Origin of the sequence: Mesorhizobium sp. UC74_2 (genome assembly GCF_042701485.1) — a bacterium.
Taxonomy (GTDB): domain Bacteria; phylum Pseudomonadota; class Alphaproteobacteria; order Rhizobiales; family Rhizobiaceae; genus Mesorhizobium.
On sequence record NZ_CP170562.1, the window covers coordinates 338071 to 567526 of the forward strand.

The 229456-nt window shown below is 62.0% G+C and carries 201 protein-coding genes and 10 pseudogenes (2 of these 211 running past the window's edge); 109 read left to right on the forward strand and 102 right to left on the reverse strand.

Annotation, left to right across the window (positions count from 1 at the left end; all coding sequences use genetic code 11):
• From ACFJIU_RS01690 to ACFJIU_RS01705, 4 genes are all read right to left on the reverse strand, one after another.
• A protein-coding gene (locus ACFJIU_RS01690; RefSeq protein ID WP_379066952.1) for a LacI family DNA-binding transcriptional regulator crosses the window boundary here: on the reverse strand, positions 1-554 show its 5' portion. It extends 517 nt beyond the left edge of the window; only the first 554 of its 1071 coding nucleotides appear in the window; the start codon lies at positions 552-554; the stop codon falls past the left edge of the window.
• Positions 555-770: 216 nt separating this feature from the next.
• Positions 771-2285 (reverse strand): aldehyde dehydrogenase family protein, encoded by a 1515-nt coding sequence (locus ACFJIU_RS01695; protein WP_379066954.1) that lies wholly within the window; start codon positions 2283-2285, stop codon positions 771-773.
• Positions 2286-2324: 39 nt separating this feature from the next.
• Entirely contained in the window at positions 2325-3743 is a 1419-nt protein-coding gene (locus ACFJIU_RS01700; protein WP_379072896.1) for an FAD-binding oxidoreductase, read from the reverse strand.
• A 2-nt stretch (positions 3744-3745) separates the two neighbouring features.
• Entirely contained in the window at positions 3746-5143 is a 1398-nt protein-coding gene (locus ACFJIU_RS01705; protein WP_379066955.1) for a VOC family protein, read from the reverse strand.
• A 126-nt stretch (positions 5144-5269) separates the two neighbouring features.
• On the opposite strand from ACFJIU_RS01705, the gene ACFJIU_RS01710 reads away from it, so the two are divergent.
• Entirely contained in the window at positions 5270-6202 is a 933-nt protein-coding gene (locus ACFJIU_RS01710) for a LysR family transcriptional regulator (RefSeq protein ID WP_379066957.1), read from the forward strand.
• A gap of 13 nt (positions 6203-6215) precedes the next feature.
• Here ACFJIU_RS01710 and ACFJIU_RS01715 read toward each other — a convergent pair whose 3' ends face one another.
• A complete protein-coding gene (locus ACFJIU_RS01715) occupies positions 6216-7376 on the reverse strand; it encodes a C39 family peptidase (protein WP_379066959.1) in 1161 nt (386 codons plus the stop codon).
• 156 nt (positions 7377-7532) lie between these two features.
• Here ACFJIU_RS01715 and ACFJIU_RS01720 point away from each other — a divergent pair, with 156 nt between their 5' ends.
• Positions 7533-8423: a LysR family transcriptional regulator gene (locus tag ACFJIU_RS01720; protein WP_379066961.1), complete on the forward strand. Its 891-nt coding sequence runs from the start codon at positions 7533-7535 to the stop codon at positions 8421-8423.
• A gap of 124 nt (positions 8424-8547) precedes the next feature.
• Here ACFJIU_RS01720 and ACFJIU_RS01725 read toward each other — a convergent pair whose 3' ends face one another.
• From ACFJIU_RS01725 to flhA, 6 genes are all read right to left on the reverse strand, one after another.
• The gene (locus ACFJIU_RS01725; protein ID WP_129413512.1) at positions 8548-9093 is read right to left on the reverse strand and encodes a hypothetical protein; all 546 of its coding nucleotides are present in this window, start codon (positions 9091-9093) and stop codon (positions 8548-8550) included.
• Between the two features lie 7 nt (positions 9094-9100).
• Entirely contained in the window at positions 9101-9508 is a 408-nt protein-coding gene (locus ACFJIU_RS01730) for a hypothetical protein (protein WP_129413513.1), read from the reverse strand.
• Between the two features lie 8 nt (positions 9509-9516).
• Positions 9517-10062: a rod-binding protein gene (locus tag ACFJIU_RS01735; protein ID WP_129413514.1), complete on the reverse strand. Its 546-nt coding sequence runs from the start codon at positions 10060-10062 to the stop codon at positions 9517-9519.
• Positions 10063-10163: 101 nt separating this feature from the next.
• Positions 10164-10550: a hypothetical protein gene (locus ACFJIU_RS01740; protein WP_379066964.1), complete on the reverse strand. Its 387-nt coding sequence runs from the start codon at positions 10548-10550 to the stop codon at positions 10164-10166.
• Positions 10551-10553: 3 nt separating this feature from the next.
• On the reverse strand, positions 10554-11312 hold the full coding sequence (gene fliR / locus ACFJIU_RS01745; protein WP_379066966.1) for a flagellar biosynthetic protein FliR: 759 nt from the start codon (positions 11310-11312) through the stop codon (positions 10554-10556).
• Positions 11313-11314: 2 nt separating this feature from the next.
• On the reverse strand, positions 11315-13402 hold the full coding sequence (gene flhA / locus ACFJIU_RS01750; RefSeq protein ID WP_379066968.1) for a flagellar biosynthesis protein FlhA: 2088 nt from the start codon (positions 13400-13402) through the stop codon (positions 11315-11317).
• Between the two features lie 281 nt (positions 13403-13683).
• On the opposite strand from flhA, the gene ACFJIU_RS01755 reads away from it, so the two are divergent.
• Positions 13684-15396: a chloride channel protein gene (locus tag ACFJIU_RS01755; protein WP_379072899.1), complete on the forward strand. Its 1713-nt coding sequence runs from the start codon at positions 13684-13686 to the stop codon at positions 15394-15396.
• 27 nt (positions 15397-15423) lie between these two features.
• Here ACFJIU_RS01755 and ACFJIU_RS01760 read toward each other — a convergent pair whose 3' ends face one another.
• From ACFJIU_RS01760 to ACFJIU_RS01840, 17 genes are all read right to left on the reverse strand, one after another.
• A complete protein-coding gene (locus ACFJIU_RS01760) occupies positions 15424-17088 on the reverse strand; it encodes an MFS transporter (protein ID WP_379066970.1) in 1665 nt (554 codons plus the stop codon).
• A 242-nt stretch (positions 17089-17330) separates the two neighbouring features.
• Positions 17331-17597: a flagellar biosynthesis protein FliQ gene (gene fliQ / locus ACFJIU_RS01765; RefSeq protein ID WP_024925799.1), complete on the reverse strand. Its 267-nt coding sequence runs from the start codon at positions 17595-17597 to the stop codon at positions 17331-17333.
• A gap of 10 nt (positions 17598-17607) precedes the next feature.
• The gene (flgD, locus tag ACFJIU_RS01770; protein ID WP_379066972.1) at positions 17608-18027 is read right to left on the reverse strand and encodes a flagellar hook assembly protein FlgD; all 420 of its coding nucleotides are present in this window, start codon (positions 18025-18027) and stop codon (positions 17608-17610) included.
• 2 nt (positions 18028-18029) lie between these two features.
• Positions 18030-18482 (reverse strand): flagellar biosynthesis repressor FlbT, encoded by a 453-nt coding sequence (gene flbT / locus ACFJIU_RS01775; protein ID WP_144379162.1) that lies wholly within the window; start codon positions 18480-18482, stop codon positions 18030-18032.
• A complete protein-coding gene (gene flaF, locus ACFJIU_RS01780; protein ID WP_379066974.1) occupies positions 18479-18826 on the reverse strand; it encodes a flagellar biosynthesis regulator FlaF in 348 nt (115 codons plus the stop codon). Before flaF ends, flbT begins: the two co-directional genes overlap by 4 nt.
• Before the next feature lie 18 nt (positions 18827-18844).
• Positions 18845-19894, reverse strand: a complete 1050-nt coding sequence (locus ACFJIU_RS01785; RefSeq protein WP_379066976.1) for a flagellar hook-associated family protein — start codon at positions 19892-19894, stop codon at positions 18845-18847.
• Positions 19895-19897: 3 nt separating this feature from the next.
• Positions 19898-21355, reverse strand: coding sequence for a flagellar hook-associated protein FlgK (gene flgK / locus ACFJIU_RS01790; protein WP_379066978.1), 1458 nt, complete (start codon positions 21353-21355; stop codon positions 19898-19900).
• A 67-nt stretch (positions 21356-21422) separates the two neighbouring features.
• A complete protein-coding gene (locus ACFJIU_RS01795; RefSeq protein ID WP_379066980.1) occupies positions 21423-22679 on the reverse strand; it encodes a flagellar hook protein FlgE in 1257 nt (418 codons plus the stop codon).
• 82 nt (positions 22680-22761) lie between these two features.
• A complete protein-coding gene (locus tag ACFJIU_RS01800) occupies positions 22762-23430 on the reverse strand; it encodes a response regulator transcription factor (RefSeq protein ID WP_129413524.1) in 669 nt (222 codons plus the stop codon).
• 221 nt (positions 23431-23651) lie between these two features.
• Positions 23652-24245, reverse strand: coding sequence for a transglycosylase SLT domain-containing protein (locus ACFJIU_RS01805; protein ID WP_379072902.1), 594 nt, complete (start codon positions 24243-24245; stop codon positions 23652-23654).
• The gene (locus ACFJIU_RS01810) at positions 24175-25500 is read right to left on the reverse strand and encodes a flagellar hook-length control protein FliK (protein WP_379066982.1); all 1326 of its coding nucleotides are present in this window, start codon (positions 25498-25500) and stop codon (positions 24175-24177) included. The genes ACFJIU_RS01805 and ACFJIU_RS01810 overlap by 71 nt, the downstream gene beginning before the upstream one ends.
• Positions 25497-26900 carry a chemotaxis protein MotC gene (locus ACFJIU_RS01815; RefSeq protein ID WP_379066984.1) on the reverse strand — a complete coding sequence of 468 codons (1404 nt, stop codon included), beginning with the start codon at positions 26898-26900 and terminating at the stop codon, positions 25497-25499. The genes ACFJIU_RS01810 and ACFJIU_RS01815 overlap by 4 nt, the downstream gene beginning before the upstream one ends.
• Entirely contained in the window at positions 26897-28195 is a 1299-nt protein-coding gene (locus tag ACFJIU_RS01820; RefSeq protein WP_379066986.1) for a MotB family protein, read from the reverse strand. Before ACFJIU_RS01820 ends, ACFJIU_RS01815 begins: the two co-directional genes overlap by 4 nt.
• Complete coding sequence (locus tag ACFJIU_RS01825; RefSeq protein WP_379066988.1) at positions 28192-28737, reverse strand: hypothetical protein; 546 nt, start codon at positions 28735-28737, stop codon at positions 28192-28194. The genes ACFJIU_RS01820 and ACFJIU_RS01825 overlap by 4 nt, the downstream gene beginning before the upstream one ends.
• A gap of 81 nt (positions 28738-28818) precedes the next feature.
• Complete coding sequence (gene fliF / locus ACFJIU_RS01830; RefSeq protein WP_379066989.1) at positions 28819-30456, reverse strand: flagellar basal-body MS-ring/collar protein FliF; 1638 nt, start codon at positions 30454-30456, stop codon at positions 28819-28821.
• Positions 30457-30591: 135 nt separating this feature from the next.
• Positions 30592-31506: a flagellin gene (locus ACFJIU_RS01835; RefSeq protein WP_348629995.1), complete on the reverse strand. Its 915-nt coding sequence runs from the start codon at positions 31504-31506 to the stop codon at positions 30592-30594.
• Between the two features lie 242 nt (positions 31507-31748).
• Positions 31749-32690 carry a flagellin gene (locus ACFJIU_RS01840; protein ID WP_129413532.1) on the reverse strand — a complete coding sequence of 314 codons (942 nt, stop codon included), beginning with the start codon at positions 32688-32690 and terminating at the stop codon, positions 31749-31751.
• A gap of 302 nt (positions 32691-32992) precedes the next feature.
• Here ACFJIU_RS01840 and ACFJIU_RS01845 point away from each other — a divergent pair, with 302 nt between their 5' ends.
• The gene (locus ACFJIU_RS01845; RefSeq protein ID WP_379066991.1) at positions 32993-34624 is read left to right on the forward strand and encodes a hypothetical protein; all 1632 of its coding nucleotides are present in this window, start codon (positions 32993-32995) and stop codon (positions 34622-34624) included.
• A gap of 187 nt (positions 34625-34811) precedes the next feature.
• Here ACFJIU_RS01845 and fliP read toward each other — a convergent pair whose 3' ends face one another.
• The 14 genes and pseudogenes from fliP to ACFJIU_RS01915 all read right to left on the reverse strand — a co-directional run bounded on the left by fliP (position 34812) and on the right by ACFJIU_RS01915 (position 45918).
• Positions 34812-35543: a flagellar type III secretion system pore protein FliP gene (gene fliP / locus ACFJIU_RS01850; RefSeq protein WP_379066993.1), complete on the reverse strand. Its 732-nt coding sequence runs from the start codon at positions 35541-35543 to the stop codon at positions 34812-34814.
• Positions 35540-36028, reverse strand: a complete 489-nt coding sequence (fliL, locus tag ACFJIU_RS01855; protein ID WP_379066995.1) for a flagellar basal body-associated protein FliL — start codon at positions 36026-36028, stop codon at positions 35540-35542. The genes fliP and fliL overlap by 4 nt, the downstream gene beginning before the upstream one ends.
• A 13-nt stretch (positions 36029-36041) precedes the next feature.
• Entirely contained in the window at positions 36042-36746 is a 705-nt protein-coding gene (flgH, locus tag ACFJIU_RS01860; protein ID WP_129413537.1) for a flagellar basal body L-ring protein FlgH, read from the reverse strand.
• Positions 36743-37387, reverse strand: a complete 645-nt coding sequence (locus ACFJIU_RS01865) for a MotE family protein (protein ID WP_379066997.1) — start codon at positions 37385-37387, stop codon at positions 36743-36745. Before ACFJIU_RS01865 ends, flgH begins: the two co-directional genes overlap by 4 nt.
• A gap of 8 nt (positions 37388-37395) precedes the next feature.
• Positions 37396-38646, reverse strand: a complete 1251-nt coding sequence (locus tag ACFJIU_RS01870) for a flagellar basal body P-ring protein FlgI (protein WP_379072905.1) — start codon at positions 38644-38646, stop codon at positions 37396-37398.
• 69 nt (positions 38647-38715) lie between these two features.
• A pseudogene (flgA, locus tag ACFJIU_RS01875) lies at positions 38716-39117 on the reverse strand (flagellar basal body P-ring formation chaperone FlgA); the annotation flags it as partial.
• Between the two features lie 5 nt (positions 39118-39122).
• On the reverse strand, positions 39123-39911 hold the full coding sequence (gene flgG, locus ACFJIU_RS01880; protein ID WP_379066999.1) for a flagellar basal-body rod protein FlgG: 789 nt from the start codon (positions 39909-39911) through the stop codon (positions 39123-39125).
• Between the two features lie 10 nt (positions 39912-39921).
• Positions 39922-40248, reverse strand: coding sequence for a flagellar hook-basal body complex protein FliE (locus ACFJIU_RS01885; protein ID WP_379067001.1), 327 nt, complete (start codon positions 40246-40248; stop codon positions 39922-39924).
• Positions 40245-40664, reverse strand: a complete 420-nt coding sequence (gene flgC, locus ACFJIU_RS01890) for a flagellar basal body rod protein FlgC (protein WP_144379177.1) — start codon at positions 40662-40664, stop codon at positions 40245-40247. The genes ACFJIU_RS01885 and flgC overlap by 4 nt, the downstream gene beginning before the upstream one ends.
• Positions 40665-40668: 4 nt before the next feature.
• The gene (flgB, locus tag ACFJIU_RS01895) at positions 40669-41046 is read right to left on the reverse strand and encodes a flagellar basal body rod protein FlgB (RefSeq protein WP_379067003.1); all 378 of its coding nucleotides are present in this window, start codon (positions 41044-41046) and stop codon (positions 40669-40671) included.
• An 82-nt stretch (positions 41047-41128) separates the two neighbouring features.
• Positions 41129-41803 carry a hypothetical protein gene (locus tag ACFJIU_RS01900; RefSeq protein WP_379067005.1) on the reverse strand — a complete coding sequence of 225 codons (675 nt, stop codon included), beginning with the start codon at positions 41801-41803 and terminating at the stop codon, positions 41129-41131.
• Positions 41804-41960: 157 nt separating this feature from the next.
• Positions 41961-43364: a flagellar protein export ATPase FliI gene (gene fliI / locus ACFJIU_RS01905; protein ID WP_379067007.1), complete on the reverse strand. Its 1404-nt coding sequence runs from the start codon at positions 43362-43364 to the stop codon at positions 41961-41963.
• Positions 43365-43370: 6 nt separating this feature from the next.
• Complete coding sequence (gene flgF / locus ACFJIU_RS01910; RefSeq protein ID WP_379067009.1) at positions 43371-44093, reverse strand: flagellar basal-body rod protein FlgF; 723 nt, start codon at positions 44091-44093, stop codon at positions 43371-43373.
• 7 nt (positions 44094-44100) lie between these two features.
• A complete protein-coding gene (locus ACFJIU_RS01915; protein ID WP_379067011.1) occupies positions 44101-45918 on the reverse strand; it encodes a DUF1217 domain-containing protein in 1818 nt (605 codons plus the stop codon).
• Between the two features lie 162 nt (positions 45919-46080).
• Between ACFJIU_RS01915 and motA the strand changes: the two are divergent.
• The 6 genes and pseudogenes from motA (at position 46081) to ACFJIU_RS01945 (ending at position 50924) form a co-directional block, all read left to right on the forward strand.
• Positions 46081-46955 (forward strand): annotated as a pseudogene (gene motA / locus ACFJIU_RS01920) (flagellar motor stator protein MotA).
• A gap of 34 nt (positions 46956-46989) precedes the next feature.
• Positions 46990-47919, forward strand: a complete 930-nt coding sequence (locus tag ACFJIU_RS01925) for a FliM/FliN family flagellar motor switch protein (RefSeq protein WP_379067013.1) — start codon at positions 46990-46992, stop codon at positions 47917-47919.
• A 25-nt stretch (positions 47920-47944) separates the two neighbouring features.
• Positions 47945-48331, forward strand: coding sequence for a flagellar motor switch protein FliN (gene fliN / locus ACFJIU_RS01930; RefSeq protein WP_379067015.1), 387 nt, complete (start codon positions 47945-47947; stop codon positions 48329-48331).
• A 37-nt stretch (positions 48332-48368) separates the two neighbouring features.
• Positions 48369-49388, forward strand: a complete 1020-nt coding sequence (locus ACFJIU_RS01935; RefSeq protein WP_379067016.1) for a flagellar motor switch protein FliG — start codon at positions 48369-48371, stop codon at positions 49386-49388.
• Positions 49389-49413: 25 nt separating this feature from the next.
• The gene (gene flhB / locus ACFJIU_RS01940; RefSeq protein WP_379067018.1) at positions 49414-50496 is read left to right on the forward strand and encodes a flagellar biosynthesis protein FlhB; all 1083 of its coding nucleotides are present in this window, start codon (positions 49414-49416) and stop codon (positions 50494-50496) included.
• Complete coding sequence (locus ACFJIU_RS01945; protein ID WP_379067020.1) at positions 50493-50924, forward strand: hypothetical protein; 432 nt, start codon at positions 50493-50495, stop codon at positions 50922-50924. The genes flhB and ACFJIU_RS01945 overlap by 4 nt, the downstream gene beginning before the upstream one ends.
• A 7-nt stretch (positions 50925-50931) precedes the next feature.
• Here the strand turns inward: ACFJIU_RS01945 and ACFJIU_RS01950 are convergent, their stop codons facing one another.
• The 4 genes from ACFJIU_RS01950 to ACFJIU_RS01965 all read right to left on the reverse strand — a co-directional run bounded on the left by ACFJIU_RS01950 (position 50932) and on the right by ACFJIU_RS01965 (position 54576).
• Positions 50932-51699 (reverse strand): response regulator transcription factor, encoded by a 768-nt coding sequence (locus tag ACFJIU_RS01950; RefSeq protein ID WP_379067022.1) that lies wholly within the window; start codon positions 51697-51699, stop codon positions 50932-50934.
• A complete protein-coding gene (locus tag ACFJIU_RS01955) occupies positions 51696-52406 on the reverse strand; it encodes a LuxR C-terminal-related transcriptional regulator (RefSeq protein ID WP_379067024.1) in 711 nt (236 codons plus the stop codon). The genes ACFJIU_RS01950 and ACFJIU_RS01955 overlap by 4 nt, the downstream gene beginning before the upstream one ends.
• Before the next feature lie 463 nt (positions 52407-52869).
• A complete protein-coding gene (locus tag ACFJIU_RS01960) occupies positions 52870-53901 on the reverse strand; it encodes a histone deacetylase family protein (protein WP_379067026.1) in 1032 nt (343 codons plus the stop codon).
• 21 nt (positions 53902-53922) lie between these two features.
• Positions 53923-54576 (reverse strand): TetR/AcrR family transcriptional regulator, encoded by a 654-nt coding sequence (locus ACFJIU_RS01965; RefSeq protein WP_379067028.1) that lies wholly within the window; start codon positions 54574-54576, stop codon positions 53923-53925.
• Between the two features lie 258 nt (positions 54577-54834).
• Here ACFJIU_RS01965 and ACFJIU_RS01970 point away from each other — a divergent pair, with 258 nt between their 5' ends.
• The 8 genes from ACFJIU_RS01970 to ACFJIU_RS02005 all read left to right on the forward strand — a co-directional run bounded on the left by ACFJIU_RS01970 (position 54835) and on the right by ACFJIU_RS02005 (position 64316).
• Complete coding sequence (locus tag ACFJIU_RS01970; RefSeq protein ID WP_379067029.1) at positions 54835-56514, forward strand: amidohydrolase; 1680 nt, start codon at positions 54835-54837, stop codon at positions 56512-56514.
• 135 nt (positions 56515-56649) lie between these two features.
• A complete protein-coding gene (locus ACFJIU_RS01975) occupies positions 56650-57747 on the forward strand; it encodes an ABC transporter ATP-binding protein (RefSeq protein ID WP_379067031.1) in 1098 nt (365 codons plus the stop codon).
• On the forward strand, positions 57747-58667 hold the full coding sequence (locus ACFJIU_RS01980; protein ID WP_379067033.1) for an ABC transporter permease: 921 nt from the start codon (positions 57747-57749) through the stop codon (positions 58665-58667). Before ACFJIU_RS01975 ends, ACFJIU_RS01980 begins: the two co-directional genes overlap by 1 nt.
• A complete protein-coding gene (locus ACFJIU_RS01985; protein ID WP_129413561.1) occupies positions 58660-59460 on the forward strand; it encodes an ABC transporter permease in 801 nt (266 codons plus the stop codon). Before ACFJIU_RS01980 ends, ACFJIU_RS01985 begins: the two co-directional genes overlap by 8 nt.
• Positions 59461-59503: 43 nt before the next feature.
• The gene (locus ACFJIU_RS01990; RefSeq protein WP_379067035.1) at positions 59504-60538 is read left to right on the forward strand and encodes an extracellular solute-binding protein; all 1035 of its coding nucleotides are present in this window, start codon (positions 59504-59506) and stop codon (positions 60536-60538) included.
• A 115-nt stretch (positions 60539-60653) separates the two neighbouring features.
• Positions 60654-61688, forward strand: coding sequence for an extracellular solute-binding protein (locus tag ACFJIU_RS01995; protein ID WP_379067037.1), 1035 nt, complete (start codon positions 60654-60656; stop codon positions 61686-61688).
• Between the two features lie 173 nt (positions 61689-61861).
• Positions 61862-63070: a serine hydrolase domain-containing protein gene (locus tag ACFJIU_RS02000; RefSeq protein ID WP_379067039.1), complete on the forward strand. Its 1209-nt coding sequence runs from the start codon at positions 61862-61864 to the stop codon at positions 63068-63070.
• A gap of 76 nt (positions 63071-63146) precedes the next feature.
• Positions 63147-64316 carry a serine hydrolase domain-containing protein gene (locus ACFJIU_RS02005; RefSeq protein ID WP_379067041.1) on the forward strand — a complete coding sequence of 390 codons (1170 nt, stop codon included), beginning with the start codon at positions 63147-63149 and terminating at the stop codon, positions 64314-64316.
• Positions 64317-64324: 8 nt separating this feature from the next.
• Here ACFJIU_RS02005 and ACFJIU_RS02010 read toward each other — a convergent pair whose 3' ends face one another.
• Together ACFJIU_RS02010 and ACFJIU_RS02015 are read right to left on the reverse strand one after the other, a co-directional pair.
• Positions 64325-64879 carry a putative immunity protein gene (locus ACFJIU_RS02010; RefSeq protein ID WP_379067042.1) on the reverse strand — a complete coding sequence of 185 codons (555 nt, stop codon included), beginning with the start codon at positions 64877-64879 and terminating at the stop codon, positions 64325-64327.
• Positions 64876-65784 (reverse strand): LysR family transcriptional regulator, encoded by a 909-nt coding sequence (locus ACFJIU_RS02015; RefSeq protein ID WP_379067044.1) that lies wholly within the window; start codon positions 65782-65784, stop codon positions 64876-64878. The genes ACFJIU_RS02010 and ACFJIU_RS02015 overlap by 4 nt, the downstream gene beginning before the upstream one ends.
• Positions 65785-65887: 103 nt before the next feature.
• Here ACFJIU_RS02015 and ACFJIU_RS02020 point away from each other — a divergent pair, with 103 nt between their 5' ends.
• Entirely contained in the window at positions 65888-67078 is a 1191-nt protein-coding gene (locus tag ACFJIU_RS02020) for an acyl-CoA dehydrogenase (protein WP_379067046.1), read from the forward strand.
• A 55-nt stretch (positions 67079-67133) separates the two neighbouring features.
• On the opposite strand, the gene ACFJIU_RS02025 is transcribed toward ACFJIU_RS02020, so the two are convergent.
• From ACFJIU_RS02025 to leuB, 3 genes are all read right to left on the reverse strand, one after another.
• Positions 67134-68183 (reverse strand): Gfo/Idh/MocA family protein, encoded by a 1050-nt coding sequence (locus ACFJIU_RS02025; RefSeq protein ID WP_379067048.1) that lies wholly within the window; start codon positions 68181-68183, stop codon positions 67134-67136.
• Positions 68183-68968, reverse strand: a complete 786-nt coding sequence (locus tag ACFJIU_RS02030; RefSeq protein ID WP_379067050.1) for a ThuA domain-containing protein — start codon at positions 68966-68968, stop codon at positions 68183-68185. Before ACFJIU_RS02030 ends, ACFJIU_RS02025 begins: the two co-directional genes overlap by 1 nt.
• A 118-nt stretch (positions 68969-69086) precedes the next feature.
• The gene (leuB, locus tag ACFJIU_RS02035; RefSeq protein WP_379067051.1) at positions 69087-70187 is read right to left on the reverse strand and encodes a 3-isopropylmalate dehydrogenase; all 1101 of its coding nucleotides are present in this window, start codon (positions 70185-70187) and stop codon (positions 69087-69089) included.
• Between the two features lie 474 nt (positions 70188-70661).
• Between leuB and ACFJIU_RS02040 the strand changes: the two genes are divergently transcribed.
• Both ACFJIU_RS02040 and ACFJIU_RS02045 read left to right on the forward strand, forming a co-directional pair.
• Positions 70662-71447 (forward strand): coniferyl-alcohol dehydrogenase, encoded by a 786-nt coding sequence (locus tag ACFJIU_RS02040; protein ID WP_379072908.1) that lies wholly within the window; start codon positions 70662-70664, stop codon positions 71445-71447.
• 34 nt (positions 71448-71481) lie between these two features.
• On the forward strand, positions 71482-72927 hold the full coding sequence (locus ACFJIU_RS02045; protein ID WP_379067053.1) for an aldehyde dehydrogenase: 1446 nt from the start codon (positions 71482-71484) through the stop codon (positions 72925-72927).
• 39 nt (positions 72928-72966) lie between these two features.
• On the opposite strand, the gene ACFJIU_RS02050 is transcribed toward ACFJIU_RS02045, so the two are convergent.
• The 4 genes from ACFJIU_RS02050 to leuD all read right to left on the reverse strand — a co-directional run bounded on the left by ACFJIU_RS02050 (position 72967) and on the right by leuD (position 75384).
• The gene (locus ACFJIU_RS02050) at positions 72967-73317 is read right to left on the reverse strand and encodes a glyoxalase superfamily protein (RefSeq protein ID WP_379067055.1); all 351 of its coding nucleotides are present in this window, start codon (positions 73315-73317) and stop codon (positions 72967-72969) included.
• On the reverse strand, positions 73314-73706 hold the full coding sequence (locus ACFJIU_RS02055; RefSeq protein ID WP_379067057.1) for a RidA family protein: 393 nt from the start codon (positions 73704-73706) through the stop codon (positions 73314-73316). Before ACFJIU_RS02055 ends, ACFJIU_RS02050 begins: the two co-directional genes overlap by 4 nt.
• A gap of 31 nt (positions 73707-73737) precedes the next feature.
• On the reverse strand, positions 73738-74655 hold the full coding sequence (locus ACFJIU_RS02060) for a hypothetical protein (protein ID WP_379067059.1): 918 nt from the start codon (positions 74653-74655) through the stop codon (positions 73738-73740).
• Between the two features lie 123 nt (positions 74656-74778).
• Positions 74779-75384 (reverse strand): 3-isopropylmalate dehydratase small subunit, encoded by a 606-nt coding sequence (leuD, locus tag ACFJIU_RS02065; RefSeq protein WP_129413575.1) that lies wholly within the window; start codon positions 75382-75384, stop codon positions 74779-74781.
• A 176-nt stretch (positions 75385-75560) separates the two neighbouring features.
• Between leuD and ACFJIU_RS02070 the strand changes: the two genes are divergently transcribed.
• From ACFJIU_RS02070 to ACFJIU_RS02120, 11 genes are all read left to right on the forward strand, one after another.
• A complete protein-coding gene (locus ACFJIU_RS02070; protein WP_379067061.1) occupies positions 75561-77972 on the forward strand; it encodes a circularly permuted type 2 ATP-grasp protein in 2412 nt (803 codons plus the stop codon).
• A gap of 8 nt (positions 77973-77980) precedes the next feature.
• On the forward strand, positions 77981-78853 hold the full coding sequence (locus ACFJIU_RS02075; RefSeq protein WP_379067063.1) for a transglutaminase domain-containing protein: 873 nt from the start codon (positions 77981-77983) through the stop codon (positions 78851-78853).
• A gap of 180 nt (positions 78854-79033) precedes the next feature.
• Positions 79034-79408 (forward strand): YciI family protein, encoded by a 375-nt coding sequence (locus ACFJIU_RS02080; protein WP_379067065.1) that lies wholly within the window; start codon positions 79034-79036, stop codon positions 79406-79408.
• The gene (locus tag ACFJIU_RS02085; protein ID WP_379067067.1) at positions 79405-80676 is read left to right on the forward strand and encodes an RNA polymerase sigma factor; all 1272 of its coding nucleotides are present in this window, start codon (positions 79405-79407) and stop codon (positions 80674-80676) included. Before ACFJIU_RS02080 ends, ACFJIU_RS02085 begins: the two co-directional genes overlap by 4 nt.
• Positions 80677-80862: 186 nt before the next feature.
• Complete coding sequence (locus ACFJIU_RS02090; RefSeq protein ID WP_379067069.1) at positions 80863-82377, forward strand: aldehyde dehydrogenase family protein; 1515 nt, start codon at positions 80863-80865, stop codon at positions 82375-82377.
• 278 nt (positions 82378-82655) lie between these two features.
• Positions 82656-83846: an aminotransferase class V-fold PLP-dependent enzyme gene (locus tag ACFJIU_RS02095; RefSeq protein WP_379067071.1), complete on the forward strand. Its 1191-nt coding sequence runs from the start codon at positions 82656-82658 to the stop codon at positions 83844-83846.
• Between the two features lie 24 nt (positions 83847-83870).
• Positions 83871-84836, forward strand: a complete 966-nt coding sequence (locus ACFJIU_RS02100; protein ID WP_379067073.1) for an HpcH/HpaI aldolase/citrate lyase family protein — start codon at positions 83871-83873, stop codon at positions 84834-84836.
• Positions 84837-84849: 13 nt separating this feature from the next.
• Positions 84850-86034: a malate--CoA ligase subunit beta gene (locus ACFJIU_RS02105; protein WP_129413582.1), complete on the forward strand. Its 1185-nt coding sequence runs from the start codon at positions 84850-84852 to the stop codon at positions 86032-86034.
• A gap of 11 nt (positions 86035-86045) precedes the next feature.
• A complete protein-coding gene (sucD, locus tag ACFJIU_RS02110; RefSeq protein ID WP_379067075.1) occupies positions 86046-86945 on the forward strand; it encodes a succinate--CoA ligase subunit alpha in 900 nt (299 codons plus the stop codon).
• Between the two features lie 74 nt (positions 86946-87019).
• Positions 87020-87991 (forward strand): 2-hydroxyacid dehydrogenase, encoded by a 972-nt coding sequence (locus ACFJIU_RS02115; protein ID WP_379067077.1) that lies wholly within the window; start codon positions 87020-87022, stop codon positions 87989-87991.
• Between the two features lie 173 nt (positions 87992-88164).
• Entirely contained in the window at positions 88165-88890 is a 726-nt protein-coding gene (locus ACFJIU_RS02120; protein WP_379072911.1) for a helix-turn-helix domain-containing protein, read from the forward strand.
• Positions 88891-88942: 52 nt separating this feature from the next.
• Here the strand turns inward: ACFJIU_RS02120 and ACFJIU_RS02125 are convergent, their stop codons facing one another.
• From ACFJIU_RS02125 to ACFJIU_RS02140, 4 genes are all read right to left on the reverse strand, one after another.
• Positions 88943-89983, reverse strand: a complete 1041-nt coding sequence (locus ACFJIU_RS02125; protein WP_379067079.1) for a DUF3445 domain-containing protein — start codon at positions 89981-89983, stop codon at positions 88943-88945.
• Between the two features lie 72 nt (positions 89984-90055).
• Positions 90056-91021 (reverse strand): PDR/VanB family oxidoreductase, encoded by a 966-nt coding sequence (locus ACFJIU_RS02130; protein WP_379067081.1) that lies wholly within the window; start codon positions 91019-91021, stop codon positions 90056-90058.
• Entirely contained in the window at positions 91018-91617 is a 600-nt protein-coding gene (locus ACFJIU_RS02135) for a dimethylamine monooxygenase subunit DmmA family protein (RefSeq protein WP_379067083.1), read from the reverse strand. Before ACFJIU_RS02135 ends, ACFJIU_RS02130 begins: the two co-directional genes overlap by 4 nt.
• A gap of 13 nt (positions 91618-91630) precedes the next feature.
• Positions 91631-92764: an aminomethyltransferase family protein gene (locus ACFJIU_RS02140; RefSeq protein WP_379067084.1), complete on the reverse strand. Its 1134-nt coding sequence runs from the start codon at positions 92762-92764 to the stop codon at positions 91631-91633.
• Between the two features lie 302 nt (positions 92765-93066).
• On the opposite strand from ACFJIU_RS02140, the gene ACFJIU_RS02145 reads away from it, so the two are divergent.
• The 9 genes and pseudogenes from ACFJIU_RS02145 to ACFJIU_RS02185 all read left to right on the forward strand — a co-directional run bounded on the left by ACFJIU_RS02145 (position 93067) and on the right by ACFJIU_RS02185 (position 103662).
• Positions 93067-93963, forward strand: coding sequence for a glutamine amidotransferase family protein (locus ACFJIU_RS02145; RefSeq protein WP_379067086.1), 897 nt, complete (start codon positions 93067-93069; stop codon positions 93961-93963).
• 4 nt (positions 93964-93967) lie between these two features.
• Positions 93968-94705: a protein GlxC gene (locus ACFJIU_RS02150; RefSeq protein WP_379067088.1), complete on the forward strand. Its 738-nt coding sequence runs from the start codon at positions 93968-93970 to the stop codon at positions 94703-94705.
• Positions 94706-94717: 12 nt separating this feature from the next.
• Positions 94718-96046: an FMN-binding glutamate synthase family protein gene (locus ACFJIU_RS02155; RefSeq protein WP_101939695.1), complete on the forward strand. Its 1329-nt coding sequence runs from the start codon at positions 94718-94720 to the stop codon at positions 96044-96046.
• Positions 96047-96183: 137 nt separating this feature from the next.
• Complete coding sequence (gene glnT / locus ACFJIU_RS02160; RefSeq protein WP_379072913.1) at positions 96184-97440, forward strand: type III glutamate--ammonia ligase; 1257 nt, start codon at positions 96184-96186, stop codon at positions 97438-97440.
• 70 nt (positions 97441-97510) lie between these two features.
• Positions 97511-98764 (forward strand): sarcosine oxidase subunit beta family protein, encoded by a 1254-nt coding sequence (locus ACFJIU_RS02165; protein WP_379067090.1) that lies wholly within the window; start codon positions 97511-97513, stop codon positions 98762-98764.
• 16 nt (positions 98765-98780) lie between these two features.
• On the forward strand, positions 98781-99095 hold the full coding sequence (locus ACFJIU_RS02170; protein ID WP_379067092.1) for a sarcosine oxidase subunit delta: 315 nt from the start codon (positions 98781-98783) through the stop codon (positions 99093-99095).
• The gene (locus ACFJIU_RS02175) at positions 99092-102148 is read left to right on the forward strand and encodes a sarcosine oxidase subunit alpha family protein (RefSeq protein ID WP_379067094.1); all 3057 of its coding nucleotides are present in this window, start codon (positions 99092-99094) and stop codon (positions 102146-102148) included. The genes ACFJIU_RS02170 and ACFJIU_RS02175 overlap by 4 nt, the downstream gene beginning before the upstream one ends.
• Complete coding sequence (locus ACFJIU_RS02180; protein WP_379067096.1) at positions 102141-102770, forward strand: sarcosine oxidase subunit gamma; 630 nt, start codon at positions 102141-102143, stop codon at positions 102768-102770. The genes ACFJIU_RS02175 and ACFJIU_RS02180 overlap by 8 nt, the downstream gene beginning before the upstream one ends.
• A gap of 122 nt (positions 102771-102892) precedes the next feature.
• A pseudogene (locus ACFJIU_RS02185) lies at positions 102893-103662 on the forward strand (isocitrate lyase/phosphoenolpyruvate mutase family protein).
• Between the two features lie 40 nt (positions 103663-103702).
• Here ACFJIU_RS02185 and ACFJIU_RS02190 read toward each other — a convergent pair.
• The 6 genes from ACFJIU_RS02190 to ACFJIU_RS02215 form a co-directional block, all read right to left on the reverse strand.
• Entirely contained in the window at positions 103703-103954 is a 252-nt protein-coding gene (locus tag ACFJIU_RS02190; RefSeq protein WP_379067098.1) for a hypothetical protein, read from the reverse strand.
• Positions 103955-104123: 169 nt separating this feature from the next.
• A complete protein-coding gene (locus ACFJIU_RS02195) occupies positions 104124-104522 on the reverse strand; it encodes a group II truncated hemoglobin (protein ID WP_379067100.1) in 399 nt (132 codons plus the stop codon).
• An 87-nt stretch (positions 104523-104609) separates the two neighbouring features.
• Positions 104610-106289, reverse strand: a complete 1680-nt coding sequence (locus ACFJIU_RS02200) for a formate--tetrahydrofolate ligase (RefSeq protein WP_379067102.1) — start codon at positions 106287-106289, stop codon at positions 104610-104612.
• 97 nt (positions 106290-106386) lie between these two features.
• The gene (gene folD, locus ACFJIU_RS02205; RefSeq protein ID WP_379067104.1) at positions 106387-107271 is read right to left on the reverse strand and encodes a bifunctional methylenetetrahydrofolate dehydrogenase/methenyltetrahydrofolate cyclohydrolase FolD; all 885 of its coding nucleotides are present in this window, start codon (positions 107269-107271) and stop codon (positions 106387-106389) included.
• 13 nt (positions 107272-107284) lie between these two features.
• On the reverse strand, positions 107285-107659 hold the full coding sequence (locus ACFJIU_RS02210) for a hypothetical protein (RefSeq protein ID WP_379067106.1): 375 nt from the start codon (positions 107657-107659) through the stop codon (positions 107285-107287).
• A gap of 336 nt (positions 107660-107995) precedes the next feature.
• Positions 107996-110359: a DUF1989 domain-containing protein gene (locus ACFJIU_RS02215; protein ID WP_379067108.1), complete on the reverse strand. Its 2364-nt coding sequence runs from the start codon at positions 110357-110359 to the stop codon at positions 107996-107998.
• 273 nt (positions 110360-110632) lie between these two features.
• Here ACFJIU_RS02215 and ACFJIU_RS02220 point away from each other — a divergent pair, with 273 nt between their 5' ends.
• Complete coding sequence (locus tag ACFJIU_RS02220; RefSeq protein WP_379067110.1) at positions 110633-111997, forward strand: NAD(P)-binding domain-containing protein; 1365 nt, start codon at positions 110633-110635, stop codon at positions 111995-111997.
• Positions 111998-112104: 107 nt separating this feature from the next.
• Here the strand turns inward: ACFJIU_RS02220 and ACFJIU_RS02225 are convergent, their stop codons facing one another.
• From ACFJIU_RS02225 to ACFJIU_RS02270, 10 genes and pseudogenes are all read right to left on the reverse strand, one after another.
• Positions 112105-112389: a hypothetical protein gene (locus ACFJIU_RS02225; protein ID WP_379067112.1), complete on the reverse strand. Its 285-nt coding sequence runs from the start codon at positions 112387-112389 to the stop codon at positions 112105-112107.
• On the reverse strand, positions 112386-113099 hold the full coding sequence (locus ACFJIU_RS02230) for a hypothetical protein (RefSeq protein ID WP_379067114.1): 714 nt from the start codon (positions 113097-113099) through the stop codon (positions 112386-112388). Before ACFJIU_RS02230 ends, ACFJIU_RS02225 begins: the two co-directional genes overlap by 4 nt.
• A 49-nt stretch (positions 113100-113148) precedes the next feature.
• A pseudogene (locus ACFJIU_RS02235) lies at positions 113149-114544 on the reverse strand (APC family permease).
• An 11-nt stretch (positions 114545-114555) separates the two neighbouring features.
• A complete protein-coding gene (locus tag ACFJIU_RS02240) occupies positions 114556-114723 on the reverse strand; it encodes a hypothetical protein (RefSeq protein ID WP_379073285.1) in 168 nt (55 codons plus the stop codon).
• Positions 114724-114732: 9 nt separating this feature from the next.
• On the reverse strand, positions 114733-115113 hold the full coding sequence (locus tag ACFJIU_RS02245; RefSeq protein ID WP_101939711.1) for a hypothetical protein: 381 nt from the start codon (positions 115111-115113) through the stop codon (positions 114733-114735).
• A 10-nt stretch (positions 115114-115123) separates the two neighbouring features.
• Complete coding sequence (locus ACFJIU_RS02250; RefSeq protein ID WP_379067116.1) at positions 115124-115441, reverse strand: hypothetical protein; 318 nt, start codon at positions 115439-115441, stop codon at positions 115124-115126.
• 197 nt (positions 115442-115638) lie between these two features.
• Positions 115639-116286: a LuxR C-terminal-related transcriptional regulator gene (locus ACFJIU_RS02255; RefSeq protein WP_379072915.1), complete on the reverse strand. Its 648-nt coding sequence runs from the start codon at positions 116284-116286 to the stop codon at positions 115639-115641.
• Between the two features lie 85 nt (positions 116287-116371).
• Entirely contained in the window at positions 116372-117676 is a 1305-nt protein-coding gene (gene glyA / locus ACFJIU_RS02260; RefSeq protein WP_379067118.1) for a serine hydroxymethyltransferase, read from the reverse strand.
• Positions 117677-117715: 39 nt separating this feature from the next.
• Positions 117716-120486, reverse strand: a pseudogene (locus ACFJIU_RS02265) (phosphoenolpyruvate carboxylase).
• Between the two features lie 353 nt (positions 120487-120839).
• On the reverse strand, positions 120840-121010 hold the full coding sequence (locus ACFJIU_RS02270) for a hypothetical protein (RefSeq protein ID WP_379073286.1): 171 nt from the start codon (positions 121008-121010) through the stop codon (positions 120840-120842).
• Here ACFJIU_RS02270 and ACFJIU_RS02275 point away from each other — a divergent pair.
• Positions 121000-122530 (forward strand): annotated as a pseudogene (locus tag ACFJIU_RS02275) (APC family permease). The gene ACFJIU_RS02270 and the pseudogene ACFJIU_RS02275 overlap by 11 nt on opposite strands.
• A gap of 101 nt (positions 122531-122631) precedes the next feature.
• Positions 122632-124349: pseudogene (locus ACFJIU_RS02280) on the forward strand (APC family permease).
• 102 nt (positions 124350-124451) lie between these two features.
• On the opposite strand, the gene ACFJIU_RS02285 reads toward ACFJIU_RS02280, so the two are convergent.
• From ACFJIU_RS02285 to ACFJIU_RS02295, 3 genes are read right to left on the reverse strand one after another with little or no spacing between them, the layout of a single operon-like run.
• Positions 124452-125618, reverse strand: coding sequence for an efflux RND transporter periplasmic adaptor subunit (locus ACFJIU_RS02285; RefSeq protein WP_379067120.1), 1167 nt, complete (start codon positions 125616-125618; stop codon positions 124452-124454).
• A gap of 12 nt (positions 125619-125630) precedes the next feature.
• Positions 125631-128819: an efflux RND transporter permease subunit gene (locus ACFJIU_RS02290; RefSeq protein WP_379072918.1), complete on the reverse strand. Its 3189-nt coding sequence runs from the start codon at positions 128817-128819 to the stop codon at positions 125631-125633.
• A gap of 2 nt (positions 128820-128821) precedes the next feature.
• Positions 128822-129046: a hypothetical protein gene (locus ACFJIU_RS02295; RefSeq protein WP_379067122.1), complete on the reverse strand. Its 225-nt coding sequence runs from the start codon at positions 129044-129046 to the stop codon at positions 128822-128824.
• Positions 129047-129228: 182 nt separating this feature from the next.
• Here ACFJIU_RS02295 and ACFJIU_RS02300 point away from each other — a divergent pair, with 182 nt between their 5' ends.
• The 4 genes from ACFJIU_RS02300 (at position 129229) to fghA (ending at position 135022) form a co-directional block, all read left to right on the forward strand.
• Positions 129229-129855 carry a TetR/AcrR family transcriptional regulator gene (locus tag ACFJIU_RS02300; protein WP_379067124.1) on the forward strand — a complete coding sequence of 209 codons (627 nt, stop codon included), beginning with the start codon at positions 129229-129231 and terminating at the stop codon, positions 129853-129855.
• Between the two features lie 358 nt (positions 129856-130213).
• Entirely contained in the window at positions 130214-132700 is a 2487-nt protein-coding gene (locus tag ACFJIU_RS02305) for a heavy metal translocating P-type ATPase (RefSeq protein ID WP_379072920.1), read from the forward strand.
• Between the two features lie 268 nt (positions 132701-132968).
• A complete protein-coding gene (locus ACFJIU_RS02310; protein ID WP_379067126.1) occupies positions 132969-134096 on the forward strand; it encodes an S-(hydroxymethyl)glutathione dehydrogenase/class III alcohol dehydrogenase in 1128 nt (375 codons plus the stop codon).
• 89 nt (positions 134097-134185) lie between these two features.
• A complete protein-coding gene (gene fghA / locus ACFJIU_RS02315; RefSeq protein WP_379067128.1) occupies positions 134186-135022 on the forward strand; it encodes an S-formylglutathione hydrolase in 837 nt (278 codons plus the stop codon).
• 11 nt (positions 135023-135033) lie between these two features.
• On the opposite strand, the gene ACFJIU_RS02320 is transcribed toward fghA, so the two are convergent.
• Together ACFJIU_RS02320 and ACFJIU_RS02325 are read right to left on the reverse strand one after the other, a co-directional pair.
• Entirely contained in the window at positions 135034-135876 is an 843-nt protein-coding gene (locus tag ACFJIU_RS02320; protein ID WP_379067130.1) for a hypothetical protein, read from the reverse strand.
• A 155-nt stretch (positions 135877-136031) separates the two neighbouring features.
• The gene (locus tag ACFJIU_RS02325; protein ID WP_379067132.1) at positions 136032-136805 is read right to left on the reverse strand and encodes a gamma-glutamyl-gamma-aminobutyrate hydrolase family protein; all 774 of its coding nucleotides are present in this window, start codon (positions 136803-136805) and stop codon (positions 136032-136034) included.
• Positions 136806-137093: 288 nt separating this feature from the next.
• Here ACFJIU_RS02325 and ACFJIU_RS02330 point away from each other — a divergent pair, with 288 nt between their 5' ends.
• Positions 137094-138203 (forward strand): TRAP transporter substrate-binding protein, encoded by a 1110-nt coding sequence (locus tag ACFJIU_RS02330; protein WP_379067134.1) that lies wholly within the window; start codon positions 137094-137096, stop codon positions 138201-138203.
• A gap of 73 nt (positions 138204-138276) precedes the next feature.
• Here the strand turns inward: ACFJIU_RS02330 and ACFJIU_RS02335 are convergent.
• The 3 genes and pseudogenes from ACFJIU_RS02335 to ACFJIU_RS02345 all read right to left on the reverse strand — a co-directional run bounded on the left by ACFJIU_RS02335 (position 138277) and on the right by ACFJIU_RS02345 (position 141729).
• Positions 138277-140033 (reverse strand): annotated as a pseudogene (locus ACFJIU_RS02335) (TRAP transporter large permease subunit).
• Between the two features lie 20 nt (positions 140034-140053).
• Positions 140054-140638 (reverse strand): TRAP transporter small permease subunit, encoded by a 585-nt coding sequence (locus tag ACFJIU_RS02340; RefSeq protein ID WP_379067136.1) that lies wholly within the window; start codon positions 140636-140638, stop codon positions 140054-140056.
• Positions 140639-140823: 185 nt separating this feature from the next.
• The gene (locus ACFJIU_RS02345) at positions 140824-141729 is read right to left on the reverse strand and encodes a branched-chain amino acid ABC transporter permease (protein ID WP_379067138.1); all 906 of its coding nucleotides are present in this window, start codon (positions 141727-141729) and stop codon (positions 140824-140826) included.
• Positions 141730-141821: 92 nt separating this feature from the next.
• On the opposite strand from ACFJIU_RS02345, the gene ACFJIU_RS02350 reads away from it, so the two are divergent.
• Both ACFJIU_RS02350 and ACFJIU_RS02355 read left to right on the forward strand, forming a co-directional pair.
• Complete coding sequence (locus ACFJIU_RS02350; RefSeq protein WP_379067140.1) at positions 141822-142430, forward strand: CGNR zinc finger domain-containing protein; 609 nt, start codon at positions 141822-141824, stop codon at positions 142428-142430.
• Positions 142431-142485: 55 nt separating this feature from the next.
• The gene (locus ACFJIU_RS02355; RefSeq protein ID WP_379072923.1) at positions 142486-142959 is read left to right on the forward strand and encodes a hypothetical protein; all 474 of its coding nucleotides are present in this window, start codon (positions 142486-142488) and stop codon (positions 142957-142959) included.
• Positions 142960-142962: 3 nt separating this feature from the next.
• Here the strand turns inward: ACFJIU_RS02355 and ACFJIU_RS02360 are convergent, their stop codons facing one another.
• Positions 142963-143640 (reverse strand): GntR family transcriptional regulator, encoded by a 678-nt coding sequence (locus tag ACFJIU_RS02360; RefSeq protein ID WP_379067142.1) that lies wholly within the window; start codon positions 143638-143640, stop codon positions 142963-142965.
• Between the two features lie 102 nt (positions 143641-143742).
• On the opposite strand from ACFJIU_RS02360, the gene ACFJIU_RS02365 reads away from it, so the two are divergent.
• From ACFJIU_RS02365 to ACFJIU_RS02410, 10 genes are all read left to right on the forward strand, one after another.
• Positions 143743-144939, forward strand: coding sequence for an NAD(P)/FAD-dependent oxidoreductase (locus tag ACFJIU_RS02365; RefSeq protein ID WP_379067144.1), 1197 nt, complete (start codon positions 143743-143745; stop codon positions 144937-144939).
• A 150-nt stretch (positions 144940-145089) separates the two neighbouring features.
• On the forward strand, positions 145090-148560 hold the full coding sequence (locus tag ACFJIU_RS02370) for an indolepyruvate ferredoxin oxidoreductase family protein (RefSeq protein WP_379067146.1): 3471 nt from the start codon (positions 145090-145092) through the stop codon (positions 148558-148560).
• 147 nt (positions 148561-148707) lie between these two features.
• Positions 148708-151059: a putative bifunctional diguanylate cyclase/phosphodiesterase gene (locus ACFJIU_RS02375; protein WP_379067148.1), complete on the forward strand. Its 2352-nt coding sequence runs from the start codon at positions 148708-148710 to the stop codon at positions 151057-151059.
• 147 nt (positions 151060-151206) lie between these two features.
• Complete coding sequence (locus ACFJIU_RS02380) at positions 151207-151980, forward strand: hypothetical protein (RefSeq protein ID WP_379067149.1); 774 nt, start codon at positions 151207-151209, stop codon at positions 151978-151980.
• A gap of 76 nt (positions 151981-152056) precedes the next feature.
• Positions 152057-152206, forward strand: a complete 150-nt coding sequence (locus tag ACFJIU_RS02385) for a DUF3096 domain-containing protein (RefSeq protein ID WP_101939733.1) — start codon at positions 152057-152059, stop codon at positions 152204-152206.
• Between the two features lie 166 nt (positions 152207-152372).
• Complete coding sequence (locus ACFJIU_RS02390; RefSeq protein ID WP_144379053.1) at positions 152373-152597, forward strand: aa3-type cytochrome c oxidase subunit IV; 225 nt, start codon at positions 152373-152375, stop codon at positions 152595-152597.
• Positions 152598-152681: 84 nt separating this feature from the next.
• Positions 152682-153932 (forward strand): Re/Si-specific NAD(P)(+) transhydrogenase subunit alpha, encoded by a 1251-nt coding sequence (locus ACFJIU_RS02395; RefSeq protein ID WP_379067152.1) that lies wholly within the window; start codon positions 152682-152684, stop codon positions 153930-153932.
• A complete protein-coding gene (locus ACFJIU_RS02400) occupies positions 153932-154363 on the forward strand; it encodes an NAD(P) transhydrogenase subunit alpha (protein ID WP_165358182.1) in 432 nt (143 codons plus the stop codon). The genes ACFJIU_RS02395 and ACFJIU_RS02400 overlap by 1 nt, the downstream gene beginning before the upstream one ends.
• Positions 154360-154911, forward strand: coding sequence for a hypothetical protein (locus ACFJIU_RS02405; protein ID WP_379067154.1), 552 nt, complete (start codon positions 154360-154362; stop codon positions 154909-154911). The genes ACFJIU_RS02400 and ACFJIU_RS02405 overlap by 4 nt, the downstream gene beginning before the upstream one ends.
• On the forward strand, positions 154911-156308 hold the full coding sequence (locus ACFJIU_RS02410; protein WP_379072926.1) for an NAD(P)(+) transhydrogenase (Re/Si-specific) subunit beta: 1398 nt from the start codon (positions 154911-154913) through the stop codon (positions 156306-156308). Before ACFJIU_RS02405 ends, ACFJIU_RS02410 begins: the two co-directional genes overlap by 1 nt.
• Before the next feature lie 104 nt (positions 156309-156412).
• Here the strand turns inward: ACFJIU_RS02410 and ACFJIU_RS02415 are convergent, their stop codons facing one another.
• Positions 156413-157591 (reverse strand): ABC transporter substrate-binding protein, encoded by a 1179-nt coding sequence (locus tag ACFJIU_RS02415; RefSeq protein WP_379067156.1) that lies wholly within the window; start codon positions 157589-157591, stop codon positions 156413-156415.
• A 169-nt stretch (positions 157592-157760) separates the two neighbouring features.
• Positions 157761-158729: a LysR family transcriptional regulator gene (locus ACFJIU_RS02420; RefSeq protein ID WP_379067158.1), complete on the reverse strand. Its 969-nt coding sequence runs from the start codon at positions 158727-158729 to the stop codon at positions 157761-157763.
• Between the two features lie 216 nt (positions 158730-158945).
• On the opposite strand from ACFJIU_RS02420, the gene ACFJIU_RS02425 reads away from it, so the two are divergent.
• Genes ACFJIU_RS02425 through ACFJIU_RS02435 form a run of 3 tightly spaced genes read left to right on the forward strand, consistent with a single transcriptional unit; the run spans position 158946 to position 161835 of the window.
• Positions 158946-160103, forward strand: coding sequence for an FAD-dependent oxidoreductase (locus ACFJIU_RS02425; protein ID WP_379067160.1), 1158 nt, complete (start codon positions 158946-158948; stop codon positions 160101-160103).
• Positions 160104-160158: 55 nt separating this feature from the next.
• The gene (locus tag ACFJIU_RS02430; protein ID WP_379067162.1) at positions 160159-160947 is read left to right on the forward strand and encodes an alpha/beta fold hydrolase; all 789 of its coding nucleotides are present in this window, start codon (positions 160159-160161) and stop codon (positions 160945-160947) included.
• Positions 160948-160959: 12 nt separating this feature from the next.
• Positions 160960-161835, forward strand: a complete 876-nt coding sequence (locus ACFJIU_RS02435) for an alpha/beta hydrolase (RefSeq protein ID WP_379067164.1) — start codon at positions 160960-160962, stop codon at positions 161833-161835.
• A gap of 5 nt (positions 161836-161840) precedes the next feature.
• Here the strand turns inward: ACFJIU_RS02435 and ACFJIU_RS02440 are convergent, their stop codons facing one another.
• On the reverse strand, positions 161841-162341 hold the full coding sequence (locus ACFJIU_RS02440) for a LysR substrate-binding domain-containing protein (RefSeq protein ID WP_379072929.1): 501 nt from the start codon (positions 162339-162341) through the stop codon (positions 161841-161843).
• Complete coding sequence (locus ACFJIU_RS02445) at positions 162251-162751, reverse strand: LysR family transcriptional regulator (RefSeq protein ID WP_379067166.1); 501 nt, start codon at positions 162749-162751, stop codon at positions 162251-162253. Before ACFJIU_RS02445 ends, ACFJIU_RS02440 begins: the two co-directional genes overlap by 91 nt.
• Before the next feature lie 195 nt (positions 162752-162946).
• Between ACFJIU_RS02445 and ACFJIU_RS02450 the strand changes: the two genes are divergently transcribed.
• The 9 genes from ACFJIU_RS02450 (at position 162947) to ACFJIU_RS02490 (ending at position 171436) form a co-directional block, all read left to right on the forward strand.
• A complete protein-coding gene (locus tag ACFJIU_RS02450; RefSeq protein ID WP_379067168.1) occupies positions 162947-164380 on the forward strand; it encodes an NAD-dependent succinate-semialdehyde dehydrogenase in 1434 nt (477 codons plus the stop codon).
• Between the two features lie 15 nt (positions 164381-164395).
• Positions 164396-165355 (forward strand): dihydrodipicolinate synthase family protein, encoded by a 960-nt coding sequence (locus ACFJIU_RS02455; protein ID WP_379067170.1) that lies wholly within the window; start codon positions 164396-164398, stop codon positions 165353-165355.
• Positions 165356-165378: 23 nt separating this feature from the next.
• Positions 165379-165924: a 3-hydroxyanthranilate 3,4-dioxygenase gene (locus ACFJIU_RS02460; protein ID WP_379067172.1), complete on the forward strand. Its 546-nt coding sequence runs from the start codon at positions 165379-165381 to the stop codon at positions 165922-165924.
• A 104-nt stretch (positions 165925-166028) separates the two neighbouring features.
• Entirely contained in the window at positions 166029-167180 is a 1152-nt protein-coding gene (locus ACFJIU_RS02465) for an ABC transporter substrate-binding protein (protein ID WP_379072931.1), read from the forward strand.
• Between the two features lie 81 nt (positions 167181-167261).
• Positions 167262-168176, forward strand: coding sequence for a branched-chain amino acid ABC transporter permease (locus ACFJIU_RS02470; RefSeq protein WP_379067174.1), 915 nt, complete (start codon positions 167262-167264; stop codon positions 168174-168176).
• Positions 168177-168188: 12 nt separating this feature from the next.
• Positions 168189-169175: a branched-chain amino acid ABC transporter permease gene (locus tag ACFJIU_RS02475; RefSeq protein ID WP_379067176.1), complete on the forward strand. Its 987-nt coding sequence runs from the start codon at positions 168189-168191 to the stop codon at positions 169173-169175.
• Positions 169175-169933 carry an ABC transporter ATP-binding protein gene (locus ACFJIU_RS02480; RefSeq protein WP_379067178.1) on the forward strand — a complete coding sequence of 253 codons (759 nt, stop codon included), beginning with the start codon at positions 169175-169177 and terminating at the stop codon, positions 169931-169933. Before ACFJIU_RS02475 ends, ACFJIU_RS02480 begins: the two co-directional genes overlap by 1 nt.
• Entirely contained in the window at positions 169927-170628 is a 702-nt protein-coding gene (locus ACFJIU_RS02485; RefSeq protein WP_379067180.1) for an ABC transporter ATP-binding protein, read from the forward strand. The genes ACFJIU_RS02480 and ACFJIU_RS02485 overlap by 7 nt, the downstream gene beginning before the upstream one ends.
• A complete protein-coding gene (locus tag ACFJIU_RS02490; RefSeq protein WP_379067182.1) occupies positions 170615-171436 on the forward strand; it encodes an aspartate dehydrogenase in 822 nt (273 codons plus the stop codon). The genes ACFJIU_RS02485 and ACFJIU_RS02490 overlap by 14 nt, the downstream gene beginning before the upstream one ends.
• Positions 171437-171553: 117 nt before the next feature.
• Here the strand turns inward: ACFJIU_RS02490 and ACFJIU_RS02495 are convergent, their stop codons facing one another.
• Positions 171554-172480, reverse strand: a complete 927-nt coding sequence (locus ACFJIU_RS02495) for a cation diffusion facilitator family transporter (protein ID WP_379067184.1) — start codon at positions 172478-172480, stop codon at positions 171554-171556.
• A 42-nt stretch (positions 172481-172522) separates the two neighbouring features.
• Positions 172523-173434, reverse strand: coding sequence for a LysR substrate-binding domain-containing protein (locus ACFJIU_RS02500; RefSeq protein ID WP_379067186.1), 912 nt, complete (start codon positions 173432-173434; stop codon positions 172523-172525).
• A 103-nt stretch (positions 173435-173537) separates the two neighbouring features.
• On the opposite strand from ACFJIU_RS02500, the gene ACFJIU_RS02505 reads away from it, so the two are divergent.
• From ACFJIU_RS02505 to ACFJIU_RS02520, 4 genes are read left to right on the forward strand one after another with little or no spacing between them, the layout of a single operon-like run.
• Positions 173538-174932 (forward strand): M20 family metallopeptidase, encoded by a 1395-nt coding sequence (locus ACFJIU_RS02505; protein ID WP_379067188.1) that lies wholly within the window; start codon positions 173538-173540, stop codon positions 174930-174932.
• A gap of 26 nt (positions 174933-174958) precedes the next feature.
• Positions 174959-175792, forward strand: a complete 834-nt coding sequence (locus ACFJIU_RS02510; RefSeq protein ID WP_379067190.1) for a transporter substrate-binding domain-containing protein — start codon at positions 174959-174961, stop codon at positions 175790-175792.
• Between the two features lie 6 nt (positions 175793-175798).
• A complete protein-coding gene (locus ACFJIU_RS02515; protein ID WP_379067192.1) occupies positions 175799-176509 on the forward strand; it encodes an ABC transporter permease in 711 nt (236 codons plus the stop codon).
• A gap of 2 nt (positions 176510-176511) precedes the next feature.
• Complete coding sequence (locus tag ACFJIU_RS02520; protein WP_379067194.1) at positions 176512-177261, forward strand: ABC transporter permease; 750 nt, start codon at positions 176512-176514, stop codon at positions 177259-177261.
• Positions 177262-177280: 19 nt separating this feature from the next.
• Here ACFJIU_RS02520 and ACFJIU_RS02525 read toward each other — a convergent pair whose 3' ends face one another.
• Both ACFJIU_RS02525 and ACFJIU_RS02530 read right to left on the reverse strand, forming a co-directional pair.
• Complete coding sequence (locus ACFJIU_RS02525; RefSeq protein ID WP_379067196.1) at positions 177281-177901, reverse strand: flavin reductase family protein; 621 nt, start codon at positions 177899-177901, stop codon at positions 177281-177283.
• A gap of 5 nt (positions 177902-177906) precedes the next feature.
• Complete coding sequence (locus tag ACFJIU_RS02530; RefSeq protein ID WP_379067198.1) at positions 177907-178308, reverse strand: RidA family protein; 402 nt, start codon at positions 178306-178308, stop codon at positions 177907-177909.
• A 227-nt stretch (positions 178309-178535) separates the two neighbouring features.
• Between ACFJIU_RS02530 and ACFJIU_RS02535 the strand changes: the two genes are divergently transcribed.
• The 12 genes and pseudogenes from ACFJIU_RS02535 to ACFJIU_RS02590 form a co-directional block, all read left to right on the forward strand.
• On the forward strand, positions 178536-179081 hold the full coding sequence (locus ACFJIU_RS02535; protein WP_379067200.1) for a MarR family winged helix-turn-helix transcriptional regulator: 546 nt from the start codon (positions 178536-178538) through the stop codon (positions 179079-179081).
• A 172-nt stretch (positions 179082-179253) separates the two neighbouring features.
• On the forward strand, positions 179254-180699 hold the full coding sequence (locus ACFJIU_RS02540; RefSeq protein WP_379067202.1) for an NAD-dependent succinate-semialdehyde dehydrogenase: 1446 nt from the start codon (positions 179254-179256) through the stop codon (positions 180697-180699).
• Between the two features lie 66 nt (positions 180700-180765).
• The gene (locus ACFJIU_RS02545) at positions 180766-181803 is read left to right on the forward strand and encodes an ABC transporter substrate-binding protein (protein WP_379067204.1); all 1038 of its coding nucleotides are present in this window, start codon (positions 180766-180768) and stop codon (positions 181801-181803) included.
• A 298-nt stretch (positions 181804-182101) separates the two neighbouring features.
• Complete coding sequence (locus tag ACFJIU_RS02550) at positions 182102-183163, forward strand: ABC transporter ATP-binding protein (protein WP_379067206.1); 1062 nt, start codon at positions 182102-182104, stop codon at positions 183161-183163.
• Complete coding sequence (locus ACFJIU_RS02555) at positions 183160-184065, forward strand: ABC transporter permease (RefSeq protein ID WP_379067208.1); 906 nt, start codon at positions 183160-183162, stop codon at positions 184063-184065. The genes ACFJIU_RS02550 and ACFJIU_RS02555 overlap by 4 nt, the downstream gene beginning before the upstream one ends.
• A complete protein-coding gene (locus tag ACFJIU_RS02560; RefSeq protein ID WP_379067210.1) occupies positions 184065-184880 on the forward strand; it encodes an ABC transporter permease in 816 nt (271 codons plus the stop codon). The genes ACFJIU_RS02555 and ACFJIU_RS02560 overlap by 1 nt, the downstream gene beginning before the upstream one ends.
• A complete protein-coding gene (locus tag ACFJIU_RS02565; RefSeq protein WP_379067212.1) occupies positions 184877-185821 on the forward strand; it encodes a hydroxymethylglutaryl-CoA lyase in 945 nt (314 codons plus the stop codon). The genes ACFJIU_RS02560 and ACFJIU_RS02565 overlap by 4 nt, the downstream gene beginning before the upstream one ends.
• A gap of 10 nt (positions 185822-185831) precedes the next feature.
• On the forward strand, positions 185832-186566 hold the full coding sequence (locus ACFJIU_RS02570) for an enoyl-CoA hydratase/isomerase family protein (protein ID WP_379067214.1): 735 nt from the start codon (positions 185832-185834) through the stop codon (positions 186564-186566).
• Positions 186563-187750 carry a CaiB/BaiF CoA transferase family protein gene (locus tag ACFJIU_RS02575; RefSeq protein ID WP_379067216.1) on the forward strand — a complete coding sequence of 396 codons (1188 nt, stop codon included), beginning with the start codon at positions 186563-186565 and terminating at the stop codon, positions 187748-187750. The genes ACFJIU_RS02570 and ACFJIU_RS02575 overlap by 4 nt, the downstream gene beginning before the upstream one ends.
• Positions 187750-188520 carry an enoyl-CoA hydratase/isomerase family protein gene (locus tag ACFJIU_RS02580; protein WP_379067218.1) on the forward strand — a complete coding sequence of 257 codons (771 nt, stop codon included), beginning with the start codon at positions 187750-187752 and terminating at the stop codon, positions 188518-188520. Before ACFJIU_RS02575 ends, ACFJIU_RS02580 begins: the two co-directional genes overlap by 1 nt.
• A 65-nt stretch (positions 188521-188585) precedes the next feature.
• Positions 188586-189965: an aspartate aminotransferase family protein gene (locus ACFJIU_RS02585; protein ID WP_379072932.1), complete on the forward strand. Its 1380-nt coding sequence runs from the start codon at positions 188586-188588 to the stop codon at positions 189963-189965.
• Between the two features lie 221 nt (positions 189966-190186).
• Positions 190187-191431 (forward strand): annotated as a pseudogene (locus tag ACFJIU_RS02590) (amidohydrolase); the annotation flags it as partial.
• Between the two features lie 250 nt (positions 191432-191681).
• On the opposite strand, the gene ACFJIU_RS02595 reads toward ACFJIU_RS02590, so the two are convergent.
• Complete coding sequence (locus ACFJIU_RS02595) at positions 191682-194105, reverse strand: aminotransferase class III-fold pyridoxal phosphate-dependent enzyme (protein WP_379067220.1); 2424 nt, start codon at positions 194103-194105, stop codon at positions 191682-191684.
• A 136-nt stretch (positions 194106-194241) separates the two neighbouring features.
• On the opposite strand from ACFJIU_RS02595, the gene ACFJIU_RS02600 reads away from it, so the two are divergent.
• The gene (locus ACFJIU_RS02600; protein WP_379067222.1) at positions 194242-194571 is read left to right on the forward strand and encodes a DUF3870 domain-containing protein; all 330 of its coding nucleotides are present in this window, start codon (positions 194242-194244) and stop codon (positions 194569-194571) included.
• On the opposite strand, the gene ACFJIU_RS02605 is transcribed toward ACFJIU_RS02600, so the two are convergent.
• Both ACFJIU_RS02605 and ACFJIU_RS02610 read right to left on the reverse strand, forming a co-directional pair.
• Positions 194494-195489 (reverse strand): NAD(P)H-dependent flavin oxidoreductase, encoded by a 996-nt coding sequence (locus ACFJIU_RS02605; RefSeq protein WP_379067224.1) that lies wholly within the window; start codon positions 195487-195489, stop codon positions 194494-194496. The genes ACFJIU_RS02600 and ACFJIU_RS02605 overlap by 78 nt on opposite strands.
• Positions 195486-197135, reverse strand: coding sequence for a class I adenylate-forming enzyme family protein (locus ACFJIU_RS02610; protein ID WP_379067226.1), 1650 nt, complete (start codon positions 197133-197135; stop codon positions 195486-195488). The genes ACFJIU_RS02605 and ACFJIU_RS02610 overlap by 4 nt, the downstream gene beginning before the upstream one ends.
• A 576-nt stretch (positions 197136-197711) precedes the next feature.
• On the opposite strand from ACFJIU_RS02610, the gene ACFJIU_RS02615 reads away from it, so the two are divergent.
• Positions 197712-198512 (forward strand): alpha/beta fold hydrolase, encoded by an 801-nt coding sequence (locus ACFJIU_RS02615; protein ID WP_379067228.1) that lies wholly within the window; start codon positions 197712-197714, stop codon positions 198510-198512.
• Between the two features lie 76 nt (positions 198513-198588).
• On the opposite strand, the gene ACFJIU_RS02620 is transcribed toward ACFJIU_RS02615, so the two are convergent.
• The gene (locus tag ACFJIU_RS02620; RefSeq protein ID WP_379067230.1) at positions 198589-199350 is read right to left on the reverse strand and encodes an IclR family transcriptional regulator C-terminal domain-containing protein; all 762 of its coding nucleotides are present in this window, start codon (positions 199348-199350) and stop codon (positions 198589-198591) included.
• A gap of 120 nt (positions 199351-199470) precedes the next feature.
• On the opposite strand from ACFJIU_RS02620, the gene ACFJIU_RS02625 reads away from it, so the two are divergent.
• The 4 genes from ACFJIU_RS02625 (at position 199471) to ACFJIU_RS02640 (ending at position 203219) form a co-directional block, all read left to right on the forward strand.
• Entirely contained in the window at positions 199471-200193 is a 723-nt protein-coding gene (locus ACFJIU_RS02625; RefSeq protein ID WP_379067232.1) for a 3-oxoacid CoA-transferase subunit A, read from the forward strand.
• Positions 200190-200855, forward strand: a complete 666-nt coding sequence (locus ACFJIU_RS02630; RefSeq protein WP_379067234.1) for a 3-oxoacid CoA-transferase subunit B — start codon at positions 200190-200192, stop codon at positions 200853-200855. The genes ACFJIU_RS02625 and ACFJIU_RS02630 overlap by 4 nt, the downstream gene beginning before the upstream one ends.
• A 1-nt stretch (position 200856) precedes the next feature.
• Positions 200857-202065: a 3-oxoadipyl-CoA thiolase gene (pcaF, locus tag ACFJIU_RS02635; RefSeq protein ID WP_379067236.1), complete on the forward strand. Its 1209-nt coding sequence runs from the start codon at positions 200857-200859 to the stop codon at positions 202063-202065.
• 290 nt (positions 202066-202355) lie between these two features.
• Positions 202356-203219, forward strand: a complete 864-nt coding sequence (locus tag ACFJIU_RS02640) for a GntR family transcriptional regulator (RefSeq protein ID WP_379067238.1) — start codon at positions 202356-202358, stop codon at positions 203217-203219.
• Here ACFJIU_RS02640 and ACFJIU_RS02645 read toward each other — a convergent pair.
• Genes ACFJIU_RS02645 through ACFJIU_RS02655 form a run of 3 tightly spaced genes read right to left on the reverse strand, consistent with a single transcriptional unit; the run spans position 203208 to position 206847 of the window.
• The gene (locus ACFJIU_RS02645; protein ID WP_379067240.1) at positions 203208-204893 is read right to left on the reverse strand and encodes a dipeptide ABC transporter ATP-binding protein; all 1686 of its coding nucleotides are present in this window, start codon (positions 204891-204893) and stop codon (positions 203208-203210) included. The genes ACFJIU_RS02640 and ACFJIU_RS02645 overlap by 12 nt on opposite strands.
• A gap of 14 nt (positions 204894-204907) precedes the next feature.
• The gene (locus tag ACFJIU_RS02650) at positions 204908-205858 is read right to left on the reverse strand and encodes an ABC transporter permease (protein ID WP_379067242.1); all 951 of its coding nucleotides are present in this window, start codon (positions 205856-205858) and stop codon (positions 204908-204910) included.
• Positions 205855-206847: an ABC transporter permease gene (locus ACFJIU_RS02655; protein ID WP_379067244.1), complete on the reverse strand. Its 993-nt coding sequence runs from the start codon at positions 206845-206847 to the stop codon at positions 205855-205857. The genes ACFJIU_RS02650 and ACFJIU_RS02655 overlap by 4 nt, the downstream gene beginning before the upstream one ends.
• Before the next feature lie 75 nt (positions 206848-206922).
• On the opposite strand from ACFJIU_RS02655, the gene ACFJIU_RS02660 reads away from it, so the two are divergent.
• From ACFJIU_RS02660 to ACFJIU_RS02690, 7 genes are all read left to right on the forward strand, one after another.
• Positions 206923-208584: an ABC transporter substrate-binding protein gene (locus tag ACFJIU_RS02660; RefSeq protein ID WP_379067246.1), complete on the forward strand. Its 1662-nt coding sequence runs from the start codon at positions 206923-206925 to the stop codon at positions 208582-208584.
• 1 nt (position 208585) lies between these two features.
• Positions 208586-210043, forward strand: a complete 1458-nt coding sequence (locus tag ACFJIU_RS02665) for a leucyl aminopeptidase family protein (RefSeq protein WP_379067248.1) — start codon at positions 208586-208588, stop codon at positions 210041-210043.
• 11 nt (positions 210044-210054) lie between these two features.
• Positions 210055-211734 (forward strand): serine hydrolase domain-containing protein, encoded by a 1680-nt coding sequence (locus ACFJIU_RS02670; RefSeq protein ID WP_379067250.1) that lies wholly within the window; start codon positions 210055-210057, stop codon positions 211732-211734.
• A gap of 91 nt (positions 211735-211825) precedes the next feature.
• Positions 211826-213169 carry an aspartate aminotransferase family protein gene (locus ACFJIU_RS02675; protein ID WP_379067252.1) on the forward strand — a complete coding sequence of 448 codons (1344 nt, stop codon included), beginning with the start codon at positions 211826-211828 and terminating at the stop codon, positions 213167-213169.
• A gap of 73 nt (positions 213170-213242) precedes the next feature.
• Positions 213243-214676 (forward strand): FGGY-family carbohydrate kinase, encoded by a 1434-nt coding sequence (locus ACFJIU_RS02680; RefSeq protein ID WP_379067254.1) that lies wholly within the window; start codon positions 213243-213245, stop codon positions 214674-214676.
• Between the two features lies 1 nt (position 214677).
• Positions 214678-215409, forward strand: a complete 732-nt coding sequence (locus ACFJIU_RS02685) for a glucosamine-6-phosphate deaminase (protein ID WP_379067256.1) — start codon at positions 214678-214680, stop codon at positions 215407-215409.
• 62 nt (positions 215410-215471) lie between these two features.
• Positions 215472-216365 carry a dihydrodipicolinate synthase family protein gene (locus ACFJIU_RS02690; protein ID WP_379067258.1) on the forward strand — a complete coding sequence of 298 codons (894 nt, stop codon included), beginning with the start codon at positions 215472-215474 and terminating at the stop codon, positions 216363-216365.
• A gap of 219 nt (positions 216366-216584) precedes the next feature.
• Here the strand turns inward: ACFJIU_RS02690 and ACFJIU_RS02695 are convergent, their stop codons facing one another.
• Together ACFJIU_RS02695 and ACFJIU_RS02700 are read right to left on the reverse strand one after the other, a co-directional pair.
• Positions 216585-217976, reverse strand: a complete 1392-nt coding sequence (locus tag ACFJIU_RS02695) for a multicopper oxidase family protein (RefSeq protein WP_379067260.1) — start codon at positions 217974-217976, stop codon at positions 216585-216587.
• 43 nt (positions 217977-218019) lie between these two features.
• Positions 218020-218334 carry a hypothetical protein gene (locus ACFJIU_RS02700; protein ID WP_379067262.1) on the reverse strand — a complete coding sequence of 105 codons (315 nt, stop codon included), beginning with the start codon at positions 218332-218334 and terminating at the stop codon, positions 218020-218022.
• Positions 218335-218647: 313 nt separating this feature from the next.
• Here ACFJIU_RS02700 and ACFJIU_RS02705 point away from each other — a divergent pair, with 313 nt between their 5' ends.
• The 7 genes and pseudogenes from ACFJIU_RS02705 (at position 218648) to ACFJIU_RS02735 (ending at position 228899) form a co-directional block, all read left to right on the forward strand.
• Complete coding sequence (locus ACFJIU_RS02705; protein WP_379067264.1) at positions 218648-219727, forward strand: AbrB family transcriptional regulator; 1080 nt, start codon at positions 218648-218650, stop codon at positions 219725-219727.
• 362 nt (positions 219728-220089) lie between these two features.
• Entirely contained in the window at positions 220090-221253 is a 1164-nt protein-coding gene (locus ACFJIU_RS02710; RefSeq protein WP_379067266.1) for an ABC transporter substrate-binding protein, read from the forward strand.
• On the forward strand, positions 221241-223160 hold the full coding sequence (locus ACFJIU_RS02715; protein WP_379067268.1) for an ATP-binding protein: 1920 nt from the start codon (positions 221241-221243) through the stop codon (positions 223158-223160). The genes ACFJIU_RS02710 and ACFJIU_RS02715 overlap by 13 nt, the downstream gene beginning before the upstream one ends.
• A complete protein-coding gene (locus ACFJIU_RS02720) occupies positions 223157-224488 on the forward strand; it encodes a sigma-54-dependent transcriptional regulator (RefSeq protein WP_379067270.1) in 1332 nt (443 codons plus the stop codon). Before ACFJIU_RS02715 ends, ACFJIU_RS02720 begins: the two co-directional genes overlap by 4 nt.
• Positions 224489-224638: 150 nt before the next feature.
• Entirely contained in the window at positions 224639-225958 is a 1320-nt protein-coding gene (locus ACFJIU_RS02725) for an ABC transporter substrate-binding protein (RefSeq protein WP_379067272.1), read from the forward strand.
• A gap of 110 nt (positions 225959-226068) precedes the next feature.
• Positions 226069-227779: pseudogene (locus tag ACFJIU_RS02730) on the forward strand (ABC transporter permease).
• A gap of 19 nt (positions 227780-227798) precedes the next feature.
• A complete protein-coding gene (locus ACFJIU_RS02735; RefSeq protein WP_379067274.1) occupies positions 227799-228899 on the forward strand; it encodes an ABC transporter ATP-binding protein in 1101 nt (366 codons plus the stop codon).
• 23 nt (positions 228900-228922) lie between these two features.
• Here ACFJIU_RS02735 and ACFJIU_RS02740 read toward each other — a convergent pair whose 3' ends face one another.
• Positions 228923-229456, reverse strand: the 3' portion of a protein-coding gene (locus ACFJIU_RS02740) for a LysR substrate-binding domain-containing protein (RefSeq protein WP_379067276.1). It continues 333 nt past the right edge of the window; 534 of the gene's 867 nt are visible here — the last part of the coding sequence; its start codon lies off the right edge, out of view; the stop codon is at positions 228923-228925.

The following is a 229456-nucleotide window of genomic DNA, read 5'->3' on the forward strand; positions in this document are numbered from 1 at the left end:
GCCGCATAGGCGGCCCATTCATTGTCGACGTCGACATGGGCATAGGTGAGCGACTGCCGGCAGCGGCCAAGCGCCACGAAGGGAAAGCCGGCTTCGACCAGCATGGCAATACGCGGATCGTGCGCCAGGACGCCGGAGAAGATCATTCCGTCGGCAAGCCGCTGATCGGCGATGCGGCGCGCGATGATGCAGGCATCGTCGAAGTTTCGGTAGCCGTAGACGGAAAGCTGGTAGTCGCTGCCATCCAGCACTTGCGAGATGCCGCTGAGGATCTGTGTGTATTCGACGCCGTCCCACTCATAACCGGCAGCCGAGGTGATCGGCATCAGCACCGCAGCCTGGTAGGTCTTGCCCGTGCGTAGCGCCATGCCCCGGGCGTTCGCCTGATAGCCGAGTTCACGGGCGGCGGTGAGGATCTCCTCGCGGGTGGCGTCGGTGACGACCGGTGAGCCGCGCAAGGCTTTCGAGATGGTGCCGATCGAATAGCCGGTGTGCGCGGCCAGTGTCTTGATGGTCGGCAAAGTGCTGCCCGCTGCAGACTTGGCTTTGGCCATGATCGCCGCTTGCTCCTCTCTCCTTGTAAGAGGCTATCAGGCGATAAAAACGATTTCAAGAAAAATAAAAACGTTTTTATTGCATGGTGTAGCTGGGTGCGCCTGCGGCCACGATACCCCTGACAGGCCGGGCCGCAGGGCACCTGTCTTGAGCCGACAAGAAAAAACGGCGGACCGAGGCCCGCCGTTCGTCAGAGATCAAATGTGGAAAGGTGCTCAGTCGATGTCGAAGGAGACGCCCTGGGCGAGCGGCAGCGCCTTGGAGTAGTTCACGGTGTTGGTGGCGCGGCGCATATAGGCCTTCCACGCATCCGAACCGCTCTCGCGACCACCGCCGGTCTCCTTCTCGCCTCCGAACGCACCGCCGATCTCGGCACCCGACGTGCCGATGTTGACGTTGGCGATGCCGCAGTCCGAACCGTCAGCAGCGAGGAACCGCTCCGATTCCTGCAGGTCGCGCGTGAAGATCGACGACGACAGCCCGGCTCCAACCGCATTGTGCAGGTCGAGCACGCTGTCGAAGTCGGAGTACTTCATCACATAGAGGATCGGCGCGAAGGTCTCCTCCAGCACCGGACCGGCCTGCTTCGGCATCTCCACCAGCGCCGGACGCACATAATAGGCATCCGCATGACCGTTCTCGACACGCGCACCGCCGGTGACCGTGCCGCCATGCTCGCCGGCCTGCTTCAGCGCCTTCTGCATATTGTCGAAGGCTGCCTTGTCGATCAGCGGCCCGACCAGCGAAGCGGTCTCCAGCGGATTGCCGACCGAGACGCTCTCATAGGCCTTCTTCAGACGCGGCACGAGCTGGTCATAGACGCTCTCATGCACGAACAGGCGACGCAGCGTGGTGCAGCGCTGGCCGGCCGTGCCCATGGCACCGAAGGCGATGGCGCGCAGCGCCATGTCGAGATCGGCGCTCGGGCAGACGATGCCGGCATTGTTGCCGCCGAGCTCCAGCACGGCACGGGCGAAACGTTTGGCCAGCCGCGGACCGACCTCGCGACCCATGCGGGTCGAGCCGGTGGCCGAGACCAGCGGCACTTTCGCATGATCGACCAGAACCTCGCCGATCCCACGCTCGCCGATCAGCACCGGCGCCAGATTGGCAGGCGCATCCGCGCCGAAGCGCTTGACGGCACGCGCGAAGATCGCCTCGCAGGCCAATGCCGTCAGCGGCGTCTTCTCGGACGGTTTCCACACCACGGCATCGCCGCAGACCAGCGCCAGCGCCGCATTCCACGACCATACCGCAACGGGGAAGTTGAAGGCCGAGATGACACCGACGACACCGAGTGGATGCCAGGTTTCCATCATGCGATGGCCGGGACGCTCGGTGGCGATGGTCAGGCCATACAGCTGACGCGACAGGCCGACGGCGAAATCGCAGATGTCGATCATCTCCTGGACTTCGCCCAGCCCTTCGGACGGGATCTTGCCGACCTCGATCGACACCAGGCGGCCGAGCTCGGCCTTGTGGGCACGCAGTTCCTCGCCCAGCAGGCGCACCAGTTCGCCACGCCTGGGACCCGGCACCAGGCGCCAGGCCTTGAAGGCTTCATGGGCGGCATCGATCGTCTTGCCGGCCTCGGCCGCCGACACCGTCTTCAGCGCCGCCAGCTGCTCACCCGTCACCGGGCTGCGCACAACAAGGTCACCGCCCGAAAGCACGTCCCGCGCAACACCAAGCTTCCCAAGCAACCCCGCAGTTTCATTCGACAGCGTCATGACATTCACCTTTCCATTTTGCAGGGCATCGCCCGTTGTTCAAAGCCGCACCACGCCGGTGACGCCCGGCGACGTCGCCTGCCGCAGCTGCGCAGCGATCCGTTTCAGTTTCTCGGGCGTATAGCGGTCGTAGAAATGCTGGTTGCTGCGGCCAAGCCCGTGTTCGGCGCTGAAGCTGCCGCCATGCTCTTCGACCGCGACCTCCGTTACGAAGCTGCGCAGGCGTGCCGCCGCAGTCATGTCCGCAGCGCCATTGCGGTCGCGCGGCAGCACCAGATTGAAATGCACGCCGCCGTCGCCGATATGGCCGAAATCGCAGATTTGGACTTGCGGGAACTCCTGCGCCAGCAGTCCCGTCATGCGCTCGCGAAAGCGCATGACCTCGCCGCGCCGGAAGGAGAGGTCGAGCCCGACGACATAGCCTGCGGCTTTTGTGCCTTCCGACAGGGTGTGCCGTAGCGACCACATCTCAGCGGGCGCGCCGATGAAGGCATCGGCCAGCGGGCCGCCGGGCAGTTCCCAGATTTCGGCCAGGATCTCTTCGAGCATGGCGTCCAGCGTCTGTTCGCCGGCGCGCGGGGCCCAGGAACGCGACAGCTCGACGAGGATGACGTAGGCGGGCGTCGTACCGCCGGGAAACGGATTGCGCAGTGACGGCACGTGGGCGAGCGCGTGGCCGATCGCTGCGCCCGACATGCCCTCGAAGGCGCTGAGCAAGGTGCCGGCGCGCTCTTCCAGTTCGTTGAGCAAGGTGAGCGCGGCTGCATCCGTGGCCGGCACGAGATAGGCTGTGGCGGTCTGTCTGGGCAGCCGCTCCAGATTGAAGGTGCATTCGGTGACGATTCCGAAGGCGCCGCCCGTGCCGATGAAAAGCTGTTTCCAGTCGGGGCCGGTGTTGTCCTTACGCAGACCCTTGCCGCAGTGGAGGATCGTACCGTCTCCGTCGGCCAGCACCAGCTTCAATCCCAGCGTGTTGCGGCGTACGTCGCCGAAGCGCAGAAAGCGTGCGCCGCCCGTGTTGGCGGCGACCATGCCGCCCGCCATGGGATCGGCACCGAGATCGATGGGAAAGAAAAGGCCGTGCGGTTCGAGCCGCGCGTTGAGTTCCGACAGCCGGAAACCCGCGTCGACGCGCAGGCTGCGGTTGTCGATGTCGAGCTCGAAGGTCGAGTGCAGACGCTCGAGGCTGAGAACACCCTGCTTGCCGCTGTCGTCCGGGGTTGAGCCGCCGACCAGGCCGGTGTTGCCGGACTGCGGCACCAGCGGGATGTCGTGACGGACACAATAACCGACCACTTGCGATACAACCTCGGTCGAGGCCGGGCGTGCGACGAAGGCAGCACGACCACCCGCATAGCGGGCAGCGTTTTCGTAGGACACCATATCGCTCGGCAAGGTGAGCAGGCCCTGCGGACCGAGAATGGCGCCGAGCCGGTCTAGGTGATCGGCAGCAAGCAGCATCAGGCGGCCGCCGACAGGGTCCGGACAGCGGCCAGGCACTGTTCGGACGAGGCGCGCTCGATGCCGGCATAGTGTTCGAACTCGTTGAGCACGCTCGCCCCCAGGGCGGTCTCGAACAATTTCTGGTTCGGACTGGCCGCGAAATCCTGGACGGCATCGTCGCCCAGATTGGACTGGAAGATGCCGGCTGCCGATACCGGCAGGAAGTCTTCATAGACGATCGGGTCGAAACGCACCAAGCCGGCCTCAATCAGGTGCTCGATGCCGGCGCCTGCGTGACCGGAGAGATCGGCTCCCGGCACCACCGAATAGAGGAAGTAGCCAAGTCCCGCCCTGCGGATGGCGTTCCAGTCGTCCGGGAAGGTGGAGAAGCTTTCCTGCAGCGCGGTGACATAGTCTTGCGCATTCGAGCCGTCGGCGGCGGGGCGCACGTTGGCGCGCGCTTCGTTGAGCAGCCGGTCGTAGAGGCCGCGACCCTTCGGTGTCAGGGCCACGCCACGCTGTTCGATCTCGCCGAAACGGGCTGTGTGTGAGCCCCCTGCAAGATTGCCACCTGCGTCGGGGAACAGGACACGCTCCTCGATAGCCTTGAACGAGGTCTGTCGAAGCAGGATCGGACAGGCGCGGCTGGGTGGTCCCTCGATCACGGCCTTGGGTGCGATGCCGCGTCGCGGCATCTGATCCTGCACAGCGTCGATGTCGAGCGTGCGTGGCGTGAGGTGGTTGATATGCGGTCCCTTGAAGGAGACCACGTCGGCGATCAGGCGATGGGCGGCGTGCAGGCGTTCGTAAAGCGCATGGTCGACACTGGCCTGCTCGTGCCAGCGGAAAGTGCCAAGCACCTCGGCGACAAAGCGCTCGCCATCTTCCGGCGAAAGGCCGCCATCGCGTTCGGCCTTTTCCACCAGCGCAACGGCACCTTCCGAGAAGATGCGGCGGCGCTCAAGGATTTCCCGAGCGGCTTCGCGTAGTTCCGGGTCGGTGATGAGATCGAGCCGAAGCAGCGAGGTGAACACGCGGAACGGATTGGCCTTGAGTGCTTCCTCGCCGACCGGGCGGAAGGCCGTGGAGTGGACCGGCACACCGGCCTCGCTGAGATCATAGTAGCCGACGGGAAACATGCCCATGACGGCAAACACGCGCCGCATCATGGCGAGCTCGGCTTCGGTGCCGAGGCGGATGGCGCCGTGACGCTCCTCCGAGATACGGTCCAGCGTCTCTGTGGTCTCAAGGCTGGCCCGCAATCCAGGCTGCTGCTCGAGGGTCGCCGCGTTGATGTCGGCGACCAGTTCCATCAGCGTGCCATAGGCGGGGACTTCATTCCGGTACATGGCAGACATGGCAGCCGAGAAGGCGGCACGGATAGCATCGCTTGATAGGACGGGCGAGACTGGCATGCGGCTTTCCAATCATTGCAAGGACAAAAGTTCGATGAAATGGCGACTTGATGCGCAATCGGTGTTATATCGCGAGCTGGAAAGCCTGAAACAGTCTGAATCAATCTGACTTGATGCGAAAATTGCATGACGTTATCCCGTAGCCTGATCCCTGACCTCGGCAGGCTGCAGGCCTTCGAGAGTGCCGCGCGCCATGGCAGCGTCACGCAGGCGGGACGGGAACTGAATCTTACCCAGAGCACGGTCAGCCGCCAGATCCGTGAATTGGAAGCCCAGCTCGGCATCGCGCTTTTCGAGCGGGTGCGTCAGCGCGTGGTGCTGTCGGAAGCGGGCCGAAAATTCCTGCCTGATGCGCGCAAGCTGCTGGAGCAAGGCGAAGCGGCGATGTTGCGTGCCATGGCGGGCTCAAAGGCCGCGCTCTTGCGCCTCGCCACCTTGCCGACCTTTGGCTCGCGCTGGCTGGTCCCGCGACTGCCGGACTTCCTGCGGGCACATCAGGGCGTGGCGCTCGACATCGCCTCGCGCTCGGCGCCGTTCGACCTCGAGGACCAGGGTTTCGATGCGGCGATCCATTATGGCCAGCCGATCTGGGCGAATGCCACCTGCCGCTACATCTGCCAGGAGGTGATCGTGCCGGTGGCAAGTCCGGAACTGGTTGGGACCGAGCCACCGCGCACGCCTGACGAACTCACCCTCCTGCCGCTGCTGCATCTCGCGACAAGACCAAAGGCTTGGGTCGACTGGTTCCATCAGGCCGGCGTGGAAACGCAGGCGGCCTTCCAGGGACATCGTTTCGACCAGTTCACCATGGTGATCCAGGCCGCGCATGCCGGCCTCGGCGTGGCACTGCTGCCGCTCTACCTGATCGAACAGGAACTTGCCGGGGCTCGGCTACGGGTGGTGATCGACCTGCCACTGCCGACGGAGAACGGGTATCATTTCGTCATGCCGAACAGCAAACTCGATCATCCCGTCGCCAATGAGCTCTATCGCTGGATCGTGTCGCAAGTCGGGGCACAGGGCGTCGATCGATCCGGCGGTCGAACCACTGGGATTTGATCGGCGGTTCCAGTCACGGAGCGGTCGCCGGAACGGCCCGGTAAACGACAGTCTGATCCGATTTGATCTTTTCCGTCGCGGAGAACGATGATCCGGACTTGATGTTTATTGCCCACTTCTTTTCAGCTTTTTCAGCTGCCGCATTGAAGCCCGCATCCGGAACCGACCGAAAGTCGTCATAGCGATAAAGATTATAGGACACGCCGGGCGTGAGTCCGGATACCGTGACCGTCAGGGTCAGATCCTGGGAGGCTGGCCGGTCATTCGCCCCTTCTTTCATGATGGGTTTTTCATGGTTCACATTCGTCGACAGACGAACTGGCAGCGCCTGACCATCCCGATCGATGATGCCGGTTATCGCCACGCCATAATTTCTGGCGTCCCTGGGCAGGGAGTATATCGGATGGAGGTTGGAGTTTGCTTGCCTGCGGTTGGCCTGGAAGGATTCGAACGACGACTTGTAGATAAAATCCGGCTCGCCGTCGGGGGACCATAGCCCGTTATCGCTGAACGTTATCACGTCATCGCCATGATAGGCGGACGGCATGAAAGGATGTTTCGACGAAACGCCGATGACCGGGACGATATGGTCGTACTCATTGTCGCCTGCATCCGGGTCGTTGGACGCTTCGAAAGAGCGCTGATTGTAATAGACGCCGATGACGACGGGATAGCCGGAAGCGACCTTTTCCTTGACCCAGCTGAGGAAGCTCTCTGGGTTGGCGGCGCCTTTCCATTGCGTCGCCTTCAGGTGCATCTGCGCTGCCGCGTAGGAGTCGTTCACGCCCAGCAGCAGCTGGCTGCTTTCCTTCGATTGGTCGGTATTCCTGCTGGCGATCGCTCGGGCATCGTATTGGGACACGTACTGCCCGTAATAGAGACCTGCACTGATCAGGGAGACTTCACCGCAATAACCGTAGTTGGCCTCCCACTGGTGCCGTGGCGGGATGTCGTTCGTCTTTCGATACGATTTTGCAGCGTTCGTGGACATCTTGGTGTTCGCATCTGCAGAGATGGCATCCGGCACTGGAAGGCATAGCGTGAAAGCCCACCCCAGAAAGAGCGATGCAATGCCGGCCATTGGAATTGACGTTCCCGGCCGCCGACGTGTGGAACTGTTTTCGTCCGGCAAGCGCCTCACCCCGTCGTTTCGGTGTTTCATGAGTTCAGGCAAATGCCATCTCCTTGGGTAGAGCGGCCGGCCGGCAGCGGATTGGCACGGCAGAAATTTCGCCCTCGAGCAAGCGCGAATGGACAGGTTAGGTCGCTCGATGGCGAATGGGAAATTTATTTTGTTGCGCGAATTGATCGAAAAATTTTATTGTAAAGCGTGCTTAAATACGCTCAAAGCTTCTGTCTCCTGGCCGAGGAACTGCACTACAGCAAAGCTGCGGCGCGCCTGCATCTGACCCAACCGGCGCTGACCTATCAGATCAAGAAGCTCGAAGAACAGGTCGGCTGCGCGCTGCTGCGACGGTCGCCACACAAGGTCATCCTCACCGAAGCCGGCATTGTTTTGGCCCGGGAACTGAGCGTTGCGTTGAGCCACGTCAACCGGGCCGTGCAGATGGCCCAGGACGCGGCCCGCGGCGACGCCGGCGCATTGGCGATCGGCTATTGCGAGCTGCCCGAGGCGGGGAACATGACAGCCATCATCCGTCGTTACACGGAGTTGTATCCCGGGGTTGACGTCACCCTGTTGAACCTGCCGACCATCGAGCAGGCTGATGCCTTGACGGCCGGATCGATCGATGTGGCCTTCCTTCATCCACCCCTGAACGCGCCGCAACTGATGATGCGGCCGGCCGGCGAGGAATGGATCGTGGCGGCGCTGCGCGCCGACCATGCCTTGGCCGCGCAGCCTGTCCTCAAACTGGCGCAACTGATGTCGGAGCGCTTGATCGTCTGCGCCGAAGAGCTCGGCCCGATCATGTACAATTCGATACTGGCGGCTTGCGGGAAAGCGGGCTTCCAACCCAGGCTGCGCGAAGAAATGTTCAGGTGGCATTCCATGCTTGACCAAGCCGCTTCGGGGCTTGGCGTGGCGTTCGTGCCTGCTTCGCTTGCCGGCACCCATCCCCAGCTGGTCTTCAGGCCGATCGAGGATCTCGACGTGAAACTGCACACGTCGATCGCAACGGCCGGAGAGCCGACGCGGCCGGCAGTCGTCCGGTTCCTTGCGACGGCGGCTTCATATCTGAGTGGTGAAACCTGCCTGTGAGCAGCCGCCTGTCAGCCGCGGACTTGGGGAACATCGTCTGCGCGATTGCGCCTTTGGCGTTACAAAAATGCGGCGAAAACAAAACTTAGAGCGTCTCCGCGTTTCCGTGAAAAACGGAAACGCTCTAATGAGCGGCCGGCTCGGCAGGTGCTTCCGCCTTCGGTTGCAGCGGCTTCATGATCGGTTCCATCAGCCCGTTGCCGCGCCGCTTGATGGCGTTGTCGCGGATATCGTCCTTGCTGAGATAGTTGACCTGGTTGACCAGCACATCGTGGATCAGCTCGATGCCGACGCGGGCATTGACGCTCTCGCGGATCGAGTTGCGGAACTTGTCGAGGTCGACCGTATCCTGCTTGGAGAAATCGATCTGGGGATTGGCGTAGAGGTAGGAATAGACCTGGTCGGTGATCAGCGCCATCGCGGGCACCGACAGCTTGGCCATTTCCTTTGGCTCTACCGTGTAGACCAGCTTGGTCAGGAAATAACCTTGCACTGCGGAGCCGCGGATGATCGGCACCGAGATGATCTCGGTCGAGACATAGTCAAGCCCGCCGAGCAATGGCTTCGGCGCCGGGTCATCGCCGCGCGCGCCTGCTGCCTGAAAGGCATAGAACGTTGCACCGACGGTGGCGGCGACGATCCAAAGCGCTGCGACGATGAACTTGATCATGGCCTTGTTACGACTTGGCCCAGCCGAATTCGCCGGCGGAATAGGTTCCGTCAGCCTCTGCGTGCTGGATCGCGTTCTTCATCAGGTTCGCCACTTCGCTGACGGCGCTGAGATGGGCGAGCAGTGCGGCTTCGTTGCGTTCCAGCTTGCCGCGCAGACGCAGAAGGCCTTCCTTGTGCTCATCGACGAGATCTTCGGCGGTGATGTTCTTGATGGCGCGGTTGAGCTCATAGAGGCAGCGGCTTTTGCGCGCGTTTGAAGCCCTGAGATCGAAGTTCATGTCGGTGCGGATGGCTGCCGTCTCCGTCTCGACCGCTTCCTCTATGCGATTGATGATGGCGGTCAGGCTGCCCACCCGCGAGATGGTGAGGTCGGAATGCGCCACGAGGCCCGAATTGTGCTCCAACTGATCCATGGTCGTTCCTAAACCCTCGTCTTCGTTTCAATCGGCGCCGCATCGCCGTCCAGCGAGCGTACCATCCGGCGCTGAATTTCCTGCACGAGCGAATCCGACAGTCGGTTCTGCTCGTCGATTGTCGCTTTCTCTGGTCCGCCCGCGACGGGGCCGACAGGCACTGTGCGTTCGCCGTCGCGATAGCGGTCGGCCAGCATCGAGCGGGCGATGCCGATGCCGCCGCGCTCGGCCATCACGTCGGCCATGTGCTCGGCAAGCTGCGACTTCCACATGTCTCCCGCCAGACCCTTGCCGTAGACGCTTTCCGTGTCCTTCGGCAGCATGTTCTGGATGAAGGTCTGCAGCACCATGGCTTCAAAGCGCTTGAATTCCTGACCGCGATCCGTTCCGGCCGGCGGTCCCGCTGGACGCGATCCCATGTCGGCATCGACCGCAAAAGCGACCGAGGCACCGCCTGCGCGCTTGGTGAGCGCTGCGCGGGCGGCCTCGACGTCCATCGGCTCGGCGGCGCGGGCCACGTCCAGGACGATGTCGCTGGGAGGGGAGATCGCCAAAAAGCTGTACCTTCTTTTCTATTCTGCGTTGAGTGATGATGGCCGAACAAGCTTGCCGCAGGCTTGCGGGAGCTACGCTGGTTGTCGTCTCCTTGTCATCGTCACTTTTCAACACCGCGCTTCTGCTCGATCAGGTCGAGCCGCTCGCGATCGGAGCGCTGGCGTTCATCGTCGCGGCGCGCATCACGATAGGCGCGCTCGACCATGTTGGTGCGTGCCGTCGCGGTGGCGAGGCTGCCTGCTTCGCGACGCGCATTATCGAGGTTGCGGTCACGTTCGGCGCGTGCGGCGGCGATCCGCTGCTGGTAGATCTCCGGAAACAGCGAAGACAGGGAATCCGGCGCATCGAAACGCGCGGCGATTTCCGCTGCTTCCTGCTCGGCGGCAACGGCCTTGGCCAGATAGCCGGCCCGGCGCATCTCATGCAGCGCCTTCAACTGCTCCTGCACCTCGACGAGCTTCTTCAGGCGATCCTTGCGGTTTGTCATCGCTCACCTGGCCAGCGTGGTTTCGATGAAGCCGTCGCCGAACAGCGACAGCAGCGTCGGAATGGCAAAATAGAACAGGATCAAGCCGCCGGCGATGACGAACGGAAGGGAGATGAAGTAGATCGGGATCTGCGGGGTCAGCTTGTTGACGAAGCCGATCGCCAGGTTGATCAGGATGGCATAGGCAACGAACGGGCTGCCCAGCCTGAGCACCAGAAGGAACGATTCCGAGAGCGTGTCGGTGACATTGACCAGCGACGCCTGTGCGCTGAAGAAGACGTTCACCGGCGCCACGTTGTATGATGCGATCAGTGCGCGGATGACCTCGTGGTGGAAATTGAGTGCAAAGAGCAGCATCAATGCCGAAAACGAGATCAGCGCGGCAATCGCCGCCTGTGGCTCGGGCTCTTCGATGGCTGGTCCCCCGGCGCCGCCGTAGCCGATCAGCATGGCGATCCCGGCGCCGATGAAGCGCAGTGCCTCCATGTAGAGCCGCGTCAGGGCGCCGATCAGGCCACCCACCAGCAGCTCCGAAACGATCATCGGCACGAAGATGGCGGGCCTGGTGTCGACATAGGGATAGATCTTGTCCCACATGAAGGCGAGCAATCCGACTGTGGCGGCGACAGCCGTGAACAGGCGGATCTGCAGCGGCAGGCGAATCGAGGACAGGCCCGGCATCAGCATGAAACAGGCGCCGACCCGACAGAAGGCGAGGAACGCCGCCAGCACGAAGCCTTGCGTGACCGTCGTCAGATCCATGGTCAGGAAATGGTCCCGAGCACCCTGATCTCGACCCCCTTGGCGATCTCGACATGGCTGAGCACCGGCAAGGTGGTGAACAGCCGTTCGATGATCATGCGCACATAGGGGCGGGCATCCGGTGCGGTGACCAGTACGAAGCGTTCGCCGGCCTCCATATGCTGGCGCACAGCCTTCGATGCTTCCTGGCCGAACTCTTCCAGCTGACGCGGGTCGATGTCGAATTCGCGGATCTCACCTTTGGCGTCGCGTTTGAGGCTTTGATGGAAGGCGAGGTCCCAGCGGTTGCCGAGTCTAAGCACCTTGAGCACGCCGCCCTCGGACAGGTCGCCGCAAATCTGCTGCGCCATGCGGATGCGTACGTGCTCGACGATCTGCTCCGTGCGCCGCACATGCGGGGCGATCTCGGCGATCGCCTCGATGATGAGGTGCAGGTTGCGGATCGAGACACGCTCGGCGAGCAGCAGCTTGAGAACTGCCTGCAAGCCTGGATAGGAAATATGCGAGGAGCAGACTTCGTCGGCCAGCTTGCGATATTCCGGATCCTGGCTGTCCAGCAGCGCCTTCATGTCCTTGTAGGACAGCAACTGCGGCAGGTTGTTGCGGATCACCTCGGAGAGATGGGTGAGCAACACAGACATGTTGTCGGCGAAGGTGTACTGTTCGCGCTTCAGGTCTTCGGCGAAAGCTTCCATCACCGAGTAGGCGCGCATGCCGAAAGCCGGCTCGCGCACTTCCTCACCCGGGATATCCGGCAGGTCGCGGGTACCAAGCAGCACCATGAGCTCACCAACCCGCATCTGGTGCTCGGCCACGACGGTGCCGTGAATCTTGATCTGGTAGCTTTTCGGCGGGATGCCGAAATCGTCGGTGAGTTTCACCTCGGGTACGACGAAGCCGTATTGCGTGGCGAACTTCTTGCGCATCTTGCCCATGCGGAACGCGAGTTCCTGATGCGAGGTGAGAAGCTTGGTCGAAAGCTGCTTGCCGATCAGCAATTCGATCTCGGCTGTCGCCAGCGACGATTTCACCGAGTTCTTCTCTTCCTCGACCTTGGCGGCGGCCTCGCGGCTGCGTGCCTCTTCCTGCTCGGCCATCCGGCGGTTCTGGCGCAGCGGAATGACGTAGCCCATCCCGGCCATGGCGGCTGCAAGCGTCACGAAGGGGAACATCGGCAGGCCAGGCATCAGGGCAAGCAGACCAAGCAGGGCGGCCGCAACATAAAGCGCGCGCGGATGCGCGCCGAGCTGGCCGAACACCGCCTTTTCGGCGGAACCGCGCGTGCCGCCCTTGGAGACGAGCAGGCCGGCGGCCAGCGAGACGATGAGGGCGGGTATCTGGGTGACGAGGCCATCGCCGACCGAAAGCTTGATGAAGACATCGGCAGCTTCACCCAGGCCCATGTTGTGGCGCAGGTAGCCGATGGCGATGCCGCCGACGATGTTGATGGCCGTGATGATCAGGCCGGCGATGGCGTCGCCACGCACGAATTTCGAAGCACCGTCCATGGAGCCGAAGAAGGAGGATTCCTCTTCCAGTTCACGGCGGCGCAACTGCGCGGTCTTTTCGTCGATCATGCCGGCAGAAAGGTCGGCATCAATCGACATCTGTTTTCCGGGGATTGCGTCCAGCGTGAAGCGGGCGCCGACTTCGGCGATACGGGTGGCGCCCTTGGTGATGACGATGAAGTTCACCACGATCAGGATCAGGAACACGATCAGACCGATGACGAAGTCACTCGACATGACCAGCTTCGAAAAACCGGAAATCACATAACCGGCGGCGTGGGTGCCCTCATTGCCATGCGACAGGATCATGCGTGTCGTCGCGATGTTCAGCGACAGGCGCAGCATTGTGGCGATGAGCAGAACGGTCGGAAATGACGAAAAGTCGAGCGGTCGCGGAATCCACAATGCGACCATGAGGATCAGCACCGAAAGCGCGATGGAGAAGGCAAGGCCAACGTCGATCAGGAAGGCCGGAATCGGCAGGAACAGCACAGCCAGGATGACGACAATGCCCAGCGCGAAGAAGACATCGCGACTGTTGCGCGGCGTCGTTTCCGCCGAAATGCTCTCGCTGATGGCCATGTCTACCTCGAATCCAGTGCTCGCCGGTCCTGAAACGGCAGTCCGGGCCATGCACCGTAACCGGCCAAGCTTGCGCGAGCCTCGAAGGATGCAATTGCGAGAATTGCAGCACTGCAGCCGGGATGCGTCGGCCTGCGCGGTTGCCATGACACAGTGTGGGGCGTATCAGGCGATCAAGGGCATTGCCCATAAAGACATTCGCGAGCCGTTCGTTGTCTTCGACCCACTCCCTGTCCGTCCATGCCCGTCGCGTGCGAGCCCTTCTGGTCCGTTCGGTTCCCATGCTGGAGGCGCGCGGCATCATCATCGTGCTGATCGCGGCAGTGGTCGGTGCGTTTTCAGGCGTGGCGGTGACCGCGATGAGCGCCTTCGTTCAAGGCATGCATTGGCTGCTGTTCGATGTGCCGGAAGGCGGCAGGCTGTCGTCGATGTTTTCACTCAGCCATCCGTTGCAGGCGGCGATGCCGGCGGTCGGCGGGTTGCTGCTCGGCCTCTCCATCATCTGGCTGCGCAAGCGCAAATTCCGCACCCCGGTCGATCCGATCGAGGCGAATGCACTCTATGGCGGGCGCATGTCGCTGACCGACACCTTCATCATCGCCGGCCAGACGATGCTGTCTTCCGGTTTTGGCGCATCGGTCGGTCTCGAGGCAGGGTACACGCAGGTCGGTGGCGGCTTCGGTTCGCGTCTGGCGCGGTTCTTCCGCATGAAGCGCAATGACGTCCGCATCCTTGTCGGGGCTGGTGCGGCCGGTGCCATCGCCGCCGCCTTCGATGCGCCTTTGACCGGTGCCTTCTATGGCTTCGAGCTGATCATCGGCATCTATTCCATCGCCAATGTCGCCCCGGTCATGACGGCGGCGATCTGTGCCACGCTGGTGACGGGCTGGCTGGGTGGGGCGCCGTTTCCGCTGGAGCTCGGCGCGGTGCCGCAGCTGACCGCAAGCCAATATCTGCCGTTCCTGGCGCTCGGATTGATCGCCGGCGGCATTTCGGTCGCGATCATGTATATGGTCGCAGCCGTCGAACGCGGTCTGACGCGGCTGTCGATCGATTCTTCGCTCCGGCCATTCCTGGGCGGTTGCGCTGTCGGGCTGCTCGGGTTGGTCACACCGCAGGTGCTGTCCAGCGGGCACGGTGCGTTGCACCGTGAATTCGCGATGAACTACGGTCTCACCGTGATCGTCACGGTGTTCCTGCTCAAGATAGCAGCTTCCGTGATTTCGCTCGGCTCCGGTTTCCGCGGCGGCCTGTTCTTCGCTTCACTGCTGCTTGGTGCGCTGCTGGGCAAGATCTTTGCGGCGATCATGCTGGCGATCGCGCCTGCGGCAGGTATCGACCCGGCCGTTGCGGCCGTCGTCGGCATGAGTTCAATGGCGGTCGGCATCATTGGCGGGCCGCTGACCATGGCTTTCCTGGCACTGGAGTCGACGGGCGACCTGACATTGACGGGTGTGGTGCTCGCTGCTGCGATCATCACCTCGATCCTGGTGCGCGAGACCTTTGGTTACTCGTTCTCGACCTGGCGCTTCCACCTGCGCGGCGAAACCATCCGTTCGGCGCAGGATGTCGGCTGGATGCGCAGCCTTACGGTCGGCCTGATGATGCGCAAGGATGTCCGCACCATTGCAGCCATGACGACCATCACCGAGTTCCGCCAGCAGGTCCCGCTCGGATCGGCACAGCGTGTCATCGCGGTGGATGGCGAGCAGCGTTACATCGGCATGATCATCGTGTCGGACGCCTATGGCGACCAGCCCGATCCCGCTAGCACGGTTCTGACCCTCACACGCTTTGGTGACTCCGTGCTGGTGCCGTCGATGAATGTGCAATCGGCGGCGGAGACCTTCCATCGCGCCGGGGCCGAGGAACTGGCGGTGGTCGAAGACTTCGAGAGCCGCAAGGTCGTCGGCCTGCTCACCGAGGGGCATCTGTTGCGCCGCTACGCCGAGGAACTCGACAAGGCGCGGCGCGATCTTTCCGGCGAAGGCTGACGTGCGCGTCCGGTCACGGTTCGCGGGTCAGTGTTCTTCATGCGGCTTGGGAGTGCCGTAGTAGCCGACTGGATTGGTCGGGCGCTCGATCATTCGCCGTACCCTGGGTCGTTCGATGCCGGAATGCAGCGCTCGTATGCGCTCGGTGATTTCCGCATCGGCATGCGTGGCGCGCGTGTTGTGGCGGATGTAATCCAGCCAGGTCGGCGTGTGATAACTTTCCATCCAGATTTCGGGATGTTCGAGGTCGCGAGCAAGCACCCAGTTGCGTGCCCCGTCGCGTCGGCGCACGCGCGCCCGATCAGTCATCACTTTCAGGAACTCCGGCACATCCTCTTCCCTGATGACATATTCGATGGTGATCTCGATCGGCCCCGAACGGGGTCTGAGGTCGAGCGCGAGCATGGGCTCGCGCCAGCGGTCGAGCGGATCGAGATTGGGCGCAATGTGCTGCGGCAGCGGGAGTATGAAGCCGATTGCTGCGCCGACCAACATTGTCGCCGCAGCCGCCAGCAGAGCCACGCTGGCACCATGGTTGTCGGCGGTCACGCCCCAGATCCAGCTGCCCAGGGCGATGCCGCCGAAGGTCGCCATCTGGTAGATGGAAAGCACCCGTCCAACCACCCAGCGCGGGGTGGACATCTGTACGGTGATGTTGAAATGCGAAAGTGCCGTGACCCAGCATGCGCCTCCGACAAGCAGGCCAAGCGCCACCTGCCAGGCATGGGGGCTGATGGCGGCGACGGTCGCGCAAAGCGCAAAGCCGAGGAAAGCCGAGCGCACCATGGTCTCGCTGGGCAGGACCTGCCTCAATCGTGCGCTGGTCAGTGCGCCGATGACAGCGCCGATGCCGAAGGCGCCCAGCATGATACCATAGGTCAGGGCACCACCCTTGACGAGATCGCGCGTCACCAGTGGCAGCAGGGCCAGCACGGCACCGGCGCTGAAGCCGAAGGTGAAGCCGCGCACCAGTACCTTGCCGATATTGGGCGACATCGCGACGTAGCGCAGGCCGGCACCCATCGCCGCGCCGAGCGATTCACGTGGCAGGTTGGATGTCGGCAGGTTCGGCTTCCATCGCGCCAAGACGATCATCAGCCCGACATAGCTGAAGGCGTTGGCGGCGAAGGCGGCCGCTGCACCGAGCGTGGCGACGATGATGCCGCCGAGCGCCGGCCCGACGCTGCGGGTCAGGTTGAAGCCCATCGAGTTCAGCGCCACCGCCGCAGGCACCTTGTTGCGCGGAACCATATCGCCGACGGAAGCCTGCCAGGACGGGCTGTTCAGTGCGGTGCCGCAGTCGATCAGGAAAGTAAAGGCCAGAAGCAGCCACGGCGTGAGCAGGTCCAGTTGGGTGAAAACCATCAGCAGCAACGACACCACGAGCATGAAGCTCTGCGCAATCAGCATCACCTTGCGACGGTTGTAGCTGTCGGCGATCGCGCCGGCGACCAGCGCGAACAGCATGATCGGCAATGTCGTCGAGGCCTGCACCAGCGCCACCTGGTATGGAGAGGTGGCGATCTGCGTCATCATCCAGGCAGCGCCAACGCCCTGGATCAGGCCGCCGAGATTGGAGACCAGGCTGGCGCTCCAGACTGCGCGGAAGATGCCATGCTGGAAGGGTGCCAGCGCGGAAACACGCTGACTGTTCGGCTCGTCCTCGATAGCCGGACCGCTGTCTTGGGGCATATCTCGTCTCGTGAATCGCTGCTCTGCTGGCGGCGTTTGCCGACAAAGTTAGACGAGACTGCGGAAAAGGCGAACGAGTTTTCGTGATCCGACTGGTCCAGTCGGAAGATAGGGCAATTCCAGGAAAGGGGTGCGACGGTTTTCCGTCCGGAATTGCTTTAAAACAAAGAACCGGCGCGTTTGCGCGTTTCCGGGAGAAACGCGCTAGACTCCGCCATCGGCCGAATTCGTCGTCCGCGGGATCAGAAGCCGTGTTGGATACGCTCGAAGACGACGTTGGTGAAGGCCGAGATCTGACCGCCGACAAATGGTCCCGTCAGCGCCACCACCAGCATGATGGCAACGATCTTCGGCACGAAGGTCAGCGTGATTTCCTGGATCTGCGTCAGGGCCTGGATAAGTGCGATACCGATGCCGACGACCATGGCAACCAGCACGACGGGGGCCGAGGCTGTCAGTACCGTCCAGACGGCGAACTGGACGATATCAAGTGCGTCGGCCTCATTCATCGTTCGTGCCTCAGGCTGCCGCTGGGGCCTGCTTGACGACGACGCCGGGGAGAACCGGCACTTCCTTGCCGTCATTGAGCACCGCAATAAGGCCGTCGCTGGCCAGGCGTACTTCCTTCACCACACCCGTGGTCTTGCCGTCCGCCGAGGTCAGTTGCCGGCCGATCAGGGAATCCGCCTGCGACAGTGCCGAGGACTGGAGAATGTACTCCAGCTTGGTGTTCATCTGCACCGACTGCTCGACCTGGGAGAACTGTGCGAGCTGCGCGACGTACTGGGTGGAATCCATCGGCTTGGTCGGGTCCTGGTTCTTCATCTGCGCCATCAACAGCTTCAGGAAGGACTGGTAGTCGACCGAGGTCTTGGATTTCTGCTGTGTCTGCGGCGTGCCATTGCCGACGTTGTTGTTGACGTTCATGTCGACAGCCATGATCAGCGTGCTCCCATTGCCAGCGGACGCGGAGCGTCCTGGAGTTCATTCTCGTTTGCGTCGAGCGCCAGCTTTTCCAGCGGATAGAGCGAGCGGATGGCTCTCAGCGCTTCATAGACGTGGCCTTCCGAAACCATGCGATCGACGTCCTTCAATGTCGAGCGGATACGCTCGTTGTCGAAGGAGGCGAGCATCAGCGGCAGTGAATGACGGAACATCTCGCGTGCTTCTTCAGCACCCTGTGGATTGATCAGCATGATCTGCGCCACGAAATAGAGTTGCCGGAGCGGCGTCGACGCATCCTCGGCCTGAAGGACATGGCCTTCCAGCAGGAACTGCACGTCGTTCAGCAGTTCCAGCGTGACCTTGCGGTCAACGCGGATGACCGCGCCATTGAGATAGATGCGCTCGCCGGGCTTCAGCGAGAGCTTCAGCGTGCTCTTGGATGGTGTCATTGAATGCCGTCCCGGATGATCTGCGAGACTTCGATCAACCCGTCGAAGTTGTTCGAACGACCCTGGCGGATATCCTCGGTTTCGCGCAGCAGCCACAAGCCGATCGAGATCAGGTTGGCGCGCAGTTCCTTCGGCAGGGCATTTTCATCCGAGGAGAGATCCTCGAGCAGCGCTGTCCAGACACGGTTGGTGAAGTGCAAGGCTTCCACCGCCTGCATGGATTGAGTGCCGGCGTTGGCTGCTTCGACCAGCAGATCGATCGAACGCGTCAGCAGGTGTCGCTCGCGTTCCTTGGCGTCGGCTACCGAGTCCGTCTGGATGTCGGCGTAGGAGAATTGATACATCGCTTGTCCGATCGCCGGTTACTTCAGGAAGTTTATCAGGCTGAGCTGCTGAAGGCGCGCGGTGAGCGCGAATGAGGTCTGGATATGGGACATCAGGTCATTGACGCGATTGGCGGCTTCGTACTCGTCGACGCCTTCCAGGTCGATCACATGCTTTTCGAACAGGTTGATCTGCGCTTTCATGCGGTCGCTCGCATCGCTCACGCGCTGTTCGATGATACCAGCTTGCGATTGTGTTTGCGCGATGCTGCCGAGGGCTTCGCCTGTCAGGGTTAACGCCTTCTGGGCAACGGCCTTCTTGGCATCCGCATTCAGGTTGCCGGAGAACAGCGTTGTCACGATGGCTGCCGCCATTGCGAATTTCTTCACGCCGTCGGTGTTGGCGCTGACCGAAGACTCCGTGGTTTCGTTCAACGAGATGCGGCTGACGATCTGCTGATCGGTGGCATTGGACCAGTTCGTCTTCCAGGCTGGTCCGAAGAACTGGGGCATCACGTCCGTGGTGATGAAGTTGTCCAGTTGCGCGGCGGTCAGGTTGGCTGCCGCGGGGTCCGTTGAAGCGAAGCCGAAACGCGTGACGAAGGCGGCGTCGAGCGCTGCCTTGGCAGGCGAGCCAGCTGCGGTGAAGTCGTTGATCGGCTTCACGTCGGTGTTGGTGCCGGCGAACAGATATTCGCCATTGATGCTCGAATTGAGGATCGATGTCATCGACTGCAGGGCAGCCTTGCCGGCATCGCGCGTGACATTCGAGCCCGGATCGCCGCTGATGGCGGTGCTGACGGCGGTGAGCAGCTTCTGTGCCGCATCGCCGAGCTTGCCGAGTGCGTCCTGCGTGGTCGAGAGCCGGGACGAAATCAGCTTGTTGGAATCGACGATCGTGTTCAGCCGTTCGAGGTCGCGTGCGAAAGTGACCGACTGCGAGGTGCGCGCGCCGAGCGCCAGGCCGAGGTCGGCGACGCGCAGCGTGTCCATTTCCTTCTGACGCTTTATCAGTTCGACCTGCATGCGCGACTGCGAATAACGCATCGCATTGGACATGGCCGAGGATGAAACGGAGGTGGTCTTCATGACTTATTTCACCGCTGCGAGGAGGGCATCGAGCATCTGGTTGACGGTGGTCAGGATGCGGGCTGAGGCCTGATAGGTGTGTTCGAGATCCAGCATCAGCGACATCTCGTTGTCGACATTGACGCCGGTGGCATTCGACAGCGCCTCACCCGTGCGCTGTGCAAGCGCTTCCTTTGTGTCGGCGAGGTTGGAGGCCTGCTGGCGCACCCCTTCGAACCAGCCGATGGAGCTGGCGGCATAGGAGACGACGCTGGAGTTGGCGGTGATGCCCGCACCCGGATCGAAAGCCATCGGCTTGGTGAGTTTTTCACCATAGGCGATCAGCCTGTCCGCATAAGACGCGCCACCGCCGGCTGCAGCGGGGTTGGTGCGATAGACCGCACCGTTGATGCCGCCATCACGCAACAGGACCGGGTTGCCACCGGTCGCCGGATCGACCGCGGCATTGATCTTGATCGTTCCCGCCAGCCCGTCGATCAGCGTGCCGGCCGGTGGGATTCCTGGCGCGCCTGGCCATGTGAAGAGGCCGACGGCATCAGGCTGGCCGGGGGCCGTCTCTGCAAAGGCGGTGATGAGGCCTCGCGCTGTCTCATCCAATTGACGCTGCATGGTGACAGTGACATTGTCGCGCAACTGGAGCATGCCGGCCAGTTTGCCGGATGCTTCGGCCGTGCCGGAAACCTTCAACGGGACCTTGTCGATGTAGATCTGACCACCGACCGCACCGGGTGCGTAGCCGGGCGAAGGCGTGAAGGTCACGGAGCGCGGAATGGTTTCGAACAGCGTGGTCCCGTCACCGGTGGTAATGACCATGTCATTGTCGCCACGGGTGTAGGTGGAGATCGGAACAAATTCCGAAAGCTTCTTCAGTACCGCATTGCGCTGGTCGAGCGCATCGGAGACGTCCTCTCCGGAGCGCGTGCCATTGATGACAGCCTGGTTGGCGACTTCGAACTGCTTGAGCAGGTCGTTCATGTCGTTGACGGCGGTCGAAATCTCGCCGTCGGTCTTGGTGCGGAAGTCCTGGATGGCCTTGGTGCCGTCGTTCAGGGAACGGATAACCTGGCGCGCCGACTCGATCAGGCTGGTGCCGAGGTTCTGGTTCGACGGCGTTGTGGCATAGAGCTGGAGCGCCTTCTGCAGGGCGCCGATTGCGGAGGAAGCCGACGCGGCGTTGTCGACGCCGTTCACCTGCAGCTCGAGCCGGTCCATGCCCTGGGCAAGGGTCGCCTGTCCGCTCCACGACGAAAGAGCGCTCAGGTTCTGTCGAAACAGAAGGTCATTGGCCGCGCGATGGATCTTGACCGCGCTGACGCCGGGATCGGTATAGGAAAGGACCGCGATGCGGCGGGAATAGTCCGGATTGGAGGCATCCGCGACGTTGCGCGAGACGATGCTTGTCTGCCGCGACGTTGCCTTGAGTGATGACTGGGCGATGCTGAGTGCGGATGACAACGACATGCGGGTCTTTCAGGCAGTGATGCGGCCGCGGCCCGGTCGACCATCGACCGGGCCGCGGAGCCGCGCCTCATCTCTTCAGGTTGACGAGGATGTCCATCAGTTCGGAACCGGTCTGGAACACCTTCGAGTTGGCCGTATAGCTGCGCTGCGAGGAGATCATGTTGGTGAGCTCTTCGGCGATATCGACGTTGGAGTTTTCGAGTGCGCCGGAGATGATCTCGCCGCGCTTGCCTTCGCTCGCAAAACCGATCTGGACGTCGCCTGAATCCGGGCTCTGCGTGAAGACGTTGCCGGACTGCTGGATCAGCCGGTCGGGGCTCGGCACCTGCGCCAGCGGAATCTTGTAGAGCGGCTTGGTCGAGCCGTCCTGATACTGCGCATAGATGGTGCCGTCCTTGCCGATCGTCACCTTCTCGATGTTGCTCGGTCCGTTGCCGTTGACCTGGCCGGTGACGGTGTAGCCGGTGCCGATCTGGCTGAGGCCCTTGAGGTCGAGTTTCAGTGGCACGCCGCCCGGAGGAGTGAAGGTGATGCTGTCGGTCGCGCCCGTCAGCTTGCCGGTGCCGTCGAAGGAGATCGAGGTGTTCGCCAACAGGCCGCCCGCGCCGTAAGGGAATGGTCCGCCGGCTGCCGCCTTCGATTGATCGAAAACGGCAACATCCCAGGTGCCCGCGGCGGTCTTGGTGAAGTAGATGTCGACCATCACCTTGTTGCCGAGGTTGTCATAAACGACCATCGAGGACTTGTTGGTGTATTGAGCCGTTGCCGCATTGCCAGACGGCGGTGTCGCGGGCAGTGCGATGGCCGTGGCGCCGGAGGGCAGGTTGCCGCTGAAAGTGCCTGAGCTCGAAGGTGTTGCCGTCATCTTCCCGTCGGAAATCTGGACTGGCACCAGACCCTGGAAACCGTTGACCGTAGCGGCCGGCACGCCATTGGCGTAGCTGTAGGCCATCAACTGGTAGCCTGCGGCGTTGACCAGCCTGCCTTGCGCGTCGGGTACAAAGGAACCGGCGCGGGTCATGTAAGGCGTGCCCGACGAGTCCTGCACCACGAAGAAGCCGTCACCGCGGATGGCGAGGTCGGAAACCGACGTGGTGCCCTTGAGGTCGCCGCGATCGGAAATGGCCGTGCGGATCGTCGAATTGACGCCGCCGGAGTTGTAGGCACCGCCGGTGGTCGGCATCACCAGGCTGGAGAACTCGATCGACGAGCGCTTGTAGCCGGTGGTGTCGGAATTGGCGATGTTGTCGGCGACGGTGGACAGGCGGTTTGCCTGGGCGTTCATGCCGGAAACGCCGGTCCGCATCATTCCATAAAGGCTCATCGCAACGTCTCCGTTATGCGCATGGTGTCGCCGGCCAAACTAAACATGTTGTCTTGCGCGAGGCTGGCGCGGACCGGGCGCATCAGGCGACCAGCCGGTAGCCGAGGAAGCGTTTCGAATCGATCGGGTCATGGCCGAGCCGCTCGCGCAGCTTCTTGCGCAGTTTGGAAATGTGGCTCTCCACGACGTTCTCCTCGACCTCTTCGTCGAAGATGCCGTAGATGGCGTTGAAGACCTGGGTCTTGGTGACCCGTCGACCCCGATTGCTGGCCAGGTATTCAAGGATACGCCGCTCGCGACGCGGCAACGGCATGGGTTGGCCATCGATTTCCGGATCGCGGCCATCCATGAAGATGCGCATCGCGCCGATCTCGGTGAAGGAGGCGTCTTCATGGGCGCGGCGGCGGATCGCGGTGATGCGCGCCAGGATCTCGCGGATGTGGACCGGCTTGCGTACGACGTCATCGACGCCGGATTCGAAAAGGCGCAGGGTGTTTTCGAGGGAGTTGTGGTCGCTCAGCGCGATGACGGGAGCGCCGGTGCGGTCCCTGATCTGTCGGGGAGAGACGGCGCCCTCGCGGCAATCACCGATCAGAAAGGCTCGAACCGATTTCAGGTCGTCGTCGGCGGCGCTGGAAACCCAGGCGTCGAATTCGCTCGGCGCAAAACCGGCGCTCGCCACACCTTCCCGATCGAACATCGAGCTGTAACCGTCAGTTACAAGTTCGCGTTCGTCCACGATTACGATCATCGCCCAGCCCCCGAATCAGTTCATCTGCCCCGTGCGGAAAGGCGTAGTCCCCGTCACGAATCCTGACCAACCGTCATTTCTTGTGACTGCATTCTTGGGAGTCGGGAATCGCGATGGTTGTACCGTGTACAATCTGGCGGTGATGCAGGCCGAATTCAGTGACGAAAACGGCGTACGTCCGCACTGCAAGAGTGTGGCCGGTGTCCTGTTCTGGCTACAACCTATGGTGTGCAGAAACTGCGAGCGTTGGCCGTCCACTTGCCAAAGCCGACGGCGACCATGTTGGTGATCACCCGACAGACATAACGCTTCTGGGCGGGGTCATTGTTGGGGCCGGCGTGGTAGCGCGCGACGGCCATGGACCAGGTCTCGTGCCTCGCGTGCAGTTGCGTGAGGAAGCGCGCAGCGTAGTCTACGTTGCGACGCGGATCGAGCATGTCCTCGACGCTGCGGAACTGGTCGCCATGATAGCGATGATTGATCTGCATGCAGCCGAGATCGATCAGGGACTTGCCTTCGCGCCGTGCAGACTCGAAGGCAAGCAGCGCCTCCGAACGGGAGCGCGGGAAGACAGCTTTTCCTTCTATATTCAAAGCGTTGGGTTGAAGGCTGCCCTTGTTTCCGGTCTCCGTCAATCCGACCGCATAGAGAATGCCGGCAGGTATCCGATAGCGGTCCGCGGCGCGCAGGATCTCGGCTTCGCAGGGATTGGTCGCTGCCGCCGCCGTCTGGGCGACGGGCGCGCTAGATAAACAGGCCGCGGCCAGGACGGTCCTGAGAAGGCGGCGCTGAGCGCTGGTCCGGTTGCCTGTCATCACCACGGTTCCTTCCTGACTGTCCGTTTGTGCCATCGCCGTTCCCGCTGGAATTGCCTGGCTGGAAGGACGATTGATCGCGTCCGGGTGACGTTGCCGTTTGTGGTGCATCCGCCCGCGCGGCCGGTGTCGATGCTATCGAAGGTTGCAGGATGGTCACCTTGTCGATGTCGAATCCGAGCGACTTCAGCGACTTCACAATCGCCTCGCTATCGGAGCTCAATCGACGATGTGCTTCGTAGGTATCGGGCTTCAACTCAATCGACAGTTGCTCGCCAGCGAGGCGAAGATTGGCGGTGACTGTCCCTAGCTCCGCAGGGTGCAATTCGATCTTCAATACGTGTGTTGGAACTGCAACAGCCGAGCCGTTTTGAATGCCTGTTGCGGTCGCTGGCGCGGCCCTTGCTGGTGCGGCGTTGCTGGCAATCGCATCGATGACGTCGCGCGCAGCCTGGCTGACGTTTTGAAGAGCCGGTGCCGGAAAATTCTGCTCGGCCGAGACTGTCGCGCGTGAGGCTCCGGACTGCTTCAGAACATCGTTCGAAGCCCTACCGTTGCTCTCGCTTTTCGACGGTTCGGCCGAGATAGCCGAACTGTCCCCCGACACGGCTTCCTCGGTCGTAGAGCCGAGCGATATGGCTGCGTCCTGGGCGGACGTTCCCGCGACAACGCTTGGCGTATTGGCCGGCGCCGTCGCCCCGCTTGCAGCGCGAGTTGCAGCCGATTGGTCGATGTGGATCTTCGGCGATGGCTTGTCATCGCCAAGACTTGTTCCGGTGTCTCGTGTTCCCTGCAGAATCGCCGGGCGCTTTGCCTTGTCCGCTGACAGGAGATCGGCTTCGGCATCGGCTGTGTCCGGTTCGGACCGCTTCTCCGAATTGTCCGATTGCTGTCGGCCCAGACTGTGAAGGCTCAGGAACAACGGTATGCGGGTGCCTGCCGCCTGCTCCTGGGTGTTGGACGACGTGTCGTCGCCTGGCTCTTCGTTGCCAGCTTCGTCGTCGATCTCCGCTGCGGGATCGTCTCCGGGCGCAGCGATACGATCGCGGCTATTGAACTTGAAATCGCCGCGGATGTTTTCCCGATGCGAGCTGTCTGATCCGCGCTGGATCACCTTTTCTTTGCCTGTCGGCTCGCGATGAGCGACCAGATCGTCGAAGGCAGGACCATCTTCGCCGGTCTTGCCAGCCGACTGCTGGTTGCCTGACCGCGGCAACGCGATGCCCGGGAAATTCTGGCCTACACTAGCAGTCATTGAGGCGAGGCTCCCAGTAGAAGATCGATCTTGTCGAGTTTGCGTTTGGTATCCGCGATGGCGGCATCGGTCGTGTCCGAGCCACCATTCGCGGATGCAGGCAGAATGGTTGCGGGTGGCGACTGGATCGCTGCATCCTGAGTTGCAGAAGCGGGCGTCTTCGGCGGTTTTGCTGCCGTTTCGGTTGCAGGCCGCTCCGATATGGCGTCCTCGACCGCAGGAAGATCGGAACCGTCGTCTGGAGCGGCTTCTGCCTGCGCTTTGCCGGCCTGATCGCTTGCTGCCCCAGACTTTTCCTGTGCAGCGACGTTAGGCTTCGGCTGCGACCTGGCGGTCGCGGAAGGCGGCGGATCGAAGACCGCCGGTATTGGTGGCGCAACGACCTCCTGGGTAATCTGCTGAGCCGCATCGAGCAGCGAACGGTCACTCGGTGACAATCGACTGCGGTCGATCGTCTTCAGCTTGGCGCGAATGTCATCGACCGTCGCCGAGGTGATGCTGGACAGGCTGGCATAGAGTTCGGCGCGCGGATCATCCGCTTGCGTCGCGCCCTTGTCCTCGGGGATGGCCTTCGTGGATGCGAAGGCAGACAGTTCATTCAATCCGTCGATGGCAGCGCGGCGCGCGATACGCAGATAGATGACCCGCTCTCGCTCCGTGTCCATCATCGAGGTGATGTCAGCCAGCTTGTCCTGGCTCAGCGCCATATGCAGTGTCACCACGCCGGCGACAAAACTGTCGGCGAACTGGCTGGCATAGGGAGAGAGCAGGTAGCGTTCGACATATTGGGTGGAAGCTTGTGCAAACCGGGCCGCGTCGCCGTTGGTCGTGGCAATCGCCACCGAACGGCGCAATGCGGCTTCTTCCACCAGCGTGCCGGGACTGAGCAACCTGGCTTGATCGAGCAGCTTCAGCGCCTGAACAGGATCGTCGATCGCCAACAGAGAACCCTTGATGAGGGCGACGAACGCACCGACATCCGGCGACAGTGTCATCGGATCGATCGGCTGCAATGCCGCAATGGCTGGCCCCGGCTGGCCGCCCAGGTAGTGCAGAATGCCATCGACGATCGCCTGGTTGGTCTCATCGAGCTGGATGCGACCGGCTGCACCTCTGACCGTTGCCGGGTTGCCGCCGCTCATGCCGTAGACGAGCAACGCGCGCAGGTTCTTGGGTTCCTTGAAATCGTCGGGTTTCGACGCACGAAAACGGGCGTCGGCCATTTCGAGCAGCTTGTTCTGCATTGGCAGCGCGGCGTGATCGCCCGACGCCAGCCTGTCCTGCACGAGCTGGAGCGAGCGCACCATCTGATAGGGCTGCAACGGATCCTGGGCGAGGGCGGGCGTGGTTACGCCCAACCCAAGCAGAGCGAACCCAAGGATGCGCGCCGCGCGGGTCATCCCCCCGTCTCCAGCAGGATTTCGATGCGTCGGTTCACGGCGGCGAGAGGGTCCGCCTTGTTCTTCGGCTCGCGATCGGCGAAACCGGCGACTTCCTTGATGCGGCTTTCGTCCAGGCCACCACGCACCAGCATGTAGTAGGCCGAATGCGCACGGGCGGTGGAAAGCCGCCAGTTGTCATAACCGCCCTTGAAGGGACGGGCGTCGGTATGGCCCTGGATGGCAACCGTGCCCTTCTGGTCCTTGACGATGCGACCGATCTTTTCCATCGCAAGCACGAGGTCGCGACGCGGCACTGCCGAGCCGATTTCGAACATGCCGAAGTTGAAGCTGTCGGTGACCGAGATGACGACACCTTTGTCGGTGGCCTCGACGCTGACGCCATCGGCAATTGCCTCACCTGGCTTGAAGGCCTCGGCGATCTTCTTCTTCACGTCTTCGGCCGCTTTTTCCGTTGCGGGCGTCGGAGCCTTGTCCTGCTTGGCTGCCTCGGCGTTTTCCTTGGCAGCCTCCGGCCTGGCCATGGAAGGATCTTTTGCTGCGCTCTGATCCGTGCGCGCCTGTTGATCTTTGCCGACAGGCTGTCCCTTGGCTTGCGACGCGACGGCTTGCTGATCCTTGGCCGCTGTCTTTGTCAGCTGTTGTGACTGCTCTTCAGGCTTGGCCGCTTCGGCGCTGGCCTCGGGCAGAGGAGTTGATATCTGCTGTGACCAGAAATCCGGAGCGAACGGATCGCGATAGGAATCACCGCCCGATGCGCCGGTGGCTGGGCCAGCAATCTGCGCCCCACCTTCACCCTTGGTGCTGACGTTCTGTCTCGTACCGGTCTCGGCAGCGATTTCGGCGAGAACGGCGTAAGGATCGGCGAACAATTTCTCGTCAGCGTTCTTCGCCTCTTCGGCTTTGTCCTGCTTGGCGTTCTGGCCGCTCTGTTGTTCCTGCGCGCTGCCGGGATTGCCTTTGCCGTTGTGACCCTGCTTGGCGGCGCCTTCCACGGGGTCGTTGGAGGTGTAGCCCGGTTCGTCGGGTCCGTCGCCGATATCCTGCAAGCCCTTGCGGCTGGCACTGCGATCGATCAGCGGAACCGGGTTGAAGTAAGATGCTACGGCCGCCCTGGTCTGTTCATTCGCTGCGTTGATCAGCCACATGACAAGGAAAAAGCACATCATCGCGGTCATGAAATCCGCGAAGGCGATTTTCCAGACACCACCATGATGACCGTCATCATGGTCGTCGTGATTGCGACGGACGATGATGATTTCCTGCCTGTGATCAGCGCCTTCAGTCGTACTCATGAAAGGACCTCAGACAGAGCTGTCGACCATTCCGACATGCGTGTTTCGACGACGGTGTCATTGACGACGAGGGTCAAGTCGAGCGCGGACGCTTCGGTGAAATCCAGGCTCGCTGCCCGTTTGCCGAGAGCGGCCTTCAATGGCTCGTACAGGGAGAGCGGGCCGCGGACAGAAACGCGAACGGATTCGCTGTCGGCGAGTGTATCGCGAATGACCTTTTCCAGCGCGACGAGCGAGCGTTTCTGCAACTCATCACTCAACATGCCGCCAATGATACGGGCGACCGTATCGCCCATCAGATCATGCAGATGGTGTTCCAGTTGCTCCGTTCGTTGAGCGATCGCCTTTCCGACATCACCGCCCAGGCCGTCGACCAGCGCCTTGGCCTGCTCGGCAGCGGCATGGCGCTCTGTCTCGAGCTGTTCGTTGAAGGCTGCCGTCAACCTGGCCTCGAGCGCGTCCTCGGCCTTGGCGACCGCCATTGCGATCAGCTTGTCGACATCGATAGCAGGGGGGCCGTCGCCAAAGGGGGGGCGGCTCAACGGGTGTATGAGCCGGCACGCCGCCATGGTGGGCCGGCGTGCCGAAATCCGGCAGCAGGTCGGAAAGGGATGCCTGTCGCATCAGCCCACGGCTTCCTGGGCCGTCCATTTGCGCAGGATGTTGGCCGTACGCTCTTCATTGATGTCGACCATGCGGGCGAGCCTGTCCTGTGGCGCCGGCCGCAGCTTCCTGCGCAGGTCGTCGAGAGGCGCCGGGCGACTGTTGTCGGCCAGGGCGGGAGTGGGTGTTTCCACTTCGGAGCCTGCGCCCGGATTGGGTAACGAGCGCTGTACGTCATCGAAGCTCGGACCGGCCAGTGCTGCCGGCTTGTTGGTCAGGGCGGCAGCCATCGGACGCAGCCCGAAGAAGGCGACGAGGAATACGACAACGATGAAGGCAGCGGCATTGATCAAGCTGCCGGTATAACTCGCGACTGCGTCGAGGATACCGGGCGAAGCAAGTTCCTGGCCATCCAGCCCGTCGATGAATTCGACAGCCGAGACATCGATGATGTCGCCACGCTTTTCATCAAGGCCGGTAGCCGATGCAACCATCTTCTTGATGTCGGCGACGCGCTGGGCGACCTGCTCCGGCTTGGCGTCCTTGCCCAGGACCGACAGCAATCGCTGCTGATTGACGACGACGGCGATCGACATCTTGGTGACCGTGTAGCCGTTGGAAACCGTGGCGATCTTCTTGGAATTGATCTCGTAGTTGGTGATCTCTTCCTTGCGGTCGTTCTGCGAGCTCGACTGCGGACCGTCCGTTGCGGCCGTCTGCGTCTCCGGCAGGTTCTGTTCGACCGTGGCAGGCGTTGCCGCCTGGCGCTGATTGCTGTTCTCGTTTGCCTTGACTGTCTGGACGGAGCGCTCAACCCGCGATTCCGGATCGAAGATGGTTTCTTCCGTCTGGCGTGTGTCGGTGTTGACGTCGGCCTTGACGCTGGCGCGGAAGTTGTCCGGACCGAGATAGGGAGTCAGCGCGCGACGGATATTGTCCTCGATCTGGCTTTCGACGGTGCGTTCGACGCCAAGCGAACGGGCTGCGCTGGTGTTGGATGGGTCGTCGCCGGCAGCCAGCAGGTTGCCGGCCGAATCAAGCACCGTCACTTTTTCCGCCGACAGGCCGGGCACGGCTGCGGCGACCAGATGGCGGATCGACATGGCAGCCTTGCCACCGTCGATACCGGCATAACGGATGACCACGGATGCGGACGGCTGCTGCTCCTCGCGGCGGAAATTGGCGCGCTCGGACATCACGATGTGAACGCGAGCGGCCTTGACGCCGGCCAGAGACTGGATGGTACGAGCGATCTCTCCTTCCAGCGCACGCACGCGAGTGACCTGCTGCATGAAAGAGGTAAGGCCGAGCGAACCGACCTTGTCGAACAACTCGTAGCCGGCGTTGGCGCTGGTCGGCAGGCCCTTTTCGGCCAACAGCATGCGCGCCTTGGCGGTGGTGCCCACAGGTACCGACACGCTGGTGCCGTCCGAACCGACGTCGAAATTGAAGCCGGCTTCGGAAAGCACCATGCCGATCTGGTTCACGTCGGAACGTTCGAGGCCGACATAGAGCGTCTCGTAGGAAGGGCGGTTCAGGTAAACCGAGCCGATACCGATGACGGCAAGCGTCAAAAGCGCGATGCCGGCCATAATGGCCAGCCGCTTGGTGCCAAAATCCTGAAGATTGATGACGATGCTTCTAAGTTGTTCCGGCACGGGTCGAGGGTCCCTGCATGATTGCCCGCTGGAACACTAGACGTCGAAGCTTGTGCGAAAATGGTATCGGGCCGCGCTTGTGGCGCGGCCCGATGGATAAGGAACAAAATTCAGGCGAGCAGAACCCGCGGCCGGTCAGCTCTTGAAGAGGGACAGGATGTTCTGGGCGCTGGAGTTGGCAATCGACAAAGCCTGGATGCCGAGTTGCTGCTGCACCTGCAGCGCCTGAAGCCTTGTTGATTCTCGATCCATATCGGCATCGACAAGTTGCCCGACCCCTCGATCAATCGAATCGGAAAGCTTGGAGACGAAATCCTTCTGCATATCGACGCGGGACTTCGCGGCACCGAGCTCGGACGCTGCGCTGGCCATCTTGGCAAGCACCTTTTCGACGTCGGTGAGCAGGTTGTCGAACTGTGCTGTTTCGCCCGTGCCGGCGACACCTGTGAGATCGGAGACCGATATGTCCAGCAGCGCTTTGGTGGAGGCGCTTCCTGTCGAATCCAGGATACCAGCCTTGGCGGCGGCACTCGCATCGATCAGGCGGACATTGTTCAACGGAATGTCGATCATGCCGGTGGTGACATTGCCGGCGGAATCACGATTGTAGGAAGAGATGATGCCGAGGCTGGCGTTCGTGACGCCTGAGTCGGTCTTCAGCATGTTCGTGCCAGCGTAGCTGGCCCCGGCAATGTTGTCCTTCAACTGCTTCTGCAGGGAATCAATGTCGCCCTGGATCTTGCTGCGCTGCTCAGGGCCGGACGCCTTTGCGAGCAGGATCTTCTGCTTGATGGCATCGACGACTTCGATCGCCTTGTTCATGGCGGTGTAGGCCGTGTCGACCTTGCCGGCTCCGAGGCCGAGCGCGTCCTGGACAACGGAATTCGCCTTGTTGTCGGAGCGCATGGTGGTGGCGATCGACCAGTAGGCGGCATTGTCGGAAGCGGTCGAGACGCGGTAGCCGGTCGAAATGCGCGACTGGGTCTGTTCGAGCGCCTTGTTGGTGGCGTTCAGGCTCTGCAGCGCGGTCAGCGCCGAGGCGTTTGTCATGATGCTCGCCAAGATAACTCCCCTTCAAATGGCCGCGCATTCCCCGCGCGATGACTGACCGCCAGCGTTGGCTTCCTGGAAACGGACGGCGGAGCAACGTGGTTAACAATAGCTAACCAGTCATGGTTAACAGGTCATTAAAGAGGACTCTAATACAAGTCGTGAACGTTAAGAAAATAAAAATCAGGCCGCGCTTTTGGCGCGGCCTGACGATTGGTCGTGTTGCCTGAGAAGGTTCGGGATCAGCCGCGGAAGAGCGACAGGATCTGCTGCGACGAGCCGTTGGCGATCGACAGAGCCTGGATACCGAGCTGCTGCTGGACCTGAAGGGCCTGCAGGCGGGTCGATTCCTTGTTCATGTCGGCGTCAACGAGCTGGCCGACGCCACGATCGATCGAGTCGGAGAGCTTCGAAACGAAGTCCTTCTGCATGTCGATACGAGCCTTGGCAGCACCGAGTTCGGCAGCGCCGGTGGCCATGCCCTTCAAGGCCGATTCGATGCCGGTCAGCAGTGCGTCGAAGTCACCGGCGGTGCTTGCACCACCCGTGCCTGACACCTTCAGGTCCAGGATAGTGGTTTCCGCGCCTGTCGCGCCGAACTGCTTGTCCAGGATGCCGGTCTTGGCGGAAGCCGCAGCGGAGGCGTCCGAATCGATCAGTCGGGTGTTCTTGAAGTCGACGTCGATGGTACCAGTCGTGACCTTGCCCGCGGAATCGCGGTTGTAGGACGTCATGACCGTCAACTTGGTGTCGGTCGCCGCGGCATTGCCGCTGGTCTGCAGCAGGTTCGAGCCGGCATAGTTGGCACCAGCGATGTTGTCCTTGAGCTGGGACTGCAGGTTGCCGATTTCCGTCTGGATGCGTTCGCGGTCGGCACCGCTCGAGGTCTTGGCCAGCAGTACCTTCTGCTTGATCTGGTCGACGACGTCGATCGCCTTGTTCATGGCGGTGTAGGCGGTGTCGACCTTGCCGGCGCCGAGGCCGAGCGCGTCCTGAACAACCGAGTTGGCCTTGTTGTCCGAACGCATGGTGGTGGCGATCGACCAGTAGGCGGCGTTGTCGGAAGCTTCAGCAACGCGCATGCCGGTGGCGATGCGGCCCTGGGTTACCTGGAGGTTTTTGTTGGTTGCGTTGAGGCTCTGGAGAGCGGTCAAGGCGGCGGCGTTGGTCAGAATGCTGGACATAAGTCCTGTTCCTTTTACTAAACTCTACTAAGGAACATGCCGTGAAGTATCGGCCAGAGCGGAGCGGCATCATGCCTGTGGCCATTCCTGCCACCCGCTCTCTAGGCCGCCTTTATGGCGGATAGGTCCTACCAAACCGCTAACGTCCAGCGTGCAATTCGCCAAATGTCGTTCGAACGGTGCGTTGGCTGCACTTGCCGAATCAATACGGGTGCGGGGAAAGTTTCGCACAATCTACATTTGCAAGAATGACGGCGCGAGCTGCCAAGAGCAGCATGTGAAACCGCGGCGGGGAAGGTCGAATGTCGTCAGCAAAAAATCTGCGCACCACTGAAGCTTCGGACGACATTCGATTGCCGATCGGAAGCAATGTCCGCGGTGCGGCGACACTCATCTGCGCGGCCAACGGCGTTGGAATTGGACCGGCCTTGGCCAATCGTTCCACAGGCGTTTCAGAGCGGGACCGGAAAAACGCGAAAAAAGCCGCGAAACTTGTGAAGCAGGCTCACAAGGCTCTTGAGGAACGCGGTTCCAGGAGAGCGGAGATACTGCTTGATGAAGCAATCGCGCTTCTGGACAATCCGCCTTCCGTATTGTGGTGCCATCGCCTCGTCGCAGCATCCAAGGCATCCAACTATGAATACGTTGTCGAAAACTATCAGCGTATCCGAGACATGGTTACGAGTGAGGACGAAATTGTCGTCGTCGAGCGGTCATGGATCGACTGCCTTATTTCAGCGGGCTTCTATGGAGAAGCATTGCGTGAACTCGATTCCCTTGCTGTCCGCAATACTCTTGCCTGGAGCGCGATGAAGACCACCCTCGGGGTGATTCACGGCCGGCTGGGCAATCTCGGCAAGGCGATTGCCATACAGAAGGAAATTCTCGCCAGAGAGCCGTCGGATGTGCTCGCACGCTGGAACCTTTCAATCCATCAGCTGGAAGCGGGAGAACTGCCGGAGGCGTTCGACAATTACGAGGCCCGATGGGACTGGAAAGATTTTCCGTCAGAGCACCGCACCTTCGAGATACCGCGCTGGATGGGTGAGAGCCTTGAAGGAAAGAAGGTTCTCGTCTGGCGCGAACAGGGCGTGGGTGACGAAATTCGTTTTGCCGGTGTGTTGCCGGACCTCATTGCCGCCGGGGCCAGCATAACTTTCGAAAGTGCCCGCAAGCTCGCACCGCTGTTTCAAAAGTCCTTCCCTGAGGTTACGGTCCGGCCCGAGCAGCCCGCCGAGGCACGCAAGCGCGACGACTACAAGGGGTTCGATTTCGAGGTGCCGGTCGGCTCGCTGGCGCGGTACTTTCGACCAACCGTTGCGGATATGCGGTCCAAGTGCCGACCATGGCTCAAGCGCGATCCCGAGATCGAAGCGCAGGTGCGTTCTGACATCGGCGCGGCACCACACCAGCCTGTCATTGGCCTGGCCTGGCGATCTTCCAACCAGAATGTGGAGCGAAACCAGCACTACGTGAAAGGGGAATATCTTTCACCGTTGAAGATGCTTGGCGCGGCCAAGTTCATCTGTCTTCAGTACGATGAGTGCAGCGAGGAGGTTGGCGTCATGCGTGAGCTAGGCCTGCCTCTCTATGATTTCCCCGCGATAGACCAGATGAACGATCTCGTGTCGGCCGCCTATCTTGCCGGCGCCTGCGACATCGTTATCTCGGCCGGCACCGCCACTGCGGAACTGTGTGCGGGGCTTGGTATTCCCACCGTTTTGTTTGGGCTCAAGCATTCCCAGACTCAGCTCGGGACGGATGATGTGCCGTGGCACCCGGCAACCCGGTTCGTGTCGTTGGATCCGGACGAGCCGATCGGTGTACCGAGGTCGATTCTTTTTGACTGGAACAACATCGCCGGCTGGGCCGAGCAGGCGAGCGTCTCTGGTCGGCAGATCGACTGGCGGCTGTCGTTTCCCGGGGCAGCCTGAGAGCGCTGCCCGCAGATATTGGCTGGAGACAAAACCAAACGAATGAAGCCTGCCTTGCGGTGGGCTTTATTCGTTTGGGTATCAACTCATGATACCGCCCAACAATTCGATGGTGCGTAGGGTTCGCGAGTAACCTGGCGCAGTTCGGCCCGCGGCCGACGGCCGGAGTTGCGATCCGGCGCGTTCGCTAGGTGAACGAGCGCACCAGGCTGCCGACAAGCAGGTTCCAGCCGTCGATCAGCACGAAGAACATGATCTTGAACGGCAGCGACACCACCGTGGGCGGCAGCATCATCATGCCCATCGCCATGGTGATGGTGGCCACGATCAGATCTATGACCAGGAAAGGCAGCACGATCAGGAAGCCGATCTCGAAGCCTCGGCGGATTTCGGAGATCATGAATGCCGGCACCAGGATACGCAGGTCGACCGTGCCTCTTTCCACCGTCTGGCCGCGCTCGCGGGCGAGGTCGGCAAACAGGTCGAAATCCTTGTCGCGCACATTGTTCAGCATGAAGGTGCGGAACGGGTCGGAAATGCGCTCCAGCGCCACCTGCTGGCTGATCTGGTTGTCCATGAGCGGCTTCACGCCGTTGGCCCAGGCACGGTCAAAGGTTGGCGCCATGACATAGAAGGTCATGAACAGCGACAGCGAGATCAGGATCAGGTTGGCTGGGGTGGACTGCAGGCCGATGCCGGCACGCAGAATAGAAAAAGCAATGATGAAGCGGGTGAAGCTCGTCACCATGATGAGCAGGCCCGGCGCCACCGACAGCACGGTGAGCAGGCCGAACATCTGGATGATGGTCGCAACCGTGGTACCGCTTGCCTGGCCGATGCCGCCGAGATCGATCTGCTGGGCGCTTGCGGCCGTTACCGTTGCGGCGAAAACGGTCAGGAGGACGAGAAGTTTTTTCATTCGAACAACAGCGTCCTGACCAGTACTTCCTTGACCTTGCCACCGCTGCGGATGGCGGCGCGTTCCTGCAGATCCGCACGCAGGTGCTGATAGCCGCTGGCGCCTTCGACCTGATGCATCTTCACGGTGCGCAGGAAGGCAAGCAGATCCTGATGCACATCTTCGGCCATGCCGGCCGGCGGCGGTCCGTCGAAAACCAGGGAAAGCTGCACACGAGCCCAGATCTCGGCGGGCGCCGCCAGATTGGTGGTCATCGGTGCGAGATCAACCAGGGCTGGACCTGCGTCGCCTTCCTTCTTGGCCTCGTGGGTCGCTTTTTTCTCGTGGCTTTCCTTGGCCGGCGGAGCCGGTTTCTCGGAGTTCTTGAGGTAAGTGCCGGCGAACCAGCCGACACCCAATGCCGCGCCGGTCATGGCAAGCAGCATCGCTATCTGGATGATGAGAGAGGGGCCTTTCGGCGGTGCTATTTGCTCGGTGTTGGCCACGCTCTTCTATCCGCTAGAACGGCAGTACCTGGTCGAGAACCTGCTGGCCGTATCCGGGCTGCTGGACCTCGGAGACGCGGCCACGGCCGCCATAAGAAATGCGTGCCTCGGCGATGCGATCATAGGCGATGGTGTTTTGTGGCCCGATATCGGCAGGGCGCACGATGCCAGCGATGGTCAGGACGCGCATTTCGTAGTTGACGCGCACTTCCTGCGAGCCGGTGATCATGAGATTGCCATTCGGCAGCACGTTGGTGACAACGGCGGCGACATTGAGCTCGATGGTTTCCGAACGTTCGATGGCACCGTCGGCATTGGTCTTGGTCTTCGATTCCATGCTGCCATCCAGCTTGCCGCCGGTGCTGGCGCTGTCCCATTCGGCATCGGCCTTCAAACCCAGTGAACGGCTTGCCGTACGGCTGCGATCATTCTGGTTCTTGAACTTGGCCCGATCGTTGATCTTGATCATGACGGTGAGGATGTCACCGGCGCGCAGGGCGCGTGGATCGGTAAACAGTCGGCTCTGGCGGTCATCCCACAGCGAGAAACGGCGCCGTTGCGTCGCCGGTGGTTCAGGATACTGATAGACCGGTTCTGCCTGGCTGCGGATACCCGAGCCAACCGGCGACATTCGCGGCTCCTTGTTGACATCGCGGAGGTCAGAAGCGCAGCCGGCGAGGCTGGCGGTGGCGATGAGGATCAATGCCTTGCGGATCATGTCGGGTCTACCCTGCGGGCGGCACTGCCCATGATGCCGGTGAGCGCGGCAGCCGCCTTGGTGTCCATTTCGTTGAGTATGACGCTTGCCTTGCGCGCATCGAGTTTCATCAGGATGGCGGCGGCGAGTTCGACATTGGTGCCGGCCAACCGCTCGGCGGCTGCGTCGGGTTTCATGCCGGAATAGATCTTGACCAGGCTGTCCTCCGCGCGGGCAAGGAAGACCTCACGCCGTTTCAGCCACTCCTCGTATTCGGCGCGCTTTTCCTCGAGCGCACCGATGCGTTTGTCGACCTCGGTCTGCAACTGCTTGAGTTCGGCCGCCTGAAGCGAATAGCGACGATCGCGCGCGGCATCGGCGATGTTGGAGCAGAAGCGCTGGACCTCGCTTTCATCGCTTGGCGGGGCGATTGTTCCCGTGGTGAGGGCAACGGTGCCTTCCTGTGCTGCCAGATGCGGGGCTGGTTCGGCCAGCTCGGTTCTTGGCGCTTCGCGGGTCAGGTTTTGCGCGGCGACCGCACCCTGTCCGCCGGGCAGCACCTGCCGTACTTCTTCGGCATGGGCGTATCCAAGCGTGCCCAGAAAGGCGATCAGTGCGCCTGCCTTGATGGTCGATGCGTGGATGCGGCGTGTGCTTTTCATCGAACAGCCTATTGGAGCACGAGGTCGGCTTGCAGCGCGCCGGCAGACTTGATGCCTTGCAGAATGGCGATGATGCCGTCGGGCTTGACGCCGAGGCGGTTAAGACCGGAGACCAGCGTCTGCAGATCCGGGCCATCGAGAACAGCGACACGGGCATTGGGCTGGCTGATATCGATGGCGGTGTTCGGCTCGACCGCTGTCACGCCGCGCGAGAATGGTTCCGGCTGCACGACGGTCGGCGCTTCGGTGATGCGAACGGTGAGTGTGCCGTGGCTGATGGCAACACGCGAGATCTTGACCTTGTTGCCGATGACGATCGTGCCGGTGCGTTCGTCGATGACGACGCGGGCAGGAGTATCGGTCTCGATGACGAGATTTTCGATTTCCGCGTAGAAGCGTGCTGCCGCTATGCCCTTCGGCTTCTTGATGGAAACGGTCCGGCTGTCACGCTCTGCGGCGACACGCACGCCGAAACGCTGGCGCGTATAGTCGTTGACGGCGTCCGCGATACGGACAGCCGTCGAAAAATCCGCATTGTAGAGCTGCAGCGTCAGCATCGACTGATCGCCGAATTCGGCCTGAACCGCGCGTTCGACGATGGCGCCGTTCGGCACGCGGCCGGCTGTCGGGACGCCCTGTGTCACCTGCTGTGCCTGTCCTTGCGCGGTGAAGCCGGAAACCACGACCGAACCCTGGCCGACTGCGTAGATTTCGCCGTCAGCGGCTTTCAGCGGGGTCATGATGAGAGTGCCGCCTTGCAGCGAGGTGGCATCGCCCATCGACGACACGCTGATGTCGATGCGGGCGCCGGATTGCACGAAGGGTGGCATGTTGGCGGTGACGATGACAGCCGCGACATTCTTGGCGCGTGCATTGGTGCCCTGTGAAGCGATGCCGAGGTTCTCCAGCATGGCGCGGATAGACTGCTCGGTGAACGGCGAGTTGCGCAAGGAGTCGCCCGTGCCTTGCAGGCCGATGACGAGACCATAGCCGACCAACTGGTTGTCGCGCGCGCTTTGCAAACGCGCGACATCCTTGATGCGCGAGGCAACCTGACCGGGCGGCAGCGAACTGGGGCCCGGCGAAACCTGGAACATGCGACTGGCAGTATCCGCATCGTAATTGGGGTCGTCGAACTGGCCACCCTCACGCGAGGCCTTGGCAGCAAGCTCGCGCTTGGCCTTGGCGTTCAGGCCATCGGCCAGAACGGGCTGTGCACAGAGCAGTGACGCAAGAACGATGGAAAATGCACGCTTCATGTAGCGGAAAACCTGGATGGAGCCATCGGCCATCACTGTCCCTGAAAGCACCTTGCCGCTGTCGACATTGCGGACCTTGATCAGGTCGCCGGCCGAGCCCGGCTGCAAGGACACCGCGGAGGCCGAGATGGTGAGCACGCCGGCGGTGAAGAAGACCTGTACCGTCGCTCCCTGTTCGACCAGCCAGGCTTCGCGAACCGAGTTGGCCGGGATGTAGCGGCCGGGCAGCAATGTGCGTTTGGCAACCTTGCCGTCGAGTTCGGAGGCGATTGTGATCATGCCGGCCGGTTTACGACGCCCCGGCGCGAGGGTGACTTCCTTCAGGGCGGGGAGACCGATCGTCTCGCCCGGGTAGATGACCCGGTTGGGGATGAGCACGACCTCGTCGGCGAACGCCGGCAGCGCGCCGATGGCCACGGCCAGGGCGAGTGTCAGACCGTATGCGGCGGAACGGAGGGCGTGCCGGATCATCTTCGTTACCGGATGTTCTTGGAGACAACCGCGGCCATCTCGTCAGCCGCCTGAATGACCTTGGAATTCATTTCGTAGGCGCGCTGCGCGGAAATCAGGTCGGTGATTTCCTTGACCGGGTCGACGTTGGAGTTTTCGACATAGTTCTGGCGGATGGTCGCGAAACCAGGATCGCCCGGAACGCCGACATTGGCTGGACCCGATGCTTCGGTTTCCTGGAACAGGTTGTCGCCCAGCGGCGCCAGGCCGGCCTCGTTGGCGAAGGTCGCGATGGTCAACTGGCCCAGGTTCTGCAGTTCCAGCTGGCCATCGACCCGGGCAAAGACCTGACCCGACTTGTTGATGATGAGTTCCTTGGTGTCGAGCGGCACGGTGATCGCGGGAACGATCGGCGCGCCGTCGACCGTCACCATCTGCCCGGTGGCGTTGGTGTTGAAGGTACCGGCGCGGGTGTAGAACGTCTGGCCGTCAGCACCTTCAATCTGGAACCAGCCCTTGCCGTCGAGAGCGAGGTCATAGGAGTTGCCGGTGTTGGTGAAGCTGCCCTGGATGTGGACGTTGCGCACCGCACTCGTCTTCACGCCGAGGCCGACCGATACGCCTTCCGGCACGATCGACGTGTTGCCGCGATCGGGTACGCCCTGCGTGCGGTCGACCTGGTAAAGCAGGTCGGAGAACTCGGCACGGGCGCGCTTGTAGCCGGTCGTGTTGATGTTGGCGATGTTGTTGGCGATGACTTCCAGGTTGGTCTGCTGGGCGTTCATGCCGGTGGCGGCGATGGCAAGGGCTTTCACGGGCGCGTCCTCAAATGCTCATGCGGCTGACTTCGAGATAGGCCGTGACGATCTTGTCGCGGATGGCGATGGTCGTCTGGAGCGCCTGCTGCGCACCCATGACGGCGTCGACGACCTGCCGGGTATCGACGTCGCCCTTCAGCGCCTGGATGGAAACCTGTTCAGCGTTCTGCAGCGTGTTGACCGTCTTCGTCGCCGCCTGGTTAAGCGCTTCGGCGAAGGTGGACGCGACTTGCGTGCCGGTGGGCGCGGCGCTCGTTGCGCCGAACAGATCTGTCGAGGTCTCCGAGCCGCCGTTGGCGGGTTTCAACTGGACTGCGCCGATACCGCCAATCATGACTGGTTCCTCATAAGGTCAATGGTCATCGAGATAAGATCGCGGGCCTGTTTCACGACCTGCAGGTTCGCTTCGTAGGAGCGGTTCGCCTCGGTCATGTCGGCCATTTCAATCAGCACATTGACGTTGGGCATCTTCACGTAGCCCTTTGCGTCAGCAGCCTGGTTGCCGGGCTGGAACTCGACCGGAAAATCGGATGGGTCCTGAGCGATGGAATTGATCTCCACCGTCGAGCCGCCGGAGGCGCGGTCAAGTTCCGAGACGAAGGAGATCGTCTTGCGACGATAGGGATCGGCACCCGGCGTGGTTCCCGTCGACTGTGCGTTGGCGAGATTTTCGGAAACGACGCGCATGCGTTCGGACTGGGCGCCAAGGCCTGAAGCTGCAACCTTGAGAGCGGCGGTGAGAGCGTCCATCGCGTCAGCCCTTTATCGTGGTCATCATCATGGTGTGGAAGGCTTTCACGATGGCGGTGTTGAGCTCGAACGAACGGCGAATTTCGCCAGCCTTCATGAGCTCATTTTCCATCACCACCGTGTTCTTGGACGGCATCGCCGGGCCTGTGGGCTCCTGCGGCTTGACGGCGAAGGCTGCTTCCGTGACACCGCCAAGATGGCCGCTCTGCGTGGCGCTCAGGCGAACGGCCGTGCGGTCGAGAACCTTTTCGAAGGGTTCGACGTCTTTGGCGGTGTAGCCTGGCGTATTCGCGTTGGCGATGTTGCCGGCGACGGACGACTGGCGAACCGACAGCCATTGCGACTGTCTGGTTGCAAGGTTGAAAAGGTTGACGGGCTCCATGGGAATCTCCGGATCGTTAACCGGAAATTAGGACACCAGTCTTGCGCGGGCCTTGCGCGTGGCGGCAAGGCCCGAAGGTACGCTAGTTGGAGATTTCGAGTACGCGGTCGGTGTTGGTAACCAGAACCCACTTGCCTGCGCGCTGTTCAATCGATTTCACGCGCGAAGAATCCGGCAGTGTCGAACCGGTTTGCACGACCCACAGTCCCGAATTGTCCTCAATCATCGCGCGGCCGTTGGCTATGTGAACCAGCCGGAAAGCCACGGCCTCCACCGGATAAGGCTGTTCCTCAACGCCTGGCACTTGTTCCGGCGCCAGGGGGCGGCTTTGCAGCGTGGCGGTGAAGGACATGTCGAGGTTCGGTTCCAGCGCCTCGACTTGACCCTGCATCGGATTGGTTCCGCTACCGTCCGGCGTTACCACCATGCGTCCAGCGTTCTGGCCGCGGCCGCCGAACTTGATGCCTTGTACGCCAAACTGTTCCGGATTGAAGAAGATGTACCAGGGGAACAGCGCGCAAACGAGACCGAGCATGACGCCCGAAGCGGCCATGATGAAGTCGCTGCGCCGGGTATCTTTCTTCATCCTCTGGAACGGCTCGCTCGATTGCAGGGGCCGATCAGGGAAATCGGTTCTGGAGGTTCTAGCGGGTCGTCGGCTTAGATTTGGTAAATGAGCCTTGGGTTCCGGCGTAATATCCGGCGGCGCAAACAGTTCGGCCAGGGCGTCGCCGCTGCCTACCTGTTCTGCCTTCACTGTCTTTTTCGATCTGCCCGTCGAAGCCCGCTTGCGTTCCTGCCTTGAAAGCGGGCTCATCAGCCTGGACAGCAGGCGGTTTCGCGGGCGCGCGCGGTTCTCCGCTGCCGTTGCCTGCGCAAGCATCTCGTGCAGCAGCGCCTCGGTCTGTTCCAGGTCAGTCTGTCGGATCGGCATTGTGCCTGCCTCTCAGATGATGGGCGAGATCCGAGAAGGGATCGGCCGAGGCGCCGTCCTTCGGTGATTGCGTCAGGGCTTCGTAAATAAGCGGCACCTGACGCACCGCCATGTCGAGTTCAGGGTCTGCTCCGCCCTGATAGGCACCGAGCAGGCGGATGTCGCGGGTGTCTTCGAACCGCGAGATCATCGCCTTCAGCCTTGTCACCAATGTTTGTTGATCAGGCGTCCAGGCTTTCGAGGCGAGACGCGAAATGGAGGCAAGCGGATTGACCGGTGGATAACGGCCCTGTTCGGCGATCGAACGATCAAGCACGACGTGACCGTCGAGAATGCCGCGCACGGAATCGGCGACGGGGTCGTTGTGATCATCGCCGTCGACGAGCACCGAGATGATGGCGGTGATCGAGCCGGTTCCTTCAAGCCCGGGACCGGCACGCTCAAGCAGTTTGGGCAGATCGGTGAACACCGATGCCGGATAGCCGCGTGCCACCGGAGGCTCGCCGGTACCTGTCGCCACTTCACGCAAGGCATGTGCGAAACGCGTGATCGAGTTCAGGACCAGCAGGACGCGATGGCCCTGGTCGCGGAAGTGTTCGGCGACGCGCATGGCGGTATCGGGGGCGCGCCGCCGCATCATGGCGCTTTCGTCGCTGGTTGCGACCACGGCTACGGTCTTTGCCATTGCCGTCGCGCCGATCGTGTCCTCGAGGAACTCGCGCACCTCGCGACCACGTTCACCGACGAGCGCCACGACCACCGTATCAAAGGCATCGGCGCCGGCGAGCATCGCGAGCAGCGTCGATTTGCCGACGCCCGAGCCGGCGAAGACTCCCATGCGCTGGCCGAAGCAGAGCGGGGTGAAGATGTCGATGACGCGAACACCGGTCATGAAGGATGTGCCGACGCGTTGACGTGCCAAGGCGCCGGGAGTGGCATCGTGTGGAAATTCGATCTCGGACTTGCGCAGCAGCGGCGGGCCACCGTCGATGGCACGCGCGAGTGCGTCGATGGTGCGGCCACGCCATGAGGCATGCGGCGTCACCGCAAGCGGACCGCGCCGGAAAACCGTATCGCCTATGCCCGCATCCGGGCTGCGTTCGAAGGGCGCGACAACAATGTCGTCGCGGCCGATATGGACGATTTCGCCGCGGCGATTGCCACTGCGGCTCCGGTGTTCGACAATGTCACCCAGCCTTGCGATATCCGAGAGTCCACGCACCTTGTAGTGTGTCGCCGATACTTCGGCGACAAGGCCACCACGCTTCAGCATCGCATCGTCATTGTCGAAACGACGCCAGACATGCTCCAGCACCGCGAGTCGGTTCTCAGGCCTTGCATCGCGTTCAATGGTGCGGATCAGGGACCGGTCGGCGGCAGCCATCGTGGATTACTTCGAACCGAGTGTCTTGATCGCCTCGTCGGTCGAACTGCCCGCCTGCCGGACCATCGCCGCGACATTCTCGAAGGCGCGCTGCACCTGGATCAGTCGCATCATTTCCATGACCGGATTGACGTTGGAGTTTTCGAGGAAACCTTGTGCCACGCCGACGTCGGAGCGGTCGGTGACCGGCTCCGGCGCCCGCGGGGGCACGATGCCGGAATTGCCGTAGCGGGTGAAATTCACGCCAGGGTCGAAGGTGAACAGGCCAATGGCGCCGACCTGGCGGTCGCCCTGACGCAAGGCACCGTCAGCACCGACCTTGGGCGGTCCACCGCGTGGATCGAGCTGGATCGGGGCGCCGCCTGCGTCGAGTACGGGATGCCCTTCGATCGAAAGCAACTCGCCATTCTGGTTCATGGAGAAGCGGCCGTCGCGCGTCATGATGGTGCCCGACGGTGTCTGGATGCCGAACCAGGCGTTTCCTTTCACGGCAAAATCGAACGGATTGCCTGTCTCCTGCATGCCGCCGTTGGCACCGGAAAGGAAAGTATCGCCGGTGGATGCAAAGGCGACAGACCGCTGGCCCGTTCCGGAGACGACGTCCTCGAATTTCACACCCGTTGCGCGAAAGCCGATGGTCGAGGCGTTTGCGACGTTGTCGGCGATCGTGTTGAGGCGCTTCTCCAGCGCGATCTGGGAGGACAGGGAGACGTAAAGGCTATCTTGCATGATGGTCCTAGAATTTCTTCAGCCGCTGCATGGCAAAGAGGAGATCGGTGGAAACGCCGGCGGCGGTCGGCTGGGCAAACAGGATCGTGGCCGCCGACATCTGCGGCGATGACGGATTGTCGAGCTCGTACATGGTGGTGTAGCGGGTGATGAACTTGCCGAGTTTCACGGGATCGGCGAAATCCTTGATGTTGAACTTGCTTTCGAACAGCTTCACCTGCTTGTCGATGTCGGCCTTGGCAAAGGCTTCCGGCAGGCCGAACGCCGTGCGCACCACCTGCGAAAGCGCCTTGTCGGCCAGGACTTCGTACCAGTTGGTCAGCGACGGCGCCTTGCGCTGGAAATAGAGTGCCAGCCGCACGCCTTCATTGGTCTTGCCGGCATCTTCTTCGAGTGTCTGACGCACATACTTGTCGGTCGCCGGCTGTTGCGCCAGCGAACGGGTCACGGCCTTCTCGCCATACTGGGCGAAATTGAAGGCGGTGACGAAGGCGATATAGTTCTTGCTGCCCGACTTGTTGGCCGGACTGTTCGGATCGGTGATGCCGCCTTCAAGCATCTGGCGGATGCGCGCCGGCGTTTCCTTGGAGGGGTCGAGGCCATAAGCCGTCAGCGCGTAGTTCAACAGACGCTTGTCGGCCAGCAAGCCGTCCACGGAGCGCAGCTTGACGACATTGGCGTTGTAGTAGGCTGTTTCGGCGGCGATGTAATCGGCGCCGGGCTTGATCAGGCCGATCTGGCTTTTCGTGGTGTATAGTTTGAGCGTGTCCTTCTGGACGGCATCGCGGGTGGTCGTGTCCCGACCATGCTCGGCAAAATTGAAGGCCGTGACAAAGTCGACATAGGCTTTGCCTGCCACATTGGCCGGGCTTTTCGGATCGGTGATGCCGCCATCCAGCATCTTGCGGATGGCTGTCGGATCTTCCGCATCCATGTCCAGCCCGAAAGCGGACATGGCGACCCTCAGCAGGCGCTTGTCATTGACCAGATCGTAGGCCGACGTCACCTTGCCGATATTGAGTTTGTAATACTCGCTTTCGGCCTTGGTGTATTCCGGCCGTTGCAGGATCGTGGAAAACCCGGCGTTTGCGATGTACTGCTTGGGCACGGCAAACTGAACAGCGTCCTTGGACGTGGTGTCGGCGCCGAATTGGGTGAAATCAAAGGCGGTAACGAAATTGGCGTAGCGCTTGTCACCTGCCGCGGCGAGCTTGTTGGCCGGGCTGTCGGGATTGCTGACCCCGCCCTCCAGCATTTCGCGGATACGCTCTGGCGTCTCTTTCTTGGCATCGATTCCGAAGGCGCCAAGGGCGATGGTCAGCAACCTGGAATCGCCCATCAGGTCGTCGATCGACTTCACGCTCGAAATCTTGCCGATGTAATTACGGATTTCGCCTTCGAGAAAGCTGCTGCCTTGCTGCGTATAAGTGATGCCGACCTGCAGGGAGAAATTCTTCGGCACGTCATGCTGCGCGCCATTGTAGGTGGTGGCCAACTCGCCATAGCGTGCGAAGTTGAAGGCCTTGACGAACTCGGCGTAGCGCTTGTCGGTCAGCTTGTTGGCGAATGAGTCCGGCTTGTCGATGCCCTCTGTGAGTGCCTTCTTCATGAAGGCCTTGGCATATGCCATGTCTTCGAGGCCGAAGGCCTTCATGGCATATTTGAAAAGGCGGTCATTTTTCAGGAATTCATCGATCGACTTCACCTTGCCGATGTTGTCGAGATAGTACTTCGTATCGCGCGAGACCGTGACCTGCTTGCTGGTCCGGTCAAGCGACCGGGTAAGGTCCCTGGTGATCAACTGATAGTCCAGATAGGTGCTCACGCACGCCTCCCGCTGCAGCAGTTCATGCTAAAGTAGGTCAACTTCCTTGCGCGAGGCTGAATCGCATCTGTCAAAAGCGAGGCGGATGCGGCTCCAGGATTCAAGCCTCACACAAGGCACGACGTCTATTCCGTCTACAGTTGAATCTCGGAAGGACCGGCAGTGGGCATTTTGATCGGCTTGGTGGTGACGCTCGGTTGCGTCCTCGGCGGCTTCATGGCCATGGGCGGGCACGTGCAGGTGCTGATCCAGCCATGGGAAGCCGTCATCATCTGCGGCGCGGCGTTGGGGTGCTTCCTCGTCGCCAACCCGATGAAGACGGTTAAGGATACGGGCAAAGCCATCCTGGAAGCCTTCAAACAGTCGGTACCGAAGGAGCAGGACTATCTCGAGACACTGGGTGTCCTGCACTCGCTGATGCGCGAACTGCGCTCCAAGTCTCGTTCCGAGGTCGAAGCCCATATCGACAATCCGGAAGAGTCGCCGATCTTCCAGGCATTTCCGACGGTCCTCAAGAACCACGATCTCACGCATTTCATCTGCGACTATTGCCGCATCATCATCATCGGCAATGCGCGTCCGTTCGAGATCGAGGCGCTGATGGATGAAGAGATCCAGACCATCAAGGCCGACAAGCTGAAGCCCTATCACGCGATGGTTGCCGTTGGTGACGGCCTGCCGGCACTCGGCATCGTCGCGGCGGTGCTGGGCGTGGTGAAGGCGATGGGTGCACTCGACCAGTCGCCTGAAATCCTGGGGGGCTCATCGGTGCGGCGCTTGTCGGCACCTTCCTGGGCATCTTCCTCTCCTATGCCGTGGTTGGCCCGATCGCCACCAAGATCAAGATGGTGCGCGAGAAGAAGAACCGGCTTTACATCATCGTAAAGCAGACGCTGCTTGCCTACATGAACGGGTCGCTGCCCCAGGTTGCCATCGAGTTTGGCCGCAAGACGATCTCGTCTTATGATCGCCCGTCCATCGACGCCGTTGAACAGAGCACGCTGAGCACCGGTGCCGCGGACAAGAAGGCGGCGTAAGCATGGCCTGTAAGAGCAACGATGTGATGGCGTCATGAGCGGCCTTGCCACGATGGATGACAGCCGTGCGCTGGTAATCGAGCGTCTGGTCGGCGACAGCGGGGAAGCGTCGCATGTGATCGGTGCCGGCCGCTCGATGGGCGAACGCATTGTCTCCCCATTGCAGAAGCGTCTTTCCGGCGAGATCGGCGCACAGGTGACAATCGACCTGCGTGCAGTCGAGGTTTCCCGTACCACCCAGGCGCGGTCGCATGCCGGTGACAATTTCGCCATGACAGTCGCGCCCTCGACCGTTTCGTCCGACGCGCTGACGATGGTGATGGATGCACAGGCCGTCGCCGTGATGGTCTCTGCTCTCTTCGGTGGAGATCCGGAAGCCGCGATCTCGCCGATCGAGCGCGACCTGTCGCCGTTGGAAGCCGAAGTGGCTACCCTGGTTTTCGAAGAGATCGCGCAGGCGCTGAACGGATCGGGCAAGCGTTCACTCGATCTGCGTTTCCCGGTTCCACGCGCCATGTCTGGCCAGGAAGCCAGACGTCGTGTCTTGCGTGACGGCGCGGCCGTGCGTCTTGTCTTCGGTCTGTCGACGCCGACGGAGAGCGGCACGATCACGGTGATGATCCCGCAGCGCGTGCTTCTGGTGCAGCGCAATGGCGGGACTGAAGAGGAGACGTCGTCGCAGACCGAGTGGCACGAACGCTTTTCCGAAGAGGTGATGCGTTCGGCTGTCACTCTCGAAGCGACGATGCCGCTGGCAAGGATGACCTTGGGCGATCTCGCGCGGCTGCACGTCGGGCAGGTCCTCGATATCGAGGAAAATGCGCAGGGACAGGCGCAGCTGTCCGCGCGCAACAAGACGCTGTTTGTCTGCGAGTTCGGCAAACTCGGCCAGAACTATACGGTTCGTATCAAGCAACCCTTTGATGCGGGCCAGGACTTCATCGACGGGTTGATGCCCGGCTGATGCCGGGACTATTTGGAGACGACGCATGAGCAAGACCAACCCGGAAGCCGACCTCGAAGCCTCGGACGATCAGCTCAACCGTGCGATCGAGGAATTGCGCGGTGTGCTGCAGGAGGAAGAGCAGCGTGCCGGCACGCCGGCACGCGACGCAACCGCGACCAATCCTGGTGTCATCCTCAACATCCCGGTTGACGTCCAGATCGTGCTTGGCAGCGCCGAGATGCAGGTATCCGACCTGATGGGTCTGCAGAAGGGATCGACGGTGGCGCTGAACCGTCGCATCGGCGAACCGGTCGACGTTGTCGTCAACGGTCGTCGCATTGCGCGCGGTGAAATCACGGTCCTTGAAAACGATCCGTCGCGGTTTGGCATTCGCCTGACCGAAATCGTCGCGGCCAAAAAGAACGGTTGACCATGCGACCTGGCAGGCAAGCAGCGAGGATGAGGGGATGAGCACGCCGCTGACGCTGACCCGTGCACAGAAGGCTGCCGCAATCCTGGTTGCGATGGGAAAGCCTTCAGCGAGCAAGCTGCTGAAGTTCTTCAAGCAGGAAGAACTCAAGGCGCTGATCGAGGCGGCGCGCCTGCTGCGAACCATTCCGCAAGCCGACCTGGAACGCGTCGTCGCAGAATTCGAGGCGGAATTCACGGAAGGGGCAGGCTTGCTCGATTCCGCGGACAAGATGGACACGATTCTCAACGAGTCGCTGTCGCCTGAGGAAGTCGACGCCATCATGAGCGGCAAGAAGGCGGAAGCGGAGCCGGCCGGCCCCCCGTCGATATGGCCGCAACTGGAGAGGCTGGAACCGCAGCGGTTGGGCAGCTTCCTTGCTGGAGAACATCCGCAGACTTCAGCGGCGGTCCTTTCAATGCTGGCGCCTCAGCCGGCGTCGGCAGTGCTGCTCACCCTGGACAAACAACTGCGCAGCGAGATCCTGCGGCGCATGGTGACGATGACCGTGATCCCGGAAACGGCGACGAAGATCGTTGAGAGCCAGCTTCGTGCACGTGTGTTGGCCGAAACATCATCGAAGGATACGACGGCAGGCCAGATCCGCGTTGCCAGCCTGCTCAATGAAATGGACAAGACCCAGCTCGACGAGACGATGCAGGATCTGGAGGCGGCCGGCACGCCCGATCTCGACGGCGTACGCGCGCGTATCTTCAACTTCGACGATCTGCCCCTGCTTACGCAGAAAGCACGCGTTCTTGTTTTCGACGGCTTGTCGAGCGAGGTGGTCACGCTCGCCCTGCGTGGCGCCACGCCGGCGCTCACCGAAGCCGTACTGTCCTCGATCGGCCAGCGCTCGCGCCGCATGATCGAAGCGGAACTCAGCCAGGGGTCGGAAGGCGTTCCGCTGGCCGACATCATGGCGGCGCGCAAGAATGTTGCGGCTTCGACGGTGCGCCTTGCACGAGAAGGCGCGTTCGAACTGCCGGCGGCGCAGAGCGCTGCCGATGCAGCCTGACCAGCGCTAGTCCGGCGGGCGCGGCATGGCGGAAGCCGACGACAAGGATTCCAAAACAGAGGAACCGACAGAGAAGAAGATCCGCGACACGATGGAGAAGGGCAAGCTGCCTCACTCCAAAGAGGCGGCGCTGTTAACCTCCTTTGTGGCCATCCTTGTCTTCGCGGTCTTTTACGCTCGCGAGGCTACGGTAAACCTCAGCGTCTTCCTGGCATCGTTTCTCGAGAGGCCGGAATCCTGGTCGATCGATACCGAGACCGACGTGATCCATCTTTATGGAATGGTGATGGCCGAAATCGGCCGCGCGGTGGTCGCACTGCTGGTGCTGCTGGTGATTGCAGGCGTCGCTGCCTCGGTATTCCAAAATGTTCCACAGTTCGTCGGCGAGCGGATCCGGCCGCAATGGTCACGCATTTCGCTCGCCCAGGGCTGGAAGCGGCTGTTCGGCCTGCAGGGTTTCGTCGAGTTCCTGAAATCGCTGGCCAAGCTCGGCTTCGTCGTCGCGGTACTCATTTTCACCCTGTCGCAGGATCATCGCAGGCTGCTCAACGGCATGATCACCGGTCCCGTCGAGTTCGGCCTGGTCATACGCTCGATCGCCATCCAGATCCTTGTGGCAATCGTTTTCGTCATGACGGTCATCGCCGCCGCCGACTTTGTCTGGTCGCGGTTCCATTGGCGACGCGACCTGAGGATGAGCAAGCAGGAAGTGAAGGACGAGTTGAAGCAGTCGGAAGGCGATCCGATCGTCAAGTCGCGGTTGCGCTCTCTGGCGCGCGACAGGGCAAGGCGGCGCATGATGACTGCGGTGCCCAACGCCACACTCGTGATTGCCAACCCAACCCATTTCTCGATCGCACTGCGCTATGTCCGCGATCAGGATGCGGCGCCGGTGGTGCTTGCCAAGGGACAGGACCTGGTGGCGTTGCGTATTCGCGAAATCGCGCGCGAGCACAATATTCCCGTTTTCGAGGACGTCGCGCTTGCTCGCTCCATGTACAAGCAAGTTTCGGTTGATAGCGTCATCCCGTCACAATTTTACCAAGCAGTGGCCGAGCTGGTACGCATCGTTTACTCGAAAAAGGCAGAGCGCCGACGGACCTCATGAATCGACAGCCGCACACACTTTCGCGCGAAGTCATCGTAGCCCGTGCCATCGAACAGGTGGTGGCCGAACTCAGGCTCATCGATGTCGCCGACTACATCGCCTTCATCCGGCTCGAGCATTTCGCCTGCCTGTCGGACCTGGTGGATTCAGCATCCGAACTGTTCTTCGTGCCGGGCACCCTGCGGCTTGGCAATGGCGGCGAGGCACATGTTGACTGGAGCGGTTCGCCGCGCATCGTGCTCGACCTCGAACTGAGGCCGCGCGGCGTGACGGTCTATTTCCAGCTCACGCTGACGGAAAACGAAGCTTCGGTGGTCTTGAACTACATCTCGTTCGAGAAACCGGACGAAGATCCGACCCGCAACACCGAGTTGCTGGAGGCCATGCTGGAAGGCGCCCGTATCCGGCGTTCCGAGCCGATAGGATAAGACAGGTTCAGTCGATAAGGCCCAAACGCAAGGCCTTCGCAACGGCCTGCGTACGGTTCACCGCATCCAGTTTTTGCGCCGACTGGGTGAGATACTGGTTGGCGGTGTGGACGGACAGTTTCAAAAGCCGTGCGATTTCCTCGCTGGTATAGCCATTGGCGGTGAGCTTCAGGCATTCCAGTTCGCGTTTCGACATGGCTTTTGCCCGGCCGGTGTCTCCAGGTCGGATCCGGGACACGGCATCGAACAAGGTGAAGCAGCGAGCGTGGATGTCGTAGATGGTATCGCCTAGCCGAGGCGTGACGTTTGCGCCGAAGAAAACCACCAAGCCGCTCTGGCCGCGCTCTGCGTGAACCGGAAAGGCTATTCCGGTCGTGTCGGGAACGAGAGCAGCCGTGCGTTCGATCCAGGGGAAAGTGCTCGCGGCTTCGGGGCTCAGGTCGTTTTCGGTCGACCAGAATCGCGGACCGGTGGAATGGCGCACATGCTGAATGATGTCTTCGCCGGCCGCTGTGGAGATGTTGCGCGCTGCTCCGGCCATGCCTGGATAGTCGGAATCGAAACACGGCACCAACCGCGGCCGGTCAGCCGATGGCGAGACGAAATACAGTCCGAATGCGCTGGCATTGATGTCCATGGCGATCCAACGACAGCGCCGCACGGCATCAGGAATGGTGACGGTGAAGAGGTCGGAGTTCGCTGCGGCAGCGCCGAACGGATTGCGATGTGCGAAGAATGGATCCTCGCTGATCTCGTGTGCGCGAGCGTGTGTCAAATGATGCCGCTCCTGATCGCGGTCGCAATTGCCATTGCCCGGTTGGAAGCGGAGAACTTCTGGATGGCGTGGGTGATGTAACTGTTGACCGTGTTGGCGGAGACGCCGAGGATGACAGCAACCTCCTCGGTCGTCTTGCCTTCCGAAACCCAGAACAGGCATTCGCGCTCACGGTCCGAAAGTGGGTCCTGCAACGCTGCGGTGGCGAGAAGCTGTGGCACTTGCGAAAGTGCGTAGCAGCACTTCAGTTGAGCCCGGTTGAGGACATCCTGCTGAATGGAGCCGGCCTCGGACGCGGAAAACAGCAGGAAAAGGCGCTGCCGGCCGATGTCGAGGCGTAGCGAATAGAGTTCCGCATGCCCCAGCACATCGAGCAGCTTGGCTTCCTCGCCACTGAGCAGCCCCGCCGCGGTCTCTGCATGAGATGCAACGAGTGCGCGCGGCCGATTGCCTGGGGGGGAGGTGAGCGGACCATGAGCCAGCGCGGCGATCAGGTGTTTGCCGATCAATTCGATCGCGTCATACAACCAGTTGGACGCGACGATACGGGCATCGTTGCGTTCCTCGTCATGGATGATCGCCACCAGCATGTAGCTGTCGGCACCGATCTCGTCGGAGAGTTGGGTGAGAAACCCTGTCAGGTCCGCGCGAGTGGCCAGACGTGTTCCGATCATGTCGGAAGCTATAGGCGCTGCAAAGGCTGTCATAGTCTTCAGGCCAGAATCACTTCTTATGCCCGGTGCTGGTTCAGCAGCGCCGGACGCCGGTACGCGTCACATTCACCTAAAACACACTCTTGGCGCACAACGGCGCCTATCGGCCGAATCCGGCAGGGAACGCGAAACCCATCGCGTCTTGCGCCGGAAAACTCCGGTACAACAGGACTTTAGAAGGTTTGCCGTGCCCCCGTGGAACGGCTGATTCGGGTTTAATTTAGCGGTTGATGAATCTGACTTCAAACAGGAATTGACAGATTACGATTCAGGGGACTCGCAAACCCGACTCAGGCCTTGCATTTGCGGCATTTCGGGGCTCGAAAAATACCTTGCCAGTCGTAGAGCGTTTCCGTTTTTCACGGAAACGCCCTACCCGTTGTTCCTACGCAATTCCGCACGGAAAACCGTCACACACTTTCCTGGAATTGCCCCTGCCGGCGAGCCGAAGGAGGTCTTAACGTCCCTCGAAACCGGTCAGAACGCCGACCGCGTTCACGCCGATTTCGTCGACGGCATAGCCGCCTTCCATGACGAACAGCGTGGGCAGGTTCAGCCTGGCTATCCGGGCGCCGATCTTGGGATAGTCGCTGCTCTTGAGTTTGAACTGGCTGATCGGATCCTTCTCGAAGGTGTCGACGCCGAGCGAAACGACGACGACGTCTGGACCGTAAGCCGTGAGTTTTGAGCAGGCATCGTCCAGAGCGGCATTCCAGGCTTCCCAGCTTGTTCCGAAGGGGAGAGGGTAGTTGACGTTGTAACCTTCGCCGGCACCTTCTCCGTGCTCGTCGGCATGGCCGAGGAAGTAGGGATACTCGACCATCGGATCGCCGTGCAGGTTCAGCACCTGCACGTCGGCCCGGGAGTAGAAAATCTCCTGCGTGCCGTTGCCGTGGTGATAGTCGACGTCGAGGATCGCGACGCGCCTGGCGCCCTGGTCGCGGAACCACTGTGCGGCGACAGCAGCGTTGTTGATGTAGCAGTAGCCGCCCATGAAGCCCGCGCCGGCGTGGTGTCCAGGCGGACGGCAAAGCGCGAAGGCTGCTGGTTCGCCATTCTTGACCAGTTTGGCGGCGGTGAGGGCGACATCATAGGACGACTTGATCGCTTCCCATGTACCTTTGACGAAAGGCGCGCCGGCATCGAAGGAATAATAACCCAGCCTGGCGTCGATGGTATCGGGCACGACATCGCCACGCAGGCCGCGGGTCGGCCAGGTGTAGGGAATGGCCGAACCGGAGCGGCCAAGTTTTTCCCATTCTGGATAGACTGTCGGCAGGAAGTCGATGTAGTCGGCCTTGTGGATGCGCTTGGCTGCGGCGAGGTCATGCAGCTCCGGCGCCATGATCGGGCCGAGCTTTTCGCTTTCGACGCGCGCCTTGATGATTTCGGCGCGCGACGGCTTTTCGAAGCCGGGTACGATCGCTCCCGACATCAGCTCCATCGTGCCGGCATGGCCGGCATGAAGCGGCGAATAGACAGTCTTCATAAAGTTCCTTCCCTGGAATGGTTAGTCGAGGTCGAGATAAGGGGTGACGAGAGCGATCCACATGGTCTCGACGTCGTCCTCAAGCAGATCAAAGGTCCTGCGATCTTTCTTGAGACCGACAAGGCGGCAGACGTGCCCGACCTCCATCATCACAACGCCTAGCCGGTTGGCGACCTCTTCCTGCAGGGCCGGATTCACATGGCGCAGCCAGGCCGCATAGAGTGCGATAATCTGCTCGTCATATTCGTTCTGGATCGGTCTCAGATCCGGGTTGCCCGTAATGGCTTCGATGACCGGCATCAGGCTGGCATTTTCGAGATAAAGTCTCGATGTGTCGATGAAGAGTTCCCGCACTTCACGCTGAAACGCATCGCGGGTCGTCGGGCGCGGAACTTTGGTGCGCTTTTCGATCACTTCGGGGAATGCCCCCAGCCAACGCCGGGCGAGGTCGAGAAGAATGGCTTCCTTGTTGGGGTAATATTGATAGACCGAGCCGACAGACAGGCCTGCGCGCTGCGCAATGGCGAGCGTTGTCGGTGTCCCTGTTCCCTGCTCCCGCGTCAGTATCAGGGCGGCATCGAGAATCCGGTCGACGACCTTGCTCGACCGTTCCTGCCTCGGTTGCTTGCGCGGCTCCAGCGCTATCCTGGTTTTGCGTTTGAGCTCGCGCTTCACCGCTTGAATTCCTCGTTTCCCATCCGCTCTCAGCATACGCGTGGGGTGCTGTCCACAAGGCATCGCAGAATCCACATATTGACAAACGCGAATAAATAGTCGCATTTTTTCTCCACGCTGTCTTTAGGGAAACTAAGGGGAATTCCGGAGGCGGCGGACTGGCATCAATTTCTGTCCGATCACGCCGTCCCTGCGGGATGGCCATGTGTGAAGTGCAGAGTCGAGGCGGTCTTGGTCAGTCAAAAGCGCGGAGTCGCGATGTCTGTCACTGGTGCGGTTCATCAAGCCGATCTGATCGTCGTAAACGGCCGTGTGCTGACCATGGATGACGACAGTCCCGTCGCAGAAGCCGTTGCCGTCAAGAACGGGTCCATCCTCGCGGTCGGAAGCCGTTCTGTTGTCGAAGCCCTGAAGGGCCCTGCCACCAAAATCATCGATGCCAAGGGCGGTTCGGTGCTTCCCGGCTTCATCGAAGCACATATGCATCTCTTCTCTGGTGCGGCCGAACTGGCGCATCTGCAGCTTGCCGGCGTTCACGGCTTCGACGCGCTCAAGGAGGCGGTCCTTGCCTATGCCGCGTCCCGGCCGGATGCGCCGATGCTGGTCGCGCAGAGCGCCGACTACACCATCCTCGGCGAGGAGCGGGTGACACGGCATCATCTCGATGCGATCCTGCCTGACCGACCGTTCTGCATGGCCGCTCCCGATCATCATACGATGTGGGCCAACACCAGGGCGCTCGAAGCCGCCGGAATTCTGCATGGCCGGGCGCTTGGTCCGGGCAATGAGATCGTCATGGGTGAAGACGGACTGGCCGAAGGCGAATTGCGGGAAGGGGAGGCGTTTGGGCCTGTGCTGGCATTGGCCGGCGAGGAGCGCGTGCGGCTCGGCTTGTCGACCGGCGGCGAGCCGGATCCCGCACCGACGCCTGAGCAGCGAGCCGCCGACCGCGATATCATGCGGCGCGGCCTGGCGTGGTGTGCCCAGCATGGCATCACGTCGATCCAGAACATGGATGGCAATCTCTACCAGCTCGAACTGCTGGCCGAGATCGAAGCCGAGGAAGGGCTTTCCTGCCGCGTGCAGATACCCTTCCACTTCAAGAATTTCATGAAACTCGACATTCTGGAGAAGGCCTCGGCGATGGCCGAGCGCTACGACAGCGAATGGCTTTCGTCAGGCATCGTCAAGGTTTTCTACGATGGTGTGCTGGACTCGTGGACGGCCGTGATGATCGAGCCTTATGCCGATCGCCCGGACTGGGTTGGCGAGCCGCTGTTCACGCCGGAGGAGTTCAAGGCTCTTGCGGTTGCCATCGATGCGCGCGGCCTGCAGATCGCGGTGCATTCCATTGGTGACGGCGCCGTGCAGGCTGTGCTCAACGGCTACGAGGCGGCAGCGAAAGCCAATGGCAAGCGCGAGAGCCGCCACCGCATCGAGCATATCGAGGTGGTCGCGGCTTCCGATGTTCCGCGATTTGCCGAACTTGGGGTGATTGCCTCGATGCAGCCTCCGCATCCGCCGGGTGCGATGGATTTTCCGCTGGAGCCGACCGTGTCGCGTATCGGCAAGGAGCGTTGGCCCCTGAGCTATGCCTGGCGCACCCTGAAGGATGCGGGCGCACACGTCGTCTTTGCGTCCGACTGGCCGGTCTCGCCGATCGATCCGATCCGTGGTGTCCAGGCGGCGGTGCTGCGCAAGCCATGGGCGGAGGGCGATCCCGACCAGAGCTTATCGCTGAGGGAGTCGCTTGCGGCCTATACGGTGGAAGGTGCGTATGTCGAGTTCATGGAACAGCGCAAGGGCAAGCTGAAGCCAGGGTTCATGGCCGATCTCGTCGTGCTGTCGCAGGATGTTGAGGCGATTGAACTGCGACGGCTGCATGAGGTGCGCCCTGTCACGACCATCTGCGGTGGCAAGGTTACCTATCAGTCCTGATGGTGAACATTCGTTTCGCCCGATGAACTGATATTCGATCCGATTGTTGCCAAGCGTGGCGGCTTGTGGTGACAATCTAAACCAGAAGAAAAGGCCTGTTTTCGAGGACGGGCCAAGAAAAAAAGAGGGGCTTGAGTGCCGGAACAACCGGGTAAGAACGCGATCGAAGTCCGCGGTGTGCGGAAGGTCTTCGGTACTGGGGACGCGGCGGTTGCCGCATTGGACACGGTCTCGGTTTCGATCCGGGAGAACGAGTTCTTCACGCTGCTGGGACCTTCCGGCTGCGGGAAGACGACACTGCTTCGGCTGATTGCCGGCTTCGACTATCCGAGTGCGGGCGAGATCCTGCTCTACGGTGACGATATCGCGTTGCTGCCGCCGTTCAAGCGACCGGTCAACACGGTTTTCCAGAGCTATGCGCTGTTTCCGCACATGACGGTGGCCGAGAACATCGGCTTCGGTCTGGAGATGCTGCGCAAGCCCAAGACCGAGATCAAGGCCCGTGTCGCCGAGATGTTGAAGCTGGTGCGCATGGAGCATCTGGCCTCGCGGCGCACCAGCCAGATTTCCGGTGGCCAGCAACAGCGCGTTGCGCTGGCTCGCGCTCTGGCGCCGCAGCCGAAAGTGCTCCTGCTCGACGAGCCGCTGTCGGCGCTCGACTACAAGCTGCGCAAGGAGATGCAGATCGAATTGAAGCGGCTGCAGAACCAGACCGGCATCACCTTCATCTTCGTCACGCACGACCAGGAAGAAGCGCTGACCATGTCCGACCGCATCGCGGTGATGTCGTCAGGCAAGATCCTGCAGGTCGGTAGCCCATGGGACATCTATGACAAGCCGGCCGACCGTTTCGTCGCCGACTTCATCGGCGAGACGAATTTCCTGACCGCCTCCATCGCCGGTGTCGAGAATGGCAAGGCACGCGCGACGCTGAAATCGGGCGCCACCATCACTGCCAGCGTCGCCGACGGTTTCCAGCCGAAGGGAGAAGCCACCGTGGTTGTTCGACCCGAACACGCCAAGCTGGTCAAGGGCAAGGCGGAGCTCTCGGGCACGGTCGAGAACGTCGTCTATTTCGGCACCGACACGCATATCCACGTGCGGCTCGACGGCGGCAATGACCTCTTCATCGTGCGCCAGCAGAATGCGCGCAACGCGGACTGCGGTTTTGAAACGGGTGACAAGGCTGGAATCGCGATCAGCAATGACGCTGCACAGGTGTTGAGGGACTGATGGCCACCGCCGAGGAAATCGCCAGGGCGGCCGACCGGCGCGACATTCGCAACCGCTGGTATCTCTCCGCGCCCGCCATGCTCACCATCTTCTTCGCCGCGGTCGGTCCGCTGGCGATCGTGCTCGTCTATTCCTTCCTGACGCCCGGTTCTTATGGCGACGTGAAGTGGCAGTTCTCGCCCGAGGCCTGGGTCTCGGTGCTGTTCGAGCGCGACATCTTCGACGACACGCTGTCGCTCGCCGGTGCCCATATGAGCATCTTCTGGCGCTCGGTGAAACTTGCGATCGTCACGACGATCATCACCCTGGCGATTGGCTTTCCGACCGCCTACTTCATGGCGACGCGCAGCGAAAAGACGCGCGACCTGTGGCTATTCCTGATCACCATTCCGTTCTGGACGAACCTGCTCATCCGCACCTTCGCGGTGCTGCAGATCATCCGCAACGAAGGCATCGTCAATACAGTGCTGATGAAGCTCGGCATCGTCTCCGCGCCGATCCAGATCCTGTACACCGACGTCGCGATCCTGATCGGCATGGCCTATGTCTACCTGCCGCTGATGGTGCTGCCGGTCTATGCCTCGATGGAAAAGCTCGACTTCCGACTGGTCGAGGCCGGCTATGATCTCTACGCCTCGCGCTGGCAGGTGCTGCGCCGCATTATCTTCCCGCTGGTCAAGCCTGGTGTCATCGCCGGCTCGATCCTGGTCTTCATCCCGGCCATCGGCGCCTATGTGACGCCCAGCGTGCTTGGCGGCGGCAAGAACATGATGCTGTCCAACCTGATTGAGCTGCAGTTCGGCCAGGGCCGCAACTGGCCGCTCGGCTCGGCGCTGTCGATCACCGTCATGCTCATCGTCATGGTGGCGTTGCTTGTCTATGTGCGCAACGCCGGTTCGCAGGAGGCGCGGCATGGCTAAAAGCTTCTCGATCCGTCATCAGCCAGGCTTCACGACGATCGCCGCCGTTTGCTTCGTCGCGCTCTACATGCCGATCATCGTGCTGGTCGTCTATGCCTTCAACGAGGCGCCATCGACGTCGGAGTGGGGCGGCTTCTCGCTGAAATGGTTCCAGTCCGCCTCGCAGAATGCGCAGGTCATCGACGCCACACTGCGCTCCTTCCAGATCGCAGCGATCGCGGCGACGCTGGCCACGATCGCGGCCACGATGGCGGCGCTCGCGACGACACGCACGCCACCCTATCCGGGATTGACCTTCAAATACGCGATGATCAACCAGCCGCTGATGGTGCCGGAAATCGTCACGGGCGTGGCGCTGCTGATCTTCTTCTCGCGCATCAAGATCTTCACCGGCTATTCGGGCCTGGGTTACCTGATCGCTGCGCACACGGCTTTCTGCATCCCCTTCGCTTATCTGCCGATCCGGGCACGACTTGAAAACATGGACCTGTCGCTGGAGCGTGCGGCGGCGGATCTCTACGCCACGCCGTGGCAGGCGTTCCGGCGGGTGACGCTGCCGCTGCTGTGGCCCGGCATCCTCGCCGGGCTGATGCTGGCCTTCGTGATTTCGCTGGACGACGTCGTCATCACCGAGTTCGTCAAGTCCGGTGGACAGGACACGCTGCCCACCTACATGCTCGGCCAGATCCGCCGCGGCATCACGCCCGAGATCAACGCGATATCGACGGCGTTCCTGCTGCTGTCGGTCGTCATCGTCACGTTGTTTTTCTTTGTCAGCAAGAAACGCGACTGACGCCAAACCCAGGTCAAAACCAAAGCAATAATGGGAGAACACAATGAACTGGAAGACCACCGCCACAGCCGTAGGGCTGGCGCTGCTCGCCTCGTCGGGCTTCGCCCGTGCCGAGGGCGCGCTCAACATCTACAACTGGGGCAACTACATCAGCCCCGACATGATCAAGAAGTTCGAGCAGAAATATAGCGTCAAGGTCACCGTCACCGACTACGATTCCAACGACACTGCGCTCGCCAAGGTGCGCCAGGGCGGCACCGGCTTCGACATCGCCATCCCGTCGCAGACCTTCATTCCGGTCTGGATCAAGGAAGGTCTCATCCAGGAGACCAATCCGGGCAAGATGGAGAACTTCAAGAACGTCTCGCCGGAATGGGCCAATCCCGATTTCGACCCTGGCCGCAAATACACTGTGCCATGGGCCTGGGGCACGATCGGCGTCGTCGTCAACACCGACACCTACAAGGGGCCGGCCAACAGCTGGGGCATCATCTTCAACACCCCTGACGAGCTGAAGGGCAAGGTCAATGTCGTTCCAGAGATGAACGACGTGATCTTTGCTGCCATCAAATATGTCGGCGGCCAGCAGTGCACTGACGACAAGGCGGTGCTGAAGAAGGTGCGCGACACGCTGGTCGCGGCCAAGCCGAACTGGATCGCGATGGAATACAACACCATCGAGAAGATGGGCGCCGGCGACTTCAAGGCGACAAGCGACTGGAACGGTTCGGCGCTGCGCCAGCGGCTGGCCAATCCGGCCATTCACTACAACTACCCGAAGGAAGGTTATGGCCTCTGGAGCGACAATGTCGTCGTGCTCAAGGAAGCCAAGAACGTCGAGAACGCCAAGCTGTTCCAGAACTTCATGATGGATCCGGAAAACGCCGCGCTGAACTCGGCCTTCCACCGCTACGCCAACGGCATCGCGGGTTCGGAGAAGTTCATGCCTGCCGACATGAAGGATGCGCCGGAAGTGAACATCCCGGCCGACGTCAAGTCGCTCGGCGAACTGCAGCGCCTGTGCTCACCGGAAATCCAGGAGATCTACAGCAAGATCTGGACCGAGCTGCAGAAGTAAGCAGCCGCAAAATCCGACAGGACGAAGCCGGGGCCGACAAATCGGCCCCGGCCGCTACAAGCTTTTTGCCTGAAGCAGGCAGGAACATCGCAGATTGGAAGAAGGAGCCCTTGTCATGAACTCGAGATTGTTTGCCGCCACTGCGGCGCTGGCGCTGCTTGCAGCGACGGGCCTGGCCCGCGCAGAAGGTGAGCTCAACATCTACAACTGGGGCAACTACACCAACCCGGATGTGATCAAGAAGTTCGAGGACAAGTACAAGGTGAAGGTCACCATCACCGACTACGATTCCAACGACACGGCTCTGGCCAAGGTCCGCCAGGGCGGCTCCGGCTTCGACATCGTGGTGCCGTCACAAACGCACCTGCCGATCTGGATCCAGGAAGGCCTGCTGCTTGAGACCAATCCAGGCGGCATGGAGAACTTCAAGAACATCGCGCCCGAATGGGCTAATCCCGACTTCGACCCCGGTCGCAAATATTCGGTGCCATGGGCCTGGGGCACGGTCGGCGTTGTCGTCAACACAGATGTCTACAAGGGCGATATCAACACCTGGGACATCCTCTTCAAGACGCCGGACGAGCTGAAGGGCAAGGTCAATGTCGTTCCCGAGATGAAGGATGTGATGACCGCCGCCATCCGCTATGTCGGCGGCGAGCAATGCACGGCCGACAAGGAAGTGCTGAAGAAGGTGCGCGACCTGCTGACGGCTGCCAAGCCGAACTGGATCGCCATGGAATATGGCGCCGTCGACAAGATGGGCGCCGGCGATTTCAAGGCCTCGTCCACCTGGAACGGCGCCGGTCTGCGCATCCGTCTCGCGCATCCGCAGGTCCATTACGGCTATCCGAAGGAAGGCTTCACTTACTGGTCCGACAATGTCGTGGTTCTGAAGGATGCCAAGAACACCGAGAATGCGAAGCTGTTCCAGAACTTCATCATGGATCCTGAAGTCGCGGCCGGACTTTCCGCCTACCACCGCTATGCCAACGGTGTTGCGGGTTCGGAAAAATTCATGCCGGCCGAAATGCGCGATGCGCCCGAGATCGTCGTCCCGGAAGAAGCCAAACCGCATGGCACCATGGCGTTGATGTGTTCGGAAGAGGCTGACGCGCTTTACAAGAAGATCTGGACCGAACTGCGCAAGTAAGCGGTCCTGGAACAATTCCGGGAAAAGCGCTTTCCCGTCCGGAATTGCTTGAAAACACGAATTGGAGCGTTTCCGTGAGAAACGGGAACGTTCCAAACGTCCGGTAGCTAGCGACGACTGCCGGCATGCCAGTAGTCCCAAAAGTTCGGAAAATGTCGCAGGAGGCGCTTCCCATGCAGCCCTACCGCAACAGCGATCCCCATCCATTGATCATGCAAGGCTCGCCGCCAGTGCTGGTGCCGCCCCGGCTCGACTGGGACAGGGCGCCGTGGAACCGCTGGGCTTTCCAGAACATGCGCCAGATCGTGCCGACCGTTGAGGTCTGGCGCGGCCATGGTCCCGTGAGCGAATTACCATACGCCGAGACAGATCTCGACAGTCTGCCGGTGACTGACAGCCTTGGCGGCGCCTCGACGCTCGCCGGTCTGCTTGACGAGACCTATACCGACGGCTTCCTGCTCTTGAAGGACGGCGCAATTGCCTATGAGCGTTACTTCAATGGCATGACGCCGCGGTCGCTGCATCTGTCGCAGTCGATGGCCAAGTCGGTTACGGCGGTAGTCTGCGGCATCCTGGTCGGCCGTGGCCAGATCGATCCGAAAAAGCCAGTGACAGACTATCTTCCCGAATTGGCGGAAACCGGCTGGGCGGGCGCGACTGTCCAGCACGTGCTCGATATGACGACCGGCGTGAAGTTCTCGGAAGCCTATACCGATCGCTATTCCGACATTGGCCAGGTGGATGTCGCTTCCGGCTGGAAACCGGTGCCGCCGGGCAGCGATCCAGCTTTTCCGTGGCCGACGCATGTGTGGGAACTCATCCTGCGCTTCAAGGAGACCTTGCGGCCGCACGGTGCCGCTTTCGAATACCGCTCCATCGAGACGGATGTGCTGGCCTTTGTCATAGAGCGCGTGAGCGGGCGCAGGCTGGCTGAGCTCGTTTCGGAAGAGCTGTGGCAGAAGCTGGGTGCGGAAGAGAGCGCGTGCTTCACCGTGGACAGCGCCGGCTACGCGCTGGCCGATGGCGGGTTCAACGCGACGCTTCGCGACTATGCGCGTTTCGGCCAGATGATCCTCGACAATGGTGCCGGCATCGTTCCCGCTGACTGGATCGAGGCGACCAGGAATGGTGTGCATGGCGACAACTTCTCCGAGAGCCTGCCGGAAGGCAGTTATCGCAACCAGTTCTGGATCGAGGATCCGCGCTCGCGCGCGCTCATGTGCCGCGGCGTTTTTGGTCAGCTCATCCATGTGGACTGGAACAGCCGGATGGTGACGGTGAAGCTGTCCTCGTTCCCGGACTTCTCGAACACGCCTTATGCCGTGGCGACGCTGAAGGCGATCGCGGCAATTGCGGCGGAACTGGGCTCCTCCGCTCGATAGATCAACCAATACAGAAAATGGCACCGACGATCGCGGATCCATCTGTGCCATGCGTGCCAGCCAGGAAGGACAAGACATGACCAATCCGACAAAATTCGAGGAAGCATACGGCTTCCGTCGCAGTGATGTCGCCCTCGCTAGCTGGCGCACAGCGCCATTCAATCGCTGGTCGTTCCAGAATGTCGGCGAATTGGTGCCAAGTGCGCGCATCGAAGGTTCAGCGGGCACAGAACCGGTCACGGCCGATTTCAGCGGTCTGCTGGGTGAAAGGCTTTCGCTTTCCAGGGGAACCGAAACCGTCGCGGCATTCCTCGACCGCTCCAGTGCCGATGCGCTGACCGTGATGAAGGGCGGAAGGTTTATCGGCGACTGGTTCGCGCCGCATATGCAGCCCGGCAATCGCCATATCATCTTTTCGATCAGCAAGTCGCTGACCGCAATCCTGGCTGGCATCCTGGAAGGCGAGGGGCACTTCGATCCGGAAGCACCGGTGACGGCCTATATTCCGGAGGCGACCGGTTCGGCCTATGGCGATGCCACTGTGCGCCACGTGCTTGACATGACGGTGAGCCTCGATTTCGAGGAAGCCTATCTTGATCCTGAAAGTTCCTTCGCCCGCTATCGGCGGGCGACGTTGTGGAATCCGGGCGGCGGCGATGAAGGGCTGGAAGAGTTCCTGTTGTCGATCAAGCGCAGGCCCGAACCGCATGGCGAGGTGTTCCGCTACCGTTCGCCGAATTCCGATCTGCTCGGCGTTCTTGTCCAGCGCGCTTCCGGCAAGCGCGTGCCGGAGCTGTTCGCCGAAAAACTGTGGGGGCCTCTTGGCGCCTGTGGTGAAGGCGCCATCACGGTCGATCGGGTGGGTACGGCAAGGACCGCCGGCGGCGTCTCGATGACACCGCGCGACCTTGCCCGTGTCGGCGAGATGATGCGCCAGGGTGGCGTCGCCAATGGCAAGCGTGTCGTGTCGGAAGCCTGGGTTCGTGATACGACGACCGCAGGCAGCCTCGAGGCCTGGAAGCGCGGCGACTTCGCACATCTGTTTGCCGAAGGGCGTTATCGCAACAAGTGGTACCAGAGCGGCAAGGGTTCCTATTGCGGCATCGGCATCCATGGCCAATGGTTGTTCGTCGATCCGGCAAGCGAGGTGGTCATCGTCAAGATGTCGTCACAGCCGACGCCGGTCGACGATCCGCTTGATCATGACAATGTCGAGTTCTTCGAAGCGCTCGCAAGGATGGTGTGACGCGCTTCTCAGCTGCCGGTTGCCGGGCCGATCTGTGTTTCGGCTCGGAGTGCCTGGTCGAGGATGCGGAGCAGTTCCCCCACGCGTCCTCCACCGGGTGGCGCCGAAGGATAGCGGCGCAGAACCGCGATGACCGTGGGGCTCGCATGGTCGACGGCGTGCCTGAGATGCCCGGCTGCCGCATCCGCTGCATTTCCGGCCACAAGCTCGGTTGCGTGTGCTGCATGGGCGGCGGCGCCAAGAATGTGTCTGACCTGCGTGGAGCGTGCCAGCGGGTGAAGATAGGCCGCCGAGGCGGCGCACATCGCAGCCCGCGCGGCCTGGTCGACGGCTGCCTCTTCGGTTTCTTGTGCCGCCCTGAGTGCCGCCCAGGCCGCATCGCGCAGTGCCTTGCCGCGTCGGTCTCCGCCTGCGAATGCCCTGGCTGCCTCGATGGCATCGCGGGGACGGTGGTCCGAAGGGTGTGACGCCTCATAGATTTCCAGCACCTCGGCGGCACTTCCGGCGGCGAAGGCAGTGACTGCGCGCAAATCGTCCATGCCGAGGATGATCTCGCCCGTCATCGCTCAGTCGCCGTGCTCTGCGGAAGTTTGGTAAGCAGCCAGTTGCGGAAGCCTGCGACCGGCGGGTAAAGGCGCTTCTCGTTGGGCACAACCAGGTAATAGGCGCTTCGGCTCTGCATGGCGCGGCCGGGGGCGGGTACCAACTGGCCGCGCTGCAACTCGCCCGTGATCAGGAACAGCGGCAACAGTGCAATGCCCAGACCCGCGATGCAGGCCTGGGCAGCGGTCGAGAACTGCTCGAACTGCATGCCGGGGCCCGTGGGGGTGGCCAGCCCCTGGTGTTCGAACCACTCGGCCCAGCCGCCGGGACGCGAGGCCATGTGCAGCAGCGGCAGTCGGCCAAGGTCACGCGGTTCGGTCACTGCATTTGCAGTCAGGAACTCGGGAGCGGCGACCGGCGCCACTTCCTCGCGCATCAGCAGGGTCGATGTCGCGCCCGGCCAGTCCGGCTGACCGACATGAATGGCGGCGTCCATCCGTTCGCGGCCGAAATCGAAACGGCCAATGCGGGTGGCGAAGTTGATGGTGATGTCGGGGTTCTGCTCGACGAATTCCGGGATCAGCGGCATCAGCCATCTGGTGCCAAAGGTTGGCAGGATAGCGAGGTTGAGAACACCACCATGCCGATTGCTCATCAATCCAAGCGCTGCCTCGCGAAGCTGGCCGAGTGCTGACCGCACTGTTTCGGCGTAGATCTCACCCTCGGGGGAGAGGTGGACATTGCGGCTATCGCGCTCGATCAACCGCTTGCCGAACTGATCCTCCAACAGCTTGATCTGCCTGCTGATGGCACCTTGCGTCAGCGCGAGCTCCTGGGCCGCCGCGGTGAAGGAGCCGAGCCGGGCCACCGCCTCAAAGGCGGCAAGCGCTCCAGTGGTTGGCAAAAGGCGGCGTTGCACACTCATGATTCATTACTAATCGTCATTGATCTCTGAGGCAATTTCATTTGCTTTTTTCGGGGCGGGGGTCGATAAGCCCGGAATTCCGCGCATTCTGGGAGAAATATGCATGGCTGCCGAAAAGAACGCCTTCGTCTGGGACGATCCGTTCCTCATCGAGGACCAGCTTTCGGAAGACGAGCGCATGATCCGCGATGGCGCGGCGGCGTTCGCGGCCGACAAGCTCGCGCCGCGCATCGAAGACGCCTACATGGAAGAAAAGACCGATCCGGCGATCTTCCGTGAGATGGGCGAAGCCGGCCTGCTCGGCATCACCGTTCCGGAAGAGTATGGTGGGCTTGGCGCCAACTACGTCACTTATGGCCTTGTCGCCCGCGAAGTGGAGCGCATCGACAGTGGCTACCGCTCGATGATGAGCGTGCAGTCGTCGCTGGTCATGTATCCGATCCACGCCTACGGCTCGGAAGAACAGCGCAAGAAATATCTGCCGAAGCTCGCCTCCGGCGAATGGATCGGCTGCTTCGGCCTGACCGAGCCGGATGCCGGCTCCGATCCGGGCGGCATGAAGACCCGCGCCGAAAAGACGGCGGACGGCTACCGCATCTCCGGTTCGAAGATGTGGATCTCCAACGCGCCGATCGCCGACGTGTTCGTGGTGTGGGCGAAATCCGTCGCGCATGACAACCAGATCCGTGGCTTCGTGCTGGAAAAGGGCATGAAGGGCCTGTCGGCACCAAAGATCGGCGGCAAGCTTTCCCTGCGTGCCTCGATCACCGGCGAGATCGTCATGGAAGGCGTTGAGGTTGGCGAAGATGCGCTGTTGCCTAACGTCTCCGGCCTCAAGGGTCCGTTCGGCTGCTTGAACCGTGCACGCTACGGCATCTCCTGGGGTGCCTTGGGTGCTGCGGAAGATTGCTGGCACCGTGCCCGTCAGTATGGCCTCGACCGCAAGCAGTTCGGCAAGCCGCTGGCAGGCATGCAGCTCTATCAGAAGAAACTCGCCGACATGCAGACGGATATTGCGCTTGGCCTGCAGGGTTCATTGCGCGTCGGCCGACTGATGGATGAAGGCAAGATGGCGCCGGAGATGATCTCCATCGTCAAGCGCAACAATTGCGGCAAGGCGCTCGACATCGCCCGCATGGCGCGCGACATGCATGGAGGCAACGGCATCCAGATCGGCTACCACGTCATGCGCCATGCGCAGAACCTCGAAACGGTCAACACCTATGAGGGCGCCCACGACGTGCACGCTCTCATTCTTGGCCGCGCCCAGACCGGCCTGCAGGCGTTCTTCTGAGGCGACACCCTGCCTTCTCTCCGGCCGCCGGGGAGAAGGCATCTGCGCCGTGATGCTAAGCGATGGCGATCGGGTGTTTGTCGTTGCTGCTGAGAAAGGCGGCGTCGATCAGTTTCTGCATGTCGGTGGCGCGACGGAACGACGGGTCGCCATTGATGCCCGAGAGCAGGGCGTCAACAAAACGGCGCGCATTGCGCTTGATCTCCGGCAGCGCGATATCGCTCCAGGCAACAGTATCGATGTCCTTGCCGAAACAACCCTTCAGGGACGAGGTTCGGCCATTGGTCTGCACCCAGAGCGCACCCTTGGTGCCATGCAGCTTCAGTTCCAGATCATTGAGATGGCCAGTCGCGTAGCGGGTGGCGAGAATTGTGGCCAGTGCGCCGGACGCGAAACGCGCGGTCATCGCCACACTGTCATTGGCATCCAACCGATACTTCCCGATCTGATCGCCGGGAGCCTTGGGGAAGGTGACCAGTTCGGCGTTGAGGCTGGTGATGTCGTCGGCGGCGCCATAGGTCGCGAAGTCGAGAATGTGGATGCCGACATCGCCCAGAACGCCGGTCGAGCCATGGTCGCTCGATAACCGCCAAAGCCATTGATCCGCGGTGCGCCAGTCGCCCCAGGCCTTTCCGACCAGCCAACTCTGCCGGTAACTTGCTTCGACATGGCGCAGTTCACCGAGATCGCCGGCTTCGACCATTTGCCGGGCACGTTGCAAGGCGGGTGAGTTGCGATAAGTCAGGTTGACCATGTTGACCAGGCCTGCACGCTCTGCAGCCTCCGTCATCTCCAGCGCATCGGTATGGTTGGGAGCCAGCGGCTTTTCGCAGAACACATGCTTGCCGGCAGCAAGCAGCATGAGCGTGGTTTCCTTGTGCACGCCATCGGGGGTGGCATTGATGGCCGCATCGAAGTCGCCCCAGGCGAGTGCGGCTTCCAGGCCGTCGAAGGCATGGGCGATGCCGTTCTTTTCCGCATAGGCTGCGGCGCGGCCGGGCAAGGCGTCAGCGCAGGCAACGATCCGGCACTCCGGTACCTTGCCGAATTCCTCCATGTGCTGGCCGGCGATGCCGCCGGTGCCGAGCAGAAGCAGCCGTTTCATCAGCGCAGGCCCTCGTCGCCGTCCTTGTGCAGCCTGGGGCCTTTTTCGACCAGCGGCTCCCTCGCGGCAGAAATCGGCACATTTGGTCCTTCGGTCACTTCCGTCCACGCTGGTGCAGGATTCAGTGCCCAATGAACTGCATTGCGCAGCACTGTGTGGACGTCTGGATGGTGATAGGTCGGGTACACCTCGTGACCCGGGCGGAAATAGAAGATGCGGCCGGCGCCACGCTGATAGGTCAAGCCGGATCGGAACACCTCGCCACCCTCGAACCAGGAGACGAAGACGGTTTCCATCGGTTCCGGCACGGTGAAGGGTTCGCCGTACATTTCCTCATTGGGCAGTTCGATGCATTCGCCGAGACCCCTGGCGATAGGGTGGTTGCGGTTGACGACCCAGATGCGTTCGCGTTCGCCGGCCTCGCGCCATTTCAGCGAGCAGGGCGTGCCCATGAGCCTTTTGAAGATCTTCGAGAAATGGCCGGAGTGCAGGACGATCAGGCCCATGCCTTCCCAGACGCGCTGCTGCACGCGTTCGACGATGGCATCGTCGACCTTGCCGTGAGCGGCATGGCCCCACCAGACGAGCACGTCGGTCTTTGCCAGGCGTTCGTTGGTCAGGCCGTGTTCGGGGTCCTGCAGCACGACCGTTTCCGCCGTGATGTCCTTGTCGTGATTGAGGGCTGCCGCGATGGTGCCATGCATGCCAAGCGGATAGATTCCGGCAACGACTGCACTCTCCTGTTCATGCACGTTCTCGCCCCACACCAGTGCTCTGATCGGCATGCCGCATCTCCCACGATCGATTTCATTGGATCGGTTCAATTACAGCATGAACGCTGGCTACTGCAAGAGACAATCGAACATGAGAATGGCCGGCCCTGTCGGGCCGGCCGGATGTTGGTCAGGCGAGGAACTTGGCAATGATGGCGTTGCCCATGGCAACGGTGCCGACCTCGATCTTGCCCTCGGACATGATGTCCTTGGTGCGCAGGCCGTCGTCCAGCACAGCAGCGATCGCCGCTTCGAGCCGATCGGCTTCGGCCACCATGTTGAAGGAATAGCGCAGGCACATGGCGAAGGAAGCGATCATGGCGATCGGGTTGGCGATGCCGCGGCCCGCGATGTCGGGTGCTGAGCCGTGTACCGGCTCGTAGAGCGCCTTGCGTTTGCCGGTCTTGGCATCCGGTGCACCGAGCGAGGCCGACGGCAGCATGCCGAGCGAGCCCGTCAGCATCGCCGCCACGTCCGACAGCATGTCGCCGAAAAGATTGTCGGTGACGATGACGTCGAACTGCTTGGGCCACCGCACGAGTTGCATGCCACCGGCGTCCGCCAGCATGTGGTCAAGCTTGACGTCGGCATACTTCGCCTTGTGGGTCGCACTGACGACCTCGTTCCACAGAACGCCCGACTTCATGACGTTGCGCTTTTCCATCGACGTCACGTGGTTATTACGGGTGCGGGCGAGCTCGAAGGCGACGCCGGAGATGCGTTCGATTTCGAAGGTATCGTAAACCTGTGTGTCGATGCCGCGTTTCTGGCCATTGCCGAGATCGATGATCTGCTTGGGTTCGCCGAAATAGACGCCGCCGGTCAGTTCGCGCACGATCAGGATGTCGAGCCCCTCGACCACTTCCTGCTTGAGCGAGGAAGAAGCGGCAAGCGCCGGATAACAGATCGCCGGGCGCAGATTGGCAAACAGCTCCATGTCCTTGCGCAGGCGCAGCAGGCCGGCTTCCGGGCGGACTTCGTAAGGCACGCTGTCCCACTTCGGGCCGCCGACGGCACCGAACAGCACGGCGTCGGCAGCCAGCGCCTTGCTCATGTCCTCTTCGGAGATCGCCTGCCCATGTGCGTCGTAGGCACTGCCGCCGACCAGGCCCTCATCGAACGCAAAGCCGGCTCCCTTCTCGTTCATCGCCGCGATCAGTTTCTTGACCTCGGCCATGGCCTCTGGGCCGATGCCGTCGCCGGCGAGCAGGAGAAGTTTTTTCGTTGCCATCTAAAGGACCTTCCACGGGTTCGGAGAATTGCAGCCTTGCTAACGGCAAGGCCGTTGTGGTGCAAGCCCGGTGCCATGGCGAAGTCCTTCGTGCCTGGCGGAAGACAGCCCGGCGCTAACATCACCACACCTGACGATCGACGCCGTGCGGCCGACCTTCCTTAACCCATAGGTTAATGAAACACCGCAAAATATTATTTTTACCGCACCAAAACGTCATGCAATGTGACCGATGAGGATCGAAGCCAATTTGGTTCGGCGGCATCGGCGTCTGGTACCTGGCCAGGCTTGGCGCCGCCGCGCTTGTCTTCTCGCTTTTCCTGCCGGGCGGCCTTGGGGAAACGCTGGAAGAGCGCTTTGGCTGGCGCCTGCTTTCTGTCGGTTACCGCGTCAGGCATCAGCCTGCTCAAGGAAGTCGGCTGGCGGGACCGCCGCTCCGGCACCGCCAACGACACATCGGGAGAAAGCGTGAGCATGCTGTTTGGCAAAACGATCCTGATCACCGGCATCGCCTCGGGCATCGGCGCTCGAACGGCGGAACTGGCCGGCCAACTCGGTGCCGACGTGATCGGCGTAGATCGGCACGAGCCCACCGGACCCAAAGGCGTCTTCGTCCAGGCTGATATCTCGTCCAAGGCCGGTATCGATGATCTCGTCGCACGGCTGCCGCAGCGCATCGACGCGCTCTGCAATGTCGCGGGTCTCTCCGGAAACACCGGCGCTGCGCCGACGCTTGCAGTCAATTTCTATGGCCTGCGTGCGCTTTCCGAAGCGCTGGCGCCAAGAATTCGCGAAGGCGGCGCTATCGTCAACGTCGCCTCGATCGCGGGCTTCGGCTGGCGAGCCAACCTCAATCGGACAGCCTCGATGGTAAGCGTGGAAGGCTTCCCGGACGTGGTCAAAGTGATCGCCGATCACGCGGTGAAGAATGAGGAAGGCTATCCGGTCTCGAAGGAGCTGTTGTTGCTCTGGACCTTTCGTGCCGCGCATCAGGAATTGTTCAAGAGCCGCGATATCCGGGTCAATGCGGTGAGCCCCGGTCCAGTCGAGACACCGATCCTGAAACAATTCCGCACCGTGCTCGGCGACGCCCGCGTCGACAGCGATATTTCGAGGGTCGGCCGCGCTGGCACGTCCAGCGACATCGCGCCGGTTGTGCTGTTCCTGTGCTCGGACGGCGCTCGCTGGATCAACGGTGCGAATGTGCCGGTCGACGGCGGCCTTGAAGCGTCAATCAACGCCGAGCTGCTCGGCTTCTGACTTTGCAGCGCTTACCGCGAGCGAGGAGACAATTATGGATATCGGACTTCTGATCGATGGTGATGAACGGGCGGCGGCGGAAAAGGCGTCCTTTGAGCGTTTCGATCCATTCACTGGCAAGTTGGCGACCCGAGCCGCTGCCGCAAGCGTCGCTGACGCCAACGCCGCCGTCGAGGCCGCCGCTGCTGCTTTCCCGGCCTGGTCGCGGATCGGCCCCGGCGACCGCCGCGCCTTGCTTGTAAAGGCGGCCGATATCATGACCTCCAAGGCCGGTGAGTTCACCAGGCTGATGACGGAGGAGACGGGCGCGACCGGTGCCTGGGCGAAGTTCAACGTCATGCTAGCCGCGAACATGCTGCGCGAAGCGGCAGCGATGACGACGCAGATATCCGGCGAGGTCATTCCCTCGGACAAGCCAGGCACGTTCGCCATGGCGATCCGCCAACCGGCCGGCGTGTGCCTCGGTATCGCGCCATGGAATGCGCCGGTCATCCTAGGCACGCGTGCGCTGGCCATGCCGCTCGCCTGCGGTAACACAGTGGTGCTGAAAGCCTCGGAAATGTGCCCCGGTACACACCGGCTGATCGGCCAGGTGCTGGTCGAGGCCGGCCTGCCCAGGGGCGTCGTCAATGTCGTCACCAATGACCCGAAGGACGCGGCGGCAATCGTCAAGGCGGTGATAGCGCATCCGGCGGTGAAGCGGGTCAACTTCACCGGTTCGACCAAGGTCGGCCGGATTATCGCCGAGCTCTCCGCTCGGCACCTCAAGCCGGCGTTGCTCGAACTCGGTGGCAAGGCGCCGCTCGTCGTGCTGGAGGACGCTGACGTCGATGCGGCGGTGAACGCAGCAACTTTCGGCGCGTTCATGCATCAGGGCCAGATCTGCATGTCCACCGAACGCCTGGTCGTCGACGAAAAGATTGCGGACGAATTCGTTGCCAAGCTCGCTGCCCGCGCCTCGAAGCTGCCGGCCGGAGATCCTCGCGGTCATGTCGTGCTGGGCTCCTTGATCAGCAGTCAGGCGGCCGACAAGATGGAAGAACTGGTTGCCGACGCTGTTGCCAAAGGCGCTACGCTGGCTGCTGGCGGCAAGCGGATGGGGACTGTCATGGAGGCGACGCTGCTTGACCACGTCACCCCAGCCATGCGCGTCTATTCGGAAGAGTCCTTCGGCCCCGTGAAGCCGGTTATCCGCGTCAAAGGCGAGGACGACGCTGTGCGCGTCGCCAACGACACCGAATACGGACTTTCATCGGCTGTCTTCAGCCGTGACGTGTCTCGTGCCATGGCCGTCGCAGCGCGCATCCAGGCCGGTATCTGCCATATCAATGGACCTACCGTAGGCGACGAGGCGCAGATGCCATTCGGCGGCATGAAGGGGTCGGGTTACGGACGGTTCGGTGGCAAGGCATCGATCGCCGAATTCACCGACCTGCGCTGGCTGACGATCGAAGATCCGAGCCAGCCCTACCCGTTCTGATGAACTCGGCTGGTCGGTCAAGCCGGCATTGAGGCCAGTCTAGTCGTGCTGGAGGATATTGACCAGCTTGCCGAAAGGGTCGCGCACGAAGAAACGGCGTACACCCCAGGGCTCGTCGGACGGGCCATATTCGATGGCGAAGCCGGCTTTCCTCATGCCGGCAAGTACCGCGTCGACATCGTCGACCTCGATGGAGAGGTCAGGCACCGGCGTTTCGTTGCCACCCTGCTCGGCGAACGACACTTGCACTGTCATGCGTTCGCTGTTGCCGTAGGTGGCGATCCAGCCATGGTCCATCAGGATGTCGAGACCGAGCACGTCGCCGTAGAAATGCCTGGCTGCCGCGACATCGGTCGTGGCGACGTTGGCGACGATGCGTTTGACGGTCACAGGCCTGTTGCGCCCCGGCGCAAAGCAGTGACCTCGATCTCGATCTTCATTTCCGGCTTGTTGAGCAGGCAGGTGATCATGGTCGCGGCCGGGCGGATGTCGCCGAAAAATTCGCCGAGGATGGGGAAGACCCTGTCCACGTCGTTCTGGTCAGTGATGTAGTAATTGGCGCGCACGACGTCGGCCAGTTCGAAGCCGCCTTCCTTCAGCGCCTTGGTGATGGTCTCCATGCAGTTGCGAGCCTGCGCTTCGACGCTGTCCGGCATGGTCATGGTGGTGTAGTCATAACCGGTGGTGCCAGCGACGAAGCACCAGTCGCCCTGAACCACAGCGCGCGAATAGCCCGCCGTCTTTTCGAAAGGCGAGCCCGTCGAGATCAGTCTGCGCATCGATAGTCCTCCGGGCGCGCCACGACAGGCGCTATTGCGGTTGCTGGAATGCTTTCTTGAGGGCGTCCTTGATCTCCTCGGGCCATTCCTTCAGCGCCGGCCAGGCATTCGGCTCCGGCTTGTCGGTCTGCTGGGCGAAATAGAGCGCCTTGTTCTTGACGTCGACCGCCATGAAACCGTCGCTGCCTCCGCAGGCATGCGGCACGCAGCCGCTGGCGTAGAAGGCGCCGGACGGGGTCTTTTCCGTGCCGCCACCAACCAGCAGGCTGGTTGCGACATTGCCCATCTGGTCACCGAGCAGCTTCTCGGCTGCCTTGTAGACGGCCTCGTTGTGGAAGGCGTCGATGATGTTCTGGTATTTCGACGGATCGACGTCGTTCCAGCCGGTGTTGAGTTCCGGCTTGTACGTCAGTTGGCCCGCGATCTGCAGGCCGTCCTGCGGCGACCATTGCAGGGCATCCTTGGAGTCGCCCGGCATGAGATACGGCACGAAATAGATGGCATTGTCGGCAACGGCCGTCGGCGGCGCGCCGCAATCGTCCTGGTCGACGCGCACGCTCTGCAGCGTGGAGCTGCCTTCCGGCTTCCAGGTGATCAAAGCCGAGGGGCCACACTGATTGCCGCCGGGGCCGACGGCGAACAGCGCGACGTCGATGCCGGCAACTTTCACGATCTTGTCGAAGAAGACGTCGTAGTCGCGGGCGATCTCCTTGCCGTCAAAGGCCAGAATCTTGTCCATCTCCGGCTGCTCGGTGATGGTGAAAGTTCCGCCGGCGAAAGGCACCGGTGCCGGCTTTTCGTCGCCATCGGTTGCTGCAGGCGCATTGCTGTCGGGAACAGTCGCGGCAGGCGCATCCTGCGCGGCAGGGGTCTGTTCCTGCGCACGGGCCATTCCGGCCAGACCGACGGACAGAAGGCCCGCCATCAGAAGGCGTGAAAACTGTGCCATTGCGGCTCTCCCCTTGTCACGACAGCGGCCATTCCGCTGTCGTACCTGCCGGGTCGGCCAAACATGCCTTTCCGAGGCGAAAGGCCCCGGCGAGGACGCCGGGGCGCCGTTATGGGTGGGGCCTCAGGCCCAGGGACGCTGTTCGGCGTTGCGCTTTTCGAAACTGGCGATGGCGTTGGATTTTTCCATCGTCAGGCCGATGTCATCGAGGCCGTTGAGCAGGCAGTGACGCTTGAAATCGTCGAGGTCGAAGGTGACGACGCCGCCATCCGGGCCACGGATTTCCTTGGCTTCGAGGTCGACCGAGAGCGTGGCGTTGGCGCCGCGCTCGGCATCGTCCATCAGCTTGTCGAGATCTTCCTGGCTGACGGTGATCGGCAGAATGCCGTTCTTGAAGCAGTTGTTGTAGAAGATGTCGGCGAAAGAGGTCGAGATCACGCAGCGGATGCCGAAGTCGAGAAGTGCCCAGGGAGCATGCTCGCGGCTGGAGCCACAGCCGAAATTGTCACCGGCGACCAGGATCTGGGCCTTGCGGTAAGCCGGCTTGTTCAGCACGAAATCCGGGTTCTCGGAACCATCCTCGTTGAAGCGCATCTCGGCAAAAAGTCCCTTGCCAAGTCCGGTGCGCTTGATCGTCTTGAGATAATCCTTCGGGATGATCATGTCGGTATCGACATTGACGATCGGCAGGGGAGCGGCGACGCCGGTGAGCTTGGTGAACTTGTCCATGGCTTTAGCCCATCTTGGGAGTTTGCTGGCACCGCTTTACACAAGGAGACGGGCAAATGAAAGGCGACAGTTGCCGCATCGTTGGGGCCAGCCTGGCTTGATGAGCAAAAATGCACGTGAGGTTCTGGTGGCTGCGAGGCTTGACCTCATGCCCCAAGCAACGTTCTAGATCACTTATGGCGAGCGGGAATCAACAGCGAGCGGGGGAAACCGGGCAGGTGCAAAGCCTGCTTGAGCACTATCGGCCGATCGACGGCGTCGTCGACGAGATGGTCGATGCCTCGGGCAAGCCTCGTCCACTGTGGAAACAGTTTATCGCCTCATTGCAGGCGCTCGGCCCCGAAAAACTGACACAGCGCTTCGCCCGGGCAGACCAGTATCTGCGCGATGCCGGCGTCTACTACCGTGTCTATGACAATGCCGGCGCCAATGAGCGCGCCTGGCCGCTGGCGCACGTGCCGCTGCTGATCGATGAGAAGGAGTGGTCGGCCATCAGCGCCGGCCTGATCCAGCGGGCGGATCTGTTCGAGCGGATCGCTGCCGATATCTATGGGCCCAACCGGCTGGTGGACGCTGGATTGCTGCCGCCCGGCCTGATCGCAGGCAGCCCGGAGTATCTGCGGCCATTGGCAGGAACGTCGCCGGCCGGGGGACATTTCCTGCATTTCTGCGCTTTCGAACTCGGACGTGGGCCGGATGGACGCTGGTGGGTGCTGGGCGATCGCATGCAGGCGCCGTCTGGCGCCGGCTTCGCGCTGGAAAACCGTGTTGCCACCACACGTGCATTGTCTGAACTTTACGGCGAGCTGCATGTGCATCGGCTGGCCGGATTCTTCCGTCGCTTCCGAGATGCCCTGAATTCGTCGGCAGCAGCCTCGCGTGGCCGTGTAGCCATCCTCACGCCGGGACCGCTCAACGAAACCTATTACGAACACGCCTATATCGCGCGCTATCTCGGCATCATGCTTCTCGAGGGCGAGGATCTCGTCGTCGCCAAGGGGCGCCTGATGGTTCGCACCGTGGCCGGCCTGGTGCCGATCTCGGTGCTGTGGCGTCGCCTCGACGCCGCCTTTGCCGATCCTCTGGAATTGCGGACGGATTCCCAGATCGGTACGCCGGGGCTGGTCGAGGTGGTTCGCCAGGGTGCCGTCACTTCAGTCAACGGTCTGGGGTCGGGATTGCTTGAGACGCGCGCGCTGCTTGCTTTCCTGCCGCGCATCAGCCAGGAATTGTGCCGGGAAGACCTGCTGTTGCCCAGTGTCGCGACCTGGTGGTGCGGGCAGGAAGCCGAACGCAAGCATGTGCTGGCCAATCTCGACCGAACGATCGTGGGGCCGGCGCTGTCGACCCGCCTGACGTTCGAGGACGATGGGGCGAGCGTTCTGGGTGCTTCGCTGTCTGCAGAGGCGCGGGCGGATCTGGTCGCGCGCATCGAGACCGACGGCAGCGCGTTTGTCGGGCAGGAAGCGGTGACGCTGTCGACGACCCCGGTCTTTGTCGACGGGCGGCTGGAGCCGCGACCGGCCAGCCTTCGTGTCTATCTGGCGCGCACAACGGACGGCTGGACGGTGATGCCCGGCGGGTTCGCGCGTGTCGGCTTCTCACTCGATCCGACGGCGATTGCCATGCAACGAGGTGGCCAGGCGGCCGATGTCTGGGTGGTCAGCGACAGGCCGGTGGAGCGCGAGACACTGTTCCCGCGCGACAGCGAAGGCTTCGACCGCACCGTGCCGGGCAGCCTGCCAAGCCGGGCGGCGGAAAACCTGATGTGGCTCGGACGCTATATAGAGCGCGCCGAAGATACCGCCCGCATCCTGCGCGCCTATCATGTGCGATTGGCCGAGACCTCGGATCCGGCCATGCCGCTGCTATCGGAGCTGCGTGCCTATCTCGATCCGCTTGGCATCGACCTCACCGATCCGGTGCCACCGGGTCTGCTCGACATGATGGATAGCGCCGTCTACAGCGCGGGCCAGGTACGCGACCGGTTCTCGCCAGACGGCTGGCTGGCGTTGAAGGATTTGTCCAAGACGCTGCATCTGTTCGAAACGACGGTGTCACGCGGCGACGATGCCACGCGCGCCATGACGGTGATCCTGCGCAAACTGGCTGGCTTTTCGGGTCTTCTGCACGAGAATATGTACCGCTTCACGGGCTGGCGTTTCCTGGAGATCGGGCGGCGCCTGGAGCGCGGTATCCAGACTGCGCGCATGCTGGCGCGGCTGACGCGCGCTGATGCGCCGGAGGGCGCGCTCGACATGATGCTGGAGATCGGCGACAGCGTGATGACCCATCGCAGACAATATCCGGTGCAGGCGGGACGCAGCACGGTTGTCGATCTGCTGGTGCTGGATCCGCTCAATCCACGATCGATCTTTTTCCAGGTCGAGCGGCTCAAGACGGAAATAGGGCTGCTGCCCGGTGAAAACGGCAGCGGACATCTCTCGCCGGCTGCCAAGGATATCCTCAAGCTCAATACGGCGCTTGCGGTCAAGGAGCCGTCGGACATGACAGCCACGGCGCTCAATGCCCTGGCGGATGAGATTGGCGGGCTCTACAGCAGCCTTGCCAAGGCTTATTTCAGCTGAGGCGCCCCATGCTCTACGACATCCGCCTCAACCTGCACTACGACTATGAGACCGCCGTTGGCGGCGGACGCCACCTAGTGCGGGTGCTGCCGGCCAATCTTGGCGGTGGGCAGCGTGTCGTGGCGGCATCGCTGTCCTTCGCGCCCACGCCGGGCGAACGGTCGGATTTCCATGATTTCTTCGGTTCGAACGTGACCTCGATCGCGTTTCGCGAGGCACACCGGACACTCGACGTACGCATGAGTGCACGCGTTTCCGTCGCGCGGCCGGAAATCGGGCTCGACGTGTCGCCTGACATCGTCGGGCTTGCCCGCGAAATCGCCGCCGTGCGATCGCTCCAGCCTGATTCACCGCATCATTTTCTCGCCCCCACCGATTTTGCGGATCTCGATCCCACCATTACCGCCTATGCCTGTCAGGGCGGCGACGGTTCGGTGGCGGCGATAGCGACGGAGATCTGCAATCGCATCCGGCGCGATTTCACCTATGATGGCGCTGCGACCGACGTGCAGACGCGTGCTTCCGATGCGTTTGCGCTGAAGCGCGGCGTCTGCCAGGACTTCTCGCATGTTATGATTTCCGGCCTGCGCGGGCTGGGCATTCCTGCCGGCTATGTCAGCGGCTTCCTGCGCACCATCCCGCCCGCTGGACAGGAACGGCTGGAAGGTGCGGATGCCATGCACGCGTGGGTTCGGGTATGGTGCGGACGCGAGGCCGGCTGGCAGGAATTCGATCCGACCAATGGCATGCGCGCCTCCAACGACCATATCACGGTCGGTTATGGCCGCGATTACGGCGATGTGGCGCCGATCGTGGGCGTGCTCAAGACCGCCGGCGGGCAGGCCGGCGCACAGGCGGTGGACGTTATTCCCGTGGGCTGAGCCGTCGCTGCGGACATCCAGAGAAATAGCAGATTTTTTATCGACGCGATGTCGGGAAGCGCCTAACTCTTTCGTCCTTGAAGCAATTCCAGGAAAGATGCGTAGCGGCTTTCCGTCCGGTATTGCGTACCGCGTTTCCGTCCAGGACGGAAACGCTCCGGGAGACAGAAAGGGCCTTCCATGCTTTACGCCGTTCTTTGTTACGCTTCTGAAGACGTCGTCGGTTCCTGGACCAAGGAACAGGACGATGCCGTCATGGGCAAACTGCTCGACGTCCAGCAAAGATATGCGAATGCCGGCAAACTTGGCCCGGTGGCCCGTCTTCTGCCGACCACGGCAGCAACGACGCTGCGCAAGGTTAAGGGCGAATCCCTTGTCATCGACGGTCCGTTCGCCGAGACAAAGGAGCAATTCCTCGGCTTCTACACCATCGACGTCGAAAATCTCGATGAAGCCCTGCAGTTCGCGCGCGAACTTTCAGAGGTCAATCCAAGCGGCGGTTCCTACGAGATCCGACCTGTTTCCATATTCAGTCCTGCAACGGTAAAATCATGAGCGACCTGTCCTGGATCAGCAATGTCATCAGCGCCGCGCGGCCGCAGGCCATGGGAGCGTTGCTGCGCTACTTCCGTGATCTCGACACGGCGGAAGAAGCATTCCAGGACGCATGCCTGCGCGCCTTGAAGAACTGGCCGCAAAACGGGCCGCCGCGCGATCCCGCCGCTTGGCTGATCTTCGTCGGCCGCAACAGCGGCATCGACGCTGTGCGCAAGAGAAGCAAACAGACGGCGATGCCGGACGAAGACCAGGTGTCGGACCTGGAGGATGCCGAGTCCGACATCGCCGAGCGGCTGGATGGCGCGCATTATCGCGACGACATCCTGCGGCTGCTGTTCATCTGCTGTCATCCTGACCTGCCGCCGACGCAGCAGATCGCGGTGGCGCTGCGCATCGTTTCCGGCCTTTCGGTCAAGCAGATCGCCCGCGCCTTCCTGGTGGGTGAAAGCGCCATGGAGCAGCGCATCACCCGGGCCAAGGCACGCATCGCGGACGCCGGCGTGCCTTTCGAGACGCCGGGAGCGGTCGAGCGGTCGGAACGGCTGGCCGCCGTCATGGCGATGGTCTATCTGGTCTTCAACGAAGGCTATTCCACCAACAGCGGCGAAGCGCAGGCGCGGGAACCCTTGTGCGAGGAGGCGATCCGGCTCGGCCGGCTGTTGCTCAGGCTGTTCCAGACGGAAGCGGAAGTCATGGGGTTGCTGGCCCTGATGCTGTTGCAGCATGCCCGCGCGCCGGCCCGGTTCGACGGCAATGGCGAAATCGTGCTGCTCGAAGAGCAGAACAGGGCGCTGTGGAGCGGCAAGATGATCGAGGAGGGGCTGGCGCTCGTCGACAAGGCTTTGCGCCATCGCAAGCCCGGCCCCTACCAGGTGCAGGCGGCGGTCGCGGCGCTGCATGCCCGCGCAGCCAAGGCCGAAGACACGGACTGGCAGGAGATCGACCTGCTCTACAGCCTGCTTGAACGCATGCAGCCGTCGCCGGTGGTGACGCTGAACCGTGCGGTGGCGGTCTCCAAGGTAAAGGGGCCGGAGGAGGCGCTCGCCATGATCGAACCGCTGGCCGAGCGGCTTTCCGGCTACTTCCATTTCCATGGCCTGAAGGGCGGTCTCCTGATGAAACTCGGCCGCAACGACGAGGCGCGCGTTGCCTTCGACAGAGCGATCGCGCTCGCCAACACGGCTGCCGAGGCAGCACATATTCGCATGCACATCGACCGGCTCAAGGCAGAGGCCGCACAGGGCAAGTCCGAAAAAGCGGGCTAGGCGACCCCCCGCGCATCGCTTTCCTTCTCACTGGATCAATGTCGAGCATTGCCGGCTTGGACCATGCCGGGGTGGCGGATTTGACGCGAAACGGGTAATGCCACGCCAAAGGCCTGCCCGATGAGCGGCGGGGTGGCGGATGGCCATGGCTGTCGCCATATCAGCACAAATTCGAAAGGGAAGACGATGACGCTCTCGAAAGAAACTGCGGAGTTGCTTGGGAAGCTTGGTGTTGCGCGGGACGTGCTTTCGGGCGGTGATCTTGTTGTGCGCAGCCCGGTGACGGGTGAGCAGCTGGCGGCGCTGAAGACTGTCTCGGCAGCCGAGGCCGGCAAGACGATCGATGCCGCCCATGAAGCCTTCAAGGCCTGGCGCCTGGTGCCGGGTCCCAGGCGTGGCGAACTGGTGCGCCTGCTGGGCGAGGAACTGCGTGCCCACAAGGCCGAGCTCGGCCGCCTGGTGTCGATCGAGGTCGGCAAGATCCCGTCCGAAGGGCTGGGCGAAGTCCAGGAGATGATCGACATCTGCGATTTCGCCGTCGGCCTGTCGCGTCAGCTGTATGGCCTGACCATCGCCACCGAGCGTCCCGGCCATCGCATGATGGAAACCTGGCATCCACTCGGTGTCGTCGGTGTCATCTCGGCCTTCAACTTCCCCGTTGCGGTATGGTCGTGGAATGCGGCGCTGGCGCTGGTCTGCGGCGATGCCGTGGTGTGGAAACCGTCCGAGAAGACGCCGCTGACGGCATTGGCCTGCGAGGCGATCTTCGCGCGTGCCGTCAAGCGCTTCGGCGCGGATGCGCCTGCCAATCTGGCGCCGGTGCTGATCGGCGAGCGTGGGATCGGCGAGGTTCTGGTCGATCATGCGAAAGTGCCGCTGGTCTCGGCCACCGGCTCGACCCGCATGGGTCGCGAGGTCGGTCCGCGGCTGGCCAAACGTTTCGCCCGTGCCGTGCTGGAGCTCGGCGGCAACAATGCCGGCATCGTCTGCCCGAGCGCCGATCTCGACATGGCGCTGCGCGCCATCGCCTTCGGTGCCATGGGCACGGCCGGCCAGCGCTGCACCACGCTGCGTCGCCTGTTCGTGCATGAGAGCGTCTATGACCAGCTCGTGCCGCGTCTGAAGAAGGCCTATGAGAGCGTCTCGGTCGGCAATCCGCTGGAGACCGCTTCGCTGGTCGGGCCGCTGATCGACAAGGCAGCCTTCGACAATATGCAGAAGGCGCTGAAGCAGGCCGGCGAGCATGGCGGCACGGTCACCGGCGGTGCGCGTGTCGAGAACGGTCATGCGGATGCCTATTATGTGCGTCCGGCGCTGGTGGAGATGCCGAAGCAGGCCGGTCCGGTGCTGGAGGAGACCTTCGCGCCGATCCTCTATGTGATGAAGTACTCCGACTTCGACAGCGTGCTCGACCTGCACAATGCGGTTGGAGCCGGGCTGTCGTCGTCGATCTTCACGCGCGACCTGCAGGAATCGGAGCGGTTCCTCGCTGCTGACGGTTCGGACTGCGGCATCGCCAACGTCAACATCGGCACGTCGGGTGCCGAGATCGGCGGTGCGTTCGGAGGCGAGAAGGAGACCGGCGGTGGTCGCGAGAGCGGTTCGGATGCGTGGAAGGCCTATATGCGCCGCGCCACCAACACCGTGAACTACTCCAAGGCGCTGCCGCTCGCCCAGGGCGTCTCCTTCGACATCGACTGAGCACCTTTCCACATTTGATCTCTGACGAACGGCGGGCCTCGGTCCGCCGTTTTTTCTTGGTCTTCGCAACACTTGCGTTCCGGGTGGCCCTGCACCCGTCCGGGGTGGGGTTTCGCCTACCCGGCAGGCAGGTTCGGCCCGACGCTTGATGGCGGAAGGTTCCACCTTGGCAGGTGTTGTGAGGATCTGGCCAGGAAAACATTATTCTTCCCACGGCGGAGCCCGCCGAATGCCTGCCGGTCCCTTGAAGCCGGCGCAGACAGATCGGGAGGATCATCATGGCTGGTTTCACGCATCTCTTCGTCCCTGGGCCGACCAACGTGCCGGAAGCCGTCCGGCAGGCGATGAACCTGCCGATGGAAGACATGCGCGCTTCGACCTTTCCGCAGCTGACGCTCGGCCTGTTCGAAGGCCTGAAGAGGGTGTTCAAGAACGAGACCGGCCGCGTCTTCATCTATCCATCGTCTGGAACCGGCGCTTGGGAATCGGGCATCACCAACACGCTGAGCCCCGGCGACCGCGTGCTGATGTCGCGCTTCGGCCAGTTCTCGCATCTTTGGGTCGACATGGCCGAGCGACTGGAGCTCGATGTCGATGTCGTCGATGTGGAATGGGGCACCGGCGTGCCGGTCGAGATTTACGCCGAGCGGCTCGCCGCCGACAAGGAACACCGCATCAAGGCGGTGTTCTGCACGCACAACGAGACGGCCACGGGCGTCACCAGCGATGTTGCCGGCGTACGCAAGGCGCTGGATGCCTCCGGTCATCCGGCATTGCTGTTCGTTGACGGCGTCTCATCGATCGGCTCGATCGACTTCCGCCAGGAGGAGTGGGGTGTCGACTGCGCGGTCAGCGGTTCGCAAAAGGGTTTCATGCTGCCGGCGGGGCTCGGCTTCCTGTCGGTCAGCCAGAAAGCACTTGCCGCCGCGAAGACGGCGAAAGGCCGACGCTGCTACTTCTCCTTCGAGGACATGATCCGCGCCAACGACACTGGCTTCTTTCCCTACACCCCGGCAACCCAGTTGCTGCGTGGCCTGCGCGTTTCGCTGGACCTGATCGAGACGGAAGGGCTGGAAACAATCTTCGCCCGCCATCACCATCTGGCCGAAGGCGTGCGTAAGGCCGTCGACGCCTGGGGCCTCAAGCTCTGTGCCAGGGAACGCAAGTGGCACTCGGACACGGTGAGCGCGGTCTATGTGCCTGAAGGCATCGACAGCGCCGAAGTCGTGAAGCGCGCCTACCACAAATACCAGACCTCGCTCGGCGTCGGCCTGAACAAGGTCGCCGGCAGGGTGTTCCGCATCGGTCATCTCGGCTGGCTGAACGAGGTGATGGTGTGCGGAGCGCTGTCGGCCGCTGAAATGGCATTGCGCGACTGCGGCGTGAAGGTGGCACCGGGCTCAGGTGTCGGAGCCGCGCTCGAACACTTCCGCCTGGCCGAACCAGCCGCGGTTGCAAAGGCCGCCTGACGCGCCGGAGGGAGGAGACCCACGATGAGCCATACCATCAACCATCTGCGCAAGCTGCGGCTGCAGCGCTCCGAGCTTGCGGTTCCGGGTTCCAACCCGGAGATGATCAGCAAGGCGGCGGCGAGTGCGGCCGACTTCATCTTCCTCGACATAGAGGACGCGGTGGCGCCGCCCGACAAGGAGCGGGCGCGCCGCAACATCATCGAGGCGCTGAACGACATCGACTGGCGCGCCAGGGGCAAGACGGTATCAGTGCGCATCAATGGCCTCGACACGCACTACATGTATCGCGACGTCGTCGACATCATGGAACAGGCCGGCGACCGGCTGGATACGATCCTGGTGCCCAAGGTCGGCGTTCCGGCCGACCTCTATATGGTCGAGGCGATGGTCAACCAGATCGAGATGGCCAAGGGCTACAAGACCCGCGTTGGGCTGGAAGCCTTGATCGAAACGGCGCTCGGCATGGCCAACGTCGAGGCGATCGCCGCCTTCGGCGGACGGCTGGAGGCCCTGCATTTCGGTGTCGCGGACTATGCCGCAAGCTGCAAGGCGCGCACCGTCAACATCGGCGGCCTCAATCCCGACTATCCGGGCGACCAGTGGCATTTCGCGCTGTCGCGCATGACCGTCGCCTGCCGTGCCTATGGCCTGCGTGCCATCGATGGCCCGTTCGGCGATTTCTCGGATCCGGAAGGCTACATGGCCGCTGCCCGCCGTGCCGCGGCACTCGGCATCGAAGGCAAGTGGGCCATCCACCCTTCGCAGATCGAACTCGCCAATGCGGTGTTCTCGCCGCCGGAGAAGGAAGTCACCCGCGCCAGGCGCATCATCGAGGTGCTGAAGGAAGCGGAAGAACAGGGCAGGGGTGCTGCTGCGCTGGATGGCAAGATGATCGATGCCGCCTCCGAGCGCATGGCCCGCAACGTCCTCGTGACCCACGACGCCATCGAGCAGTCGGCGCGTTCGCGCCAAGCATTACCGAACTGAGGAGGAGTTCGACATGGATATTCATGAATACCAGGCCAAGGAATTGCTTTCGCGCCATTCGGTGCACATTCCGCGCGGCGGACTTGCCTACAGCCCCGAACAGGCGGCCTATCGTACACGTGAGATCGGCGGCGACAAATGGGTGGTAAAGGCCCAGATCCATTCCGGTGCGCGCGGCAAGGCCGGCGGCATTCGCATCTGCAAGTCCGACAAGGAAGTGTCCGATGCGGCGGAAGCGATGCTCGGCCGCAAGCTGGTGACGCATCAGACCGGGCCGCGCGGCAAGCTGGTCTCGCGCCTCTACATCGAGGAAACCGTCGACATCCGCCAGGAGATCTATCTCGGCTTCGTGCTCGACCGCAAAGCGGAACGCGTGATGATCGTGGCCTCCGCCTCGGGTGGCATGGAGATCGAGGAGATCGCCGAACGCCAGCCGGATTCGATCATCCGTGCCACCGTCGATCCCGGCGTCGGCATGCAGCAGTTCCAGGCGCGCGAGATCGCGTTCGGGCTCGGACTGGAAAACAGCCTGATCGGCAAGGCGACCGACACCATCATGGGCTGTTACCAGGTGTTCCGCGACTATGACGCCTCGATGCTGGAGATCAATCCGCTGGTGGTGACGCGCGAAGGCAATCTGATGGCGCTCGACGCCAAGATGTCGTTCGATGAAAACGCGCTGTTCCGTCGCCCGGAGATCTCGGAACTGCGCGACAAGTCGCAGGAAGATCCGCGCGAAACCTTCGCCAGCGACCGTGGCCTCTCCTATGTCGGGCTGGAGGGCAACATCGGCTGCATCATCAACGGTGCCGGGCTCGCCATGGCGACGATGGACATGATCAAGATCGCCGGTGGGGAGCCGGCCAACTTCCTGGACATCGGCGGCGGCGCGTCGCCCGAACGTGTCGCCAAGGCCTTCCGCGCCGTGCTCGCCGACAAAAATGTCGAGACGATTCTGGTCAACATCTTCGCCGGCATCAACCGCTGCGACTGGGTGGCGGAAGGCGTGCTGAAGGCGATCCACGAGGTTGGCGTCAACGTGCCCCTGGTGGTGCGGCTGGCGGGTACGAATGTCGAGGAGGGCCGTCGCATCCTGAGTGCTTCGGGTCAGTCGATCATCGTTGCCGACACGCTTGCCGAAGCCGCCGAGAAGGCGGTTGCGGCGATGCGCCAGTCGACACTCAAGAAAGCCAGCTGAGGGAGGACGAAATGTCAGTTCTGCTCAATCGCAATACCAGGGTCATCGTCCAGGGCCTCACCGGCAAGATCGGCTCCTTCCACGCCGAGGACATGAAGCGCTACGGTACCAATGTCGTCGGCGGCGTGACACCGGGCAAAGGCGGCCAGTCACAGCAGGGAATCCCGGTGTTCAACACGGTCAAGGGCGCGGTGCGCGAGACCGGCGCCGAGGCCAGCATCGTGTTCGTGCCGCCGCCCTTCGCTGCGGACTCGATCATGGAAGCGGCGGATGCCGGCATCAAGCTCTGCGTCTGCATCACCGACGGCATCCCTTCGCAGGACATGATGCGGGTGAAACGCTACATGCTGCGCTATCGCCGCGAAGACCGCATGACGCTGATCGGTCCGAACTGTGCCGGCGTCATCACGCCGGGGCAGGCGCTGATGGGCATCATGCCGGGTTCGATCTACCTGCCCGGCCGCGTCGGCATCGTCGGCCGCTCGGGTACGCTCGGATATGAAGCGGCTTCGCAGATGAAGGCGCTCGGCATCGGTGTGTCGACCAGCGTCGGCATTGGTGGTGACCCGATCAACGGATCGTCGTTCAAGGATATCCTCGAACTGTTCGAGAAGGATGACGAGACCGACGCGGTGGTGATGATCGGCGAGATCGGCGGTCCGCAGGAGGCGGAAGCCGCCGAGTGGGCGAAGACGAACATGAAGAAGCCGCTGATCGCCTACATCGCCGGTCTGTCAGCTCCGAAGGGCAAGCGCATGGGGCATGCCGGTGCCATCATCTCGGCATTCGGCGAGTCCGCGCAGGAGAAAGTCGAGATCCTGCGCGATGCTGGCGTCACCATCGTTCAGACCCCGGCCTCATTCGGTCCGACCGTTGCGGGTGTACTGGCCGAGCAGCGTAAAGCAGCCTAAACAGGGCTAGGACAATCGTCTTGAGGGGCGGCGCCGGGTCCAGGCGCCGCCTCAACCATGCCATGCAGGAGCAGATGATGAAGCCACGCGTGATCGTGACCAGGAAGTGGCCGGCGGCTGTCGAGCAGGTGCTTGCCGAGCGCTTCGACACCACCCTCAACGCGGGCGACATTCCGTTCACGGCGACGCAGCTCAAAGCTGCCCTGCTGAATTTCGATGCCGTGCTGCCGACAGTCAGCGACAAGCTGCCAGCTGAAATCTTCCCTGAGGAACAGCCACGGGCCAGGATCATCGGCAATTTCGGTGTTGGCTTCAGCCATATAGATGTCGAGGCAGCGAAGCAGCGCGGCATCGTGGTGACCAACACGCCAGGCGTGTTGACTGACTGCACGGCCGATATCGCGATGAGCCTGCTGCTGGCGGTTGCGCGCCGCACCGGCGAAGGCGAGCGCCAGCTGCGTGCCGGCGAGTGGAAGGGCTGGTGTCCGACCCACATGATCGGCGCCAAGGTGACGGGCAAGACGATCGGCATCATCGGTATGGGCCGCATCGGCAAGGCGATGGCCCGTCGTGCGCATTTCGGCTTCGGCATGAAGGTGGTTTTCTTCAACCGTTCGCGTGTGGACGACGAAGAGACGCGCGCGATGGGGGCTACGCAACTGCCCTCGATCGAAGCGGTATTGGGGCAGGCCGATTTCGTGTCGCTGCATTGCCCCGGCGGCGCGGAGAACCGCAACCTGATCAATGCCGAGCGGCTCGCCCGCATGAAGAAGAGCGCCTTCCTGATCAACACGGCGCGTGGCGACGTGGTCGACGAGACCGCGCTGGCCGATGCACTGGAGAGCGGCGTGATCGCCGGTGCCGGGCTCGACGTCTTCGCTCAGGAGCCACACGTTCCGGAACGGCTGGTCGGGTTGGAGAACACCGTGCTGTTGCCGCATCTCGGCAGCGCCACTGAAGAGACCCGTGTCGCGATGGGCATGAAGGTGGTCGACAACATCACTGCCTTCTTTGCCGGCGAGCCGATTCCAGATCGCGTCGTCTGATAGCGATCTCTCGCTGAGGAGGCTGAAAGCGCAAATCCCTTGCTGAGCCGTTGACCCCAAGCGGATCGGTTTTCTCCGATCCTCGCACACTTCGCCGCATTGAGCCTTTGGACTTGAACCAAAGTGTGAATATGTTTACCTATGGTGAACACGCGAAGTTCCGAGGGTATATAATGGACAAGTCGGTCAAGGATGGTAAAGGCGCCAGCGCTGCTGCCCAGGCGACCAACTCATCCAAGAAGGGCCTGGCTTCAGCACAGCTCAAGGCGGCGCCGCTGCACCAGGATCCGCACGCCGTCCGTGATACGCGGGAAAAGGTTCTCGAAGTTGCCATCGGCCATGAAGTGCGCGCCTTCCGCAAGAAGCTCGGCATAACCGTCGCCGACCTTGCCGCTACCACGAATATTTCGCTTGGTATGCTGTCCAAGATCGAGAATGGTATTACATCACCTTCGTTGACAACCTTGCAGGCTCTGTCGCGCGCTCTTGGCGTACCGCTCAGTTCTTTCTTCCGGCGGTTCGAGGAAGACCGCAATGCTGTCTTCGTGAAGGCAGGCGAAGGTGTTGACGTTGAAAGGCGAGGCACCCGCGCGGGCCATCAATACAACCTGCTTGGTTATATCAGTTCAAACACAGCGGGTGTGACCGTCGAACCCTATCTCATCACGCTGACCGAAAATTCCGATGTGTTTCCGGCGTTTCAGCACGATGGCATGGAATTCCTCTACATGCTGGAAGGCGAGGTGGTTTATCGCCACGGCAGCAATCTGTACCGGATGCTGCCCGGCGACAGCCTGTTCTTCGATGCCGATGCACCGCATGGGCCGGACGAACTGACGACGCTGCCGATCCGCTATCTCTCGATCATCTCCTACAGGCAGGGCTCCGGAAACGAATAGCGCGCCTTTCGGCGCGCTATTGTCTCACCGGGTAGAGGGTTATCGCCCCGTTTCAGTCCGGGAGGAAACCCGGCGAGGTGGGGGTTCCGTCGTCATATTTCGACAGCCATTCGAGGGTGGTCGGCCGATAGCGGGTGAGGCCCTTGTATTCGACCAGTTCGTTCGGCAGGTCGCGCAGGACGCGGTGGAAGCGGCGCGCCCATTTCGGCACGGTCACCAGTTCCTCCATCTTGATCAGATAGCAGCGGATCGGGAAGACCAGCGCGTTGGAGCGTGGCAGGCGCCAGAAGCTCTGCAGCTCGACACGCAGATGGACCTTGTCGCCGACATTGTCGGGCGTGACGGTGGTCCGGTCCGGTCCCCATTTGTGATAGTTCTCGGGGCTGGTGTCGAGGCGCGGGTTGATGGTCATCGTCCAGTTCAGCCGCCGTGCCGGCTTGCCCTGCTGGATGTTGGTGAGGAATTTCAGTGCCCGGGTGAAGATGCCTTTTTCGTGCGCCAGCGGCACCGGCGCGTGCCACTCGAAGAAGTTCATGCCGATGTCGAAGTCCAGCGACCAGTCGGCCTGGGTGGTGACCATTCCGGCATCCATCCACAGATTGCCGTCGCGCTGGTCGAGGATGCAGAAGTCGCCCTGGCTCTGGCGCGTGATGTATTCCATCGGCCCATAAGGCAGGGTGGAAAGGTCGCCGAAGGTGAAGCTGTCGTCGATGCCGAGCGGTCGGTTGATCCAGCGCCAGCGATCGCCGTCGCGGGTGAGCGTGAAATGCTCGGGATAACCCTTGGCCTGCTCGGTCATCAGGAGCTCGAGCAGGTCCCAGCCGGCCAGCGTCATGTGGGGCAGCGACTGGCAACGCAACGGATCCTCGGCGAGCACCTTGGCACGATCCTGCATCTCGGAAACATAGTGCTCGTCGACGTCGATGAGGTTTTCAAGCACGGTGCCGTTTGGACCTGGTACATGCGGCTCGATGTTGACCGCATACATGTAAGCGTCTTCGTGGAACGGGAAGGGAAAGCGCCGGATGAATTCCGGGCTGTTCCTGAAGGTGAAATCGTCCCGGAATGTTTCCTGCCTGAAATTGATACCCATAGGTTCCTCCCCGTGGTTCCAACTCTTTGTTTCTACGCAAGTCCGGACGCAAATCGCCGGAAGCGCCCTAGGCTAGCGCTCCAGCACGAGGGACTTGCCCTCGAAGCGTGAGACGCACGGCATGATCTTCTTGCCCGAACAATGCTCGGCCTCGGTCAGCCAGTGGTCATTGTGTCTGAATGCGCCGTCGTAGGAGATGACATTGGTCTCGCACTGGCCGCAGACGCCGCCACGGCACAGATAGGGCGGGTCGATACCGGCGGCTTCCATCGCCTCGAGCAGGCTCTGTTCTTCGCCGACACTGATCTGCATCTTGCTGAGTGCCAGCGTGACGTCGAAGGGCAGGCCCGGCTGCGGGGCGGCGAAATGTTCGTAGTGCACGGTTTCATCCGGCCAGCCATGCGCCGCCGCCGTTTCGCGTACCCAGCGGATCATGCCTGCCGGGCCGCAGACGTAAAGATGCGTGCCGAGCGGCTGCGAAGTCAGCAGGCGCTCAAGCGGCAGGCGCTCGTTGGTGTCGTCATAATAGATGTTGATCCGCTTGCCGTAGCGATCACGCAGTACGTCGGCATAGGTGCCAAGGGCCGGCGTGCGGCAGGTGTAGTGCAGTTCGAAATTGCCGCCTTCGCCAGCAAGCTGGGCAGTCTGCGCCATGAACGGCGTGATGCCGATGCCGCCCGCCAGCAGCAGATGTTTCCTGGCCCTCAGGTCGAGTGAGAACAGGTTGACCGGATAGGAGATCACCATTTCCATGCCGCGCTTGACGCGGTTGTGCATGAACAGCGAGCCGCCACGTCCTGCATCGTCACGGCGCACACTGATCGTATAGTCGCGCGTGTTGTGCGGCGAACTCATCAGCGAATAGGGGTTCAGCCTGGACTTGTCGCCGTCGCGCATTTCCACCACGACATGGGCACCGCCGGAAAAGGTCGGCAGGTCGCCGCCGTCGGTGCGCTCGAAATGGAAGCGCTTCACCAGCTCATTGACCGCAACCACGTCGGTCACGGTGACGTTCAGTTTCGTTGTTCCCGCGCTCACCGGAAAATCTCCTCTTTCTGAGGGATCTCGCTCGGATCCTCGGCGTTGATGCACACGCCCTGGAAGGCAGCAAGGCGGCGCGAATAATGGTCGCGTACGAGAAGCAGCAGGCCGCAATGCGAGCAGGTGGCCGGCTGCGTCGTGACGTTCTCGGTGACGCCCTTGCAGTGGACGCACTGCACCCGGCGCGCCCAGGAACCGCGATGTTCGGTCTGGATCGAGGAATGATCGATCCCGGCTTCCAGCGCCACCTGCATGGCCTGGCCGATCAACCCTTCGGTGCCTGCGAGGTAGAGCCTAAGGCCCATATGGGCGTTGGCGAGCGTCTGCCTGAGACGGGGCAGGGCAGCGGCGATCGAAGGACCTTCATAGAATTGGGCGGGCTTCAAGGCCTTCAGCGACGTTTGAAACTGGCTCCTGGTCGTCTCGGGGATGAACATGATGTGCGTGCTGGCGAAGAAACCGTCCGGAGCCTTCTTCGCCAGGTCGAGGATCGCGGATGCGCCTTCGGCATCCGCGACGAAGAGATGGTTCTTGCCGGTCTGGGGCGACAGGGTTCCGTAGACCGGGCGACTGAGGATCGTCTTTGCCGGCATCCCGTCCAATGGATCAGCCCTTTGCCGTGCGCTTCAGCTTCTTGGGATCATCGAATGGTAACGCCTGCGCCGTCGCCTTGACCGATCCCGACGCGTTGCGGACCTCGAGTTCGGTGCCGACCACAGCACAGTCGACGTCGAGGCGGGCGATGCCCATCGATTTCTTCACCAGCGGTGAATACATCGCGCAGGTGACGACGCCGACCTTCTTGCCATTGCGATAGATCGGTGCGCCTTCGTCAGCGGGCTTGGTGCCCTCCAGCAGGACGCCGAAAATCTTGAAGCGTTCCTTGCCCTTGAGGCGGTAGTGTTCCTCGGCACCGCGGAAGCCGGTCTTGCCGGGGCTGACGGTGAAATCCAGCCCCAGTTCCCACAGCGTGTCGCCAGGCCCTTCGTTGTCGAAGGGATATTTCTGCGAATTGTCGTAGGGATAAAAGAGCAGGTAGCTCTCCACGCGCAGCATGTCGAGCGTGGTGAAGCGGCACGGAATGATACCCTCGCTCTTGCCTTCATCGAGGATGCGGTCCCAGATCGTGCCGGCATCCTGGCCACGGCAGAAGATTTCATAACCGCGCTCGCCGGTGTAGCCGGTGCGCGAGATCATCACCGGCAGGCCGAACAACTGGGTCTGCATATGGTGGAAGTAGTTGAGGTCGCGGATGCCGGGCACATGCCTGGCGAGATAGTCGACAGCGGTCGGGCCCTGCAGCGACAGGTCGTGCAGGTTGTCGTCGAAGCGAACCGATACGTCGCGCCCAATGGAGGCACGGGTCAATTCCTCATGACCGGTGCCGGAGCCATGCACGACCATCCAGGAATTGGTGCTGATGCGGTAGACGACGCAGTCGTCGGTGAATTTCCCGGCTTCGTTGAGCATGCAGGCGTAGACCGACTTGCCGGGATAGATCTTCTCGACATCGCGTGTCGTGCACAGGTCGATCAGGTGCGAGGCATGCGGGCCGGTGATGTGGACCTTCTTAAGGCCCGAGACATCCATCAGGCCGGCCTTGGTGCGGATGGCGACATATTCTTCGTCGGCGTCCTTATCATAGGTCCAGGCCGTGCCCATGCCGCTCCAGTCTTCAAGCTTGGAGCCCAGGGCGCGATGGCGGTCGGCCAAAGTCGAGAAACGCCAGGAAGCTGTCATGCGGGTGTCCTTCTCCTCAAGGGTACCTTCGAAAAGCGGCCATTCTTTTCTTATCAGCCTGCTCTTTCGCCAGACGCATATTGACTCGAATTCCGTCGTCGGGGCAATATCTTTGTGCAAGAAATATTACTGATAGGCAACTTTCCCCGGTTCCGACTTTAGTCCTCCCAGGAGGCCTCGGTTCCGCGGCGAGGTACAATGCGGGACTTTTCTGTAAGGAAAAAAACATTCATAGCAGTTGAATTGGATTTTCAAAGCTGCTAGCGTTTGATCATCGGACCGCTGCCATTGGAGGTAACGTCGTGTGCGGAATTGTGGGACTGTTCTTGAAGGACAAGACATTGGAGCCGCAACTCGGCGCCATGCTCTCTGAAATGCTGGTGATGCTGACCGACCGTGGCCCCGACAGCGCGGGCATCGCGGTTTACGGCGCGACCACCAAAGGCAAGGCCAAGGTTACGATCCAGTCGCCGTCGCCGGCGACGGATTTTGCTGGCCTGGAAGCCGAGCTCGGAAAGAAAATCGGCGCGAAGGTGACGCTGCTGGCCAAGTCCACCCATGCGGTCATCGATGTGCCAGCCGGCAAGGTCGAGGCGGCGCGCGAGGCGATCGCCGAACTTCGTCCGTCCGTGCGCATCATGGGCGCGGGCGATGCCATCGAGATCTACAAGGAAGTCGGCCTGCCCGTCGATGTCGTCAAGCGCTTCGATGTCAGCAAGATGACCGGCACCCATGGCATCGGCCACACCCGCATGGCAACCGAATCCGCCGTTACCACGCTGGGCGCGCATCCCTTTTCGACCGGCCCGGACGAATGCCTGGTCCACAATGGCTCGCTGTCCAATCACAACAATCTGCGGCGCGAGCTGATCCGCGAGGGCATGAAGTTCGAGACCGAGAACGACACCGAGGTGGCGGCAGCCTACCTGTCATCGAAGATCGCGCATGGCCAGAACCTCGGCCAGGCACTGGAAAGCAGTGTCAATGACCTCGACGGCTTCTTCACCTTCGTCGTCGGTACCAAGAATGGTTTCGGCGTGGTGCGCGATGCCATTGCCTGCAAGCCGGCCGTGCTTGCCGAGACCGACCGCTATGTCGCCTTCGGCTCGGAATACCGCGCGCTGACCAAATTGCCCGGCATCGAAGACGCCAAGGTGTGGGAACCGGAGCCGTCAACCGTCTATTTCTGGGAGCACTGAGCCGATGAACGTGACCACTCTCGCCAAGTCGCCTCAGCGCGAAGTCAATTATGTGCCACGCGTCTTTGATCTCGATGCGGCACCGCTGCGCGAACTCAACCTCGCTCTGCATCAGGTGACGGACGCGGCCGACGAACCAAGCTGGGAAGTGATCAACCCGAAGGGCAGCCACGCTGTGGCTGCCGGCGTTGCGCAGCCCATTGCCGTCGAGGTGCGTGGTAGCGTCGGTTACTACTGCGGCGGCATGAACGACAAGGCCAGCATCACCGTGCATGGTTCAGCTGGGCCGGGCGTTGGCGAAAACATGATGTCAGGCCAGATCACCGTGAAGGGCGACGCCAGTCAGTATGCCGGCGCGACTGGACGTGGTGGCCTGCTGGTCATCGAGGGCAATGCCTCGTCGCGTTGCGGCATCTCGATGAAGGGCATCGACATCGTCGTACGCGGCAATGTCGGACATATGTCGGCCTTCATGGCGCAATCGGGCAATCTCGTGGTGCTGGGAGACGCCGGCGATGCGCTGGGCGACTCCATCTACGAAGCGCGCCTGTTCGTGCGTGGCACGGTGAAAAGCCTCGGCGCCGACTGCATCCAGAAGGAAATGCGGCCGGAGCATATCGCCAAGCTCAAGGAGCTGCTCGACCGCGCCGGCATCACCGACGTCAAGCCGGAAGAGTTCACACGCTACGGGTCGGCCCGTACGCTCTACAACTTCAATATCGACAACGCCGACGCGTACTGAGGGGATGCCTAAATGACCTATCACAATCCTCCGACGACGCCTCGCCGGTCGGCAACGTTCGATGACTACACGATGTCGGAAATCCGCCGCGCCGCGGCGACCGGGATCTACGACATCCGCGGCTCCGGCGCGAAACGCAAGTTGCCGCATTTCGACGACCTGCTGTTCCTCGGCGCCTCGATCTCGCGCTATCCGTTGGAAGGCTACCGCGAGCGTTGTGATACCAGCGTCACCCTCGGCGCCCGTCACGCGAAAAAGCCGATCCAGTTGAAAATCCCGATCACCATTGCCGGCATGAGCTTCGGCTCGTTGTCGGGGCCGGCCAAGGAAGCTCTCGGCCGCGGCGCGACGATTGCCGGCACCTCGACTACCACCGGCGACGGTGGCATGACGGAGGAAGAGCGCGGCCACTCCCAGACGCTCGTCTATCAGTATCTGCCGTCACGCTATGGCATGAATCCGCGTGACCTGCGCCGTGCCGATGCAATCGAGATCGTTGTCGGCCAGGGCGCCAAGCCAGGCGGCGGTGGCATGCTGCTCGGCCAGAAGATCTCCGATCGCGTCGCCGAGATGCGCACGCTGCCCAAGGGCATCGACCAGCGCTCGGCCTGCCGTCATCCCGACTGGACTGGCCCGGACGATCTCGAGATCAAGATCCTCGAACTGCGTGAAATCACCGACTGGGAGAAGCCGATCTACGTCAAGGTCGGCGGCGCGCGGCCTTACTACGACACGGCTCTTGCCGTGAAGGCAGGGGCCGATGTGGTGGTGCTCGACGGCATGCAGGGCGGTACCGCCGCAACGCAGGAAGTGTTCATCGAGCATGTCGGTCAGCCGACTCTCGCCTGTATTCGGCCAGCGGTGAAGGCGCTGCAGGATCTCGGCATGCATCGTAAGGTGCAGCTCATCGTCTCCGGCGGTATCCGCAATGGTGCTGACGTCGCCAAGGCGCTGGCGCTGGGCGCCGATGCGGTGTCGATCGGTACGGCCGCGCTGATCGCCCTCGGCGACAACGACCCACGCTGGGAAGACGAGTATCAGAAACTTGGTACGACGGCTGGTGCCTATGACGACTGGCACGAGGGCAAGGATCCGGCCGGCATCACCACCCAGGACCCCGAGCTGATGAAACGCGTCGATCCGATCGCCGCCGGCCGGCGTCTGGCGAATTATCTCAAAGTGATGACGCTGGAAGCACAGACGATCGCTCGTGCCTGCGGCAAAAATCACGTGCACAACCTGGAACCGGAGGACCTCTGCGCCCTGACAATCGAATCCGCGGCCATGGCTGGCGTTCCGCTTGCCGGCACCGGCTGGATACCTGGAAAGGGCAGCTTCTAGGCGATCTCTTCATTCAATCAAAACAACAAGAAGAAGAACAACCCAGGGGAAAAACAATGGGAACCAATTTCGAGGCCGGCACGGCAGTTACCGCAGAGCTGAAGGATTTCGCCCGGGCGCGTAACGTCAAATATTTCATGATCTCCTACACCGACCTGTTCGGCGGCCAGCGTGCCAAGCTGGTGCCGGCACAGGCGATTTCGGACATGCAGAAGGATGGAGCCGGCTTTGCCGGCTTTGCCACTTGGCTGGACCTGACACCGGCGCATCCGGACATGCTGGCGGTGCCGGATCCGGATTCAGTCATCCAGCTGCCATGGAAGCCGGAGGTCGCCTGGTTGGCTTCGGACTGTCTGATGGAAGGCAAGAGCGTGGCGCAGGCGCCGCGCAACACGCTGAAGCGCCCGGTTTCGGAAGCCGCCGAATTCGGCATCCGTGTGAAGACCGGCGTCGAGCCCGAGTTTTTCCTGACGACGCCCGATGGCAAGCAGATTTCCGACGAGCACGATACCGCCGCCAAGTCCTGCTACGACCAGCAGGCCGTCATGCGCCGCTACGACGTGATCGCCGAAATCTGCGATGCGATGCTGTCGCTGAACTGGGAGCCCTACCAGAACGACCATGAGGACGCGAACGGCCAGTTCGAGATGAACTGGGCGTATGACGATGTGCTGGCGACAGCCGACAAGCACTCCTTCTTCAAGTTCATGGTCAAGTCGATCGCCGAGAAGCATGGCCTGCGCGCTACCTTCATGCCGAAGCCTTTCCAGGGCCTGACCGGCAACGGCTGTCATGCGCATATCTCGGTCTGGGATCTCGGTGGCAAGACCAACGCCTTCGCCGACAAGAACATGGAGCTCGGGCTTTCCGAGCAGGGTCGCCACTTCCTCGGCGGCATCATGAAACATGCCTCGGCGCTGGCCGCGATCTGCAACCCGACCGTCAATTCTTACAAGCGCATCAATGCGCCACGCACGATCTCGGGTGCAACCTGGGCGCCGAACACCGTGACCTGGACCGGCAACAACCGCACGCACATGGTGCGTGTGCCGGGGCCGGGCCGCTTCGAGCTTCGCCTGCCGGATGGCGCCGCCAATCCCTATCTGATGCAGGCGGTGATCATCGCGGCCGGCCTCGACGGCATGAAGAGCAAGGCCGATCCGGGCCCGCGCAGCGACATCGACATGTACAAGGACGGCCACACCGTGACCCACGGTGCCAAGCTGCCGCTCAACCTGCTCGATGCACTGCGCGAGTATGACAAGGACACGTCGCTGAAAGCGGCGATGGGCGAGGAGTTCTCGGCTGCCTTCATCCGGCTGAAGCAGCAGGAGTGGAATTCCTATGCCTCGCATTTCACCCAGTGGGAGCGCGACCACACGCTCGACGTGTAGCCGCCAGAGCAATTCCGGGCGTTTCCGCAAAAACGGAAACGCTCCAGGATAGAGGCCAGAACAGACTGAAATGCGGTACTCGATCTTCTCGCTCGCCAAGGCGGCGCTTTCGGGCCACAAGGGCTGGACGCGGGCCTGGCGCGATCCCCAGCCGAAGAGACACTATGACGTGGTGATCATCGGCGGCGGCGGTCATGGACTGGCCACCGCTTATTACCTCGCAAAGGAATACGGCATCCGCAACGTCGCGGTGCTGGAGAAGGGCTGGATCGGCTCCGGCAACGCCGGGCGCAACACCACCATCATCCGCTCCAACTACATGCTGCCGGGCAACACCGGTTTCTACGAGCTGTCGATGAAGCTGTGGGAGCGGCAGGAGCAGGACCTCAACTACAACACCATGGTGAGCCAGCGCGGCATCATCAACCTCTATCATTCCGATGCGCAGCGCGATGCCTTCGCCCGGCGCGGCAACGTCATGCGCATCAACGGCATCGACGCCGAACTGCTCGATGCTGAGCAGATCCGCAAGGTGCTGCCGTTCCTGAACTACAACAACGCCCGCTTCCCGGTGATGGGCGGCCTGTGGCAGCCACGAGCCGGTACGGCTCGCCATGATGCGGTCGTGTGGGGCTATGCGCGTGCCGCCGACTCCTTCGGTGTCGATATCATCCAGAACTGCGAAGTGACCGGCTTTGCACGCGACCAGAACGGCAGGATCACTGGCGTCGAAACGGCGCGCGGCACGATCGGAGCCGGCAAGGTCGGCATGGCGGTGGCCGGCAGCACCTCGCGCGTCGCGGCGATGGCCGGCATGCGCCTGCCGATCGAAAGCCATGTGCTGCAGGCTTTCGTGTCCGAGGCGATCAAGCCGCTCATCCCCGGCGTCATTACCTTCGGTGCCGGCCATTTCTACGTCAGCCAATCCGACAAGGGCGGGCTTGTCTTTGGCGGCGATCTCGACGGCTACAACTCCTATGCCCAGCGCGGCAACATGCCGGTGATGGAGGACGTCTGCGAAGGCGGCATGGCACTGATGCCGATGATCGGACGCGTGCGCCTGCTGCGCCAGTGGGGCGGCATCATGGACATGTCGATGGACGGCACGCCGATCATCGACAGGACGCCGATCGACGGGCTCTATCTCAATGCCGGCTGGTGCTACGGCGGCTTCAAGGCGACACCGGCCTCCGGCCTGGTCTTTGCCCATCTGCTCGCCCGCGACGAGCCGCACGAGGAAGCGAAACGCTTCCGGCTCGACCGTTTCCGGCGCGGCGCGATGATCGATGAGAAGGGCCAGGGCGCCCAACCCAACCTGCATTGAAAGCGAGTAAGGCGCCATGCGCATAGCATGCCCATTCTGCGGAGAACGCGAGCTCGGCGAGTTCACCTATCTCGGCGACGCGGCACCGAAGCGGCCGACGGCTTTCGCAGCTGACGGGGCCGAACAGCCGGACGCGCAGGACCTGTTCTTCGACTACGTCTATCTGCGCGACAATGTCGCCGGCGACATGGACGAACGCTGGTATCATGGTGGCGGCTGCCGTTCCTGGCTGACCGTCACCCGCAGCACGACAACACATGAAATCAAGGCCGTCCGCGCGGCACCGGGCGCCGGTGCGCAGAAGCCGGCCAAGGCAGGCACGACATCATGAGCAGGACCAGCCAGATTTCCGGCGATGCAGCCCCGCTCGCCTTCAATGATAAGGCCTCAGCCGATTCACGGCCGCCGCGTTTTGTCTCCGCAGGCACGCAATCTCACCGCCTGTCGAGCGGTGGCCAGATCGATCGCAAGCAGCCGCTCGGCTTCACCTTCGACGGCAAGAAGATGGTCGGTTTCGCCGGCGATACGCTGGCTTCGGCACTGGTGGCCAACGGCGTCAGGCTGGTGGGCCGCTCGTTCAAATATCATCGCCCGCGCGGTATCCTGACCGCCGGCGCGGAAGAACCGAACGCGCTGGTCGAACTGCGCAGTGGTGCAAGGCGCGAGCCCAACACGCGTGCGACGACCGCCGAGCTCTACGACGGGCTCGCGGCGGAGAGCCAGAACCGCTGGCCTTCGCTGCGCCACGACGTCATGGCGGTGAACTCGCTGTTCTCGCCGATCTTTGTCGCCGGCTTCTACTACAAGACCTTCATGTGGCCGGCGAAACTTTGGGAAAAGCTCTACGAGCCGGCCATCCGGCGCGCTGCCGGCCTTGGCAAGGCGTCGGGCGAAGCCGACCCGGATCACTACGAGAAAGCCTGGGCGCACTGCGACGTGCTGGTGGTCGGCAGTGGCCCGGCCGGTCTCGCCGCCGCACTCGCCGCCGGCCGCGCTGGCGCGCGCGTTATCCTGGCGGACGAGGATAGTCGTCTCGGCGGACGGCTGCTCTCCGAGAACGGCGAGATCGATGGCAAGCCGGTGGCGGAATGGCTGGCAGGTGCACTGCACGAAATTGCAGGTCTGGCGAACGTCCGCATCATGGCTCGCACCGCCGTCTTCGGTGTCTATGACGGCGGCACCTATGGCGCGCTCGAGCGTGTCAATGATCACGTCGCCGTGCCGCCTGCACACCAGCCGCGCCAGCGGCTCTGGCGCATCGTTGCCAGGCGCGCCGTCGTTGCGGCCGGTGCTATCGAGCGTCCGCTCGTCTTCCCCGGCAACGACAGGCCGGGCGTGATGATGGCGTCCGCCGTGCGCAGCTACATCAACCGTTTCGCGGCGATGCCTGGCCGGCAGGTCGCGCTGTTCACCAACAATGACGACGGCTGGCGCACGGCCGAGGCCGTGCAGCGCGCCGGAGCGTCCGTCGCTGCGGTGATCGACAGTCGCGGCGTGGTTCCCGCAGGCTATCGCGGGCTCAATCTGCGGCAGCTCGGTGGTGTCGTGAGCGCGGTGAATGGTGGCGTCGACGGTGTGCGCAGCATCGTCGTGCGCGACGCCAGCGGCCGGACACAGCAGATCGAGGCAGATTGCCTGGCCATGTCGGGTGGCTGGAACCCCAATGTGGCGCTGTCGTCGTTCCAGCGCGGCAGGCCGGTCTGGCGCGATGACATCGCGGCCTTTGTGCCCGGCCAATGTCCGCCGGGCATGGTCATGGTGGGAGCGGCAGGAGGAGACTTCTCGCTCGCCGCCTGTCTGCGTGAAGGCCATGCGGCCGGTGCTGCTGCCGCGAAAGACTGCGGCGCCAAGGGCAAGGCCGGCACTGTTGCGCAGGGCGACGACGAAGGTTTTGCCATCAAGCCGCTGTGGCATGTCGACGGCGGCAAGGCCTTTGTCGACTTTCAGCACGACGTGACCGCTTCCGATGTGAAGCTCGCGCAGCGTGAAGGGTTCGAGAGTGTCGAGCACCTGAAACGCTACACCACGCTGGGCATGGCGACAGATCAGGGCAAGTTGTCCAACGTCAACGGCCTTGCCTTGATGGCCGAGGCGACGGGGCGCGACATCGCCGATACCGGCACCACGATCTACCGGCCGCCTTATGCGCCGGTGGCGATCGGGGCCCTGGCCGGACACCACCGTGACGAAAATTTCCACGCATGGCGCCTGACGCCGTCACATCACTGGGCTGCTGCCCGGGGCGCGGTGTTCGTCGACACCGGCCTGTGGAAGCGCGCGCAATGGTACCCGATCGCCGGCGAGAAGGACTGGCTGGAATCGGTGACGCGTGAGGTGCGGGCCGTGCGCAACGGCGTCGGCTTCTGCGATGTCTCGACGCTCGGCAAGGTCGATGTGCGTGGTCCGGACGCCGGCACCTTCCTCGACCGCCTCTACATCAACACCTTCTCCAATCTTGCCGTCGGCAAGGCCCGCTACGGGCTGATGCTGCGCGAGGACGGGCTGGTCTATGACGACGGCACGACGTCGCGTTTGGCCGAGGATCATTATTTCCTCACCACCACGACCGCCAAGGCCGGGCCGGCCATGCAGCATCTCGAATATTGCCGGCAGGTGCTGTGGCCCGAACTCGACGTGCAGTTGACCTCGGTCACCGACCAGTGGGCGCAATTCTCGATCGCCGGCCCCAACACGCGCGATCTTCTGAAGAACCTGTGCGACCCGGCGGAAGATCTCTCCAATGAAGGTTTCCCCTTCATGGGCGTGCGTGAGGTGTCGCTGCGCGGCGGCATGCGGGCCAGGCTCTACCGCATCTCGTTCTCGGGCGAGATGGCGTTCGAGATCGGCGTGCCGGCGCGCTATGGCGAGGCCATGGCCGAAAACCTCATGCGGGCAGGCGCCGAATTCGGGGTGACGCCCTACGGCACGGAAGCGCTCGGCGTGATGCGCATTGAAAAGGGCCATGTCGCCGGCCCCGAGCTCAGCGGCACCACGACGGCCGATGATCTCGGCCTCGGCAAGATGATGTCGAAGAAAAAGGACTATGTCGGCCGCGCCATGGCCGGGCGCGAGGCGCTGATCGCGCCGGACCGGCAGGTGGTGGTCGGCATCAAGCCGGTCAACAAGGCCAGCAGGCTGCGTTCGGGCGCGCATGTCATCCCGAAGGGCGCGGCTCCCGGTCCCGATACGGACCAGGGCTACCTCACTTCGGTCTGCTATTCGCCGATGCTCGGCCACTGGATCGCGCTGGCACTGGTCGAGCGTGGACGCGAGCGCCATGGCGAGATCGTGCGGGCCTACGATCCGTTGCGGGGCGAGGACATGGAAGTCGAGATCACCAGTCCGGTCTTCTACGATCCGGAGGGAGGGCGCCAGCGTGGCTAAGTATTCCTGGGAGGCGCAGTCAACGCTGCGCAAGGCGTTTGCGCCGGGGCGCATCGGCCTGGCCTCCGGCGATGCCGGTATCGCCATGGCGGAGATCGGTGGCTTCAGCCTGGTGCAGGTGATGGCGCGACGTGGCCAGGTCGCCAACGTGGCGAAGGCAGCCAAGAGGGTCTGGGGGGTGTTGCCACCGGAAAAACCTGGAGCTGTCGCCGGCAAGGGCGTTACGCTGATATGGACCGGTCCGGATCAGTTCTTTGTGTTGAGTGCCGGAAACGTGCCCGATCCTGTTCCGCCGCTGGCGGCTGTCTTCGACGGGATGGCATCTCTCAGCGATCAGTCCGGCGGGCGCTGCCTGATCCGATTGTCGGGCGCCAGGGTGCGCGATGCACTCGCCAAGGTATCGTCGATCGATCTGCATGACGCCGTGTTTCTGGTCGGAGCGGCCGCTGCCACCTCGATCGACCACACCGGGGTCAATCTCTGGCGTGAATCCGACGCTGCCGACGGCAGTCCGGTCTACAGCCTGCTCGTCTTCACCAGTTTCGCCGACAGCCTCTGGCACACGCTTGCCGATGCCGCGGCTGAATACGGCATACAAGCTTCCCGTGTGCCGTTGTCCTGATCCGTGGCGGTCTCGCCGCCGTAGACGGTTGGACATGTCAGCATTGTCGATCTGTGCCATGGCGTGGCTGCGAGGTGCGCGTTAGGGTCGCCGCAGTCCGACATCCTGCACAAGGTAGATCCATGAGCGACCAGATCGAACGCGCGCGTGCTTTCCATGCCCTTCATGTCAAGGGCGACCCCGTGGTGCTTTTCAACGTCTGGGACCCGGCAGCGCCCAGGCTGTCGTGAAGGCTGGCGCCAAGGCTCTGGCGACCGGCAGCTGGCCGGTTGCTGCAGCGTTCGGCTATCCGGACGGCGAGAAGATTCCGCTGGCGGTGGCGCTGGACAATTTCCGTCGCATAGCCGCCTCGGTGGAATTGCCGGCAACGATGGATCTCGAAAGCGGCTATGGGCCGGCGCCAGCGACGGTTGCGGCCACCGTGACGCAGGCAATCGAGGCCGGCGCGGTCGGTTTCAATTTCGAGGACCAGATCGTCGGTGGGGGTGGCCTTTACGAGATCGCAGTGCAGGTCGACCGGATCAAGGCGGCCGTGGACGCGGTCAAGGCAGGCGGCGTGCCGGCCTTCATCAATGCCCGCACCGACATCTTCCTGAAAGCCAAGCCTGAAGAGCACAGCGAAGCACTGGTCGAACAGGCGATTGCACGCGCTGCAGCCTATGAGAAGGCCGGCGCGCACGGTTTCTTCGCGCCCGGTCTCGGCGACCCCGCGCTGATCGAAAAGCTGTGCAAGGCGGTTGCGCTGCCGGTCAACATCATCGCGCTGGCGCATGTGCCTCCGCGCCAGAAACTGGCGGAACTCGGTGTCGCCCGCATCAGCCATGGTCCGGTGCCGTACCGCAAGATGGTGGCGTGGCTGGAAGAGCAGGCGCGCGCCGCGATTTCCGGTTGAGAGCTGGGCTTGTACCTACACATTCGGAATGGTGAGGTAGCTAGCGTACAAGCCTGAGATGACCGCCGTCGCTGCCATATATTTCGTTCAGATCCAGCAAGTGATGGCCCAGCACGGCTTTCAGGCGTCGATCCACAACGACGACCAACAGCGTATTGAAGCGTCCGGTGCCAATCAGAACCTGATCGAAGCGCTCTTGAGCGTCTCGATAAACATAATGCACGTCATTGAGGCTGGGTAAGCGCAGAGCGTCAAGGTCGAGGTTGTCAACGTAAGGCCAGATGTCGAGCACCGGCTCAGCGTTTTCCGTTACATTTCGCATTGGTTCGGCGAAGCACGCCTTAAACTCTTCAACGGTTAGGAGCCGGCCTGCTTGCATCGGCAAAGCGTATCAGCATCGAAACGTGTTCGTAAGTGGAGATGCATGTCGATGATCGTTGCATGACGTCGGCACCGAATATCTAGTTCTGGTTGCGGGCGATCTCTGCTGCCCGCACCAGATGCTGCATGAGCTGGCTGGCTGTCGGTTCGGCGATGGCAGCAGCGGCAACAGCCTTGGTCATGCATTTGAGCCAGAGGTCGCGCATCTCGGGACCGATCGGGACGTGCTCGTGAATCTCGCGCAGCCGCGAATGACCGTGCCTTCGCACATAGTGTTGCGGGCCACCGAGAAAGCCGGAGAGGTAGTCGAACTGTTCGATGCGGGAATGGGCGACTCCGTGGCCGCGACGGTGGAGCAAGTGCAGTTCCTGCGCATCCTCGTCCTGCTCGATGATGTCGTAGAAAGCCTGGACCAGCCGCTCCAGGCCATCATCGCCGCCGATGGCTTCGTAGAGTGAGAGTTTCTCCGGCGAAATCATCTGGCCGAAGCTCCTTGAACAGGCAGTAGGGCAGTGAGGTTTGGGCTGATACTGCCCTAATGCCTTACCGCCCTACTGCCTTTCCCGTCAGAACAGTCCCTCGATCTGTCCCTGGTCGTTGAGGAAGATCTTCTCCGAGGATGGCTTGGAGGGCAGGCCGGGCATGGTCATGACCTCGCCGCAGATGATGACGACGAAGCCGGCACCGGCAGCCAGGCGAACCTCGCGCACCGGAACCGTGTGGCCGGTCGGAGCACCACGCAGGTTCGGATCCGTCGAGAAGGAATACTGCGTCTTGGCCATGCATACCGGCAGGTTGCCGTAGCCGGCCTGTTCCCACTGGTGCAGCTGGTCGCGGATCGACTTGTCGGCAATCGCCTCGTCACCGCGGTAGATGCGCTTGACGATGGTGTTGATCTTCTCGAACAGCGGCATGTCGTCGGGATAAAGCGGCGAGAACTGCGAGGCGCCGCTCTCGGCGATCTCCACCACCTTGTGGGCAAGCTCCTCGATACCGGCAGAGCCCTGCGCCCAGTGCTTGCACAGGATCGCCTCGGCCCCTTGCGCCGCCACGAACTCCTTCATCGCCTGGATCTCGGCATCGGTGTCGGAGACGAAGTGGTTGATGGCCACCACCGCCGGCACGCCGAACTGCTTCACGTTCTCGATGTGGCGGCCAAGATTGGCGCAGCCCTTCTTCACCGCCTCGATGTTCTCCTGGCCAAGGTCTTCCTTCTTGACCCCGCCATTCATCTTCATGGCACGCACGGTGGCGACGATGACGGCGGCGGCAGGCTTCAGGCCTGCCTTGCGGCATTTGATGTCGAAGAACTTCTCGGCACCGAGATCGGCGCCGAAGCCTGCCTCGGTGACCACATAGTCGGCAAGCTTCAAGGCGGTGGTGGTGGCAACCACCGAGTTGCAGCCATGGGCGATGTTGGCGAAGGGACCGCCATGCACGAAGGCCGGGTTGTTCTCCAGCGTCTGCACGAGGTTGGGCTGGATGGCATCCTTGAGCAGCACCGCCATGGCGCCATCGGCCTTGAGATCACGGGCATAGACCGGGGTCTTGTCGCGGCGATAGGCGACGATGATGTCGCCGAGGCGCTTTTCCAGATCCTTCAGGTCGGTGGCCAGGCACAGGATGGCCATGACTTCGGAGGCAACGGTGATGTCGAAGCCGGCCTCGCGTGGAAAACCGTTGGCGACACCACCCAATGAGACGATGATCTGGCGCAGCGCCCGGTCGTTCATATCCATGACCCGGCGCCAGGCGACACGACGGATGTCGATGCCCAGTTCATTGCCCCAGTAGATGTGGTTGTCGATGAGGGCGGAGAGAAGGTTGTGGGCGGTGGTGATGGCGTGGAAGTCGCCGGTGAAGTGCAGGTTCATGTCTTCCATCGGCACGACCTGGGCGTAACCGCCGCCGGCGGCACCACCCTTGACGCCGAAATTGGGTCCGAGCGAAGCCTCGCGAATACAGACCACCGCCTTCTTGCCGATGCGGTTCAGGCCATCGCCCAGGCCGACCGTGGTGGTGGTCTTGCCTTCGCCGGCCGGTGTCGGGTTGATGGCGGTGACCAGGATCAGCTTGCCGTCCTTGTTGCCTTTGACCGACTTGATGAACTCGGCCGAGACCTTCGCCTTGTCATGGCCGTAGGGTAACAAATGCTCGCTCGGAATGCCGATCTTCTCGCCGATCGCCTGGATCGCCTGCTTCTTCGCGCCGCGCGCGATCTCGATGTCACTCTTGTAATCGGCCATGAGGGCTCTCCTCCCTTGTCTCTGTCTGTTCCAGCTTCCCGAACTCCAGCGTCGGGCTTTTGTCAAAATCCTGCGTCGCGGGCGGGTTGGTCTCGACCTAAGCCCGGCTACCAGCGGCACGGCTGGCCGATGTCAGCGTGTTCGACATGAGAAGCGCGATCGTCATCGGTCCAACGCCACCCGGCACAGGGGTGATGGCGCCGGCGGCAGGCAAGACCTCGTCATAGGCGACGTCGCCCACCAGGCGTGCCTTGCCGTTTTCGCCGGCGGGCAGCCGGTTGATGCCGACATCGATGACGATTGCACCGGGTTTGACCCAGTCGCCCTTGACCATTTCCGGGCGACCTACAGCTGCGACCAGGATGTCAGCGGTACGGCAGAGGTCGGGCAGGTTCTTCGTCTTCGAATGCGCGACGGTCACGGTGGCGTTGGCGGCGAGCAGCAGGTTGGCTATCGGCTTGCCGACGATGTTGGAACGGCCGACCACAACCGCATTGAGGCCGGAAAGGTCGCGGCCAAGCGAACGCTCGATCAGCAGCATCGATCCGGCGGGCGTGCAAGGCACAAAGGCGGTTTCCAGTTCGCCGGCACCGAGCTTGCCGACATTGATGAAATGGAAACCGTCGACGTCCTTGTCCGGGGAGATAGTCTGGATGATGCGGCCGGCATCGATCTGTTTCGGCAGCGGCAACTGCACGAGGATGCCATGAATGGTGTCGTCGGCATTAAGCCGTTCGATCAGCGCGACGAGCTCTTCTTCGGATGTGTTGTCGGGCAGCGTGTGCTGGACCGAGTGGAAGCCACACTCCTTGGCTTTCCTTCCCTTGGAGGCAACGTAGACCTGACTGGCAGGATCTTCGCCGACGATGACGACCGCGATGCCTGGCTGTGTTCCGGTTCTTGCCATCAGCTCCTGCGTCGCCGTCTTGATGCCGGCGACCAGTTCTTCGGCGACAGCCTTGCCGTCGATGATCGTGCTCATGGAAAATCCTCTGTCAATTCGATGCGAGCTGGGGGAGATCGCCGGTATCGAGACAGCCGGGCGAGGGGATATGTCCGAACCGCTGACGGCAATAAGAAAGCATCAGCCGCGCGCCACGCGCGTAGATGTCACCACTGTCGACCAGCGCGCCTTCACGCGCCGCGGAAAGCACGACATTGACGGATTCGCGAATGCGAAAAGGCATGAGGTCCGTGCATTCCAGCATGGCGCCGAAGACGGCGGTCACCGGGATCGTGCAGCCTTCGACGAATACCGCAGGCTCTTGTGTGCCACCGTCTCCCTCGATCGCATCCATGGCGTCCTGGAAGGCCTGGTGGAGGGTGATCGGGGCGTGGCCCTGGTGAAGGTCATGCAAAACTTTCGGCACGGCTGCCTCATCGTCTCGTGTCAGCTTTCGTGACGCCCGGGGGATGAATGTCAAACATCGATCCTTGCATCTTGGGAAAGATATTTGCACATAAGGAAAAGGCAGGCAAGGCGTGTTTCGGCGGAAATTGTCCGCCTTTCGACCATGAAAACGATGTCTGGAAACAGGGCGGTCCGCGCCGCCGGAAAGAAAAAAAGCGGATCGCCCAGGGAGTGAAACGATCCGCCTGGAAACGACCTCAGCGCATGACCCCGAAAATCGGAATCGATTTTCGGAAAGGGTCATGCGCCAAAGTGCTAGAGCGACCTTTGCGCGTCCAAAAGGACGCGCGGCGCTCTAGGAGCGTGGTCTGGTCTTCTGCGGGTCGTAGTGGGCAAAAGGAACGACGCGGGCAGGAAGGCGCTTCTGGTGGCCGTCGAGCTTGCCGATCTCGACTTCGGTTCCGACCTCGGAATGCGTGACGTCCACCCTTGCCAGAGCGATGTTCTTGCCGAGGATCGGCGAGCGCATGGAGGAGGTGATCACGCCGATCTGTGCCCGGCCGATATGGACGCAGTCGCCATGGCCGACATCGACATTGCTGTCGATTTCCAGGCCGACGAGCTTGTGGATCGGGTTCTCCTTGCGTCGGATCAGAGCTTCGCGGCCGATGAAGTCGTCTGTCTTCGACTTCAGCGGCACCGTGAACGCAATGCCGGCCTCGAACGGGTCGGTCTGGTCGGAGAATTCATAGCCAGCAAAAATCAGGCCTGCCTCGATGCGCACCATGTCGAGCGCCGCCATGCCCATCGGCACCAGCCCGTGCGGCTGGCCGGCCTCCCAGACCGCGTCGAAAACCTTCTCGGCATCGCGCGGATGGCACCAGATCTCGTATCCGAGTTCACCGGTGTAGCCCGTGCGCGAGACGACGATCGGCACGCCTTGGGAATCACCGATACGGCCGATGGTGAAGCGGAACCATTCGACCTCGGCCAGCGCCGGCTGGTGCGGTGGGGTCCAGACAATCTCCTTGAGGATGTCGCGGCTCTTCGGCCCCTGCACGGCGATGTTGTGCATCTGGTCGGTCGAGGAACGGACCAGAACCTTCAGGCCAAGTTCCTCGGCTTTGTCGCGCAGCCATTGGCCGGAATAGTCATCGCCGCCGATCCAGCGGAAATTGTCCTTGCCGAGCCGCAACAAGGTGCCGTCGTCGATCATGCCGCCGTGTTCGTAGCACATGGCGGTATAGACGACCTGGCCGATGCCGAGTTTCTTCACGTCACGGGTGAGCGTGTATTGCAGCAGCGCTTCGGAATCCGGGCCGGTGACCTCGAACTTGCGCAGTGCGGAAAGGTCCATCACCACGGCCTTTTCGCGGCAGGCCCGATATTCCTGCAAGGGACCTTCCTTGGCGAAGGAATTGGCGAGCCAATAACCCTTGTATTCGATGAAATTGCGGGTGTGCTTGGCGAAGCTGGAATGGAAGGCGGTTTCGCGGGTCATCTTTGGCTCTGCGTCCGGGGTCACTCGTCTGGCAATCGCACGGGAGAATTTGTGCTGTCCGGAATAGGTCCGGACATGGATGTCGGTGAGGTTCCAGCCATTGGCCGGCGTGGTGTCGTCCGGACAGGCGGAAGACACGCAGACGATGTCGGTCAGTGCACGCAGCAGCACATAGTCGCCCGGCCGCGACCACGGCTCGTCGGAGAACATGACGCCGTGCGCGTCGATCCCGGTGTTGAAGAAGAAGTTCACTGCCATCCAGCCGCCGCGGGCCGTCACGCCATGCGGAGCCAAGGCGCCGTTGAAGTTCTCCGAGCAGTTGATGTGACCCGGATAGCCGATGTCGTCGTAATATTTGGCATAGCAGGCCAGTGCGAAGGCATCATGGCGGCCGCAGGTATCCTGCACGACCTCGACCAGCGGTTCGAAATCCTGGTCGAAGTATTTCGCATGCAGACCCGGCATCGGATAGGCATGGCCCATCAGCGAGCGCGTTGCGGTGACGTCGAGCGCGAGGTCGCGACCCTTGTCGAGCTTGCGTGCCGAGAAGCACTGGAAGTCGGTGCACTGGCGGCCGTCGACGTCGATGATCTGGATGTAGTCGCCGGCCTTGACGAAGTAGGCTTCCGCCGTGCGCGACTTCACCCGGAGATCGAGCACCGGGTCGGCGAGCGGATCGGGCAGCTCAGACTTCCGCTTGCTGCGGATCGTCGCGCGCCGCACCATCACAACCAGCGGCGTTGCCGTATCATGTTCGTCCACGGCCATCGGGCCACCGGGCGCCGCGATGACAAGCGAGCCGTCGCGTGTCGCGGTGAAGCTTTCCTCGGTGCCCGCCGGCGTCACGCTGGAAAAGATGCGTAGCGCCTCGGCATTGGCCAGCTGCAGCTTCCGGCGTTCCAGCCCGTTGCGCAAGCCACGCAGGCGGTCATCACCGCCAACCAGCAGGACCTTGAGGCCGGCGGCGTTGCTGTTGCTCTTGGCACCGATGATGCCGGTGTCGGCGCGGCCGGATGAATCGAAAGCAAGCAACTCGCAGGGCTGGCCGCCCTCGGCATTGCTGATGGTGATCCTGTCGCCCACCTCGATGTCGATGACGATGGCGCTGCCGCCCGGCACATGATAGCGCTCGAAGCCCGGCAGAAGCAGTCCGGGCTGGAAGATCAGGCTCGGCCGGGGTGGCCCGGCGACCACGGTGGGATAGGCTGTCTGCTGCATGACCACCTCACACGAATTTGCCCGTGTGTAAAATAATTTCAATGTAGAGAATACCTGTTTCCTCCTTCCACGCAAGTCTCGGTTTTCGACGGCGCGGGCGATCCACGGGATTTGGGGTCTCCTCCTTTCGTCCACTCCTGGCCACGGAAGCCAGGCGCGGCAAGCTTTGCCGGCGTCGTTCAGCATGAAGCTTATTGACAGGGGTGAAATCGCGTTATTATCATCCCAGTGAAAATTTTTTCGCTATGGAAATGAACTGGGAGGTGTTTCCGTATGAAAGCGCGCGTCGCCGTGATTGGAGCCGGCCCATCGGGCCTCGCACAGCTGAGAGCATTTCAATCCGCCGCAGAGAAAGGCGCCGACATTCCGGAAATTGTCTGCTTCGAGAAGCAGGCCAACTGGGGTGGTTTGTGGAACTACACCTGGCGAACCGGCCTCGACCAATATGGCGAGCCTGTCCATGGTTCGATGTACCGCTACCTGTGGTCGAACGGCCCCAAGGAGGGGCTGGAGTTCGCCGACTATTCCTTCGAGGAACATTTCGGCAAGCAGATCGCCTCCTATCCGCCGCGCGCCGTGCTCTTCGACTATATCCAGGGCCGGGTGAAGAAGGCCGGGGTTCGCAAATGGATCCGCTTCGAGACGGTCGTGCGCCTGGTCACGTGGAACGAAGAGACCAGGAAATTCACTGTTACCGTGCAGGATCTGCCGAAAGACCATTGCTATTCCGAGGAATTCGACAATGTCATCGTCGCCTCGGGCCACTTCTCGACGCCGAATGTCCCCGAATTTCCAGGCTTCGATCGCTTCAACGGCCGCATCCTGCATGCCCACGATTTTCGTGACGCCCGCGAATTCACCGGCAAGGACATCCTGATCGTCGGCACCAGCTATTCGGCTGAAGACATCGGCTCACAGTGCTGGAAATACGGCGCCAAGTCGATCACCAACTGCTACCGCACGGCGCCGATGGGCTTCGACTGGCCGGACAACTGGGAAGAGAAGCCGCTGCTGGAAAAGGTCGATATCAACACGGTCACCTTCAAGGACGGATCGACCAAGCGCATCGATACGATCATCCTGTGCACCGGCTACAAGCACCACTTCCCGTTCCTGCCCGACGACCTGCGCCTGAGGACCGCCAATCGGCTGGCGACCGCCGATCTCTACAAGGGCGTGGCCTATATCCACAATCCGGCGCTGTTCTACATCGGCATGCAGGACCAGTGGTTCACCTTCAACATGTTCGATGCTCAAGCCTGGTGGACACGTGACGTCATCCTTGGCCGCATCAAGCTGCCTTCGGGCAAGCAGGAGATGATTGCCGACGTCGAGGACCGCGTGGCGCGCGAAGATGCCGGCAAGGATGCTCACGATGCGATCGAATACCAGGGCGACTACGTCAAGGAACTGATCGCGGAAACCGATTACCCGAGCTTCGACGTCGACGGCGCCAACCAGGCCTTCTTCGAGTGGAAGGAACACAAGAAGCACGGCATCATGGAATTCCGCAACCATTCCTACCGCTCGGTCATCACCGGCACGATGGCGCCGGCGCATCATACGCCATGGAAGGACGCTCTCGACGATTCCCTGGAATCCTATCTGCGCAGCGCTTCGCCTGTCGCCGCGGAGTGAGTTGGCCGATCGATACCTTCGCCTGCATGGCCAGCCGTGCAGCACAATGAAAGAAAAGGCCGGCTGCGGTATCGCAGCCGGCCTTTTCGATCGGTAATTCCGTTGCTCTATCGGTTGGCAGATGTTCCCGCAATTCGATCGGCCATCGCAGATCTCATGCGTGCCCGGCGATAGGCGTCGGGAATGGAAAGCGCCCAGACAAACAGGCCGCCGGCGTGGCGTCCGATGAAAGATTGGTCAGGCGTCGTCGTCATGTAGGTCAGCACCGAAAAGAACAGTACGAAGAATGCGAACACGAGCCCGCGCGGTGCCTCTCGAATGGCGACGTGGCCGGCGCCGGGCAAGACGATCGCCAAAGCCAGAACCATATAGGGGTTGATCCGCTTGATCATTCTCCAGCTTCCATGGGTTCCGGAGTTCTCGTTTTCGCATTGGTGTCCGCAAGGGCTTCCGACAGCAACCGTGCTTCGGCAATGGCAGTGCGCAGGAGATCGGGAGAAATTGCCTCGACGGGAAAACGGACCTGGCGCAGCAACAGGTGCGCGCCTCGATCGCCTTCGGCCGCCTGCCGGATGAGACGCACACCTTTCGCCGTGATGACGGCTTCCTTGACGGCGGGATTGCGGAACAGTGCCGAAAAGATGGAGCCGCTTCGCTCGATCTCGGTCACCGTGGCGGTGCCATCGCCGCGCATCAGCATCGACGTATCCGTCTGCGGTGGCGGCAGCCAATCCGGCAGATCGTGGACCAGCGAGTAGAATTCGGCACCGGTCGGCCGCGACAGCGCACCGATCGAAGGCCGGTTCTGGGGTGAATGTTCGGTCAGCGTGAGCTTCAGCCAGAGTTGCGGCAGCCGGCGGCAGACGAGCGTATCGGCGACCAGCTCGACGCGAAGTCTCCGGCCATCCGAGAGATTTCCGTCGAGCGTGGGGAATCCATCACCTGCCAGGCGGATCCGGCTGTTCTCGAGAATGCCGGCCACGGCATCGAGAAGGCTGCGGCGCTGTTCGGCCAACTTGCGCTGGTCACGTATGGCGACCGCCGCCAGGGCCGCAACGGCAACTGCGGCAAAGAGGGCAAGGGCGAGGTTGGTGATCATCATGATGACCCAACGCCGCGCACCGGTCTGGCCGGCACGCGGCGTCCTTGTCTCAATAGCCGTTCGGGCGTGGCCAGGGCATGGTGAACTGGTCGCCACGCTTGACGAAGCGATAGCGCCAGAAATGGAACCACAACGAGGCGATGATGTAGAAGCACATCATGGCGATGAGCTGCGTGCCGTAGCCGAGGAAGACCGCGACATAGGCGGTGGCGCAAAGCACCAGGAGCAGCAGTGCCGGGATCGGGTGGAACGGATGCACATAGCCGCGCTTGATCGTTTCCAGCGGCCATTTCTTACGGAACATCACCATGTTGAAGGTCATGAAGGTGTAGCCGAGCAGTCCGGACAGGATCGAGAAAGTCACCACCTGGTCGAGCGGAGCGCCGAGCGCGAAGATGAGTGCGATCGGCACCAGGAAGACAATCGACCGGTATGGCGTGCGGTAGGTCGGGTGCACGGCGCCAAACCAGCTTGGCAGATAGCGATCGCGGCCCATCGAGAACCAGGCGCGCGAGGCATCGTTGATGCAGCCATTGGCCGAAGCCAGCGTGGCGAAGGTGGTGCCGACGAAGAGCAGCATCATCAAGCCGGTGGAACCGGTGACACGGGCGGCATCGAACAGCGGCGTGCCGGCCTGGCCGAGATATTCCCATGGGATCAGGCCCGAGCAGACATACCAGGTCAGGGTGGCGGCAATCAGCAGCGTCATGATGCCGGCCATCGTGCCGTAAGGCAGCGAGCGGGCAGGCGAGCGCACTTCTTCGGCCGCCTGGCAGGTGCCTTCGATGCCGAGGTAGTACCAGAGCCCGAAATGCAGGGCTGCAACGATGCCGACCCAGCCATAGGGCAACGGGTCGCTGGTGATGGCGGAGAAGTCGAGTGGCACGGCGGAACCGCCGAACTGCACGGAGAAGAACAGCACGATGATCGATACGAAAGCGATCGCCGTGATGACAAGGTTGAAGGTCAGCGTTGCCAGCACGCCGCGGTAGTTCAGCCAGGCGCAGGAACATGACGGCAAGGATGATGAAGGGCTTCTGGTTGAGGCCGGAATGGCCGAGCATGCCGGCGACCGTGTCGAGCAGGAAGCCGACGGTGATAGCGTTGGCGGCCTCCAGCATGGTGTAGGCCATGACGAGGAAGAGGCCGACATTGAAGGCCATCAACGGCCCGACAATGTGCTTGGCCTGGGCGTATTGACCGCCGGCCGCGGCGACCGTGGAGGTCACCTCGGAATCGATCATGGCGACGCAGGTATAGAGCAGGCCGGCCACCCAGCAGGCGACGAGACCGGCGATCATGCCGCCTTTGCCGACCGAGAAGTTCCAGCCCATATATTCGCCGACCAGCACGATGCCGACGCCCAGCGCCCAGACATGGGCCGGGCCAAGAACGCGCAGAAGCTGGAGCCGCTCGGGCGCGGCTGTCGAAGTCACATTTGCCATCGCCGTTTTCCCTAGATCGTGTGACGCTCGGCCGTGGCCTCGATCTCGCCTTCACGCGAAGAGGTCAGCAGGTCGTTGTCGTAGGTGGTGTCGATTTTGATCAGGTCGATCAGCATCAAGGCGCCGAACAGGGCGGATAGAGCCCAGGCGGCGTATTCGAGGATGTTCCAGATATCCATCGCGCGCTCCTATCGTTTCGGGCCGAAGCGTTCTTCGATGACTTCGCGATATTCCTTGTCGGACAGGCGCACGACCATGACGAAATAGCCGATGACAAAGACGGCCATGACGATCAATGCGACCCAGCTGAAGGAATAGTCGAAGCGGGCGGTGATGATGTCGCTCGCGGCGGCAGGGTCGGTGATGCCGAGCGCTGCCCATTGCTGCTGCTCGGTGGCGTTCTGGCCGAGCGCTTCCCAGGTCGGGTTGGCGATCGGCTGCGGCGTCTTGGCCGCTCCCGCCAGTCCCATATAGAGCGGGATGTAGAGTGCACCGACCGTCAGGACGAGAAGCACGAAGACGTCGAAGATCTGCCCTGCAAGGCTCTGTTTCGGAGGTTTGTAGGCCATAGGTGTCCCCTCAAGTCCGGCGTCTGCGCATCTCGTCGAGATGCTTCAGGTCGAGCCCGTAGATGAAGTGCTTGTCGTCGCTGTAGTGGCGCAGCATCGCAACGATGGCGGCGGTGTTCAGGCCGAGAACGAGGATTGCGGCGACCGCCAGGATCACGCGGATTCCAGGCACTTCGATGTAGGGCCAGACGGTGAAAAGGGCGAACAGGATGGTCAGCCAGATGGCTGCCACGAACGCTATCGCGCCAAGGCGGTCGCGCCCGTGCATCCGGTCTATTCTTTCGTCAAGGGTAGTCGAGCCAGCGTGCTGGCCAGATGTCGCATCCATGTTCCCCTCCCATGAGGCTGCGCGACTGCGGGGCATCGTTGTTGATTTTGCAGAAAACTATTTGCCCAAGGGGAATATTTAGAAACTGCGACAAACTGTCAAGGAAAAGCGCATGTTGCGCCGCATCAGTTCGCTGCTGCGCTGCGAAAGGCAGTGCTTGCAATCGTCGGGAAGGCGTTGACAGGATCGGTTGGGGCCTATTGCGGACCCAGATGCGGGCCTCTGTTGCGCTCGCTGGCAAACAGCGCCACCGCCATGGCACGGTTGCGCACGTCCAGCTTGTCGTAGAGATTCTTGAGGTGATATTTCACCGTGTTCTCCGAGATGCCGGTGCGCGTGGCGATCTGCAGGTTGGTCCAGCCATCGGCCAGCACCGCCAGCAATTCGCGCTCTCGCGGCGTGAGCCGCGACAGCGGTGTATCGTTGATGCGCGAAACATCGACATAGGGAATGCAGATGCGTCCGTGGGCGACCGCGATCAGCGTGTCGAACAGGATGGCGGGATCATCGAACTGATAGCAGAAGCCCTGCACACCGAGACGCACGCATTGCTTGAGGATGGCGATGTCGTGGTCGTTGGAGAAGATGACGACGCGGGCATGCAGGTTGCGGCGCTGCAATTCGGAGAGCACGCCGCTTCCGTCCATGTCGGCAAGTTTCCAGCCAAGCACGGCAAGATCGAAGCCGGGTTCTCCCTGGGAGACTGCTTCGAGAAATGCTTCGCCTGCCTGCACGGAGCCGACCATGTCGAAGCGGCTGTCGCGGTGGATCATGTCACCGAGTGCGGCGACGACCAGCGGATTGCGTTCCGCGATCAGGACCCTGAATTTCTTCTCTCCCGTCATGGGCGTGACATCGGTCTCCCAACCCGGATGCTGAACTTTCCATACTGCGGTCATCGGCTTCACACAGGCTCCAGCGCGACCTGAATTAGTCGTAGATCGGGAAGCGGCGCACCAAAGCCTCGACTTCCTCTCGCACCTCATTCTCGATCCGGCTGTTGGCGTCCTCGCCATTTGCGGAAAGCCCGTCGACCACCTCCATGGTCAGCCGACCGACAAGGCGAAACTCCTCGGTACGGAAGCCGCGCGTCGTACAGGCTGGAGTACCGAGCCGAACGCCGGAGGTGATCGCCGGCCCCTGAGGGTCGAACGGGATACCATTCTTGTTGCAGGTTATGTGAGCACGTCCGAGGGCGGCTTCGACTGCCTTTCCGGTAAGGCCTTTGCGCCTGAGATCGACCAGCATCAGATGGGTGTCGGTACCGCCGGAGACGATGTCGACGCCGCCGGAGGCAAGCGTTTCGGCGAGCACCTTGGCGTTCTCGACAACGCGGGCGGCATAGGTTCTGAATTCGGGCGTCAGCGCTTCGCCGAAGGCCACGGCCTTGGCGGCGATGACATGCATCAGCGGCCCGCCCTGCAACCCCGGGAAGACGGTAGAGTTGATCTTCTTGCCGATCTCGTCGTCGTTCGACAGCACCATGCCGCCGCGCGGTCCGCGCAATGTCTTGTGCGTGGTGGTCGTCACAACATGGGCATGTTCGAGCGGATTGGGATGCACACCACCGGCGACCAGGCCGGCGAAATGCGCCATGTCGACGAACAGCTTCGCGCCGACCTCGTCGGCGATCTCGCGAAACGCCTTGAAATCGATAAAGCGCGGATAGGCCGAGCCGCCAGCCAGAAGCACTTTCGGCCGGTGCTGGCGGGCAAGGTCGCGCACCTCGTCGAGGTCGATGCGCTGGTCCTGCTGGCGCACACCATAAGAAACGACGTTGAACCATTTGCCGGACTGGTTGACGGGCGAGCCATGGGTGAGGTGGCCGCCTGCCGCCAGGTTCAATCCCATGAAGGTCTCGCCCGGCTGCATAAGCGCCATGAACACCGACTGGTTGGCCTGGCTGCCGGAGTGTGGCTGCACGTTGACGAAGGTGCAACCGAACAATTGCCGGGCACGCTCGCGTGCCAGTTCCTCGATTTCGTCGACATACCGGCAGCCGCCATAGTAGCGGCGTCCGGGATAGCCTTCGGCGTATTTGTTGGTCAGCACCGAACCTTGCGCTTCGAGGACTGCCCTGGAGACAATGTTTTCCGAGGCGATCAGTTCGATCTCGTCACGCTGCCTGCCGAGCTCCCGTGCCATGGCGGCGCTGACGGCCGGATCGGTCTTGGCAACGCCGCCATGGAAGAACTGGCTGAGACCGCCGAGGCCAGGTCGTGCCGGGATGTTCATGTGTCCAATCCTTTCTGGCGCCTGGCGCCGATCCTGTCTTCAACCTGTCCAGCCGAGACCGGAGGATATGCAGTTGATCGAAAGCAGGAGCGCGTTGACCGGCCGCTTAGACGGTGAAGCATTCGCGGCCTGGTCACGGACTTCCTGCAACAATTTCACCTGGAGCGCGTGGATGCTGTCCATTTCTGGCCGCAAACGGTCGAAATTGCGCTTGAATGCAGGGAAACGCGCGGCAAAGTCGGTGTCCCCCACGATCGACCGCACCATGGTGCTGGTCAGGTCGTATTCGGTCTCGATCTTGCGGAAGATGCGTTCACCGACGTTGCTGTCGGCAACGAGGCCTGCATAAAGCCGGCCGATCTCCATGTCGGCCTGGTAGAGCGTTTTGTCGACCTCATCGATGATGAGCCGGAAGAAACGCGAACGCTCGAACATCTGTCGCAGCAGGTCGCGACCGGCATCGCCGCGCACCGTGACGAAAGAATTGATGGCGCTGCCGATGCCGTACCAGCCGGTGAGCAGGTGGCGGTTCTGACTCCACGCGAAAACCCACGGTATGGCGCGCAGATCGGCGATATCGCGGGCGCCGAAGCGGCGCGCAGGCCGTGAGCCGATCTTCAGCAAGGCGAGTTCTTCGACAGGGCTCGCCTGGTTGAAATAGTCGATGAAACCCGGCTCGCCGATCAGGCTGGCATAGGCGGCCAGCGACATGCCGGTAAGGGCTTCCAGCGCCTCGTCGAATTCGGGAATGTCCCGCAGTTCGGCTTCGTTGGGCGATTTCACGCTGTGCGCGAAGACGCTTGCTGAAAGGATCTCGAGCTGGTGCAGACCGGTGCCGCGATTGGCGAATTTCGACGAGACGACTTCGCCCTGTTCGGTCACGCGCATGGAGCCGTCAACCGTGCCGGCCGGCTGCGCGGCAATGGCGCGGCCGGTGGGTGCGCCGCCACGGCTCACCGAACCGCCGCGCCCGTGGAAGAAGGAAATCCGCACCTTGTGCTTGCGGCCCAGCTTCGTCAGCTGTTTCTGCGCCTTGCTGAGCTCCCAGTTCGCTGCAGGAAGCCGCCGTCCTTGTTGGAGTCGGAATAGCCCAGCATGATTTCCTGGCGATTGCCGAAGTCGCGGATCGACCGGCGCACTATGGAAAGACCAAGAAGCTGTTCCAGGATGGCAGGCGCGGCGCGCAGGTCGGCGATAGTCTCGAACAGCGGCACCACTCTGAGATTGATTGTTCCCGAGCCATCCGACGCCGTTGCCAGCCCGCAGAGCTGTCCGAGCAGATAGACAGCCAGGATGTCGTCGGCCGATTGCGTCATCGACAGGATAAACGCGCCGATGGCTCCGCTCTTTTCAGCTGACGCTTCGCGGATCACCCCGAACAGATCAAGCAGTTCGCGGGCCTCGTCGGAGAGTTCGGCCGGGTCGAGGGTGATGCACTCACCCTTGCGGATGACGTCACGGATACGAACGGACCATTGTGGCGAGCCCGGTGTGACCGGCTCGTTCTGCGGGTCCATGGCGACAAACAGTTCGGCCAGAACCCGGTTCACCACGGTCGAATTCTGGCGAATGTCCAGCGCGACGGTGTGGAAGCCGAAACTCTCGAGCTGTTGCTGCAACGGCTTGACGAGGCGTTGCGTCATCGTCCTGCCTCCGATGAGATGGAGCACGTCAGCCAGGCTGTCCAGATCCGATCGGAATGCTTCAGTGTTGGGGTAGGGCACGCCGCTGCCCTTGCCGGTCATGGCCTCCAGCCGGCATAACATCGCGGAGGAGAACTGCCGCAAAGGCTCGTCGACGTTGCGGCCTGTGATTGCATCGCCGCAGCCACTCGCCTGCAGCACCTTCGCCAGGGCCGGTCCGAAATCGCTTGGCATGTCGACGACATTGGTGCTGACGCTGAGCAGGGTAACCAGGCGGCGCACCTGGGTGAGATACAGGCGGATGGCCACGTCGCGGTTTTCGGCAAGCGCGTAAGCCGTCGTGCTGGCAGTAACATTCGGGTTGCCATCGCGGTCGCCGCCGATCCAGGACGCAAAACGCATGAAGGAGGGGACGGTGAGGGCATAGTTGGGGAAATGGCGCTTCAGCGCGCCGTCGACGAGGTCGTAGAGCTGTGGCGTGGCCTCGAACAGGACTTCCCGAAAGAAGTGAAGTCCCCAGGCGATCTCGCGCTCGACCGTCGGGCGCTCCAGCCTGAGTTCCCCCGTCATCCACAAAAGTTCGATTTCGCTTCTGAGATCACAGACCAGCGTTTCCCGCTCCCGGGGAGCCCAGCGCAACTGCCCGATTTCCGTCAGCTTGCGATAGACGCGGCGGTGGATTTCGAGCACGGTGACACGCTTGGCCTCGGTCGGGTGGGCGGTCATGGTCGGGCCGACCATGAGACTGTTCATTGCCTCCTGGACAGCCTCGGCGGAATAACCGCGCGCGGCGATCTCTCCAATGACGTTGGCGAAGGAGCCGATGACCTCTTCGGGGCTTTCCGTCTGCTCGGTCTCGCGCCTGGTACGCATGGCCTGAAGTTCGCTGGCGATCGCAATCAGCTGAAACCAGATACCGGTTGCCTGCAGGGCAGGGATGCGCAGTTCCTCAGCCAGGCTATCGAGCGAACCACGACCGACCAGGATCTCGGCGATTTCAGGTTCGCGTTCCCTGACCACCGAAACGAGCAGCTGGAAAAGCAGCTCGTGGACGTCGCTGCGGGCGTCGAACGGCCTCGCGTCCCTGACGATCGCGACCGGGGGGACAAGCGAGCCTGCATCAATTTTCGCGAGACTGAGAATGTCCGTTGCCTCCTCAACAAACATTGCGGCTTATTTCCTAGCATGAATGTTTTTTTCATACTAGTGCGTCGAACCAGCATATTCCTTTCGCCGGCGCTGAAAACGCCTGGACGGGTAGATTCCTCGCCCGTTCGGGTGGTGTCCGGATTGGCCGAAAGAGCGAATTTCCGGAGCCTGACCTGCGCTCCGGCGCGAAAACACAGCCGTTTTGCCGGTTTATCGAAAATCGCTTGACGAGGATCGGGATTCCGATGATCTTCACTATTGGGAAACAAATAAGACTAAGCGGAAAACCGCAGTGCCTGTTTTATCGTCCCGATATCGGTGACGAGACTGTCAACAATGGGGAACCAAGCCATGAGTGCCATGGATGAAACCTACGTGGCCGAAGCCAGTGGGAACCTGCATCGAACCATCGACTGGCGCGGCGCATTCTGGGTTGCCAGCGGTGTGCCGCCTCTGGTGCTGTTTTCGATCGGCGGCATTGCCGGCGTCGGCGGCAACATCGCCTTCGCCATCTGGACGGTGTCCATCCTGATGGGCTTCATCCAGTCTTTCACCTATGCCGAAATCGCCGGCCTGTTCCCCCAACAAGTCGGGCGGCGCGTCGGTCTACGGCGCCACTGCCTGGCTGCGCTACTCGAAGTTCATCGCGCCGCTGTCGGTATGGTGCAACTGGTTTGCCTGGACCCCGGTGCTGTCGCTCGGTTGCTCGATCGCGGCAGCCTATATCCTCAATGCTCTGGCGCCGATCCCGGGTTTCACCGAAACCTCGCCCGAGGTGATCGCCTATCTGGCCGCGAACGCGGGAACCAGTGTTGCCGACGCGATCGCGGCCGTGACCGCCGCGGCGACGCCGACGATCCGCACCTGGACCCTCTACACCCACTCCCTTGGCCCGGTATCGTTCTCCCTCAACGCGACGTTCTGGATCGGTGCCGTGCTGATGCTGTGCACATTCGCAATCCAGCATCGCGGCATCCTCAGCACGGCCAATGTGCAGAAGGTCATCGGCCTGCTGGTCATCATTCCGTTGCTGATCGTCGGCATCGCGCCGATCCTGACCGGCCAGGTGAACTGGGCCAATTATTCGCCCTTCGTGCCGCTGGCCGCAGCCTATGCGCCCGAACCGGGCTCATGGAACGTCGCCGGCTGGACCCTGGTGCTGGGCGGCATGTTCATCGCGGCCTGGTCGACCTATGGCTTCGAAACCGCCGTCTGCTACACACGCGAGTTCAAGAACCCGGAAACGGATACGTTCAAGGCGATCTTCTATTCGGGCCTGCTCTGCATCCTGCTGTTCATCCTGGTGCCGTTCACGTTCCAGGGTGTCCTCGGCCTGAACGGAATGCTGGCGACGCCGATCGTCGACGGCTCCGGTGTCGCGGACGCGCTGGCCTCGATGGTCGGCGGCGGCGGCCTCATCAAGACGCTGCTGATCATGCTGATGATCCTGGCCCTGCTGCTGTCGATCATGACCGCAATGGCGGGTACCTCGCGCACGCTCTATCAGGGTGCCGTCGACGGCTGGCTGCCGCGCTATCTCAGCCATGTCAACGAACATGGCGCGCCGACGCGGGCGATGTGGACGGACCTGATCGTCAACCTCGGCGTTCTGGCAATAGCCTCGGCTGATGCGACGAGCTTCTTCTTCATCCTGGCCGTCGCCAATTGCGGCTACATCATCTTCAACTTCCTCAACCTGAACGCCGGCTGGATCCACCGTATCGACAACGGCCACATCAAGCGGCCATGGCGCGCGCCGACCTGGCTGCTGGCGGCAGGCACCATCTTCGCCTTCGTCAATGCCGTGTTCATGGGCGCCGGCGCCAAGGTGTGGAACCCGATGGCGCTGTGGGCGGGGCTTGCCACCGTCGCCCTCATCATCCCGGTGTTCTGCTTCCGTCACTACATCCAGGACGGCGGCAAATTCCCGGATCACATGCTGGACGATCTCGGCATGACCGAGAGCAATCTGCGCGAGCGCAAGGCCGGCATCCTGCCTTACCTCACCCTGATCGCCGGGCTGATCGTGGTGCTGATCGCCAACTGGTACTTCGTGTTCTGACCACGGACCGACCGCCGATCCCGCGCGGCTGAGACGGCCGTGCGGGATTCTCCACGAGAGCCAGGGGAAGTGCTCGACAGAGCCCGAGGGGAAGCTGAACAATGACGATAACAACTGCTGCTGCTCCAACTCACGCCGGAGACGGCCAACTTCATCGCACCATCGACTGGCGTGGCGCCTTCTGGGTGGCCAGCGGCGTGCCAGCGCTGGTGCTGTTTTCAATCGGTGGCATTGCCGGCACCGTGGGCACGCCGGCCTATCTGATCTGGACGGCGTCCATCATTCTCGGCCTGATCCAGTCCTTCACCTATGCCGAGATCGCCGGCCTGTTCCCTTCGAAGTCGGGCGGTGCTTCGGTGTATGGCGCCACGGCATGGCTGCGCTACTCGAAATTCATCGCGCCGCTGTCGGTTTGGTGCAACTGGCTTGCCTGGACGCCGGTGCTCTCGCTCGGCTGTTCGATCGCTGCGGCCTATATTCTCAACGCCCTGGCGCCGATCCCCGGCTTCAGCGATACTTCGCCGGAAGTGGTGGCATGGCTGGCGGACCCGGCCAATGCCGGCAAAGTCGCGGCCGACGCCATTGCCGCTCTGACGGCTGCAGGGACTCCCGCCATCCGCAGCTGGACGCTGTTCCACGGCACGCTCGGACCGGTGAGCTTCTCGCTCAACTCCGTCTTCTTCATCGGCGTCATCCTGATGCTGGTGACCTTCGCGATCCAGCATCGCGGCATTCTGGGCACTGCCAGCGTCCAGAAGTTCATCGGCCTCGTGGTCATCATTCCGATGCTGATCGTCGGTGTCGTGCCGATCATCACCGGTCAGATCAACTGGGCGAACTACTCGCCACTGGTGCCGCTGGCCGCCGCCTATGCACCGGAGCCGGGCTCGTGGAACGTCGCCGGCTGGACGCTGGTGCTGGGCGGAATGTTCATCGCCGCCTGGTCGGCATATGCCTTCGAGACTGCGATCTGCTACACCAGCGAATTCAAGAATCCGGGCCGCGACACCGTGCGGGCGATCTTCTATTCGGGCCTGCTGTGCCTCGCGCTCTACACGCTGGTGCCGTTCACCTTCCAGGGCGTCCTGGGGCTCAACGGCATGCTGGCGACGCCAATCGTCGACGGCTCAGGTGTCGCGGAGGCAATGGCCCAGATGGTCGGCGGGGCAGGGTTCGTCACCTCGATCATGGTGATGTTGATGATCCTGGCGCTGATGCTGTCGATCATGACGGCCATGGCAGGCTCATCGCGCACGCTTTACCAGGGTTCGGTCGACGGCTGGCTGCCGCGCTACCTTAACCACACCAATGAACATGGCGCGCCGACGCGGGCGATGTGGACCGACCTGATCTTCAACGTCTTCCTGTTGGCCGTTGCCGCCGCCGATGCAACCAGCTTCTTCTTCGTGCTGGCCGTGTCGAACTGCGGCTACATCATCTTCAACTTCCTGAACCTGAATTCGGGCTGGATCCATCGCATCGACAATGGCCATATCCATCGGCCGTGGCGGGCGCCGACCCTGCTGATCGCGGTCGGCGGCCTGCTTTCCTACGTCAATGCCATCTTCATGGGCGCCGGCGCCAAGGTCTGGAACCCATGGGCATTGTGGGCCGGTTTCATCGCCGCCGCCTTGATCATTCCGGTATTCTGCTTCCGCCACTACATCCAGGACGGTGGCAAGTTCCCGGAACATATGCTCGACGATCTCGGCATCTCCAGGACGACCTCAAGGTTCGCAAGGCCGGTATCCTGCCTTATCTGACACTCATTGCCGGATTGGCTGTCGTGCTGGTCGCCAACTGGTTTTTCGTCATCTGAGGAACGTCCGGGACGATAGAATCCCGCCCGCGTTTCGCGCCAACAAAAAAAGTCCAGCCGGTCACCGCAGTGACCGGCTGGACCATTCCGGTGCCCTGATGGTCAGGACGCCGGGGGCGGAGTCGGGCTTGCCGTTTGGGGGTTTACCGGCATGCCCGGCCCGATCTTCTGAAGATTGCCACTGATGATCTTGTCGTTTTCAGTGATGCCCTTGGTGATGGCGATCAGTTCGCCTTCGGTCTGACCGAGTTCGACCAGCCGCATTCCAACCTTGTTGCCTTCGTCGATGACATAGACAAACTTGCCGAGTTGGTTGGAACCGAGCGCGATCTGCGGCACAAGCAAGGTGTTCGGGGTTTCGCCGATCTGCAGGCGGATGTTCACATACTGACCCGGCAGCAGCGATCGGTCGTCATTGCCGATGGTGGCACGCGCCACAATGGTTCCAGTCGCGGCATCGATCCTGTTGTCGATGAAGGTGAGCTCGCCCTTGCGCGGCGGCGTCTTGTCGCCGGGGATGGTCACCTCGGTAACGATCGGTCCGCTGGCCTTTGCCTTCTGGATGAGCGCCAGATCGCCCTCGCTCGGCGTAAAGGTGACGTAGATCGGGCTGACCTGGACCAGCGTGTTCAGCGAGGTGCCGCCGACATTGACGAGGGTACCGACAGGTGCCTGGTTGCGGCCGAGGCGACCGTCAAAGGGAGCCTTGATCGTGGTGTAGCCGAGATTGATTTCGGCCGCCTGGATCGCCGCGTTGTCTGCGGCCACAGTTGCTTCGCCCTGCTGCATGGTGCTGCTGCGCTGATCGAAACCGTCCTTGGACAGGAAACCGGTCTTGATCAGGTCGTTGCCGCGGGTCAGGCTCGCCTTGGTATAGCTGAGTGATGCCTGGTTGCGCTGGGCCTGAGCCTTCACCTGATCGAGCGCCACCTGATAGTCACGCGGATCGATGCGGTAGAGGGTATCGCCTTTCTTGACGTCGGCGCCGTCTTCCGCTGCCTGCTCGAGGATGTAGCCGGAGACCTTGGCCTGCAGCGCGACGCTGCGGATGGCCTCGGCGCGCGCGGTGTAGTCGAGATAGACCGGCAAGGTCTTCTTCACGACCGTGGCTACTGGCACCGGCATCGCCTGCATGGCTTGTGCGGGAGCTGCCGCGTCGGCCGGCTTGCTGATAAGGCCGTTCAGAAAGGTGGGCTCGCCGTTGAAGTGGACATAGGCTGCCGCCGCGGCGATGACGGCGACGGCTGTGGTGATTTTCCAGATACGCATGGACTGGCTCCGTTATTCTGCCGCCGGGACATGGGTCGGCGAGGGTTGCTCGCCACCATGCGGCGCATGGGATGTTTCGGTATGTTCGGCTTTCGCGCCGGCCTTGCCTTCCCGCCACTGTTCGATGATGGCGTAGAAGACGGGAACGAAGGCGAGCGTCAGGATGGTGGCCGCCAGCATGCCGCCGAATACGGCGGTCCCCAGCGACTGACGGCTGGCAGCACCGGCACCCGTCGCCAGCATCAGCGGTACGACGCCGAGGATGAAGGCAAAGGCGGTCATCAGGATCGGGCGCAGGCGCAGGCGGCCGGCTTCCATGGCTGCTTCGACGATGCTCATGCCCTGTTCGCGCAGATGCTTGGCGAACTCGACGATCAGGATCGCGTTCTTGGCGGCCAGGCCGATCAGCATGACGAAGCCGATCTGCGAATAGACGTCCATCTGCATGCCGCGCAGCCAGATCGCCAGCAACGCTCCGAACAAGGCGGTCGGCACCGACAGGATGACCATGAACGGCATCGACCAGCTCTCATACTGCGCCGCCAGGATCAGGAACACGAAGACGATGGCGAGCGCGAAGACGAAGATCGCAACAGAACCTGCCTTCAATTCCTGGAAGGTGATGCCGGTCCATTCAAAGCCGAAGTCGTTCGGAAGTGCGGTCGCGGCCGCCCTTTGCATCGCCTCGATCGCCTGACCCGAAGAGAAACCGGGCGCTGCGTTGCCGTTGATGAGGGCGGAACCGTAGTTGTTGTAGTGTGTCACCGTCTCCGGCCCGACAATGGATTTCATCGTGCCGAGCGTCGACAATGGCACCATCTGACCGGTGTTGTTGCGCACATAAAGTTTGCTCAGATCGGCAGCTTCGGCGCGTGCCGCCTTGTCCGCCTGCATGGTGACACGGAAGGTACGGCCGAACATGTTGAAGTCATTCACATAGAGCGAGCCGAGGTAGATCTGCAGTGTGTTGAACACATCCGGCAGGGCAAGGCCAAGCAGCTTTGCCTTGTTGCGATCGAGGTCGAAGTTGAACTGCGGCGTCGATGTCGAGAATGTGCTGAACAGCGTCTGCGGGTTGAGTTCCGGCTGCTTGCGGGCTTCTGCGAGCAATGCCTGGGTCGCGTCGTTGACGGCATTGGCACCATGGCCAGCCAGATCTTCGACCTGAAATTCAAAGCCTCCGGTCGTGCCGAGACCCTGGATGGAAGGCGGTTCAAATGCCAGCGCCAGTCCATCGGGCATGCCGAACAACTTCGGACGTACGGAATTGACGATCTCCGTTGCGCTCAAGCCCGGTCCCTTGCGTTCCTCCCAAGGTTTGAGGATCGCAAACACCGCTGCCGAGTTCGACTGGTTGGCAAAGGTCAGGAAATTGAAGCCTGCAATCGTGATGGCATACTCGACGCCGGGTGTGGCCAGCACCGTGTCGCGAACTTTCTTGGCAACTGCGTCGGTGCGCTCCAGTGAAGCGCCGTCAGGCAGTTGCACAATGTTGAAGAAATAGCCCTGGTCCTCCACCGGCAGGAAGGCCGACGGAATGCGTGTCGAGACGAGATACGTTGCGGCAATCAGCGCGACAAACACGCCCATCATCAGCCAGCGCAACTTGATGAAACCACGCACTGCTTCCGAATAGGCGTGCGACAGCCAGGTGAAGCCGTCGTTGAACCAGCGATAGAGGAAAAACGTCGATGGCGGCCGATGGCGCAGGAAGGCTGCCGACAGGGCAGGTGACAGCGTCAGCGAGTTGAACGCCGAGATGCCGACAGAGATCGCGACAGTCAAGGCGAACTGGTTGTAGAGCTGGCCGGTAACGCCCGGAATAAAGGCGACAGGAATGAACACAGCCATCAGCACTGCTGTGGTCGCAATGATCGGGCCGGTGACTTCCTTCATTGCCAGTCGGGCTGCTTCAAGCGGGGGATGGCCGGCTTCGAGCTGGCGTTCGACGTTTTCGACCACGACGATGGCGTCATCGACCACGAGGCCGATGGCGAGCACCATGCCGAGAAGCGAAAGCATGTTGAGCGAGAAACCCAGCGCCAGCATCACCACCATGGTCGCGATCAGGGAGACCGGGATGGCGATGATCGGGATGAGTGTGGTGCGCCAGTTCTGCAGGAAGATGAAGACGACGGCCACGACCAGGACCAGCGCTTCGAGCAAGGTCTTGACCACGTCTTCCATGGCAGCCGACACGAACTTGGTCGTATCGTAGAAGATCGTGTACTCGATGCCCTTCGGGAAGCGAGCCGACAGTTCCTTCATCTTGGCTTCGATGTTCTTCTTCAGCTCCAGCGCATTGGAGCCCGGCATCTGGAAGGTCGCGATAACCACGGTCGGTTTGTCGTTGGCATAGGTCGAGGAATTGTAGAGCAGCGACCCAAGTTCGATGCGCGCGACGTCCTTCAGGCGCACCAGCGAGCCGCTGGTCGAATTGGCCCGTACGACGATGTTGCCGAATTCCTTGGGGTCGGAGAGACGGCCGGTGGCGTTGACCTGCATTTCGAAAGCAGTGCCTGCCGGCGCCGGCGACTGGCCGATCTTGCCGGCTGCAACCTGCACGTTCTGCTCGGCGACGGCGTTCTGCACGTCGACGGCGGTGATGCCGAGATTGGCCAGCTTGTCCGGGTCGAGCCAGACGCGCATCGAATAGCGGCGCTCGCCGAAGATCTGCACATCGCCGACGCCGGGAACGCGTTTCAGCGGATCCGCGACCTGCAGGTAGGCATAGTTGCTCAGTGCTACCGGATCGACCGAGCCGTCTGGCGAGGTCAGGTTCACGATCAGCACGAAGCTCGGATTCTGTTTCTTGACGGTGACACCGGCTTGGTTGACGATGGCCGGCAGGGAGGAAGCTGCCTGCGAAACACGGTTCTGGACGTCCATTGCAGCGATATCGAGCGGATAGCCGACGTCGAAGGTGACGGTGATGCGCGCGGAGCCGTCATTCGAGCTTGCCGAGGACATGTAGGTCATGCCTTCGACGCCGTTGATCGACTGTTCGAGCGGGGTCGTCACCGTATCGGCGACAACCTGGGAGCTCGCGCCGGGATAAACGGCACTGACGACGACCTGGGGAGGCGCGATGTTGGGGAACTGCGCAACCGGCAAAAGATAATAGGCGATCAGCCCGGCGAGCACCATGATGATGGCGATCGCCGAGGCGAAGATCGGTCTCTGGAGAAAGAAATTGACCATGTTCAAACGGCTTTTCGAGTAGTGGCAAGGGGATCCCTTGGGAGGAATGCGGGATCGGTTCTTGGCAAATTGGGGTGGTCGTCGGCGTCGCGCAGACGCGCGGCGGTGAGGACAAGCAGGGCTTTCAACGAAGCTGGATCGACGCGATCAGCCCGCATGACGGCAAGCGTCATCGGGTCGTTCAGCAGTTGATCAATGGTCAGGGCCTTCGAATAGGATGCCATCATTTCGTCTCCCGGCTGATCCAGGCAATAAAAAAGCGCTCGGCGAAGACCGTGTTTGCGGCCTTCACCCTGTTCCATCATTCTTGTCCGGCTTGGCCTATGGTCGACCTTGACGGGGGTATTATGAAATGTTACCGCTCGGTAACAGCCAGATAGTTACTGACCGGTAACACCGACGTCAAGCCATGAGCGATCAAATTTTTCAGACTGCTGACAATAGTGATCATAACGATCGTGTGAGTGCGCGCCCACGGGAGCGCATCGTGACCACCGCGCGGGAGATGTTTCACCAGCACGGCGTACGCGGCGTGGGTATTGAAGCGATCACCGAGGCTGCCGGCACCAACAAGATGACGCTGTATCGTCATTTTGCTTCCAAGGACGATCTCATCGTCGAATGTCTGCAGCGCGCCGCCAAGGAATCCTATCTGAAGTGGGATGAGCTGGAGCACCAGCATCCCGGTGATCCGAAGGCGCAGCTGCACGCCTGGATCCAGAATGCCGCCGGATGCATCAGCGACGACTGGCGCGGTTGCGAGATGGCCAACACGGCCGTCGAGCTGGCCGATGACAATCATCCGGCCAAACGGGTGATCGAAGAGGTCAAGAAGAACCACCGCAACTATCTGGCCAAGCTCTGTGCCCGTGCCGGACTCGATCAGCCCGAACTGGCCGCCGATATGCTGGGGTTGCTGCTGGAAGGTGCGCGGATCAGCCGCCAGAGCGAAGGGCAGGAAGGCCCCAGCGCTCGTTTCAAGCGCATGGCCGAGGAAGTCATCGCCACCGTGGGTGGTCTCGGCGACAAGGCCTGATCGGTCAGCGGTCGCTTCTTCCTGCGACATCCAGGCGCGTTGCAAGGGACCGAGGCCGTGCTGCGATACCGAAATCCGGCTGTGTTCGTCGGCCATATCGCCCTTGTTCCTTCTGGCCAATAGTCTTGCTGCAACTGCGCTGCAGCAGTGGCTTTGGCGTGCTCATCAAACTCAGGCTTTACGATCTGCACCTTCCCGTCATCGTAAGGTCAAGCGCTTTTTTGCAGGCGACAAAGGCCATTGCTTCTGCGATGTCATCGGTCGCGAAGCCCCTTGACCTTCCCATGACTGGAAGCTTTATCTCCCTGGGCAACCACTCAAGAAGAGAGTTGCAGCCATGAACGCCGTTGCCCCGAAAATGTTCCCTGCCGCCACGCCGAAGGCCGGCACAATCTTTCAACTCGGTATCGAAGGCATGACCTGCGCCTCCTGTGTCGGGCGCGTGGAAAAAGCCATTGCGGCCGCACCTGGCGTTGCATCCGCCAGCGTCAATCTGGCGACGGAACGTGCCGAGGTGGCTTTTTCGGGCAAACCGGATCTCGCTCCGGTTCTGGCCGCGGTGACAGGAGCTGGCTATCAGGCACGTAGCGAGACGATCGAGTTCACGATCAAAGGCATGACATGTGCCTCCTGCGTGGCACGCATCGAGCGTGCGCTGAAGGCGGTGTCCGGTGTTACCAATGCCAGCGTCAACCTTGCGACCGAACGGGCGACGGTGACGATCGTCGCCGGCGCGGCGGCGATATCCGCCGTTGAAGCGGCAGTGCATGCAGCGGGCTACGAAGCGCGGCTTGTTGTCTCCGAAGCAGCCGACGGTCGGGAGGTCGACCGTCGCGCCTCGGAAATCGCTTCCCTGCAACGGGCCTTGGCTGTGGCGCTCGTCTTCACACTGCCGATCTTCGTGCTGGAAATGGGTTCGCATCTGGTACCTGCCTTTCATCACTGGGTGATGGGCACGTTCGGTGTCTGGAACTGGCGGTTGCAGTTCGTCCTGACCACGCTGGTGCTGTTCGGACCTGGTTTGCGTTTCTTCGCCAAGGGCGTGCCGGCCTTGCTCAGGGGGGCGCCCGACATGAATGCGCTGGTGGCGCTGGGGGCCGGTGCCGCCTGGGCCTATTCGGTGGTCGCAACCTTTCTGCCGCGAATACTGCCGACAGGCACAGCCAATGTCTATTACGAGGCCGCAGCCGTCATCGTGACGCTGATCCTGCTCGGCCGGTTTCTCGAGGCTCGCGCGAAGGGGCGAACGGGCGAAGCGATCAAGAAACTGGTTGGGCTGCAGGCCAAGACGGCGCGCGTGATGCGGAATGGTGCTGCCGTCGAGGTGCCGCTGCAGGATGTACGCGCCGGCGACATCGTGGTGGTACGCCCTGGCGAAAAGATCGCCGTCGACGGCGAGATCGTCGAAGGCTCTTCCTTTGTCGACGAAGCCATGATCACCGGCGAGCCGGTACCAGTGTCCAAGGGCATCGGCGCCGAGGTGGTGGGAGGCACCATCAACAAGACCGGCAGTTTCTCGTTCCGCGCCACCAAGGTGGGTTCCGAAACGCTGCTGGCGCAGATCATCCGCATGGTCGAGACCGCGCAGGGCGCCAAGCTGCCGATCCAGGCGCTGGTCGACAAGGTGACGGCCTGGTTCGTGCCGGCAGTGATGGCTGCCGCGCTCGCTACCTTCGGCGTCTGGTATTTCTTCGGGCCGGATCCGGCATTGTCGTTCGCACTGGTCAATGCGGTCGCGGTGCTGATCATTGCCTGCCCATGCGCCATGGGGCTGGCGACTCCGACCTCGATCATGGTCGGCACCGGCCGCGCGGCGGAGATGGGCGTGCTTTTCCGCAAGGGCGATGCGCTGCAGACATTGCGTGATGCGTCGGTCATCGCATTGGACAAGACCGGCACCTTGACCGAAGGCCGGCCTGAACTCACTGACTTCATCGTCGCGGATGGTTTCGAGGAGGCCGAGGTGCTTGCCCTCGTTGCCGCAGTCGAAACCCGCTCGGAACATCCGGTTGCCGAGGCGATCGTGAGGGCCGCCGAAAAACGGGGCCTGACGCTTGCGGCAGCCAACGACTTCGAAGCCATTCCCGGTTTCGGGGCGCGGGCCTGGATCGGAACTCGGCAGGTGGAAGTTGGTGCCGATCGGCTGATGGCGCGGCTTGGCCTCGACGTCTCGGCTTTCGCGCCGGTGGTCGAACGGTTGGCGGGAGAGGGCAAGAGCCCGCTCTATGCTGCCATCGACGATGAGCTTGCCGCGATCATCGCAGTCGCCGATCCCATCAAGCCGTCGACACCGGCGGCTATCCAGGCGCTGCAGGCACTCGGCTTGAAAGTCGTGATGGTGACCGGCGACAACCGTCACACGGCCAAGGCGATCGCCCGGCAGATCGGCATCGATGAGGTGGTTGCCGAGGTGCTGCCAGATGGCAAGGTCGAGGCGATACGACGGCTAGCCTGTGGTGGTGTCCGAGTTGCCTTCGTGGGTGACGGCATCAATGATGCGCCGGCGCTGGCTGCCGCCGATGTCGGTATCGCCATCGGCACCGGCACGGACATCGCCATTGAAAGTGCGGATGTCGTGCTGATGTCGGGCGACCTCGTCGGTGTTGCCAATGCCCTTGCCCTGTCCAAGGCGACCATTCGCAACATCCGCCAGAACCTGTTCTGGGCATTTGGATACAACGCTGCGCTGGTGCCGGTGGCGGCGGGGCTGCTTTATCCCGTGAACGGGACCTTGCTGTCGCCGATGCTGGCTGCCGGGGCCATGGCTTTGTCCAGTGTCTTCGTGCTGAGCAATGCGCTGCGACTAAAGCGCTTCCGCGCACCGCTGGCAACGGCCCGCGTGTAATCCGGGCAGCCAGACAATTGGTGGGAGGCTCCCACCAATTGTCTATGCAGGCTGTGTCTGACGGGCTGGCCCTGTCATCCATGCTCCGCTAACAATCAACAGTGCACGTCTGGCGGATCGGTCTTCGTATCCGTGGGATGATGCGTCGCTGATACGACCGCTTCCGGTGCGCGAGGACCTTAGCTTGAGCCCTGGTTCGCAATGTCGTCCGGTGCGACCGAGTCCGTCGGACGCAAGTCCGGCCAAAAGCCTGTTGGAGAGAAGAAGCATGAAAACCCGCGCCGCCGTTGCAGTTGCCGCAGGCAAGCCGCTTGAGATCATGGAGGTGGACCTGGAAGGGCCGCGCGAAGGCGAGGTGCTGGTAGAGGTGAAGGCCACCGGCATCTGCCACACTGACGAATTCACGCTCTCCGGCGCCGACCCGGAAGGCATCTTTCCGGCGATCCTCGGCCATGAAGGCGCGGGCGTCGTCGTCGATGTTGGCAAGGGGGTGACCAGCCTGAAGAAGGGCGACCACGTCATTCCGCTGTATACGCCGGAATGCCGCTCCTGTCCGTCATGCCTGTCGCGCAAGACCAATCTGTGCACCGCGATCCGCGCGACCCAGGGTCAGGGTCTGATGCCGGACGGCACTTCGCGCTTCTCGATCGGCAAGGACAAGATCTTCCACTACATGGGCTGCTCGACCTTCTCCAATTTCACCGTGCTGCCCGAGATCGCGCTGGCCAAGGTCAATCCGAACGCACCGTTCGACAAGATCTGCTACATCGGCTGCGGCGTGACCACCGGCATCGGCGCCGTCATCAACACCGCCAAGGTGGAGGAGGGCGCGACCGCGGTCGTCTTCGGGCTTGGTGGCATCGGGCTCAATGTCATCCAGGGCCTGAAGCTGGCTGGCGCCGACATGATCATCGGTGTCGATCTGAACAACGACAAGAAGGCCTGGGGCGAGCGTTTCGGCATGACGCATTTCGTCAATCCGAAAGAGATCGACGGCGACATCGTGCCTTACCTGGTCAACCTGACCAAGCGTGGCGCCGACCAGATCGGCGGCGCCGACTACACCTTCGACTGCACGGGCAGCGTGAAGGTGATGCGCCAGGCGCTGGAGGCAGCGCACCGCGGCTGGGGCAAGTCTGTCGTCATCGGCGTCGCCGGTGCAGGCCAGGAGATTTCGACCCGTCCGTTCCAGCTGGTGACGGGGCGCACCTGGATGGGCACGGCCTTCGGCGGGGCTCGTGGCCGCACCGACGTGCCGAAGATCGTTGACTGGTACATGGACGGCAAGATCGAGATCGATCCGATGATCACCCACACGCTGAAGCTCGAGGAGATCAATAAGGGCTTTGATCTCATGCATGAAGGCAAGAGCATCCGCAGCGTGGTCGTCTACTGATCGCTTCGGCATCATCACATCGGGTCGCTCGGCATTATGTCGGGCGCCCTTCACGCATATTTCCAGATACGTTGATTGAGACAGGGCCGATGAAGACCGTTTCCACGTCAAAGTCGCATGGTGGTATCCAGGGCGTCTATTCGCATGCCTCGGACGCTTGCGCGTGCGACATGACCTTTGCCGTGTTCGTTCCGCCGCGGGCGAAGGATCGCCCTGTTCCGGTGCTCTGGTATCTGTCGGGTCTCACCTGCACCCATGCAAACGTCATGGACAAGGGCGAATATCGGCGGATGGCGGCCGAACTCGGATTGATGATCGTTTGCCCGGACACCAGCCCGCGCGGCGAGGGCGTGCCAGACGAGAAAGACAACTGGCAGTTCGGCCTGGGTGCCGGCTTCTATGTCGATGCCACGCAGGAGCCCTTTGCCAGGAATTATCGCATGTATTCCTATGTCGCTGAAGAATTGCCGGCGTTGATCGCGCAGAACTTCCCGGCAGACATGGCGCGGCAGGGAATCTTCGGCCACTCGATGGGCGGCCACGGCGCGCTGACCATTGCGCTCAGGAACGCCGATCGCTTCCGAAGTTGCTCGGCTTTCGCACCGATCGTGCAACCGACGACCGCCGGCTGGTCGAAGCCGGCGCTGGAGAAGTATCTCGGGGCCGACGAGAACGCCTGGCGTGCCTATGATGCCACGCTGTTGCTCAAGGATGGTGAGCGGTTTCCGGAATTCCTGGTCGACCAGGGTACGGCTGACGGTTTTCTCGACGAAGGCCTGCGGCCCTGGTTGCTGGAGGATGCCTGCAAGAAGGCCGGAGTTCTGCTGGAACTGCGCATGCAGGATGGCTACGACCATTCCTACAACTTCATCTCGACCTTCATGGATGATCATTTGAAGTGGCATGCGGCGAGGCTGGCCAGCTAGGCCTCGCGCGATCATGCAATGTCGGTCAGGCTGTCTTCATAGGCCTGGTCGATAATGGCCAGCTTCACGGCCTGTGCGTCCATGTATTCACGATAGAAGTCGCGCGATACCCACATTGTGGAGTTGCCACGCTTCCCTAGCCAGCCAATGCTGCCAAGGGCTTCAGCCTCGCGCAGCTTGCGCGCCAGATGGGTGCGGGAGAGCTTCAACAGATTGGCGAATTCGCTAACCGAGAAAACGCCGGTCGGAATGTGGTCCTGGCTGGAGAGGGCTGGATCGACACTCGAAATCAACCATTCCATGACCACGCCGCCATTGTTCAGCCAGGTGAACAGCGAAAAGGTCTTTTCGGGAGTACGCACCGGCTCCGATGTGAGCAAACCATCGGCGATCAGAGGTTCCAGACGGGCGAGCGCGTCTGGTCTGGCGGCAAAAGTTGCCAGCCGCCGGCCACCGTCAAAGCCATCCAACGTTGTGAGATGGACCATCGCCCAGGCAGCCAGTGTTTCCAATGCCTGGGGGGTTGGACGCAGCGGATTCGATCGGCGGTCGGTATTGTCCGGAAGAGATTCGACGTAGTTGTATTGCTGCATTTCCTTCATGAAGGCATCGGCCGTATTCTTGCTTGCTACGGAATGCAGTTCGATCAGTTGAAGGAAACGCGCGGTCGTTATCGCGCCCTGGCGAAAGTAGAGAGCCAGTCCAGCATGCGCCATCAGCCAGCGCTGCTGCGTGGCGAACACCGAAGAGAGCCGGGGTGAACTTTGATAGGCAGCCAACAGTGCTTTCGCCTGGCTGCGAACAATACGATGCAGGGCCGGATGTCCGGCAATTTCTTTCGCGTTGAATGCCACCAGTCACCCTCAACCCCGGTTCTACTTTAGCGAACCGAAAAATAGAATGCGATGGAAATCGCATTCTAGCCGAGAGGCGCTGAGGCTGATCTGGTCGCGGGGTAACCACCTAAACACGGCACCCGTAAGGCTGGTGCGGCCGGTAATCCGGAAAGCTATTCGGCAGCGGCACGCGTCGCAGCCCGGGCGGCCGCATGCGCACGCACGGCATCGCCGAAGGCCTTGAAGACGCGCTGTGAGACGCTATCGCTTTTCACCCAATATTCCGGATGCCACTGCACGCCTACGGCAAACGAGCGGGAATCACGCACGGACACGGCCTCGACGGTGCCATCGGTTGCCACCGCCTCGACCTGGAGCTTCGTTCCGAGCCGATCGACAGCCTGGCGATGCACGGAATTCACCATGACGTCGCCGGCGCCGAAGACACCGGCCAGGCACGAACCCGGCTTGATGCTGACGCTCTGGCGGATGGCGAAGCGTTCGTCCTGATTGTCCGAAACGGGTGCCCGATGATCGAGCGAACCTTCACGCTCCTGGATTTCGGTTGCGAGCGAGCCGCCGAGCGCGACGTTCATTTCCTGGATGCCGCGGCAGATGGCCAGCAGCGGCACGCCACGTTCGATCGCCTTGCGGATAAGCGGCAAAGTCGTCGCATCGCGGTCGGGGTCATAGGGGCCGTTGGCTTCGCTGGCGTCGCCGCCATAGAGCGAGGGGTGCACGTTCGACTTGGAGCCGGTCATCATCACACCGTCGACCGACGACAGCAGCTCGTCGAGATCGAGCCGATCGCCGAAGGAAGGAACCAGGACCGGAAACACACCGGCGCCGGCGATAGCCGCTTCCAGATATTGCCGGGGTGCTGCATGCCAGGTGTAGTTGTCGAACTGGCGGACATCGGTCGAGACTGCGACGAGCGGCTGCTGCATTTTGGCTACGGGTTCCGTTAGGGTCCAAGACTGGAATGCCTATAAAATAGGCGATGCTGAGGCGCTTTTCCACGACAAGTTTATGGCTTCACCAAGACATGCAAGCCATGCACGATCCGCTCGTTAGACTATAGTCGCAGAGCTTGGAAAAGGCTGCTCCACAGCCCCTGCCGCTCGCTGGACACGATGGGAACGGCGTGTATTGTCTTGCCCGGTACAACCCGCCGAAATCGGGGAAATCTTCTTTATTTTCATATTGCCCGTTGATCCAAAAAAGGGAGGAACTTCATGGATCGTCGTTCGTTCATCCGCAAAGCCGGTGTTACCGGTGCGGGAGCGGCGGCCGTCGCCACGACGCTCGCGGCTCCGGCTATCGCCCAATCCAATCCGAAAGTGACCTGGCGCCTGACCTCGTCCTTCCCGAAGTCGCTGGATACGATCTACGGCGGTGCCGAAGTGTTTTCCAAGATGGTTTCGGAGGCGACCGACGGCAATTTCACCGTACAGGTCTTTGCTTCGGGCGAACTGGTTCCCGGACTTCAGGCTGCGGACGCTGCTGCGGCTGGAACCGTCGAAGCCGCCCATACCGTGGCTTATTATTACTGGGGCAAGAACCCGACCTGGGCGCTGGGAGCGGCCGTGCCGTTCGCGCTCAACGCGCGCGGCATGAATGCCTGGCATTACCATGGCGGCGGCATCGCGCTGTTCAACGAGTTCCTTGGCAAGCAAGGCCTCTATGGCCTGCCAGGCGGCAACACCGGCGTCCAGATGGGTGGCTGGTTCCGCAAGGAGATCAACACGGTTGCCGACCTGAAGGGCCTGAAGATGCGCATCGGCGGCTTTGCCGGCAAGGTGGTCGAGAAGCTGGGCGTCGTGCCGCAGCAGATCGCCGGCGGCGACATCTACCCGGCGCTTGAGAAGGGCACCATCGATGCGGCCGAATGGGTCGGCCCCTACGATGACGAGAAGCTCGGCTTCCAGAAAGTGGCGCCCTATTATTATTATCCCGGCTGGTGGGAGGGCGGCCCGACCGTCCATCTGCTGTTCAACAAGGCGAAGTTCGAGGAACTGCCGGCAAACTACAAGTCGCTTGTTCATACGGCAGCGCAGGCGGCCGACGCCAACATGCTGCAGAAGTACGACTATGTGAATCCCGGCGCCGTGAAGTCGCTGGTCGCATCCGGCGCCAAGCTGCGGCCGTTCAGCCAGGAAATCCTGGCGGCCTGTTTCGAGAAGGCCAACGAGGTCTATGCCGAGATCGAAGCCGGCAACGCTGATTTCAAGAAGATCTGGGAATCGATCAAGGGCTTCCGGAAGGAGCATTATCTCTGGGCGCAGGTCGCTGAATACAACTACGACACCTTCATGATGATACAGCAGCGCGGCAACAAGCTCTGATCAGCGCAACCTTAGTAAAAAAGCCCGGAGCGACGCTTCGGGCTTTTTTGTTGGTGTTCAGTTGGTCGCTGGATCAGTTGAAGCTGGGAGGCTTCGAAAGATCCGGTGCCGAAGGTGCCGGCTGCGCTGGCTGGTCGCCGCCGAAGCTCGGCGGCTGTGACAGGTCCGTGCCCGGGGCGGCAGGTTGTGCCGGTGTTGATCCCCGCCTGGCGCGCCGAGCGGGGGCAGGCCCATGCCAGGCAGTTCGGGGACCTGGATCTCGATCGTGCTCGGATCGACGGTTTTGCCCTTGTAGTGCATGACCATCTGCGGGAAGGCGATGGTGAGGGCGATCATCAGCACCTGGATACAGACGAATGGAACCGCACCCCAATAGATCTGGCCGGTCGTGACCGGCGCAATCTGCTTGCCGGTAATACGGTCGAGATAGGGCACACGAGCCGCCACCGAGCGCAGGTAGAACAGCGCGAAACCGAAAGGTGGATGCATGAAGGACGTCTGCATGTTGACGCCGAGCAGCACACCGAACCAGACGAGGTCGATGCCGAGCTTGTCTGCCGCGGGTGCCAGCAACGGCACGATGATGAAGGCCAGCTCGAAGAAGTCGAGGAAGAAGGCCAGCACGAAGACAAGAACGTTGACGACGATCAGGAAGCCGAGCTCACCGCCGGGTAGCGAGACCAGCAGGTGTTCGACCCACAGATGGCCGTTCACGCCATAGAAGGTCAGCGAGAAGACGCGGGCACCGATGAGGATGAACAGCACGAAGGATGACAGCCTGGTTGTCGATGCGAGCGCTTGTTTGATGACATCCAGGGTCAGTCGCCTCTTGAAGCCGGCCATGACCAGCGCGCCGACAGCGCCCATTGCGCCGCCTTCCGTCGGCGTGGCGATGCCGAGGAAGATGGTGCCTAACACCAGGAAAATAAGCGCCAGCGGTGGGATCAGCACGATCACCACCTGCTGCGCCAGCCTGGACATCACATTGAGGCTCAGTGCCTTGTCGGCAACGGCTACAACATAGATCACGACAACCGCGATGGTGGCGCCAAGAATATCCGCGTTGGCGCCGTGGGTTGGTTCGAGGTAACGGTAGGCAGCATAGCCGATGATGCCAGCTGCCAGCAGCGCGACGACCAGGGACAGCACACCTTTGCCGAGCGTGCGTGCCTCCTCAGGCAGCGCCGGCATCGAATTCGGCCGGATGATCGACATCACCAGGATGTAGAGCATGTAGAGCCCGGTCAGCACGAGACCGGGGATTAGCGCGCCGGCATACATGTCGCCTACCGAACGGCCGAGCTGGTCGGCCAGCACGATCAGCACCAGCGAAGGTGGAATGATCTGCGCCAGCGTGCCGGATGCGGCGATGACACCGGATGCGACGCGCCGGTCGTAACCATAGCGCAGCATGATCGGCAGCGAGATCAGGCCCATCGCGATGACCGAGGCTGCCACCACACCGGTGGTGGCTGCGAGCAGGGCGCCGACAAAGATGACGGCGTAGGCCAGGCCGCCACGGATCGGACCGAACAGTTGTCCGACCGTGTCGAGCAGATCCTCCGCCATGCCGGAACGTTCCAGCACGATGCCCATGAAGGTGAAGAACGGGATGGCCAGCAGCACATCGTTCGACATCACCCGGTTGCCGTAGAAATTCTCGGGCAATGCCCAGAGCAGTGGCCAGGACAGGTTGATCGAACCACCGGAGAACGGCGCCAGTTCCACGCCGATGGCGAAGAAGAGAAGGCCACTTGCCGCCAGCGAAAAGGCAACAGGGTAGCCGAACAGCAGAAAGACGATCAGTGAGGCGAACATGATCGGCGCCATGTTCTGTGCGATGAAGGCGATCACGAGCGCACCTCGTCGGCCAGCGCCTTGCCCTCGAGTTCCGCCTGTTCGTGCGCGGAGACGAATGGGTTGGGGTCTTCCATGTCGCCGCGCATAATGGCGATCTTCTTGATGATTTCCGAAATGCCCTGCAGCGCCAGGAGGGTGAATCCGACCAGCAGGATGGCCTTGGCTGGCCAGACGATGAGGCCGCCGGAATTCGTGGAACCCTCACCTGACTGGAAGGAGTGGAGGGTATAGGGCACGAACATGTAGACCATCAGAAGCACGAACGGCATCAGGAAGAAGAGATGGCCGATCAGGTCGATCCAGTGCTGCACACGGCGTGACCACATGCCGTAGACGATGTCGATGCGGATGTGTTCGTTCTGCTTGAGCGTATAGGCGGCTGCCAGCATGAAGGCCGCGCCGAACAGATACCATTGTAACTCGAGCCAGGCATTCGACGACACGTCGAAAAGCTTACGGATGATGGCGTTGCCGGCGCTGACCAGGATCGACACCAGGATCAGCCATGAAACCCATTTTCCGATGAATTCGTTGAGGCGATCAATGCCCCGGGACAGAGCCAGAAGCCCTTCCATACAAAACCTCCCTGACGGGCAGGGCGTGCCGCTCCCCATTTTTGCGCCGCGCCTGCTTGGACCAACGGTATGCTGCGTCTGGTCCGTGGGTCAACACAGCCCAGAAGCGTCGGAGGGCTGGAATTATTCCAGCCCCCAACTTTCGCAAGCCGCAAGCCGAAACATGCGACGAAAGTTTAATGAAATCAGACGGTCCGGCGGTTGTCGCGTCCGGCTCCGACGAGGACCAGGACTGCAACCAGGAAGAGAAACATCCAGGCGTCGCGCCATTCGACCGTGAAGTATCCGGTCCACAACGATTCGGCCAAACCATAGGCCGCGGCGCCTGTCGCGGCTCTGGTGGGGGAGAGGTAGCCACCCACAGCGGTGATGAAGAGGACCTTCAGGCCGTAGATCAGGCCGGCACCGAAGCCGAGATTGCCGTAGTAGAGGGCCGCGAGTATCCCGGCCAGTGCCGCGCAAAGCCCGCCAGCCACGACCGCAGTGCGGAAAACCCTGCGGACATCGGCTCCGCACATGGCAGCGGCATGCGGATCGTCGGAGACGGCGCGCCACAACCGGCCGTAGCGCGATCGGCCAAGGACGAACGATCCCGCAATCAAGACGAGCACAACGAGAGTGCAGTTCAAAAGCTGGATGACCGTCAGCGTCGCCTTGAAGCTCCCGGCTTCGGCGAAGACGACGGGCGTGCCCAGCATCGGCGGCAGCCACACGTCATGTGTGTTGGCCGCGATGCGGGCAAGCTCGGTCATGACCAGGGCCACCCCCAGCGTCGCAGCCGCGATCGTGTTGGGCGAGCTTTCCGCAAGTGGCTCGAACAGCGATCGCGCCAGCAGATGGCTGGCGGCTGCGGCATAGGCGAACGTCAAAGCTGCCGCGAACAGGATGGTGGCCGGCAAGGTCAGCCACAGGATCTGATAGCCGAAGACTGCGGCGAGGATCATCGTCTGTCCGCAGAATGCAAAGAGTGCGCCATAAGCGAGGTTGGTCCGGTGCAGGATGCCGTTGGTCAGCGCGTAACCGAAGGCAAGGAGCGCATAGAGCGCGCCCGAGTGCAGTCCGTTCAGGACCTGCTGGAGGAAGTAGAGCATGCCAGCCACCGGCCAGGGACAATCCAGGATATCGGCAGGCTGCCTTTCTGATTCTAACTTGTCAAATGCATATTACTGGTTAGATTTGTGGCATGACGGTTTCCTGGATCCAGCATCGCTTTGCGGGTGGCGTGCTTGCGCTCGATACGGCCAACACGGTTGTTCTGCGCGGCGATCCCGATCACGGTTTCGATCGATTTGAAAACTGGTCCGAGATCGCACGGTTCGCGGATGCAGCCAGTGCGTTCCGGGTCGCGGAATTGGGCGGACGACGTCTGGAGGCCGGTGAGCCGGCGCGGATCGCACCGCTGGTGCTGGAGATCCGCGAGACAACCGATCGCCTGTTCCGCGAAGTCGTCCAGGATGGCACCTATGAAAGCAGCCATCTGTCCGATTTTCTGAAGGCCTGTTCCAAAGGTGTTGCTGCTGTGCAGGGGAAGATTGGAGATCCATTACGGCCATTTGGCGATCCCGAAACACCAATCGCCTTCGAAGCCGCTCTGGCCGTCTCCGCCTTGTCGCTACTGGGCGGCGACACGACGCGCCGTCTTCGGATCTGCGCCAATTGCCGCTGGCTGTTCGTGGACCGCAGCCGCAATTCCAGCCGGCTCTGGTGCGACATGGCGGTGTGCGGAAATCGTCGCAAGGCCAGCCGCCATTACCGGCGTCGCAAGGAAGCGCGGGAGATCGGTCGTGGCTAGAGGAAACGTAGCCGACTGGCGCACACTTGCCCTGGGCACAGGCCTTCTGGCTGCGATGATGCTCGGCGCCTGCCGCCAGTCTGAAGAGGGACAGTATTTCGAAGTGTCCGGACGCCTTTTCGAATTCAACTATCGGCTGGCGCGCGCCACCTACGTCGTGACACTCAACCCGCTGCGCCCAATGGAAGACGGACAGGTCGCGGTTGCAAGTTTCGAGAACCCTGCCGGCGGCGCCCCCTTTGTGGTGAAGCAGCCTGTCTGGCCGAAGATGCGGCACATCACGCTGACCAGTCCGGCGCTGACATGTGTGGTGAAAGACAAACCTTATGGTGTCTCCATCCGGATCGAGGATCCGAACGGCAAGCTTTTGCAGGCATTGCAGACCACGCTCATCTCGAGCGAGGACCAGAGCGTGCTGCCGGACCGGCCTCTGGTGACCGGACCAGTCTATGAGCTGAACCCGGAATTGAAGGATCATCCGGACGGCAGGCTTCCCGGTGCGGAAAAACCGGTCTGCCCAAAAGCCTAGTCTCTAGCGCTCGCGAGAAGCCATGTAGTCAAGCAGCGCTGCGCAGGCGTCGCGGAAATGCCGGGTCAGGTGACCCACCGCCGCCTGTCTGTCTCCTTGCATGCATGCGAACAGCATGGCGCGGTGCTCGTCCTGGGACCGCTCGCGATAGTCCAGATTGGACAGCACGATGCGAACGTAGCGGTCGGAGGCGGTATGTTGCGCTTCAATCAGGTCCAGCAGGCGCCGGTTGCCGCAGTCGCGGTAGAGCGCCAGATGGAATTCCCGGTTGAGTTGTCCCCAGCGGCCGACATCGGTTTCCCGGTCAAGCTGTTCGATCACACTGGCCGCATGGCGCAGGCTGTCGGGATTCTGCCTTTGCATCGAGAGCTTTAGCGCTTCCCCTTCGAGCAGCTCACGCAGCGCGTAAAGCTCGCTGATATCGGTCGCATTCATGGCCGCGACCACGGCGCCCCGTGTCGGATGAATGGCGACAAGACCTTCGGCTTCGAGGTAGCGCAGCGCATCGCGAACCGGCATCCGGCTGACGCCGAATTCCCTGGCGAGCTCATCCTGCCGCAACGCGGCGCCTGGCGCCAAGGTGCCGGTGGCAATGGCCTCACGCAGGATTGCCGTCACGCCATCCGCGGCCGTTTGCGGCCTGACGCTCCTGCCCTCGCCAATCTTGCCCTGTCTGTCCATGCAACTGTCCCGGAAGTGTGAAGCCAGTGTCGTGCCGCAAAGCCTCTTGTTCGTCAAATCGAATCTGTATACTCGTATACGAGAATACGAATGGAGGAGAAGTTGACAAAGCGAACGACGGAAGCGGTTGTCATTGGTGGCGGCATCGCCGGCTGCACGCTGGCGTATGAATTGGCCCGGCGGGGAATTGGCGTCACGGTGATCGAGCAGGGGCCGATCGCCGCGGAGTCATCCGGACGAAACACCGGCACGCTGCTGTCGGGACCACAGCGCTGTGTGGTCGAGATGCTCGACAAGAGTGTCGAAGTCTATGGCGAGCTTGCCGACGGTGCGGTTCCGTTCGAGTTCGGCCGGATCGGCCACCTGCTGATCTCGGAAGACGATGCCAGCCTCGAGGAGGCCGGTGCCATTGCGCAGCGCTATCGTGATGCCGGTGTCGGCATGGAGAAGGTGAAGGGCGCGGAGTTGGCGAGCGACTATCCCCGGCTCGGCTTCAGGGTTGCCGGTGGCTATTTTGTCGAACGGGCGTGGACGCTTGAGCCGATGGGAGCCACCCACGCCTTTGCCCATGCGGCCCGTCTCGCCGGAGGGCGTTTCCGGACCGGCCTGCGTGTCGCGCAGATCATCTCCCGCGGCGGCAGGGTGCAAGGCGTGCTCACCGACGATGGTGTCGTTGCCGCCGATATGGTCTTCATCGCCAATGGTCTGTGGATGTCCGACATGCTGCGCCGGACGGTCGGAGACGGCCCACTGCCAGGCCTTCCGTTCACCGCGGGGCGTGGCTGGCTGATCCAGCTCGGCAAGCTGGACTTTGAACTGCCCTGGATCGTGGAGGAATTGACCTGGCCCGATCAGGACGAGTTGGGCCGCCTGTCGCTGGCAGGCCTGGCGGACGTTGCAGCCCGGAACGACGACAGGCCTGGCGTCGAGGCGATCTGTCTCAATCCGATGCGAGAGGGCGACGCACGTCTGGGCGCATCTGTTCAGCCGGCCTTCCGGGATCTGCTGCGCAACACCGATATGCCCAGCCGTATCGCCGCCCGGGCTCTCAGGATGATCCCGGGACTTGGGTCGCCTGTGGTGAAGAATGTCTATCCGGGCAACCGGCCGATGTTGTCTGATGGATTGCCCGTGGCCGGGCGTACGCCAGTCGACGGCCTTTATGTGCATGGCGGCATGGGATCCATCGGCATGCATGCGGCGCCTGCGACCGCACGCTGGCTGATCGATGCGGTGCTTTCCGCAGATGGCAATCCACAGCAATCCTGGCTCAGGCCGCAGCGCTTTGCCGGCTGGTAGCACCGCTGCTTGCGATTGACGATGTCATGGTGGACGTCGAAGTTCGCCCTGATGCAGCCGAATTGAATTGACGTTACATGCCGAGGTGGAAAGACTGCGCCCGATCCAGTCGCTGTGGCGAATCCGGACGGTTTCGCACGGGAAGGTACCATGACGCTGCACGACGTCTCGCTCGACGATAAATTCGATCTTTCCAAGGAACGTGTTTTTCTCTCGGGTGCCCAGGCCGTCGTGCGCATGCTCCTGATGCAGCGCGAACGGGACCGGTTGGCCGGCCTCAACACGGCAGGTTTCGTCTCCGGCTACCGCGGCTCTCCGCTCGGCGGGCTGGACCTGCAGCTCTGGCGGGCAAAAAATCAGCTTTCGCATGCCGACATCGTTTTCCAGTCGGGCCTCAACGAGGAGCTTGCGGCCACGGCATGCTGGGGATCGCAGCAGGCCGAACTGCTTGGCGAAGGCAAATATGACGGGGTCTTTTCGGTCTGGTACGGCAAAGGCCCGGGGGTCGACCGTTCCGGTGACGTCTTCCGCCATGCCAATCTGGCGGGTTCGTCCAGGCACGGCGGCGTTCTTGCCTTGATGGGCGACGACCACAACGCCGAATCGTCGACCAATGCGCATGCCACGGAGTTTGCCTTCGTCGATGCCATGATCCCGGTCCTCAATCCGGCAGGCGTGCAGGAACTGATCGACTACGGCCTGCTCGGCTTTGCCATGTCACGCTTCTCCGGGACCTGGACGGCGATCAAGTGCGTTAAGGACAACATCGAATCGACGGCATCGGTCGATGCGTCGCCGGCGCGCCTGAACATCGTCCTGCCCGAATTCGATATGCCGCCCGGTGGTCTCAACATCCGCAACGAGCTTGACCAGCTTGGACAGGAGGCGCGGCTGCATGAAGGCAAACGCGGCGCCATGGCCGCCTTCATCCGCGAGAACGGACTGAACCGCATCATCTATTCCGGCGGGCGAAAGGCGAAACTGGGCATCGTCACCGTCGGCAAGAGCTATCTCGATGTGCGCCAGGCGCTGGACGACATCGGCATCGACGAGGCCGTGGCGAACCGCATCGGCATTCGCCTGTTCAAGGTAGGCTGTCCGTGGCCGCTCGATTTGGAGCACGTCGCCGAGTTTGCGCGCGGGCTGGAAACGGTTGTCGTCGTCGAGGAAAAGCGCTCGCTGATCGAAGTCCAACTGCGCGAGAACCTCTATGGTACCGCCAACCAGCCGGTCATCGTTGGCAAGAAGGATGAGCGCGGCGACTGGCTGTTTCCGGCCAAGGGGGCGCTCGACCCGAATGAAATCGCCATCGCGCTGGGCGAGCGCATCATCCGGACCATCGGCCCATCCGAAGAAATCACCCAGCGCGTCTCAAAACTGAAGCAGTTCCAGGCGATGCTGGCCGATACCAAGGATATCGGTTCACGCACCCCGTTCTTCTGTTCTGGCTGTCCGCACAATTCATCGACCAAAGTTCCGGAGGGGTCGATCGCGGCTGCCGGGATCGGCTGCCATTTCATGGCCTTGTGGATGGACCGCTCCACGATCGGCTTCACCGCGATGGGCGGGGAGGGCGCGCAGTGGGTCGGCCAGGCGCCGTTCTCCAAACGGGAGCACATCTTCCAGAATCTCGGCGACGGCACCTACAATCATTCGGGAACGCTGGCGCTGCGTTTCGCTTTGTCCGCCGGCACCAACATCACCTACAAGATCCTCTACAACGACGCGGTGGCGATGACCGGCGGTCAGCCGCACGAAGGTGGGCTGACCGTTGACATGATCGCGCGCCAGGTCCGCGCCGAAGGTGTCGACCGGATTGCCGTCGTCACCGACGAACCCGGCAAGTATGCCGGCCACGCAGAGTTTCCTGTGGGGGTGACGATCGATCACCGGGACGACCTCGATCGCATCCAGCGCGAGCTGCGATCGGTGAAGGGAGTATCGGTCCTGCTCTACGATCAGACCTGCGCTGCCGAGAAGCGGCGCCGCCGCAAGCGCGGCACATTTCCGGACCCGGACAAACGCGTCTTCATCAATGAACTCGTCTGCGAGGGCTGTGGCGATTGCGGGGTGCAGTCCAACTGCGTTTCGATCCAGCCTGTCGAGACTGAATTCGGCCGCAAGCGCAAGATCGATCAGTCGTCGTGCAACAAGGACTTTTCCTGCGTGAACGGCTTCTGCCCGTCCTTTGTCACCGTGCATGGCGCAAAGATCCGCAAGGCGGTTGGCGTTGCCGGCAAGGCGGATCCTCTCGACGGCGTGCCTCTGCCGCCGAATTTCGAACTGGGCAAGGATGGCTGGGCGGCCATTATCGATGGCGTCGGCGGAACAGGCGTCGTCACCGTCGGTGCGATTCTCGGCATGGCGGCACATCTGGAGGGCAAGGGCTGCGGTATGATCGACATGGCCGGACTTGCCCAGAAGGGTGGTTCGGTCTTCACGCATGTGCGGGTCGCCCGTACGCCGGAGGACATCCACGCCATCCGCGTTTCGGCCGGCAAGGCGGATCTCATCCTGGGGTGCGATCTGGTCGTCTCCGGCGCCAAGAAGGTGCTGGCTTCTGCGCGCGAGGGGCATACGATCTTCGTTGCCAATACCGCCGAGATCATGCCGGGCGAATTTGCGCGCGCGGCCGATTTCTCACTTCCGACCGAGCGGCTGAAAAAGGCGATCCGCCAGGCCGCCGGCGAAGACAGGGCGCATTTCTTCGACGCGACCCGGACGGCGACGGCGCTGTTCGGCAATTCGCTCGGCGCCAACATGTTCATGCTCGGTTTTGCCTTTCAGTACGGCGGATTGCCGCTGTCGGCCGAGGCGGTCGAAAAGGCGATCGAACTGAACGGCGAGGCGGTAGCCATGAACGTGGCGGCCTTCCGCTGGGGCCGGCGCGCGGCGCACGATCCCGAATTCGTGCGCGGCCAGGTCGAGCGGCAGGGCCGGGCCATTCAACCGGCTGCTGAAACGCTGGATGAGATCATTGCGCGGCGCGCGGCCTTCCTCGCGACCTATCAGAACGCCGCCTACGGCAAACGTTACTCGGATCGTATCGCCGTATTCCGGGCGCATGAGAACAAGTTGGTTCCAGGTTCGACCGTGGTGACGGAAGCGGCTGCGCGCAACCTCTTCAAGGTGATGGCTATCAAGGACGAATACGAGGTCGCACGGCTCTACACGGACGGATCCTTCATGCGCTCGCTGTCCCAGCAGTTCGAGAGCCATGATGGGTTGGAGTTTCATCTCGCGCCGCCGATCCTTGGTCGCCGCGATGCCGACGGCAAGCCGAGGAAGTCCAGCTTCGGTCCCTGGATGATGAAGGGATTTGGTCTCCTGGCGGCCCTCAGAGGCCTGAGAGGCACAGCTTTGGACGTCTTCGGCTATACCGCCGAGCGCCGTCGCGAGCGCCAGCTGCTGAAGCAGTTCGAAGATGATCTCGACCTGATTTCGCGTTCGCTCACACCCGGCAGGATCGAGGCAGCTACGGCACTTGCTTCGGTGCCGCAGCTGGTGCGCGGCTACGGCCACGTCAAACATGCCGCAATGGAGAAGGCAAAGGGTGAACGGGCAAGGCTGATCGAGCGACTGACGGGCGCAGAAGAAGTCCGGTTGCAAGCCGCCGAATGAGATGGCACGATCGCGCAAGAACCCGCGATCGGGTCAGGAATGGAAGAACGGCATTTGCATGCCGGTCAGGACGTAGCTAATTTTAGCTATTCTAAGCCTTTCTTAAGCCGGTTGTGGGATGAGATTGGCTGGTGCGGCGCCCAGGCCATGAATGTAGATCGACCCGACGACATCTCTGAAGACGTCTATGTTGGCTTTGTTCGTTCGCTTTTTCACGACGCAAGCCTGCTGATCGTTGGCGCCTTCACGCAAGGCGCGGTTGCTCTCCTGGTCTATCTGAAGACCGGCGCCCCGATCTACATCGCGCTTGCCTTCCTGATGACCGGGGTCAGCCTTGGCCGCTACATGGCCATCAACAGGGTCGATCCGAGCAGGATCGAGACTTACCGTTCCGCGCTTGCATGGGAACGCTATTATCTGATCGCGGGCACGGCGCACGGGCTTGCCATCGGGTTGTTCGCGTTTGTCAGCGTCCATGTCGTGCCGGATATGTTCGGCGAGATCGCAGCCATCTCGATGGTGTTGGCCACCACCGTTACCATCGCCGGTCGAAACTTTGGTTCGATCAAGATGGTGGCGATCCTGACCCTTTCTATCGTGGCGCCGATCGCGATCGGCCTGATCATGAAAGGGGACTTCTACAACATTGTCCTCGGCCTCTTCATCGTGCCGTTCATGTTCGCCATCAGCAAGCTGGCGCGCGCGATGCGCGCCATCCTGTTCACCGCGATAACCGAGGAGAAAAAGGCGACCCGCCTGTTCCAGCGGTTTGGTCGCGCGCTCAATACGATGTCGCATGGCCTGGTCATGCTCGACGCGGCTGGAAAAGTGGTGGTCGCCAATGCCGAAGCGGCGCATCTCATGTCGCTCAAATCTCCGGATCAGCTTCTTGGCCGGTCGATCCATTCCCTGCTGATGAGGGGCGTGGCGGGCGGTCTGCTTGCCGCCAAGGATTGCCGCTATGTCGAAGCGCAGCTCACCCGTGCCTTGCGGGAGGGGCGCGACCGAAAAGTACTGGTCTCGCTGACCAACGGCCAGCACTATGAATTTTCGGCGCGCGAAGGCTCGCAGGAGCTTGGGGTCATCACCTTCGAAGACGTCACCCAGCGTGTCGCCGCTGAGGAACGCATCCGTTTCATGGCGAGATACGACAGCCTGACGGGGCTGATGAACCGTGCCTACTTCCACGAGCTTGTCAGCGAGGCGATGTCGGGAGGCGATCGCAGCCGCCAATGCGGGCTGGTGGTGATCGATCTCGACGACTTCAAGAGCATCAACGACACGCTCGGCCATCCGGTTGGCGATGGCTTGATCTATGCCGCCGCCGAGCGGCTTTCGGTGTTCTCCGCGCCGGGTACTACCATCAGCCGCTTCGGCGGTGACGAGTTCATGCTGTATTTCGACCGGGTCGAGGACGAGAGCCATCTGTCCGGGCTGCTCGAACGTATTTTCGCGGGACTGCAGGGCGAGGTCGACGTGGCTGGACATGCGCTGCGCATCCAGGCCAGCGCGGGCGCCGTTCTGTCGCGCGTCGACAGCACCACCGTCGATGAGATGATCGTCAAATCCGACCTTGCGCTCTACAAGGCGAAGGAACTCGGCAAAAACGGCTGGCGGCTGTTCGAAGCCTCGATGGATGCGGCATTCCGCAACCGGCAGCTGATGAAGGCGGATCTGCGCTCGGCGGTCGAGGCCGACGGGCTGCGCATCGTCTATCAGCCGATTGTCGCCATGGAGACCATGCGCATCGTGAGCTGCGAGGCCCTTTGCCGTTGGGACCATCCGGACCTTGGTCCGATTTCGCCGGCCATCTTCATTCCTCTGGCGGAAGAGATGGGCATCATTTCACAGATCAGCGAGCTGGTGCTGCGGGCAGCCTGTGCCGAATGCGCGAAATGGCCGAATCAGATTTCGGTGTCGGTCAATCTCTCGGCCAAGGACTTCCGCGACAGCGATGTCGTTGAGAAGGTGAAGGTCGCGCTCGAAGCCGCCAAGCTGGCGCCGAATCGTCTTGAGATCGAGGTCACCGAAACCGCGCTTCTCGACGACAAGGCACAGACACGCGAATTGATCCAGGAGATCAAAAAGCTCGGCGTGCGTATTGCCCTCGACGATTTCGGCACCGGTTATTCGAGCCTGAGCTATCTGCACAAGCTGCCGCTCGACAAGGTCAAGATCGACCGATCGTTCCTGATCGACGTGGTTCAGAGCCCGCGTTCACTGGAACTGCTCAAGGGCATTGTCAGTCTTTCGCGGTCGCTCGGATTGAGCGTGACCATCGAAGGCGTCGAGACCTTCGAGCAGCTCAAGATCCTGTCGCAGCAGATCGAGCCAGATCTCGTGCAGGGCTTCCTGTTCGGGTCCGCATTGAGTGCGTCGGGCATCGAGACGATGTCGAGCACGATCTGGCCCTTTGTCGACGATATCGCTCCGCCGCCCAGGCGGGCGAATGTGGATCCAGTTCGTTTGAACGCCCGCCCGAAGGTCGGCGCAAACTGAGGTTTTGCCGGATGGCAGCAACACCCGTGGAAGACGAAACGGGGCGTTAAGGTTAACAAAAGGTAAAGCTAATTCAGCGCATTTTGAACTTTACATGCTGGCGCTGTTGCATAGGCTCCCGACCGCGGTGGTGTACGGGGAATTGTTATGAATACGCAAGACGAACCGGGCGGCGGTGCCGGGGGGTCGAAGACTGTTGCCTTTAGCGGCGCGACTTTAAGCGAGAAGGTGTTCGAACTCCTCAACAGGTCCGAATACCGCCGCTGCGACAAGGGTGAAGACCTCGAGGACATCTATCGTCTTCGATACAAAGCGTTCCGATCCAGTGACATGGTTTCGGACAACATCAGCCACACGATCAGTGATGAGCTCGACGAGGTGCCCAACGTCTATCGCTTCGGCATCTACGTCGAGCAGCGCCTCGTCAGCACGATGCGTATTCATCATGTCACGCTCGAGACCCCGCTGTCTCCTTCGACCAAGGCATTTGGCGACATCATCTACCCCATGCTCGAGGCTGGCGACACATTCGTCTGCATGAGCCGCTTCGCCTCGGATCCGGATTGGACCCGCGTCTATCCACAGCTCGCCTATGTGACATTGCGCCTGGCGGGGATGGCCTGCTTCTATTTCGAGGCTCCCTATGGACTTTCGACCGTGCGCGAGGATCACGCGGGATTCTACAGGCGGGTCTATTATTCGGAGCAGATCAGCGAACTGCGCACATATCCTGGCATTCAACGGCGCGTGGTGTTGTTCCGTACCGATGCCTACGCCAACCGGGAGCGCTATTATGCGCGGTTCCCGTTCTTCCGGTCGACAGCCGCTGAACGGCGCATGCTTTTCGCGCCGCCCGAGCCCGGCGAACTCGCGCCGCTGACAATCCTGCCGACGGCCAAGTATTTCCGCGACGCCGCCTGAGCTAAATTTGTCGTCCGCCTCACCGCCGACACGAAGACACCAGATCCTGAATGCTGCGACAGATGGGAGACCGACCGTGACCATTTCTGCCATAACGTTGACGCCGCTGATCTCGCTGATTGCCGGCGTGCTCATCCTGATCATGCCAAGGCTGTTGAACTATATCATCGCCCTCTATCTGATCGTCGCTGGACTGCTTGGCCTGTTTCCGAATCTGGCTGGCTGAGCTGCCCGCCAGATCGCCAGCACAGCGCATGACGGCTGCCGTCGATGACCGCCGGCTTTCAACATTATCTTGACGCTGTTCTCGCCCATCATGCGGCAACAGTGCCATTGCCCTCGGCGGCGCTTTTCGCTATGTGCCCTTGAGACGTTTCCGGAGGGGAATACTGATGGCTGATCACGCGCCGACTGGTCCTGTCGAACTGGGTGCCCAGATGGACTATGCAGAGCATGAGCGAACTTACGCTGGCTTCGTCGCGCTCGCCAAATACGGCTCGCTTTTCTGCGTCGCGCTGCTCATCGCCATGGCCTTCGGTTTCTTTGCCGGCGGGTTCTTCTCGGGAACGATCCTGTTCGTGATCCTCCTGGCGGTTGGCGGCTTCATTCTCCGATAAGATCTTCCCATTTCGCATGGGACGGCACCGGCCGTTCGGCCGGTGTTCGTAAAAGAACAGAGTTCCAGCCGAAAGGATCATGCGGTGGGACAAGTCGTATTCATACCTCGCGAGATTGATGCGAACGAGGGGCGCGTTGCTGCGTCGCCCGATACGGTGAAACGTATAACTGCCCTTGGCTTCGATGTTGTCGTCGAGGCCGGAGCGGGCATCGCCTCGCGCATTCCAGATGCCGAGTTTGCCAAGGCAGGAGCCACGATCGGCAAGGCAGCGGACGTCGCCAAGGCCGATGTCGTGCTCAAAGTTCGCCGTCCGACCGAAGCCGAGCTGAAAAACTACAAAAAGAGTGCAGCCGTTCTCGCCATCATGGATCCCTATGGCAACGATGCCGGGGTTCACGCGCTCGCCAAGGCTGGCGTGACCGCCTTCGCCATGGAGTTCATGCCGCGTATTACCCGTGCGCAGGTCATGGACGTGCTGTCGTCGCAGGCAAACCTGGCCGGATACCAGGCCGTGATCGATGCGGCCGCCGAGTATGATCGCGCCCTGCCGATGATGATGACGGCCGCCGGCACGGTGCCGGCCGCCAAGGTCTTCATCATGGGCGTGGGTGTCGCAGGACTGCAGGCAATCGCGACAGCACGCCGCCTTGGTGCGGTGGTCACCGCCACCGACGTGCGTCCCGCTGTCAAGGAACAGGTTCAGTCGCTGGGCGCCAAGTTCATCGCGGTCGAGGATGACGAGTTCAAGCAGGCCGAGACGGCCGGCGGTTACGCCAAGGAAATGTCCAAGGAATATCAGGCGAAGCAGGCTGCGCTGACCGCCGAGCATATCGCCAAGCAGGACATTGTCATCACGACGGCATTGATCCCGGGGCGTCCTGCCCCGCGGCTGGTCTCCGCCGAGATGGTTGCTTCGATGCGTCCGGGCTCGGTTCTGATCGATCTCGCAGTGGAGCGAGGCGGCAACGTTGCCGGCGCCGAAGCAGGCAAGACCGTCACCACCGAAAACGGCGTCAAGATCGTCGGCCACCTCAATGTGCCGGGTCGCGTCGCCGCTTCCGCATCCCTGCTTTATGCCAAGAACCTGTTCGCGTTCCTGGAGACGCTGGTCAGCAAGGATACCAAGGCGCTGGCCATCAACCGCGACGACGAACTGGTGAAGGCGACGCTGCTGACGGATGGCGGCAAGGTCGTCCATCCCAATTTCGCAGACAAGCCGGCAACGATGATTGCTTCAGCTGAACCGGCGGCCAAATCCGCCAAACCGACGGCTGCCAAGAAAACCGCCGCAGCCAAGAAGCCCACTGCGACCAAGTCGAAGGGGACTGCCTGATGGAAGCCTTGCAGAAAGCACTCGACCAACTCGACCAGGCGAGCGCGGCCGTCCGCCTCGCGCTGCAGGACGCGGCCAATCAGCCTGGCGTTGCTGATGCAGCAGGGGGGGCCGCGCATGCGCTCTCTGGCGGCGCGATCGACCCGTTCGTGTTCCGCTTCGCCATTTTCGTGCTGGCGATCTTCGTCGGTTATTACGTGGTCTGGTCGGTAACGCCGGCCTTGCACACGCCGCTGATGGCCGTCACCAACGCCATTTCGTCGGTGATCGTCGTCGGTGCGTTGCTGGCCGTGGGCGTTTCCGCAGCCGGGGCAGCGACCGGCTTCGGCTTCATTGCGCTGGTTCTGGTTTCGGTCAATATCTTCGGCGGCTTCCTTGTCACCCAGCGCATGCTGGCGATGTACAAGAAGAAGGATAGCGCGGGCCGGTGATGAAGCTCGTCAAGCTTTTCCTCGCCGCAGCATTTATGTCGGTCCTGGCCAGCCATACACTGGCCCGTCCGGCGACGGAGGCCGAGAGCAAGGCGCTGATTCAGGCTGTGACGGATTTCGATGCTGCCATGCGCGGCAACGATTATGCGACGGTCGTCAAGACCATCCCTCCGCGTGTGCTCGAGCATATGGCCAAGACCTCCGGCATGACCGTCGATGCGCTGCGCGGCATTGTCATCGAACAGATGCAGGCGGCGCTGGCCACCGTGAAAATCGAATCCTTCGCCATGGATGTGTCGAAGGTGGAATACAAGGAATTGCCGAACGGCGAGCCCTATGCGCTGATCCCGACCGAAGTCGTGATGGACGCGGGTGGCGCCGACAAGATCCTGGCGAAGTCCCAGACACTGGCGCTGCTCGACGGTGGTGCCTGGTACCTGCTGCGTGTCAATGAAGACCAGCAGGTGACGGTCATGCGCCAGGTTTACCCTGAATTCGCCGAGGTGGAATTTCCAGCCGGCTCGATGGAGGCGTTGAAGAAGCCATGATGTCCGTCAATCTCGCCTCATTCCTGTATCTCGTCTCGGGCATCCTTTTCATCCTGGCGTTGCGAGGCCTGTCGCATCCGACCACCAGCCGGCAGGGCAATTTCTACGGCATGATCGGCATGGCGATCGCCATCGTCACCACGCTGTTGCTGGCCAAGCCTTCCTTTGGCGGCTTTGCGTTGATCGTGGTCGGACTGGCCATTGGCGGTGGTGTCGGCGCCTATACGGCCCGCCGCATCGCCATGACCTCGATGCCGCAACTGGTGGCGGCCTTCCACTCGCTGGTCGGTATGGCCGCGGTGATGGTGGCGGCAGCGGCCATGTATGCGCCGGCATCCTTCGGCATCGGCGAAGTGGGCGCCATCCACGGCCAGGCGCTGGTGGAAATGAGCCTGGGCGTGGCGATCGGCGCCATCACCTTCACCGGTTCGGTGATCGCTTTCCTGAAGCTGGATGGGCGCATGTCCGGCAAGCCGATCATGCTGCCGGCACGCCATCTCATCAACATCGTGCTTGGCGCAGCCCTCGTCATCCTGATCATCCTGCTCGTCATTACCCAGAGCTACGCCGTGTTCTGGCTGATCGTCCTCGCATCGTTGGCATTGGGTGTTCTGCTCATCGTCCCGATCGGCGGCGCCGACATGCCGGTCGTGGTGTCGATGCTCAATTCCTATTCGGGCTGGGCTGCCGCCGCGTTGGGTTTCACTCTCGGCAATCTCGCGCTGATCATCACCGGCGCTCTGGTCGGTTCGTCGGGTGCGATCCTGTCCTACATCATGTGCAAGGGCATGAACCGCTCCTTCATCTCCGTCATCCTTGGTGGGTTCGGCGGCGAGACTGCTGCAGCGGCGGATGACGGCATCCAGCGCACCGTGAAGACCGGTGCTGCCGACGATGCTGCCTATCTCATGATGAACGCACAGAAGGTCATCATCGTGCCGGGCTACGGCATGGCGGTTGCCCAGGCCCAGCATGCGCTGCGCGAAATGGCCGACAAGCTGAAGGCCAATGGCGTCGAGGTGAAATACGCCATCCATCCGGTCGCCGGTCGCATGCCCGGCCACATGAACGTGCTGCTGGCGGAAGCCAACGTGCCTTATGACGAAGTGTTCGAACTGGAGGACATCAACTCCGAATTCGCGCAGGCCGACGTTGCTTATGTCATCGGTGCCAACGACGTCACCAACCCGTCGGCGCGCGACGACAAGTCCTCGCCGATCTACGGCATGCCGATCCTCGACGTCGACAAGGCGCGTACCTGCCTGTTCGTCAAGCGCTCGCTGGGCTCGGGCTATGCCGGCATCGACAACACGCTGTTCTACAAGGACGGCACGATGATGCTGCTCGGCGACGCCAAGAAGATGACCGAGGAAATCGTCAAGGCGATGGATCACTGATCCATTGCCCAGGCCCCGAAAATCCGGGTGCCGGCTGAGATCTTTAAAAGAAAAGCCCGGCTCGCGCCGGGCTTTTCTTTTTTGTTTGTCGGACCGCTGCGCTGCTATTCGGCTGGCATCTTGCAGTCGGCGGCGTAGCTGTCGCTGTGCGCGGTCAGCACCTTGCTGTCGGTCTTCAGCACCATCTTGCCGTCGGCCCCTTTTTCGGCCTTGAGCGAATACCAGTCCTGGACCGGATGCTGATTGGGTCCGAACTTGAAGGCGCCGCGTACAGAGGGAATTTCCGCGCTGAGCAGGCCCTTGCGCAGTGCCGCGACGTCGCTGGCTCCGGCAGGATCCTTCTCGAGGCCGGCACCGATCAGCAAAGCGGCGTCATAGCCTTGCGCCGCATAGTAGGTGATCGGGCGATCGCCATACTTCGCACGCCATGCGGCGACGAAAGCCTTGTTGACGGCATTGTCGAAGTCGTCATTCCAATGGCTGGTTACCTTGACGCCGGAGGCGGCGTCACCGACGGCCTGGACGATGACCTGGTCGAGCGAGGCCGGGTGCACCACCATCGGGATTTCCTTGAGCAGGCCGGATTGCTGGTACTGGCGCATGAAAGCGATGCCGAGCCCGCCTGGCTCGAATTCGTAAACGACGTCGGGTTTCGCGGCGCGGATCTGCGCCATCTCGCTGGCGAAATCGGTCTGGTCAAGGCTGGTGTAGGTCTCCCCCACCACCTCGCCTTTGTAAAAGCGCTTGAAGGCGCCCATGGTCTCCTTGCCGGCCTGGTAGTTCGGCGCGATCAGGAATGCCTTCTTGTAACCCAGCGACTGTGCGAGCGCGCCGGCGCTTTCGCCCTGGCTGTCGTCCTGCCAGGAGCTGACGAAATAATTGGGATGGCAATCCTTTCCGGCGAACGTGGCCGACGCCGTGTTGGCGCTGACATAAAGCGCGTCATTGTCGAGGATCTCGGGGACAGCGGCAAAGGCGACGTTGGCGAAGACCATGCCGGTGAAAACCTTGATGCCCTGTTCGGAAAGCATCTTGTCGGCGATCTGGCGGGCGTTGCCAGGTTTCAGGCTGTCGTCTTCCACCACCAGTTCTACCGGCGCGCCGCCGAGCTTGCCCTTGTTCTGGTCGACCGCGAGCTGGAAGCCGTCGCGAATGTCCTGGCCCAGATAGCCCGCCGGGCCGGATAGCGTGGTGATCATGCCTATCTTGAGCGGATCGGCGGCATGAGCCGTACCCGCCAGCAGCGCCAAGGTGGCAGCCGCCAGTATTCCCTTGCAAGTCATGGAGTCCCTCCCGTTCGTGTCTTCAAATGCAGGGAGGGCGTCCGCGATCCCGGGTCGCGGTTTTGTTCCTTGTCCCTGCATGCAATCGCCCCGCCGTTGCCGGCAGGTCGTCCACACGGCCAAGCTTGGGCCAATCAGTCTTGCGGTAAATGGAAAACTCATCTCCCAGCTATGAAGGCAGGGAATAGCAATGGTTTCGATAACCGAGGATCAGGCCGTCAGATCCAGGGCCGTTCTCCTCAGCGTTTGTGCCAGCAATTCGGCTGCCGGAGAGAGCCTGGCGTTGGTGCGCGTGGTGATCCCGATCGGTATGGCTGTCGCGCGCAGCGTGACGGGCAGTATGGTGATCGCGCCCGCGGCGGCCTCCCTGCGCGCGACCTGGGCCGGGAAGACGCCAAGATAGTCGGCGTCGACGAGCAGGGCGCGGTTGGTGAGCAGGGAGACGGAGTTCGACCGCGTGCACCGGCGGTTCCAGGCCTTCCTCACGAAAAGCAATGTCAATCTGTCGCCTCAGGCTGGTTTCCTGTGGCGGCAGGATCCACTCCCAGCCGATGAGGTCGGCAAGACCCAGGTCATGCCGCTCGGCGAGCGGATGACCGCGGCGCGCGACGACGCAGGCGATGTCGTCCATCAGCACTTCCTGTACGACATTGAGCCTGTCCCGGAGTTCCGAGAGCCGCCCGACCACCATGTCCAGTTCGCCGGCGCGCAGCGCCGGGATCAGCACGTCATTGGTGCCTTCGACGATCTTCACCACCAGCTTCGGGCGATCCTTGCGCAGGCGGGCGATTGCCGTCGGCAACAGCTCGGCGGCGGCGGACAGAAGCGTGCCGATGGCGACACGGCCGCCGGTGCCGTCGCGCAAGTCGGCGAGATGCTCTTCGGCATGAGCGAGTTGGGTGATGACGAGGCGGGCATGTTCGGCAAGCGTTTCTCCGAACATGGTCGGCACCACGCCGCGGTTGTTGCGGTCGAAAAGGCGGGCCTTGGTCAGCGCTTCCACTTCCTGAAGTGCCTTGGTGACGGCCGATTGCGTCATGTTAAGCCGTTTCGCCGCGCGCACGAGGTTGCCTTCCTCGACGATGGCAACGACCATTCGCAAATGGCGGATGGTGAGGCGGCTGGTGACGAGTTTCATGAGCGCGTTGCCGGTTCGATGGTTGTTTCCATTCTGATATTCCAAAGCTTCATAGAAAATTCCACAGAATTCATTTGTGTGAATTGCCAATCGTTGGGAAGGTCTCGCCAACCGGCCGGACGGTGACGTTGCCGGTCGCGAGACATTTGGCCCGGCACGCCGTGGCTGGCCAGTCAAAGAACAGGTGCGTTCAGCACCGGTGGGAGGAAGTCAACGATGATGCAGCGTACCGGTGCCGGGCGCCGCGCCGAGATTGCGGGCGCGGGAATTGGTGGTTTAACGGCGGCAGCCGCTCTGGCACAGCGCGGCTGGTCTGTGAGCGTGCACGAGCGCGCTCCGAACCTGCGTACCTTCGGTGCCGGCATCTATATCTGGAGCAACGGGTTGCGCGTGCTCAAGGCGCTCGGCGCTTACGAGCAGGCAGTCGTTGGCGCGCATATCGGCCCGCAGTTCCATACCCGGGACCATAACGACACCACGATGGAGGAAATCCCCATAAACGGGCCGGGCGATGCGCGGCTCATCACCATCCTGCGCGAACAGCTGATCAACACGCTGGTCGATACCTGCCGCAAAGCCGGCGTCGAAATATTGACTGGCTCGGCAGCCATCGGCGCGACGCCGGAAGGTGAACTGCTGCTGGAAGGGGGCGAGCGGCGCAAGGCCGATCTCGTGGTCGGTGCCGACGGCATCAACTCCAATGTGCGGGATTCGCTCGACCTGATGATGTACCGCAAGCATCTCGGCTATGGTGCGATCCGGATGCTGATCCCGCGCGACGACAACGATGTGCCGTCCGAGGATCGCGATCGCTACATTGAATATTTCACCGGATCGCGCCGTATTCTCTATACGCCGGCCAGCGCTTCCGACCTGTATGTCGCCTTGTGCTGCGCGGCCGACGATGCCGAGGCGCTGAAGGTGCCGGCCGACCGCAAGCTATGGACGGGGTCCTTCCCGCACCTTGCCAATCTTGTCGCTCGTTTCGGCGATGCCGGCCGTTGGGATGCCTTCGAGGTGGTGAAGCTCAAGCAATGGAGCAAGGGGAGGGTCGCTATCCTTGGCGATGCCGCTCATGCGATGCCGCCATATCTTGGACAGGGCGGGGGCTGTGCGCTGATGAATGGGCTGGCACTCGCCGCCGCCGTCACCGATGCTCCCGACGTCGTGGCGGCGCTAGGGGAATGGGAGGCGCGGGAGCGTCCGCTTACCGAGCATACGCAGGACACCGCCGAGAGGCTGGGGGATATGAACCTCTGGCCGGACGACATCCGCTCGCAGGTCCTGAAGATCACCGGAAGATCCGCCGAGATCGGCGCGGTGCGCATGAGGACCGCGCGCCATATCCCGACGGCGACGGAAGCCTTCGCCTGATCGTTGTTCATCGATGGGCTTTTCACCTGTCGTCCCGCATTTCGGAGTTTCTTGCATGCAATCCATCCAGATTGGAGCCAACACGCTGTCCTACGACGAAGCAGGAGAGGGGGATGTCCTCCTGCTTTTGTCGGGCTGGTGCCAGGACCATCGTCTGTTCAAGACCCTGGCACCAGAATTTGCGCGCAGCCATCGTGTCATCAGGCTGGACTGGCGCGGTCACGGCCTGCATCGTGATCACGATGGCGATTTTGTCACCGATGACCAGGCTTCCGACGTCATCGCCTTTCTCGACCGGATGAAGATCGACAAGGTGGTGCCGGTTTCGACCTCCCATGGCGGTTGGGCGAATATGGAAGTGACCGATCGCCTGGGCAGCGCGCGCGTGCCACGCTCGGTCGTCATCGACTGGATCCAGACCACACCCAACGAATCCTTCTTTTCGATGATCGACCATATCCAGGATCGCACCAACTGGGAGAATGGCCGCGGCGATTTCTTCAACTACTGGATCGGCGATACCGAGAACCGGGACATCATCGATCACGTCAACGAAGAGATGGCCAAATACAGTTTCGAGATGTGGGCCCGCTCCGGCCGCGAGATCGCCAGGGCCTATCGCAAATGGGGCAACCCGATGCAGCGCATGGCGGCGATGGCGGAACACCGGCCGATCACGCATATCTACTCGCAGCCGTTCGAGCCCGAATATGCACAGGCGCAACTCGATTTCGCCGCCGGACATCCCTGGTACAAGCCAAACAAACTGCCCGGCCGGACTCATTTCCCGACGCTCGAGCAGCCCAAGGTGGTTGCTGAAACCATTCGGGCTTTCGTTGGCTAGGAGTTGCTTTGCATGACCGGACTGGCTGCCGAAGCCGATTGGCCGCGCGAAATTCTGGATCGCGACTACAGCGCCCGCGCTTCGGTTTCGGCCGAAGTGTTCGAGGCCGAGATGCGAAACTATCGAAGCCAGTCCGAGGCGGCGCAGAACGTCGCTTCGCATCTGGATGTCGTCTACGATGCCCGCAGCAGTCAAACCATTGATATCTACGGCGCCGGCACGGAGCCGCGGCCGGTTTTCGTGTTCATCCATGGCGGTTACTGGCGGATGCTTTCAAAGCACGATTCCGCGTTCATGGCCGCGATGCTTGCAAAACACGGCATCGCCACGGCCGTGGTGGATTACAGGCTGGCACCCGAGGTCGATCTGGCCGAGATCGTGCGCGAGGTCCGCGCTGCAGTCAGCTTCCTGTGGCGCGACGGATCGCGTTTCGGCATCGATTCCAAGCGTATCTTCGTCGGAGGCAGTTCGGCCGGCGGCCATCTGACCGGGGCGGTTCTGTCCGGCGGATGGCACGGGGCTTTCGACGTGCCGGAGGATGTCATCAAGGGGGCCATGCCGATCAGCGGCCTGTTCCATCTGGCGCCCATTTCAAGATCGTTCGTACAGGACTGGATCAGGCTCGACGATCAATCGGTCATGCAGTTGAGCCCTGCTGAAAACCTGCCGCATGCCGGCTGCCCCATCGTGACGGCCTATGCGGCAGGCGAGCCTGACGGGTTCAAGCGGCAGTCGGCGGAATATCACCGGTTATGGCGGGAAGAGGGTTTTCCTTCCACAATAATGGAAATCGACAACCGCAATCATTTTGACGTCGTTCTTGATCTGGCGGATGACCAAACAGCGCTCTCCAAAGCCTTGCTGCGCCTGATCAATGGCGACCTGTAGTTCCGTCAACCGTTCTCGCGCGGGATCAGGCGCTGCGCATAGCGCCTGACGACCGCGACGAATGCCTGTGTGGCCGGCGAGACGGAACGTCCCGTAGCGTGGATCATCGCCACCTCGCGCGCGATGTTCGGCTCGACCAGCGGCTTGCCCACCACCTTGCGATGACGCGCCGCCGCCAAGGCATAGGCGGGAAGCACGGCCACCCCCAATCCCGCCTCGACGAGCGCCAGGGCGGTTGTCACCTGGCTGACCTCGAAAGCCGGTTTCAGCGGTATCTCGCTTGTTTCGAAACCGATTTCGACCAGCAGGCGAATACCACTGTCACGCGTCAGCGTGATCAGCGGCTGATCCGCCAGATCGCGCCATCTGGCGGTGGCTGCATTCGCAAACATGGAGCGGTCATCACAAAACAGCATCAGGCTGTCGCGCACCAGGGCGACCCGCTCGATACCGTCTTCGGCGGGAGAGAAGGTTCCGAGCCCGCAATCGGCCTTGCCGCTGCGCACGGCCTCGACAATCTGCTCGGTGCCGACGTCGGCGAGCTGCACGGCGATACAGGATAACTCTGCTGGAACTCGGCGATCGCCTGCGGCAGCACGACGGAAGCCAGCAAGGGTGGTGCCGCGATGCGCAGGCGGCCACGCCTGCGCTCTGCCAGCATGTGAACGCCCTCCACGGCATGTTCCAGTTCTTCCATCACCTTCGTCGTGGAGTTCTGGAACTCCCGACCGGCATCGGTCAGCTCGACGCGGCGGGTGGTGCGGTCGAACAGCCGCACCGACAGTTCGTCCTCGAGGTCGCGGATCGCCTGCGAGAGCGCCGGCTGTGCCGTGCCAAGGCGTTTCGAGGCGCGCGAGAAATTGCCGAGTTCGGCGACCGCCAGGAACTGCTGGATCTGCTTGATGGTGATCTTCACGCGTGGAGGTTCCGATCTCCGGATGTCTGCAGCTTTCGAAGGAAGTCAATTCATATAAGAATCCATATTAATTTATCGGATAAATCCGTCTTGTCGATATATTGAAATCCATCGATCTTGGCGGGCGGAGGTTGCCGGTCCGAGCTGCGCGACGGCTTCCCATAATTCATGCCAGTACGGAGCTGAGACGCCTCTATGTCGAACTACCCCGATCTTCAGCTCTATATCGGAGGCGCATGGCGCAAGACGGCGGATACGCTGCCGGTCATCAATCCTGCCGATGAAACCGTGATCGGCGCGGTGCCGGTGGCGTCGACAAGCGACCTCGACGCGGCACTCGAGGCGGCCGAGCGCGGCTTTGCTGTCTGGCGCAAAACATCGCCCGCGCGCCGCGCCGAGATCATCCGCAAGACCGCCTCGCTGCTGCGCGAGCGCATCGATGAAATCGCCCTCGACATCACCCGCGAGCACGGCAAGCCGTTCCAGCAGGCGCGCCTCGAAGTCATCCGCGGCGCGGAGTTCTTCGAGTGGGATGCCGGCGAAGCGCAGCGCACCTATGGACGGGTCATCCCCAGCGAGCCAGGCATCCGCTACGTCGTGCATCACCAGCCGATCGGCACGGTGGCTGCCTTCTCGCCCTGGAATTTTCCGCTCAGCCAGCCGGCCCGCAAGATCGCCGGCGCGCTCGCCGCCGGCTGCTCCATCATCATCAAGGCTTCGGAAGAGACACCGGCAGGTTGCCTGCACATCGCCCGCGCTTTCCACGACGCCGGTCTTCCGGCCGGCGTGCTCAACCTCGTCTTCGGCGTTCCAGCGCAGATCTCCGAATACCTCATTCCGCACGAGCAGGTGCGTCTGATTGCTTTCACCGGCTCAACCGCCGTCGGAAAGCGGCTGACCGGCCTTGCCGCGCAATATGTGAAGCCCGCTCTGATGGAACTCGGCGGCCATGCCCCGGTCATCGTCTGTGACGACGCTGATCCGGTGAAAGCAGGTATTGCCTCTGCCATCCGCAAGGTGCGCAATGCCGGCCAGGTCTGCACGTCGCCAACGCGCTTCTTCGTTCATGAGAAACTCTACAGGCCGTTCACCGACGCGTTCGTCGAGCGTGCTCGCCAGGTGAAGACCGGCAATGGTCTCGACGAGGGGACGGAAATGGGCCCCGTGGCGAACCACCGCCGGGTCGAAGCCCTGGAGGCGCTGGTGGCCGATGCGGTGTCGAAAGGCGCGAAGCTGCTGACTGGCGGGGAGCGTCCGGCCAATCGCGGCTACTTCTATCCGCCGACCGTCCTTGCGGACGTACCGGCCAATGCCCGGGTGATGCGCGAGGAACCATTCGGACCGCTCGCGGTGATCAATCCGGTGCCGTCGCTGGAAAACGCGATCGAGCAGGCGAATGGCGTGCCCTTTGGACTTGCCGCCTACGCTTTCACCAACTCGGCTGCCAATGTCGACCAGATCACCGATGATCTGGAAGCCGGCAACGTCTCCATCAACACGCTCGAGGCCTCGGTCGCCGAAACGCCGTTCGGCGGCGTCAAGGAGAGCGGTTTCGGGCGCGAGGGCGGGGCGGAAGGCATCATGCATTACATGGTGGTGAAAACTGTCTCGCACCGCATGGCGGTCTAAGGGATCAACGAGCCGATGAAATACGACAAGAAGACCGCCAAGGCCCATTCACGGGCGACGATGAAAGGCATCTGGGCCGCGGCGCTGATGCCGTTCAAGGATGACCTGTCGATCGACGAAAGCGGTTTTCGCCGCAATGTCGATCACTGGATCGACGACCTGAAGATCGATGGCTTCTTCATCGCCGGCAAGCAGGGCGAATTCTTCTCGATGTCACTGGAGGAGCGCAAGCGCAGCTTCGAACTGGCGGTCGATGCCTGTGCCGGCCGCGCCCAGACCATCATGTCCTGTTCGGACCAGAACATGGATGTGGTGATCGAACTGGCGAAACACGCGCAGAAAGTTGGCGCCGACTACATCGTCGTGCATGCGCCGGTGCTGCATTTCTTCAAGGCGCAGGACGAAACGCTGCTCAACTACTACCGTACCATCGCCGACAAGGTGGATATCGGCATCGCGCTGTGGAGTCATCCCGACAGCGGCTATCTGATGAGCCCGCAGCTGTGCAGCCAGCTGGCCGACATCGAGAACGTCGTCGCCATCAAGTACAGCGTGCCCCGCCCGATGTACAAGGATCTGACCCGCCTTGCAGGCGACAGGATACTGGTCAGCACCGCTTCCGAGGAAGAGTGGCTGGACAACATCGTCGAACTCGGCTGGCAGCTCTATCTCTGCTCCTCACCGCCCTATCTCATCCAGACCAAACACGACACGCGGATGCGTCAGTACACCGACCTTGCCTTCGGCGGCGAGATCGAGAAGGCGCGTGCGGTGCGTGACAGCCTGGATCCGGTCCGCGCTGCGCTCAAGAACACGCGGCCGGCGGAGAAGCCGCATTCGCATCAGAAATACTGGCAGGACCTGCTCGGGCAGACCGGCGGGCGGGTTCGGCCGCCGCTGCTCGAACTCACCGAGGAAGAGAAACGCGCAACCCGCGCCGCTTTCGAAGCATGCGGTTTGAAGACCACCAACTGACTGGACACTACTGGGAGGAAACCATGACCAGACGCCTGTCTGCTTTCAACTTCTCGAAATGGATCGACGAGCACGCCCATCTTCTCAAGCCTCCGGTCGGCAACCAGCAGATATGGGAGGATGCCGACCTGATGGTGACGGTCGTCGGCGGCCCGAACAAGCGCACCGACTATCATGACGACCCGGTCGAAGAATTCTTCTACCAGCTCAAGGGCGACATGATGCTCAAGGTCGTCGACAACGGCAATTTCTACGACGTGCCGATCCGCGAAGGCGAAATCTTCCTGCTGCCGCCGCATGTGCGCCACTCGCCGCAGCGTCCCCAGGAAGGATCGATCGGTCTCGTCGTCGAGCCGAAGCGCAATGACGGCCTTCTCGATGCCTTTGAATGGTACTGCTTCGAGTGCAACGCGCTGGTCAAGCGGGTCGAGGTTTCGCTCAAGAGCATCGTGCGCGATCTGCCGCCCATTTACCAGGCTTTCTATGCCGACGAGAAGGCGCGCACCTGTCCGAACTGCGGATCGATGCATCCCGGCAAGACACCGCCGGAAGGCTGGGTGAAGCTCTGACGGGGATGAAGCATGAGGACCTATTCACATGCGAGTAGGTCCTGTCTAACCTGCCGGCCAAGAAAAACGCCGAGACGGCGACAAACGGAGGAGAACCAATGCTTATGCGAAAGACACTGCTTGCCGCCTCGGCGCTGATCGCTACGACATTCGGCGCACTGGCAGAGGATCCGGTCAAGATCGGCATGATCACGACGCTGTCAGGCCCTGCCGGCTATCTCGGCCAGGACGTGCGCGACGGCTTCAAGCTCGCCATGGAAGACAACAAGCTGGGCGGTGTCCCGGTCGAATTGCTGGTCGAGGATGACGGCCTGAAGCCGGGGCAGGGCAAGCAGATCGCGGAGCGCTTCCTGAGCGAAAGCGGCGTCAAGCTTTTCACCGGCATCGTCTTCTCCAACGTCGCCGGCGCGACCGTGCCCGACATCGTCGATGGCGGCGCCTTCTACATCAGCCCCAATGCGGGTCCGTCCAATCTTGCCGGCAAGGGCTGCAACGAAAACTACTTCGTCGTCTCATGGCAGAACGACAGCCTGCATGAGAGCGCCGGCCAGCTCGCCACCAATCTCGGCTACAAGAAAGCGTTCATCCTGGCGCCCAACTACCAGGCCGGCAAGGATGCGCTCGCCGGCTTCAAACGCTTCTTCAAGGGCGAGATCGCCGGTGAGGTGTATACCCGCCTCGACCAGACCGATTTTGCCGCCGAGCTCGCGCAGATCCGCGCGGCGAAGCCGGATGTCGTCTTCCAGTTCCATCCGGGCGGCCTCGGCATCACCTTCCTCCGCCAGTATGAGCAGGCCGGTCTCGGCAAGGAAATCCCGATGGTGCTTGCAGAGCCGTCAATGGACGGCGTGACGCTGGCAGCCGTTGGCGAGGCCGCCGTTGGCGTCAACGTCTCGGCGCACTGGAACACGGACTTCGACAATCCCGCCAACAAGAAGTTCATGGAAGCCTGGAACAAGGCCTACAACCGTCCGGCCACCTATTATTCAAGCCAAGGCTACGACACAGGCCAGCTGATCGCCTCGGCGCTGAAGGCTTCCGGCGGCAAGCTGGACGATTCCTTCCGCGATGCCCTGCGCAAGGCCGATTTCCAGTCGGTGCGCGGCAAGTTCGCTTTCGGCCCGAACCAGCATCCTATCCAGGACTGGTACGCGCTGAAGGTCGAGAAGGGGGCAGACGGCAAGCCGGTCATCAAGACCGTCGGAGAGGTGTTCAAGGATCACGGCGACGCCTATTCGGCCGACTGCAAGATGTAGCCGCATCATTGCCGAAGTGAGAGGGGAGGCGGCCATGCGCCGTCTCTCCATGCTTTCCTGTTTGCCTGAAGTGACCGCGCAATGACGCTCTTCCTCGAACAATTGCTGAACGGCGTGCAGTTCGGCGTGATGCTGTTCCTGATGGCCGCAGGCCTGACCCTGATCTTCGGCATCATGGGCGTCATCAACCTGGCGCATGGCTCCATCTACATGATCGGTGCCTATGCAGGCACGTTCGTGGCGGCGGAGACCGGTTCGTTCTGGCTGGGCATTCCGGCTGCGCTTGCCGCTGCTGCGCTTGCCGGCGTGGCGATCGAATTCCTGGTCGTGCGCCGGCTTTACGGGCGCGATCATCTCGACCAGGTGCTTGCCACTTTCGGCCTCATCCTGATCTTCAACCAGGCGGTCACCATGCTGTTCGGCCGCCAGCCGCTGTTCGTGCAGATGCCGTCCATTCTGGATGGATCGGTCGAGCTGCTGCCGGGCCTGTCCTACCCGATCTATCGCCTCGCCATCATTCTGGTCGGGTTGCTGGTTGCGTTCGGCCTCTATCTGCTGATCAACCGCACGCGCATCGGCATGCTGGTGCGCGCGGGCTCCACCAACCGTGAGATGGTGCGGGCGCTCGGCGTCGACGTGCGGCTGCTCTACACGCTGGTGTTCGGCCTCGGCGCCTTGCTTGCCGGGCTCGCCGGCTTCATGGCCGGGCCGATCCTGGCCGTGCAGATCGGCATGGGCGAACAGATCCTGATCACCACCTTCGTGGTCGTGGTGATCGGCGGTGTCGGCTCGATCCGCGGCGCCTTCTTCGCCAGCCTGATCCTCGGCATCGTCGACACCGGCCTGCGTGCCTATCTGCCGGGGCTGCTCAGGCAGGTGATGGTCGGCCCGGAAGCCGATGCCCTGGGCGCCGGCATTTCCTCCATGGGCATCTATCTGCTGATGGCCATCGTCCTGTTGATCCGGCCCAAGGGCCTGTTCATCCGCAATTCCTGATTGGGCTTGATTGTGAACAGCGAAACTTCCTTCAAGCGCCCGGTACTGCTCGCAGCCGTACTGATCTTGCTGATCGCCCTGCCGCTGATCGCGGACGCGACCGGTTATTCGGCAATGACTTCGCTTGCGACGCGCATCCTGATCTATGGCATCGCAGCAGCCAGCCTCAATCTGGTGCTCGGCTACGGCGGGCTGGTCAGCTTCGGTCATGCTGCCTTCTTCGGTATCGGCGGCTATGTCGTCGGCATCCTCTACCAGCACTATTCACTGGAAGAGCCTCTGTTCGGCTTCATTCCCGGCACCAACCAGATGCTGATCACGCTGCCGGCGGCAATCCTGGTCTCCGGTCTTGCTGCTGCTGCAATCGGTGCGCTGTCGCTGCGCACCGGCGGCGTGCAGTTCATCATGATCACGCTGGCCTTCGCGCAGATGCTCTTCTTCCTGTTCGTGTCGCTGAAGACCTACGGCGGTGATGACGGCCTGATCATTCGCCGGACTAACGAACTGCCGGGTCTGAACATGCGCGACAAGCAGACGGTCTATTATGTCTGCCTGTTCATCACGGTGGCCTTCTTTGCGCTGCTATGGCGCATCGTGAACTCGCGCTTCGGCAATGTGCTGGTCGGCCTTCGGCAAAGCGAGAAACGCATGGCGGCGATCGGCCTGCCGGCCTACCGCTACAGGCTGATGGCGTTCGTTGTTTCCGGCATGGGCTGCGGACTTGCCGGTGCGCTGATGGCCAACTTCCTGCGTTTTGCCAGCCCGGACATGATGCACTGGACCAAGTCGGGCGAACTGATGGTCATGGTCATCCTTGGCGGAGTCGGTACCTTGTTCGGCCCATTGATCGGCGCCGCCGTCTTCATCGTCCTGGAAACCTCTCTGGCCTCGTGGACGGAAAACTGGCAGCTGGCCCTCGGCTTCATCCTGCTGTTCGTGGTGCTCTATACGCATGGCGGTGTGCAGGCACTCGTGCTGCGCCTGACAGGGAAACGCTGATGACCCAGCCGATCCTCAATGTGCGCGGGCTGGTGAAGCGCTTCGGCGGATTGCTTGCGACCGATCATGTCGACCTGACGGTCCAGCCGGGCGAAATCCATGCGTTGATCGGACCGAACGGCGCCGGCAAGACGACGCTGATTTCCCAGCTGATGGGTGAGCTGAGGCCCAATGAGGGGACCGTCGAGCTGGCCGGACAGTCGCTGGATGCCTTGCCCACCGCACAGCGCGTCGGCCTGGGCTTGGCCCGCACGTTCCAGATCACCTGCCTGCTGCCCGACTACACGGTGATCGACAATGTCGCGCTGGCGGTGCAGGTGCGGCAGGGACATTCCTTCCGTTTCTGGAAGAATGTTCGCGCCGATCATTCGCTGCGGGATGAGGCTGCCACCTTTCTGTCCGGCACCGGCCTGGAGCCGCGCGCGAATGAGCTGGTCGCCAATCTTTCGCATGGCGAGCAGAAGCAGCTGGAACTTGCCGTGGCGCTGGCGACGCAGCCCCGTCTCCTGCTGCTCGACGAGCCGATGGCGGGTCTCGGCCACGCCGAAAGCCAGCAGATGATCGAAACCCTGCGTGGCCTGAAGAACCAGGTCTCGATGCTGCTCGTCGAGCATGACATGGACGCCGTTTTCGCGCTCGCGGACCGGATATCGGTTCTGGTCTATGGGCGCGTCATCGCCAGCGGCAGCGTCGATGAAATCCGGCAGAATGCGGAAGTGCGCACGGCCTATCTGGGAGAGGGGGACGAGTTGTGCTGAAGGTCGCAAAGCTGCAGTCGGCCTATGGGCCGAGCCAGGTCCTGTTCGACGTGGCTTTGGAGATCGGCGACGGCGAGGTCGTCACGCTGCTCGGCCGCAACGGCATGGGCAAGACCACGACCGTGAAGTCCATCATGGGGCTGTTGAAGCCGCTTTCCGGAGAACTGCATTTCAGTGGGCAAAACGTGCTGGGCGCCGCACCGGAACGCGTGGCGCGGCTTGGTGTCGGGCTGGTGCCGGAAGGGCGCCACACTTTCCCGACGCTGACCGTTCGCGAGAACCTCGTCGCAACGGCGGCCAATCGGCTCGCGCGCAAGAACCCGTGGACGCTGGAGCGCATCTACGCGCTGTTTCCTCGCCTGCGCGAACGGGCCGGTCAGTCTGCGGGCACCCTGTCAGGCGGCGAGCAGCAGATGCTGGTGGTCGGCCGTGCGCTGATGACCAACCCGAAGCTGCTCATTCTCGACGAGGCGACAGAGGGGCTGGCGCCGGTGATCCGGGCCGAGATCTGGAGTTGCATCGAAGCCTTGAAGGCGGAAGGGCAATCGATCCTGCTGATCGACAAGAACCTGCACGTCCTCAAGCGGCTGGCCGATCGCCACTACATTCTCGAAAAAGGCCGCACGGTCTGGTCCGGCAACAGCTCGGACCTGACGCGCGATGCCGAACTGGTGCACGGTTATGTCGGGCTCTGACCGGCAACGCCTCAACCTGTGCTTTGTCGGCTGGGGTGCGATCGCCCGGCGCGTCGGCGAGCTGCTTGCCGAGCGTCATCCGCAAGGTATCACCATCGTCGCGGTGGCCGTGCGCGATCATCATCGTCGTCGTGACGATCTCCCTGCTGGCGTCCAGCTCATCTCAGAACCCGCCGAACTGGCCGGGCTTGATCTCGATATGGTGATCGAGGCCGCTGGCCGTGACGCTGTCGCGGTCTGGGGAGAGGCGGCCTTGCGCCGCGCCGCCAGTTTCATCGTCTCCTCGACCAGCGCGTTCTGCGACAATGCATTGCTGGAGCGGCTCGTCTCGGTGGCAAAGGAGACGGGCAGCCGCATCGTTGTTCCCTCGGGTGCCCTGGGCGATCTCGGTGCGCTGGCTGCCGCCAGCGTCCTGCCGCTGCAGGAGGTTGTCCATAGCATTGTGAAGCCGCCGCGTGCCTGGCGCGGGACGCCGGCGGAAACCATGCTCGACCTGGACACGCTTGCGGTCGCTTCGTCGTTCTTTGACGGCAGCGCACGCGAGGCCGCCGCCCGCTTTCCTCAGAATGCCAATGTCGCGGTGATTTCGGCGCTGTCGGGCATCGGCCTCGACAGGACGAGGGTGGTGCTGGTGGCCGATCCGGCAGCACGCCGCAACACACATCGGGTCGAGGCTCAGGGCGACTTTGGCAGGCTCGATCTGATGCTCGAAAACGAGCCGCTGGCCACCAATCCGAAATCCTCGGAAATGACCGCGCTCAGTCTGGTGCGCCTTGTCGAAAACGCTGTCGCGCCGCTGGTGCGCTAGACTAGAGCGTTTCCATTTTTACGGAAACGCGGATACTCTCCAACTCTTTGTTATTACGCAATTCCGGGCGGAAGACCGTTACACGCCTTTCCTGGAATTGCTCTAGCGGCACCCGTTCTAGTTGGCCCATTCCGGATCGGTGGTGAAGGCGATGGTGAGCCAGCGGTCCGGCCCTTCGTCACCGAGGGCCTCACCGACCTCATCGCGAATGAGATCCCATTCCTGCAGTCTTTTCGCTGGCCAATCCGAGGGCACGATGAAGAACAGTTCGATCTGTCTGCCACGGCCAACCCTGGCGACGTAGGCACGATAGTCCAGGAAGCCATGACGCTTGACGGTTTCCTCGGCGACATGATCGACATGCCGCTTGAGGTCTGCCGGGGTAACCAGAAGGATGTCCGCCAGCGCCTGCTTGATCGTGCCAAGGGGGATCGGGATGATGATCACGCAGACCACGGCGAGCACGACCGGATCGACATAGGGCGATGTCCATTCCAGGCTGGTGCCTTGCACCAGGTAACCGAAGACGAAGGCGAGGAACAACGCTGCCGTCAGGGAGGCCGACATGACCCACGCCTTGGCATCGAGCGCGACAAAATCCGACTGGATGGTCCGGTTCGCTCGGTGGCCGTAGATCGCCATACCGATTGTCACGGCAAGGGTCACCACCGCATAGATGATGGCCTGATCGAAATTCAGTTCGCGTCCACCCGACATGATGCTGCCGATGGCGTTGATCAAGGCATAGACGGCCGCACCGGAGAGCATGATGCCGTTGAGGCCGAGCACCATCGGCTCGAGATGCCAGAAACCCATGGTGAAGTGTTTCACCAGTTTGCTCTTGGCCGATCCGACCGCGGTCGAAGAAGCGATCAGATTGGCAACGAGCAGGGCAACGATGGTCATGGTCGCATCGGTCAGCGCATAGACGCCGTCGAAGACGATAGCGAAGGAGCCCGACAAAAGGCCGAACACGATGCCGATCACGGCAAGCACGAAGGTGACGATGATCGAGATCCGGAGAACGCCCTGTTCCGTGTGCATCCTCGCGTCCTCTTCGTATGGCCCATCCAGAATATCAGTTTCTTATGCGGCAGATTTGATCCCTTCGTCCAGCAGCCAGCTTCGCAGCATGGCCACTTCCGGCCGCGCCAGGCTGGCTTCCGGAGTCATCATCACATAGGGCTGGCGGATCGGCAGTGAGATGCCGAAGGCGTCGATGAGACGCCCGCTTTCCAGCTCCTGCTCGACCATGAAATCCGGCACAAGAGCGAAGCCTGCGCCGGCGCTGCAGGCCTCGATCGCCAGATGCACCAGATTGAAGGATAGTGTCGAGCGCAATTCGAGATGGCCGAATCCGGTGGCGGCAAACCAGGCTTCCCATCCTTCGTCGTGCCAGCCCGGTTCGGCAAAATCCACCTTGATCAATGGCCGCGACAGCAGGTCGGCGGGCGTTGGCGCCGGCGGCAGGGTCGCGACGAGACCGGGAGAGGCGACGACGACCAATCGTCCGCCGATCAGCGTGTCCTGCCGGACGCCGGGGATGGTGCCGCGGCCGTGGTAGATCGCGAGATCAGGATCGCGTTCATTGGCATTCCAGCGGTGTGGCAGGGCCTGCACGGCGATCTGGATATCGGGATGCAGTGCGCGAAACCTTCCAATGCGCGGCGCCAGCCATTTCGAGGCGAGAGAGAACTGGCAGCGTACGGTCACGCTGCTCGTCCCGCCTGGCGCGCGGGCCGCGACCGCGGCGGACGTGATCTGGTCGAAGATCGCGCCGAGACGGGTCGCAAAGACGCGTCCCGTCTCGGTGAGCCGAACGCCATTCGCGCGTCGTTCGAACAGTGGATCGCCGACCCAGTCCTCCAGCTGCTTCATCTGATGGCTGATGGCGCCCGGCGTGACGCCGAGCTCTCCACCCGCGCGGGCAAAGCTCAAATGGCGCGCCGCGGCCTCGAACGCACGCAGCGCGGGCAGCGGTGGCAGATGTCGTGACATGGCTCAGGCTTAATCCTGTTGAGGCTAACCGAGAAAACTTTTGGTTTGCTCGCATATTCTTTGGCGTGACATCGTTCTGTCAAGAATTCGAATGAGCAGGATTATGTCTCGGAATCAAACCATCGCCCTTGCCACGTCATTTGCCTCCGACGGCCGTTTCCTGTCCGACCTGCAGCGTCGCGTTGCCATCGCCACGGAAAGCCAGAAGCCCGAGCGGCGTCTTGAATGCTATCGCTATCTAGATGAAATCAACGCCGATTTCGGACAGCTCGGTTTTACCGGCGAAGTGGTCGAAAATCCCGACCCTGCCGGCGGCCCACTGCTGATTGCGCGGCGCATCGAATCCGATGAGTTGCCGACACTTCTCGTCTACGGTCATGGCGACGTGGTCGCGGGCATGGAAGGCTCCTGGTCGAATGGTCGCGACCCCTGGCAAGTGAAGGTCGAGGGCGAGCGCATCTACGGCCGTGGAACAGCGGACAACAAGGGTCAGCATACCATCGTCATGCTCGCGCTGGAGGCGGTTCTGGCAACGCGCGGCGCTCTCGGTTTCAACACGGTCGCCTTGATCGAGACATCTGAGGAGACGGGTTCGGCGGGACTTCGCGAAATCTGCGCAGTGCATCGCTCCAAACTGCGGGCCGATTGGCTCATTGCATCCGATGGTCCACGCCTTGCGCAGCATCGTCCGACGCTCGACGGCGGAACGCGTGGAACCGCCGATTTCGATCTGGTCTGCGACCTGCGGCCGGGTGCGCATCACTCCGGCAATTGGGGTGGCCTGATCGCCAATCCGGCGGTGATCCTCGCCAATGCGATCGCGGCGCTTGTTTCCGCAAACGGCCGCATCAATGTCCGCGGCATCCTGCCCAGCGAAATCCCGCAGAGTGTGCGGACCGCGCTCGCCAGGATCGAGCTTGAGACTGAAGAGAATGGCCCCGAGCTCAATCCGTGGTGGGGCGAGCCCGGCTTGACGCCGTCCGAGCGGGTTTTTGGCTGGACTGCGCTTGAAGTCCTGGCAATGACGTCGGGGAGGCCTGAGCAGCCGATCAATGCGATCCCGCCGCATGCCCGCGCCCGCATGCAGATCCGCTATACGGTCGATGTCGATCCCGCGGCCTTCTTCCCGGCCATTCGCGCTTTCCTGGATGAAAACGGCTTCCACAATGTGACCATCGAGCCTATGGCGCAGGAATCGGAATGGGGTGCGACTCGCCTCGATCCGGAACATCCGCTGATGCGCTGGGCCGCGGCCTCGGTCGAAAAGACGACCGGGATCGAGCCGACCATCCTGCCGAATGCCGGCGGTTCGCTGCCGAACGACTGTTTCGCCGACATCCTCGGCATGCCGACGATCTGGGTGCCGCATTCCTATTCGGGGTGCTCGCAGCACGCGCCGGATGAGCACCTGCTGCAGCCTCTTGTCGAAGAAGGGCTCGCCATCATGGCCGGACTGTTCTGGGACCTTGGAGCCGAGGGACGACCCGAGCGTCTCTGATCAACGAAAAATAGGGGAGGAATTCAATGATAGGGAAGACAGTCAGGGGCCTGTTGTCGGTTCTCGCGCTCGGCGTAATGCTGTGCGGACCCGCGATCGCGCAAGGTCAGGCGGAAGTGCGCATCGGCACCGATGGCGGTTACCTGCCATGGACGTCGACGACGCCATCGGGCGAACTGACCGGTTTCGAGATCGACCTTGCCAAGCAGGTCTGCGACCGCATGAAGCGCAGCTGCCGTTTCACTGCCCAGCCGTGGGAAGGACAGATCCCGGCGCTCGAACAGGGCAAGTACGACATCCTCGTTGGTGGGATCGCCATCACGCCGGAGCGGCAGAAGCGGCTGGCTTTCACGCAGAGCTACGCCAACCTGCCGATCAATTTTGCCGCGGCGAAAACGTCCGGCCTGAACGGCAAGGTGAGCTGGCAGGAATTGAAGGCCGCCCTTGCCGGCAAGACCATCGGCGTGCAGTCCGGCACTCAAAGCCAGAAGTTCGTGGACAACGAGCTGAAGGGGGAGGTGACGGTTCGGCTCTACGACAACCAGGACAGCCTCAACCTCGATCTACTGGCCGGCAGGATCGATGCTGCCGTCGCAGGACGCTCTCCCTGGATCGCCTTGACGCGGACGCAGCACGGCGAACCGATCGAGATCCTGTCCCCGGATATCGACTTCGAGCAATTCAACTATCTCGGTGTCGGTGTGGGCGGGTTGATGCGCAAGGATGAGGAGGATCTGCGCAAGGCATGGGATGCAGCCTTGTGCGATCTGAAGGCGTCGGGCGAATTGAAGAAGATCTCGGAGAAGTGGTTCGGCTTCGACGTTTCGACGAAGCCGGACACCAAGCTGTGCGGAGCCTGATCCTTTATGGGCTCGAGCGGTTCCGTCATTGACCTGTTCGCCTGGGGCGGGGACGGCTGGACCAGGCCGCTGCTGATCGGCCTCGGTGTGACGATGGCATGTGCATGCATCGGCTACGTCCTGGGCGTGATCCTCGGGCTTGCCGTGGCATTTGCGAAGCTGAGCCACAGCAGGTGGCTTGCCGCGGTGGCGACGCTCTACACGACGCTGTTGCGTGGCGTGCCGCCATTGCTGGTGATTTTCCTGCTTTTCTTTGGCACGAATGGCGCGCTGATGTGGGTGGCGCGCGGTTTCGGTTATGCCGGCTACATCGAGGTGGACGCCTTCACCGTCGGTGTGATGGCTGTGGCGTTCGTTTCGGCAGCCTACAGTTCGGAAGTGTTTCGCGGCGCGCATGCCGCGATCCCGATCGGGCAGTTCGAGGCCTATACGGCGCTAGGCCTGCGCCCTCTCGCGGGGCTCTGGACCGTTGTCATCCCGCAGATGTTGCGGCTGGCGCTGCCGGGTCTCGGTAACGTCTGGATCATGGCGATCAAGGAGACGACATTGCTGTCGGTGATTTCGCTCGCCGAACTGATGCGGGTTGTCGGCGTCGCGGGACGTACCACTGGTCAGCCCTTCATCTTCTATGGCGTGGCGGCGCTCGTCTATCTCGTGCTGGTGGCGATTTCTTCTCGTGCATTCCATGTCCTCGAAACCAGAATGCGCTGGGCCTGACCATGGATATCGAAACCGCTCTCCATGTGGCAGGTGAACTTGCAGGCGCGATCTGGGTCACCCTGGCGCTTGCCGCCGTGACCCTTCCGCTGGGCTTGATCTTTGCCGGTCTTGCCACCTGGGCAAGGCGCTCGAGCTATCGCTCTCTCAGAGGCGTTGCGTCGGCCTATGTCCTGGCATTCCGCTCCATCCCGCTGCTCGTGCAGATCTTCGTTCTCTATTATGGCCTCAGCCAGTTCGCCTGGCTGCGTGCCAGCCCGGTTTGGATCGTGCTCAAGGATCCGTTTGCCTGTGCGGTGATCGCGATGAGCGTCTGCGCCGGCGCCTACACGGCGGAAGTGATGCGTGGTGGGCTTGCTGCCGTGCCTCAGGGCGCGATCGAAGCGGCCCGGGCCCTTGGCCTTTCGAGGTTCAAGACCTTCCTGCTGGTGACCATGCCGATCGCGATACGGCGCGCGCTTCCGGCCTACAGCAACGAGATCGTCGTCACGCTGAAGTCGACCTCGCTTGCCTGCACGATCACCGTGATGGAACTGACCGGGGTCGCCAAGGATTTGATGAGCCAGACCTTCGCCGTCATCGAGGTGTTCTGCATGGTGGCGCTGATTTACCTGATCATCAACATGATGCTGATCTTCCTTCTGCGCATGGTCGAGCGATGGTTGACGCCGCCTTATCAACGCAAGCCGATGTTCGCGGGCCGGGCAAGGGCAAAACGCCCATTGGCAGAGGCAATGTCGCAGAAGGGGTGATGCGAGGAGCGCCTGGGACTCAGGACCGGGTACTCTCGTCCGTCCAGCGTGGCCGGCGCATCTGGAACGTTTCGCTTGTCGACAGGTAATCCATGTAGCCGAGCCGGGCGACATTGCCGGCTTTCTTCTGGTCAAAGAGCCCGTCGGTCAGCATGGCGTCGTCGATGTGGATGCCGACGACTTCGCCCATGACCACGAAGACCCCGGCCCAGCGACCGTCGAGGCCCTTGGGTTCGATGATCTCGGTCAAGCGGCATTCGAGCACGGCGGGAGCGCCGGCAACGTGTGGTGCGGCGATGAGCCTCGAATTTGCTGCTTCCAGCCCGGCATAGCCAAACTCGCTGATCCCGCGTGGCGCATCGACGGAGGTCGCGTTCATCTGGCGGGCGAATTTCTCACCAACCAGATTGACGGCGAACTCGCCTGTTTCCCGGGCGAAGACGACGCTGTCTTTCTCCGCGTCGGCAGAGAACCAGACGAGATAAGGATCGACCGAGAGCGCGTTGAAGAAGGAGTAGGGCGCAAGGTTGGTGGCACCCGATGTGCTGCAGGTTGAAATCCAGCCGATCGGCCGCGGCGACACGATCGCCTTGAACGGGTCGTGAGGCAGGCCGTGGCCATCGGATGGACGGTAGAACATCAACGTCAGTCCTGTCGTGCCGCGACAAGATCCGCTTCGACTTTCCAGGCCGGGTTGGCGAGGCCTGTCACCACAACGGCTGTCGTCGCGGTCTGGACACCGGCAAAGAAGCGGTTGCGGATGCCGGCATAGGTGATGATGTCCTCGGCCGACATGCAATAGGCGTTGAACTTGACGATATCGGCAAAGGTCATGCCTGCGGAAGCGAGGATGGCATGGATGTTTTCCATCATCTGCTCGGTCTGCTCCTCCAGGCTTTCCGGGACGGTACCGTCCGGCCGCACGCCAACCTGGCCAGCGACATAGAGATGGCGGCTGGCAGCAGGCACCTCGACAGCATGCGCATAGAGGTTGCGGGCAGGCGGCGCGATGGTCGCCGGATTGTGCAATTTGTTGCTGTTGGTCATTTCATCCTCCCTTGAATGTCTGCAATTCGGCGTGTCGCGCGGCAAAGCCCGAAATATTCCAGGCGATAGACTGGTTGCCGGAATGAACTGTATAGTTCACTTTGTCAACCAAATCATGTTGCGCGTAACATGACAAAGGAGTGGATTTCCGATGACGTTTCGGGTTGAGGTGAAATCGCGCTTCCCGTTTTGGCGAATGCGGAAGGGCGCCTGCAGGGGACGAGGGAATGAGTGGACCGGACAGCGGCGTCGATGATGCCGAGAACATGGCGCATCTGATCGAAGCGCATGACGCGCGCGATCTGTTTTCCTTCCAGCTGCAGCGCCTCGCATCGCTTTCGAGCCGCATCGCTTTCCTGTCGATCAGCCCTCGCTACAGGCTGACAGTCCGGGAATGGCGTGCGCTTGCCGTGCTCGATTATCTCAAGGAAGCGCCGCTGCAGCTCCTGGCCAACCACAGCGGTCTTTTAAAAAGCCAGATGAGCCGTGTCGTGTCCGGCCTCGTCGATCGGGGCCTGATCAGCCGCTCGGAAAATCCCGAGGATGGCCGCAGCATCCTGTTGCGCCTCACCGGAGAGGGCAGGGAAATCGTGGCGAAGATCCTCGCCGATTCCGAACATCGCAACGAGATGATGCTGTCGAACCTCTCGTTGGAAGAGCGGTCGCAGCTTCAGAAGTCGATGCAGGCCGTCTTCAAGAGTTCGATCACCTATTATGATCAGCTTCGCCGCGAGGTCGTTGCCGCCGGCGGCGATCTCGGCGAGGAAGAGTAGTCTCGGTCGCAGACCGCGGCGACGCTTCGCCAAGTCTCCAGACAAATCACCGGCTTGATCGCAGCCTCGAAAAATTTGCGGCGGGGTTGAGATATTTTCACTCAATATAGTTGACGATGTGAACTACATAGTTTACGAAATCAACTAAATTGAGATTGAGGAATACGACCGGATGGAACTGGCAAAGCTGTTCATTGATGGCGTGTGGTGCGAGGGCAGTGGCGGGCGCTCCGGCAAGGTGATCGACCCGGCAACCGGCGAGGCTTTTGCCTCGGTGACGCATGCCACCCAGGCCGACCTCGACCGGGCGCTGTCCGCAGCCCGGCGCGCCTTCCTCGAATGGCGGCTGGTTTCGCCTTATGAACGTTCGAAGCTGTTGCGCAAGGCGGCGAACCTGTTGCGTGAGCGTGCGCCGGACATTGCTGCGCTGATGACGCGCGAGCAGGGCAAGCCGCTGGCCGAGGCGCTCGGCGAGACGATCGGCTCAGCCGACCACATCGACTGGTATGCCGAAGAGGGACGCCGTGCCTATGGCCGGCTTATTCCAGCGCGTGCGCCCGGTGTGCGCCAGATCGTGGTCAAGGAGCCGGTTGGTCCTGTCGCCGGTTTCTCGCCGTGGAATTTTCCTGTCAGCCAGGCGGTGCGCAAGATTGCCGGTGCTCTCGCCGCTGGCTGCACCATCATCATCAAATGTCCGGAAGAGACGCCGTTCTCCGCGATCGAACTGATTCGCTGCTTTGAGGATGCGGGCGTTCCGGCCGGTGCCGTCAACCTCGTCTTCGGGGTGCCGGCGGAGATCTCGGAATATCTCATTCCTGCCCCGCAGATCCGCAAGATCTCGTTCACCGGATCCATTCCGGTCGGCAAGCACCTTGGTCAACTGGCTGCTGCCCATGTCAAGCGCGCGACGCTTGAGCTCGGCGGGCACTCGCCTTTCATCGTCTGCGAGGACGCCGATCCCGAGGAGGCGGTCAGGCTCGGCCTGTTCCTGAAGTATCGCAACGCCGGGCAGGTCTGCGCCGCACCGTCCCGCTATTATGTGCACGAGCGGCATTACAAACGGTTTGTCGATGCCTTCGTCGCCGGTTCGGAAAGCCTCAAGGTCGGCCCGGGTACTGAAACGGGCGTGCAGATGGGGCCGCTGGCCAATTCCCGTCGCCTTGATGCCATGCAGGCCTTCGTCGCGGATGCCGAGAGCCGCGGCGCCAAGGTTCTTGCTGGCGGCAAGCGCATCGGCAACCAGGGCAATTTCTTCGCGCCGACAGTGCTTGTCGACACGCCCGATGATGCGCGGCTGATGGTCGATGAGCCGTTCGGCCCGCTGGCGCCAATCGCACCCTTCTCCAGCCTGGATGATGCGATCGCACGTTCGAACAGCCTTCCCTACGGTCTTGCCGCCTTCGCCTTCACCCGCTCGGAGCGCACCTCGACGCTGCTCGGCGAACAGCTGGAGTCCGGCATGGTCTCGATCAATCACTTCGGCATTGCCGCACCCGAGACGCCGTTCGGCGGCGTCAAGGAGAGTGGCTATGGCAGCGAAGGCGGGACTGAGGGCCTCGAAGCCTTCTTCCAGACGAAGTTCATCAGTGAACTGGGGCTCAAGGACGCGGCGGCCTGAGCTTCAAACAGAAAGACGTGACCGCCGATCAACGTCAATTGTGTGTCATCAATGGGAGAGATGAAGATGCACAAGTCTGTCAAACACGGACTTATCACAGCAGCGGCCTGGGCCGTATTGTCGACCACGGCCATGGCCGCGGATACGCTGACGCTCGCCGGCCTCGGCGGCAAGGTTCAGGAGGACCTGACCGCAACACTTTTCAAGCCGTCGGCGGAAAAGATCGGCGCCGAACTTCGCACGGAATCGCATGACGGCATCGCCGCCGTGCGTGTCCAGGTACAGTCCGGCGCACCGGGCTGGGATGTCGCGCATCTCGGCGCGGAGGACTGCGCCATTGGCGCAGCCGAAGGCCTGTTCGAACCGATCGATTATTCGGTCGTCAATGGTGACGGCATTCCGGAAGGCGTACGGGCCAAGAACTGGATCGCCACGAACACCTATTCCGTCGTTCTCGCCTGGCGCACCGACAAATATGGCGACAACCCGCCGAAGGACTGGAAGGACTTCTGGGATGTCGAGAAGTTCCCTGGTCGCCGCGCGCTCAGCGTCTATCCGCAGGAGATGATGGAGATCGCGCTGCTCGGTGACGGCGTCGAACGCGACAAGGTCTATCCGCTCGACACCAAGCGTTCACTGGCTGCCATTGCCAAGATCAAGCCCAGCGTCTCGGTCTGGTGGACTTCGGGTGCGCAGTCGGCGCAACTTCTCAAGGACGGCGAAGTCGACATGGAAGCCATCTGGGGCAGCCGCATCGCCGGCGTCATCGCCGACGGCGCGCCGGTCAAATTCACCTATCAGGACGGTGTCATCGGCTTTGGCTGTGTCGCGATCCTGAAAGGTTCGAAGAACGTAGCGGCCGCACAGAAATTTGTCGCCAACATCGTCTCGCCTGAGATCCAGGCGCGCATCCCGACGATGATGGGCTATTACGGCCCATCGAACAAGAAAGCCTTCGAGGCAAAGCAGTTTTCCGCCGACGTGCTCGAACAGTCGAACGCCTCGCCGGAAAACGCGGCAAAACAGGTCACCATGCAGCCGATCTGGTGGTCTGAGAACATCCAGGACGTCCAGGAAGATTTCAAGAACCTGATCGTCCAGTAGCCCCCGCATTCCTGGACTTCGGAAGGTGGATCGTGGCGTCCACCTTCCACCCAGATCTCGACGTTGCACCGTGTGCCGCGCGCCTGTCCCGGCTCGCAGACTGGTACAGCGATCTCTGACACGTCTTTGTACCGGTGGATTGTGAATGATGTTGCCAACGCCCTTTGTGGAGAAAACCGGTCAAACGCCGAGCCTCGCCGAAGTGCTCGACGCGTCCTGTCGTCGGTCGCAAGATGCGTCCTGGCTGCATTCACGCTTGAGTGCATAGCCAATGCCGACCGTTTACAAGGAGGCCGCGATGCCCGGCAGGGTCGAAATCCGAAACATCAAAAAAGCCTATGGCAGCTTTCTCGCGCTCGATGACGTGTCGCTAGATATTGCACCGGGCGAGTTTCTGACCCTGCTCGGACCGTCGGGATCCGGCAAGACGACGCTGCTTAACGTGCTTGCCGGCTTTGTGCGTCCGGATTCCGGCTCGATCACCATAGACGATGCCGAATTCCTGATGTTGCCGCCGCATAAGCGCAATCTCGGCATGGTATTCCAGAATTACGCGCTGTTCCCCCACATGAGCGTGCGCCGCAATGTCGGCTATCCGCTGCGCCTGCGCGGCGTATCCGGCGCCGAACTCGACCGCCGGGTCGAGGAAGCGCTTGGGCTGGTCCAGATGGCGCATCTTGCCGACCGTGGCGTCAACGCGCTTTCGGGCGGTCAACGACAGCGCGTTGCGCTGGCGCGCGCCATCGTCTTCGAACCGTCGATCCTGCTGATGGACGAGCCGCTTTCAGCGCTCGACAAGAAGCTGCGCGAGCATATGCAGCTCGAGCTGAAGCGGCTGCACGACCGGCTGGGAACGACCACCGTCTATGTCACGCATGACCAGCGCGAGGCATTGACGCTTTCGGATCGCATCGCCGTCGTGAACGGCGGGAAGATCGTGCAGCTCGGAACGCCTGACGAGATCTATGATCGGCCGAAGAACAAATTCGTTGCGGATTTCATCGGCGAGACCCGGTTCCTGCCGGTCGAGACGGGAGCCACCGGCGCGCTCCTTTATGGCCGTCCGCTCAGGACGCGCGACGACTGGAAGGGCAGCGACAAGCCGTGGCTCGTCATCCGCCCGGAGCGGCTGCGCTGGAAGGGTGACGAAACCGAAACCGCGAACCGGATCGAGGCGGAGGCGACCGACGTCATCTACCAGGGTGACAGCTATCTGATCACGGTGCGCATGCCCGATGGCATCGAACTCGATCTGCGCCGTGGTCCGGATCTCGGCGGCAAGGACCTGCCGGAACGCGGGCAGCCGATCCAGCTGTGGCTCGATCGGGAACACACGATCCTGGTGGCGGACAAGTCATGACGATGGTGCTCAATCACCCGGACATCGCGGATGCCGACCACAACGCCGATGTCCTGAAGCGCCAGGGCAGCCGCGAACGACGGGCGCTCGCTTCATTGACGCTGCCGGGCGCGATCCTGATCTTCCTTGTCCTGATCCTGCCGATCGGCTGGCTGTTCTGGCTTTCCTTCTTCGGACCCTCCGGCGAGCCGACGCTGGAAAACTACACGCGCATGCTGAAACCGATCTACGTGCGTACCTTTATCTCGACTTTCGAGGTGGCGGGCCTGGTGACGCTGGTCTGCGTGCTTCTCGGCTACCCCGTCGCCTATCTGCTGTCGCAGCTTTCCGAGCGCACAGCCGGGCTGCTGATGATCTTCGTGGTGCTGCCGTTCTGGACTTCGGTTCTGGTGCGTACCTATGCCTGGCTCGTGCTTCTGCAGCGTACCGGACTGGTCAACACGTGGCTGATCGACGCTGGTCTGATCTCCGCGCCGCTGCCGCTGGTCCACAACATGCTCGGCACCGTGATCGGCATGGTGCATGTTATGCTGCCGTTCCTGATCCTGCCGCTCTACGCCTCGATGCGGGCCATCGACCCTGTCTACATGCGCGCAGCCGCCAATTGCGGTGCCACGCCGTCACAGGCTTTCCGCCAGGTATTCCTGCCGATGTCGCTGCCCGGGCTCGCAGCCGGCGTGGCCCTTGTCTTCGTGCTCTGCCTTGGCTTCTTCGTCACGCCGGCATTGCTTGGCGGCGGCCGCGTCGCGATGTGGGCGATGCAGATCGCCAACAACATTTCCGTCTATGGCAACTGGGGTGCGGCGAGTGCGCTCGGCGTCGTGCTCCTCGTGGTCACCGCCTTCATCCTCTACGTCTTCAAGCGGCTCTTCAGGGTCAACAGTTTTGAGGGCGTACGCTGATGCTGAACCGTCCCGCGACCGAAACCCAGATCACGCATTTCCAGAGGCTCTGGCTATATATGCTGGTAGCGCTGGTCTTCGCTTTCCTGATCATTCCCTGCCTTATCGTCATCCCGATGTCGTTCTCGGGCAGCAAATATCTGGAGTTCCCGCCCAGGAGCTGGAGCCTGCAGTGGTACGGGGCCTATCTGGGATCGCCCGAATGGCGCGCTGCAACTTTCGTTTCGCTGCGCGCGGCACTGCTGACAACGGTCTTTGCAACTACTTTCGGCACACTTGCCGCGTACGGTATCTCGCGGGCGTATGGTGCGGCCTCTTCCGTGGCCCGCGGCGTGTTCATGCTGCCGATGCTGGTTCCGCTGATCCTCGTCGCCATCGGCTGCTTCTTCGTCTACGCCAAGATCGGCCTGAACGGCACGACGACCGGCTTGGTGATGGCGCACACCGTGCTGGCATTGCCCTTCGTTGTCATCGCGGTGCTGAGTGGTTTGGCCAGCTATGACATGAACCAGGAGCGAGTAGCGCAAAGCCTCGGTGCCTCCCGTCCCTGGGCCTTCCTCACCGTTACGCTGCCGCAGATCCGTCTGTCGGTAATGTCGGGAGCGCTTTTCGCCTTCGTCACCTCCTTCGACGAGGTGGTGATCGCATTGTTCATCTCTGGTGGGGAGAACGCGACACTGACCCGGCTGATGTTCGCCAACATCCGCGACCAGATCGACCCCACCGTCGCGGCGATCTCCTCGCTGCTGATCGGGCTCTCGATCATCCTGCTTGTCGGCTCGCAATTGCTGCGTGGCCGGGAGGATCGCAAATGACCGCCGACGTCGTCATCTGCGAATGCTTCGCGCGCGACGGGCTGCAGCACGAACCGGCCTTTGTCGCGACCGCCGACAAGATCGCGCTGATCGACGCGTTCACTGAGGCGGGCTTCCCGCGCATCGAAGCGACCAGCTATTCGCATCCCGGCAAGGTGCCGGCGTTTGGCGATGCTGGCGACCTACTTGCCGGCATCACGCGACGCTCTGGCGTCTTCTACAAGGCAACGGCGCCGAACCTGACCGGTGTCGAGCGGGCGGTGGCCGATCTTGCTGCCGGGCACGGCGCCAACGAGGTGAGCCTGCTTGCCTCCGCCACCGAAGCCCATACGCAGCGCAACCTCGGCACATCGCGCGAAGGCCAATGGAGGCGCATCGCCGAGATGGTCGAGGCAGCAGGTGACCGGTTCCGGCTCGTCGGCGTCATCTCGGTCGCGCTTGGCTGTCCGTTCGAGGGAGAGGTTCCGCCGGAGCGTGTCGTCGAGGATGTGCTGCGCTTCGCTAGGCATGGCGTCGGGATCGTGACGATCGGCGACACCACCGGGCTCGGCACGCCGACCAAGGTCGCGCAACTCTTCCGTCTGTTGGGTGAGGCCGCCCCGGCCGTGACCTGCGTCGGTCATTTTCACGACACGCGCGGCATCGGTATCGCCAACTGCGCTGCGGCCTACGAAGCCGGCTGCCGCTATTTCGATTCATCTTTCGGTGGCGTCGGCGGCCATCCGACGAAGATCCGCTACGGCTCGGGTCGAGCGGGCAATGTGGCCACTGAAGACCTGGTCAATCTGTTCGAGATGGAAGGGATCTCGACCGGGCTCGATCTCGACAGGGTGATGGTTGCCTCGCGCCTCTGCGAGCAGGTGCTCGGGCGCCAGCTCGACAGCAAGGTGGCGCGAGCCGGATTCGCGACATCGTTTGCCGAGGCCCGTGAGAATGCTTGAAAGGACCACCATGCCAGAATGCGTTGTTGTCGAGGATCGGGATGCCGTGCGGATCATCCGCATGAACCGGCCCGACAAGCTCAATGCCCTCAATACGGAGCTGACTCAAGGGTTGCTCGATGCATTGAACGCGGCAGATGGTGACGACACGATCCGTGCGGTCGTCCTTGCCGGTGAAGGCAAGGGGTTCTGCGCCGGCGCCGATCTCTCCGAATTCAAGGACCTGACGCCGGACCAGCAGCATCGCGTGCTAACCCGTGCCGACCTGACCTGCCGGCTCCAATCCAGGTTACAGGAGATGAAGAAGCCTGTCGTCTCGGCGGTGCAAGGGGCTGCGGTGGGCGGAGGCGCCGGCCTGGCCATCGGCTGCGACATGATGGTGGCCGGGGCCGACCTCAAATTCGGCTATCCCGAACTCAAGCACGATATCGTGCCGGCTCTCGTCATGACCGGACTGCAGCGGCAGCTCGGACGCAAGGCCGCCTTCGAGATGGTGAGCCTTGGACGGCTGATCGGGGCCGACGAAGCGCAGGCGCTCGGCCTCGCCAACCGCGTTGTCGCGGTGGATGCCGTGATCGACACCGCGCTCGAGATCGCGAACCAGTGGGCAAAGGCAAATCCGATGGCGATGGCCGCCGCCAAGGCGCTGTTCTATCGCGTCGCCGATCTACCTTTCGACGCCGCCATGGCCGCTGGACGCGACGTCAACGCGCTGATGCGCGGCTTCCGGAGGACGGACAAGTGAAACCGCTCGACGGCATCCGCATCCTGGATTTCAGCCGCGTGCTCGCGGGGCCAATGGCAACGCAGATCCTGGCGGAACTTGGCGCCGAGGTGATCAAGATCGAGCGGCCGGGCAGCGGAGACGAGACACGTTCGTTCGAGCCGCGCGTGGCCAGCGGTGACAGCGGCTATTTCTTCGCTTTCAACCGGGGCAAGAAATCGGTGACGCTCAATCTCAAGTCCCCACATGCTCAGTCGATCGCGCGTTCGCTCGCGTTGAAGGCGGATGTCGTCGTGGAGAATTTCCTGCCGGGAGAAATGGCACGCTTCGGACTCGGCTATGAACAACTTTCAGCCGACAACCCCAAGCTCGTCTACGTCTCTTGCACCGGCTTCGGCCAGACCGGTCCCTACAGCGAGCGCAACGGCTATGACACCATCTTCCAGGCCCTTTCGGGCGTCATGGCATTGACGGGCCATCCGGATGGAGCGCCTGCGAAAGTTGGCGTGCCTTTTGCAGATCTCTCTTCCGGCCTGTGGATTGCCATCTCCGTCCTGGCAGGCGTTGCAGGGCGCGCGCGGTCTGGTCGGGGCACTCATGTCGACCTGTCTATGCTCGATGTGCAGGTGTCTATGCTGACCATCGCCGCCGCACGCTGGTTCCTGCTCGGCGAGGACCCCAGGCGTACCGGCACCGAACATCCTGGCCGGGTTCCTTCTGCGGCTTTCGAATGCGCGGATGGACGCTGGCTGCATATCTCGGGCTCCGACCAGCATTGGAAGGCGATCTGCTCGGTGCTTGGCCTCGACGAACTCGCGGCGGACCCGGTACTGGATCGCAATTCCGAGCGCGTCGTCCAGCGCGAGCGGGTCATGGCCGCGATGACGGTGGCGATCGCCGGACGTGGTCGCGACGATCTCGCCGAAGCGCTGCGTGCCGCCAATGTGCCGGCAGGTGAAGTCAACAGCGTTGCCGAGATCCTGGCAGACGCCCATGTCGGTGCTCGCGGCATGGTCGCCGCATTCGAACACCCCAAGGCCGGCAAGGTTGGTGCGCTGCGCACGCCGGTCAGGCTGTCCGGCTACGACGAGATTTCGATTGGCGTGCCGCCGGTTCTCGGTGCCGACACGGAAGATGTGCTCGCCGAGATGCTTGGCCTGCAGGCCGAGGAAATAGACAGATTGCGTGGCGAAGGAGTGATCTGATGTCGGGACCGGTCAAGGTCAAGCGCGAAGGAGCAATCGCCCGCGTCGTTCTTTCGCGATCCGAGGCGCGAAACGCCCTCAACCTGCCGATGTGCCTTGGCTTGACCGAGGCTTTCAGGGCAATCGACCGCGATCACGATATCCGCGTCATCCTCGTCGAGGGGGAAGGGCCGGTGTTCTGTGCCGGCGCCGATCTCAAGGAACGCAAGGGGCGTGACGCGGCCTGGATCCGGCAGCGCCGGCTTGCATCCTTCGAAGCCTATTCGATGATCGAGCGCTGCACCCGGCCGGTGATCGCGCTTGTGCAGGGACCAACAGTCGGTTCGGGCGGCGAGATCGCCATGAGCTGCGATTTCATCGTCGCGGCGATCGATGCGAGCTTCCGTTTTCCGGAGGCGCATTGGGGCACGGTCGGCGCCACGCAGCGGCTGCAGCGCGTCGTCGGCGTGTCACGCGCCAAGGAACTGCTCTACACCGGACGTGAGATGCCAGCCCAGGAAGCTTATGCGCTCGGCATGGTGGCCCGACTGACAGAGCCATCGAAGCTAGCGGAAGAGGGCACGACGATCGCGCTCAAGATCGCCGAAGCGCCGCCGCTTTCGATCGCGCTGACCAAGCAGTCCGTCGATCTCGGTTCGCGGACGGATCTCGATTCAGGCATCCGCATTGAACTCGCCGCAATCGAACGCGTGCTTGCAGACAATGGCTGGAAGAACGGCGTCGACCGCTTCCTGCAGAATGTCGGCAACGGCAGCGTCGACGCTGGCTGAAAGAGACCATTTTGTTTGTCGCATGATCTTCGCAGCCGCCCGGTTCGGGACATGCTTTTGGGAGACTGACCATGACCGCCAATTCCGCTGCCGCTCGCGATATTCGCTACCAGGTGCACCCGCAAACCAATATCCGCCAGCACGAGAAGGATGGTCCGATGATCATCACGCGTGGCGAAGGCGCCTATATCTATGACGACAACGGCAACCGGTACCTGGATGCCATGTCAGGCTTGTGGTGCGTGGCACTGGGTTATTCCGACACGTCGATCAAGGAAGCCGTAAAGGCTCAGATCGACGAACTGCCTTACTTCCACCTGTTTGCGCACCGCTCCAACAATCCGTCGATCGATCTTGCCGAAAAACTTATCCAGAATTCACCGGGCATGTCCCGTGTCGTTTTCCAATGCTCGGGCTCGGAAGCGAACGACACGGCCGTCAAGCTGATCTGGTATTACTGGAATGCGCTCGGCCGGCCCGAAAAGAAGAAGATCATCGCCCGCAAGCGCGCCTATCACGGCACAGGCATCGCTTCCGGCAGCCTTACTTTCCTGCCGAACATCCATCGCGAGTTCGATCTGCCGATCGACCGCTTCCTGCATGTGACCTGCCCGCACTACTACCGCGAGGGCAAGCCCGGCGAGAGTGAAGCCGATTTCGTCAAGCGGATGGCGGACGAACTCGAGCAACTGATCCTGGCCGAAGGACCGGAAACCGTCGGCGGCTTCTTCGCCGAGCCGGTTATGGGGACCGGTGGTGTCGTCATGCCGCCAGAGGGCTATTTCGAAGCCATCCAGGCAGTGCTTGACAAATATGAGGTGCTGACGGTTTCCGATGAAGTCATCTGCGGCTTCGGACGCACCGGCGCCTATTGGGGGGCGGAAGCGGTCGGCTACAAGCCCGACATGATCACTTGCGCCAAGGCGCTGTCTTCCGCCTATCTGCCGATCTCCGCCGTCATCGTCTCGGAAAAGATCGTTGATGCCATGCGCGAACAATCCGACAAGGTCGGCGTCTTCGGTCACGGCTACACCTATGGTGGCCACCCAGTCTGCGCTGCTGCCGCACTCGCTTCGCTCAACCGCTACGAGGAACTCGACACCACTCGCAACGCGCGCGAGACCGGGGCCTACTTCCAGAAACGGCTTGCCGAGCTGAAGGATCATCCGATCGTCGGCGAGGTGCGGGGCATCGGCTTGATGGCTGGCGTAGAGCTGGTCAGCGACAAGAAAGCCAAGGCGCCGTTCGATGCCTCGATCGGCGCGGCCGCGGCTTGCTCGCGCTTTGCGCTGGAGCGTGGCCTCGTCACCCGCAATCTCGGCGAGACCATGTCGTTTTCACCGCCCTTGATCGTAACGCCCAAGGAAATCGACATCATCGTCGACACATTCCGCGAAGCGCTCGATCAGACGCTCGCATGGGCCAACGCCAAGGCCGTAGCTTGATCGATCGGCCAGAGCAGATGAACATCACCACGCTTTTCATCAATGGCGCGATCCGGACAATGGATCCGGCTTGTCCGACAGCCGAGGCGCTCGCTATCGATATCTCGGGTCGCATTGCTGCCATCGGCACGACAGCCGAGCTTCGGGACCTTGCCGGCCCCGACACCTCGGTCGTCGATCTTGGCGGACGCTTCGCCATGCCGGGCATCGTCGACTTCCACATGCATGTCATATCCGGCATGACGACACGGCTGCGCTCCTTCGCCATCGACGCCGGCGACGATTTCGAGGCGGTGCTGACGCGCGTGCGAAAGGCCGCCGAAGGCAAGCCGGAGGGCGCCTGGCTGACCGGTAGCGCCTACGGTGCGACGGCACTGGCCGATATCGAGAAACTCGGCATCGAGGCAAAGCGGCTGCTTGACGAGGCGAGCGGCGGCCGTCCGGTGCTTCTTACCCATGGCAGCTTGCACGGTGCCTTCGCCAACGGTGCGGCGCTTGCCGCCGCGGCAGTCGAAGCCTCGACTGCAGACCCTGCCGGCGGCCGTATTGTGCGCGTCGACGGCGAGGCGACGGGCCTGCTCGAGGAAAGCGCGATGTGGATCGTCGATGGCGCCGTCCCGGCGCTCGGGGACGGCGAGATCGTCGACGTGGCACGCGCGGCCGTCGGTTATTTCAACTCGGTCGGCGTCACCGGCTTTTCCGACGCGCAGTCGACGCCGGAAATGATCGCTGCTTTCCGCACCCTCGATGATGCAGGCGACCTTTCTACATGGGCCGGCTTTCACCTGTCCGCCAGCCGGACCTGTTCGACCTGGTCCAAGGAAGCGGAGGAGTTCCTGAGCCGCCACGAAGCCGCCTGTGGCCCGCATATGGTGGCCAGCAACGCCAAGATATTCCTCGACGGTGTGCCATCCCTGAAGACCGCGGCAATGATCACGGCCTATCCCGGCACGAACGAACACGGCGAAATGTACCTGTCGCCCGACGAACTCTTCGCCGAGATCGCCGCGCACGACCGGCGAGGCATCGGTGTGAAGGTCCATGCTGTCGGCGACGCCGCCATATGCCGGGTGCTCGACGCCGTCGAAAGGGTCCGTGCCGAAAACGGCGACAATGGCCCATGGCATCACATTGCCCATGGCCAGTACATCCCGCATGAGGACATTCCGCGCATGAAGCGGCTGCGGGTCATTGCCGACCTCAATCCGCCGATGTGGTTCGTCAACCATGCAAGCCTCGCGCATGAACGCGTCGTCGGCAAGGAACGCTACGCCACGGTCTGGCCGATCCGCACCATGCTGGAGGCGGGTGTGACGATGGCGGTCGGGTCCGACTGGATGACGGTCTTCCCGGAGCTGGATCCCTGGCAATCCCTTGCAGGGCTTCTCACCCGTGCAGATCCCTCCGGCCGGTTGCCAGGTGTACATTCGCCGCATGAGGCAATCACGCTCGATGAGGCGTTGCCGTTGATGACGCGCAACGGCGCGCAAGGCATGGGCCTCGGTGACCGGACGGGTCAGTTCGGCCCCAGGGTTCTCGGCCGACTTCATCGTGCTCGACCGCGATCTCTACGCCGTGGAGCCGCGTGCCGTCGCGGGCACGAAAGTGCTGAAGACCTTCTTCGAAGGCAGGGAAGTCTACGCCGCCTGAATTCGGCAAGCCTGATCTCGACTGCTGCACGGAAAAAACCCCGCCGGAGTCCGTCCGGCGGGGTTCTCATTTGCTCTTTCCCAGTCCCGGGTGCGCCCGGGACTGTCCAATCTGCCTTCGGCCGATCTTGGTCAGAGATTTGTCGAGTGCGTCGACGAGCATGTCGGCATTCTCGCGGGAGAACACCATGGGCGGCCGGATCTTCAGGAGGTTCTTGCCGGCGCCGGTAAGACCGACCAGCACGCCGCGTGCAAGCAGGTCTTCGATCACGGCTCGTGCTTTCGTAGGCGAGGGCTTGTCCGCCTCGACAATTTCCACGCCGGCGAAAAGGCCGGTTCCACGCACATCGCCGATCGCAGCGTGACGGCCCACCAGGCCGGCAAGGCTCTCTCGCAGATAGGTACCGACGTTAAGTGCGTTTTCCTGCAGCTTTTCCTGCTCGATCACGTCGAGCACGGCCAGACCTGCCGAAGCCGCGACCTGATTGCCGCCGAAGGTATTGAAGTAGCGCTGGGTTTGCAGGAAACCCTCGACCAGCGAGCGGCGCGCGACAACGACGCCTAGTGGAACACCGTTGCCCATCGGCTTGCCCATGGTGACGATGTCGGGAACGAGGCCGGCATGCTGGAAGCCCCAGAAACGGGTGCCAGTGCGGCCGAGCGCGGTCTGCACCTCATCGGCGATGACGAGGCCACCGGCGCGGCGGATCTCGGCAATGGCCGGATCGAGATAGCCGGTTGGCACCGAATAGAGGCCGTCAGATGCGAAGACCGGGCAGACGAAGAAGGCGGCCGGGAGATGCCCACGCTTTTCCAGCCTTGCAATGCTTTCTGCATAGGTGGCGGCGTAGTCGTTTGAAGACAGTGCCTTGCCGTTGCCTTCGACAGCACCCGAGAAGCGCGGCGCGGTCACAGTGCCGATCCAGGGCTCGAGCTTGTCATGCGGAAGCGTTGCCGTGTCTAGCGCGCCGATGATCGTTGAATTGCCATGGAAGGCTGCGTCGGTGACAAGGGCGCCCGTGCCCCCAGTATTCGCCGTGGCGATACGCCAGGCAAGCTCGTTGGCTTCGGTGCCCGAACAGACGAACATAGCCGTGTCGAGATGGTCCGGCATGGTGGCCGTCAGCCGCTCGGCATATTCGACGATCAACTCGCTCGGATAGCGGGTGTTGGAATTAAAGACCCGCACCTGCCTTGCCACCGCGTCGGCGACATGCGGGTGACAGTGGCCGACATGCGGCACGTTGTTGTAGGCATCAAGATAACGCTTTCCATGCGCGTCGATCACCCAAACGCCTTCGCCTTTCACCGGCATGAAAGGCTGCTGGTAGAATTCCTTGTACATCGGCCCCATGGCCTTCCTTCGCCGCGCCATCAGGTCTTCATAGGCTTGATCAGTCGAGGTTGAACGTGGTGCGGTTGCGAGCGCGGTCATGGCTTTCTCCAGGTGTTCTGTGGCGTGTGCGGGACTGATCGAGAGGGCGCGCGACAGCGCCTCCCATCCCAATTCGGAAATGTCGGCCCGATAGGGCGATGGTCCGCCTGATGTGGCGCTGCGCCAGGCAGCAATGATCTCGCGGGACAGAAGCCGCATCTTCACGAGGTCGAAGAGAACGGCGATTTCGGCGCATTCGAGGGGCATCGCGGCGGCATAGGCGGACAGGAATTCGGAAGCGACGCCGAGAAGATCCGGCTCACGGTAGAGCTGATGAGCGATCGCGATTGCCGCCTCGTTGACAAGGCTGGTCTCCACCATGTCGCCGAAGTCGATGATGCCGGTGATCGCACCGGAACGCGGGTCGCGCATGATGTTGTTCTGGTGGATGTCGTTGTGGATCACCTGCCTGCGCAGGCTGGCAAAGGTCGGTACGACACGGACCTTGAAACTGGCCATGACAGTTTCGGCGATCGCACGGCGCTTGGGATCGGCGACGAGATGGATGCGATCTTCCAGCGCCGCGGCATGGCGCAGATCCCAGATCATGTCGGCCGGACCACCGGAATGCCGGAAGCCGGAGAGGGCGCGATCGAGCTGACCCGCGATCCGTCCGGCGTCGCGGCGGAAGCCGGGTGTAGCGCGAAAGTCGAGCGCCGGTTCGCCAGGCAGATGGGTGACGAGCCGGGCCATGAATACCGTGCCGTCGTGGTGCACAGGCACGATCGTCGCTCCTTCCAGTGAGGTGACCGTGCGTGGTACCGGCAGCGACGGATCGGCCGTTGCGACATGATCGAGCGCGGCATTCTGGAAGGCGAGCGCCTGCGCGGGTTCTGCTGCGTTGGCGATCTTCAGCACATATTGGCGGCCGTCCGCGGCCGTCACCTTCAGGTTCTGATCGCGCTCGCCAGGCAGGGGCCTGGGCGTGCCGGACAACCCGTAGACACCGAGCAGACGTGTGATTTCATCCGGGGAAAGCCGGGGAACACGGGCTGTCAGGATGTTGCCGGTTTCGGCGCTGCGTTCTGCAGATTGTCGTGACCTGCTTTCCAGCATGTTCAAGCTCCTGATGTGGCGCGGAAGTCGTTCATGCGGCTGCTGCGTCCGCGGCATTTCGCGACGCTGGCGAATGCGTTGACATGCCGGATGTGATTGTTTCTTTTCGCGACAAACGAACCGGGAGGGAGATGACATGAGCGAGAACCGCACCGTACTCGTCAGCGGCTACGCTCAGGCGCCGCGTGGTACCGGCATGTCGGAAACCATGACCTGGATCGGTGTCGTGCTGGAGATCGACTTGAAGACCCACGAGATCGTCGCGGCCGACGCGACATTCGTAACCGACCTGGCGCGTGACTTCTTCCGCCGCACGGTGCTGGGCTATCGCCTGACCGACGGGCTCGAAGGGCTCATCGCGATGATAGAAAACCGTATCCATACGCCGTCAAAGAACTCCCTGCAGACGGCGCTCCAGGCGGCTTTCCAGCGCTATGTCGAGGCCCGTCAGGCGGGCAAGGGCTGAGCGGTATTCCGCGATCAGGCGCAGCGTCAGTTCTTCCGCTCCGGGGAGGTCGTCGATGAGCCCGGCACTCTGGCCGGCCTCGATCTTGCCGTTGGTGACATCACCGTCGAGGGCCGCGAGCTTGAGCGAGCTGGTGGCAAACATCGCCCGGCGTGCCTCGATACCGGCACCGGCGGCTTCGGCCTCGAGGAACCGCGCGGAGAAATCGTTGCGGACCATGCGGATCGGGCTCATGCCGCTGCCAACCAATGCCGTGTCGGCTATCCCTGCCGCGAGGACTTTTTGCTTGTAGGCCTCGTGCACGCTCGCCTCCTTGGTCGCGAGATAGCGCGTGCCGAGCTGCACCGCGTCCGCCCCGAGCGCGAGCATGGCAACAATGCCCGCGCCATCGGCGACGCCGCCGCCTGCAATCAGGACTGCTTCCGGTGCTGCCTTGGCGATCGCGCGGACCAGCACCAGTGTCGAGACCTGGTCGGGCGGTGGATGACCGCCGGCTTCGCCGCCGACGGCGACGATGGCATCGACACCGGCCTCGAGCGCTTTGAGCGCGTGGGCCTCCGAAGCGACGACGTGGATGCACTTGATGCCGGCGGTCTGGAAACGGGATAGGTATTTCTTCGGGCCACCCTGCGATGCGATAAGGATCGGCGCTTCTTCCTCGATGAGGATGTCGAGGATTTCGTCGGCCTGCGGCCGGTAAAGTGGCACGTTGACTGCGAAGGGCTTGTCGGTTGCTGCCTTCAGGGTTCTCAGCGCCTTGCGAAAGTCCTCGATAAACATCGGGCCGGCTGCAAGCACGCCGAGTCCGCCAGCGTTGGAGACGGCGGCGGGCAGTGCGGGATTGGACGAAGCCCAGCTCATCCCTGCCTGCACGATGGGCTGGGCGACGCCGAATGTCCTGGTGAAACGGGTGCTCACGAAGCCTTCTCCCTTTCGTCGAGGCCGAAATGACGTCTGGCATGCTCGATCAGCAGGCGTTTGGGCACCTTCGAGCTCGCGGTGAGGCCGACGATGTCGAAGCTTTCGATGACAGCGAGATATTTCGGCAGCTTGAAGCCGGCGAGCCTCGGCTTGACCCAGGCCAGAACCTCGTCGGCGGTCACCGTCTCGCCTTCGCGCGGCACGACATAGGCGCCGGGCACCTCGATAAGCCGTGGATCGGGCAGCGCAAAAACCTGCGCCTGGCGGATCTTGGGATGGCCGATCAGCACGTCCTCGATATCGGCCGGCGCGACATTTTCGCCGCCGACACGAATGATCTCCTTGAGACGCCCGACAAAGGTGACGCGACCGTCTTCGCGCATGACGCCCATGTCGCCGGTCTTGAGGAAACCGTCGGCTGTCATCGTCTCGCGCGTCGCCTGTTCGTCGCGGTAGTAGCCTTTCATCACGCACCAGCCGCGCACGCGGATTTCGCCCTTCTGACCGTGAGCCAGTTCGGCACCGCTCTCCGGTTCACAGATGCGGACTTCCAGGCCGGAGTGCGGGCGCATCCAGCCGGCGATGCGCTCTTCCACAGGATCGGTGTGATCGGAGGCCATGATGTTGGGCGATGCCTCGGACAGGCCATAGCCGGTGACGGTCTGGCCTGCGCCGAATTCCTCGACCGCGCGCCGCATGATCGCCGGGCTTATCGCCGCCCATCCGCCACGAAGCGTGTAGGAGAGCGGTTCGAAGTCCGGGCTGCCCAGCATCATCAGATACATGGTGTCGTTGCCCGAGGTGAGGGTACAGGCTTCTTCGCGGATCAGACGAAGCGCTTCCTCGCCGGTGAAGCGGTGCATGGTCACGAGCGTGATCGCATGCACGGCGGAAAGCACGACCGCGAGCGTCGAACCGGCAACGTGGAAGAAGGGACGGGCCGACAGATAACGGTCCCCTTCGCGAGCACCCATACGTTTGCCGAGGAAATGGGCATCGGTCACCATGTTGGCATGGGTAAGCAGCACCGCCTTCGGGAAGGAGGTCGAGCCGGATGTGAACTGGATCAGCGCGACATCGTCCGGATCGGGCAGGGGCGGGAGCTCGATGCCCTCACCACTGACGAGGAATTCGGCATAGAGCCGGCAGGTTGCCGGTGCCGTATCGCCGATGACGACAATGTCCGACAGAAGCGGCAGCTCGGGAGACGGCAGCGCCGCATCGATCGTCGGGCAGATCTCGCGCAACATTGCTGTGAAGTCGATCTTCAGCAGGCTATCGACCGTCAGCAACATCCGCGCATCGGCGCGTTCGAGTTGCGTGCGGATCTCGCCTGGCGTCAGGCGCGTGTTGACTGGCACGCAAACCGCGCCGACCCGCACGATGCCGTGGAACAGGATTGCCCATTCGACGCTGTTGCCGGCGCAGATCGCGACATGGTCGCCATGGCGGATGCCCGAGGCGACAAGACCACGGGCCACCTTCAGGCTTTCGCTCCGCAGTCGGTCGAACGCAATCCGGTCGCCATTGCCGACCAGAGCTTCGGTCGTTGGTCGGAGTGCTGCCGCGCGATCGAGCGCTGCGCAAATGGTGGGCGCGATGTCGGGAGAGCCGGACGGTTGCCGGTTCTGCGTCTGGGTCACTGACCAGTCCTCCAAAACGAAAAACCGGCGGCTGTCGTGGCTAAGCGCCATGACATCCGCCGGTCTGAAATCCTTGAAAATCGCACCGCCGCCTTTTCGGGCGCGGCGCCAGGAAGTCTCCTAGCACCCGTTTGAATGACTCCCGATTTGCTGGATGTCAAGCCGAGGACTTGGGAGGTGCTCGCGAGAGTCTGGAGCGCAAGTTGCCTTCGCGCGATGGGTTGGGTGCGTGACATGACTGAGATGCTTCGGGTTGCGTGGCCACTGCCGCGGCAGTTGACATTTAGTTGATAATGTGAACGATGTAGTTCACATTATCAACTAAAATATTGCAACGGAGCTGGAGTTTTCAGCAAACAAGCAAGCGCGTGCTTCTGACGCGAATGGGGTCACGAACGGCTCTGTTCGGTCGAAGGGCAGCTGTTGCCCGGCGATGACCATTCGGCAACGCGGGCACGCTGTCATGTTTACAATCTCAAACAGACCAGGAGAAAGCAGATGAGGGGAATGTCGCGAACTGGTTTTCTTTCCTTAGCCTTATCGGCCATGTTGCTGTCCGCCATGCCGGCTGTCCTCATGGCAGAGGAAAGCGGACCGGCACAAACGGAAATCGTCACCAACAAAAATGTCGCCATCGAGGTGCTAGTCCAAGGCAAGGGACCGGCTGTCGTCCTGCTGCCGTCGCAAGGCAGGGACAGTTATGGCGACTATGACCAGCTCTCGAAGACACTGGCTGCCGATGGCTTCAAGGTTCTCCGGCCCCAGCCGCGTGGAATTGGCAGGTCGGTCGGTCCGATGAAGGGCGTGGATCTCTATGATTTCGCGCAGGACGTTGCCAATGTCATCGATGCCCTGGGCGATGGACGCGCCGTCGTCGCCGGCCATGCCTATGGCCATTTCGTTGCCCGCATGACTGCGACCCGCTATCCCGAAAAGGTGCGCGGTGTCGTCGTTGCGGCGGGGTCGGCCAGCGATACGGCTGAACGCAACCCGCTTGTCTGGTGGGCGCCCGATTTTGCCGGCAATCTCAGCCTGCCGGACGAGCAGCGTCTGGCCGCGTTGAAGGGTGCCTTCTTTGCCAAGGGCCACGACGCGAGCGGCTGGCTGAAAGGCTGGTATCCGGAAGTCACCGCGATGCAGTCGGAAAAGCCGGTGCCGAGGAAAGTGTGGTGGGCCGCCGGCACCGCGCCCATCCTCGAGATCATTCCCGAGGAAGATCCGTTCAAGCCGCGTGACCGTTGGGACGAATTGCGCAAGCAGTTGGGCGAGCGCGTGACCACGGTCACCGTGCCCAATGCCTCGCATGCGCTGATCCCCGAACAGCCGGCTGCTGTTGCCGAAGCCATTTCGAAATGGGTACACGACCTGCCGAAATAGGGCTGTTCTTTTTTGCGGGTTATCTCCAGACCTGCAAAAGACCGTGGCGGGCCGCTTGGCCCGTCGCGAGGTTCTGTCAGCGCATCAGCCCGCGCAATTCCGCCTGGACGCCGGTCATCGCGGGAAGATAGAGGCGCGCCATCTCGCTGGCTTCCGTCCGCGAAGCCGCGACGCCGACATTCATCGCCGCGACCGTCTGGCCGCGCGAATTGTAGAGTGGGACGGCGATCGAGCGCAGCCCAAGCTCAACTTCCTGATCGACGATCGCGTGACCTTGCAGCCTGACCCGCGCGAATTCTGCAACGAGCGCTTCCGGATCGGTAAGGGTATGGCTGGTCCGAGCCGTCAGTGGCGCCCGGGAGAGGATTTCTCCGGCTGCAGCTTCGGGTAGGGCTGCAAGCAGCACCCGGCCCATAGAAGTACAATAGGCGGGCAGGCGGGAGCCCGGCATGAGGCCGATAGACATTACTTTCTTTTGGGCCGCGCGCGCCACATAGACGATATCGGTCCCGTCGAGGATCGAGACAGAGGAACTCTCGCCGAGCTGTTCGGACAGGCTGTCGAGCAGGGGCTGCACCAGTTGTGGAAGCGGCATGGTGGCAAGGCAGGCGGTGCCCAGCCGCAGCACCCGAGGCGTCAGGGTGAAAAACTTGCCGTCATAGTCGGCGTAGCCGAGATGGGCGAGCGTCAGCAGGCAGCGTCGCGCGGTAGCTCGGTCAAGCCCCGATGCGACGGAAACCTCCGATATCGACTGCCGCGGACGTTCGGCCGTGAAGGTCTCGATGACGGACAGGCCTTTGGCCAGTCCGCCCATGATGTCGCGTTCCGGGAGAGGCATCGCTTCACTTCCACGCATACTCATTTGTGCGAATAGTCAACAAAAACACGATATCGCACAAATCGCGTTGAAGGAACTCCCGATTGTCGCATACTGCGGCCACCCTATTGAGAGGACAGCATGGACAAGATAGTGGCCGATCTGGCCGAGGCGGTAGCCGTTGTCGAGGATGGCGCGACCGTAATGATCGGCGGCTTCGGCGGCGCGGGTGCGCCGATCGAGCTTATCCATGCGCTCATCGATCGTTTCCGGGCGACAAGAAGCCCCGGACGGCTGACTGTGATCAACAACAATGCCGGCAACGGTCGTATCGGCATCGCCGCCATGATCGATGAAGGCATGGTGGCGAAGATGGTGTGTTCGTTCCCGCGCTCGTCCGACCCGCGCGCCTTCACCGAAAAATACCTTGCGGGCGAAATAGAGCTGGAACTTGTGCCGCAAGGCACACTCGCCGAGCGCATTCGCGCCGGCGGTGCCGGCATTCCGGCATTCTATACGCCTACGAGCTATGGCACCGAACTTGCCGCCGGCAAGCCGGTCGCCGAATTCGAAGGCCGCAGCTATGTGCAGGAGCGTTGGCTGAAGGCCGATGTGGCGTTGATCAAGGCCGATTTGGCCGACCGCCATGGCAATCTCACTTACCGCAAGGCGGCGCGCAACTTCTCGCCATTGATGGCGATGGCGGCACGCACGACCGTGGTGCAGGCACATGCCATCGTCGAGCCCGGTGGCGTCGATCCCGAGCATGTGGTGACGCCCGGGATCTTCGTTGATCACGTCGTCAGGGTCACCGACGCCGCACAGGAAGAGGCGCTGATCAGGCAGGGAGTGGAATACGCATGAAACTCACCAACGCCCAAATCGCCTGGCGGGCGGCGCAGGACATCGAAGACGGTGCCTATGTCAATCTCGGCATAGGCTTTCCCGAGATGGTGGCGCAGTTCCAGCCATCCGGACACGCGGCGATCTTCCACACGGAGAACGGCATTCTCAACTTCGGCGAAGCGCCGGCGGCGGGGGAGGAGGATTGGGATCTGATCAATGCCGGCAAGAAGGCGGTGACGTTGAAGCCCGGTGCCTCCTTCTTCCATCACGCCGACAGCTTCGCCATGGTGCGCGGCGGCCATCTCGATGTGGCGATCCTGGGGGCCTATGAGGTTGCCGAAACAGGCGATCTCGCCAACTGGAGCACAGGTCCGAAAGGAGTGCCGGCGGTTGGCGGCGCCATGGATCTGGTGCATGGCGCCAAGCGCGTTGCCGTCATAACGGATCACGTGACCAAGGATGGCAAGCCCAAGCTGGTCAAGCGCTGCAGCCTGCCGCTGACCGGGGTGGGCTGCGTGACGCGTGTCTACACCAGCCTTGCCGTCATCGACATCGTGAATTCCCGCTTCGTCCTGCGGGAAAAACTACCTGCCTTCAGCTTCGATGAATTGCAGGCACTCACCGGTGCGGAACTGCTGGTCGAGGGTGACATCGGCATGCTGAACGTTCCGGAGGTCTAACATGAGCGAAGCGTATATCTGCGATTATGTTCGCACGCCGATCGGCCGGTTCGGCGGGGTTCTTGCCTCAGTTCGTGCGGATGATCTCGGTGCCGAGCCGATCAGGGCACTGGTGGCGCGCAATGCCGGGATCGACTGGGCAGCGGTCGACGACGTCTATTATGGCTGCGCCAACCAGGCCGGCGAGGACAACCGCAACGTCGCCCGCATGGCAGCGCTCCTGGCCGGCCTGCCGGTCTCGGTGCCGGGTTCGACCGTCAACAGGCTGTGCGGCTCTGGCATGGATGTGGTGGCCATCGCCGCCCGCGCCATCAAGGCCGGCGAGGCCGAACTGATGATCGCCGGCGGCGTGGAATCGATGAGCCGTGCCCCCTTCGTCATGCCCAAGGCCGAGACCGCCTTCTCACGCCATGCCGAGATCCACGACACCACCATCGGCTGGCGCTTCGTCAATCCGCTGATGAAGAAGCAGTACGGCATCGATTCCATGCCGGAGACGGCTGAGAACGTCGCCGAGCAGTTCTCCGTCAGCCGGGCCGACCAGGATGCCTTTGCGGTGCGCAGCCAGGACAAGGCGGTGGCGGCACAGGCCAATGGCCGGCTGGCCAGGGAAATCGTTCCCGTCACCATCCCGCAGCGAAAGGGTGATGCGATCGTGGTGGCACAGGACGAGCATCCGCGTGCCGGCACCACCGTCGAGACCCTGGCCAGGCTTGGAACCCCATTCCGCAAGGAAGGCGGCACGGTGACGGCGGGCAATGCATCTGGCGTCAATGATGGCGCTGCGGCGCTGATCGTGGCTTCGGAAGCAGCCATCGCCAAATATGGCCTCACTCCGATCGCCCGCGTGCTGGGCGCGGCCACGGCCGGTGTCGAACCGCGCATCATGGGCATCGGACCGGTGCCGGCGACGAAGAAGCTCTGCGCCCGGCTCAACCTGACACCACGGGACTTCGACGTGGTCGAGCTCAACGAGGCGTTCGCGGCGCAGGGTCTCGCGGTGCTGCGCGAACTCGGGCTGCCGGACGACGCCGGCCACATCAACCCGAATGGCGGTGCCATCGCGCTCGGCCATCCGCTCGGCATGAGCGGAGCCCGCATCACCGGCACGGCGGCGCTGGAGTTGAAGGAACGCAACGCCCGCCTCGCGCTCGCCACCATGTGCATCGGTGTCGGACAGGGCATCGCCATCGCACTCGAAAGGGTCTGAGCGCGGCCAAATCGTACTCAAGCCGACCGACAATTGCTTGCTCTGGCTTGAACTTTTCCTGATGGATATGCGCTCACCAGAGCAATTCCAGGAAAAGTGCGTAGCGGTTTTCCGTGCGGACCTGCGTAAAAAACAAAGAGCCGGAGCGTTTTCGTGTTTCCGTCAAGAACGGAAACGCTCTAGCATCAGCTTGTCGTTCTCAGTATGACAGCTATACACTGTTGACCGAAGGCTGTTGTCCAACCGGGAGCAGACACCAATTTGTCCACCAACATGCCGAGGTAGTGGCTTTGGCTCAAAGGCAAAGACAGATCGCATCCCAGGAGAGCGAGGAGCGGAAACTCCGCTACCTGCATGTCTATGACTGGATCCTCGATTTCATCGCCAGGAACAATCTGACCGGCGGTGACAAGCTGCCGAGTTCGACCGAACTCGCCAGGCTGACCGGCGTCAGCCTGATTTCGGTGCGACACGCCCTCGACAAGCTGGAGCATGCCGGCAAGATCCATCGCCACCAGGGGATAGGCACCTTCGTCGCCAAGGATCGCATCGTCAGCGAGCCGAGCAGAACCGGGCGTCTTCTGGAAACGCTCTCGCCATCCGGCGGGCCGGAACTCGCCACGGAAGTGCTCGCCATCAACGTCGGCTTGCCCGGGCCGGAAATCGCCAAGGCGCTGTCGATCGAGGTCGGCCAGCCCGTTTGGGAGATCGTGCGGCGACGCAGCCTCCGGACAACGCCGGCGATCCTGGAACAGGCGGTGCTGCCGCTAAGCCTTGTCCCGGCCATCAACGAGAGTGATCTCCAGGCAGGCGACTCGCTCTACACGCTGCTTGCCGAGCGTTACGGACTGCGCGACGACTACGCCGAACAATCGCTGGAAGTGGACAAGCCGACCGCTGCCGAGCGAGAGGCGCTGGACCTTGGGCCGCGTGACCAGGTCGTGCGGATCAGGGGGGTTTCCTTCACCGCCGACGGCAAGGCTTTCGACTGCTACCAGCAAACCTATAAGGCCTCGGATTTTGTATTCTACACCTCGGGCTCCGGAAGCCGGCATCTCTTGCAGCCGAACGACATGAAACAATGGGTGGTGCTGCCGCTCCACGGCGGCAAACCGGCGTCTCCGATTAAGGCGGCTGGCCGTTCAGGTCGATAGGTCGGCCAGGGTGGAGCGGTTCGGATCCGGGTGGGGGATGCTGGCGAGCAGCGCCCGCGTGTAGTCGGCCCTCGGCGAACGGACCACCGCTGAAGCGGCACCTTCTTCCACGATCCTGCCTTGATGCATGACGGCAATGCGGTCCGCATAATGCGCCGCAGTCGAGAGATCATGCGTGATCATCAGGATGCCCATCCTGGCGTCGGTGCGCAATTCGTCGAGAAGTTCTAGCACCCCGGCACGCACCGACACGTCCAGCATGGACACCGGTTCGTCCGCAAGAAGCAGTTCAGGCTTGAGTACGATCGCGGAGGCGATCGCCACGCGCTGGCGCTGGCCACCCGACAGTTCATGCGGAAAGCGGTTGAGATAGCGTTCGACCGGGGTCAGGCCGACGCGTTCGAGAGCCGCATGGATCAGGTCATCGCGTTCCCTGGCCGTGAGGCCGATGCCGTGGACACGCAATGGCTCCTCGACCGTGGAACGCACGCGGTAGCGCAGGTCGAGGGATTCGTACGGGTCCTGATAGATCATCTGCACCTGGCGGCGCAGCGGTCGCCACTGCCCGCTGGTCAGGCTGGTGACGTCGCGGCCATTGAGATGGATGGATCCGGAGCGCGCCTTGACCATGCCGAGGATGGCCTGCAGCGTCGTGGTCTTGCCGCTGCCGGACTGTCCGACCAATGCGACCATTTCGCCGCGCTCGACGCGCAGCGAGACGTTCTCGACGGCGGAAGGCGCTTGGGGTTCAACCCCGCGCATCACATCGCGGAAGCTGCGGACGCGCGGATAGGATACGCTGATGTCTCGCACTTCGAGCAGCGGCGATGCGGACTCCGTTTTCGTTGATGCCGGGGAGGTTCTTACGGGAGCCTCCGGCGTGCTGAACACATCCGGCGTCGCCTCGAAAAGCTTGCGCGTGTACTCATGCTTTGGGCGATGATAGAGGTCGCCGACCTCTCCCTGTTCGACGACCTCGCCTTTCAGCATGACTGCTGCTCGGTGGCAGCTTTGCGCAACGATGGCGAGGTCATGCGTGACGAGCACGAGCGCGAGGTTCAACTCCTTGCTCAAGCGCACCAGCAGCTTCATCACCTGGTCCTGCACCATGACGTCGAGGGCCGTTGTCGGCTCATCGGCAAGCAGCACCTTCGGCTCACATGCCAGGGCCATGGCGATCATGGCGCGTTGGCGCATGCCGCCGGACAACTGATGCGGGAAGCGTGTAGCATGGTCGGCGGGGATGCCGACCAGTTCCAGCAATTCACCGATCCTGCGGGTCATGGCGACGCCGCGCGCAACGCCATGCATCTGCATGGCTTCAGCGATCTGCCAGCCGATGGTCCGTACCGGATTGAAGGCGCTCATGGCGCCCTGGAAGACCATGGCGATGTCTTTCCAGCGGTGAGGTGCGACGCTGGTTTCTCCGCTGCGCAGCATATCGGTTCCGTTCAGCAGGATACGCCCGGAGACTTCCGCATTTGCCGGCAGCAGTCCCATCGCTGCCAGAATGGTGGTGGTCTTGCCGGATCCGGATTCGCCGACGAGTCCGAGACGCTCGCCGGGGGCGAGTTCCAGGTTGACGTTCTTGACCACGTGGAATTCGGCGCGGCCGTTACCGGTGTTGGCGCCGAACCAGATGTTCAGGTCTTGGATAGCGAAGGCGCTGCTCAAGCTGGAATTCCTTGTCAGATAGCATCCGGCCCACGCCCGACAAGCGGGCGCAGCTTCCAGCCATGCAGTGAGAGATATGAGACCTTGAGGCGTGGATTGAGCCCGTCCTCGATCGAGCGGCCCAGCATGTAGCAGCCCATGATCAGCACGGCGACGGCAACGCCGGCGGGGACGATCGCCCACCAGGCCCCGCTGCTGACGGCGGCGCGGTCGAACGCGTGTTCCATGATGGTGCCCCAGGTGATCGCGGTCGGATCGGATAGCCCGAGGAATGCCAGCGCGGTCTCGTTGAAGATGGCGACGGTAATGGCCAGCACGGTGTTGGCGACCAGCAGTGGTCCGATCTGCGGCAGGATATGGCGAATGATGATGTGGAAGTGGCTGGCGCCGAGGGCCTCGACGCGTTTCACGTAGACCCGCTCGCGCAGGCTCTTGACCTGGGCGCGGATGAGGCGCGCGGTGCTCGTCCACATCAGCGCGCCGATGACGATGATGACATGGGAGAGGCTCGGGCCCCAGACCGCCGCGATCACGATCATCAGCACGATCTGCGGGATGACCAGGAAATAGTCGGTGATGCGCATCAGCACCGTATCCACCCAGCCGCCGAAATAGCCCGACAGGATGCCGACGGTCGCGCCGATGCCTATGGCGATGAGGGTTGCGGTCGCGCCGACGATCATCGAGATGCGGCCTCCGCGCAGCACAAGGCTGAACACGTCAATGCCGCCGTCGTCGCAACCGAACCAATGTTGCCGGGATGGTGGTTCGAACACCGCGCAGGTGGCTTCATGCACGCTGTAGGGCTCGATCAGCGGCGAGATAAGTCCGAGCAGGACGAAGATGCCGACGATGGCAAGGCCGGCAAGCGCGGCGCGCTGGTGCAGCACGTCGTTCAACATCGGCCAGAAGCCGAGCCGGGTCTCGGCTTCCGGGGCGGCTGGCCCAGGCAAGGAAAGGGTCATGTCGTTATCCGGGGATCGAGCTTGTAGTAGATGAGGTCGGCGATGAGGTTGAAGGTGATCACCACCACGGTGATGGCCAGGAACCCACCCTGAAGCATCGGGTAGTCGCGCTTGAGCACGGCCGTGTAGAGAGCCCGACCGATGCCCGGCCAGGAGAAGATGACCTCGATGAGGATGGAGCCGGTGACGACCGCGCCAAGCGACATCGCCACCATGGTGACGATCGGCAGCATGGCGTTGCGCAAGGCGTGTGCGCGGATCAGCCTGCGCCGCGGCACACCCTTGGCCTTTGCCGTCAGGATGTAATCCTCGCCGAGCGTTTCCAGCATCGCGGAACGCACGATCAACGCGTTCTCCGCATAGAGCGTCAGGGCCAATGTCGTGACCGGCAGCACCATGTGCTTCAGCGTGTCGAGGAAGGTATCCCATCCCGAACCGCCCATGGCGAACGGGTCGTTCATGCCGGCCGAGGGCAGGACACCGGCGAATATGATGAGCAGCATCATGCCGAGGAACTGCGTGGGGAAGGCGTAGAACAGGACGGCGATGTTGGTGCTGAGATGATCGGTCATGCTGCCGCGGCGTACCGCTGAAATGACGCCGACAATCACGCCGAGTGTCAGGGCAAGGATCGTGCCCGTCGCAACCATGGGAATGGTGTTGCCAAATGCCTCGACAAGGTTGTCGAACACCGGCTGCCGGTTCATGTAGGAAACGCCGAAATTGCCCTGCAGCGTCTGCTGGAGATAAAGCAGGTATTGTTCCCACAGCGGCTTGTCGAGGCCGAACTGCGCGGTAAGAGCCTGCTTCAAGGCAGGCGAGGCGTTCGGGACGCGCGAGATCTGGCTGACCGGCCCTCCGGGAAGCACGCGGAACAGAATGAAATTGAGCGTCAGGGCCACAAAAACCGTGACGACAGCGAAAACTATCCGCTTCCAGATATAGGCCGATCCCCGCAACGCCTCTGCTCCTCCCAAGCGACTTGACATGTACTCATCATACTCAGTAGCCTGAATATGAGGCAAGTCCCCATTTTGGAGAATCTTGCGTCTCGGGAGACCACAATGAAAAAGAAACCTCACCAGAGTTGGAATATCCGCGCCCTGGCGATCGCCGCAGCAGTCGCGGCAACAGCCATTTTTCAGGCGCCCGCCATACCTTCAGCTTCAGCGGCTGAGATCCTGCGTATCGGTGCGACACAACCGATCGACTCGCTCAATCCGTTTGTCTCGGACTCCGATTACAGCTCAGTGTTTTATCAGTATGTGTACCCACACCTGACTGAATATGATGCCAAGCTCGAGATCGTGCCGTCCTTCGCGACCAAATGGGAGACGTCTGCAGACGGCAAGGTCTGGACTTTCCATACCGTTCCGAACGCAAAATGGTCCGACGGCGAGCCGCTCACGGCGAAGGATGCGGCCTTCACCTTCAATCTGATCCGCAAGTTCCAAAGCGGTGCCACCGGCAAGCTGGCCGGCTGGGTCGCTCATATGGAGGATGCCAAGGCCGCGGACGACAACACGCTGGTGCTGACCTACGCCTTGCCGGTCGCCAATGTGCTGACGCAACTGCAGGCGCTGCCGGTTCTGCCGCAGCACATCTGGGAGCCACTGACGGAGGGCAATGGCGAGCAGATCTCGACCTTCCCGAATGCGGCTCCCGTGGTCGCGGGCGGTCCTTTCATGCTGACCAAACACGAAAATGAGCAGATCGCGCTTTTCGCCCGCAATCCGAACTGGTGGGGCGAGAAGAAGCCGGTGATCGACGGTTTCGGCCTGCAGTTCTTTGCCAATGACGATGCCATGATCACCGCGCTTGTCACCGACAAGCTCGACATGATCGGCGAGCAGACGCCACCGACATCCGTCGAGACCCTGAAGAAGGCCGGGATGACCGTTTTGAGCGGACCGGGTGTCGGCATGAAGACGCTGATCATCAACACGAGTGCAGACAAGCCGAAGAACCGTGAGTTGCTCGACCCGAAGGTGCGCGAGGCCCTGGAGTACGCCATCGACCGGGAAACGATCGACAAGATCGTCTGGCTTGGCTTCTCGACGCCCGGTTCAACCATCGTGGCACCGGCAAGCGGCTACCATGACGAGGCCATCAAGCCGCTGCCCTACGATACCGACAAGGCAAACCAGATATTGGACGAGAAGGGTTACAAGAAGGGCGGCGATGGCATTCGCGTCGTCGATGGCAGGCGCATGGCCTATGAAGTGATTTTCCCGACGGAAGAGAACGGCACCGGCGATCGTGCCTTCCAGATCATCCAGGCCGGCTTCAAGAAGATCGGCATCGAGATCACCCAGCGCAAGATGGATCCGGGTGCCGCGACCGAAGCCATCCAGGCTCCCGAGGCCAAATATCTCGACTATGATTTCGCGATGTGGAGCTGGGTGCCGCCGGTGGAGCCGGACTTCATGCTGAGTATTGTCGCCTGCGCCGCTCGCGGCGGCAACAGCGACAGCGGCTACTGCAATGCGGACTACGACAAGATGTACCTGAAACAGGGCACGCTGCTCGACAGCAAGGAGCGCCGGGCCGAGATTTCCGCGATGCAGAAGCACATCTTCGAGGCTCGCCCCTACATCGTGCTCAACTATCCCAACGTCATCGAGGCCCATAGCCCGAAATGGGAAGGGTTCGTGCTTTCGCCTCTCGTCGGTTCGGTCAACAATCTGTCGACCGAAACGCTGATGAACGTCCACAAGGTGAAGTAGCATGACCACCCTACGCTTCGGCAGCGAGCCGTCCGTTCTGGCCAAGGCAGACATTCTGGTGATGCCTGCTTTTGCGGGAGCCCATGGTTTTGAAGTTGCCGATGCCGAGTTGGCGGGGAAGGCGGCACATGGCGGGCAATTTGCCCGTCATGTGCTGCGCCTTGATCCATCTTTCCAGGGCAAGGTCGGACAGCTTTCGGCGCTCCTGGTGCCGGCTTCGAACGAACCGGCGGTGCTTCTGGTCGGTGTCGGAGCACGCGACGCTTTTTCCGCAAACACTTTGCGCGATGCCCTCATGCCTGCAGCGCATTTCCTGCACAAAAGAGGTTCGTCCGTCATCGCCTTGAACGGATTTGGCATCGATCCGGGGCTGGTCGTGCGTGCGGCTGCCGAGGCTTGCCTGATCGGTGCTCATTTCCGTTCTGACGAGACGGAAACGATGATCGAGCTTCTGATCGCTGAAGCCTCGAAACTGAAACGAGCTTTCGAGGTCGGGACGGCTGCCGGCAAGGCGGTCAACTGGGTACGCGATCTTGTCGAGACCCCGGGTGGCGATCTTGTGCCTGAGCGTCTGGCGCAGGTGGTTGCCGAGCGTGCGCGCCAGTTGGATATTGCCGTCGAAGTCTGGGACGAAGCCGAGCTCGTGAAGCACGGTTTCGGGGCGACGCAGGCTGTCGGTCGCGGCAGCGCCAACAAACCGCGCGTCGTGCGGCTTTATCCAGATCGACAGAAGGCCGGGCTGGGCCTTGCCGGCAAGGGCATCACCTTCGATTCCGGCGGTATCAATCTCAAGCGCAACGCGCAGGAGATTGCCTGGATGAAGGCTGACATGGCTGCTGCGGCGGCGGTAGCCGGCGCCATTTTCGCGGCCGTCGAACTCGGTCTTGATCCCGATGTCACCGCTGTGCTGCCGATGGCGGAAAACATGCCGGGCGGCCACGCGTTGCGTCCCGGCGATGTCGTTGGCCATCCCGACGGCCGCAAGACAGAAGTTGTCGATACCGATTGCGAGGGCCGCCTGGTCCTGGCGGATGCGATTGCCCACCTCGCCAGGAATGGCGTTGGAGAGATCGTCGATGTCGGCACGCTCACCGATGGCGGTGGCGTTGGCCCTTTGCTGTGGGGATGCTGGTCGACATCGACCGCGCTCGCCGATGCGCTCTGTGACGCCGGCGAACTTGCCGGCGAGCCAGGCTGGCGATTGCCACTCAGGGCCGAATATGAGCGCCTGATCGAATCAAAGGTCGCCGACATCGCCAACGCGCCCTTGTCGGTGCCGGACAGCGGTCAGCTGGCCGCCACCTATCTGCGCACATTTGCCGGCAATGCCGCCTGGGCGCATGTCGACAACGGGTCGAGTGCCTACCTCGATCAAGGCTTTGAACCATGGTCCGTAGGTGCGACGGGTTCACCCGTCAGGGCGCTGCTGCAATTGCTGCTCAACCGGGCTGGTGAATAGGTTCCGACGTCATGACATCGATCGAAATCGTGGTGCAGCGGCTGCGCGCACTGGCTGATGAATTCACGCAGCATTGGCCAATTCCCGGAGGCATCGTCATCGCCGTTTCGCGCGAGGAGACCTTGCTCGAACTTCCTTTTGGCTTTGCCAATGTCGATGCGCGTCAGCCGGTCACGCGCGATCACCTGTTTGCCATCGGCTCGATCAGCAAGGCTTTTGTCGGCCTGACCCTGCTCCAGCTCGCCGAGGAAGGGAGAGTCGATCTCGACGCCCCCGTCACAACCTATCTGCCCTGGTTCAGCGTAGGCTCGGACTATCCGATGTTCACGCTGCGTCACCTGCTCAACCATTCCGCCGGATTGCCGGCCGGCACCGACTCCTTGCCGGACGAAATCGGGCAGGGCTGGTGGCTGAGGGAGCTTTCGACGGGCTTTGCACCCGGCAGTGCGTTCCACTACTCCAACATAGGCTATATCCTGCTCGGCCTGGTGGTGTCCGCCGTCACCGGGCAGCCGACGGTCGAGGCTTGCAGGGAACGGCTGCTCGAGCCGTTCGGAATGACGTCCAGCACACCTTGTATCTCCAACAAGGATCGGCATCGCTTCGCGGTCGGTTATGCGCCTGCCGCCGACGATCGCCCATGGTTGCCGGGCGAAGCACTGGCACCGGCGACATGGTTCGAAACCAACACTTCCGACGGCAATATCGCCGCCACCGGTCCGGATCTCGCCCGCTTCGTTCGTGTGTTGCTGGGATCGGGGCGATTGGATGGAAAGACCGTTGTCAGCACGAAGGCATTCGAACGACTGACCGGCCTGCTGGCGCCGTACGGGGAGCCGATCGTCGAGTTCGTGACGGATGCGGGCGTCGAACGGAGTGTCTACGGCCTCGGCATCAATGTCGAAACCGTCCGAGGCAGCCACTGCCTTACCCACGGCGGTGGCATGGTGGGCTACGCCACTTTCGTTCTGGCCGATCTGTCCCGTGATGTCGGGATCGTGGTCCTGACCAATGCCAATGGCGATTGTCCGGGCGCGCAGGTGATTGCCCGCGCGGCACATGCCTGGCTGACCGGCAACGAGATGGAGCTGCCACCGATCAAGCTTGACCTTGACGTGCTCGATCCGGCTGCTTTCCAACCCGCAATGCTGGGCGATTTTTCCGCACTCGATGCTGCCGGCAAGATGGTTGCGGTCTCTTTCGCCACGGACAATGAGGGCAAGGTGGAGCTTTCGAGCGATGGTGTTCGAGGGCGTGTCTTCAAGACATGGTCGTCGCGCTACGTGACCGATCATCCGGCCTTTGCGGTGTTTCACCTCACATTCGAACCGGGAGCGGACGATGGGGAGGGGGGCTGGAACCACGGTCCGCTCGAACTGCGCCGAAAACCGGCTTCTTCGGTAGACGGCGGCAAGGTTTCCAAGACCTGCGTCGGCCACTATCGCTCGCACTCACCCTGGTACACGAATTTCCGCATCGTAGCGCGCGGCGAGCGACTGTTCCTGATCGCGCCCGGCGGCGTCGAGGCGCCTGGTGACGATCTGGAACTGGTGGAGCTGGAGCCCGGTGTCTTCAGGGTGGGAGCCGAGACCCACGCGCCGGAGCGCCTGGTTCTCGGCCCGGTCGTCAACGACAAGGTCATCTCGGTGACCCGGGACGGCAATCGCTATTCGCGGACCTTCACGGACTGAAAGACGGTCTCATTATTCCGTTCGCAGTCGTTGACATGTCATCATACTCATTATAATAAGTATGCAAACTTGTTCTCCGAGGAGAGATTTAATGCCTGCATACAAGACACCCTCGCGCTCCACCCGGAGCCGAGACTATTTTGCCCGCTCCAGCGAAATCATCCCGAGTGGTGTCAACAGCACGGCGCGTGCCGTCTGGTCAGGCTGGGATCCCTATCCGCTGTTTGTCGACCATGGCACGGGTTCGCGCCTCTTCGACGTCGACGGCAATGAGTACATCGACTATCTGCTCGGCCTTGGGCCGATGATCCTCGGTCATCGTCCGAAGAAGATCACCGATGCGGTCGTGGATTTCATCCAGAACCGCGGCACTGTTTTCGCCATGCCTGCAGCCGAAGAAATCACGCTGTCGGAAAAGATCATCGCTGCGGTGCCGGCAATCGAGCAGGTCCGCCTGTGCAACACCGGAACCGAGGCGGTTCTCTATGCTGTCCGTCTCGCCCGCGCCTTCACTGGCCGCAAAAAGCTCATCCGCTTCGAAGGCATGTATCACGGCTTCTCCGACGGCGTTTACTGGAGCAAGCATCCGACGCTGGAAACGGCAGGTCCCGACAAGACCCCGAAGGCCATTCCGCAAGGCCCCGGCATGCCGGCTGGCCTCGACGATTCCCTGATCATTCTGCCGTGGAATGATGTCGAGGCGCTGCGCGACGCGATCGCCCGCGAAGGGCAGAACATTGCTGCCGTCATCACCGAGGCGGTGATGTGCAACACCGGCTGTATCCTGCCGGAGCCGGGTTATCTCGAAGCGATGCGCGAATTGACGGCCAAGGCCGGCATCATCCTGATCTGCGACGAAGTCATCACCGGCTTCCGTCTCAGCCTCGGCGGTGCGCAGGGTTATTACGGCCTCCAGCCTGACCTCTCCACCTTTGCCAAGGGCCTTGGTGGCGGTTTCCCGGTCGCGGCACTCGGCGGGCGCAAGGACATCATGGCGCTTGTCGCGGACGGCACCGTCTCGATGGCGGGTACCTATGCGGCCAACGGCATCGCGGTGACGGCAGCCAATGCGACGCTCGACCAGTTGGCGACGCCGGGCCTCTACGACACGCTCTACCAGCGTTGCCAGAAGCTGTTCGACGGTTTGGCCAAGGTGATCGCTGACAACGACATCCCGGCCTATGTCACCGGTGTCGGACCTGTCATGCAGCTCTGGTTCGCCGACAAGCCGATCCGCAACTATCGCGACGCTGCCCGTTATGCGCGTCACGATGTTTTCCGGACGTGGTGGGAAGAGATGCTCGACCGTGGTGTCCTGTTCCACCCCGGCGCGTTCGAGAACCTGTTCATTTCCTTCGCCCACACCGAGGACGACATCGCACAAACGGTCGCCATCGCCGGCGAGGCGATGCGCGCGGTCAAGGCAAAGCACTAAACTTCCGGAAAGGCGCCTTTGCATGCAGGCTGAAGCCTGCAAAGCTCGGGCGCCTTCTCTCTCAAGGACAGCAATGAAGAACGACAACGTCATCCTCGGCATCGATCTCGGCACTTCGGCCATCAAATGCGTGGCGATGTCGGTGTCGGGTCGCGTTGTGGCGACAACCGAGGCGGCGTTTCCGGTGACGAGGGAGTTGCCCGGCCAGGCCGAGCAAAATCCGCTCGACTGGCTGGCTGCCCTGGAGGCTGCGGTCAAGCAGCTGGACGGAGAGGTTGCGAAACAGGTCTCTGCCGTCGGCCTCACCGGCCAGTTGCCCACCCTGGTCTGCCTGCAAGATGGTCGGCCGTTGCCGTCAGCGATCACCTGGATGGATAGCCGTGCCGATGCCTGGGCATCAGGTTTCCTCGATGAGCCGACGCGGCAGATGATCTATGAGCGGACGGGCATGCCCATCGACGGGCGTTACCTGGCGCCGATGTTCCGCCATCATCTCGACTGTTTCGGCAAAGGCGTGACCACGATCCTTTCTGCCAAGGATTTCCTGCATTTCGCGCTGACGGGAGAGTTGACGACCGACCCGTCTACGGCGGCGGGGTACGGGCTCTATGATCTTGACAGCAAATCCTGGGCGCCGGAGCTTTGCGGCGTATGGGGGGTCGAGAAGCCATTGCTGCCGGCGATCCGACCGGCCGAGGCCACGAGCCCGCTTCGAGGCGATGTGGCGACGCGCCTTGGTTTGCCGACTGGTGTGCCCGTGGCCGTCGGCTGCGCGGACTCGGTTGCCAGCGTCTATGCCATGGCGGGGCTCGGCAGTGGCACGGTGTGCGTCACCACCGGTTCCAGCACGATCATCATGGACAGTCTGAGCGATCCGTTGCGCGATCCAAAGCGTCGATACCTGCTGACCCCTCACGCGGTTGACGGCGTATTCGGGCGCGAAATGGATCTGCTTTCGACCGGCACGAGCTATCGCTGGCTGAACGACCTGCTCGGTTGGGACAATGGCAGGATCGATGCCGCCGCAGCGGCATCGCAGGCCGGCGCCAATGGCCTGATGTTCTCGCCCTATTTGGCGGGGGGCGAACAGGGCGCCTTGTGGAATCCGAACCTGCGCGGCGTCCTGCATGGCCTGACGGTACAGCACAAGGCGCAGGACATCGCCCGTGCCTATCTGGAAGGCGTGCAGTTCGAAATCAGGCGTTGCATCGACATCCTGGCGGAGACCTCGAAGATCGAACGTGTCGTGCTTGCCGGCCACGCGGTGTCGCATTTCTCGACCCGGCAGATGCTGGCCGACATATTGGGACGTCCCGTGGTGAGCTACCATCACTCGTCTCCAGCGGCGATCGGGGCGGCATTGCTGGCTGTTCCTCAAAGTGAACGTCCCGCGCCGACAGCATCACAGACGGATGTGGTCGCGCCTTCCGCCATCTCCACGAACTACGAAAAGATCTACCGGCGCTACTCAGCGCTCTTTCCTACGATTGCCGAGGCTTCAGACTGAGATGACGAAATTGAACGTGACCTGGGCGGCGGATCGCGCTGCCATGGCGGAGCTTGCCGCGAACCAAGTCAGCGCGACGCTGCTCGATGGATCCGCGACAAGCCTCGCCTTGCCTACCGGCGATACGCCGATCGGCATGTATGAGGAGCTGTCGCAACGCTGCCGGCGTGGCGAAATCAGTTTCGGCGCAACCAAACTGTTCAATCTCGACGAATATGTCGGCATGTCGCCCGAAAATCCACGCAGCTATCATGCCTTCATGCGGCGTCATCTCATCGACCGCATCGACGCCCCCGAGGATCAGGTGCATCTCCTGCGTGGGGATGCTCCCGATGCCGATGAACAATGCCGCGCCTTCGATCGTGCGATCGAGGCTGCTGGTGGGATAGACCTTGCCGTGCTGGGATTGGGCGCCAACGGACATATCGCTTTTAACGAGCCGGGTGTCTCCTGGGATCTCGATACGCACGTGGTTTCGCTGGACGAGAGGACGCGGCAGGCGCACCGTCCCAACTTTCCCGACGATGCCAGCGTGCCGAAAACAGGGGTGACCATGGGCATCAACACGCTGCGCTCGGCCGGGAAAGTGCTGCTGCTGTGTGCCGGCGAGAGCAAACGCGAAGCCATGGCAGCACTGCTGGCCGGGCGTGAGGATCCGGCCTGGCCGGTCACCAGCCTGATCGGGCACAGCGATCTGGTGGTCGTGGCCGAAGAAGCCCTGATGCCATCTTGACGGGCAGCCTGCGTGGAGCAGCTGTCCCTCAGTCCGACAAGATCAATGAATGGGAGCCGAATATGACCTGGAGTGGTGTCTTTCCTGCCGTAACGACCAAGATGGATGCTTCCGGCGTGATCGATCTCGCCGCGACCCAGGCGAGTGTCGATCGTCTCATCACCAAAGGTGTGTCGGGTGTCATCGTGCTGCCGATGCTCGGCGAAAATGCGTCGCTGACGCAGGCCGAGCGCGACGCCGTGGTGCGGGCAGCCAAGGAAGCCGTCGCGGGGCGTGTGCCGCTTCTTTCAGGACTGGCGGAACTGTCCACCGACAATGCTGTTGCCGCGGCCCGCAACTACCAGCGGCTTGGTGCGGAAGGCCTGATGACGTTCCCGAGCCTCGCCTATCGCACGGACCGGCGCGAGACGGCGGCCTGGTACAAGGCGGTTGCCGAAGCGAGCGATCTGCCGATCATGATCTACAACAATCCGCTCGCCTATAAGGTCGATGTCGACATCGAGACGCTGAAGATGCTGGCCGATGTTCGGGGCGTCGTGGCGATCAAGGAAGAGACCGGCGACATCCGCCGCGTAACCGACCTGTTCAATGCGTTTGGCGATCGTTTCGACATCTTCTGCGGTGTCGACGACCTTATCCTGGAAAGCGTGGCGCTCGGCGTCGTTGGCTGGGTGTCGGGTATGACCAATGCGTGGCCCGCCGAATGCGTGAGGTTGTTCGAAACGGCCAAACGCGGCGACTTCGCTTCGGCGTTGCCGTTATACCGCCTGCTGACACCGGCCTTCCACCTCGATACGGACGTGAAGCTCGTCCAGTACATCAAGCTGGCCGAGCATCTTGTCTATGGTGCCCCGGAACATGTCCGGGCTCCGCGCTTGCCTGTGATTGGAGAAGAACGGGCGACGGCGGAAGCGGTCATCACGGCGACGATCAGGGCTTTGGCGACCGCGAATTGATCGACCGCTTTTGAACTAGAGCGTTTCCGTTTTTCACGGAAACGCGGAAACGCTCTAAGTTTTGTTTTCGCCGCAATTTTGTAACGCCAAGCGATTTCACTTGGCTACAAAATGCTCTCGGACAGGCGTTGCCGGAATCGGCCGGCGACGCCCGTCTTTCAGACCAGCCTCCCGGTAAATGCCATCCATCACCCGCGCGACGCTTCACGGGTCCGTGTCTCAAACGACACGGAGATAACTGGTCATGCCTGTCTTCTGATGTTCAATGATGTGGCAATGCAGCAGCCAGTCGCCAGGGTTGTCGGCCACGAAGCCGAGCTGCACCTTCTCGTCGGCCTGGATGAGGTAGGTATCTGTTATCTGCGGCTGGATCTGTCGCTTCGATGAGGACAGGACCTTGAAGCTCATGCCATGCAGATGGATGGGATGAACCTGCGGCGTCAGGTTCTCCATGTCGATGACGTAGCTCTTTCCCAACTTCAATTCGGCCAGCGGCGCGGTTGGATCGGGCGTATCGCCCGGCCACGGCACCTTGTTTATCGCCCAGAAACTGTAGCCAAGCGAACCGCAGATACTGTCCGTCGAGACGTTCTCCGCCGTTGCGCTGAGCGCCAGCCGGATGTGCTGGGCGGAGGCGACATCGACCTGGTCGATCGGATTGGGTTCGAGCGGCGCCAGATCACGCGCGTCGCGCCGCAGTGAAGCTCCGACGGAGCGCAGCGTTGCCAGTACCGCCGACTTCGTCCCGCGAATATCCTCGAGGCTGACAAGCGCCCCCTCATTGTCGGGCATGCGTATCGCCAGTTCCAGGCGCTGGCCGGGGCCAAGTTGAAGCAGGTCGAGGGGGAACGCCTGTGGAACGGGATTGCCGTCGATGGCAATGACGGTCGCGCCTGCGCCCTGAACGCGAAACGAATAGATTCGTGTGACGTCCGTGATCGCCACGCGCAGGCGCACCAGCCCACCGGACGGCGCATCGTATTGCGGCTGTTCGATCCAGTTGGCGGTGCGCACCGTGCCGAAGGTTCCTGAACGTGCGGCGTCGCGAGGCCGATACTGCTCGATGAACTGCCCGTCGCCACCGAGACGCCAGTCGCGCAGATTGAGCACCACTTCCGCGTCGAATTCAGGATCGGCGGGGTTCTCGACGACGATCACGCCAGTCAGGCCGTGCCCCATCTGGATCAAGGTGTTGCAGTGCGGATGGTACCAGAATGTGCCCGCATCCGGCGGGGTGAAGACATAATCGAACTGGTCGCCGGTGTAGACATAGGGCTGGACGAGGAACGGCACCCCATCCATCTTGTTGGGGACGCGGATGCCGTGCCAGTGGATGGTGGTCGGTTCATCGATGCCGTTGACCAACCGCGCCGCGAAGGCCTCGCCCTTCCTCATGCGCAACACCGGCGGCACTCCTGCATCGTCGTAGGTGAGCACGTCCCGGGTCAGGTCGGTGCCCGTCAGCTTCGCCTCAATTTTCCGGGGCTTGAGGATCCGTGGTTCCGGTGCAGCCAGCGCGGAGCGAATGGAATTGCCTGTCCAGCCCAGCCCGAAACCACAGGCAACCCCAGCCGACGCCTTGAGAATGGCGCGGCGCGTGACTTTCGACATGGGGGCTCCACAATTCGATTTTGACCGATGCCCGGCAGAATGTCTAAGCTCGGCCAGCTATCGGCATCAGCCGCAGATCTGCCGTGCGACGGCGTTCACAGGCTGCCAACAGGGCGGAACTCAGGACCTCCATATCGGTTTTGGTGTTCGGTCGCCAGCCGCAGGGACAAGGATCGACACCGGAGTGTGCGTCCGCCATTTCCCGATAGATGGTGCCGATCGACCGTGCCACCAGCCGCATCACCGCCATGGGCGGCAACCCCGCACGGTGCATTACCTCGCAAATCTCGTTCATCACAGTGGTGCGGATATGCGCCTCGGCGTCGGCATGGCGATTTTCTACTTCGATTTGTGACACGCGTTGACTCTCTGCATTGTCGTTTGAAGGGATCGCTGGCGTGGCTGTTCGCTGCGTCGCGCTTCTGTGCATCGCTGCGGCTGGCCCGCAGTCAGGATTCCTGAGGAATGAGCACAACTCTATCGTGTGATGGTGATGATGAAAACAAAAACTTGAATGTTTTTATCATCTTTTTGAGGGCGACTTCTATCCGAGAAGCGGCAGCGCAGACGGAAGGTGACGTCCATAAGCCCGGGCCGCGGCCGAACGGTTGATCGCCGACAGGTTCGGAATGTTACTGCTGTATGGTGATTGGCGGTATTATAGGCCTTGCATGACCATCGATACCGAGTCGCCCTCCCGCCTTGCCGTCCTTGCCCACTCATCGCAGTGGCTGGTGCTGCTTCCATTGACGCTGGTGCTGATCACGCTGCTGGAATTGGTCCACCTGCCGGCGGCGCTGTTGATCGGCTCGTTGGTCGCGGGGATCGTGGCGGGCGTCAATGGAGCAACCGTGCGGGTACCGCACATGGCATTCGCGTCGGCACAGGCGATCATCGGTTGCCTGATCGCGGGATCGATCTCCCTCAGCATCTTTTCGACCCTGGCCGAGGGATGGGTACTCGTGCTGGGTGTCGTGCTGGCGACGCTGACAGCGTCCAGCCTTCTCGGCTGGCTGATCAGCCGTCTCGACATTCTGCCGGGGACGACCGGCGTGTGGGGTGCAGCTCCAGGTGCGTCCACCGCAATGGTGCTGATGGCGGGCGCGTTCGGGGCGGACCAGCGTCTGGTCGCCTTCATGCAATATCTGCGCGTGGTGATCGTCACCATTGCAGCCGCCGCCGTGGCACGGCTGTGGGTGGACAAGTCGGGCGTGGCCGAACCGGCGATCATCTGGTTCCCGCCGCTCGACTGGCTGGCCTTCGGCCTGACCCTGGTCGTTGCTGCGGTTGGCGGTTTCCTGGGCCGGACTGTGCGTTTGCCGTCGCCATTTTTCCTTGGCGCCTTCATTCTGGGCAGCATCGTCCATCTGGCATTCGGGCAGACGATGCAGATTCCGGAATGGCTGCTGGCGCTGAGCTATGTCGCCATCGGTTGGACCATCGGGCTGAACTTCACCATCCATACCGTACGGCATGCTGCCAGGGCTCTACCGCAGATCGTTGCCGCCATTCTCGTGCTGATGGCTTTTTGTGGCCTGATGGCATGGCTGATCGTCATGATGTTCGATGTCGATCCGCTCACCGCCTATCTGGCGACCAGCCCGGGCGGCATGGATTCGGTGGCCATCATCGCAGCGGCGTCGGACACGGTTGATCTTTCCTTCGTGATGGCGCTGCAGGCAGCCCGGTTCCTCGTGGTGCTGCTGGCCGGTCCCAGTATCTCGCGTCTGGTTGCCCGGACGCTGAGGTAAAGGGTTGCGGCGTAGTGTGTTGCAGACTTCGGGACAGGCGGACAAAGCCTGACTGAACATCCTCATGGGGGCAGGCAGGGCGAGCCAACTCGCGATAAAAACGACTGGAAAAACGGGTCGCATAGGGCCAAAAACGAATTGAGGCTTTGCGCAAGGTCGCAGGGACGTAAATCTCAGGTCGAGGGCGACAGTTGCACGGTTCGGCATTGCGATCGTTTCGACTGCTGGTTTTTCTTCTCATTCCGCTGTGGTTCGCCGCCAGCGCGCGGGCCGCGGAGCCGAGCAAGCTTACGATCGTCACATCCTATCCAGCTGCGTTTTTCGAGCCCTTCCAGAAGGCGTTCGAGACGAAAAATCGTGATGTGACCATCACGATAATCCAGCGAAACACTGCAAGCGCCAGTCGCTTCATCATCGAAAAGCATGAGCAGCCGGCCGACATGTTCTGGGCCTCGGCTGCCGATGCCTTCGAACTACTCAAACGGCACGGTAGTCTGAGAAAGGTCCGTTCCCGCGTCACCGGTGCGCCAGAAAAGGTGCTCGGCTATCCGTTGAATGATCCGGATGGCTACTATCTCGGTTTTGCCTTGTCGGGCTACGGCATCGTCTACAACGGAGCCTATCTGGCGCAGTATGGCCTGGCACCGCCGCGCGAATGGCAACAACTGCTCGAGCCCGCCTATTCGGGTCATATCGGCATCACGACGCCCTCACGTTCCGGCACGACGCATTTGATGGTGGAAGCGCTGTTGCAGACCTACGGCTGGGAAAAGGGTTGGGCGATGCTCTCGAACCTGGGCGGTAATCTTTCCACCGTTACCGCACGCAGTTTTGGTGTTGCGTCCGGCGTGGCGCAGCGCCGGTTCGGCATCGGCATCACGATCGACTTTCTCGCTCGGACACCGAGCATAGGTGCGAATGACGCGGTTTTTGTCATGCCGTCCGACACGGTCTTCGTACCTGCCAGCATTGGCATCCTGTCGCGTGCTCGAAACGTCGAAGCCGCGGAACGCTTCATCGATTTCATATTGTCGGAGGAAGGCCAGCGCATACTGCTCACTCCGGCAGTTGGACGCATTCCAGTCAGGCCGTCCCTCAACCGCGGGCTGGTGCCAGGCAACAATGCCGGGCTGCTCAAGGATACAACCTTCGACGCCGGCCTTTCGGCCGAACGCTACGGCCTCGTCAACCTGATGTTCGACGACTATGTCGTCCGCCGCCGCGCGGTTCTGGCACGTCTTTGGAAACGCCTTGCGGAATTTGAGGCGATGAACATCGTGTCGCCGAGAACGCAGGCCTTGTTGTCGCGTGCGCGACACAGCCTCGAGGCGCCCCCCATTTCGGAGGCTGAGGCAGGCCGGCTCGACAGTGATTTGAAAGCCGAATGGCCGCGGCGCATCGCGTGGTCGCCGTCGCAGATCGAATTTGCCGCTCGTCTGCGCGGCAACATCGAGCGCAAGCTGGCTGATGCGGAGGCCATGATCGCTGAAGTTTCCGACGATCAGGGATCCCGATGGCGGCCATAACCGATACGATCCCAGTTCATGATCTGTCGGGGGGACAGCGCTGGCGGATGGGCATCGGCGGTCGCCTGTTCGCGGCCTTCGTGGCCATCGTCGGACTGGCGGTCGGGGCCTGCGTCGTTGGCTGGCTTTCCTACGCCCGGCTTTCGGGGGAGCTTTCGGCAATTGTCGAAGCCCAGATGCCGCGCCTTGCCTTCGCTTCGCGTCTGTCGAAAGCTGGCGCGGACATCGGCTCGGTGACGGCTGTCCTGACCGGAGCCGGTACGCGGGCGGAATATGACGACGTGCGTGGCGTCTACGCGCAGCGCCTGAAGGCTTTGCAGGATCTGCTCATTCAACCTGACGCCGCGCGCGACGTCGCCCAGATCGGTCCAGTGGCCGGTGCCATCGGTGAGAATCTGAACCGGATCGATATCGCCGCCGGCAAGCGTTTCACACTGCTCGAAGCAATGCGTGCCGACACCGATGAACTGCGATGGTTGCAGGCTGATCTGATCGAGGAAGCAGATCCGCTTGTCGACGATATCCGGTTCAACATCGAGGCCGAGGCACGAAAGCCGGGCGGTTCGAATGCGCTTGGCGAACAGCGCAAGAGCGAGGCGCTTTTGACCGCGCTTTCCCAAGCGAACCTTGCCATTGGGCTGATCGGCCGGCTGGTCAACGCCACTACTGTGGCGGAGATTCAGGAGACCAACGCATTTCTAGGCGACAGCGTCGACGAACTGGCCACGCGGCTGGATACGCTTTCCGGATGGCCCGACAGCATCACGCTGCGCCAGCTCGCCCGTCGGATACTCGAGCAAGCGAATGTGCGCACGGGAATTCCGAACCGAAAGAATTCCGAAATGGCGCAGGCCGTCAAACTGAGCGAATTGGCGCAGGAGAACGCTCGGCTTGTGGAAACCCTGGGCCGTAACATCGAGGCCGAAGTCACCGCCATTCAGGCAAGCGCCAACGCTGCCAGCCTGCGCGCTGCCCAGGCCATCGACATCGGCCGCAAATTGCTGGCCGCTATCGCATTGCTATCGGTCACTCTGGCAATGGCCATCGGCTATCTCTACGTGCACCGCAATGTGCTGGCGCGTATCCGTCAGTTGGCCGCTGCAGCCAGCAGCATCGGTGAAGGACGGCATTCGGTCGTGCTTCCTCCCGTTGAACCGGACGAGCTCGGCGATCTTGCGCACGCGCTGGCGCTGTTTCGGCAGACGCGTGATGAGCTCATCCAATCAGCCAAGCTGGCGGCCCTTGGCCAGATGGCCGCGGGAATCGGGCACGAGCTCAACCAGCCGCTGGCGGCGATCCGAGCTCATATTCACAGTGGCTCGACGCTTATCGGTCGCGGCAACAGCGAGCAGGCTTTGGTTAACCTGGAAAAGATCAAGGGCCTTACGGCGCGCATGGCCGACCAGATCAGCCACATTCGCCGCTTTGCCCGACGCCCGGATGCCCAATTGCGGCCGGTCGACCTCAAGGTTGCGGTTGGGGATGCCCTCAGCCTGCTTGAACATCGCTTCGAAGAGGAACAGACGGCGCTTCAACTGGACCTTGCCGACGAAGCGATGTCAGTGATGGCCGAGCCGATCAGACTGGAGCAGGTTATCGTCAATCTGGTGGCCAACGCGCTTGATGCCGTGAAGGAGACGACGCGGCGCACCGTGCGTGTGACGGCCGAGCCGACGACAGATGGCGTGCGCCTGATCGTTGCCGACAGCGGATCCGGGATCGCGGCCGGGGATTTGCAGGCCGTGTTCGATCCGTTCTTCACCACGAAGCCGGCGGGATCCGGTCTCGGTCTCGGGCTTTCCATCTCCTACAACATCGTCAAGGACTTCGGCGCCGACATCACGGTGCTCGAGAGCGGGCCGCAAGGCACACGCTTCCAGGTCCTGCTGAAAGGACCAGAAAGATGACCGATGTCATCCTCGTCGACGACGATGCCAATGTGCTGGACGGCTATCGCGAGGTGCTGGAGCTCGAAGGCCTCGAAGTCGCCGCCTACGGCTCCGTGGCAACAGCCGTTGCGGATCTCAGGGTCGATACCGGAGCCGTTATCGTCTCGGATGTGCGGATGCCCAGGCACGACGGCTTTGATCTCATCGCCATGGTGCGCGGCATCGATTCCGATATCCCGATCGTGCTGATATCCGGTCATGGTGATATTCCGATGGCTTTGCGCGCCATGCGTGAGGGCGCGTGGGACTTTGTCGAAAAGCCGGCCGATCCGCTGCACCTCATCGAGACGGTCAAGAGAGCGCGGGCGCATCGGCAGCTTCAGTTGGAGAACCGCCGTCTGCGTTTGTCGGCTGACGCCGATGGTTGGGAAACGCGGCTCATCGGTCATTCGGCTCCGGTTGTAGCGCTGCGCGAGAAATTGAAGCGCATCGTGGGCATTGCCACCGACATCCTTGTCATAGGCGAGACCGGAACCGGCAAGGAGGTCGCGGCACGCGCCTTGCACGATTTCAGCAATCGCAAGGGCAATTTCGTCGCCGTCAATTGTGGCGCCATTCCAGAAACCATGCTGGAATCCGAACTCTTCGGCCATGAAGCCGGCGCCTTTACCGGGGCACGCGAAAAACGCATCGGCAAGATCGAATACGCCGATGGCGGCACCTTGTTCCTCGATGAGATCGAATCCATGCCGATGGCTGCCCAGGTTCGCCTGCTGCGGGTCCTGCAGGAACGTGTCATCGAACGACTTGGGTCGAATACGGAACGACCTGTAGATCTGCAGGTGGTGGCTGCCACGAAGGCTGACCTGCATCTATTGGCCAGACAGGGGCAGTTTCGGGAAGACCTTGCCTATCGGCTTGATATCGCGCGGATAGAACTGCCCCCGCTCAGCGCCCGCAAGGGTGATGTCGGGCTGCTGTTTCGGCATTTCCTGGCGCTTGCCGCCAAGCGTCAGGGACGAATCCCGCCCAGGGTGGACGTGGCATTCCTGACCGGCCTCGACCGCAGGCCATGGCCAGGCAATGTGCGTGAACTGCGGAATGTCGCCGAACGCTTCGTGCTTGGCCTGGAGGATGTCGGGGAGCACGGGGACGCCGACGGATTGTTGACGCTGGAGGAACAAATCGATCGCGTCGAGCGCAGCATCATCCTTGACGGCCTGTCCGCGCAGGAAGGGCGTGTCGGTGCCACCGCCGACGCCCTCGGCATCTCGCGCAAGACGCTCTACCTCAAGATGCGCAAGCACGGCATCGCCACGCGCGGCGAGGATGGCGATGTTACCTGAATTACCCATGCCGTAGCTGGGTAATGTTACCATTTTTACCCGATCTCTGCCGAAGAAGCCCGGAATTGCGGGATTCCTGCAACTGGCACGCGGCTTGCTCCATCCCTGGTCAGCCGCCAAAGCCTGGCGGTGATTGGGAGGAAATATCTTATGTTGAAGACCATTGCCGCGGCGATGCTGATCTCGGCTGCCGCCATCGTTGCCGCCCATGCTGAAGAAGGCGGCAAGGTGACCATCGTCACGTCCTTTTCCAAGGATGTGACCGATCCATTCAAAGCCGGTTTCGAGGCGGCCAATCCCGGCTACACGCTCGATGTCCAAAACAAGAGCACCAGTTCCGGCGTCAAATATGTCGACGAAACCAAGGGCAACAACCAGACCGATCTGTTCTGGGCTTCCGCACCGGATGCCTTCGACAGCCTGAAGAGCCGAAAGCTTTTGACCAGGTTCGCGCCGTCCGTAACCGGACTGCCCGAGAAAGTCGGGTCCTATCCGGTCAATGACCCGGACGGGTTCTATTTCGGCTTTGCGGCGTCCGGTTATGGCATCATGTCCAACGACCGTTATCTCGAGGCCAACAACATCCCCAAGCCGTCCGAATGGAGTGACCTGACGAAGCCGCAATACTACGACCATGTCGCGATCGCGGCTCCCTCGCGCTCCGGCACCACGCACCTGACCATCGAGACGATCCTCCAGGGGGAAGGTTGGGACAAGGGCTGGGCTACGCTCAAGGGCATCGGCGGCAATCTGCAGCAGGTCACCGAGCGTTCGTTCGGCGTGCCGGATGCCGTGAATTCCGGCCAGACCGGCATCGGCATCGTCATAGACTTCTTCGCCTTTTCGGCGCAGGCGAGCGGCTTCCCGGTCAGTTTCGCTTATCCATCGGTGACAACGGTGGTTCCGGCCAACATCGGCATCATCGCCAATGCTCCGAACCAGAAGGGCGCGGAAGCCTTCGTCAATTATCTGCTTTCGGAAAAAGGCCAGACGGTCCTGCTCGAACCCACGATCCGGCGACTGCCGATCAATCCGGCACTTTATGAGAAGGCTCCCGAGGGTTTCCCGAACCCGTTCAAGGATCCGCGTTTCCAGTCGATGATCACCTTCGATGCCGAAGTCTCGAAGAAACGCACCGATGTCGTCGACACCTTGTTCGATCAACTGGTCTCGTTCCAACTCGACAAGCTGAAGGGAGCGACCAAGGCAATCCATGCCACCGAGGAGGCATTGGCAAAAAGTGACAATGCGGAAGCGCGCGGATTGCTCGAGGAGGCGCGTTCGCTGATCGCGGCGATGCCGATCACCGCCGAGCAGGCTGCAAGCCAGGAAATCCGGGATGTGTTTACCGGCGGCGAACAGAAGACCGCTCGCCAGGCTGAACTCGAGCAGCAGTGGGCGGCATTCGCTGCCGATAAATACGCGGCTGCCCAGAGCAAGGCGGAAGCCGCGCTGGACCTCATCGACTGAGCGAACCGGCGTGTTGGCCGTCTGCGCGAGCAGACGGCCATTTCCGATCATCCATGTCTTCCGTACCGGCCTGATCAGGCCTGGCACGATGAACCCATCCGGAGCCAGCCATGGCATTTGCTGCCGCAATCCCGATAAACCGTATTTCGGCCAAGCCCGGCCAGATCGCCGCGGTTGCCTTGATAGCCCTGTTCCTCGCGGTCTTCCTGGTGATCCCGGCAGGAACCGTGATCTATACGGCCTTTACGGAGAAAGGCACCGGCGCGCTCACCGTTGTCAATTTCCTGGACTTCTTTCGCACCAAGCTGTTCCGGCAGTCCTTCGTCAATTCGGTCTACGTTTCCGCCATGTCGGTGGTCTGGGGTACGCTGATCGCCCTGCCGCTGGCTGTGCTCACCACACGTTTCGAATTCCGCGGCTCGCTCCTGATCCAGACGCTGGGGTTCATTCCCTTGATCATGCCGCCCTTCGTCGGTGCGGTGGCGATGCAACTGCTCTTTGGCCGCAACGGCACCATCAACCTCCTGCTCAATGATTGGCTCGGGTTCCGCATCCCTTTCATGGAGGGTCTGAACGGCGTCATCTTCGTGCAGTCCCTGCACTATTTTCCGTTCATCCTGATCAATCTGTCGACCAGTCTGCGCAACATCGACCGATCGATGGAAGAGGCGGCCCAGAAATCTTGGCTCCTCCGGTTTTCGCCTGTTCCGCCGCATCGTCTTTCCACTGGCGATGCCTGGGTATCTCGCGGGAGCCTCGCTGGTTTTCGTCAAGGTTTTCGATGACCTGGCCACGCCGCTCCTGCTCAATGTCAAGGATATGCTGGCGCCGCAGGCCTACCTGCGCGTCACCTCGGTCGGCCTCACCGACCCGATGGGCTATGTCATCTCGGTCATCCTGATCGTGGTCTCGATCTTTGCCATGTGGTTGTCGGCGGTGGCGATGCGCGGCAAGGACTATTCGACCGTCCAGCGCGGCGGCGGCGGGCTTTCCAAGCGTCCGCTCGGTCGCGGCGAGGCGGTGGTGGCGTATTGTGTGGTGGGGCTGATCCTGCTTCTCGTGCTGTCTCCGCACATCGGCCTCTTGCTGTTGTCGCTGGCCACTGTGTGGTCGTTCAGTCCACTGCCGGATGGCTTTACCGTCGCCCACTACAGCCGCGTCTTCGGCGAGAGTTCGCTCTACATCAAGAACACGCTGATCTATGCCAGCCTGGCCGGTCTCATCGACGTCATCGTCGGTGGCGCCATCGCCTATCTGGTGTTGCGCACCAAGGTGATCGGTCGGCATTGGCTCGACTGGGCGGCCACCGCTGCCCTGGCAATCCCCGGCGTGGTACTCGGCATCGGTTATCTCCGCACCTTCTACGGCGTCACTCTGCCCGACGGGACCCCGCTTGCAACACTCTGGGTGATGGTCGTGCTGGCGCTTGCCATTCGCCGCCTGCCTTATGCGCTGCGGGCCTGCTACGCGGCGCTGCAGCAAGTGTCGCAGTCGCTCGAGGAAGCGGCGGAAAACCTCGGTGCCACCAAACAGCGGACCATCCGGCGCATCGTGCTGCCGCTCATGACCGGTGGCCTGCTGGCGGGTTTCGTCACCTCCTTCTCGACAGCGGCCGTCGAGCTTTCGGCGACACTGATGCTGATCCAGAGCAATTCCGACGCGCCCATAGCCTACGGGCTCTACGTCTTCATGCAGTCGCCGGCGGGACGCGGGCCAGGGGCGGCGCTCGGCGTGATCGCCGTCATCATGGTCGCGGTCTGCACGCTGCTGTCCCATTACGTGGTCGAGCGTCGCCAGAAGACGCTCGGGATGCACAAATAAGAATTCCAGGGAGCGAATAATGAACATGGAAATCCGGAATGATGCGGGCTCTCGTGGAGTCGCCAGGGCCGTCCGCATCAGCGATGTCAATCTCTACTACGGCGAGCAACATGTGCTGAAAGACATCAACCTCGAGATCAAGCCTGGCGAGTTCTTCGCTTTTCTAGGCCCCTCCGGCTGCGGAAAGACGACTTTGCTCAGGCTGATCGCAGGTTTCAATCATGCCCGTCAGGGAAAGGTGGCGATCGGCGGTGACGATATCCTCGATATGCCGCCGTGGAGGCGGGAGATCGGCATGGTGTTCCAGTCCTATGCGCTCTGGCCACATATGACGGTGGCGCAGAATGTCGCCTTTGGCCTGGAAGAACGGCGCCTGCGCAAGGCCGAAGTCGAGCGTCGGGTGAACACCGCGCTCGATCTGGTGGGGCTCAAGCACCTGGCGGAGCGTCGTCCGGCACAACTCTCGGGCGGCCAGCAACAGCGCGTGGCGCTGGCAAGGACCATCGCGATCGAGCCCAGGGTGCTTTTGCTCGATGAGCCGCTCTCCAATCTCGATGCCAAGATGCGCGTGGAGGTTCGACGCGAACTCAGGGAACTGCAGCAGCGACTGCACCTGACGACCATCTTTGTCACCCACGATCAGGAAGAGGCGAACACGGTGTGCGACCGCATCGCCGTATTCAATGAAGGCCGCATCCAGCAGGTTGGCACGCCAATGGGGTTGTATGAGAAGCCGGCCAATCTGTTCGTCGCCAATTTCCTCGGCACGGCGAATATCCTTTCCGGAAGAGTGACAGGTGAGGGGAACTCACGGCGTTTCGACGTCTCCGGCGCGGGGTCAATTCCGATCCCCGCGCACACGGATGTGCCTGAGGGTGCCAAGCTGGTTTTGCGTCCACAATACGCCACCCTTGGCGTCGATGAACCGGGTTCCGTATCGCTGTCTGGCAGGATCGCGCATCGCGAATTCCTCGGGGCTACGGTCCGTTACGGTGTCCAGGTCGGAAGCGCGACGGTGCTTATCGATGTGCCGTTCCATTCAGGTGGTTCTCTGCTCGAACCCGGCAGCGAGACCACGATCGGCTTCAAGCCAGAGTCAGCGCTCTGGCTTGCCGACTGATCCCCGTGCCAGACTGGCGGACGTCAACTCGGCAGGCTCATTGCCAGGTCCCAGAAGGCCTTGACCAGCTTGCCGCTGGCGCGTTCGCGCAGGCAGATCAGGGCTTCATCCATCAGCACTTCCGGTGCGTCGATCTGGATCGGTTTCAGCCTGCCGTCATAGCCGAACTCGGCCCGGGTGACGAAGCCGACGCCGGCACCCGAGGCTACGATCTCGCGCACGGCCTCGCGGCCTTCGGCTTCGATCGCGGGCTTCAGGTCGACGCGCATTTCGGCAGCCAGCGCTTCCAGCTTGAAGCGGGTCTTCGAACCGCGTTCGCGCAGCACGAGTGGGTGTGAGACGATGTCGGCCAGCGCGAGCTTTTTCGCGCTGGCCAACGGATGATTGTGAGCGACGAAGGCGATGATCGGCGATGAATTGAGCTTCAGGATCTGGAAGTCGGAACTCTCCGGGATTTCGCCCAGCACGCCCATATCGGCTTCATAGGCGTAGAGCCCGGCGATCACGGTCTCGGTGTTGCCAGCGCGCAGCGACACCTGGACGCCGGGATATTTCGC

What these genes read in the sequence shown, in the direction of transcription:
- ACFJIU_RS01695 (WP_379066954.1), bottom strand. Translation starts at nt 2,285, where the DNA reads ATGACGCTGTCGAATGAAACTGCGGGGTTGCTTGGGAAGCTTGGTGTT.
- ACFJIU_RS01705 (WP_379066955.1), bottom strand. Translation starts at nt 5,143, where the DNA reads ATGCCAGTCTCGCCCGTCCTATCAAGCGATGCTATCCGTGCCGCCTTC.
- ACFJIU_RS01710 (WP_379066957.1), top strand. Translation starts at nt 5,270, where the DNA reads ATGACGTTATCCCGTAGCCTGATCCCTGACCTCGGCAGGCTGCAGGCC.
- ACFJIU_RS01725 (WP_129413512.1), bottom strand. Translation starts at nt 9,093, where the DNA reads ATGATCAAGTTCATCGTCGCAGCGCTTTGGATCGTCGCCGCCACCGTC.
- ACFJIU_RS01730 (WP_129413513.1), bottom strand. Translation starts at nt 9,508, where the DNA reads ATGGATCAGTTGGAGCACAATTCGGGCCTCGTGGCGCATTCCGACCTC.
- ACFJIU_RS01740 (WP_379066964.1), bottom strand. Translation starts at nt 10,550, where the DNA reads ATGACAAACCGCAAGGATCGCCTGAAGAAGCTCGTCGAGGTGCAGGAG.
- fliR (WP_379066966.1), bottom strand. Translation starts at nt 11,312, where the DNA reads ATGGATCTGACGACGGTCACGCAAGGCTTCGTGCTGGCGGCGTTCCTC.
- flhA (WP_379066968.1), bottom strand. Translation starts at nt 13,402, where the DNA reads ATGGCCATCAGCGAGAGCATTTCGGCGGAAACGACGCCGCGCAACAGT.
- ACFJIU_RS01755 (WP_379072899.1), top strand. Translation starts at nt 13,684, where the DNA reads ATGCTGGAGGCGCGCGGCATCATCATCGTGCTGATCGCGGCAGTGGTC.
- ACFJIU_RS01760 (WP_379066970.1), bottom strand. Translation starts at nt 17,088, where the DNA reads ATGCCCCAAGACAGCGGTCCGGCTATCGAGGACGAGCCGAACAGTCAG.
- fliQ (WP_024925799.1), bottom strand. Translation starts at nt 17,597, where the DNA reads ATGAATGAGGCCGACGCACTTGATATCGTCCAGTTCGCCGTCTGGACG.
- flgD (WP_379066972.1), bottom strand. Translation starts at nt 18,027, where the DNA reads ATGGCTGTCGACATGAACGTCAACAACAACGTCGGCAATGGCACGCCG.
- flbT (WP_144379162.1), bottom strand. Translation starts at nt 18,482, where the DNA reads ATGACACCATCCAAGAGCACGCTGAAGCTCTCGCTGAAGCCCGGCGAG.
- flaF (WP_379066974.1), bottom strand. Translation starts at nt 18,826, where the DNA reads ATGTATCAATTCTCCTACGCCGACATCCAGACGGACTCGGTAGCCGAC.
- ACFJIU_RS01785 (WP_379066976.1), bottom strand. Translation starts at nt 19,894, where the DNA reads ATGAAGACCACCTCCGTTTCATCCTCGGCCATGTCCAATGCGATGCGT.
- flgK (WP_379066978.1), bottom strand. Translation starts at nt 21,355, where the DNA reads ATGTCGTTGTCATCCGCACTCAGCATCGCCCAGTCATCACTCAAGGCA.
- ACFJIU_RS01795 (WP_379066980.1), bottom strand. Translation starts at nt 22,679, where the DNA reads ATGAGCCTTTATGGAATGATGCGGACCGGCGTTTCCGGCATGAACGCC.
- ACFJIU_RS01800 (WP_129413524.1), bottom strand. Translation starts at nt 23,430, where the DNA reads ATGATCGTAATCGTGGACGAACGCGAACTTGTAACTGACGGTTACAGC.
- ACFJIU_RS01805 (WP_379072902.1), bottom strand. Translation starts at nt 24,245, where the DNA reads ATGACAGGCAACCGGACCAGCGCTCAGCGCCGCCTTCTCAGGACCGTC.
- ACFJIU_RS01810 (WP_379066982.1), bottom strand. Translation starts at nt 25,500, where the DNA reads ATGACTGCTAGTGTAGGCCAGAATTTCCCGGGCATCGCGTTGCCGCGG.
- ACFJIU_RS01815 (WP_379066984.1), bottom strand. Translation starts at nt 26,900, where the DNA reads ATGACCCGCGCGGCGCGCATCCTTGGGTTCGCTCTGCTTGGGTTGGGC.
- ACFJIU_RS01820 (WP_379066986.1), bottom strand. Translation starts at nt 28,195, where the DNA reads ATGAGTACGACTGAAGGCGCTGATCACAGGCAGGAAATCATCATCGTC.
- ACFJIU_RS01835 (WP_348629995.1), bottom strand. Translation starts at nt 31,506, where the DNA reads ATGACAAACGCCTCGGCGCTGACCGCGCTGCAGAGCCTGAACGCCACC.
- ACFJIU_RS01840 (WP_129413532.1), bottom strand. Translation starts at nt 32,690, where the DNA reads ATGTCCAGCATTCTGACCAACGCCGCCGCCTTGACCGCTCTCCAGAGC.
- ACFJIU_RS01845 (WP_379066991.1), top strand. Translation starts at nt 32,993, where the DNA reads ATGTCGTCAGCAAAAAATCTGCGCACCACTGAAGCTTCGGACGACATT.
- fliP (WP_379066993.1), bottom strand. Translation starts at nt 35,543, where the DNA reads ATGAAAAAACTTCTCGTCCTCCTGACCGTTTTCGCCGCAACGGTAACG.
- flgH (WP_129413537.1), bottom strand. Translation starts at nt 36,746, where the DNA reads ATGATCCGCAAGGCATTGATCCTCATCGCCACCGCCAGCCTCGCCGGC.
- ACFJIU_RS01865 (WP_379066997.1), bottom strand. Translation starts at nt 37,387, where the DNA reads ATGAAAAGCACACGCCGCATCCACGCATCGACCATCAAGGCAGGCGCA.
- ACFJIU_RS01870 (WP_379072905.1), bottom strand. Translation starts at nt 38,646, where the DNA reads ATGAAGCGTGCATTTTCCATCGTTCTTGCGTCACTGCTCTGTGCACAG.
- ACFJIU_RS01885 (WP_379067001.1), bottom strand. Translation starts at nt 40,248, where the DNA reads ATGATTGGCGGTATCGGCGCAGTCCAGTTGAAACCCGCCAACGGCGGC.
- flgC (WP_144379177.1), bottom strand. Translation starts at nt 40,664, where the DNA reads ATGGACGCTCTCACCGCCGCTCTCAAGGTTGCAGCTTCAGGCCTTGGC.
- flgB (WP_379067003.1), bottom strand. Translation starts at nt 41,046, where the DNA reads ATGGAGCCCGTCAACCTTTTCAACCTTGCAACCAGACAGTCGCAATGG.
- fliI (WP_379067007.1), bottom strand. Translation starts at nt 43,364, where the DNA reads ATGGCTGCCGCCGACCGGTCCCTGATCCGCACCATTGAACGCGATGCA.
- flgF (WP_379067009.1), bottom strand. Translation starts at nt 44,093, where the DNA reads ATGCAAGATAGCCTTTACGTCTCCCTGTCCTCCCAGATCGCGCTGGAG.
- ACFJIU_RS01925 (WP_379067013.1), top strand. Translation starts at nt 46,990, where the DNA reads ATGAGCGGCCTTGCCACGATGGATGACAGCCGTGCGCTGGTAATCGAG.
- fliN (WP_379067015.1), top strand. Translation starts at nt 47,945, where the DNA reads ATGAGCAAGACCAACCCGGAAGCCGACCTCGAAGCCTCGGACGATCAG.
- ACFJIU_RS01935 (WP_379067016.1), top strand. Translation starts at nt 48,369, where the DNA reads ATGAGCACGCCGCTGACGCTGACCCGTGCACAGAAGGCTGCCGCAATC.
- flhB (WP_379067018.1), top strand. Translation starts at nt 49,414, where the DNA reads ATGGCGGAAGCCGACGACAAGGATTCCAAAACAGAGGAACCGACAGAG.
- ACFJIU_RS01945 (WP_379067020.1), top strand. Translation starts at nt 50,493, where the DNA reads ATGAATCGACAGCCGCACACACTTTCGCGCGAAGTCATCGTAGCCCGT.
- ACFJIU_RS01955 (WP_379067024.1), bottom strand. Translation starts at nt 52,406, where the DNA reads ATGACAGCCTTTGCAGCGCCTATAGCTTCCGACATGATCGGAACACGT.
- ACFJIU_RS01960 (WP_379067026.1), bottom strand. Translation starts at nt 53,901, where the DNA reads ATGAAGACTGTCTATTCGCCGCTTCATGCCGGCCATGCCGGCACGATG.
- ACFJIU_RS01970 (WP_379067029.1), top strand. Translation starts at nt 54,835, where the DNA reads ATGTCTGTCACTGGTGCGGTTCATCAAGCCGATCTGATCGTCGTAAAC.
- ACFJIU_RS01980 (WP_379067033.1), top strand. Translation starts at nt 57,747, where the DNA reads ATGGCCACCGCCGAGGAAATCGCCAGGGCGGCCGACCGGCGCGACATT.
- ACFJIU_RS01985 (WP_129413561.1), top strand. Translation starts at nt 58,660, where the DNA reads ATGGCTAAAAGCTTCTCGATCCGTCATCAGCCAGGCTTCACGACGATC.
- ACFJIU_RS01990 (WP_379067035.1), top strand. Translation starts at nt 59,504, where the DNA reads ATGAACTGGAAGACCACCGCCACAGCCGTAGGGCTGGCGCTGCTCGCC.
- ACFJIU_RS01995 (WP_379067037.1), top strand. Translation starts at nt 60,654, where the DNA reads ATGAACTCGAGATTGTTTGCCGCCACTGCGGCGCTGGCGCTGCTTGCA.
- ACFJIU_RS02000 (WP_379067039.1), top strand. Translation starts at nt 61,862, where the DNA reads ATGCAGCCCTACCGCAACAGCGATCCCCATCCATTGATCATGCAAGGC.
- ACFJIU_RS02005 (WP_379067041.1), top strand. Translation starts at nt 63,147, where the DNA reads ATGACCAATCCGACAAAATTCGAGGAAGCATACGGCTTCCGTCGCAGT.
- ACFJIU_RS02010 (WP_379067042.1), bottom strand. Translation starts at nt 64,879, where the DNA reads ATGACGGGCGAGATCATCCTCGGCATGGACGATTTGCGCGCAGTCACT.
- ACFJIU_RS02015 (WP_379067044.1), bottom strand. Translation starts at nt 65,784, where the DNA reads ATGAGTGTGCAACGCCGCCTTTTGCCAACCACTGGAGCGCTTGCCGCC.
- ACFJIU_RS02020 (WP_379067046.1), top strand. Translation starts at nt 65,888, where the DNA reads ATGGCTGCCGAAAAGAACGCCTTCGTCTGGGACGATCCGTTCCTCATC.
- ACFJIU_RS02025 (WP_379067048.1), bottom strand. Translation starts at nt 68,183, where the DNA reads ATGAAACGGCTGCTTCTGCTCGGCACCGGCGGCATCGCCGGCCAGCAC.
- ACFJIU_RS02030 (WP_379067050.1), bottom strand. Translation starts at nt 68,968, where the DNA reads ATGCCGATCAGAGCACTGGTGTGGGGCGAGAACGTGCATGAACAGGAG.
- leuB (WP_379067051.1), bottom strand. Translation starts at nt 70,187, where the DNA reads ATGGCAACGAAAAAACTTCTCCTGCTCGCCGGCGACGGCATCGGCCCA.
- ACFJIU_RS02040 (WP_379072908.1), top strand. Translation starts at nt 70,662, where the DNA reads ATGCTGTTTGGCAAAACGATCCTGATCACCGGCATCGCCTCGGGCATC.
- ACFJIU_RS02045 (WP_379067053.1), top strand. Translation starts at nt 71,482, where the DNA reads ATGGATATCGGACTTCTGATCGATGGTGATGAACGGGCGGCGGCGGAA.
- ACFJIU_RS02055 (WP_379067057.1), bottom strand. Translation starts at nt 73,706, where the DNA reads ATGCGCAGACTGATCTCGACGGGCTCGCCTTTCGAAAAGACGGCGGGC.
- ACFJIU_RS02060 (WP_379067059.1), bottom strand. Translation starts at nt 74,655, where the DNA reads ATGGCACAGTTTTCACGCCTTCTGATGGCGGGCCTTCTGTCCGTCGGT.
- leuD (WP_129413575.1), bottom strand. Translation starts at nt 75,384, where the DNA reads ATGGACAAGTTCACCAAGCTCACCGGCGTCGCCGCTCCCCTGCCGATC.
- ACFJIU_RS02070 (WP_379067061.1), top strand. Translation starts at nt 75,561, where the DNA reads ATGGCGAGCGGGAATCAACAGCGAGCGGGGGAAACCGGGCAGGTGCAA.
- ACFJIU_RS02075 (WP_379067063.1), top strand. Translation starts at nt 77,981, where the DNA reads ATGCTCTACGACATCCGCCTCAACCTGCACTACGACTATGAGACCGCC.
- ACFJIU_RS02080 (WP_379067065.1), top strand. Translation starts at nt 79,034, where the DNA reads ATGCTTTACGCCGTTCTTTGTTACGCTTCTGAAGACGTCGTCGGTTCC.
- ACFJIU_RS02085 (WP_379067067.1), top strand. Translation starts at nt 79,405, where the DNA reads ATGAGCGACCTGTCCTGGATCAGCAATGTCATCAGCGCCGCGCGGCCG.
- ACFJIU_RS02090 (WP_379067069.1), top strand. Translation starts at nt 80,863, where the DNA reads ATGACGCTCTCGAAAGAAACTGCGGAGTTGCTTGGGAAGCTTGGTGTT.
- ACFJIU_RS02095 (WP_379067071.1), top strand. Translation starts at nt 82,656, where the DNA reads ATGGCTGGTTTCACGCATCTCTTCGTCCCTGGGCCGACCAACGTGCCG.
- ACFJIU_RS02100 (WP_379067073.1), top strand. Translation starts at nt 83,871, where the DNA reads ATGAGCCATACCATCAACCATCTGCGCAAGCTGCGGCTGCAGCGCTCC.
- ACFJIU_RS02105 (WP_129413582.1), top strand. Translation starts at nt 84,850, where the DNA reads ATGGATATTCATGAATACCAGGCCAAGGAATTGCTTTCGCGCCATTCG.
- sucD (WP_379067075.1), top strand. Translation starts at nt 86,046, where the DNA reads ATGTCAGTTCTGCTCAATCGCAATACCAGGGTCATCGTCCAGGGCCTC.
- ACFJIU_RS02115 (WP_379067077.1), top strand. Translation starts at nt 87,020, where the DNA reads ATGATGAAGCCACGCGTGATCGTGACCAGGAAGTGGCCGGCGGCTGTC.
- ACFJIU_RS02120 (WP_379072911.1), top strand. Translation starts at nt 88,165, where the DNA reads ATGGACAAGTCGGTCAAGGATGGTAAAGGCGCCAGCGCTGCTGCCCAG.
- ACFJIU_RS02125 (WP_379067079.1), bottom strand. Translation starts at nt 89,983, where the DNA reads ATGGGTATCAATTTCAGGCAGGAAACATTCCGGGACGATTTCACCTTC.
- ACFJIU_RS02135 (WP_379067083.1), bottom strand. Translation starts at nt 91,617, where the DNA reads ATGCCGGCAAAGACGATCCTCAGTCGCCCGGTCTACGGAACCCTGTCG.
- ACFJIU_RS02140 (WP_379067084.1), bottom strand. Translation starts at nt 92,764, where the DNA reads ATGACAGCTTCCTGGCGTTTCTCGACTTTGGCCGACCGCCATCGCGCC.
- ACFJIU_RS02150 (WP_379067088.1), top strand. Translation starts at nt 93,968, where the DNA reads ATGAACGTGACCACTCTCGCCAAGTCGCCTCAGCGCGAAGTCAATTAT.
- ACFJIU_RS02155 (WP_101939695.1), top strand. Translation starts at nt 94,718, where the DNA reads ATGACCTATCACAATCCTCCGACGACGCCTCGCCGGTCGGCAACGTTC.
- glnT (WP_379072913.1), top strand. Translation starts at nt 96,184, where the DNA reads ATGATCTCCTACACCGACCTGTTCGGCGGCCAGCGTGCCAAGCTGGTG.
- ACFJIU_RS02165 (WP_379067090.1), top strand. Translation starts at nt 97,511, where the DNA reads ATGCGGTACTCGATCTTCTCGCTCGCCAAGGCGGCGCTTTCGGGCCAC.
- ACFJIU_RS02170 (WP_379067092.1), top strand. Translation starts at nt 98,781, where the DNA reads ATGCGCATAGCATGCCCATTCTGCGGAGAACGCGAGCTCGGCGAGTTC.
- ACFJIU_RS02175 (WP_379067094.1), top strand. Translation starts at nt 99,092, where the DNA reads ATGAGCAGGACCAGCCAGATTTCCGGCGATGCAGCCCCGCTCGCCTTC.
- ACFJIU_RS02195 (WP_379067100.1), bottom strand. Translation starts at nt 104,522, where the DNA reads ATGATTTCGCCGGAGAAACTCTCACTCTACGAAGCCATCGGCGGCGAT.
- ACFJIU_RS02200 (WP_379067102.1), bottom strand. Translation starts at nt 106,289, where the DNA reads ATGGCCGATTACAAGAGTGACATCGAGATCGCGCGCGGCGCGAAGAAG.
- folD (WP_379067104.1), bottom strand. Translation starts at nt 107,271, where the DNA reads ATGAGCACGATCATCGACGGCAAGGCTGTCGCCGAAGAACTGGTCGCC.
- ACFJIU_RS02215 (WP_379067108.1), bottom strand. Translation starts at nt 110,359, where the DNA reads ATGCAGCAGACAGCCTATCCCACCGTGGTCGCCGGGCCACCCCGGCCG.
- ACFJIU_RS02220 (WP_379067110.1), top strand. Translation starts at nt 110,633, where the DNA reads ATGAAAGCGCGCGTCGCCGTGATTGGAGCCGGCCCATCGGGCCTCGCA.
- ACFJIU_RS02225 (WP_379067112.1), bottom strand. Translation starts at nt 112,389, where the DNA reads ATGATCAAGCGGATCAACCCCTATATGGTTCTGGCTTTGGCGATCGTC.
- ACFJIU_RS02230 (WP_379067114.1), bottom strand. Translation starts at nt 113,099, where the DNA reads ATGATGATCACCAACCTCGCCCTTGCCCTCTTTGCCGCAGTTGCCGTT.
- ACFJIU_RS02240 (WP_379073285.1), bottom strand. Translation starts at nt 114,723, where the DNA reads ATGGATATCTGGAACATCCTCGAATACGCCGCCTGGGCTCTATCCGCC.
- ACFJIU_RS02245 (WP_101939711.1), bottom strand. Translation starts at nt 115,113, where the DNA reads ATGGCCTACAAACCTCCGAAACAGAGCCTTGCAGGGCAGATCTTCGAC.
- ACFJIU_RS02250 (WP_379067116.1), bottom strand. Translation starts at nt 115,441, where the DNA reads ATGGATGCGACATCTGGCCAGCACGCTGGCTCGACTACCCTTGACGAA.
- ACFJIU_RS02255 (WP_379072915.1), bottom strand. Translation starts at nt 116,286, where the DNA reads ATGACGGGAGAGAAGAAATTCAGGGTCCTGATCGCGGAACGCAATCCG.
- glyA (WP_379067118.1), bottom strand. Translation starts at nt 117,676, where the DNA reads ATGAACATCCCGGCACGACCTGGCCTCGGCGGTCTCAGCCAGTTCTTC.
- ACFJIU_RS02270 (WP_379073286.1), bottom strand. Translation starts at nt 121,010, where the DNA reads ATGAAGCCCATCAGGATGGACACCGTCCAGATGGCGAAGGCGATGTTG.
- ACFJIU_RS02285 (WP_379067120.1), bottom strand. Translation starts at nt 125,618, where the DNA reads ATGCGTATCTGGAAAATCACCACAGCCGTCGCCGTCATCGCCGCGGCG.
- ACFJIU_RS02290 (WP_379072918.1), bottom strand. Translation starts at nt 128,819, where the DNA reads ATGGTCAATTTCTTTCTCCAGAGACCGATCTTCGCCTCGGCGATCGCC.
- ACFJIU_RS02295 (WP_379067122.1), bottom strand. Translation starts at nt 129,046, where the DNA reads ATGATGGCATCCTATTCGAAGGCCCTGACCATTGATCAACTGCTGAAC.
- ACFJIU_RS02300 (WP_379067124.1), top strand. Translation starts at nt 129,229, where the DNA reads ATGAGCGATCAAATTTTTCAGACTGCTGACAATAGTGATCATAACGAT.
- ACFJIU_RS02305 (WP_379072920.1), top strand. Translation starts at nt 130,214, where the DNA reads ATGTTCCCTGCCGCCACGCCGAAGGCCGGCACAATCTTTCAACTCGGT.
- ACFJIU_RS02310 (WP_379067126.1), top strand. Translation starts at nt 132,969, where the DNA reads ATGAAAACCCGCGCCGCCGTTGCAGTTGCCGCAGGCAAGCCGCTTGAG.
- fghA (WP_379067128.1), top strand. Translation starts at nt 134,186, where the DNA reads ATGAAGACCGTTTCCACGTCAAAGTCGCATGGTGGTATCCAGGGCGTC.
- ACFJIU_RS02325 (WP_379067132.1), bottom strand. Translation starts at nt 136,805, where the DNA reads ATGCAGCAGCCGCTCGTCGCAGTCTCGACCGATGTCCGCCAGTTCGAC.
- ACFJIU_RS02330 (WP_379067134.1), top strand. Translation starts at nt 137,094, where the DNA reads ATGGATCGTCGTTCGTTCATCCGCAAAGCCGGTGTTACCGGTGCGGGA.
- ACFJIU_RS02340 (WP_379067136.1), bottom strand. Translation starts at nt 140,638, where the DNA reads ATGGAAGGGCTTCTGGCTCTGTCCCGGGGCATTGATCGCCTCAACGAA.
- ACFJIU_RS02345 (WP_379067138.1), bottom strand. Translation starts at nt 141,729, where the DNA reads ATGCTCTACTTCCTCCAGCAGGTCCTGAACGGACTGCACTCGGGCGCG.
- ACFJIU_RS02350 (WP_379067140.1), top strand. Translation starts at nt 141,822, where the DNA reads ATGACGGTTTCCTGGATCCAGCATCGCTTTGCGGGTGGCGTGCTTGCG.
- ACFJIU_RS02355 (WP_379072923.1), top strand. Translation starts at nt 142,486, where the DNA reads ATGATGCTCGGCGCCTGCCGCCAGTCTGAAGAGGGACAGTATTTCGAA.
- ACFJIU_RS02360 (WP_379067142.1), bottom strand. Translation starts at nt 143,640, where the DNA reads ATGGACAGACAGGGCAAGATTGGCGAGGGCAGGAGCGTCAGGCCGCAA.
- ACFJIU_RS02370 (WP_379067146.1), top strand. Translation starts at nt 145,090, where the DNA reads ATGACGCTGCACGACGTCTCGCTCGACGATAAATTCGATCTTTCCAAG.
- ACFJIU_RS02375 (WP_379067148.1), top strand. Translation starts at nt 148,708, where the DNA reads ATGAATGTAGATCGACCCGACGACATCTCTGAAGACGTCTATGTTGGC.
- ACFJIU_RS02380 (WP_379067149.1), top strand. Translation starts at nt 151,207, where the DNA reads ATGAATACGCAAGACGAACCGGGCGGCGGTGCCGGGGGGTCGAAGACT.
- ACFJIU_RS02390 (WP_144379053.1), top strand. Translation starts at nt 152,373, where the DNA reads ATGGCTGATCACGCGCCGACTGGTCCTGTCGAACTGGGTGCCCAGATG.
- ACFJIU_RS02400 (WP_165358182.1), top strand. Translation starts at nt 153,932, where the DNA reads ATGGAAGCCTTGCAGAAAGCACTCGACCAACTCGACCAGGCGAGCGCG.
- ACFJIU_RS02410 (WP_379072926.1), top strand. Translation starts at nt 154,911, where the DNA reads ATGTCCGTCAATCTCGCCTCATTCCTGTATCTCGTCTCGGGCATCCTT.
- ACFJIU_RS02415 (WP_379067156.1), bottom strand. Translation starts at nt 157,591, where the DNA reads ATGACTTGCAAGGGAATACTGGCGGCTGCCACCTTGGCGCTGCTGGCG.
- ACFJIU_RS02420 (WP_379067158.1), bottom strand. Translation starts at nt 158,729, where the DNA reads ATGAAACTCGTCACCAGCCGCCTCACCATCCGCCATTTGCGAATGGTC.
- ACFJIU_RS02425 (WP_379067160.1), top strand. Translation starts at nt 158,946, where the DNA reads ATGATGCAGCGTACCGGTGCCGGGCGCCGCGCCGAGATTGCGGGCGCG.
- ACFJIU_RS02430 (WP_379067162.1), top strand. Translation starts at nt 160,159, where the DNA reads ATGCAATCCATCCAGATTGGAGCCAACACGCTGTCCTACGACGAAGCA.
- ACFJIU_RS02435 (WP_379067164.1), top strand. Translation starts at nt 160,960, where the DNA reads ATGACCGGACTGGCTGCCGAAGCCGATTGGCCGCGCGAAATTCTGGAT.
- ACFJIU_RS02450 (WP_379067168.1), top strand. Translation starts at nt 162,947, where the DNA reads ATGTCGAACTACCCCGATCTTCAGCTCTATATCGGAGGCGCATGGCGC.
- ACFJIU_RS02455 (WP_379067170.1), top strand. Translation starts at nt 164,396, where the DNA reads ATGAAATACGACAAGAAGACCGCCAAGGCCCATTCACGGGCGACGATG.
- ACFJIU_RS02460 (WP_379067172.1), top strand. Translation starts at nt 165,379, where the DNA reads ATGACCAGACGCCTGTCTGCTTTCAACTTCTCGAAATGGATCGACGAG.
- ACFJIU_RS02465 (WP_379072931.1), top strand. Translation starts at nt 166,029, where the DNA reads ATGCGAAAGACACTGCTTGCCGCCTCGGCGCTGATCGCTACGACATTC.
- ACFJIU_RS02470 (WP_379067174.1), top strand. Translation starts at nt 167,262, where the DNA reads ATGACGCTCTTCCTCGAACAATTGCTGAACGGCGTGCAGTTCGGCGTG.
- ACFJIU_RS02480 (WP_379067178.1), top strand. Translation starts at nt 169,175, where the DNA reads ATGACCCAGCCGATCCTCAATGTGCGCGGGCTGGTGAAGCGCTTCGGC.
- ACFJIU_RS02490 (WP_379067182.1), top strand. Translation starts at nt 170,615, where the DNA reads ATGTCGGGCTCTGACCGGCAACGCCTCAACCTGTGCTTTGTCGGCTGG.
- ACFJIU_RS02495 (WP_379067184.1), bottom strand. Translation starts at nt 172,480, where the DNA reads ATGCACACGGAACAGGGCGTTCTCCGGATCTCGATCATCGTCACCTTC.
- ACFJIU_RS02500 (WP_379067186.1), bottom strand. Translation starts at nt 173,434, where the DNA reads ATGTCACGACATCTGCCACCGCTGCCCGCGCTGCGTGCGTTCGAGGCC.
- ACFJIU_RS02505 (WP_379067188.1), top strand. Translation starts at nt 173,538, where the DNA reads ATGTCTCGGAATCAAACCATCGCCCTTGCCACGTCATTTGCCTCCGAC.
- ACFJIU_RS02510 (WP_379067190.1), top strand. Translation starts at nt 174,959, where the DNA reads ATGATAGGGAAGACAGTCAGGGGCCTGTTGTCGGTTCTCGCGCTCGGC.
- ACFJIU_RS02515 (WP_379067192.1), top strand. Translation starts at nt 175,799, where the DNA reads ATGGGCTCGAGCGGTTCCGTCATTGACCTGTTCGCCTGGGGCGGGGAC.
- ACFJIU_RS02520 (WP_379067194.1), top strand. Translation starts at nt 176,512, where the DNA reads ATGGATATCGAAACCGCTCTCCATGTGGCAGGTGAACTTGCAGGCGCG.
- ACFJIU_RS02525 (WP_379067196.1), bottom strand. Translation starts at nt 177,901, where the DNA reads ATGTTCTACCGTCCATCCGATGGCCACGGCCTGCCTCACGACCCGTTC.
- ACFJIU_RS02530 (WP_379067198.1), bottom strand. Translation starts at nt 178,308, where the DNA reads ATGACCAACAGCAACAAATTGCACAATCCGGCGACCATCGCGCCGCCT.
- ACFJIU_RS02535 (WP_379067200.1), top strand. Translation starts at nt 178,536, where the DNA reads ATGAGTGGACCGGACAGCGGCGTCGATGATGCCGAGAACATGGCGCAT.
- ACFJIU_RS02540 (WP_379067202.1), top strand. Translation starts at nt 179,254, where the DNA reads ATGGAACTGGCAAAGCTGTTCATTGATGGCGTGTGGTGCGAGGGCAGT.
- ACFJIU_RS02545 (WP_379067204.1), top strand. Translation starts at nt 180,766, where the DNA reads ATGCACAAGTCTGTCAAACACGGACTTATCACAGCAGCGGCCTGGGCC.
- ACFJIU_RS02550 (WP_379067206.1), top strand. Translation starts at nt 182,102, where the DNA reads ATGCCCGGCAGGGTCGAAATCCGAAACATCAAAAAAGCCTATGGCAGC.
- ACFJIU_RS02555 (WP_379067208.1), top strand. Translation starts at nt 183,160, where the DNA reads ATGACGATGGTGCTCAATCACCCGGACATCGCGGATGCCGACCACAAC.
- ACFJIU_RS02560 (WP_379067210.1), top strand. Translation starts at nt 184,065, where the DNA reads ATGCTGAACCGTCCCGCGACCGAAACCCAGATCACGCATTTCCAGAGG.
- ACFJIU_RS02565 (WP_379067212.1), top strand. Translation starts at nt 184,877, where the DNA reads ATGACCGCCGACGTCGTCATCTGCGAATGCTTCGCGCGCGACGGGCTG.
- ACFJIU_RS02570 (WP_379067214.1), top strand. Translation starts at nt 185,832, where the DNA reads ATGCCAGAATGCGTTGTTGTCGAGGATCGGGATGCCGTGCGGATCATC.
- ACFJIU_RS02580 (WP_379067218.1), top strand. Translation starts at nt 187,750, where the DNA reads ATGTCGGGACCGGTCAAGGTCAAGCGCGAAGGAGCAATCGCCCGCGTC.
- ACFJIU_RS02595 (WP_379067220.1), bottom strand. Translation starts at nt 194,105, where the DNA reads ATGCTGGAAAGCAGGTCACGACAATCTGCAGAACGCAGCGCCGAAACC.
- ACFJIU_RS02600 (WP_379067222.1), top strand. Translation starts at nt 194,242, where the DNA reads ATGAGCGAGAACCGCACCGTACTCGTCAGCGGCTACGCTCAGGCGCCG.
- ACFJIU_RS02615 (WP_379067228.1), top strand. Translation starts at nt 197,712, where the DNA reads ATGGCAGAGGAAAGCGGACCGGCACAAACGGAAATCGTCACCAACAAA.
- ACFJIU_RS02620 (WP_379067230.1), bottom strand. Translation starts at nt 199,350, where the DNA reads ATGCCTCTCCCGGAACGCGACATCATGGGCGGACTGGCCAAAGGCCTG.
- ACFJIU_RS02625 (WP_379067232.1), top strand. Translation starts at nt 199,471, where the DNA reads ATGGACAAGATAGTGGCCGATCTGGCCGAGGCGGTAGCCGTTGTCGAG.
- ACFJIU_RS02630 (WP_379067234.1), top strand. Translation starts at nt 200,190, where the DNA reads ATGAAACTCACCAACGCCCAAATCGCCTGGCGGGCGGCGCAGGACATC.
- pcaF (WP_379067236.1), top strand. Translation starts at nt 200,857, where the DNA reads ATGAGCGAAGCGTATATCTGCGATTATGTTCGCACGCCGATCGGCCGG.
- ACFJIU_RS02650 (WP_379067242.1), bottom strand. Translation starts at nt 205,858, where the DNA reads ATGACCCTTTCCTTGCCTGGGCCAGCCGCCCCGGAAGCCGAGACCCGG.
- ACFJIU_RS02655 (WP_379067244.1), bottom strand. Translation starts at nt 206,847, where the DNA reads ATGTCAAGTCGCTTGGGAGGAGCAGAGGCGTTGCGGGGATCGGCCTAT.
- ACFJIU_RS02660 (WP_379067246.1), top strand. Translation starts at nt 206,923, where the DNA reads ATGAAAAAGAAACCTCACCAGAGTTGGAATATCCGCGCCCTGGCGATC.
- ACFJIU_RS02665 (WP_379067248.1), top strand. Translation starts at nt 208,586, where the DNA reads ATGACCACCCTACGCTTCGGCAGCGAGCCGTCCGTTCTGGCCAAGGCA.
- ACFJIU_RS02670 (WP_379067250.1), top strand. Translation starts at nt 210,055, where the DNA reads ATGACATCGATCGAAATCGTGGTGCAGCGGCTGCGCGCACTGGCTGAT.
- ACFJIU_RS02675 (WP_379067252.1), top strand. Translation starts at nt 211,826, where the DNA reads ATGCCTGCATACAAGACACCCTCGCGCTCCACCCGGAGCCGAGACTAT.
- ACFJIU_RS02680 (WP_379067254.1), top strand. Translation starts at nt 213,243, where the DNA reads ATGAAGAACGACAACGTCATCCTCGGCATCGATCTCGGCACTTCGGCC.
- ACFJIU_RS02685 (WP_379067256.1), top strand. Translation starts at nt 214,678, where the DNA reads ATGACGAAATTGAACGTGACCTGGGCGGCGGATCGCGCTGCCATGGCG.
- ACFJIU_RS02690 (WP_379067258.1), top strand. Translation starts at nt 215,472, where the DNA reads ATGACCTGGAGTGGTGTCTTTCCTGCCGTAACGACCAAGATGGATGCT.
- ACFJIU_RS02695 (WP_379067260.1), bottom strand. Translation starts at nt 217,976, where the DNA reads ATGTCGAAAGTCACGCGCCGCGCCATTCTCAAGGCGTCGGCTGGGGTT.
- ACFJIU_RS02705 (WP_379067264.1), top strand. Translation starts at nt 218,648, where the DNA reads ATGACCATCGATACCGAGTCGCCCTCCCGCCTTGCCGTCCTTGCCCAC.
- ACFJIU_RS02715 (WP_379067268.1), top strand. Translation starts at nt 221,241, where the DNA reads ATGGCGGCCATAACCGATACGATCCCAGTTCATGATCTGTCGGGGGGA.
- ACFJIU_RS02720 (WP_379067270.1), top strand. Translation starts at nt 223,157, where the DNA reads ATGACCGATGTCATCCTCGTCGACGACGATGCCAATGTGCTGGACGGC.
- ACFJIU_RS02725 (WP_379067272.1), top strand. Translation starts at nt 224,639, where the DNA reads ATGTTGAAGACCATTGCCGCGGCGATGCTGATCTCGGCTGCCGCCATC.
- ACFJIU_RS02735 (WP_379067274.1), top strand. Translation starts at nt 227,799, where the DNA reads ATGAACATGGAAATCCGGAATGATGCGGGCTCTCGTGGAGTCGCCAGG.